The sequence below is a fragment of the Cupriavidus sp. GW822-FHT02D05 genome (genome assembly GCF_058802485.1).
This window is the reverse complement of the sequence record NZ_JBXAOE010000006.1, coordinates 1-230,686: the sequence shown is the minus strand read 5'-3', so window position 1 is coordinate 230,686 and position 230,686 is coordinate 1. Positions and strand designations below refer to the sequence as shown.

Below are 230,686 nucleotides of genomic sequence, written 5' to 3'. Positions count from 1 at the left end.
CCAAGGCGCTAGGCGAACTGGGCATCAAGTCGGTACACGCCTGGGGCATGACCGAGCTGTCTCCGGTTGGCACTGTGTTTTCGCCCTCGCAGGGCTTCGCGCAAAAGCCGGAGCAGGAGCGCGCGCAGCTCGAGGCCAAGCAAGGCAGGGTCGTGCCGGGTGTCGAGATGAAGGTCGTCGACGCCGATGGTGCCGAGTTGCCGTGGGACGGACGCTCGGCGGGCGACCTGATGGTGCGCGGCCATTGGGTCGTGGAGCGCTACTTCGGCATGGAGGAAACCTGCCTGGAGAATGATGGCTGGTTCGCCACCGGCGATGTCGCTACGATCGACGCCGACGGCTATATGCAGATCACGGATCGCAGCAAGGATGTGATCAAGTCCGGCGGCGAATGGATTTCCTCGATCGAACTGGAAGGCATCGCCGTTGCGCATCCGGAGATCGAACTGGCGGCCTGTATCGCCTGTGCCCATCCCAAGTGGGACGAACGCCCCCTGCTGGTCGCGGTAAGGCGCGCCGGCAGCACGCTCGATGCGCAACAACTACTGGCCTTCTATGAAGGCAAGGTAGCCAAGTGGTGGATCCCGGACGATGTGATGTTCGTGCCGGAACTGCCGCTGACCGCGACCGGCAAGCTGCATAAGCTGGTGCTCAGGCAGCGTTTCGGCACCCATTACAGCGGTGCCGCCTAGCCGGGCCGCTCAGGCCATGCCGCGGTACGCCTTGGGCGTGCTGCCGGTCCAATGCCGGAAGGCGCGGTGGAACGCGGTCGGGTTGTCAAAGCCGACGTCATAAGCGATTGCCGCGATGGCATCGGGCGAACGCGTGAGCCGCTGGATCGCGATATCGCGCCGGACGTCGTCCTTGATCGCTTGGAACGTCGTGCCTTCGTCCGCAAGCCGGCGGCAAAGCGTGCGCACGGAATAGTGCAGGTCCTGGGCAACCACTTCCAGCGTCGGCATGGCGGGAAGGCAATCGGCAAGGAATTGCCTGACCCGGTGGCAAACCATCTGGTCGGCAAAGGAGACGAAGATCCAGTCTTCCGGGGCGCGCGCTAGGAATCTCTGCAGGTCGGCCTTGCGTTGCCGCACGGGCATATCAAGGTAGGCCGCCTCGAAACGCATGCGTGTCTGTGCGCTACCGAACTGAACCGGCCCCGGAAAGAGAAAGAGGTAGTCCGTTGCGTGCGCGGGACGCGCAAAATCGAACTCCGCCGCGATCAGCGGGATCCGCTTCCCAACCAGCCATGAGGCAATGCCGTGCACGAGCTTCATGATAAGTTCGCGGCCGAGTTCGGTCACGCTGGGGCCCGCCGGATCCGCCTCCATGGCAACCCAGCCGCCTTCGCCGTCGCGGCCCGAATCCAGGCGGAAATCATCCAGGATCAGGTGGAAGAACTGGCCGAACCGGTGCAGCGCGACTTCCAGCCGCGGGGCGTCGAGCAGGCTCAGGCACAGGTATTTCAGCGTGCCGTTGCGCAAGGGGCGGCTGAAAATGCCCGGCATTTCGTCGTCCAGTTCGGTCGCGAGCAGGCGGTAGAGCGTGGAGAACTGCTCCTCGGTCACGCGGGAGCCAGGGCGGCGCAGCAAGCCGTGGGGGATGCCGGAACGCTCCGCCAGCCGCTCAATGGCGGCGGGATCGGCGCCCGACAGGAAGCCGTTGACTAGCGAAATGGGAACCGTGCCAGAAATATGACTCAAGGGTAGGTCGACGTCCGGACCGCAACGTCATTTCCGGTGTGACCAGGGGGCATTTATTTTGTCATAAGCTGGACTGGCTCGTCACTTTTTTGGCTTTCCGGCGATGAGGGCTCTGTCGCAGTAAGGGAGCGAGGCAAGCAGCGCCCCTGGGGTACAGGTGGCTTATGCTGCCAGTGAATAGAATTGCTCTGCAGCGGACGGATTGCTCCCTTCGCGGCACTACTGCATCTGGCCCTTGGCAATCATGTGTATGAGCTCGATGCCGCCCAGCAGGATGCGCGCAGCGAAAGTCCTTGAATCCCAGCAGCGGTCGACGCATGCGCTTAGCGGGTCAAATTCGCTTGATTATCACTGCAAGTGATTAATTGCATCCCTTGAGAGCGGATATGGATTGCGAACACCGTCGCGCGGGCTCAAATCCTGGCTCAATCTAGCGCAGCGCGAATGAGTTTCTGCACTAGCCAGCCGCAGCCCGGTCAACACGCTGCCCACTACGCCCGGTAGCACCACCCGCATCAGCATCTCCCAGCGCGTGGCGGCCAGGCTGTGGGCGAGCGTGATCCAGCGGGGGTCAAGGTTGCGCACCCCGGCGGCGGTATTGAGCAGAATGGGCCAGACTCCGGCGAAGGCCAGCAGGAACAGCACCGGGAGGTCGCCCACGCCCAGCACCATCACGACCACGGGCAGCTGCTCGTTGCGGTTCAAACAGGTCCGCGCAATTGCGAGAACCCGTTAAAAAGCCTGGGATGCTCTCTGCCACCGCCAGGACACCCGTTTATCTTCTATGGGTATAGGAAGATGGGGTCAGGTGTAGGCGATTGATTGCGCTTCATAAAACAGCTGCATTGACGATGCCGTCGGGACCGATGAAGCGGCTACCATCAAAAAATATCCCCAATCACCTGCCGCAACCATGCATGCCCCTGATCGGTCTGGTAGCGCTCATGCCAATACAGGGACACGCTAAGGGCCGGCAAGGAAATCGGAACCTCCCTGATCACTGTATTAGTACTGCGTACCAGCGCGTTGGCGACGCTGCTAGGCAACGTCGCAATCATGTCTGACCCGGCGACCACATGCGGGCAGGCCAGATAGCTCGACAACGTTACCGCCAGTTGCCGGCTCCGGCCTAACCCTTCCAGCGCTCGGTCGATCCGCTCGCTAAAATAGCGGGTATGCGCGGCCAGGTCGATGTGCTTGTAACGCAGGAAGGCGTTGAGGTTCCAAGGGCGCTCCAGGGAAGGATGGCCGGCGCGCATCAAGCATACGGTGGGCTCCTCGAACAGGAAACGCGCGCGCAAGTTCGGCGCTGGCTCGGGGTAGTAGCCCGCAATCATCTCGACATGGTTAGTCTCAAGCATGCTGAGCCCGTGCTGCAGGCGCGCGGGCAACACGCGTAACTGCATGTGAGGCGCCTCCTGCGCCACCTTGGCCACGACTTTGGGCAACATGGAGAACTGTACATAGTCGGTCGCATAAATTGAGATCACCCGCTTGCTGCTGGCCGGTGAGAATTCCTCACGCGGCGCGGTGGCGGCTTGCCATTGCTGCAGGATAGGCGCAAAGGTCCGATGCAACTCAAGCGCTCGTGCGGTGGCCTTCCACTGGGCACCTTCGCGCACTAGCAGCGGATCGTTGAACAGCCGCCGAAGGCGGCTCAGCGCCGCGCTCATGGCGGGCTGGGAAAGCTGCATCTGCTCGGCCGCGCGAGACACGTTGCGGCACGAAATCAGTGCATCAAAGTGGGCGACAAGGTTCAGGTCGGCACTTTTCATGGAATCGGTCCATTAGGAACACAGCTTAAGCGAGCGCCGTGCCAGCGTCAGAGGCTGTCAGTGGACATTGGCAGCCATGCCAGCGGCGGCGCGCAGTATTTGTCTGATGGATACCAGTATAAAGGCGACAGCATCGCGTGGCGGCCGGCCGGCTGCCTAAGATGGCGTCAACCGGCTTCGTCGTACCAGTCCCGATTCGACCCTGGCCATGCATCCGCGCACTGGGCTGGCTAGCCTGCCAGCCCGAAGCCAGTGAGTGCATGCAGGCAGTTGCGCTGCCAGTTTCCCCACTACGGAGAACTAAGTGATGCCTACCCTGAAGCACCTGTTGTCCTGCCTCCCCATCTTGTGTCCACTCCTGCTGGGCAGTACCAGTGCGCACGCGCAAGCCCCCTGGCCTGCCAAGGTGATCCGTCTGGTAGTGCCGTTTGCCGCTGGCGGCTCGACGGACCTGATCGCACGCAAGATCGCGGAGGATCTGGGGGAACGCGTCAAGGGCACCGTGGTGGTAGAGAACCGGCCCGGCGCGGGCGGCACGGTGGGCAGCGAGTTCGTAGCGCGCCAGCCAGCGGATGGCTACACCATCCTGATGGGTTCGGTGAGCACCCATGCGGTGGCGCCCAGCCTGTTCGCCAAGTTGCCGTACGACCCGCTTAAGGACTTCACGCCGCTCACCATGGTCGCCACTATCCCCAACGTGCTCGTAGTGAACAACGCGGTGCCGGCCGGCAATATGAAAGAGTTCGTGGGCCTGCTAAAGCGCGAACCGGGCAAGTACGCCTTTGCCTCCAATGGCCAGGGCACATCGAACCACCTAGCCTACGAGCTGTTCAAGTCCACCGCGGGGGTATCGCTCACTCATGTGCCCTACAAGGGTTCGGGCCCCGCCATGGCCGACCTCATCGGCGGACATGTGAACAGCATGATGGATGTGGTGATGACATCCTACAGCTATATCAAGGGCGGCAAGCTCAAACCCATCGCCGTGACGTCGCTCACGCGCTCGCCGATGCTGCCGGAGGTGCCCACGGTGGCGGAGTCCGGCTATCCGGGATTCGAGGCCATTGTCTGGTTCGGCCTGTTCGGGCCGCCAAATATGCCACCCGAGATCGCGGGCCGCCTGTCGCGCGAGCTGATGGCGGTCATGCACGACAAGAAGATGAGCGCCTACCTCACCGAGCAAGGCGCACAACCGTCAGGTATGTCGCCGGCGGAGTTCACCCAGTTCATCCGCGCCGATATGGCCAAATGGCACAAAGTGGCGGTAGCCGCAGGCATCAAGCCCGAATGAGATGCTGCCGGGCTGCCCTTGTCGCCCGGCGGGCAGCCAAAGCGCGCGTTCAACTCCTGATCTTCCAACATCCCGATTCTCCCCGTCCTCACCAGCGCAACCCAGGAACCCAACATGTACCGAATCGGTATCGACGTCGGCGGCACTTTTACCGACTTCACCATGATCGACGAGGCGGCCGGGGCCGTGCAGTTCCATAAGGTCCCCTCCACCCCGCACGACCCGTCCGAGGCCATCGAGCGCGGCATTGCCGAACTGCTGCGCGACCACGGCGTGGCACCCGCCGAGGTGGCGCACGTGGGCCATGGCACCACCGTGGCCACCAACCTCATCATCGAGCGCAAAGGCGCGGCGGTGGGCCTGATCACGACCCAGGGCTTTCGCGACATCCTGGAAATCGGCCGGCAGACCCGCCCTCACCTGTTCGACTACAGCGTGACCAAGCCGCCGGTGCTGGTGCCCCGCGCGCACCGCGTCGAAGTGCCCGAACGGCTGGATGCCCAGGGCCACGTCGTAACGCCACTGGACGAGGCGGCCGTGCGCCGCGCCGCGCAAGCCTTCCGCGCCGCCGGCCTGGAGGCAGTGACGATCTGCTTCCTGCATGCCTATCGCAACCCTGCGCACGAGCAGCGCGCCCGGGCCATTGTGGAAGAGGTCATGCCCGGCGCGTATGTCAGCCTGTCGAGCGAGGTGCTGCCGGAATTCCGCGAGTACGAGCGCCTTTCCACCACCGTGCTGAACGCAGCCGTGGGCCCGCGCATGGCGCGTTACCTGGATCGCTTCATGGCACGCGTGGCCGACCTGGGCATTGCCCAGCGGCCCTACACCATCCACTCCAACGGCGGCCTGATGTCGGCTGCCGCGGTGCGCCAGTATCCGGTGCGGACCTGCCTCTCTGGCCCCGCCGCCGGCGTGGTGGGCGCGGCCGCGGTAGGCCGCGCCATTGGCCGGCCCGACCTGGTCACCTTCGATGTCGGCGGCACCAGTACCGACGTCTCGCTGATCTCCGCGGGCCGGCCCCTGTTCACATCGAACCGCCAGGTGGCCGGCTATCCGGTCAAGACGCCGATGGTGGATATCCACGTGATCGGCGCGGGCGGCGGCAGCATTGCCTGGCGCGACGACGCCGGCTCGCTCAAGGTCGGACCACACAGCGCGGGGGCCGTGCCCGGGCCGGTGGGCTATGCGCGCGGCGGCACCGAGCCCACCATCACCGATGCGGAAATCACGCTGCAGCGCCTCAACCCGGTCGCGCTGCTCAAGGGCCGCATGCCGGTGGACCTGGCCAGTGCCCGCCGTGTGATTGCCGAGCAGGTAGCGGCGCCGCTGGGGATCTCGCTGGAAGACGCCGCCGAGGGCATCATCCGCATCGCCAACGCCAACATGAGCCGCGCCATCCGCGCCGTGTCCACCGAGCGCGGCTACGACCTGTCGCGGTTCGCGCTGTACGCCTATGGCGGTGCCGGTCCGCTGCACGCGGTGGAGGTGGCCGAGGAATGCGGCATTCCCGTGGTGATCGTGCCGCAAGAGCCTGGCACCATGTGTGCGCGCGGCATTCTGCTGACCGATATCTCGTTCGACTTCGTGCGCAGCGAGATCTCGCTGGCCGATGGCGCCGGCTGGGGAGGCGTGGTCAGTGCATTCACCCAGCTGCGCGGCGAGGCGCAGGCCTGGCTCGAGGCCGAGCATGTGGCGCCGGAAAGCCAGCGCCTGCACTACGCTATCGACGCCCGCTACGATGGCCAGAACTTCGAGGTCCAGGTGCCGATGGAGGCCATAGACGGCGACAAGCTGGCGTCCTTCCTGGCGGCCTTCGAGGTCGAGCATGCGCGCGAGTACGGCTACCAGGTGCCGGGGCGCGCGGTGCAGATCATCAACTGCCGGGTGCAGGCGGTCGGCAAGGTCATCAAGGCCCCGCTCGCGCCGGCCCGCGCCGGCGGCACGCTGACGCAGGCGCTGCAGGGAGAACGCGAGGTCTACCACGGCCGCGTGCATGGCTGGCGCCTGACGCCGGTCTACGACCGAGACCAGCTTTGGGCGGGCCTGCGCATCGATGGCCCGGCAGTGATCGAGGAAATGAGCTCGACCACCGTGCTCGGCCCCACCCACCATGCCGAGGTTGACACCTTTGGCAACCTCATCGTCACGGTAGCCGGCGGCCAGCGTGAGCCTGTCCCCACCATCAATGCAAGCCAGGAAACCCAGGAAGGCGAACATGTCCACTGAATCCACCCGCGCCGCAGCACCCAGCCAGGATGCACTCGCCGACCCTATCGAGATGGAAGTGTTCAGCAACCGGCTGCTGTCCATCACCGAGGACATGAACAACACGCTGGTGCGGGCCTCGTTCTCCACCAATATCAAGGAGCGCAAGGATTGCTCGGTGGCGCTGTTCGATGCCACCGGGCGGCTGGTGGCCCAGGGCACGCAGATTCCGCTACACCTGGGCTCGCTGAACGGCGCCATCGAGGCCGTGCTGGCGCAGTTTCCCGCCGATACCATCCGCGACGGCGATGTCTTTATCTGCAACGACCCCTACCTGGCCAACGGCAGCCACCTGCCCGACATCAACATCGTCACGCCGGTGTTCTGGGAAGGCACGCTGCGCTTCTTCACCGCTAATATCGCGCACCATTCCGATGTGGGCGGCGCGGTGCCGGGGTCCATCGCCGGCACGCTGCGCAGCATCTTCGAGGAAGGCGTGCGTATCCCGGCCTGCCGCATCGCGCGCAGTGGCGAGCTCAATGATGACCTGTTGCGCCTGGTCTGCAGCAATACCCGCGACCCCGAGGAGCGCATGCTGGACCTGCGCGTGCAGATGGCCACCAACGCGCGCGGCGCCGAGGCGGTGCGCGGGCTGCTGCGGCAGATGGGGCTCGAGGCCGTGCTGCGCTCGGTGGAAGACGTGATCCGCTATACCCGCCGCCGGCTGGCCAACCGCGTGGCCGAGCTGCGCGAGGGCAACTACACCTTCACCAGCTACCTGGACGACGACGGCATGGGTGGCGATCCGGTGCCCATCTGCGTTACCCTGACCGTGGCGGAAGGGAGGCTGCATTTCGACTTCACCGGCTCAGGCAAGCAGGCGCGCGGCGCCATGAACCTGCCGATCAACGCCTTGCGCGCCACCGTGTACTACGCCGTCAAGGCGTTGCTGGACCCGGAACTCGTACCCAATGCCGGCATGTTCGACCCGATCACCATCAGCGCGCCGCGCGGCACCATCACCAACCCCGAGCCGCCCGCCGCGGTGGGTGCGCGCTCCATCACCGCCCAGAAGGTAGCGGGCGCCATCTTCGGCGCCTTCCGCGGCCTGCTGCCGGCGGAAAAAATCATGGCCTCGGGCAACGACTCATGCCCGGCCATCGTGTTCTCCGGGCGCCTGCGCCAGCGTGCGGGCGACTTTGTCTACCTGGAGACGATTGGCGGCGGCAGCGGCGCACGCTATGACGGCGACGGCATGGACGCGGTGCACGTGCATATGACCAACACGTCCAACCTGCCGGTCGAAGCGCTGGAGAACGAGTATCCGCTGCGCATGGATGAGTACGCGATGATTGCCGACTCCGGCGGCGCCGGCCGCACGCGCGGGGGCTTGGGCATCGCCAAGCAGATCCGCGCGCTGGTGCCAGGCATTGTCTTTTCCGCGCGCTCGGACAGCCATACCGTAGGCGTGCCTGCTGGCGTGGACGGCGGACGCGATGGCCGGCGCGCAAGGCTGGTACGGAACTCGGGCACGGCGCAGGAAAGCGAGCTGTTCTCCAAGACCGCCAATATCGCGCTGGAAGCCGGCGAAAGCGTGCGCATGGAGACGCCGGGCGGCGGCGGCTACGGCGATCCCGCGCAGCGTAGCGCGCAGGCGCTGGCGCAGGACCTGCGCGATGGCAAGGTGACGCCCGCCGCGGCACGGCAGGCCTATCCCGGTTACGTCGACGCCCAACCCTGAGGCGCGAACGGGACACGCGGCGCAGTCGAACCTGCGCCGCGTGAACCGAGCTTCATGCCACCACCAGGTGCGGTTCCAACTGCGCGATCGCGAACGCGCGCGTGTGGGCGATAAACGATTTCAGCAACAGCGACGGCGGCCGCTGGGTCGAGAACAGCACGGAAAAATCCGTCGTCAACTGCGGCTCGAAGACGCGAAAGCAAATGCCCTTGCCGCGATACTCCAGCGCGGTGATCGGATCGATCAGCGCCACCCCCAGTCCCGCCTCCACGAACGCGCAAATGCTCCACGACACCTGCGTCTCGACCTGCAGCTGGCGCTCGATCCCATAGGATGCGAACAGCGCATCGATTTGCAGACGCGAATCCAGCGCGCGTGGATGCGAGACGAATTTCTCGCCCGCCAGGTCGTGCGGCCGGATCACCTCTTCGCTGCATAGCCGATGCCCAACCGGCAGCGCGCACACCATCCGGGTGGAGATCAGCCGCTCGCCATGCGTGCTGGGGTGATTCATCGACAGGATCGCCAGGCCGACATCGCAGCGCTGCCCCACCACCATGTCCACCACGGTACGAGATGAGTGCGTCAGCATGGAGATCTGCGTCTGACCGTGCTGCGTCAGGAACTCCGCGATGGCGCGCGGCAGGAACGACAAGGCCAGCGCAGGCGCCGCGGCAATCTGCAGCGAGCCGCGCTGCAACTCGCGGATGTCCTGGGCGGCCAGTGCGATGCGCTCCACCCCGACCAATGAACGCTGCACTTCCTCATAGAGCACCTGCGCCTCGGCGGTCGGGTACAACCTGCCACGCACACGTTCGAACAGGGCAAAGCCAACAGATTCTTCAAGGTCGGCAATGAGCCGGGTGGCGGCCGGCTGTGAGATATGCAGCATTTCTGCAGCGCGCGTCACCGTCTGGCAAAGCATGACGGCGCGGAAGGCTTCGAGTTGTCGGATCTTCATGCCGCAAGTCTATAACACCATGTTATGGATAGGCCAAAAAAAAGAATTTTTCAAGCGTCGGCAGCCCCTCTAATCTATGTCAGGCAGCAATGTTTTACATAGCATATTTCCGAATTTTCTGTTGCGGTGCAACCATAACTTTTATGCATTGATTTGGTGAGGCATCGCCCATTACTGGTGCGCACGGAGGAAGGAAAAGATGAAGCAGCACATTGTGGCGGCAGCCATCCTGGCGGCATTCTCGGCATCGGCAGCCGTGGCGCAGCAGCCCACTTTGTATGTGGGTTCTTACGGCGGCTCGACCGAGAAGCTGTTCAAGGAAAAGATCATCCCGGCCTTCGAGGCAAAGGAGAAGGTCAAGGTGGTGTACGTGTCAGGCAACTCCACCGACACGCTGGCCAAGCTGCAGGCGCAAAAGGGCAAGCAGGAGCTGGACGTGGTCCTGCTCGATGATGGTCCCATGTACCAGGCGGTGCAGTTCGGCTTCTGCGACACGCTGAAGGATGCGCCGGTATACAAGGAGCTGTATCCACTTGCCCGCCTCACCGACAAGGCCACCGCCGTCGGTGTGGTCGCCACCGGCCTGGCCTACAACACCGAGGCATTCAAGAAGGCTGGGCTGCCGAAGCCGGATTCATGGGAAGCGCTGGCTGACAAGAAGCTGAAGCAGAAGATCGCCATCCCGCCCATCAGCAATACCTACGGCCTGCAAACGCTGGTGATGTTCGCCAAGCTGCGCAAGGGCAGTGAGCAGAGCATCGATCCCGGGTTCACCGCACTGACCAAGGAAGTGGGGCCCAACGTGCTGGCCTGGGAACCGTCGCCGGGCAAGATGACCGAACTCTTCCAAAATGGCGATATCTCGCTGGCCGTGTGGGGCAGCGGCCGCGTGCAGAGCCTGAAGGATACCGGCTTCCCGGTGGAATTCGTCTACCCGAAGGAAGGCGCTCCCGCCTTGATGATCGCGGCCTGCCCGGTGGTGCAAAGCGATGTGCCCGCGCAGGCGCAGGCGCTGGTCCAGTACCTGTTGACGCCGGATGTGCAAGCCATGCTGGCGGATTCACAGGGCTGGGGCCCCGTCAATGCCAAGACCGCGCTCGATGCCAAGGTATCGGCCAAGGTGCCCTATGGCAAGGCGCAGATCGACAAGCTGCTGCCGACCAACTGGACGCTCGTCAACGACAAGCGCACCGAGTGGACCAACCGGTGGAACCGCACCGTGGAACGCTGAAACAGCGCCCTTTCCCGCAATTGCCATGATCGACGGAGCCTCTTGCGGGGGGCGCCGCGCCAACCACGAAAAGACCATGACGTTCCTCACCCTCAACAGTCTCGCAAAGGCCTATGGCGGCTTCCACGCCGTCGAAAATCTGAGCCTGGAAGTCAAGCGCGGCGAGTTCCTCTCCCTGCTTGGTCCATCCGGCTGCGGCAAAACGACCACCCTGCAGATGATCGCTGGCTTTGTGGAACCCACACGTGGCAGCATCCGGCTCGATGGTCGGGACATCACCGCCCTGCGCCCGGAAAAGCGTGGCATGGGCGTGGTGTTCCAGAGCTATGCGTTGTTCCCGCACATGACAGTGGCTGCCAATATCGCCTTTGGACTGGAGATGCGCGGCGTGGCCGGCGCCGATCGCAGCCGGCGCATTGACGAGACGCTTGAGCTGGTGCGCCTTGGTGGCCTTGGCAAGCGCTACCCGCGCGAGCTGTCCGGCGGCCAGCGCCAGCGCGTGGCAATCGCCCGCGCGCTAGCCATCCGGCCTGAGGTGCTGCTGCTGGACGAACCCATGTCCAACCTGGATGCCAAGCTGCGCGAGGACATGCACATCGAACTGCGCGCGATCCAGCGCCACCTTGGCATCACCACCATTCTGGTGACCCATGACCAGGTCGAGGCCATGACCATGAGCGACCGCATCGCTGTGATGCATGGCGGGCGTATCGTGCAGCTGGCCGCACCGTTCGAGGCCTACGAACGTCCGCAGTCCGCCTTTGCTTCCGGCTTCCTCGGAAAGACCAATGCCATCCGCGGCGTGGTGGAAAAGACCAATCCGCGCTGCTGCGAGGTGCGCCTGGGCGCCACGCTCGCGCATGTACCGCATGAAGGCCGCGAGGTTGGCAAGGACGTGCATGTCTATGTGCGGCCCGAGAAGATCCGCCTGGAACCGGCGGATGCCGGCGGCATCCCCGCCACGGTGCGGACGCGCCTGTTCCTCGGCAACCACTGGATGCTGGAAGTGCAAACCACGCTCGGGCTGCTCCGCGTCAGCCAGCCCAACCATGGCACCGCGCCGCCCGAAGAGGGTTCGGCGGTCAGCGTGCTGTGGTCGGACGATGACCTGCGCGTACTGACGGCGGAGCAACATCATGGCTGACACCACCGTCTCCACCCTGCCCTCCGGCGCACCGGCCTTGCCCGCCAAGGCCGCCGCCGCCAGCAATGATACGCATGCCGGCTCGGCGCCCTGGCTACTGTCGGCACCCGCGCTGCTGCTGTTCGCCGCCATGCTGCTGGTGCCGCTGGCGCTTACCGCGCTGCTGTCGTTCCATGTCTTCGACGGCACGCATGGCGTGCTGCCGGACCTGACCATGGCCAACTACCTTGAAGTGCTTGGCGACAGTTACTACCACGAGATCTTCCTACGCACCGCAGGCCTTGCGCTGGCGGTAACCGTGCTGACCGTTCTCCTGGGCGTGCCCGAGACCATCATCCTGGCGCGCATGCAGAGTCCCTGGCGCGCGTTGTTCCTGATCGTGATCCTGGGGCCGCTGCTGATTTCGGTGGTAGTGCGCACGCTTGGCTGGGCCATCCTGCTGGGCAACAACGGGCTGATCAACGAGGCCCTGCAATGGATGGGCATTGTCGACGAGCCGATCAAGCTTGTCTTTACCCTGACCGGCGTGGTGATCGCGCTCACCCACGTGTTGATCCCCTTCATGGTGATTTCCGTATGGGCCGCGCTGCAAAAACTCGACCCGCAGGTCGAGAACGCTGGTCTGGCCTTTGGCGCGTCGCCTTTCACCGTGTTCCGCCGCATCATCCTGCCGCAGATCCTGCCGGGCATCCTGTCCGGCGGCATCATCGTGTTCGCCCTGGCTGCATCGGCCTTTGCCACGCCGGCCATCCTTGGCGGGCGCCGCCTCAAGGTGGTCGCCACCGCGGCCTATGACGAATTCCTCAATACGCTGAACTGGCCGCTCGGCGCGACCATCGCCGTGCTGCTGCTGATCGCCAACGTAATCATCATCGTGGGCTGCAACCGGCTGGTGGAGCGACGTTTCCGCCAGGTGTTCGAAGGCTGAAGAGAGAAATCATGCGCAAGAACGGACTGTTCTCCCTGCTCTACCACAGCCTCTTCATCGCCTTCATCGTGGCGCCGCTGCTGGTGGTGGTGGCGGTCTCTTTCACCGGCAAGGGCTATATCTCCCTGCCCACTGACGGACTCTCGCTGCGGTGGTTCCGCGCCATCGGCGACGCCCACGAGATTGTCAACGCGTTCTGGCTGTCGCTATGGCTGGGACTGGCCTCGGCCACCATTGCGGTGGCGCTGGCCGTGCCGGGCGCGCTGGCGCTTACCCGCTATCGCTTTCCGGGGCGCGGCGCGCTGATGGGTTTTTTCATGTCGCCGCTGATGATCCCGCACGTGGTGCTGGGCGTGGCCTTCCTGCGCTTCTTCACCACGGTGGGCGTGAGCGGCTCGTTCTTCTGGCTGGCGCTGACGCACGTGGTGGTGGTGATGCCTTATGCGCTGCGCCTGGTGCTGGCCGCCGCCACCGGGCTGGACCGAGACGCGGAACGTGCCGCGCTGTCGCTCGGCGCGAGCCGCTTCACAGCCTTCCGGCGCGTGGTGCTACCGCTGATCCTGCCTGGCGTAGTGGGTGGCTGGATGCTGGCCTTTATCCAGAGCTTCGACGAGCTCACCATGACCGTGTTCGTCGCCACCCCGGGCACGACCACATTGCCGGTGGCCATGTACAACCAGATTGCCCAGACCATCGATCCGCTGGTGGCCTCGGTGTCCACGGTGCTGATTGTCGGTACGCTGGTGCTGATGGTGCTGCTGGACCGCATCGTCGGGCTCGACCGTGTGCTGATCGGCAAGAATTGAACGCCCGCGCAAGGCGTGTTTCGCAACCCACTCTCATCATGACCACAAGCGATCTTATCGTCATCGGCGGCGGCCTGGTCGGCACCGCCATTGCCTACGGGGCCGCCCGCAACGGCGTGTGCGTGACCGTGCTGGACGAAGGCGACGATGCCTTCCGTGCCTCGCGCGGCAACTTCGGTCTGGTCTGGGTCCAGGGCAAGGGCTACGGCATGGCACCCTATGCCAGCTGGACCATGGGCTCGGCGCAGCGCTGGCCTGCGCTTGCCGCCGCGCTGCTGGCAGACACCGGTATCGATGTGCAACTCAAACAGCCGGGCGGCTTCCACCTTTGCTTCTCCGCCGAGGAGATGCAGGCGCGCGAGGCGCGGCTGCAGCGCATTCGCGATGACCTTGGCGGCGACTATCCGTTCGAGATGCTGGACCACGACATGGTGGCCGCGCGCCTGCCCGGCATCGGGCCGGACGTGGCCGGCGCCAGCTACACGCCGATGGACGGCCATGCGAATCCGCTCAAGCTGCTGCGTGCCTTGCACACGGCATGCCAGCAGCGTGGCGTACGGATACTGCCCCGCCACGGCGTGGGACAGATCGGGCGCGATGGCGCGGGCTTTGTCGTGGAAGCCGGCGGCACGCGCTTTGCGGCGCCCCGCATCGTGCTGGCATCTGGCCTGGGCAATCGCGCGCTGGCCGGGCAGATCGGGCTGCATGCGCCGGTGGCACCCAACCGCGGCCAGGTCCTGATCGGAGAGCGAGCCTCACACTTCCTCGATCATCCCACCACCTATGTGCGCCAGACCGACGAGGGCACGATCCAGCTAGGCGACTCGATGGAAGACGTCGGGTTCGATGATGGCACGACAGTGGACGTGCTCAGTGCGATCGCTAGTCGCGGCGTGCGCAGTTTCCCCGCGTTGGCCAGTCTCAAGCTGGTGCGCGCCTGGGGCGCGCTGCGCGTGATGACCCCGGACGGTTTCCCAATCTACCAGGAGAGCGCCGCCTGCCCCGGCGCCTTTGTCACCACTTGCCACAGCGGCGTCACGCTAGCCGCCGCCCATGTCTTTCGTGTAGCGCCGTGGGTCAGCGGCGGCGCCAGGCCCGAAGGCATTGACGTGTTCACTGGCGACCGCTTCCTCAATACCAACCAGGTTTTCCATCATGCCCACTGAAGCCCTGTTCCGCCCGCTTGCCGACGGCGCCGTCATGGTGACGATCGAATTCAACGGCCAGCCCCTGCGTGTGCCCTCCGGGCGCAGCGTGGCTGCTGCGCTGCTGGCCGGCGGCGTGACTCCCTTGCGCACCACGCCGGTCAGCGGCGCACTGCGCGCGCCCTACTGCATGATGGGCGTGTGCTTCGAATGCCTGATGGAGATCGAGGGCCAGCCAAGCCGTCAGGCTTGCCTGGTGCAGGTGTGCGAAGGCATGACCGTGCGCAGCCAGCATGGCGCGCGCGACCTTGCGCTCGAGTTCGCAGCGCCGGAGACCGCAACCGAGAAGGAGGCCGACCATGCCTGAGGAGCAATTCGATATTGCCATCATCGGCGCCGGGCCGGCCGGCATGGCCGCTGCCGTGGCCGCCTCCGCCCACGGCGCGCGCGTGGCGCTGCTGGACGAGCAGGATGCCCCCGGCGGCCAGATCTATCGTGCCATCACGGCAGCCACGCCGGAGCGGCTGCGCATCCTCGGGCCCGACTACGCGGCCGGCGCCGCCCTGGCCGAGGCTTTCGCCGCCAGCGGTGCACAGCACATCACCGGCGCGGCGGTGTGGCAGGTCACGCGCGAGCGTGTCGTGCATTATCTGCGCGATGGCGGCGTGGCGAGCCTGCGGGCCGGGCAGGTCATCCTGTGCACCGGTGCCATGGAACGGCCCTTCCCGATTCCAGGCTGGACCCTGCCCGGCGTGATGACTGCGGGCGCGGCGCAAATCCTGCTCAAGAGCGCCGACCTCGCGCCCGCCGAGCCGGTGGTGCTGGCCGGGTGCGGCCCGCTGCTCTACCTGCTGGGGTGGCAGTATGTGCGCGCCGGCGTGCCGATCCGCGCCATTGTCGACACCACCGATGGCGCCGACTACCGCCACGCGCTCTCCCACCTGGGCGGCGCACTGGCCGGCTGGCGCTACCTGAAAAAGGGCCTGGCGCTGATGCGCACGCTCAGCAAGAGTGGCGTGCCCTTCTACAAAGGCGCCACCGGCCTTGCCGTCGAGGGCGACGACGCGGTGCGCGCGCTGCGTTTTACGAGCGGCGGGCGCGAACAGTGCATCGAGACCCGCACCGTGCTGCTCCACCAGGGCGTGGTACCCAATACGCAGTTCACCTGGGCCCTGCGTGCCGCGCATCGGTGGGACGATATCCAGTTGTGCTGGCAGCCGCAAGCGGACCAATGGGGTGCGCTCGACATTCCCGGCATCTATATCGCCGGCGATGGACGCGGCATCGGCGGTGCGCTGGCAGCACGCCTGCAAGGCGAGCTGGCCGGGCTGGCGGCCGCGCATGCGGCAGGCCGCCTGGACGCCGCCGGGCGCGACCGCCACGCAGCGCCCGCCCGCGCCGCGCTGCGCTCGCACCTGCAGATCCGCCCCTTCCTCGATGCGCTGTATCGCCCCAAGGCCGCCAACCGCGTGCCGGCGGACGAAGTCGTCGTGTGTCGCTGCGAAGAGGTCACGGCCGGCGAGATCCGTGCGTTTGTCGAACTGGGCTGCGGTGGTCCCAACCAGACCAAGTCCTTCGGCCGTTGCGGCATGGGCCCGTGCCAGGGCCGGCTCTGCGGGCTGACCGTAACGGAGGTCATCGCGCAGGCACGCGGCGTGCCGCCGCAGGAGGTGGGCTACTACCGCATCCGCCCGCCCATCAAGCCGATCACCCTTGGCGAGCTTGCCCGTGAAGCCTGATGCCAAACTAGGGGCCGATGTCATCGTCATCGGCGGTGGCCTGCAGGGGACTTCCAGCGCGCTGCAACTGGCGCGATGCGGCCTGCGGGTGACGCTGCTCGAAGCGGAATACTGCGGCCGGCACGCTTCCGGGGTGAATGCCGGCGGGGTCCGCACGCTGGGCCGGCATGTGGCCGAGATCCCGCTCGCACTCGCCGCACGCAAACTGTGGCACCGCCTGGCCGAGCTGACCGGCGACGACGCCGATTTCGTACCGAGCGGCCAGCTCAAGGTGGCGGAGAGCGAGGCCGAGCTGGAAGTGCTGCGTGGCCGGGTGGCGCAGTTGCAGGCACTGGGATTCACGCACGAGGCGCTGGTGGACGCCCGCACCGTGCACGAACTGGTGCCATCCATCGCGCCTCACGTCACCGGCGCAATTTGGGCGCACGAAGATGGCCATGCGCTGCCCTACCGTGCCGTGACAGGCTTCCGGCGCGCGGCCGAGCGCGCCGGCGTGGCGATCCACGAAGGCACGCCGGCGCTGCAGGTGGAGCGCACGGGAAACCACTGGCTAGTCCGCACCACGCGCGGCACCTTCAGCGCCTGCCATCTCGTCAACACGGCAGGGGCATGGGCCGGCGAATTTGCAGCACAGGTCGGCGAGCCGGTGCCGGTGCAGGCCGGCGGCCTGATGCTGATGATCACCTACCGTGTTGCGCCCTTCGTCAAACCGGTATTGGGCGCCACCGGCCGGGCCCTGTCGTTCAAGCAGTTCGCCAACGGCACTGTGCTGATCGGCGGCGGGCTGCGCTGCGAGGCGAATGCGAAAGCCCGCCACGGCGAAGTCGACATGCTCAAGCTCGCGACCAGTGCACAGACCGTTACCGCGCTGTTCCCCCACCTCGGCCCGCTTGCGATCAACCGCGCCTGGGCGGGCGTGGAAGCCTTCATGCCGGACGAGATCCCCGTCATCAGCCGCAGCCGCACAGCGCCCGACCTGGTGCATGCATTCGGCTTTTCCGCGCATGGATTTGAGCTGGGGCCCATCATCGGCCAGATCGTTGCCGAACTGGTCACCGAGGGGCATGCCTCACTCCCTGTCGAAGCCTTCGCCATCGATCGCTTTGGCAAACCCCAGAGCACGCAGGCTGCAGCCCGGCGCGATTAGGCTAATACCGTCTTCATTACCTTCCACCACACCACCCTCAACCAACCACCAACAGGAATCGCACATGAGCCAGATCCAGCGCTATCAATCCACCAAACGCCTGTCCCGCCTGGTCGTCCACAACGACATCGTCTACGTAGCCGGCGTCACCGCCGGGGACACTACCGCCGACATCGCCGGCCAGACCCGCGACGTGCTCGCGAAGATCGACGGCTATCTGGCCAGCGTCGGCGCCGACAAAGAGAAGCTGCTGTCGGTGCAGATCTGGCTGAAGGACATCGCCCGCGACTTCGACGGCATGAATGCCGCCTGGGAGCAATGGATCCCCGAGCACGCTGTACCCACCCGCGCGACGTGCGAGGCCAAGCTGGCACGCCCCGAACTGCTGGTCGAAATCATCGTGACGGCGGCGCTCTAAGCCAGGGGCGAGTGCATGGGCCATCAGGCGCACATGCTAGAGGCGCTAACCGGGACGCTCTACCGGTCCGATTAGCGCCGCTAGCGTATTAATGATTGTGGCTCGCGAGTAGAAACTGTAGGTAGGCCTTGGCTCCGGAAGCTTCCCGAGCCTGTAATCCATGCCAAGCTCAGCATCCGGCTTTGTCTCCTCGCGCCACCGGCGCACGGGCTGGGCGGGGACCTTCCGTTCGATACCGAATGGGGGCTCGACTGGGCGCACGGCGGACGAATGTTGCGGCACGTCGATCGCTCTTTCACGCCTCTGGCTCATGGGCGCCGTGAAAGAAAATAAATCCATATCCCGACGTCGCGCGCATCGCGGCTGAATACTGCCGGCACGGCGGTCGAACAGCACGACACATGCGACGTAAGAGTGGAAGCTTCTCGGACGCCACCATCCTCCTGCACCGCGACCCGCTTGCCCTGAGCATTTTTGACCCGATCGTCAGCGCGGACGGGATTCTACGACTAGCAAGTACGCTGGTCGCACCCGGTCCCAATTGGACAAGGTCAAGCGATTGCTGGGCGCTGCAAGCGGTAGGCCCTCTTATCATCGAGCGGCCCTGCCCAGCCTCCCCAGCCATTTGTCGGGGGGACTATTTTTCCCCTCGGACAATCCCTCCATTAGCGGGATACCGAAACTGCTGCAATGCAACATACTTGCCAACGGCGACTTGACTGACCCCGTGTTGCCATTCCTCGAGGGTGTGGGCGCCAACCCTGCCGCCTACACCCCTTTTTCTACCGGCTTCCCGTTAAATCCCCCGAGGGAAACCAGCGTTACTGCGTCGATGCCTTGATGTTGGTGCGCGTGCCGCGCTTGATCAACTCTCCGGCTACGAGCCCTCCTGGGGACGCCTTGTCTGACCCGGCAGTCACTAGCGTGGCGAGGACGGACCGCAAAAAATCCATCTCTTTATATTTCTCAGTACGCGCAAAAACGACTACCCGCTTCACTAATGCCGCGATATGAAAGAAACGCAACTAGTGAGCGGGCAAACCTAGACATGCGGGGATATTGCCGCGTCGCTGACTCCAAGAGACAGCTTTGGCAGCAACTCCTCAGGCCAAGGAATTTCAACTCGGCAAACGGATTCCGGTGCTCGTGCTCACGCCTCTGGAATCAGAAACTTGTCGCGATTCTTCCCCAGCCACGCCGGTGCACGACCACGCCCGGTCCAAGTGGCGCCGGTCTTCGGGTCCATGTACTTCGGCGGCAGCGAGGTTTTCTCTTTTGCCGGAGCCTTAGCCTGATCGCTAGCTGCCGGGCGCCCACGGCGTCGTTTCGGAGCCAAGTCCTCAACGGTAAGTTCGTACTCCGCCATCAAACCCTGGATCTTCGCGATAACTCCAGCGACCTCGCTTTGACGAACCTCAGCGAGTTGGGTTTCGAGCTTTTCTTTTTCTGCCAGCAATTGTTTGTAGGTAGCCATGTCGATCTCCATCAATTAAGAACAGTTCGATATCCTACAGCACATCACCGAACTTTCACCAACTCCTTTCTTTTAGTCCGCCGGGTACCATTAAGCCCGAATTCTAGCGAGTGAATTCAGAACAAGCAGCCAATGTACAGAATGATGTACGGACAAACAAGCCTTTCGGAAATTGCTGAACAAGGAAGGCCGGGGCGCCCAGAACGCAAACAAGGTCCTCGTTGTAATCGTGATACTGGGGGAATCTGGCCAATGCCAGGGCGAACATCCAACTAGCTGAATGAACGGTGTTCCAGAAGAGCGAAGAAATCGCAGCTCCCCTCTCTCCTTGTGCCACCGAGTCCGCCCCCGCACTCCGCAGTGCCTGCACCTGTCAATCGCCGAGGTAGCCATCGAGCTCAGGGCCCCGCCGGCGGCTACAATACTATGATGGCGCAGGGCGTGGCCCATATGCGCCGAGAAAGTGAGTGGAGGAGTGTATGGCGACAGCTCGAGCTGGCACCAAAGGAGAGGCACTAAGACTCCTCGGGACAGAAGGCGTGACGGTGGTGGAACTGGACTATGAGGCTGGCTGGCAAGATGCGATTGAGCTTGGTCGGCTCGGCCAGAAGGCAGGGATACGCGTGGAATATCGCGGGCAAGAGAACGTCGCAGTCAAATCTCCAACGGCATTGGTTGCCGGCCTAATGCGGCCAAAATCGACCTTCCGGCAGCGAAACCTCTATTGCCAGTTTGAGTTGAGCGAACTGCCGACAGCTGCGCTGGAGAGTTTGGAGGCGAAGGCGTCCAAACTGGGGGACTATATCCTCGCCGGGCGATTGATGCGGGAAGTGGAGGCGGTATGGGAAGATTAAATACCTTTCCCCCCGCCACCGCACTTGACACATTGGTGCAGAAAACGCGGGCGAGTACAGGCTCCCCCAAAGAGGTGCAATGTGCCGTGTAACTACGGTCAGGCCATAGCTTTGACGCCGCTGATTTCGTTACCCTGCTACTTCGAGTGCAGACACTCGACAAGACAGTACTCAACTACCCGGCCACCGCACAGCACTCCACGGATTCCCACTGTCAACTTGAACAGCGCGTGAGTGGGACGATGCTGGCGCAAAAGTCGCTCGGTAAGCACATCATCCACATTGCCCTCGATATGCGCTTGTAGTCACCGTTCATCGGATCTTTTGCCTCGGCATCAGCGCGCTCGCTACTAGATCGGTCGGCGGCGCGCCTACTCGGATAGGTCGTCCAACTCATAACTGGTACTGCGCCCGCCTGCGTCCGATTTTCGTAATATCCCACGTGCGAACAGATCACTGATGTCGCGCAGCGCGGTGTCTGGAGAGCATTTGGCGATCGCCGCCCACTTGGAGCTCGTGAGCTTGCCTTCGAAGCCATCGAGCAGTCGGTTGAGCAGTTTCACTTGCCGCTCGTTCAATGCCGTGGGCGCCCAGCGCTGCCAGAATCGCGTCTTGACCAGCACAGCATCAAGAGTGTGCTGCGCCTGATCAAAGGCGCGATGCAGCGTATCAAGGAACCAGGCCAGCCACTCGGTGACATCCATCGACCGCTTCTGGGTCCGCTCCAGGATATCGTAGTAGGCCTTGCGCTCCCGCTGGATCTGCGCCGACAGGCTGTAGAAACGCTGTGGGCTGCCATCGGCACGCGCCAGCAGCAGGTCGCCGATCGCACGGGCTATACGGCCATTGCCGTCGTCAAACGGATGCAAGGTGACGAGCCACAAATGACCCAGGCCTGCCTTGAGCAGAGGTGGATCGTTCGATGCATCGTTGACCCAATCGAGAAACTGGCTTGTTTCAGCTTCCAGGCGATTGGCTGGCGGCGCTTCGAAATGCACACTTTGTCGGCCAATGGGGCCGGACACCACCTGTATCGGACCGCTGGTGTCGTCACGCCAGCCACCGACCTTGATCCGGGCAAGGCCAGAGTAGCCGGTGGGAAACAGCGCGGCATGCCAGCCGAACAATCGCGCCCGGGTGACCGGTGCATGGCAATTGGCGGTCGCGTCGAGTACCAATTCAACCACGCCTTCGACGTGACGATCGACCGGGGCCAGTGCGCCAATGTCCACACCTAGGCGACGGGCGATGGACGAACGCACGGATGCGACGCTGAGCTGTTCGCCCTCGATCTCGCTGGTCTTGACCGCGTCCTCGGTGAGCGCTGCGAGACTCGCCTGATCGCGCAGAGCCATGCCAACATCGGCCAAGCGCCCCATCAGTAGTCCTTGGGCACGACTAACCTCGGCCATACGCACTGCCAGGGCAGCCAGATCGTAGTGCCAGCTCGGCCAGTCACTGGCCTGCCAGACGTAAGTGCAATCGCCGCTTTTCATGCGGAGATTATGGGCTAGTTTCTCCGCAGACTCAAGTTATTCACCGCGCCTCGTGCGGTGATAGTCCCTGATATTCACGGCAGGAAGGCAAAGCCGGTCGGTCGCCTGCGTCAGCGCGAGGCAGAGCTTCCGGCAAGACTACGACGCGGAAATGTGACGCGGCCGCTCTGCTTGTCGATACCAGGCTAGACCCGTGACGTGCTATTCGTGGGCCCATTCAGCGCTGGCGCCGGCACGCCATCCTCCGATTTAGTGTTCAACAACGTCCTGTGCCCATAGCCTGCGCGAATTGCTCAGTGGGACACGCCAGCGTTCGCATCCCAGCATCGATGCCACCCATTGGCGAGGCGCCTCGACAGCGCCCTCCATGTTGGCGGAAGCCTTGTCGGCCAGTTCGGCATCCTCCAGTGGCCGGGCCGCGCTACCTGCCGGCACCTGGAGTTCGTGGGTCATGACCCGCCCATCGTGATGACGCACCATGACACGCGCGCCCGGCTGCCTGCCCGGCCCGCGCATGCGCCGGTCGAGATCTGAATCGACCGTCGCCCTGACCCTACGCATCACGGCGTGCAAGGCTGGATCTACACGCCGCGCGTCGGCATACCACGCCGCGCCGCACGGCAGCCGTAGGACTGTGGCGGCGATGGTATATGGCAGGCTGAACTGCGCATCCGTGGCATTGGTCGGCGCCATGTCCATGAAATCCTCGACCAGCCTCGCGAACGTCGAAACTTCGATTTCCGCGATATCTTGCGCATGCCAACCGGACTGCATGAGGATGACTTCGGTGCATTCGAGTGCGCAGGCCAGCCACCGGCAAGCGGGATAACGCTTGATGCTGCCATACGAGAGATACCACTCGTCTCCGGGTAGCGCCGCAAGTATGGCCGAGTTGAAGCGATCTGAACCCAGCATCCGCCAGTAGCCCTGCTCGCCGTCGAATACGTCGAGACTACCGACGAACCCCGCCTGCGCCAGGCAAGCCGCCTGTACGCCAGCTTGGGCCGCCGATGCCACGCCGTCCTTCAATGTGACCAGTGGTCGAGCCTGCCAGTTGTACTTGTGCAGGCTTGGCACGCAGGTCAGCGTTGCGGCGAGTCCAATGGCGTGATGCAACTGCGCTTCATCGAAACCCGCGATGCGTCCGTAAGCGATCGCGGCCCCGATGGCCTGATGCTGCGCGATGCCATAAGCCTGCGCGAAGCGTTCGGCACTGGGCTGCATGGCGTGGATCAGGCGGTTGTTGACCTCGAAGCCAGCAGCCAGCGCTGCCAGGAACGTCTCGCCGGTAACGTCATGCTGACAGCCGTCCAACGCGGCCATCGCTGCGGCAACCAGCGATGCACCGGGATGCCCCATGCCTTTGCCATCGATCTCGACCCCGTCGTCATGATCTAGGCCGTTAATGATCATCGCGTTGGCAAGCGCAGCGGCTGGCGCCGCATGCTGGCTATCCAGGCCGAATACATGGCAGGGGCCGCTGCCGCTTAACACGTGTACGGCGCGCCACGCCAGGCTCGCGGCTTCCGAATCGCTGGCGGCGACGCCGCATGCGACGGCATCAACCACGTGCTGCTTGACCTTCTGGCGGACCCAGGCGGGCAAACGTTCGTACGTCAGGTCACTGGCAAAGCGAACGACCTGGCGCGTAATACTCTGTGTGTTCATTGGGGAGAGTCGGGTTCAGCGGCGGAAATAGCGCGCTTGAATGCGGCGGTCCACGGCGCCCGCCAACAAGGAAAGCGGCAGGATCGCGACAATGAAGAACAGCGCCACGAAGGTCAGCACTTCGAGTGGCCGGAACGTCGCCGTACTGAGCCGCTGGCCCTCGTAGAGCAACTCTCCCACGGCGATGTAGCTGCCCAGCACCGAATTCTTGACCGCCATCACGCACTGCCCCACGAACGCCGGTAGGATCCGCAGGAACGCAATTGGCCCGGTGATCCGTATCAGCGCCTGCAGCGGCGTCATGCCGACAGCCAGTGCCGCTTCGATCTGCCCATGATCGACCGCCTGCAGGCCAGAGCGAAAGATCTCGGCAAAGAACACGCTGCCATAGAGGCCCAATGCCAGCACGCAGGTCCAGTAAGCCGACAGCTTGACATCGACCAGGATCGGTAGGCAGTAGTAAGTCCAGACCAGCAGCACCAGCGGTGGTACCGCCCGTACCACTTCGATCAGCGCCTGCGCCGGCCAGCGGAGCCAGCGGCTGTGCCCGGCACGCAGTGGCGCCAGCACCAGCCCCAGCAGCACGCCGAGCGTGACCGAGAGTGCCAGCACCTTCAGGGTCATCAGGATACCGTCGCCCAGGATATCGCTATATTCGAGGATAGCCCCGAAATCCCATTGATAGTTGGGCATATTCATATTCCTTGCGGCGCGCCTACCGACGCACCGATAAACAGGCGCACAGGTGCATCAGCGGGACGTGCGAGCAACGCCGCTGGCGCGCCGTCATCAGCCAGGTGGCCCTGATCGAGATACAGGATCCGGTCGCACACATCGAATGCAAAACGCATTTCATGCGTAACCACCAGCATGGTCGTGCCGCTGCTGGCCAAGTCGGTCATGACGGCCAGCACCTCGGCAACGAGTTCGGGGTCCAATGCCGAGGTCGGCTCGTCGAACAGGATCAGTTGCGGTTCCATGGCAACCGCACGCGCAATCGACACGCGTTGCTGCTGGCCGCCAGACAGGGTCACCGGGTACACATCGGCCTTGTCCTTCAGGCCGATGCGATCGAGGATCGCCAGGGCCCGTTCGGCGGCCTGCTCGCGCGACAGCTTTAGCACGCTAAGGGGCCCTTCCATGACGTTCTGGAGTACCGTACGATGTGGCCACAGGTTGAAGTGCTGAAACACCATGGCCATCCGCGCACGCTGCCGGGCGAGCACCGCTGTAGGCACGGACTTGCGCTGCGCCCCGCGGAAGCCGATCGCTTCGCCGTCCAGCAGCACTGCGCCAGCATCGGGCTTCTCCAGCATGTTCAGGCACCGCAGCAGCGTTGATTTTCCAGACCCGCTGCGTCCGATCAGGCCAATTACCTCACCCGCGCGCACATCGAATGAGATGCCCCGCAGAACCGCCCTACCACAAAACGACTTGGTCAGATCCGTGACACGCAGCAGCGGCTGCGTACTCGCCTCGCCCATCACTTGCCGGTCACGATGTACTTCGCCCAGATGCGATCCAGGGTGCCGTCTTTTTCAAGCTGGTCAAGCCGCTGGTCGAGCCAGTTTCGGAATGCATCCCGATCCTTCCGCAGACCGATATTGGTAGGCTGCGATATCAGTGGCGTTGGAAAGACCATGTGCCCGCGGCCGCGTTTAGCCACATATTGCGCCATCTGGATGTCATTGGTCAGCAGTGCGTTGGCCCTGCCACTTTCCACTTCCAGCTGCATCGCTTCGCTATTGGGGACGATCACCCATTGCGCGCGATTCAGCTTCGGACGCAACAGAGTGGCGGCGGCGGAGCCGTCGATGGCGGCCAGACGGATCGACGGGTCGTTGATTGCATCCCATGACTGGTAGCGTGCCGTTTCCTTTTCCAGCGTCAGGACACCCATCTTGTGCGCGCCGATCGGCCGCGTAAAATCCACAGCCTTCGCGCGCTCGGGTGTCTTGTTGAAGCCGCCCAGGAAGTCGAAGCGCCCGGATTGCAGGCCCGCTGCCGCGGTCCCCCATTGCGTGTCGACATACTCGATTCTCACCCCCGAAGACGCAAAAATTGCCTGCGACAATTCGGGCACGAGGCCAGTCCACTTGTTGGTCCGCAAGTCTTTCTCGTACCAGGGGGGTGCCGACACGGCACCTACACGCACCACGTTGCCGCCCAGGATCGATTGCAGCAAATCGGCTGCGAATGCGCCACTGGGGGCGAGCGTCAGGCTGGCTGCCGCAAGCAGTCCCAACAATCCCCTGGAAATGAACCGCTGCCTCATGACATACTCCAATACTCATAGAAGCCCACAGTTTATGAACTTTGGGTAAATCCACAAAATGCGGATTTCTGCCATCCTTATTTGTTTTTTGCTCCATGACGCCCAAGCAGCTTGAAGTCTTTGTGGAAGTGGTCCAACTGGGCTCAGTGACCGCCGCCGCGCAGGTACTGAGCATGTCCCAGCCTGCTGTCAGCAAGAGCCTGACCCTGCTTGAACAGCATATGGGTTTCGCACTATTCGAGCGTGTTGGCGGGAAGATGCAGCCAACCCCAGAGGCGAGACAGATCTTCGAGGAGGCGCGGCGCATGCAACAGGGCATGGCGAGGTTCGGCCGCTTCATTGAGCAGGTGCGCCAGTACCGTGTGGGCCAACTGCGGGTATGCGCCACACCCGCGCTGGCGATCAATGTCTTGCCCCAGGCGGCCCGCGCATTTCGGACCGCATTTCCAGACTACGGGCTGGCGGTCGACATGTTCCTCAACAACGAGATCGACGACGCCATTGCGCACCGGCAATACGACCTGGGCTTCGTACTGCAGCCGGCGGACGATGCAGTGCCCGCAGACCAGGTGGTCAGCCACGGACGTATGGTGTGTGTTATGTCCGAGCGCTACCCCCTGGCGCGGCAGAAGCAGGTGCGCTGGGAGGATCTGGATCCACGCGAATTGGTATACATCACCACCGATCCGCGCATCGTGGCCACCATCGGTAGCGTGGTGGAGGGCTTTCGCGACAGGCCCGCGTCCGCGCTGGAGACCAACCGTTACACCATCGCCGTCAATCTCGTCAGGCACGGCATGGGCGTCACGCTCGTCGACGAGTTTGCGCTGGCGGGCGCCGATTTGCAGGGCTTGGTGGTGCGACCCTTTGCTCCGGAGATACCCGTGATGGTCCGTGCCATCACGGGCAGCCGGCGCGTGGTGCAGGGCGCTGCGAGCGTGTTCATCGATACGATGCGCAGGTTGTTGCAGCCGATGCGATGAAGCGGTAGCAGTGCCATCGCCCCTTCGTAGCTGGCGCGCTGCTTGTAGGCGGCGTAACGGGCCTGCGCCTTCTTGGCGGTGTCGTCGACTATCACCGTGAGCATGGAGAACGACTGGGCGCTGTCGGGGGCGCGGCCGGCCGCTTCCAGCTCCGTACGCAGTGCCTGCACCGACTTGCGCAGGCCCCTGCGCGTGGGCACGCCAACGAAGGCGCATTCGGCATGTCTGGCCGCGAACCGCGTGCCGCGTGCCGAGCCTCCGGCCTGGAACAGCACTGGCGTACGCTGAGGCGAGGGCTCCCACTGGAACACGCCGTCGAGCTGAAACTAGCGTCCATCGTGTTTCATGGCATGGATGCGGGCAGGGTTGGCGTACACGCCGAGCTGCGCGTCGCGCTGGCCCAGGCTGCGCGAGGATTTCCTGGCGCGCCTTGACGGTTGATCTGGCACTGATTGAGATGGCGGCCACCACGGGCCGGCGGGCGTCCTCCCCCGCCCCGCACTGGTCTGCTATGCTGGAGCCCACCAGCGCTGCAGCCAGCGCGCGCAGCTATCAAGCAGGAAACCCAGCAGTCCGATCACCAGCACGGTGGCAAGCAACTCCGAGTACGCCAGCCGATCACGCGTATCGAGGATGAAGTAGCCCAGGCCGGCATTCACCCCCAGCATTTCAGCCGGCACCAGCACGATCCACACGACGCCGATCGACAGCCGCAGCCCGGTCAACACGCTGCCCACTACGCCCGGTAGCACCACCCACATCAGCATCTCCCAGCGCGTGGCGGCCAGGCTGCGGGCGAGCGTGATCCAGCGGGGGTCAAGGTTGCGCACCCCGGCGGCGGTATTGAGCAGAATGGGCCAGACTCCGGCGAAGGCCAGCAGGAACAGCACCGGGAGGTCGCCCACGCCCAGCACCATCACGACCACGGGCATCCAGGATAGCGGCGAGATCATGCGCAGGAACTGGAATGCCGGCGACACGGCGGCATCCACCAGCGCCGCTCCGCCCACCAGCAAGCCCAGCGGCACGCCGACGGCAAGTGCCATCGCCAGTCCCAGCAACACGCGCCGAAGGCTCACCAACGTATTCTGCGCAAAATCGGGCTGGCACAGCAGTTCCGCCACGCTGGCCAACGTGGCGCCCGGCGTGAAGCGCGTGGCCAGCCCTTGTGCCTGCCCCGCGCCGGTGGTCAGCCACCACAGTAGGAGCAGCACCGCCAGGCCGGCCAGTCCCGGCCACAGCCGCGCCGCCACCGAGCGCATCATGCCGCTGGCGGACCAGGCATCGTTGGCAGGCTCGTTCACGCTGCAATCTCCTCCTGCCGCAAGAAGCCCTCGCCAAAACCGAAGGCCTTGAGCCCACCCACCTCGGCCAGGCTGCGGCGCACGAAGCGATCGTCTACCAGCTCACGCGCGGCGCGCTGCGGCTCCAGCCCGGCCAGGAAGGCACTATTGCCCTCGATCAGAGTGCCCTTGAGCCGGCGCACGAGTTCTTCCGTGTAACTGGGGTAGGGATAGGGCTGGAAATCGATGCGCTTGTCGTTCCAGTCGGCGTGATGAATGGCGCCGCTGGCCAGATAGCGGGCACGCTCGCCCGCATCGGGAACCAGCACCCGGCGCAACGCATCCAGGGTGTGTGGCGTGTAACGGTTGGCGCCATCCTTGGACAGGAGCGCGGCTGCCTCGGCGCGGTTGTCCTGAGTCCAGCGCTGCGCCTTGACAATGGCATTGACAACCTTCTGCGCCCACACCGGGCGCCGTTCCAGATCCTGCTGATGCATGAACACCACGCAGCAGGCATGATTGCGCCACACGTCGCCGGTGAAGCGCAGTATCTTGCCGATCTTCATCGCCTCCGCTGCGGCGTTGAACGGCTCAGCTACGATATAGCCCTCGATCTGGCGTGAGGCCAACGCGGGTGGCATATCGGATGGCGCCATCACCACCAAGTTGACCTCATTGGACGCCAGCGCCCCGCTCTTGCGGCTCACCGGCACCAGGCCGTCCTTCTTCAGCATTGTCTGCAGCACGACGTTGTGAATCGAATACCAGAACGGGATCGCTACCGTCTTGCCACCCAGGTCGCGCAGCGATCCGACCTGCGGCGCCACTGTCAGCCCGGAGCCGCCCACGTGATTCCACGCCACCACCTTGGCGGGAACCTGGCTGCCGAAGCGCGCCCAGACGGTCATCGGCGACAGCAGATGCACCACATTGACCTGGCCGGAAATGAAGGCCTCCACCAGCTGTGCCCAGCTGCGCAGCAGCGTGGGCTTCTCCGCCTGGATGCCTTCCTTGTCGAAATAGCCATTGTTGTGCGCCACCAGCAGTGGCGTAGCATCGGTGATCGGCAGGTAGCCGATACGCACAGGTGCATCCGGCTCGCTGGCCGCGCGTGCGTTCAGTGCATTGAGCAGCGGCAGAGCGCCGCCAGCGGTGAATAGCGCGGAGAGCTTCAGCAGCTCGCGCCGGGACATCGGAACCTGGCACATCGTTGACCTCGTCTTGGTGTTTCGTGGTGTGTGTCGCGCCGCCTCAAATGGCGGCGGTATGGCGCAGCGGCGCTGGATGCGCTGCCAACGCGGTGGAAGTCCTGCCGCCGGGCCGCAGCAGGCTGCGCAGTGCCCGTACGATCTCCACGCGTAGGGCCCCCAGGGCTTCGACCTCCGCATCCCGCGGATGGGGCAAAGCGATGCGCCATTCGCGCAACACGCTGGCCGGCTCGCCGGGCACGGCCCCCAATAGGACGATGCGGTCGGATAACAGCAGCGCCTCGTCGATGTCGTGGGTGATCAGCAGCGTCGCCGGGCCGTACTCGCGTACCATGCGCAGCAGCAGCGCCTGCATGTCGGAGCGCGTGATCTCGTCCAACGCGCCGAAGGGTTCGTCGAGCAGCAGTGCCAGCGGCTGGCGCGCCAGACAGCGCGCCAGGGCCACCCGCTGCGCCATGCCGCCGGACAATTGCGCGGGGAAGAGGTGCTGCGCATGGCTCAGCCCGACGGCAGCCAATGTGCTGGCCACACGCTGATGACGCCCGGCGCACGCCAGGGCTGGCTGATGCCGAAAATCCAGGCCGAACCCCACGTTGCGCGCCACGGAAAGCCATGGCAGCAGGCAGGCATCCTGGAATGCCACGGCAATGCGCGGATGCGGTGCGTCCAGCACCTCCCCCTGCATGTGTACCCAGCCTCGCGTGGCCGGCTGCATCCCGGCCAACAGGCGCAGCACACTGGACTTGCCGGCGCCGCTTGGGCCGATCACCGACACCACCTCGCCGGCTGCCAGCTGCAGGTCCACATCGCGCAGCACAGTGCGTGACACCGCGCCGCTGCCGTAGACCAGCGTCAGGCCCTGCCCCTCCAGCAGCGCGCCGCTCATGCCGCCACCCGAGGGGCTAGCACCGCTTGCCTCGCCAGCTCTGTCTTCAGTTGCACCAGGCTGGGCGTGACGATGGGCAGGAACGCCGCCTCGCGCCAGCGCCGCGCAAAGCCATCGGTACGCGCGTTCAGGTAGGCTGCACCGCCGCGCGCTTGCAGCTCCAGTTGCATCGCCGACGCGGCTAGCTCCACCAGGCGAATGCGGATGCCAAATAGCGTGCGGGGAGCGGCGAGGAAGTCGCCGATTCCCAGTCCCTCATGCAGCGTGCGTGTCTCGCCGACGAGCGCGGCGGCAAGCGCATCGAGTTCTTCATCCAGTACGGAACGACCGCTTTCGACACCGCCGCGTGCCGCCGTAATGCCGCGCCGGGCGAGGCCGATCGCCAGGCCGCACTGCAGGCCCAGGAAGGCCGGCCGTACACGCGGCAAGAACTGGTGCGCGTCTTCGTGCAGCAACCAGCCGGCATCCAGTGCGACGCCATCAAAGCGCACGGACGCGGTATGACTGCTGCGCAGGCCGATCAGATCCAGGTCTTCACTGCGCGCCACGCCCTGCAGGCCCGAAGGAATGGCATAGACGGCGGCACATCCGCCGGATGCGCTGGCTGCGGCCACTGCCACCGCAAAGCCCGCGGGATGCAGATTGGTGGCCCAAGGCACCACGCCATCGATCAGCCAGACGTTGCCCGCCTCACCGCCGCGCGCGGTCACCTGTAGCGATTCGATGCCACCAAGGAACTTCATGGCATTGGATAGCCCGGTGGCACCGGCAAGGCGGCCATCCAGCAGCGTGCGCAGGCAGCGTTGCGCCAGTGCGCGGTTGGGTGTCTGCAGCACGTATTCGATGAAGGCGCGCTGGCCCCACAGCACGAATGCCGCCGTCTGCGAGTATTCGGCCACTGCCGCCACTGCCTCTACAGCATCCGATAGGGTGCCGCCATTGCCGCCCAGGATCTGCGGCACGCCGACGCCAAATAGGCCGGCCTGAGCCAGGCGTGGCAGTACCTCGCCCGGGTCGGCGGTGCCGTTGTCCAGCCCGTCGGCATGGGCGGCCAGCCATTGCGCCAGGTCCGGCGGCAGCACGCTTGAGAATGTGGAGAAGGTCATCGGCGTTCCTCTGCGATTCAGCGATGTCAGGCCGCGGCAGGCGTCCACCGGTACGCGTCCAACTCAGGGTTCAAGGGTGTCTGCGCCAGGCTGTTGCCGAAGTTGCACAGCGTGGCCAGGCTCACGCCCAGCACCACATCCAGTGTCTGCGCCACGGTGAAGCCTGCTGCCAGGAAGGCATCGAACGCGTCCTGCGGCACCGCGCCGCGCATGCTGATCACGGCGCGGGTGAAGTCGGCTAGTGCCTCCAGCCGGGCTTCGGGCAACGCGGCCTGGGCGCGCAATGCGCCCACCGTGCCTGCATCCAGCTTGGCCTTCTTCACCGCGATTGCCGTATGGCCGGCCACGCAGAAGCCGCAGCCATGCGTGGTGGCAGCGGTGAGTTGCACCACCTCTCGCTCGGCCAGTGTCAGTGAGCCGCGGCTATTGATCTCCGACACGGTCAAGTAGGCCTCCAGCGCCGCCGGCGCGTTGGAAAGTACGGCGATCAAGTTGGGCAGGTAGCCGTTGTTGGCAATGGCGCGCGCCACCAGAGGGCGGCTGGCTTCGGGGGCGGTCTCGGCGGATTGCAGCGGGATACGGCTCATGGCGTCACATTGGGATTAGGTGGAACATCAGCCGATTTTGCGACGAGCGGCTGCCAGGAGCCATGCGCGAGCGTCGCGATTCCCTGCCATTTCGTCTGCGTTCCACTGGCCAATGTGCCATGCCCGCCCAGAGGGTGGTGCTACGACAGCGACAGCCGCTGCCCCTGTCGCCGCATGGCTCCCGGCTGCACGCCGGTTACCTTCTTGAAAGCGCGCGCGAAGGCTGCCTCCGAGCGGTAACCAACACGCTCCGCCGCCTGAGCGATGCTGCAGCGGCTGCCCAGAAGCTGTTCAGCCACTTTCATCCGCAGCAACAGCAGGAAGGCAGCCGGCGACTGCCCGCTAGCCTCGACAAAGCGCTTGCAGAAGGTGGCGCGGGACATATGCACCAACGCCGCCATGGCCTCCACCGTCCACGCCCGTTCGGGATGCCGGATCAGCGCCAGCATCAGGCCCGAGAACTCGGCGCTGCGCAACAGCGGCCACAGCCCCTGCGCCACGTCGTCGCGCGCGGCCAGGTGGCGCACCACATAAAAAAACAGCAGATCGATCAGCCGCGCGATCAGCGGCGAAGGCTCGCTGCCGCTACGCCGTGCCTCGGCGAGGATCAAATCAAACAAGGCGCGGGTGGCAGCCAATCCATCGTCGGCACCGTCACGCTCGCCGCCCTCCCCTCGCAACACCAAGTAGTCGGGGAACGGTGCCAGCAGCACCTCGCTCAGGCCGGGGCGGAAATCGAAGAAGCCACAGGCAAGTCCAGTCGACGACAGCGATGGCGGCAAGAGCGCATCCAATGACAGCATCTCGCCGTCTGCCACGCAGGCCTGCGGCTCGGCATGTGGCCCCAGATGGTGTGGCACGTCGCGTAGGAAAAACACCGCATCGCCTGCCCCCAGCAGCGCGGGGGCCATATCGCCGGGCAGGTGCAACCAGCAGTCGCCATGCAGCACCAGATGAAACCCCGCACGCAAGCGCCCAGCAACCGAGGCGCGCCAGTTGCCACAATACTGCCCTAAGTGAAAGAGGGTGGTCTCGAGTTCGAGGCTGCTCAGAACCCAGTGGACCACGCGATCCGTGTGGTTCATGATGTGCTACAAAGTTTGCCGCGAAGACGAGCGCAGCATGCCCGCCGAACATAACGCAGGCGCCGTGCGACACGGAAGGTACTTATGCGTATTTGCTTATGCGGGCTAGCGATAAGGCCCGCTTCGAATTCGAAATCGGAGTTGGCTAGAGCGCCGAGGCCCGGTGTATCCCATGCTCGGACCCTGGTACACACCCGTCCGAGTAAGCGTCTACGCAAGTATTCGTAGGAACATCGTGGGAGGCCATGCTGGAATCAGTGCTGGAGCGCTTCCGATTCTAATCGCTCGCGGCGCTGGACGACGCGATCGTTGCTTAGGCGGCGCTGCTAACTGCCATAGGCGCATGCAGAGAACACTCTCCCGCAAGTGAACGCTTAGCCACCGCCCCGAACGCCCCCACCAGTGCATTCTCCGTATTGGTCAGCGAGGCCATCACCAGGGGATATCGCAACGAAGAACGGGATTCCGTCACGTCGATATAGACCACGCCCAGTGCCTGCACCCTTGTCATGGCCCTGGGCACAATGGCAATGCCCAGATTCCCGGCGACCAGCGTGATGATGGTCTGCATCTGCGACGCTTCCTGAACCACGCGCGGAAAAAATCCCGCGCGCTGGCAAGCCGCCAGAATCACCCCCGAGTAGCCCGGCCCTTCCGCGAAGGGGAACGCGACGAAGGCTTCGGCCTTCAGCTCTTCCAGTCGCAGGCGCTTGCGCCTGGCCAGCGCATGCGCCGCCGGAACGGCGACCACCAGTGTTTCCTCGCACAGGATATCCAGGCTCAGGTCCTTGGGCTCATACACCGGCGGCACCACGATGGCGACATCCGTATCGCCGCGCCGCAGCAGCTCCAGCTGTTTGCCGCTGCTCTCGCCTGTCAGTATCAGCTTGACCGCGGGGTACTCCTGCTGGAATCGCCTGAGGATGTCCGGCAGCACGTCAAGCGCCGCGCTCGGCACGAACGAAAGCCGCAAGGTCCCGAACATGCCGCTAGCCGCACGCCGCGCCGATTCGACCGCAATCTCGGCCTGGGCAATCGTCCTGCGCGCCTCCACCAGGAAGACTTCCCCGGCCGGGGTCAACCGCACCATATGCCGGTTCCTCTCAAGCAGTTCGGTGCCAATGGTTTCTTCCAGCTTCTTGATGGCCACTGTCAGGGGCGGCTGGGACATGTGCAACACCTCGGCCGCGCGCCGGAAGCTCAGCAGCTCGGCCACGGCGACAAACTGTTGAAACTGGCGCAAGTCGGTCACGGTGATTCACTTCATGTATCAAGGATAGCTTTGAATAGTATTTGGAATATCAGGGCTTTGCAAACTACAGTGAGCCCATAAAGCAAAAACGCAATAGCCCCACAGGACCACACAATGCGCCCCTCCCTGCTTGAAGAACTCACCCCCGTTCCAAACCCGTACCCCATCGTCTCCACCGTGGCCTACGAAGATGTCTGGGGCCTTTGCGAGCAGGCCCGTGCGCTGGCGTGGGACCCGACGCAGATCGACTACTCGGACCTGGAGCAGGCCGACATTCCTGCGGAAGTGCGCGAAGCTGGCGGCGAGTGGTGGAGCCTGCGCGCCTGGATGGAACACGGCGCCATTCCCTACGGCGCCGAGCGCTTGCGCGATGCGATCTTCGAGCACCAGCCGTTCGAGGTGAAGCAGCACGTCGTCAACTTCATCGCCGAGGAACTGCGGCACCACGAGGCCTCGTTCCGCGTAGCGCGTGCCATATCCGGTTATCAGGAGTCGCCGCGCTCGGACTACTTCCGCGCCATCATCCCCCGCTTCCACGATGAGCGCGATGAGAAGCAGATGAGCTTCTTCGCCGGCCTGGCGGTAAACACCTTGTTCGAGCAGCTATCCGGCGAATTGCTGCAGGCCCGCTACGAGAACGCGCGCTTCGCGTCCATTAGGACGGCCTGCAAGCTGATCCTGCGCGACGAGGCGCGGCATATCCAGTTCGGACGCATCATCATGCGGCGTTTCTTCTCGGAAATATCGACGGATGACAAGGCGCTGCTCGGGCAGAAATTCGCCAAGAAACTGCGCGGCAGCCTGCTCAATGGGGTCTACGCCGTCGTCAACCTGCCAGAGGACGAGCAACGGCGCGCGGGCCGGGCACGCGCCCTCGCTGCCGAATACGGCCTGGGCGCCACGCATCCCGAACAAGAGATGGCGATCATTAAGCGCTCGCTGGACGAGATCCGCGAAGACGTCGGCTGCCATGGCGTGGAGATCCCGGCGATTGCCGAAGTCGACGAAGGCAAAGTCCCGCTGCTGTCCTGAGCCTTCCGCGCCGATCGCGCCTCATTCTTCCTCTGCCTTGCTTATGCTGACTTCTCTTTACCGGCTGCTTGCACTCGCCGTAACAACCACCACACTGGCCTTGCCGGTGCCTGCCGGCGCGCAGGATTTTCCGGACCGCGCCATTCACCTCGTCGTGCCCTATCCACCTGGCGGCACCGCCGACATCCTGGCCAGGCTGCTCGCGCAGAGGCTCGCCGAACGGGTGGGCAAACCTGTGGTGGTGGACAACCGCGCGGGTGCCGGCACCGCCATTGGCAGCAAGTTCGTGGCCCAGGCAGCTCCCGACGGCTATACGCTGCTGATGGGCACGGTCAGCTCGCATGCGATGAACCCCGCGCTCAATCGTGGCGTGGGCTATGATCCGCTCAAGGACTTCACGCCGATCTCCCGCGTGGCATCCGTGCCGTTTGTCGTGCTGGAGAACCCGTCGGTGCCGGCAAAAACCATTGGAGAACTGATCGCACTGGCGAAAGCCCGCCCCGGCCAGATCACCTATGCATCGGCTGGCGCCGGCACCTCGAACCACCTCGCGGGCGAGCTGTTGGCCAAGGCCGCCAACATCCAGTTGCTCCACGTCCCGTACAAGGGTAGCGCGCCTGCCCTGGCCGACCTGCTTGGCGGCCAGGTCAACCTGATGTTCGACCTCCAGGTCACCGCCAAGGCCCAGATCCAGGCCGGCACCGTCCGCGCCCTGGCCGTCACAGGAGCGCACCGCAGCAGCTTGCTGCCGGGCTTGCCCACGGTCGCCGAGTCTGGCGTGCAGGGCTTCGATGTGACCGCCTGGTTTGGAATCTTCGGGCCGGCCGCCATGCCCGCCCCCGTTGTGGATGTCCTCAACCGGCATCTCGTCGCTGTCCTCAGGTCCCCTGAGGTGCGCCAGCAGTTCGCCGCGCAGGGTGCCGAGATCGAATGGAGCAGCCCCGAGGCGTTCAATATCTTCGTGCAAAGCGAGTACGCTAAATGGGGCGGCTTGATCCAGAGCAAGCACCTGGCGGCGCAGTAGACCATGCACGCCCCATCCGCCTCCGCCCCCGAGCGTTACCCATCCTTCAAGGCTGTCGTGCATGGCAGCGAGATGGTCATCGCATCCCAACCGCTGGCCGCGCAAGCGGGGCTCGACATCCTCGCGAGCGGTGGCAATGCGGTGGACGCAGCCATCGCTGCGGCAGCCGCCATCGCAGTGGTCGAGCCCACCAACAACTCGATCGGCGGCGACGCGTTCGCCCAGGTCTTCTCTGGCGGCAAGCTGTATGGCCTCAATGCCAGCGGCCGGGCACCGATGGGTATCGACGTCGCTCGTCTTGCCAGGCTGCCGGCGATGCCGCAGCGCGGATGGGATAGCGTCACCGTTCCCGGCGCCGTCTCGGCCTGGACCGCGCTGGTCACGCGCTTTGGCCGGCTCGATCTCGCTACCGTGCTGGCGCCCGCGATCCGCTACGCACGAGCCGGCTTCCACGTCTCTCCCAGTGTCGCGCAGAAGTGGCGGGAACAGGTGCCCAAGCTGCGCAGCCAGCCGGGCTTCGAGGCGGCGTTTCTCCCCGGCGGCGCAGCGCCCGTAGCCGGGGCGCTGTTCCTGCAGCCGACGCTTGCGCGGACGCTCGAACGCGTGGCGCGCACCAACGGCAAGGACTTCTACACCGGCGAGACCGCCAGGCGAATCGCCTCGTTCGCCCGCGAAACGGGCGGTGTCCTTAGCACCGAAGACTTACGCCTGCACGCACCCGAGTGGGTCGATGCCATACAGGCGTCATACGGCGCGCTGCAGGTAAGCGAGTTGCCGCCAAACGGTCAGGGCGCGGTAGCGCTATTTGCGCTGGGCGTGCTCGCGCATCATGATGTTGCCCGCTTGCCGGCCGACTCGGCGGCCTCGCTGCATCTCCAGATCGAGGCCATCAAACTGGCGTTTGCCGAAGTCGGGCCGTTGATCGGCGACACGGACTGCGCGATCGGGCAGGTACGCGACCGCTTGCAAGCCCCCTGCCTTCAGGCCGCCGCGGCACGCATCAATATGCGGCAAGCTTCCGATTTCGGCCACACGTTCGGACCACTGGCGGGTACGGTGTACCTTGCGGCAGGCGACCGCGATGGCATGATGGTCTCGCTGATCCAGTCGAACTACATGGGATTCGGTTCAGGGATCGTTGTGCCCGACGCCGGTGTTTCGCTGCAGAATCGCGGCGCATGCTTTTCCACCGACGCCCACTCCCCGTCTTTCCTCAGGCCCGGCAAGCGGCCTTTTCATACCATCCTGCCGGGATTCGCCTTCGCCGGCGGCGGCGAGCCGATCGCCTTCGGCGCGACCGGTGGCACATTCCAGCCGCAGGGCCACGTCCAGATGATGGTGCGCCTGTACGATTACGCGCAGAACCCGCAGGCCATTGTCGATGCACCCCGCTTCAAGGTCGGGCCGGGGCGCCAGGTGGTGCTCGAACCCGGCTTTCCTGCCGATACCGTCTCGGGCCTCGCAGCCCTGGGCCACGACGTGGTCACCAGAACCGAGAGCACCTGGGACTTCGGGGGCATGCAGATCCTGCTCAGGAAGCGTGGCTCGTATGTCGGCGCCAGCGATTCCCGCAGGGATAGCCATATCGCGGTCAGATAGGGGCGCCCGGCGATCCTGCCTGGTGGAAGGTGCCCTGCGAGTGGATCTGGCAGGTCAGCATGCGGGACACGTTGCACAGGCCGATGCAACGCGGACGCACCAACTGCAAGCCCATCATGGAATGCGTGCGCTATCTCAACCCGAGTGCACCGAAACCGAACTGATCTGTGACGATGGTGCCGTGCCGTCGGCGCGGGGTTCCGGGGTTCTTGCGTCGACGAAGCGATCCCGGCATCGTATGCGTGTGCTAGGCAACTGGAATCGCCGAAAAAGATCCGCGTAAGGCGGTACGACATCCACTGTCGTACCGCCACCGAAGCCAACTCCACTGCGGATGTAGGAACGGCACCGAATTGGCGGGAAGGCCGCCACAGTGGAGCAAGTCCGCTCGAAACAGGATGTGCTTCGGTATAACTCCGGTCCGAAACTCCCGCGCAATACATTCACGTTCGTGAAATAACACGCTCGCGTTCCCCACGCGCGGAAAATCGCGGTTTAGTTCTGCGGCACGGTAGGCGGATGGGACAACCTTCGCCACCGCGTGGTATGGGATTCCGCACTATCTACGCCGATTTGCACAGCGAGGACGCTGCACGGCGCGAAGCCACACAGGCGCGTCAGTGCAGGATGGCCAGATGCTAGGAGCCCGTCCGCGCCCCTCCCAAAACCCAATTTAAGGTTGGGATAGGAATCCTGGCGATTAATTGCATTTTGATGATCAAAGGATGCTCGACATGGATGGTCCCCCGCCGTGCCCACGTGTGCAGCCAAGCGAAGTCGCCGCGTTGATGCTCGCCCCAACGCGCTCTCTAGAAGGCGACAATGGGGCCGGCTCAGACGACACGAAATGAAAGGGCCAGACGTCAAGCGATGCGAGGGATACAAGCAGTTCGTGAAGATCAGGGTGGATCACGCGAGTCTTCCGCCGCGCAGATTGCAGCGCTTTCATGTAGTCTCACCCGGACAGGCGCACGCGCACGAACGGAAGTGATAAAGGTGCTCAGGCTGCTGCTGGCCTTCGGTGCCGATCCTGGGCAACGCGGCATCAACGACGATAGCGCGCTGCACATAGCCGTAAGCGTGCGCAAGTTACCTTCGGTAAGGATGCCACTGGCGGCCGGTGTGGATGCGGCTAGCCGAACGCGCATCGATGAATGCAATACCCCATGCGAGAGGGCCGAGGCAGTGGAGCTGTCCGGGGGATTTCGCCGTTGCAGGCTGCCCATGAGGTGAGCGAACGGCTGTAGCGCCGAACAACCATCGACCCGCACCGAGCAATGTCCCTCTCGTCCACCATTCAAGTCATCGAACGGGATGCCACCTCGGCGGTGCACCACGCGTTTCCGGCTCACCGCCGTCACGCGTTCTTGGTGAACAGGTGTTGAAGAATCAGCCATGCAGATTCCAGCTTCGCGGGCGCGTAAGGCGCATTTGGGACGCCGTTATGTTGTCGCTTTCCCAGATTCGCCAGCGCTAACGCCCGCAGCATCATTCCACCAACGGCTCACGCCTCTGGAATCAGAAACTTATCGCGATTTTTCCCCAGCCACGCCGGTGCACGACCGCGGCCGGTCCAGGTGGCACCCGTCTTTGGATCCATGTACTTCGGCGGCAGCGAGGTCTTCTCCTTCGCCGCAGCCTTAGGCTTGTCACTCGCCGCCGGGCGTCCACGGCGTCGTTTCGGCGCCAAGTCATCGACGGTGAGTTCGTACTCTGCCATCAAAGCCTGGATCTTCTCAATGACGCCGGCGACTTCGCTTTGACGAACCTCGGCGAGCTGGGCTTCCAGCTTTTCCTTTTCTGCTAGCAATTGTTTGTAGGTAGCCATTTCGATCTCCGTCTATAAATAACAGTTCGATTATCCTACAGCACTTCGCCGTATTTTTACTAACTCAGTGAATCTAGCCCGCCCGGATGATCTTAGCCGGAACAGAGATAACTTCTGTGAATGCAGCCCTCTCGGTCTATTCTTCCCCGTCAGGAAAAGTGCGATTGCAGCAGAGTGGGTGAGCCAATGCGAGTTACCATGTGCAGACTGAGGCATGCACCAACAAGTTCTTCGCCGACCCTTGGCTGCCCCGAGCCGAATTTGCCGAACTCGAAGCCTGCAAGGACTCTGGTTATGACTGTGGCAGCTGGGGAATTGTCCAATGCCAATGCCATGGCTGGCATCCCACTCTGAATGAAGTGTGTTCTGAAAAAACGGCGACATCGCAGCGCCCTCTCCCCACCCGGTCTGCCCAACAATCCCCAGCCCCTGCGGATGTCAATCGCCGGAACGTGGTCTCAGGCTCGAGGCTCCGCCGGCGACTACAATAGTGTGGGAACACAGGATGTTGCCCAAAAGCGCCAAGAATGTGAGTGGAGAAGTCAATGGCAACAGTACGAGCTGGCACCAAAGGGGAGGCACTAAACCTCCTGGGGACGGAAGGCGTGACCGTGGTGGAACTGGATTACGAGGCAGGCTGGCAGGACGCAATCGAACTTGGTCGGCTCGGCCAGAAGGCAGGAATACGAGTGGAATATCGCGGGCAAGAGAACATTGCCGTCAAATCGCCGACGGCGTTGGTCGCTGGCCTATCGCGGCCCAAAGCGACATTTCGGCAGCGGAACCTCTATTGCCAATTTGATCTGAGCGAATTGTCTGGGGCTGTGTTGGAGAGCTTGGAGGCAAAGGCGTCCAAGTTGGGGGACTATATCCTCGCCGGAGACTTGATAAGGGAAGTGGTGGATGCAGTATGGGTAGAGTAAACACGGCTTCCCCTTGGCTCCCGGCCACCGTACTCGACAGTATATGATGGTAGTCCCTGCCAGAGGTGCGCGATCGACTTTTGAGGGTCCCACCGTCTGCGCGCCTCGCCGTTGAGCACCAATCAACTGCTGCAGACGTACGGCAGTGGCTGTCCACTTCGCGGATGCGGATCTTGAAGTCGTTCCGAGCCGAGATTCTCGGCGAGCCGTGCGTAGAGGACCGGCAGGCTTGAAAACGAGAACTCTTTTGCCCCCCATAAGGCGTCTAGACTCGCAAGTAGAATCGGAGGGAGTAGCCCTGTGCAACAATTACGCATCTGCGAGGCAAGCTGCCAAGACGAGTTGCTGCCACGTCTAGATGGCGTGGGGCCAGCACTTATGGCGTTAGCGAACAAACCGAATTTGCGGCGATATGTGGGGAATCTTTTTGGGCTGCGATCGTCGCACGGCTAACGCAACGGAAGCGGGGGCAGCGGCAACCCAAGGTGTTCCCGCAAGGTGCTGCCTTGGTACTCAGTGCGGGTCCGCCCTTGTGCCTGCAATAGCGGAACCACCCCATTCGCGAAATCGTCTAGTCCCCCTGGGAAATAGGCCGGCATGATATTGAAGCCATCGGCAGCGCCCTCGTCCACCCACATAGTGATATGCTCCGCGACCTGCCCTGCGGTGCCCACAACGACCTGGTGACCACGAGCGCTCGCAACCACTTGATAGAGCTGCCGCAAAGTAAGGTTACGGTCGCGCGCGAGCTTCTTCAGAAGCCGGCTGCGACTCTGGATGGATTCGGTGGATGGCAGCTCAGGCAAAGGTTCATCTAGCGGGTAGCCCGAAATATCGTGGCCCAATTGCTCCGATAGCAAGGCAGTCGCGTTGGATTGATCGGTGCCATTCTGCAATACGGCCAGCTTCTCGTACGCCTCCCGCTCGGTGCGGCCGACAATGGGCATCAGCCCTGGCATCACCAGGCAGTGGGCCGGATCGCGTCCCTGCTTGGCCACCTGTTCCTTGATTTCCCCATAGAACTGCCGCGCCGCCACCAAGTCCTGTTGCGCCGTGAAGACCACCTCGGCATGACGAGCGGCAAGTGCCTGGCCAGGCCCAGAAGAGCCCGCCTGGATCAGCACCGGATGCCCCTGCGGACTCGGCGTCACGTTGAGTGGACCCGCCACCTCGAAGAACCTGCCGCGGTGATTCAAGGCACGCATCTTGCCAATGTCGACATACACGCCGGCCTCCTTGTCCCTCACATAGGGATCGGGTTCCCAAGACCGCCACAACCCCTTGACCACTTCAACGAACTCATCGGCAATCGCGTACCGCTCGGCATGGTCGGGATGCCGTTCTCTACTAAAGTTCACCGAGCCATCGGCGAAGGTCGTCACGATGTTCCATCCGGCCCGGCCCTTCGATATCTTGTCCACTGTGGCAAACATGCGTGCGAGGTTGAATGGCTCGCTATAGGTCGTGGATGCCGTTGCCGCCAGACCGATGTGGCGAGTCACCATCGCCAATGCGGCCAGTAGCGTCAGCGGTTCCGGCCGCGTGATCATCGACGGGTGCGAATCGGGCGTGGTCAGCAAGCGGTCGCCAAAAAAGACCATATCGAATTTGGCGCGTTCCGCTGCTTGTGCAGCCCGCACGATCAAATCGATATTCTCCGTGCCGGACTCGGCGTCGGGATGGCGCCAGCCTGCGGCATGGTGGCCGGCGGCCAGAAGGAACAGACCAAGCCTGATGGGCTTTGGCGAAGGTGTGGACATATCAGTTGTGGTGAAGTAGGTTGCGCCGGCACCGACGAGCCTAAAGTTGCGTTCCACTGCTCTGAATGATGCGACGTGACAGGTCATGGACAGAGCGTATCGTGGCCTTGGTCTGCTCCGGCGTGAGCGAACGGGTTTCTACCTCAACACGGGCGAGCGCCTGGATAGTCGCGGGCTCTAGCAGGATTTCGTTGAGCCATCCCCGCAGCGCCGCCAGTACGCTCGCAGGTGTATCCTTCGGTGCGGAGATGAAGAAGGAGCCGCCCAACGCATTCTCCCAGCCGTTGACTCCAGCCTGCGCGATCGACGGCACGCCCGGCAATTCGGGCGATGTCTCGCTACCGAAGAAGGCGAGCGCCCGCAGCTTTCCTCCCTTGATGGATGCCGTGCTGAGGGGATCGAACACCACGTCCACATGTCCAGCGATGACGTCTGCCACGGCAGGCGCGCTGCCCTTGTACGGCACATGGCGCATGTCGATGCCCGCCAGCGACTTAAGCAACTCGCCGGCAATATGTCCGGGTGTGCCATTTCCGGAGGTCGCGTAGGTCAGCTTGCCAGGGTTTGCCTTGGCAAAGGCGATAAGTTCTTTCAGGTTCCGCGCGGGCACGTTCGGATTGACCGCCACCGTGGCGCGAGAGTTGCCGATGTAGGCCACCGGAACGAAATCCACAAACGGGTCGAACGTGGTCTTGACCAGTTGCGGTGCGATCGCGAGATTGCCAATCGACGTATTGAGCAACGTATAGCCGTCAGCCGGCGCATGCGCGACGTAGCCTGCACCCAGCGTGCCGCCGGCTCCAGGCTTGTACTCGACCAGCACGCTCTGCCCAGTCTTCTCCGCCAGTCGCTTGCTGATGATGCGCGCCACATTGTCATTGGTGCCACCGGGCGCGTAAGGCACGATATAGGTAATCGGGCGGGAAGGATATGCCAGACCGGCCTGCGCGAAGGAGGATGCGGCGCTAGCAGCTAGGATGATGGCTGTCGCGAGACGAATAGCGAAGATGGGCATGACAAAGGCCAGCGAATATGCGAGGGGCGAGTGTCACACGTGTAAGCGGTTAGCCTAACGAACATTTCCGAAGCAGGTAAGTTGAAGTCGTTCGTTGACGAAATCCCGACAGTGAGATATTCAATGCGCTTAGCTGGCACCAAGCTACTATGACCATCGATCGTAATATACAAGGCCTCCCGCATTGGGGAGGCGTTGCCAACAATCCGAGACCGTAGTGCGGGACTTTCGTCATTGGCCCCGAGCTACTTCAGGGCTTCGATCTGCAGGTTCAGAAATCCAGCCCTGCGCCGGCCGCTCCCGCCACGCCCACGGTCGCCTCATCCTTAGGCAGTTCAACGATCGCGGCATCCGTGGTAAGGATCAGGCCTGCCACCGAAGCGGCATTCTGCAAAGCGGTGCGTGTGACCTTGGTCGGGTCAACCACACCACCTTCCACCAGGTCACCATATTCGCCCATCGCCGCGTTGTAGCCAAAATTGCCCGTCCCTTCGGCCACGCGCGCTACCACCACGCTGGCTTCTTCGCCGGCGTTGGCAACAATCTGGCGCAACGGCTCCTCCAGTGCCCGCAGCACGATCTTGATGCCTGCCTGCTGGTCCGGGTTGATGCCCGTCAGATCCTTGATGGCCTGGCGCGCACGAATCAGCGCCACGCCAGTCTACCGTGGCGCTGCCCGGACTGCTCAAGCACCTGTTCGATCTGATCGGCCAGGATGCATTGATCGACACACCGGTCATCCTTGCCGCCACCGGCGGTAGCGACCGCCATGCGCTGGTCATCGAGTACCAGTTGAGGCCGCTATTCAGTTTCATTCAGGCGCTGACGCTGCCCATCGGCGTCTATGCCGCGACCGCGGATTTCGACGGCTACCGGAGGCAGTAGAGCCTTGCCGGCGCGTGTGTGCCTAGCCATCGAGCGTGCCGTGCCGCCGTTCGCCACATATCATGCGCCGCCGCGCAAAGCCGCGAGAGGAAACCATGACCGCTGCCAAGCAACTCCATTTCGGTGCGTTCGTCCCCGCCACCGGCCACCACGTTGCCGCTTGGCGCCATCCCGACACCGCCGTCGACGGCGGCATCAGCATCGGTCACTACAAGCGCATTGCGCAGACCGCCGAGCGTGCCGGCATAGACACGCTGTTCCTCGCGGACAGCGCCGCCGTATGGAACCGCGGTGATCTCGAATCGCAAAGCCGCAGCGCGGGCAATATCAGCTTTGAGCCGTTGACGCTGCTCTCAATGCTGTCCACCGTCACCAGTCACATCGGCCTGATCGCTACCCAGAGCACCACCAGGGCAAGCATTTCCAGGTGCGAGGCCTGCTCAATGTCGCCCGCTCGCCGCAGGGCCGGCCGGTGGTAGTGCAGGCCAGCTCTTCCGAACCCGGCCGCGAGCTGGCAGCGCGCACGGCCGAAGTTGTGCTCACCGCCGGGCAGAATCGGGCCGAGGCCGCAGCCTTCTACGCCGACCTCAAGGGCCGGATGGCGAAGTTCGGGTGCGCGCCGGACGGGCTCAAGGTTACGCCGGGCATCTTCCCGGTGGTAGGCCAGAGCGAAGCCCACGCGCGCGCGAAATTCCAGCAACTGCAAAGCCTGATCCATCCGAGCACCGGTCTGGCGCCGTTGTCCGGCATGCTGGGGGCATCGATCTGTCCGGCTTTCCGCTGGATGGCCCGCTGCCGGCGCCGACGGAGTCCGACACCAACGGCGGCAAGAGCCAGCTGACGCCGATCACGGACCTGGCCCGCCGCGAAAGCCTGACCATCCGCCAGACTTATGAGCGCATCGCAGGCGCGCGCGGGCATTGGCAACTGGTTGGGACCGTGACGCAGATCGCGGACCAACGCGAAGACTGGCTGCGCCACGACGCCGCGGACGGCCTCAACGTGATGCCACCCACCCCGCCCGCCGGGCGAGACGACTTTGTGGAGCTGGTGGTGCCAGAATTGCGGCGCCGTGGCTTGTTCCGCACCGCTTACACGGGAACCACGCTGCGCGAGAACCTCGGGCTGCGACGCCCAGTGAACCGATACGCCAACGCTGCTTGATGTGCCAGGGGGGCCAGCCCCTTCTCTCGGCTGCTGCCCAGCACGCAGCAAAGCTGCTCCTGCCGTTGCTTCGCCAACAGCATATTGGCGAGGGAAGGCGCGAAATACAGCGGCTTTCAACGGGTCTGGCAGCTTGGTACAGCGCTTGCTACTCACTACCACCGCCAGCGCGCAGACGCCATCGGCGGCCTCCCTCCCAATCTGTTTCGCAAGGACACACCATGAGCTACAAGCACATCACCGTCAGCCAGGTTGCCGGCCATATCGGCGCCGAAATCGGGGGCGTCGACCTGTCGGGGCCGTTGCATGACGACACCGTTGCCGAGATCCGCCGCGCCTTACTGAAATGGAAAGTTGTTTTCTTCCGCGGCCAACATATCGACCACGCCGCCCAAGTCGCCTTTACCTCGCGCTTCGGTGAAGTCACCTACGCGCATCCGCACGAGGACGAACCGATCGAGAACTTCCCGCAGTTGTTGCCCATCGATCGCAGCCGCTACGAGCGCCGCAACGGCATCCGCCGCAGCAGTTACGAAAGCCGCTGGCATACCGACGTTACCGCGGTGGTCAATCCGCCGGCCGGCTCCATCCTGCGCGCCGTCAATGTGCCGGCGTTCGGCGGCGATACCACCTGGACCAACCTAGTGGCGGCCTATGAGGGCTTGTCCGCACCGCTGCGCGCGCTGGCCGATGGGCTGCGCGCCGAGCACCGCTTCAACGCACGCGCCACGCTCCCATCGGAGAGCCGCATCGCCAAACGCATCGCTGCCCAGCCACTGGTTTCGATCCATCCAGTGGTACGCGTCCACCCCGAGACTGGAGAGCGCGCACTGTTCGTCAACCCGGGCTTCACCTCGCATATCGTTGGCGTCTCGCCGCATGAAAGCGAACTTTTGCTCGAGTTGTTCTTCGACCAGCTCGCCAAGCCGGCCTACACCACGCGCTTTCGCTGGAACAACGGCGATATCGCTTTCTGGGACAACCGTGCCACCGCGCATCTGGCGCCCCAGGATCTCGACCACATCGAGGTCGAGCGCGTACTCTACCGCACCACGCTGACCGGCGACATACCGGTGGGACCGGACGGCTTCCGTTCGAAGAGCGTTGAGGGCGAAGCCTTTGGCACCCGCGCGCCGAGTGCGCTGGCGCAGCCGGTCGATACACCCACTCGGCCGGAACCGGCCCTGGCCTGAATACCCGAGCCGGCAGGCCGCGGCCAACGGCACCGGCCTGCCACAGCAGACTCTCCTTTTCACAGAGAACATCATGAGCCAAACCACTTTGCTCGAAGCCGTTCCACGCCGGCAGGTCAGCTTCGCGCTCGACTCGCCGGAGCTCGCCGCCACCTATGAGCGGGTGGGCGTGCGCCAGTTCAACCACGGCAAGCTGCTGATCGACGCGCTCGCCCTCCATCCCGGCGAACGCGTGCTCGACATCGGCAGCGGCACCGGCCGGCTTGGTGTCTACGCGGCGCAAAAAGTGGCGCCCGGCGGCCACGTAACCGGCATTGATCCGCTGCCGCTGCGGGTGGACATTGCCGCCTCCAAGGGGCAGGCCAACTTCGCCGTGAGCGTCGGGCGCGCCGAGGAGCTGTCCGCCTTTGCCGACAGTAGCTTCGATGTGGTATACCTGAACAGCGTGTTCCACTGGGTGGACGACAAGCCCCGCGCGCTGGCGGAGATCTTCCGGGTGCTCAGGCCAGGCGGCCGGCTCGGCCTGAACAGCGGCGACGCCGACAAGCCGCACCAGTCAGGCGCCCTGCTGCGCGCAGCCACGGAGGCCGCCGGCGTCGATCCGGCGCGCCGCCCGCACGGCCGCAACCTCGGCGCAGTCAGCAACGCGCAGCTCAGCGCGCTGGTGGAAGCGGCCGGCTTTGCCGGCTACGATGGCGCGACTCGGACCATCGTTGACCTGGTACCGGACGCGGCCAGCCTGGTCGATTGGAGCCGCAGCAGCTCCTTCGGCAACACACTGACCGCCTTCGACGACGTGGAGCTTGCGCATGTGCTTGCGGCCCTGGGCGAACTGCTGGAACGCTACCGCACTGCCGAAGGCATCCGCCTGGAACGTTATCTGATATTCGCCACGGCACACAAGCCGCTGGCGTCCTGAGCCAGGCGCGGCCTCCAAAGATGCGCGCCTGGCTCCTGCACAATCGCTTCCTCGTCGTCTTCGCACTGCTGGCCTCGCTGATGGGCACCAGCGTGGGCGTCGCCAAGATCGTCACCTCGCTCTATGCGCTGGAGCTGGGCGCCAGCCACGCGCAGCTGGGGCTGATCGCCAGCGGGCAAATGATCGGCACGCTCGTCATGAGCGTGCCGATCGGCTTCCTGGTGGACCGTTATGGCCCCGTTCGGCTGTTCGTCACGGGCAGCGCGCTTGCGGGACTTGGTTATGCCATCGTGCCGTGGGCGGCCACGCCCTGGTTCCTGCTGGGCTGCAGCGCGGCGATCAGCTTCTTCATGCCGCTGCGCTTTGTCTCGCTCAACAGCGTGTTCTTCGAGCAGATCCGCACGCTGGGTGAGAACAAGGCGGGCTGGTACCGCGGCACCCATATGAGCGGCATGTTCTTGGTCGGTCCGGCGCTGGGCGTGAGCCTGGTCGCCTGGATTGGCTATCGCGGCACATGGTGGGCCATCGCAGCCAGCTTCGCGTTGACCATCGCGCTCTCGCCCATGGTGTTCGCGCGCTACGCCCGCCCTGCGCAGTCCGGCCCGCGCGGCGGCCAGGCCGCCGTACTCAGGCAGTTGGGCGCCCTGCTGCGTGACCGCGACCTGCGGATCACCAACCTCGTCGATTTTTGCGCCCAGTCCACCCATATGTATTTCAGCACTTTTATCCTGGTGATCGCGCTGGAGAGCATGCGGCTGGATGCCGCCCACGCCTCGGCCTACCTCACGGGCTCCGGACTGGCGTATATCGCCACTTTGTTCCTGCTTGGCAACACCACCGCGCGGCTGGGGCTGCGACGCAGCTACCTGGCCGGCTTCGGGCTGGTGGCGCTGGCGCTCGTTCTGCTCGGTCGAGCACCCGGCGCGGCTTGGCTGTGGCCCGGTGTGTTACTGCAGGGACTGGGGCTTGGCTTACTGCAGATCGTCAGCCTGACCCGCATCGCACGCATCGGCGCGCGCCTGGGGGCGGGGCAAGGTGTCCGGCGCTAACCTGTTGGTGGGGCCACTCGGCTCGCTCTGCGGCAGTGCGGCTGGCGGGCTGCTTGGCGATGTGGTCGGCCTGCAGAATGTGTTCTTTATTTTCCTCCCGCTCTATGGCCTGCTTGCGTTCTGGTTCCTGCGCAAAGCGGATAGCACGCCCGCCGTCGCGCCTTCGTCAAGCAACATGCCGTCGAGCTGAACGCGCCCTCCCTCGCACTCTTCCCATTCAGGAGCTTCCATGTCCCAATCCCGCAGCACTGATTACGATATCCATCCGCTCTTCCTGCAGCGCTGGTCGCCGCGCGCATTTACCGGCGAGGCGATCGACGAGGCGACCTTACTGCGCTTCTTCGAGGCGGCCCGCTGGGCGCCGTCTGGCTACAACGCGCAGCCCTGGCGTTTTATCTATGGACGCCGCGACACGCCTGCCTGGCAACCGGTATTCGCGGCGCTGTCCGAATATAACCAGAGCTGGGGGGCGAGCGCCTCGGCCCTGGTGGCAATCCTGTCGCGCAAGGTGTGGACGCCGCCGGGCAAGAACGAGCCGCAGCCCATCGCCACCCATTCCTTCGACGCCGGCGCGGCTTGGGCCAGCCTTGCCTTTCAGGCCACGCTGTCGGGCTGGCATGCGCATGGCATCGGCGGCTTCGACAAGGCCCGGCTGCGCGGATCGCTGGCCGTCCCAGACGACTACGCCATCGAGGCGGTGATTGCCATCGGCAAGCAGGGCGACAAGTCGCAATTGCCGGAAGCCCTGCAGGCGCGCGAGTATCCCAACCAGCGCCATCCGCTGGAACAGCTGGTGGCCGAAGGCCGCTTCTCCTTCGCCGCGGATTGACGCATCGCGCACCGGCCTGCCCGCCGCACTACGTGGACGGGCAGGCAAGCCAGCTTAGGCGACCGAGGCCGCCGCGGCCTCGCGCCGCAACGCGAAGAGGTTGGCGGGCCGCGTCAGCCCAAGGTTCTCGCGCAGCGTGCGTCCCTCGTACTCGGTACGGAACAGGCCGCGGCGCTGCAGCTCAGGCACCACCAGGTCGACGAAGTCGTTCAGCGACTCCGGCAGAACCGGCGGCATGACATTGAAGCCATCGGCGCCTTCATTGCGGAACCAGGATTCAATCTCGTCCGCGATTCGCTCGGGCGACCCCACAACCACCCGGTGGCCGCGCGCGCCAGCCAGGCGCTCGTACAACTGCCTGAGGGAGAGCTTTTCGCGCTGCGCCAGTTCCGTGACAAGTGCCAGGCGGCTAGTATTGCCATTGGTGCTTTGGGCAAACGGCGGCGGCGGCCCGTCCAGGTCATACTGGCTCAGATCCACACCGGGGAAATAGCGCGACAGGATGCCGAGTCCAACCGACGGATGGATCAGCCCCTGCAAGGCGGCGTACTTCTCCTCCGCTTCCTCCTGCGTGCGGCCGATCACTGGCGAGATCCCAGGCATAATCTTCAGCTCGTCGGGATGGCGGCCGTACTTTGCCAGCCGCCCCTTGACGTCCCGGTAGAACTTCTGCGCTTCTTCCAGCGTCTGCCACGCGGTAAAGATCACCTCTGCCGTGCGGGCGGCCAGCTCGCGGCCGGCGTCCGACGCACCCGCCTGCACCACCACAGGATAGCCCTGCGGCGGACGCGAGATATTGAGCGGCCCCTTGACCGAGAAGTGCTTGCCCTTGTGGTTGAGCGTGTGCAGCTTGCCGTTGTCGAAGTAGACACCACCCTGCTTGTCACGCAGGAAGGCGTCGTCCTCGAAGCTGTCCCACAGACCCTTGACCACATCGAGGAATTCCTCGGCGCGCTCGTAGCGCAGCGGATGCGCCGGGTGCTCTTCCTTGCCAAAGTTGCCGGCGGCGCTCTCGTTGCCGGTGGTCACCACGTTCCAGGCGGCGCGGCCCTTGGAGATGTGGTCCAGCGAAGCGAACTTGCGCGCCAGCAGGTAGGGCTCTTCGTAGGTGGTGGAGGCGGTAGCGACAAAGCCGACATGCCGTGTCACCGCGGACAGCGAGGCGAACAGCGTGACCGGCTCGAAATGCGCGATGCGGCCATAGCGGCTGCTCGCCTCGTCGTCACCTCGCTCCACCACGCCAACGCTGTCGGCCAGGAAGACCAGGTCGAACTTGCCGCGCTCTGCCGTGCGTGCGACGTCCTGATAGTGGTCAATATTGGTCCCGGAATCTGCCTGGGAGCCGGGATGACGCCAGGCGGCGATATGGTGGCCGGTAGCCTGTATAAAGGCGCCGAGCTTGAGTTGACGTTCGCTCATGGAAATACTCGCTTGGGATGGTCTGATTGTTTGATCGGCACCACGCGTGTGGCGTGGCGACCATCCCAAAGCGCAAACTCCATGCCATCCTCCAGGACCTCGCGCTGCCGTCGCGACAGCGGAGTAGCTGCTGCGCGGCGAGCAGCGCTCAACGCAGCAACTGTCTCGCGTGTAGCAGCGCGACCACCTTGAGCACGTTATCCTGCAACGCATCTCGGCCGTCCAGCAGCAGGTCCGGCGATTGCCAGCGCAGCCGCGCGCAGCGGCAGGCATCCAGCCATGTGGCCTGCAGGTGTGGCCAGCGCCCCTGTATATTGGTACCCCACAGGCGGTCGCGCATGGCAATGCGTTCGCGCCGCAGCGCAACCGGGGCGTCGACGCGGATCAGCAGGTCGGAGCGAGGATGCGGCCGCATGGCATCGAACAACATCGCCGGGCGGATGGCGAAGCGCAGGCCGCCGCTATCGCTGCGGCGGATAAAGCTGGTGAGGTCCACATCCGGCGTCGACGCCGGGCTGCCGAGTCGGTGCGCCAGCAACCGGTCGATCAGGCCCCAATCGTAGTCCAGTGGCCTCGTCAGGAAGGTGCGCAGGGTCATGCCGGGCGGCCGGGGAAGGAAGAAGTAATCGGTCGGCACGCGCCCCACGCGCCCTTCCCCAAGCGTCTGCGCGATCGCCATGCCAAGCGCGGACTTGCCCGCCCCAGCGGGACCGACCACGGAAATGCGTAGCGGAGGGCAGGGAAGTTGCATAGGCTGACAGTGGAAGTCCAGGGACACTGCGCCGGCCTCACCCGCGCAGCAGCTTGTAGCTCTGGTCATCGTCGCGCCGCGTGCCCGGTGTCCAGCCGATAGAATGCCGGTAGCTGCCAAGCAGGGCGGCGCCGGCCAGTTCCCGTTCGTCCACCGCCTTGCGTTTGTCGGCGAACGGCGCCACGTAGAGCGCATCCGTCGGGCAATAGGCCTCGCACATGAAGCAGGTCTGGCAATCCCGCTGCCGGGCGATCGCAGGGTTCTCGCCCGGCACCGCGTCGAACACATTGGTCGGGCAGATCTTGACGCAGAGATCGCAGCCGACACAGCGATCCTGGCTGATGAGCTCGATCATGCCGCCAGCTCCAGCTGCTGTGCCTGCGGCGCGGCATGCCACGCTTCCCGTTGCGGCCGCACCCAGACTTCGTCCAGGCCGCCGCTCACCACGAAGTGCCGCTGCGCCGCGTCCGGACCGGCGAAGTCGGTGCGCTTATGCATGCCGCGTGTTTCGGTGCGAAACAATGCACTGCGGTACATCCAGCGCGCGTTCGCCAGCATCGCCACGGCTTCGCGTGTGCGCGCCGTCGTGCCCGGAGCGGGTGCCGCGGCGCCGCGCAAGGCATCCCAGCGGGCATCCAGCCGCGCCAGCGCGCTAAGCAGCCCGTCGTGGTCGCGGAAGTAATTACGCGCGTAGGGGAACATTTCGTCCTGCACCGCGCGAATCAGCGCCGCCGCTTCGATGGGTTCTCCACTCCCGCGCAAGTGCTCCGCGGCCGCCCCGCGCACCGGCCGCCCCGCCGCGTCCGCGCCCACCCCAAGCGCGAAGGCCGCGGCAGACTCGCCGGCCCAATAACCCGACGAAGTCGCCCACGCCGCATTGCGGCTGCCGCCCCCCGTAAAGCCACCGCAGATCAGTTCCCGCGTGGCCGCGTCGCCGGCCGCAAACAACCCGGCAACCGTTGTGGCGCAGCCGCGGTCGATGATGCGCAGGCCGCCGGTGCCGCGCACGGTGCCTTCCAGTCGCAGCGTCACGGGGAAAAGCTGGGTGAATGGATCCAGCCCGGTGCGATCGAACGAGAGGAAGAAGTTTGGCTGCGCGAAGCGTGCCAGCCGGCGGTCTTCGTGGGTTGCCTTGTCGAGAATAGCGTAGACCGCCCGGCCCTGCTGCAGCAGGCGCGCGATGGGGCTGCGGCTGCGCCCGCCCGCACCCGGTATCTCGGTGCCGTCCTGGTGCCGGAACGTGGCCCAACGATAGAACGCAGACTTGGTCACCGAGGAAAAGGCTGGCCCCAGTCCATAAGCATTCGAAAACTCCATGCCCGACAATTCCGCGCCCGCCTCGGCCGCCATCAGTTGGCCGTCACCTGTCAGCACGTTGCAGCCGAGCGCCTTGCTCAGGAAGGCACAACCACCGGTGGCGATGACAACGGCGCCGGCGCGTACCGTCCAGGCGCCTTCCGGCTGCCGCCGCGTGCCGCGTGCGCCAGCAACGCGGCCATCGTCATCGAGCAGCAGTTCGGTGACGGGGCTCTGGTCGAGGATCTTCACGCCGGCCTCCCGCACGACCCGCCGCATCAGCCGCATATACTCCGGCCCCTGCAGCGAGCGCCGCTGCTGCTTGCCGTCTTCGTCGACCGGGAAGGGATATCCCCATTCGGCCACCAAGTTCAGGTTGTGGTAGGTCTGGTCGAGTACCCGCGCGCTCCACCCATGATCGGCCAGGTGCCCGCCCAGCGCATCGCGCTCTCGGATAGCCGCCGCCCGCGCCTCGGGCTCCGGGGGGATGTACCAGACGCCAGTGCCGGAGGGCGCGGTGGCGCCAGATGTGCCCACATACCCCTTGTCCGCCAGCACCACGCGCGCGCCTTGCCTAGCCGCGCGCCATGCGGCCCAACATCCTGCCGGCCCGCCGCCGATCACCAGCACATCCGCCGGCTGCGCCGCCGGTCCTTCCCATCCGTTCGTGCCCATACCTTGCTCCCGTGGTTTAGCCTTGCTTGATGGGGAAAATGCACGATGCATGCCACGCGTCCGGCGCGACTTCCTCCGCGCTTGTGGCGTGATTGCATCACCAGTGTTGCTGCGCTCGCAGCAGTCAGGTGCCGCAACTGGTACGCCAGCAACACGCCGGGTGTCGGATCTCGCGGTTTTGCACGCCATTTACGGTGGCATGCGACTTGCGCCTCAGGCCCAATTTGACGAGACCTTTCCATGCGCCTCCTGCCCACCCCTCGCCGTTTGTCCGGCTCGGTTGCGTTCGCCCTGTTTGTATTCGCCATCTCCGCGCTGGCGCAGTCGCCCCAGGTCATACGCATCGGCATTGCCAATGCCCCGTCCGGCAACCCGCCACGGCTGTCCTCGGGCAGTGCCATGGCCATCGCCAACGTGCGCGGCCTGATCGAGGAGGAGTTCCACGCCGACGGCATCAAGATCGACTGGTTCTTCTTCAAGGGCACTGGCCCGGCAGTCAACGAGGCGCTCACCAACCATCAGCTCGACTTCGCCCTGCAGGGCGACCTACCCGCCATTATCGGCCGCGCCAATGGCCTCAAGACCCGCGTGCTGTTGATTCTGGGCAGCCGCACCAATGCCTACCTGCTGGTGCCGCCGCAATCCACGGTGCGCTCGGTGGCGGATATCCGCGGCAAGCGCATCGCCTTCAGCAAGGGCACCATGACTCAGCTACCGGTAAACCGCATCCTGGAAGCCAACGGCATGAATGAACGCGACATCCGCGCCGTCAACCTGGATACCGGTTCCGCGCAGGCGGCCCTGGTCAACAAGGACATCGACGGCCTGTTCGGCGGGGCTGCGCTGCTCAAGCTACGGGACCAGGGCGTGGCGCGCGTGGTGTACTCGACCAAGGTGGCACCCACCTTTACCGGACAGTCGGTGATGCTGGCCACCGAGACGTTTGCCGACAAATACCCGAAGCTCACCCAGCGCACCGTCAAGGCGCTCGCCCGCGCAGCGCTGTGGGCCTCCGACGACACGAACCGCGAGGAAGTGTTCAGGATCTGGGCACTGGGCGGCACGCCGGCGTCCGTCTGGCGCGAGGAGTTCGAAGGCACTCCACTGGCGGTAAGGCTGTCGCCGCGCTTCGATCCCTTCGTGGTGGCACGGCTCAAGGACGCGGTGGCCGATGCTTACCGCTTCCGGCTGATCCGCAAGAATTTCGAGGTTACGCAGTGGATTGCACCGGCCTATCTGGATGCGGCGCTCAAAGAACTGAAGCTGGAGCAGGCCTGGCCGCAGTTCGACGCCAACGGCAAGCCGCTGGCGCCTTGATCGCACTCGCGGCAGCCCGACTGCCACCGACGTCAGGCGGCGACCTTCAGTGTCGCCTCGAACAGGCCGAGCAGCTCCTGCCAGTGGCGGGCTTCGGACTCGGCATGGAGGCCGGGTTGTCCGCCACGGCAAAGCCGTGTCTGGCGGGGTAGCGGGTGGCGGTGTGCTCCGCGCTGGCCGCGGCCAGCGCTGCCTCCAGGCGCCCGATATCGGCCACGGGCATCGAGGCGTCATCCTGCGCATGGCCGAAGTGAAGGCGCGCGCGGATCGCGGCGGCCCGCAGATGCGGGTTTTCCGCTGCCGTGGTCGCGAGATTGCCGCCATGGAAGGCTGCAACGGTGGCAATGCGCGCGGGATAGTCCGCCGCCGCATGCAGCGCGATGGCCCCGCTCAGGCAATAGCCTGCGATGCCCACCGCTTCGCCCGCCACGCGCGGGTGGGCGCCCAGCCAGGCCAACAGTGCGGCGTCGACGACGGGCGCCCGGTCCGTGCGGTAGTAGAGATTCGACAGCACCACCACGTAGCCTTGCGCGGCCAGTTGTCGGCCTTTCTCGATGAAGGCCGGGCGCGCCGCGTATGTCGGTATGGAGAATGACGGCCGGCCAGGTGCCCTCGCCGTCAGGCAGGAATACCCAGGCGTCCAGTTCGCCGTCCTGGGTGGGGAAATTGATCTGCTTCTCGCTCATGTTCGCTTCTCATCAATGCCTGCAATGAACTGGGCCATACTGCACGCCGGATTGCTCTACAGGGTCGCGAGGGAAATTTCGGTCGCCTTCACCAAGGCGATGACTTCCGTCACCACGGCCAAGCCAAGGTCGCGCACCGAGCCGGTGGCAATGACCTAGGTTACGATGCCGCCCGGCGTCTCGACATCGACCGCCGAAACGACAGGTCCTCCGATGATGTGCGAGATGCGACCGCGGAACTGGTTGCGAACGTTGATGGCTGCGATGGTCATGCTTTGCGTTTTCCCTTGATCGATAACAGGCAACTGGTGGCTGGCTTGGGCCGGTGCTTACGCCTCCCCGCCCTGCCTTGACTGGCAAGCTCCATGCCAGCCGTCCTGGCCCACGCGGGGCCGGATGGTGTCCCTCGTGCCGCTGCTGGCGCAGCAGCGCCGCGAAAAAGCTGCGCCAATGCGAGCGGTTTCCGCCCCGCCTCAGGCCACAGCAGGCAGCATATCCCCTCGCCCAGCCCGCAATCCATCCCGCACATCCTCATCGACCGCCCGCGGCTCCGGCAGCACCACCGGACCGGGCCGCTCCGCGGGCGGGTTGCGATCCGCGCGCACCCGTTCACCATCCACTTCCTCCGGCAAGAACCCGCCCGCCTGCTTGCTCCACAGCGCAAAATATGCACCGCGCCGCCGCAGCAACTCCGCATGGGTGCCGTCCTCGATAATGCGCCCTGCATCGAACACCAGGATGCGATCCAGGTGTGCAATGGTGGAAAGCCGGTGCGCCACCACGATCACGGTCTTGCCGACCATAACGTCGTCGAGCGTGTCCTGTATCGCCTTCTCGGTGATGGAATCCAAACTGGAGGTGGCTTCATCCAGGATCAACACCGGCGCGTTCTTCAGGATCACCCGGGCAATCGCAATACGCTGGCGCTGCCCGCCCGACAGCTTGACGCCGCGCTCGCCCACCATCGCGTCATAGCCCTCACTCATCTGTATGATGAAATCGTGCGCATGGGCCGCACGCGCCGCCGCCTCCACTTCGGCATCAGTCGCTTCAATGCGCCCGAAGCGGATGTTCTCGCGCAGCGAGCGGTGAAATAGGCTGGGATCCTGCGGGATCAGGCTGAGCTGCGCATGTAGGGAATCCTGCGTCAGATCGCGGATATCGATGCCGTCAATCAGGATCTGGCCACGCTGCGGATCGAACAGCCGCAACACCAAGCTGGTGAAGGTCGACTTGCCCGAGCCGGAAAAACCGACCAGGCCCACCCGCTGCCCCGACGGAATCGACAGGTTCATTTGCCGGAACACCTGCTTGCCGTCGGCGTAGGCAAAGTCCACGTCGCGAAAGGCGATGCTGCCACTTAGCAACGGCACGGCGCGCGCGCCTGGCGCATCGACCAGTTCATGCGACTGCACGACTGTGGCCACGCCGTTGGCCACGTTGCCGATGTACTCGAAGAACTCCAGAAAGCGCCGGCTGAGGTTGCGGGCTTCATTGATGATCAGTAGGGACAGACTCACCGCCATCACAAACTCGCCGACGCCGATCCCTCCCTGCCCCCACAGCGTCAGCGCGTAGTACAGCACGCCGATCTTGAGCGCGGCCGCGGCGGAGAACTGGAACCAGCGTACCCGCTCCGAGTAGCCGTTGGATTTACGGATCGCCGTCATCTCGCGGGTCAGGTACTGCTCCAGGTGTTCCCGCTCGAAGTCCAGGCGAGCAAACAGCTTGACGCTGGTCAGGTTGCTCACCGAGTCGACCACCTTGCCGGTAGTTTCGCTGCGCGCGGACGACGCCTTGAACGCGTACGGTTGGCAGCGCGTCGCCAACCAGTAGGAGCAGCCGACGAACACAACAGCCCACGCCGCCACGAACAGTCCCAGCTGTTCATGGGCCCGGTATAGCAGCGCGATCGATACGGTGAAAACGATGGTGATAGGCCAGAAATCCGTGATGATGGCCCACAGCGTCTGCGTAACGCCCTGCGAGGCTTCGCTGACGCGATGCGCGAGCGAACCTGCGAAGTTGTTGCTGATGTAGCGGTGCGAGTGGTGCTGCAGGTAGTGATAGATCTCGCGCGTGACATTCTGGCGCTGGCGTGGACCCAGCCGGATCTGGATGGCCCCGGCCAGGCGCCCGAACACCACCTCGCCCAGCGAGAACGCCACGAACAGCAGCAGCGGCTGCTGCAGCACCGCCACCAGGGCTATGGAATGGCCGGCCGCGGTGGTCACCTCCTTGATGATGCGCGCCAGCGCATAGGGGATCAGAATGCCGCTGCCAGCGGCGATCCCCTCGAACAACAGCATCATCGCGTACCAGTAGCGGTAGCGCGCCACAAAGTGACAGATAAAGCGAAAGGGCGTGGCCGGCAGGTCGGGGGTGCCCGGCGCACGCTGGAACGTTGGCGAGGAAGACATGATCGTGGTGTGATGATGTGGGGACGATGTAGGGAAAAGGGGCCGAGGTAGCTTGCGCCTCGGCCTCGGCCCCGTGCCTCATGGCTGGGCGAAAGTGAGCGAGCGAATCGCGGCAAGGCCCTCCTCCACCGGCGCGCGCAGTGCAGGGGCCCCACGCGCGCGCAGGTAACGCTCGGTGACGAAGGCCTGCACCGGCGCAGCGCCGGCGGGCAGGCAGAGATACCCCTGATGGGAAACCTCGAAGCGCGGCGCGACAGAATCCGGCGCGAAGCGGTCGACCTGGGTTGCGCGGTACTGGACGCAACGCGCCCCGCCCAGGCTGGCGGCTTGTGCCTCCAGCCCGGCAAGATCGTGGCCATGGTCGGCCAGGCGCGCCACCAGCAAGGCCCGGGCCCATTCGAGCAACACCACTTCCTGCGCAATCGGCGGAAGCGGCTTGCCCGTATCCACCACCACGGCCCCGGCAAGCACCGCGTAGGGCTCGCCGTCCGCGCCGACACGCGCGGCGGCGGCGTTATCGACGAAGACGATGGCGTCGCGCCGTTGCCGGACTACCTTCCAGCCTGCGCCGGCCGGCGCCGCCACGCTGAAACCCGCGGCCTGTAAGCGCGCAGGTGCCGCCCCAGCGGCGGCGCCTGCCGTGGCGAACACCGTCGCGGCCCCGGCTAGCAAGCCCACAAGCCGGCGGCGCGCTGGCATGACAGCCCCGGCCAGGGGGCGCGCCCTCATGGCTCCAGCCCGGCAAACAACCCTTCCAGGCGCTGCGCGATCTCGCTGTCGAGCCGCGGCAGCAGCGCCAGCGCACCGAGGTTGTCGTGCAGTTGCTCCACCCGTGAAGCCCCGGTGATAACAGTGGAGACGTGCGGGTTGCGCAAGGCCCAGGCCAGCGCCAGTTGCCCCGGCGTGGAGTCCAGCGCACGGGCGATTCCCGCCAGTTCCTCGACGGCCTGCCGCACGCCCACATCGCCAATGCGTTCGCGCAGGCGTTCGTTGCTGTTCAGCGCGGCGCGGCTGTCCGGCGCAATGCCTTCCGTGTACTTGCCCGTCAGCACGCCGCCTGCCAGCGGGCTCCAGGTGGTCAGGCCCAGGCCGATGTCCGCATAAAGCCGCGCGTAGTCCTGTTCGACGCGCCGGCGCGCCAGCAGGTTGTACTGCGGCTGCTCGGTGACCGGCTTGTGCAGGTGCGCGCGCTCGGCGAAGTCCCAGGCTGCGCGGATCGAATCGGCGTCCCACTCGGACGTCCCCCAGTAGAGTGCCTTGCCACGCGCGATGATGTCGTGGAAGGCCCAGACGGTTTCCTCGATCGGGGTGTCCGGGTCCGGCCGGTGTGCGTAGACCACGTCGACGTAGTCCAGGCCAAGCCGGGCCAGCGAGCCGTCGATCGCGCCCAGCAGGTATTTTCGGTTGAGAGTGCGCCTCTGGTTGGGGCCGTCGTTGAGGCCGCCATAAAACTTGGTGGCAATGACGAAGTTCTCGCGGGCCCAGCGCAGCTCACGCAATGCGTCTCCCATCACGCTTTCCGCCTTACCTTGGGCATAGCTCTCGGCGTTGTCCAGGAAGTTGATGCCATGATCCCGCGCGGCGGCAAGGATCTCCACCGCTTCGCGCACCCCCACCTGGCCACCGTAGGTCACCCATGCGCCCAGCGACAACGCGCTCACCTTCAGCCCGGCACGCCCCAGTCTGCGATATTCCATTTTCCTTGTTTCCTTTCGCTTCGTGATCAGTCCTGGCGCGGCCCCCTTGGCCGCGCGTAGCTTCATGCGTGCCCCACCAGCGGCACCACCTCTTGCCCCACCAGCAGCGCTTCTTCCAGGTTCGGATAACCGGAAAAAATAAAGCTGCCAATGCCAAGCGAGATGTACTCTTCGATCCGTTGCGCCACCTGCCGGTAGGAACCGATCAGTGCCGTGCCGGTACCGCCTCGCACCAGCCCCACGCCGGACCAGATGTTCGGGTAGATCTCCAGGTCGCGCGCCCGGCTCACCGCGCGCCCGGGATGCAGGCTGCGCATGCGCGCTTGCCCGACCGACTCAGATTCCGTCAACTGGCGCTGCGCGACGTCGATCAGTTCCGGCGGCACCTCGCCGAGCAGGCGTTCGGCCTCGCTCCACGCCAGTTGCTCTGTCTCACGTGCAATCACGTGGATGCGCAAGCCATAACGCAAGGTGCGGCCATGGCGCGCCGCAAGCGCATTGGTGCGCGTCAGCCGCTCGCCCAGCATGGGCGGCGTCTCGCCCCACATCAGGTACACATCGGCGTGTTCGGCGCCGGTGCGCTCGGCTGCGTCCGACGCGCCGCCGAAATAGATCGGGGGCAACCCGGCCAGCGTCCCGGCCAGTGCCTCGCCATCCACCACGTAGTACTTGCCTCCGTGGACCTGCCCGACACCGCCAAAGGCGTCGCGCAAGACCTGCAGGTACTCTCCCGCGCGCTCGTAACGCGCGTCATGGCCAAGAAAATCGCCCAGCGAACGCTGCTCGGTGCTGCTACCGCCGGCCACCGCCTGCAACAGCAGTCGCTGGTTGCTAAGCACCTGCAGCGTGGCTGCCTTCTGAGCAAGATGCATGGGCAGCTCTAGCCCCGGCCGGAACGACACCAGGAACTTCAGCCGCGCGGTTTCGTGCGCCAGCGCAGCCGTCACCAACCAGCCGTCTTCTGCGGTCAGGCCGGTCGGCAGCATGACCGCATTGAAGCCGGCGTACTCGGCGGTACGCGCCACGCTGGCCAGGTAGTCGATATCGGGCGAGCGCGTGCCGCGCGAGCCGTGCCGTACGCTGCGCACCCCAGTATTGACGAGGTGCCTGCCATCACCGCTGGTGGGCAGGAACCAGTTGAATTCGATGCTCATGGAAATCGCATTCCTTGTGAACAGTTCAGACGGCAAGCGGGGCCTGTGGCGTAGCGAGCGGCCTTTTGCGCAGCAATGGCAAGACTTCCTCCCCAAGGCGAAGCAGCTCCTGGAGTTCCGGCTCGGCGGAAAGCACGAAGCTATCGAGCCCCAGCGCGTGCAGCGCCTCCAGCCGCTGCGCGACCTGCTTGTAGGACCCCACCAAGGCAGTGCCTGGCACGCGCCGGGAGCGCGCGGCATCGTCCGTGGCCTGCCGTTCGGTCTCCCGCGCGATCACATGCACGCCATAGGCGAAACGCAGGCTGCGCCCGAACCCGGCTGCCAACTCGCGCAACCGGCGGATGCGTTCGCCAGCCTGCGCGTGGGATTCGTTCCAGCGCAAGTGCACGTCACCCAGCTCGGCCGCGACCTGCTCGGCTTGGGCCGAGCAGCCACCCAGGTAGATGGATGGCGGGTTACGCAGCGGCTTGAGCAGGCCGGCGTTCTCGACACGGAAATATGACCCGTGGAAGTGCAATTGCCCGGCAAAGACCGCCCGGCCCTTCCACGTATGCCGCAGCACCTGCAGGAACTCATGCGTGCGCTGGTGACGCTCCTCGTGCTCGAGCAGGTCGCCGTAGGCGCGGCGCTCGGCCTGGCTGCCGCCGGTGACCACATTGAGCAAGAGCCGGTTGCCGGAGATCGATTGCAAGGTCTGCGTGCTTTGCGCCGCCACGGCCGGCTGCACCGAGCCCGGCCGGCAGGCCACCAGGAAGCGCAGCCGCGCAGTATGGCGCGCCAGCAGGGCAGCGGCCAGCAAAGGCTCCAGGCTGCCCGGCCCCGTCGGCAGCTGGATGCCGTGAAAGCCGGCATACTCCGCCGCCCTGGCGACGTTGATCAGGTATGCCGCATCTCTGTAGTACAAGGCTGCGCTGCCGTGCGACGGCACATGCCAAGTGAATTCCAGGCTCAAGATGTCTCCTCCCCTCGTTGGCCGCGGCTATAGCAGCTCGAAGCCCTGGCCGGCCAGTGCCTCGCGCAGGCGATCGCGGCCTTTCAGGCTGTCCGGGCCGCGCAGGCGGGCCACCGAATGGACACTCCAAGCGTCCGATGGCAGTTTCTGCGAGCCATAGAAGGCTTTCATGATCTTGTCGTAGGCGGCAACCTCCTCGCGCACGGACGCCGGCGCGTATTGCTCGCGGTACAGCACGGTGCGTTGCGACAGCCGCGGCTTGACCGCGGCGGGCCGGGCCAGGTCGGGAAAGCCAATGCAAAGTCCGAATACGGGGAACACGCTGCTGCCTGTGTTCAGCTCCCGCGCCACCGCTTCGGGCTGGTTGCGAAAGGCGCCGATGTACACCGTGCCCAGACCGAGCGACTCGGCCGCGGTCACCACGTTCTGCGCGGCCAACGCGGCATCGATCACCGCCATCAGGAAGGTATCCAGGTAGCGCAAGCCCTCGGCCCGCTCATCCCGGTGATCGGCGATACCGCGCAGGCGCGACAGGTCAGCCAGCCACGCCAGCACCAACGGTGCCTCGCGGACCTGGGCCTGGTTTCCGGCCAGCGCGGACAGGCGGCGGCGCCGGCCCTCGTCCTCGATCGCAATCACGCTCCACGTCTGCAGGTTCGACGAACTGGGCGCGGACTGGGCCGCGCCGATCAATAGCTCCAGCGTGCCGGCAGGCAACGTCTCCGGCAGGAAGGCGCGCACCGAGCGATGCGCCAATATGGTCTCTAGCACCGGGTTGAGCGCCTCTATCGCAGGCATGTTGCTCACCCCGTCCACCTTTTGCTCGCCATAGCGGGTGGCAAGCAGCTTCAACAGTTTCGACATTGCGAGGTTCTTCCTTTTCGTCGTTCGGCTTACCAGGCGAATTTCCAGTCGGACAACGCCGGCTCCGGCAATGCGGCCGTCAGCAGCTTTTCCGCCGGCGAGTCGGCAAACTCGCTCATCACGTCTTCCTTGATCGCCGAGAAGGCATAGCTTCCCCGGTCCCGCGGGCGCAGCAGCGGAACGTCGACAATGCGCTTGATGCGCCCGGGGCGCGGCTGCATCACCACCACCCTGTCGCCCAGGTAGACAGCCTCCTCGACGTCGTGCGTCACCAGGATCGCCGTAATTCCCTCCAGCTCCCAGATGCGCTGCAGCTCCTGTTGCAGGTAGGCCCGGGTCAACGCATCGAGCGCGCCAAATGGCTCGTCCAGCAGCAGCACTTCAGGCCGGTTGACCAGCGCGCGCGCGATCGCCACGCGCTGCGACATGCCGCCCGAGAGCTGATAGGGATAGGCGGTCTCGAAGCCCTTGAGCCCGACCAGCTCGATATGTTCCTGCACCGAGTTGCGCTTGCCGGATTCCGGAATCCTGGCGTTGAGCAAGCCCAGGCTGATGTTTTGCTCGACAGTCAGCCACGGGAACAGCCGGTGCTCCTGGAACACGATGCCGCGGTCCAGGCTGGTGCCGACGATGCGGTTGCCGTCCAGCAGGATCTCTCCCTGGTAGTCCTCCTCAAGTCCGATAATCAGCCGCAGCAGCGTGGATTTCCCGCAGCCGCTGGAACCGACGATGCTGACGAACTCACCCGGCTGGATGGTGAGGTCGATGTGTTCAAGCACGGGTAATGGCTCGCCCTTGACCTGGTATTGCTTGGAGAGGTCCTTGATCTCCAGTGTTGCGACTTGTGGCATATGCGTCCTTATTGCCTTTTTAGACTTTCAGTCTGGTTTAATACTGCGCAATCGATTTGCCGCGCCAGCGCAGCAGGCGCGCCTCCAGGCGCGCGGCGATTCCGTTCAGCGCAAAGCCCACCGCGCCCACCACGACCACGCCAAGCAGCACCTGGTCCATCCAGAAATGCTCGCGCCCATCGGTCAGCAGGTTGCCGATACCGGCACCGGCGCTGAGCAGGTATTCAGCGCCCAGCGTAGCCAGCCAGGAATAGATCAGCGCCAGGTAGATGCCGGTGAAGATCGACGGCAAGGCCGCCGGCAGCACCACGCGGCGCCACAATTGCCAGCGGCTGAAGGTCAGCACGCGCGCCACTTCCAGAAACTCGCGCGGCACGCTGCGGATGCCCTCGAAGGTATTGAGGAACATCGGGAAGAACGCCGCCAGCGACAGGAATACCACCTTGGCCGGATCGCCCAGCCCGAACCACACCGAGATCAGCGGAATCCACGCCAGCAGCGAAACTTGCTTGACGGTGTGCAGGGTCGGGCCGACCAGGTTCTCAAACAAGCGGGAAAGCGCAAGGGCGGTGCCAAACGCCAATCCGGCGGCGGTACCGATGGCAAAGCCAAGCAGCATCCGGTTCACGCTGGCTGCCAGCGAGGCCTGCAGATAGCCGTTGCCCACCAGGCGCACCGCGGTATCCCAGACCTCGCCGAGCGGCACGAACAGCCTGGAATCAGTCCAGTGAAAGGCATAGGCCGCCCACCACAAGGCGAAGACCAAAGCCGGCACGGCGATGCCGCGCCGGAATTGCCGCCATTGCACGCGGCGGCGTTGCCGGCGCGCCTGCCGGTGCCAGGCGCGGGTGCCGCTCGGGGTGTCTTGATACGAAGTCTTCATGGCATTCCCCTCAGAAGCTCTCGCGGCGCCAGCGCAACAGGTGGCGTTCGACCAGCGCCAGCAGCCGGTCCAGCATGAACCCCACCGCGCCGACCACCACCACCGCGGCCAGCACCACGTCCAACTGGTACAACTGGCGCCCGTAGACCATCAGGAAACCCAGCCCTTCGGACGAGGCCAACAACTCGACTGCCACCAGCGCCAGCCAGGCATGCGTGAGTCCGTAGCGCACCCCGTTCCAGATCGGCGGAAAGGCCGCAGGAAAAACCACCTTGCGCAATAGCTGCCAGCGGCTGAAGCGGAACACGCGTGCCACTTCGACAAACTGGGCCGACACGCCCTGGATGCCCTTGAAGGTATTCATCGTCACCGGCACAAAGGCAGCTTTGGCGATCAGGATGATCTTGAGCGCCTCATCGATGCCGACCAGCATCATCAGCAAGGGCAGCCAGCCCAACGATGGCACCTGCGCGAACAGGCGGAAGGTGGGATAGAGGTACTCCTTGATCACAGTAGACAACCCCATGCCCACCCCCAGCAGCAAGCCCAGCGCGCTGCCCACCAGGAAGCCGTAGACCACGCGTTCCAGGCTGATGGCCAGGTGCATCTGCAACTCGCCGCTGGCCGTCAGGTCGCGGAACGTCTCGGCCGCTGCCGGTGGCGCCGGCAGGATCTGCGAAGGCACCCACTCGTTGGCCGCCGCGACCCACCATAGCGCCAGCACCGCTAGCGGGAAGGGCCAGGCCAGCAGCAGGCGCCAGAACCTGGCGCCGTTGAACCAACGCGCAGCACGACTTGGCCAGGTGCGCGAGCCCCGCGGCGCGCTTTGCGCCGGGCGCCGCTTGGCTGCCTCGGCAAGCGGCCGCGACGGCATGTGCTCAAGGATGGGTACGGATGACATGGGGCGATTTCCTCTTTGCTTTGGAATGAGATCGGGGCGATCAGCGCGCTGCCGCCAGCGCCCTGCCTTGGGCGTCGTTGGCGGTCCAGTAGTGCTCGAGCTTCAACTCCGCCAGAGCCCGGTCGAGGAAGCGCCGGTCGATCCAGGGTTCGACCGCGAAACGGGTGCGGGTCAGGCGGTAGCGCGGCGCTTGCTCGACGGCATCCTGGTAACGCGTTACCAGGAAGGGATCGAACAGCGGACTCAAGCACTCGCGCACCGGACGCCCGCCAAGGTCCTCCAGCAGGTGCGCCTTCGGCACGCCCATACGGGCCCACAGCGCCAGCGTCTCGTCGCGGTGGGCATCCTCCGAGCCCCAATGCGCGGCCCGCACCACTGCCGTCACCACGCGTTGGGTAGCGTCGGGATAGCGGCCGGCGAAACTCTCGGTCACCAACAGATGACTTTGCCGGGTGAAGACCGGCGAGTCGCCGCGGCTGCTGTAGACGATCCGTGCCTGGCCAGCATCGCGCAGTTGCAGCAGGTCATAGCCGCCGAACACGGCATCAATGTCGCGCGTCACCAGCGCCGCCTTGGCCGATGCGTTGTCCAGGTTGACCGCGCGAATATCCCGCTCGCTCAAGCCGTAGGCTTCGAGCAGCCGGTTGATCGGCAATTGCGAATTGGTGCCTTTGAATAGGGCCACGCGCTTGCCGCGCAGATCCGCGAGCGAGCGCACCGGCGAATCCGGCGGCACGGCCAGGTAGATGTTGACCAGCGTGCCGCTGGCCAACAGCAAGCGCGTTTTCAGCCCGCCCGCGCGCCCGATGATGGACGGCAGGTCGCCCTGGAAGGCGAAGTCGATCTGGCCGTTGGTCAAGGCTTCGTTGACGGCCGGGCCCGCACCCTTGAAGAAATGGAAGTCCACGCGCGCTCCCGTGCCAGCAAAGGCTTCCTGGACCCAACCCTTGGTGTATGCCAGCCCCACAGCGCCCGAGGTAAACACCGGCGGGTTGCCCGGCGCTGGCGCAGCCACGCCAATGCGCACTGCCGCGGGAACCGCCTCGGCCCGGACAGTGCCAAGCGGCACAGTGCTGAACGCCAACGCCAACAGCCCGCGCGCGCACGCGCTAATCAACCGGATCACGGCATTCATCCCTGGCCCCCCCGCCAGCGCAGCACGCGCCGCTCAAGCCGCCGCGCGGCCAGGTTGAAGCCAGTCCCGACCAGGCCGATCGCCAGCATGCCGAAGACCACAAGTTCGACATTGAATGCTGCCCTGCCGCGTATCACGATATTGCCCAGCCCCTCGCCAAAATTCGCCAGCAGGAATTCGGCACCAATGGTGGCCACCCAGGCGTAGATCAGACCCAGGTGGATGCCTGCCAGGATTTGCGGCGCGGCGGCGGGCAACACCAGGCGCAGCAGCAGTTGCAGGCGCGTAAAGCGATAGACCCGAGCTACCTCTGCCTGAGCCCGCGTGACCGCGCGTACGCCTTCGAAGGTACCCAGCACCACCGGGTAGAAGGCGGACAGTGCAATGAAGGTCAACTTGGAGAGCTCACCGGTGCCCAGCCACGCGGTCAGCAGCGGCAGCCAGGCAAACAGCGATATCTGCTTGAGCGTATGGAAGCTCGGCCCGATCAGCCGCTCGGCCCAGCGCGACACCCCCAGCAAAACGCCTAGCCCCACCCCCGCTAGCGTGCCCAAGCCGAAACCGCCAAGGTCACGCAGCAAACTTGCGGCCACACCACGATAGAAAGCGCCCTGCGTCAACGAGTGCCACGCAACCCGCGCAACGTAGTCCGGCGGCACGATCAGGCGCGTGTCCACCCAGCCGAAGGTGGTGGTCGCCCACCAGGCACCCAGTATCAGCGCCGGCAGCACCATCCCGCGCCAGTCGCGTGTTGCCAGCCCGCGCCACAATGAATCGAATGAAGTCATCGTCCTCTCCTCAGAATGCTCCGCGCCGCCATCCCTGCAGCCGCGCTTCCACCCCGCGCAGCGACAAGTCCAGCGTCACCCCGACCATACCGATCGTCAGCATGCCGACCACCACCACATCCAGTTGCAGCAATTGCCGGCCCCACACCATCAGGTACCCGATGCCCTCGCTGGATGCCAGCAACTCGACGAACACCAGCGACAGCCAGGCCTGCATCACGCCCTGACGGATGCCGTTGAACAGACTGGGCGCGGCCGCCGGCAGCACCACCAACCGCAGCACCTGGGCACGGCTGAAGCGACACACCTGCCCCACTTCCAGCCACGCGCGCGGGATATTGGCGATGCCCTGGTAGGTGTTGACAGTCACCGGCACCACCACTGCCAGCGAGATCGCCGAGATCTTCAGACCCTCGTCGATGCCCACGAAGATGATCAGCAATGGAATCCAGCCGATCACCGGAAACTGCGACACGACCTCGAAGGTGGGATAAAGATAGGCCCGCACTGACCGCGAAAGGCCCATGCCCCCCCCCAGTAGCAGCCCTGCGAATCCGCCGATCAAGCAACTCCAGCCCACCCGCGACAGGCTCACCAGCAGGTGTTTCTGCAACTCGCCGCCCTGCCAGAGTTCCACGGCGGACCGCCACACCAGTGCAGGCGCAGGAAGAATCTGCTCAGGCAACCAGTGCCGTGTCACGCCGAGTTGCCACAAGCCGAGCAGCAGTAGCGGCAGGACCAGCCCAGCCACGCCATAGGCGACCCTAGCCAGCAGCGGCACTGCCAGACGGTGGAATCCGGGCCAGGAAAATGCGGGGGCACGGTGCGCGCCGCGCAGATCGCGCAAGCCGCCCATTGCGGCGGGATGCGCTTCACGCAATAGCTCACTCATCGGCATGCTCCCGGTTGCGCCGCGCGATCATCTTGCCGCGGTGCTGGTGCTGGCCTTGCCGCCAGCAGGCCAGGCCGCCCAATAGGTCTGCAGGCCAAGCTCCTTGAGTGCGACCTCCTGGTACTTAGGCTCGATCCAGCCTTCGATGGACACCTCGCGCCGCGTCAGCTTGAATTCCTTGGCTTCGCCAATGGCCTTCCTGATGGCGGCCACGTAGTACTCGTCGAGCAGCGGCGAAAGCCTGTCCTTGAGCAACTGGCCATCCCAACTACGCTTGAAATCGATGTACGGGGTCGATCCTGCCTTGGCCCATATCTGGAACTGCCCGTCGCGGTTCTTCTCGTCGCCAGCCCAGGCCGCCGTGCGGTACAGCCGGGTGACGACGCGCTGCACGATTTGCGGATACTTCTTCTCGAACTCCTCAGACACCCAGAAGGTGCTCGGCGAAGTCAGCGTGGGATCATCCACATAGGTCTCTAGAATGCGTGCCACGCCCCGCGCTTCCAGGTCAAACGGTGCGGCGCTGATGGTGCCGTCGATATCTTTGGTCGCCAGCGCGGCCTTGGTGGTGTCATTGTCCATATTGACCACCTTGAAATCCTTCTCGCTAAAGCCGGCGCGAGCCAGCACGCGGTTCAGCGTGAGCTGACCGGCGGTGCCCTTGAAGACCGCCAGGCGCTTGCCCTTGAGGTCCGCCAGCGACTTGGCGGACGAATCGGATGGCACCACCAGGTACTGGTTGCCTCCACGGCCATAGCTGGCAATGATGTGGTGCTTCAGGCCGGTGGCGCGACCCACGATCAGGGGCAGGTCACCATGGCCAGAGAAATCGACCAAGCCATTGGCGAAGGCTTCGTTGACTCCCGGACCGGCGGAAGGAAAGAACACCCATTTCACCTGGATGCCATCCTTCTTGAATTCCTCCTCGAACGCGCCGGTCTGGTGCAGCGTGGCCAGCAAGCCCGTGGTCAGCGGCCTGCCGCCGGTTCCCGCACCAGGCACGGCAATGCGGATAACGGACGGCTTCTCTTGCGCCTGCACGGCAGGCAGCACCGTGAAAAAGGCAATGAAGAGGCCCAGCAGGGCAAAGAGTCGTTTCATGATCGAGTCCTTCGAATAGCGGTAAGGAGGTTGATACGGTAAATGCAGTTGGCGCGGAAAACAGGGGCAAGCACAATCAGAACCCATACTGGAACTGCGCCAGCACAGCGGTGGAATTCTTCATGGATGGGTCCTGGTAAAAAGTCCTCAGCAGGTTGAGCTGCAGCTTGGTGGTTTCGGCGAAGAACACGTTCAGGCCCAGCGTGGCCACCTTGATCTGGTCGTTCCCCACCGCCGTATTGGGGTCGTAAAGGTCGTAGCGCAAGAAGGCCTGGTATGTCTTGGGCCACCAATCGTCGTACTTGGCCTGGCCGCGGTAGCTACGCAGAAACTGTTCGCCCCACTGGTAGTACAGCGTCACGTACTGGCCGCGCGACTTGATAGTGGATTTGCCGGTACCAGTGGATCCCGCCAGCAACTCGGTTTCGCCATCGGCGTATTCGTAGGTGATGCCGTACGGGTTGTGGTTGTAGTAGAGATCGAGACCGCGACGGGTGAAGTTGTTGCTCGCTACTGTGGTGGTCGTGGTGCCAACGGTGCGCGTCAGGTTGCCAGAGCCCTTGAGGTAGGAAACGCCGAGTTTCAGTTCACGGAATACGCTGTTGTAGTCGACCGGCAGCGTAAAAGCGAGACGTCCGATAAAGTCCTTCGCGCTGTTGTCATCCGCCTTGTTGGGGCCATTGCCGTTGAACACGCCAAAGGCGTATTCGACCAGCGGCGCTCGGTAGTTGAAGCCGTAGTCCACATAGGAGTTGTAGTCGCCACGGAAGACCACGCCGATCTGCCGTGTACCCACGCCGAGCGCATTGACGAACTGCGCGTTGTTGATCACGGGCCGCAGTTCCTCGCTGGTCTGCGCTTCCAGGCCGAACGGGATCTGCTGCTGGCCGAAGCGCACCGTCAGCTTGTCCTCCTCCAACCCGGTTGTGGTCGGCAGAAAGCTGTAGTCGAGGTAGGCATCGGTCAGGTTGAACTGGCTACCGCTGCTCTGCGCGGTGGTGGTCAGGCCCGAGCTGACATTCTGCGCGTAGGCCAGCGCCAGCCGATAAGTCAGGTTGCGCCCTTCCGCGTAGTCCCTGTACAGGCTGCCGCTGAGATTCAATTGCGCAGAGGCGATATCGAAGCTGCTACTGCGTGCCTTGGCGCCCGGTGTGGAAGAGCCGGTAGCGCCCGGGTTGAAGTAGCTGCCGCGCACGGCCACCGTGCCGCCGATGGTAGTGCCGCGTGTGGTCAGCGCGGTCCTGGTTTCGCGGCTGCGGGTCTGCTCGTATTTGTAGTTTTCAAGATCACCGCGAATGCCATCGATATCGGCCTTGGTGGCGTAGTCGCCTTCAGGGGCCGTCGACGCAGCCGTTGGTGTCTGCGGGGCTACCGTGACGTGTTCGGCAGTCAACGCGGGATTGCCTGCCACCACGGGCTTTGGCCTGGATGCCGCCAGTTCTTGCCTGAGGCTCTGTACCGCGGCTTTCAGTTCTTCGACTTCCTTTTGCAACTGCTCCGTACTGGGTGCCGCCGCAGCGCAATGCCCGGCTATCGCCAATAGGCCCGCCCCCAGCAGGTAATTGGCTCGTCTTGTTTTGGAATGATGCACGACATGTTCCATGAATTATTCGCAAAGCGTGTGCACCGCAATGCGTGGTTGACGTGAATGGCGCCCTAAGTGAGGTCTGTCGCAGACTTTCCGATTTCTAATTGCGAAATCCATGCCATGCCGAAAACCCACTTTTCAAGGAGATAACGCAGCGATTTCCTGTTGACCTGTTAGCAAGACAACAAGGGCCTTGCTCTCGGTGTTGCCCACGCAGCAATAGAGAAGAACATTGAATTTGCAAAGAACAAAGGCCCGCATAAGCGGGCCCGTTCTTCGTTGTAGTGCATCATGCGACTGACGATGGTCAGCAATTTTCTCCTAGTCCACCGAAACCATGAAAGACTCTCCAAGCAGGCCGAAGCGCTTGAGTTGCGCGCGCAGGACATTGCGTGAGATATCCAGACTACGTGCTGCGCGCACCTGATTTCCCCCGCAATGATCATAGGCAACTGTTACTAGCGCCCGTTCGACGACCTCATGCAAGCGCGGATGCTTCTGCTCCAGCAATTGCCGCAGAATCTCCTGCATCGACTCCATCAGCACCTCCGGCCCGACATCGCGCATTCGTGGCGCCAGCGCTTCCCGCGCGATCTGCTCCGGCAAGCGCAGGTCTGCACTTTCGATGCACCCGGTGCGGCTGATGATCAGCGCGTAGTGCACGACGTTCTCCAGTTCACGAATATTCCCAGGCCAGTCGTAGCGCAACAGCGATTGCTCTGCCGGCACGGATATGGACACCTCCGGCAGGCTCAGCTTGCGTCCGTATGTCTCCGCGAAATAGCGAGCCAGCGGCATGATGTCGCCGCGCCGCTCGCGCAACGGCGGCAACTTCACCGGTGCCACATTGAGCCGGTAGAACAGATCCATGCGGAAATTCCCCGCCTGCACCGCCTTCATTAAATCGACATTGGTCGCGGCAATCAGCCGCACATTGACGGGAACCGGCGCGCGCGCTCCGATGCGCACCACCTGCCGCTCCTGCAGCACGCGGAGCAGCTTCACCTGCAGCGCGAGCGGCATATCGCCGATTTCGTCGAGGAACAGCGTGCCGCCATTGGCGGCCTCGAACCAGCCCTGGCGCGCATGCGTGGCGCCTGTGAAGGCGCCGCTTTCATGCCCGAACAGTTCGGCGTCGACCAACGCCTCGCTGAAGGCACCGCAATTCACGGCGACGAACGGCCCGGCGCGCCCGCTGCACTCATGGATATGGCGAGCCACAAGTTCCTTGCCGGTGCCGGTCTCGCCAACGATCAGCGTGGTGACATCACTGGCACCAACGCGCTCTACGTGCGCCAGCAGTTGCTCGGATACCGGATCGTTGAACACCAGCGCCTTGGCTCGGATCGACAGGGCCATTTCCTCCGGCTTGGCGAACTTCAGCAATTTGTTCTGGGCGACGCCTCGCGCCGTTCCATGCCGATCGGGATGATATTCGCTCATTCTTTTCCTGCCCTACCTCTGATTCTGTCCGGACGGTTAACAGTGATGACGTGCACGCGGCATCCTCCATGTGAGCCGCGTAGGCCAAAGGGATGTTGGCTGCGCGACACGACGGTCATCGACAACGTTGCGGCATGGGCATCGGAGTGCTCCCTGGAAACGGTCCATCGCCATTGTGGTCGTTTTGTCGCAAAGTTTCACAACCCATTTGACATATGAATATTCGCGCAGTGTCAGGAAGCCGCAAGCGCTATACCGAGGAACGTTCCGTAGGCCCATCGGCGAGCCCCGCCGTCTCGAGCCGCGTTGCTACCGCATCTGCAGCAGTCGCCGCGCCTGTACTGCGCGCAGTAGTCTCTCGGCGGGCCGCGCTGGGCACTGGAGTTGACTGCTGGAACGCGCCTTGCTCACACGTACGGTAGCCACCACGCCCAGCAAGGGAACGGACTTCCCCACCAACCACCGAAATCTGCCAAGATGACCATCTATCGGAGAGCACCGAGTGCTCCCACGTAAGCGAGCCATGATCATGTGCCCGTGTAGCAGGGCAGCTCGGAACCCGCACCACTGGGCGCGAGCTCCGCGCCTTCGTCACGGACTGGACGCCAAACGGCCGCTGGATACGGCACCGATCCTGCAGATCCGGCAACTGTTGCAGGCGCATCGCACGCCGATATTCCCAGGCCAGACGTTGGACAAGTCGGCACTGCCGGATTTCGCCAGATGCTCGACCTGACACGCATCGACACCGACCCCTACGTGGACGCGAAATGGCTCCTCCCCCACCGTCAATTTCCGGCCAGTGGGCCCTTTGCACCGAAGCGGCTGGGCATGCCGGACGCGGTAGCAAGCACGGATGGCTGGGGATTTGCGTGGGCGAGCCAACAACGATCCGGAGACTGACACGAACCGATCTGGAACCAGGCAGTCCTTTGCTCCTCCCTTCCTCGCGGTGGGGGTGCAGATTTGCACGGCATCGAAGCAGACGCTGGCCACGCCCCGATCGGGCGGCACCACGCACATATTGCCAAGCCGCCGTTCCGCGATGCGCACCGATGGCGGTGAGGCGACCTGATCTGGTGGGACAATCAGGCCGTGCTCTATGCGCACGCCGGCGCGCGAGAGGTTCGACCTGGCTGGTACCAGGCCCTTCCAGTGCTGCGACGCGGGGGCGGTTTCCAATACATAGGCACCGCCCGGCAAGACTCAACCTCGCGATACAGCGCCGGCTCCGAGTTGCTGCGCCACCACCGTACCGTCGAAGAAGCTGGTATTCGCTTGCGTGTAGAACTTGTAGGGATTGCCGAAGACGTAGGCCTTGAAGTCCTCCGCGCTGAGGATGCCTTGCTCGACTAGCCCCCAGCTATTTGACAAGGCATGCTGCAAGTCAGGTACGTCCCAGTGGCCAACGTCGGAGGAATAGATCGCATTGATCTTGACCCCTAGCGGGTTCGCTTTGTCGTTGAATGCCGCTGCGATGGTGCGGTCGTCGGACTCCGAGCCGAAGAAGAAATTGTCCACCCAGCGGTCACGGATGTCCTCCGGCTTGTTGATGCCCGCAGCGGCAAAGTCTTCCAGTTCCGTGCCGGTGGGCTGGCGCGCGCCGCTGGTGTATGCCGCGCCTAGCGTATCGCGGATCAGGTCCTCGCCCTCGATAGAACGGCCTTTACTCAGGTCCGCGCCGTACTGGCGGAACAAGTCCGTGAGCAAGGCACGGTCCGTGGCGGCGGGATCGTATTGCTTCAGCCCTTCCAGGCCGCGTTTCTCGAAACGGTCGATCAGGTGAATGAACACATTGGCGCCCCAAGCCGCACCGCCTTCTAGCAAGGCCACACGCAGGTTCGGGAAACGCCACGTCACACCACCAAAGAACAGCGCCTTGGCGAACGCCTCCGAGGCATCGGCGAAGTGCCCGATGTGGTTGTTCATGTAATTGCTGATCGAGCTGCGGCCGGTCCAGCCCTGGCTGCCATAGTGGGTGGTGACGGGCACGCCCAATTCGGTCACCTTTGCCCAGAAGGGGTCGTAGTCATACTCACTGTCGATACCGTAGAAGTCGATGTACGAGGCATACTTCGCCACCTCCGGATGCTCCGCCGCCGGATACTTGTCGGCGATGGCCTTGATGGGTCGGCGCACGCCGCCGCTGATATTGATCACCTTGAGGCCCAGCGTCTTGACGGCGAACTCCAACTCTTCAATCCCTTCCTGCGGTGTATTCAGCGCGATGCCGGCCACCGGAGTCAGGCGGTCGCTGTATTTGCGGTAGAGGTCAGCGTGGTAGTGATTGACCGCACGCTGCAGCGCCTGACGCACGTCGGCGTCCTTCTCTGCCAGTGGCGCCAACACGTTATTGGGAAACAACACGGAGTAGTCCGAGCCCTGCTCGGCCTGCCGTTCGTAAAGCAGTTCAGGCAAGTGATAGGTGGCCACGTCCAGCGTGTTGCGCGTGACGCGTGCCCACCACGGCGAGCGGATGGTACGGTAGTACTGGCGCTCCTCGGGCGTCTGCTCGTACCAGTTCTTGCCGTTGCCGACGCCTTCTTGCGTGCGGCGCCGGGACGCCGATGCCTTGCGCAAAGCGTCGACCAGCTTCACGCCGCCGTAATTCGCCACATAGTCCTCCAGCGCCGGGGTGTAGTCGTTGGTATGGACGTCGGTGTCGATGACGGGATAGTCGAGTGCAGCCTTCACTGCCACCGACGGCGATGCGTTGTACCGGCTGAGACGGTCGTTCATGTGGGATCTCCGATTTAAATTGGATAGCACGGCAAGCCCTGTCGAAAAGGGACGATGGTGCCGGCCCCCGGGCCTGTTTGCATAGTTCATGCCATCCGCGATTTCATCCATCAGGTAGCACATGCCCATCCGCGGGGCCTCCGCGCTGCTGCGGTGACAACACTTGCGCACACGATCCCTGCCCGGATCGAAGCATCTTTCAGCGCGCAAAGGCCATATCTCCGGCTGGCCGGCAGGCATGCGTTTTGCAGCGGCCTTCCTTACCACTGTCCTCCATCAAACAACATGATCGCGCTTAGGCTGCCTGTGCTGCTCCACCGTCTTATCGTGCTTGCACTGATGCTGGTTCTGGCTCCCGCATTTGCAGAGAAGCTGCCAGCCGAGGTGCGCTTCGGGGTTTCCAACGCGGGCGTGGGCACGCCGCCGCGCGTCGGCACGGGCTGGCTGGCGGTAGCGCAAGCCAAGGGCTTTATCGAGGAGGAATTGAAGAAGGACAACATCAAGGTGCAATGGATCTTCTTCAAGGGACAAGGCCCGCAGGTCAACGAGGCCTTGACCAACGAGCAGCTCGATTTCACCACGCTGGGCGACCTGCCATCCGTGATCGGGCGTTCGGTCGGCATCAAGGCCAAACTGGTCATGGTGGCCAGCACGCGCGGCTACAGCTATGTTGCAGTGCGCCCGAACTCCGTCATCAAGACAATTGCCGAACTGCGCGGCAAGCGCGTGGGCTTTCACAAAGGCACGGCCACGCAGCTCGCCGTGGATCGGATTCTGGAGCAACATGGCATGAGCGAGCGCGATATCAAAGCGATCAACCTGGAGCCCGCCAGTTCGCTGGCGGCGTTCCAGACCGGTGACCTCGATGCGATCATCGGCACGCTGAACCTCAAGGTGCTTGAGTCCCGGGAACAGGCCAGGATCATCTACAGCACACGCAACAATCCAGTTGCGAGTGGGAACGGCCATGTGCTGGTGACAGACAAATTCTCGAGCACCTACCCAGAGCTAACCCAGCGCGTGGTTGCCGCGCTGGTCCGCGCCGCCAGCTACGCCTCGCAGGAAGCGCATCGTGGCGAAGTGCTGAAACTCTGGGCCTCTTCGGGGAGCATTCCCGCGGCGATCTACGACGAGGAACTGCGAGGGACTCCCCTTACCCATCGGCATTCACCGCGCTTTGACGACTATGTGCGTGCGTCCAACCAGCGCTCGATGGAAGACGCCTATCGCTTCAGGCTGATCCGAAGCCGCTTTGACGTGAATGCCTGGACTGACGACCGCTACGTGAACCGGGCCATCAAGGATCTCGGCCTGGATGCTGTTTGGCCGCTCTTCGATGCCGCAGCGCGACCTGTCGCGGCAAAATAGGAGCGCCAGCGTGGCAGCACCCGAACGCAATGAGCGGACATTGTTTCTACTGCAACAACTAGGCCAGTTCGACGGCGCGATACTCCGTAGCCTCAGGATTTGCCATCACTTAGCACAATGCAACGCGATAGTCCTACCGGTCAACCGCGACGGGGGAGAAAAACTAGTTGGGACTTGTGGTTCTCAGGTACCCGGGTAGACCGCTCACACTATTCTCGTCATCTACGCGCTGCGTTCCGATGCCGTGTGGAAAAGCGCTCGCGCCCCAAGCCCCAGACGCCTATTTCAGCAATCTCTCCGCGATCTCGAATAGCATGTCCACCTCAGTCAATGCGGATGCCGGCCCGCTGCGCAATGGCCCGCATTTGCGGGAGTTCCCGCTCAATAAGGGCCGACGCCGATGCAGCATTGCCATAGGCGGGTTCAAAACCATTCGCGATCAGCTGTCTCTGGATGGCGGGGTCGTTGACCGTGTCGGACAACGCCTTCTCCAGCCGTGCCTTGACTGTCGGCGGCAAGCCTCTCGGTGCTACAAGCACAGACCAGGCATCGACATCGACGCCGGGATAACCCTGCTCTTCCACGGTGGGCACATTCGGCAGCAGCGCCGAGCGGCGCTTTGTGGTGACGGCAATCGCCTTCACGGTACCCGCCTTGATCTGCGGCGCCGCTGCAGTGACCGTGTCGATAGCAAGCGGAATCTGTCCGCCGATCAGATCATTCATGGCTGGAGCGCTACCCTTGTATGGCACATGGACGATCTTTTCGCCTACTGCGTACCACAACAGTTCGCCCGCGAAATGCGCCGTACTTCCCTCTCCGAACGAACCATAGTTGAGCTTGCCAGGCGTAGCCTTACTCGCCTGGACGACGTCTTTCAGGGTCTTCGCAGGGAACGAAGGATTGGCAATCACTATCAGCGGCAGGCGCGTTGCAAACCCGATAGGCTCGAAGCTCTTCACCGGATCGTACTGAAGCTTTGACTGGATGGCCGGGTTGATGGTAAGGGTGGTTGTGCCAGCAGTAATCAATAGTGTGTAGCCGTCGGGCGCGGACTTGGCGACATAGTTTGCGCCGACGACCGTGCCCGCACCAGCTCGGTTCTCAATCACGACCGGCTGCCCGAGCAACTCGCCAAGCTTCTTGCCGAGCAAGCGACCCAGGATGTCCGTAGCACCACCCGCCGGATAAGGCACAACCATATGGATGGGGCGAGATGGGTATGTCTGAGCCAAAGCGCCGGCACTCAGGACGGAAAACATGATGGCAAAAGATACATTCGCCCGGAATCTATGCGTCATATCAGGATTGGTATCGACAGTTCCCCGCGTTGGCGGGAAATCAGCCATATTTTCGGTTGGGGGCGAGTCTAACGGTCTTTTCGCATCGGCAAACGAAAAAGAACGAATATCGATCCTCATACTCGACCTCGAACGCGTCCGTTATGCCGCGCATACGGAAGATGCGTAACTAGGAACACACCCACAACTACCGCAAACTGGCACTGCGTTGGTGGTGCCTGACTAGACTCGGGCATAGCTACAATCCATCCGTCGCTCCGCCGACTCCATTTACGGCATAGGAACTATGTGCAGCCAATATGTCGCGACGACGATACCCATCTCGTGCACAACACGCCTTCATGAGCGCTTACGGATCGGGAATGTGCATGAATACGGTAGCTCAAGCAGTTGAATACTCACTGGCTCCCGCCGCTAACTTCCGGCATCTGAGCTGGCGGTACCTTCCGCCGGGCTCATCCGCCTCGATAGCGCCGGAGCAGCCCTATTGGGAATGCGATAATGCAAACGGCGTCACGTCGTTTTCCTGACAGGCCGCGTAAGTACTCTGCACGCGGCCGCGTGGCATTCTCCCCGCACACTGGCCGCGCCCCATCAAGCCGTCGGCGCAGCGGCGTCGGGCGGTGCCAACGAAGCGCAAGAAGTCGTGAAGGCGGCCGGACTGGCTGCGTTACGCAGCTCCGTTGCTGAGTCGGACCTCGCGTCATTAATGTAGCTTCTTGCGGGAGAGAGCACTAGACCTCATGTTGCTATGATCTTGCTAGATCAATCTGTTCAAGTACGTTGACGGTTGTAACGTTGTGTTCTCAGGTAGCAACTCTTCATTTCGCGCACCGCGCTGTGCGACGCCGCGTAGCCGGCCAGCGTAGTGATTTTCGGAGCGAGTCCTTGACAATCTTGAGCTGATCGAACCGCTGCCACAAACCATCATGAAGCTGCAAAAGCGCTTCCCACAAACCTCTCCAAGGAATGCTGCGCCCAAGGTAGCGTTCAAGATCTGCATCTTCAACGACCTTGTCCAGCACGCACAGGAACTTGGCCTGCCAAAGGCGGTTGTGCGTGACGCAATCCGGAACTTGTGCCGCGGCACCCGCTATCGGACTTGCCTGGTGGATGGCGCCCCGCGTGTGGACCTGACGGGTCAGGAGGCGGGACATGTTTTAAAGGCCGATGCAGAACAGGCACAGCAACTGCAAGCCCATCATGCGGCGCAAGCGCTTTCTCAATCCTAGACTGCGTCTAAGCCCGACTGATTTGTGGTGGAGTGCGGTCGGCGCGGAGTTCCTGCGCCGACGGCACTCACGGAACCACGCGCGGCGATCGCCACTTGGCCTGCCTTCGTGTCGTAAGCGCCATCACCACCGAGGACTTCGATGTTCTCGTCGGTGGAATCTGATCCTGCAAGCCGCAGCAACGCTGCTGGCATCATCCACATCCCCGTGCGTCATAACGGCTGCGCGCACATTCCCAGTTTTGACGGCCAATCCCAGATGCACTTTGCGCCAACTGCGCCGCTTCGACTGGCGGTGCTTGCACACCTTCCATTCGCCTTCACCGAACAGCGCCCCCTGCTCTCGACCGCCAGGCGCAGTAGCTCATCGTTGCGATCCACCGTCGGCTGACCGCACCAGTCTTGTGCGCGACAGCTCATTCTCGAGTAATTGGGCACCGACAATGCCGGGGATGCCAGGAGGCACAAGCTCCGGGCGTGAAGCGCACGCAGTGGCAACCAATAGACCTGCTTGACCGCCAGCAGCATCTACATCGTGCCCCCGGGTAGGCACATGCCCTGCCGCGCTTAGGTTGGCCTGCATCAGCCGCCGCCGCTCCTCGAAACCATGGCCATGCACGCGAGGTGCCGCTATCATTGGCCCATCCAATCTGCCGACCAATGCCATGCTCCGAACCTTCGCCTTAATCGCCTACCTGCTGGTGCTGCTGATCCACGCCTATATCATGGTTCTGGAAATGGCGCTGTGGAAGACGCGCGGGCCGAAGGTATTTCACATGACACCCGCGAAAGCCGCCGAAACTGCTGCGATGGCGTCCAACCAGGGCCTGTACAACGGCTTCCTGGTGGCGGCTCTGGTACTGGGGCTGGTGGCGCGCGATGCCACTGTGGCAACGGCGTTCTCCATGTTCGGGCTAATCTGCGTGGCAGTGGCGGGCATTTGGGGCGGCATCACCATCAGCCGCCGTATCGTCTTGGTACAGACGATACCTGCAGTCTTGGCGCTGGCGCTCCGCGGATTTACCTGACGCCAGCTTATGGGGAAGTACCCCCCTATTTCAAGGTAAAAGTCAGCGTTCCATATCCAAGCTGGTCGAAACCCCCGCTGTTAGGACCATAGTCACCGCCACCACCTTCCACCCGCACCTTCTCTGCGAAGGCTTTCACATTGGGGGCGTTCATGCCTTTGAGTACCACATAGTGGTTGTACAGCAGTTCCCAGATCGGGCGCGTATCGCCACGAGACTTGTTTGAGATCGTCGCCTGCGTGACATCGCTGTTAGCAAACGGCGTGTAGGGCACGTCGTGGCCAAGGTTGTAACGGGCTACGTATTCAGCGCCAAGCAGGACGCGACTGCCGTCATAACCGAACAGATCGTCTCCCTGGCTCCATGCCATCTGGCAGAACGTACCAAGCAGCGCTATGTCGAGCATGGTGTGTCCCTGGTCACGTCCGCTCTCCTGCACCTGCCCGATTTCGTCATTGTGGACTTTCCACACGACGTGCCCAACGGAACCGTTACCAGCGCCATGCCTAAAATACTCGATCGCCTCATCGTATATGTCGCGGCGATCCGCGAGCACGCCAATGGCCAGCATCGAGTTCATGTTCGCGAGGTCCCAGTTCGCCCAGTAGTGGTCGATCTTCGCGCCGTTGTGGCGAACCAGGAAGTCGTGGTTCATTGGATAGAAGACGGCCAGCATCATGGCCTGGAAGCGGCGGAAGTCGGCTGGGTTCCAGTTCGAATAGCCCCGCAGAAGCTCTGCCGCGTTCGCTAGCTGGTAGCCATAGATCCCCGAGGCCAGGAACTTGTCCGACGTGCCGTCAATGGCGGTTAAAGTCGATGACCAGGAGTTCAGAATCCCGACTGCCTTGTCGGCATATGTGTCGTCGCCTGAAATCCTCCAGCGCAATGCCAAGGCATAGACAGCTGCGGCATCATTGAAGAGCGCCGCATAGTTCTCCGCATGTTGCCCGTCCGCACCCCGATATACGATCGGCTCCGGGTTCGGTCTCCAACCCAGCGACGCATGTCGATTGGTGACGAGCTTCTGCCAGCCGGCGGCCCAGGGCTGATTCCCGCTAGCGACCTTGACGCGCATCCGGTCGAAATCCTGCTGTGTGTGAAGCAGCCCTGGATGTACAAATGGACGGGCGTCGTTTGCCAGCGCTTTCGGGCTGGAACCGACAAGGACGCAGGTCACAAGGACCGCGCAGCCAATTGTCGCGAAGCGTGGGAATCGGCGGAGAGTGGACTTTGAAGACTGCACGATGACTCCAAAAGGCGTTGGCCCACAAGAGGAAGAACCCCTATAACGCTGGTGGCAGCGTAGAGGTTTACTGGCACGCGCGATCAGGTTGTCCTCTCCCCTTGGCTATGGAAGATATGGAAGAGGGCAACAAGCCGTTGGTCAGCTGTGATGCTAAAACCTTTCAGGTCCCCATGCGGATGGTTTGGCCGACGAGCCGGTACCGGAGATGGGGTGTAAGTGCAATCCGCACACCAGGGGCACGCACGGCCTCCGGCAGGTCGGCGGGAACGTCCAGCGCGAAGTGGTCGATGCGGAAGCACGGCGTCTCGGCCGGCAGCGTCGGGGATTCCGCCACGCTGCAAACCTATCGGCACGAGGTTGGAGCGACTGCTATTACATGTTATGGGCCGTCATGCAGCACAAGCAGGTTGCGCGTCAGCACCGCTCGGTTTTTGAGGCTGTAATCCAGCCCTTTGGCCGTGACGCTGCCCTCGGCAGCGCTCGATTTGCAGCCAAATGCAGTTACTCCTACAGCGGCTGTGCGTCGCCACGCGTTCTGGCCAGTCGCTGCTCGCTGCTCTGCATGGCCAGCTCCCGTGGAAGCATCCTGGATGCCCTCACGGGTGGCTTGTTCATCCATCTGGGCATCCATCCGGAATTGCTCGCCCACTCTCGGCGCATCCGCTGCCTATCGCAGCGGCCATGCGTACCTAGGATGAAATAGACATCACGCGGCGGACGCGCCATTGAGAAACACGCGCTCCACCAAGGCCACCATACCAGCTCTGGCGACGCGGCCGCGGCGTTCGGCATCCACCAGCCCGATAAGGATGGAGACCCAGATTTCGGTCAGTGCGGGCGCTGTGATGTCAATGCGAAACACGCCCTCATGCTGCCCGCGGAGGAAGAACGCGTCCAGCGCGTTCTCCCAATCGGCCTCCGCACTCGGTTCGGCCGAGGCATCTTTCCAGTAATACATCAGGAATGCCATCAGCTCCCGATGTTCCAGGTTGTTGGTGATCAGACGCTTGAGCGCCTCCAGCGGGGGCGACGCATTCAGGTCCGCCGTCTGGATAGCCTCGGTGATAAGCGTGGCGCTGTGCCTCATCAGCCGCTCAACCAACTGCTCGCGGCTGCGACAGAAACGGTAGAGCGTCGCCTTGCTGACGCCAATCGCTTTGGCCAGCTCTTGCAGGGTGGCGCGCGGTCGCTCGACCATCGCAAGTGCCAGGGAGGCCAGGAGCCTGTTGTCTTCCATTTGCGCGCTTGGAGCCGTCATTCATTCCTCAAAGATTTGATAGTAGATCAAATGAGTCTCTTTTGACTCATTCTGAGCCGTCGTCCGCATAGTCTCATCTCAGTGACGAATCTTGTTCATGGTTTTTGTCAAACGTCAACATTATTTGATCAAATGAATCTATTTTGATTCATTGGGAATTTTAAAGTACTATTTGACGCATAATTTTTCATTTCCAGTCTGAGGGATTCCAGTGATCATCGAACGACAAAGAGGGGGGTGGCGACCCATGATTGCGCTCGCCGCGGCGGTGTTGGCAAGCGGTTGTGGGGAGGCGGTGGACCATGCTAGGAACGTTGCAACGCCTTCCGTCGAAGTTGTGACAGTGCAGCCGCAACCCTTCGAACTGGCCAGCGACCTGCCTGGGCGTATCGAGCCGGTCCGTGTAGCCGAGGTGCGTGCTCGCGTGGCGGGGATCTTGTTGAAGCGCCATTTCGTAGAGGGCGCCGATGTAAAGGCTGGTGATGTGCTGTTTCGTATTGATCCGGCGCCGTTCAAGACAACGCTGTCGCGGGCGCAAGGCGAACTGGCCAAAACAGAGGCCGCGTTGTTCGAAGCCCAGGCCGTGGTCAAGCGCTACGAGCCGCTGGTGAAGATCGACGCCGTGAGCCAACAGGACTTCGATGCCGCGCAGGCCAAGTTCAAAAGCACGCAGGCCGCTCGGCAGTCGGCCCAGGCTGATGTCGAGACGGCTCAGTTGAATCTGGACTACGCCACGGTCAAAGCACCCATTTCCGGGCGCATCGGCCGGGCTCTAGTGACTGAAGGCGCACTGGTTGGGCACAACGAGGCCACTGCGTTGGCGACAATCCAGCAACTCGATCCGATCTACGCCGATTTCAAGCAGCCGGTTGCCGACGTGGTGCGCATGCGCGCCACCTTGGCCGACGGTCGTGCGGCCCACGGTGGTAAGGGCGCACCCATCTCGATCACCCTCGAAGGCACGGATCAGAAACGCGACGGGCAACTGCTGTTCTCCGACATCACCGTGGACCGTGGCACTGGCCAAGTCTCATTGCGCGGTCAGTTCGCCAACCCAGACGGCCTGCTATTGCCCGGTGCGTACGTACGCGTGCATACCAGTCAGGGTAGCGATCCGGAGGCAATCCTAGTGCCTCAGCGCGCCCTGCAGCGTAGCGCAGACGGTAAGGCGCAGGTGCTGGTCGTGGACCAGGACCAGGTCGTACAAGCGCGTCCAGTTCGGACCGGCGCGATGCGTGGCTCGGACTGGCACGTTCTCGAAGGCCTGAAGCCGGGCGAACGGGTAATCGTCGGTGGTGTCACTGCGGTCCGTCCAGGCGCAAAGGTCAGCGTCGCCGCAGCGACGGCTCCTGCAGGCAAGTTAGCCGCCTCCCCCTCTCCCAGCGATGCGCGCAACTGAACCCAAACGCCGCCAACGCGCGCATTCGCGAGGATCGAGCATGCCCAAGTTTTTCATTGATCGACCCAACTTCGCGTGGGTCGTCGCAATCTTCATCTCTCTCGCCGGCCTGCTTGCGATCCCGTCGCTGCCGGTCGCCCAGTTCCCGACAGTCGCGCCCCCCCAGATCACGATCAGCGCGACCTATCCCGGTGCCTCGGCAAGCACCGTGGTCGACTCGGTGATCAGTGTCATCGAGGAGGAGCTCAACGGCGCCAAGGACCTGCTGTATTACGATTCGTCCAGCAGTTCCTCCGGCATCGGCGAGATCGTCGTTACCTTCCAGCCCGGCACCGACCCGAGACTTGCCCAGGTGGACGTGCAGAACCGTCTAAAGAAGGCAGAGGCCCGGCTGCCCACCGCGGTCACCCAACAGGGCATTCAGGTGGAGCAGGCCAGCGCCGGCTTCCTGATGATCTACTCCCTGACTTACAAAGGGGACGCTGCCGGCAAAGACGTGGTCGGCTTGGCGGACTACGCCGCGCGCAACATCAACAATGAGATCCGCCGCGTGCCCGGCGTTGGCAAGCTGCAGTTCTTCGCGGCCGAGGCGGCCATGCGGGTGTGGATCGATCCGCAGAAGCTGCTGGGTTACGGGCTGTCGGTGGCGGACGTCAATGCCGCAATTGCCGCTCAGAACACGCAGGTGCCCGCTGGGGCCTTCGGCAGCCGCCCAGGCGGCGCCGAACAGGAGCTGACCGCCACCATCGCCGTCAAGGGCACGCTGGACAACACCGACGAGTTCGGTCGGATCGTGCTGCGTGCAAACGCCGACGGCTCCAAGGTGACGTTGGCGGACGTCGCACGCATGGAGGTTGGCCGCCAGAACTACAACTTCGACTCGCGCATGAACGGTAGGAATGGCGTAGCGGCAGCCGTGCAGCTGAGCCCTGGCGCTAATGCCCTGCAGACCGCAAAGGCCGTCAAGGCCCGCCTGCAGGAACTGTCGAAGACGTTCCCGGCCAACATCGAGTACTCGGTGCCTTACGACACTTCTCGCTTCGTCGACGTGGCCATCGAAAAGGTGATCCACACCCTGGTCGAGGCAGTGGTGCTGGTGTTCCTGGTGATGTTCCTGTTCCTGCAGAACTTCCGCTATACCCTGGTGCCCACTGTCGTGGTGCCGGTGTGTCTGCTGGGCACGCTGGCGGTGATGTACGCGCTGGGCTTCTCGGTCAATATGATGACCATGTTCGGCATGGTGCTCGCCATTGGCATCCTGGTCGACGATGCCATCGTGGTGGTGGAGAACGTCGAGCGGCTCATGGCTGACGAAGGACTGTCGCCGCGCGACGCCACGGTCAAGGCAATGCAGCAGGTGTCCGGCGCCATCGTGGGCATCACCCTGGTACTGTCTGCGGTTTTCTTGCCACTGGCCTTCATGAGCGGGTCAGTGGGTGTGATCTACCAGCAGTTCTCGCTGTCGCTGGCGGTCTCGATCCTGCTCTCCGGCTTCCTCGCCCTGACCCTGACCCCCGCACTGTGTGCCACCCTGCTCAAGCCGATTCCCCGGGGCCACCACGACGAGAAGAAAGGCTTCTTCGGCTGGTTTAACCGCAAGTTCGCCCTGCTTACCAGCCACTTCGAGCGCATGAACTCGCGCCTGCTGCGGCGCACCGGGCGCTACATGATGATCTACGCGAGCATCGTGGTGGTGCTGGGATTCTTCTATACGCGACTGCCTGAGTCATTCGTGCCAGTCGAGGACCAGGGCTACTACGTTGTTGACGTGCAGTTGCCCCCCGGTGCTGCCCATGCACGCACTGAGGCAGTGGCCAAGAAGCTGGAGGACTACATAATGGCACGTAACGGCACGGCCTCGAGCACCCTGCTCATGGGCTTCAGCTTCTCCGGCACCGGCCAGAATGCCGGATTGGGCTTCCCTACACTCAAGGACTGGTCCTTACGTGGTGGAAAAGGGAAGTCGGCCTCGGACGAGGTGGCGGCCTTCAACACGCATTTCGCTGGACTATCGGATGGCAAGGTGATGGCTGTGGACCCGCCGCCCATCGAAGGCCTGGGTAACTCCGGTGGTTTCTCCCTGCGCCTGCAAGACCGGGGCGGACTCGGCCGGAAGGCACTGATGGCCGCCCGCGATACGCTGCTGTACAAGGCCAACACATCGCCGGTCTTCCTCTACGCGATGATGGAAGGTTTGGAAGACGCGCCGCAACTGCGCTTGAACATTGACCGGGAGAAGGCCAAGGCACTGGGCGTCGGTTTCGACACCATCAATCATGCGATTTCCAGCGCCTACGGCTCGGCTACCGTCAACGAATTTGCCAATGCCGGTCGCCTGCAGCGCGTAGTGGTGCAGGCCGATGTCAGTGACCGCATGACACCCGAGAGCCTCCTCAAGCTCAACGTGCCCAACTCCAGCGACGAACAGGTGCCGCTGAGCGCCTTTGCCACCATTGCCTGGGAGACCGGCCCGGTCCAGATCTCGCGCTACAACGGATATCCCGCCTTCAAGATATCTGGCAACGTCGCCCCAGGCCACAGCACAGGTGAAGCGATGGCCGAAATCGAGCGCATTGTCTCCGAGCTTCCCGAGGGTATCGGCTACGAGTGGTCCGGCCTGTCCTACCAAGAGAAGTTCGCCGGCGCCCAGGCACCATTCCTGTTCGGATTGGCCATTGTGGTGGTGTTCCTGCTATTGGTGGCTCTGTACGAGAGCTGGGCCATCCCTGTCTCGGTGATGCTAATCGTTCCGATCGGCGCATTGGGCTCGGTGCTAGCCGTGACGGTGCTGGGCATGTCTAACGATGTCTACTTCAAGGTCGGACTGATCACCATCATCGGTCTGGCCGCAAAGAACGCCATCCTGATCGTGGAGTTCGCCAAGGACCTGCGCGAGCAAGGCCATACGCTGGTCGAAGCGGCGATCGAGGCTGCGCGGCTGCGCTTTCGTCCCATTGTGATGACCTCGCTGGCATTCATCCTCGGTGTGGTACCGTTGGCAATCGCCACCGGCGCCGGCGCGGCCAGCCAACGGGCGATCGGCACCGGCGTGATTGGCGGCATGCTGACCGCTACCCTGCTAGGCGTGATCTTCGTCCCGATCTTTTTCGTCTCCGTGCTGTCGCTGTTCGCGCGCAAGAAGATGCAGAAGCAACAACCCAATGAGCCTGCGCTTCCAGCGAGCCACGAGGGCGCGGAATGAAACCCATCAAAACCATCTCCAAACATCTGCCGCTGTGCGCGCTGGCCGCGAGCCTGGTGCTTGCGGGCTGCTCGCTTGCACCGACCTACCAACGTCCTGCAGCGCCCATTCCTGAGGAATGGAGTTTCGCGGAAAAGAACTCTACGCAGGCCCCCTCCGCGGCCACCATGGATTGGCAAACCTTCGTTACCGATGAACGGTTGCGCAAACTGATCGAGCTAGCGCTGGACAACAATCGCGACCTCCGACAATCCCTGCTCAACATTGAGGCGGCACGCGCCCAGTACGGCGTGCAACGCGCTGACCAACTACCGGGACTCAGTGCGCAGGGCGGCGGCGCGCGGCAACGTGTGCCCGCCGACCTGGGTGCCTCAGGACGCACGGTGATCCAGGAAAGCTACCAGGCGGGAGTCGGGCTGACAGCGTTCGAGCTCGACTTGTTCGGCCGCGTGCGCAACCTGTCGGAAGCGGCGCTGCAGGAATACCTGTCCACCGAAGAAGCCGCCCGCGGTGTTCAAATCACCCTGGTAGCCGAAGTGATCCAGACCTACCTAATGCGCGACAGCACGCAGCATCGATATGTCCTGACCGTACAGACGCTGGAGTCCAGGGAGGCCTCGCTAGGGTTGATCAGGCGTCGACGTCAAGCCGGAACAGCGACGGCGCTGGACTACCAAGAGGCGCTAGGGCTGACAGAACAAGCGAAGGTCGAACTGGAGCGCATCGATCGCGAATTCCGGCAAACCAGCAACGCACTTGGCCTGCTGGTGGGTGTGAGAGACCTGAGTGCCTACCTGTCGAAGTACCCGGCCACCAGCTCTCTCCTGGTACAGGATATTGCCGCCGGAACTCCCTCCGATCTTCTGATATACCGTCCCGACATCCGGGCCGCGGAATATCAACTAAGCTCACGCAACGCCAGCATCGGTGCCGCGCGCGCAGCGTTCTTCCCGCGCATCACGTTGACGGGACAGTTCGGCAACTCTAGCGCGGACCTGGTGGACCTGTTTAGTGCGGGGCAGCGCGCTTGGTCCTTCGCTCCGCAGATCATCTTGCCAATCTTCGACGGTGGCCGCAACCGCTTCAATCTAGATCTGGCCACGGTCAGGAAGGACATGGCCATTGCCGCGTATGAGAAGAGCATCCAAACTGCCTTCAAGGAAGTCTCCGACGCACTGGCAGCCACCGGCACGCTGCGCCGCGAAGAAGCGTCGCAGCGCGCGCTGGTGCAAAGCAGCCAGGAAGCGCTGCGATTGGCCCAGGCACGCTACAGTGCCGGAGTCGACGACTACCTGCGCTACCTGGACGCCCAACGCAGCGACTTCCTCAACCAGACCGCACTGATCGAAGTGGGCGCGCAGCGACAGATCGCATTGGCGACCTTGTTCAGAACATTGGGAGGCGGCTGGCGTGCCGAGGCGGCGGCCCAGGACAAAACGACGCATATCAAGGAGCGGTGAGAATGCGACGGCCAGTCTCAACCGCGTCTTCTGGCGTCTTGGCTGCACGGGACTAGGTGCGGCCTCCGGTTATTCAGCCGGGGATGAGGGCCGCACATGATCAGATGACACAGCGCCACCCGCTGTTCGCGACGTCAGCCGGGTCCGTTGTTTGATCTCGACGGCAGTCAAACGATACCAATACCCAAGGAGATTCCATTCTGCCCAGCCTCAAGAGCGGCCCCATTGTCCTTCGCTGTATAGGCCTGAGACAAGCGTCACCCGTGGCTAGTGTCGTGCTCCGTTGATTCGCTCGCAAAATCTACCGAGCTTGACGAGAATTGCATCGGCGGAAGGCGTGTCATGGAATGCGGCCGCAATCTTGGTTTGTCATAGTGGCCCGCCGACGCGGGCTGAAAACCATACACATTGCACAAGTGCATCCCCAATGGCCTGTCCGCGCTGGCATATGCACTTCACCCCAACCTTCACAACCTTCAATTCAATGCGGACGCAGCTATGGCCGCCCTACTCAGCGCCAACAGATCTTCCCTCGTGTGATGACACAAGACTTCCACCTCGCCTCCGATCTGCCGGCGTGGCGGCGTCTGCGCATCGCACACACCCTGGATACGCACCGGACAGCGATCGAAGAACGGACAACCCGCGGCGGGCGCACCCGCGCCGGCCTCCGTAGCTTTGACGGCCAATGCATCGAGCCAGCCAAGCCGCAATTGGGGCACGGAAGCGCTGAGCAGCTCGGCATACGGATGATGCGGCGGATGAGCCAGCGCATCGCGCGGCGCCACCTCCACAACCCGGCCGGCGTACATCACGACCACCTCGTCGCAGATCGAGCGCACGGTGTTCAGGTCATGGCTGATGAACAGGTACGACACGCCCAGCTCGCGCCGGAGTTCCGCCATCAGCTCCAGGATAGCGGCGCCCACCACGGTATCCAGCGCCGACGTGACTTCGTCGCACAGGATGAGGTCCGGCTCAGCCGCCAGGGCACGCGCCAGGTTCACGCGCTGCTTCTGCCCGCCCGAGAGGCCTTGCGGCGAGCGTTGCGCCACACTGGACGGTAGCTGGACCAGCCCTAGCAGCTTCGCGACGCGCTGGCGCAGCGCGTCGCCACGCAACCCGTGGTAGAGCTGCAACGGCCGCGACAAGATGTCTTCGACCGTCTGGGCCGGGTTGAGCGCGGTATCCGCATTCTGGAACACGATCTGGATGCGGCGCAGCTGCTCGCGACTGCGATGTGCGAGTTCCGGTGGCAATGGCTTGCCGTCGAACGTGATCTCGCCACGCGCCGGCGGCATCAGGCCGGCGATCACGCGGGCCAGCGTGGTCTTGCCCGATCCGGACTCGCCGATCACGCCGATGGTCTGGCCGCGCCCCACGCTCAGGTTGATGTCGTAGAGCACGCGCTTGGCCGGCAAGCCGTCGGCACCGGGCCGGCCGTACCCGGCCTCCAGCGCGGCGATCCGCAGCAGTGGCTGTGCCGCCGGCTCCGCGGCGGACGTGGCCGGATGCGGCAGCGGCCTGGCGGCCGCCAGCAGGCTGCGCGTGTATTCGTGCGTGGGCGCCTCGATGATCTGCTGCGTGGAGCCGGTTTCCTGATGGTCGCCGCGGCGCAGCACCATGATGCGGTCCGCGATCTGCGCGACTACGGCGAGATCGTGCGTGACATAGACCGCCGTGGTGCCGCGGTCCCGCACCACGCTGCGAAACGCGCGCAGCACTTCAATCTGCGTGGTGACGTCCAGCGCGGTGGTCGGCTCGTCCATGATGACCAGCGCCGGATCGGTGATCAATGCCATGGCGGCCATCAGGCGCTGCAATTGCCCGCCGGACACCTGGTGGGGATAGCGCTCGCCAATATGGTCCGGATCGGGCAGCGCAAGATCGCGGAACAGTGCGATAGCTTTCTTCTGGGCCTCGCTGCGCGGCATGACCTTGTGGATCAGCGCAGCCTCGACCACCTGGTCGAGAATCGTCCTGGACGGGTTGAACGATGCCGCCGCGCTCTGCGCGATGTAGGCCACCGTACGGCCGCGCAATGCCGAAAACTGACGTGGGGACAGTGCGAGTACGTCGGTCTGCCCGATGCGGATATGGCCGCCGGCGATGCGGCAGCCCTGCCGGGCATAGCCCATCAACGCCAGCGCCGTGGTGGTCTTGCCGGAGCCGGACTCCCCGATCAGCGCCAGGACTTCGCCCTTGCCGATCGAGAAACCAACCTTGTTGACGATGGTCTGCTCGGACCCGTCCGCCGCCTTCGCGACGATATGCAGGTCCCTGACTTCAACCAGATCGCTGGAAGCGCTGGACAGGCCAGACGGATTGGACTGGTTCGCGCTCATCTCAGTGTCCTTGCTCGTCACGCCGTGCGTGCCCGGGAAGATTGTCGATCAGGAGGTTCACGCCGATGGTCAGCGTGGCAATGGCAATGGCCGGGGCGATCACGGCCACGGCGCCCTGGTCCAGGCCGCCGATGTTCTCCCGCACCAGCGAGCCCCAGTCCGCAAACGGCGGCTGCACACCCAGCCCCAGGAAGCTCATGCCGGCCAGCAGCAGCACCACGTAGACAAAGCGCAAGCCGAAGTCGGCCAGCACCGGGCCCATGATGTTGGGCAGGATCTCGCGGCGCATGATGTAGGCAAGCCCCTCGCCTCGGGTGCGCGCCACCAGCACATAGTCCATCGTGTTGATATTGACCGCGAGCGAGCGCGAGATGCGGAACGCGCCGGGTGTATAGGCGAGGGCCGCGGTGAGGATCAGCGTCGGGATCGACGAGCCGAACGCTGCCACCACCACCAGCGCGAACATCTTGCTGGGAATCGCCACCAGCACATCCAGGCTGCGGCTCAGCGCCCCGTCAATCCAGCGGTTACTCACGGCTGCCAGCAAGCCCAGCGTCACGCCCAGGCCGCTGGCAACCAGCGTGGCGATCAGCGCCACACCAACCGTGTAGCGCACGCCCATCAGCACCCGGCTGAGCATGTCGCGACCGAGATAATCGGTGCCGAACCAGTGCGCCAGACTCGTCGGCGCGAACACGTCGACGCCGTTGAGCATCTCGCCGGGGTCATATGGCGCGAGCACGGGGCCGAACACGATCATGGCCAGCCAGAACGCCACGATCGCCGCACCGATCCAGGCTGTGGCCGACAGGCGCGGAAAACGGCGCGGACGAAGGACGGCCTCGGCATCCTTCGCTGCGGGAGTGAGAGCGTGGTTCATTGGTGGCGCAGTTTAGGGTTGGAGACAATGCTGAACACGTCGGCGACGGTGACCAGCATCAGGTACGCGGCGCAGAAGATCATGGCGCAGGATTGCACCAACGGAATGTCGCGCTGGGAAACGCCGTCGACCATCAGCTTGGCAATGCCGGGGTAGTTGAAAATCGTCTCGATGATGATCACACCGCCGAGCAGGTAGGACAGGCTCAGCGCAACCGCGTTGGCGATAGGGCCCACCGCGTTGGGCAGGGCGTGCAGCAATACCGTGCGCGCCGGGGAAGCGCCCTTGAGGCGCACCATCTCGATATACGGCATGCGTAGCTGGTCGATCACCGCCGCGCGGGTCATGCGCACCATCTGGGCAATGATGACCAGGCACAGGCATAGCACCGGCATCGCAAACGCGCGCAGCATCTGCCCGAATGAATAGACGTCGCTCATGCTGGAAAGCGCCGGCAGCCAGTGCAGCTTCACGGCGAACACCAGCACCGCGAGCGTGGCCACCAGGAACTCCGGCACCGAGACCACGGCGACCGAGCCGACGCTGATCGCGCGATCGAACCATGTACCGCGCCATACCGCCGCCGCGATGCCGAGCAGCAGCGCCACGGGCACCGAGATGAGCGCGGTGGCCGCCGCCAGCATCAGCGAGTTCGGCAGGCGGCGGCCGATCAGCGTGGCCACCGGCATCTTGCTCACCAGCGAATCCCCCGGCTGCCCGGCCACCACGCCGCCAAGCCACCTGAAGTAGCGTACCGGCGCGGGGCTGTCCAGTCCCATCTGCTGACGCAGCGCGGCGACGGCCTCGGGCGTGGCGGCCTGGCCAAGCTGCTCTTGCGCGGCGTCGCCCGGCAGCAAGGCGGTAATCGCAAACACGAGCACAGACACGGCTGCCAGCGACACCACGGCCGCGCCCAGGCGCGTCGCGAGAAGTCTGAGAATGAGTAGATTCATGAGCGTCTGCCGGTGATCAGGCGTCTAGCCAGACATGTTCAGCAAAGGAGTAGCCCATCAGGCCGCCGAGCCCCATCGGGGCCAGGCCCTTAAGCTTGGAGGTATGGCCATCGAGGCTGTTGAGGAACATCGGGATGCCGATGCCGCCCTGCTCGCTGACCATCACCTGCATGTCGGCGTACAGCTTGCGGCGCTTGGCCTCGTCGATCTCGGCGCGCGCCGCCAGCAGCATCTGGTCGAACTTCTCGTTCTTCCAGCCGGCTTCGTTCCAGGTGGCATCGGATTTGAAGAACAGCGTGAACAGGGTATCGGCGCTGGGGCGCGGGTTCACCGTGCCGAAGCCGAGCGGGCTCTTCATCCAGTAGTTGGACCAGTAACCGTCCGGCGGCATGCGCTTGACGTCCAGGTTCAAACCCGCCTTCTGCGCAGTCTGCTGCAGTACCAGCGCGATATCCACGGAGTAGAGCGCGGCCGTGGACGCGACCAGGGGCAGGTTGGCACCGGCGAGCCCCGACTTCTTCAGATGGAACTTGGCTTTGTCCAGGTCGTAAGGCCGTTGCGGCAAGCCGGGGAAATAGAAGCGGTTGGTCGGGTCGATCGGCTGGTCGTTGCCGATCACGCCATGGCCGAGCAGCACCGCGCGCCGCATCTGCTCGCGGTCGAACATGTACTTCATGGCCAGCACGAAATCGGGATTGTTGCCCGGGGCCGCGTCGCGCCGCATGACGAGATCGGTGTACTGCCCGGACGGCGTCTCGAAGATGCCAAAGCCCGGTGTCTGCGCGATGCGTTGCACCGAGCGCGGATTGACCGAGCCGATCAGTTGCAGGTCGCCGGAGAGCAGCGCGTTGACCCGTGCCGCATCGTCGCCGATGCCCACGTATTCGATTTCGTCCAGGTAGGGCTTGCCGGGCTTCCAGTACGCCTCGTTGCGCACGCCAATCGAGCGCACGCCGGGATTGAACTCCTTGCATTTGTAAGGGCCAGTGCCGATGCCCTTGCTGAAGTCCTTGGTGCCGTCCTTGACGATATGGAAGTGGAAGGTGCCCACCACCACGGGGAAGTCGGCATTGGGCGAAGTCAGCTTGACCCGGATTTCGTTCGGGCCGGTGGCCTTCACTTCCTCGATCTGGTCGGCCAGCGCCTTGGCCTTGGAGCCGGTGGCCGGGTCCTTATGGCGCATCAGCGAATACACGACGTCGGCCGGCGTGAGCGGCTTGCCGTCGTGGAACATCACGCCCTTGCGCAGCTTGAAGGTCCAGACGGTCGCGTCGCTGCTATGGAATTCCTCGGCAAGCGCGGGCTGCGGCGCCAGCCGCGAGTCCAGCGATGTGAGGCCGTTGTAGAACATGGTGCCACGCACGTAGTCCGTCTGGTTCGACTGCTTGGCGGGGTCCAGCGTGTCGGAGACCGAGGCGGTATTACCCGCCACGCGGATCTTGCCGCCGCGCTTGGGGGTCTGCGCGAAGACGGAAGTGGCCGTCGAAGCCAGCCCGCCGGCCAGCGTGGCCTGCATGCCGCAGGCCGTGAGGATCCGCAGCACGTCACGGCGCGACGCACCCTGCTGCAGCGCACGTAAAATCAGCGAGTTGTTTTCGCCACCAAGCAGGTCCCGCAGTTTCTTGGCATCTGTAGTCATGATAGGCGCTCCAGGGGGGATGGAAGACATAGCCGCCTCGCGGCCTTGGTTTCAAGTCATCAACAACGTGTCTGGCTGTTACCGGCAGGCGGTCATCGCAGGCGGTCTTTCAGCTTGTAGTAGATCCCGACCACGGGCAGGAACCAGGGCTGCCCGAAATAGGCGGGAATGGCGGGCCACGGCAACCCCTGCCAAGGATTGGCGCCCATGGTGCCGTTCATCAATTCGGCCATGCACTGGCCCATGTGCACGGACATCTGCGTGCCGTGCCCGCTGTAGCCCATGGCGTAGTAGACGCCGCGGCGCTCGCCTGCCCGCGGCAGGCGGTCGCGCGTCATGTCGACCAGGCCGCCCCAGCAGTAGTCGATGCCAACCTCCTTGATGACCGGGAAGATCTGCGTCAGCGCGGCGCGCAGGATATCCCCGCTCGCCTGGTCCGACTTGATCCCCGACATGGCAAAGCGCGCGCGTCCGCCAAAAATGATCCGGTTGTCGGCGGTAAGGCGGAAGTAGTTGTGCAGGTTGGCGGTGGTGACATAGGTGCGCCGTCCCGGCAGCAGCGTGGCGGCGATCTCTTGCGCCAGCGGCTCGGTGACGACGATAAAGCTGCCGATCGGCACGATGCGCCGGCGCCAGTAGCTGAACGTGCTGAAGGGGCCGTGGCGCGTGGTGCCGGTGGCTACCAGCACCTGACTGGCGCTCACGCTACCCCGCGCGCTGTGCACGCGAAAGCCGCTGCCGCCGCGCTCCCAGCCGCTGACCGCAGCCTGCTGGAAGATCCGCGCGCCATGGCGCTCGGCGGCCTCGGCCAGGCCGGCGGCAAAGCGCCCCATGTGCATCTGCCCGCTCTTGCGCTGGAGCAGCCCGCCATGGAAGCTGTCGCTGCGCGCCTCGTCGCGCACCTGGCTGGCGTCGAACAGTTCGACGTCGGGATCCACGTTGGCGCGCAATTGCTCATAGGTGCGGGCAAGCGCTTCATAGTGCTCCGGCTTGCTGGCCAGCTTCAGCTTGCCATTGCGCTTGAAGTCGCAAGCGATGCCTTCCTGGCCAATGATGCGTTCCACCGTGTCGACGGCCGCATCGTAGCTGCGATACATCGCGCGGGCACGATCGGCGCCCAGCTTCGCGGCCAGGCCGGCGTAGTCCACCGCCAGGCCATTGTTCACATGCCCGCCGTTGCGGCCGGAGGCTTCGCTGGCCACGTTGCCCGCTTCCAGCACGACCACCGAGGCGCCCTTGCGTGCCAGGGCCAGCGCGGCGGACAGGCCGGTGAAGCCGCCGCCAATGACCACCACATCGGCCCTGGCGGGCAATTCCTGTGCTTGCGGCTGGAAGCGCGGCGCGGAATCGAGCCAGTAGGACTCAAGCTTCATGAACGTGCTCTCCGTGGATTCTGACGGGCCATCTGCCAGGACACCCGCATCGATAACAGGGGCTCTGTGCAACTGCACCATGCGAACGCGGCAGGCTGGCTGCCTCGTCATGCGTTCGTCATGAATGCATTGGAGCATGCTCGACACACAAGGTTGTAGCGTCTTCCTTCCCCACGAAGAATGAAACTATGGTTTGAGTGGCCTGTTTCGGCATGGCGTGCTCAGGCGTGCGCCAGGCTGGTTCATTGCACGCTTAACGGTACTTTTCGCTAGGGATTTCCCGGATCGGGTGCAGCGCATCCCGTTTTGCGTGCCCGCCGCCAGCGCGCTTGCCGCATCGCCGCAATCCAGCAAGTTCGTTCTAGCGCGGATGCGCCATCCACGCTCACAATGCGGGTTCGAATCGAATCACGGGATCACGGGAGGCGTACTTCATGACCGAGGAGATCGACGGTTTTGCGTTCCGGCCCTTTGGCCCGGCGGACCTTGAAGCCGCGGTGGAACTCTCGCGCAGTTCGCGCTGGCCGCACCGCATGGACGACTGGCGGCGCTTGCTGATGCTTGGCGACGGCATCGCCGTGGAGCATCAGGGCAAGCTGGTGGGTACGGCCCTGGCGTGGCGATTCGGCCCGGCCTGGGCAACGCTGGGCATGGTGCTCGTTGCCCCCGCCTTCCAGCGCAAAGGCATTGGGCGGCGCATGGTGAGTCTGCTGCTCGAGGATCTTGGTGAGCGCTCCGTGCTGCTGCACACCGCCGCCGGCGCGCGCAAGCTCTATGCGTCGCTTGGCTTCCAGGCGGTCGGCGAGATCCACCAGCATCAAGGTATCGCGCAGTCGGCGCCGATCATCGGCCTGGCGCCAGGCGCGCGGCTGCGTCCACTCGGCCGCTCGGATGCCACGGCGCTTCAGGCGCTCGATCAACTGGCCACCGGCATGCCGCGCGACGCGCTGCTGGAACGGCTGATCGAGCGCGGCGACGGCGTCGTGCTGGACCGCGACGGCACCGCACTGGGCTTCTCGTTCCGGCGCGACTTCGGCAAGGGACAACTGATCGGCCCCGTGGTGGCGCCCGACCAGCCCGGCGCGCAGGCACTGATTGCGCACTGGGTGAACCATGGCGTGCGCCGCTTCGTTCGCATCGATGTACCGGCCGAAAGTGGGCTGAGCGTATGGCTTGAGGCGCTTGGCCTGCAAAAAGTCGACACGATCACGGCCATGGTGCGCGGCGCACCGCTGGCGCGGGCCGAGTCGCCGCTGTTGTGGGCGCTGACAGCGCAATCCCTGGGTTAGCCGGAGCAAGCCTTGACACTGTTATATAAAGCCGACCCCGAGCGCGGCGCCGAATGGGCCTGCCTGATTGCCGAGCGCGCACCCGAACAGGCATTCCGGCTCTGGCCGGACGTGGGCGATCCGGCGGACGTGCGCTTTCTTGCCGCCTGGGAACCACCGCCCGACATCGCCCGCACCTTCCCCAACCTGGAACTGGTCTTTTCGGTCGGCGCCGGCATCGACCAGTTCGATTTTTCCGCGCTGCCGCCATCACTGCCTGTCGTGCGGATGGTGGAGCCCGGGCTGGCGGCAGGCATGGTGGAGTACGTCACAATGGCGGTGCTCGCCCTGCACCGCCAGCTCACCGATTATCGCGAGCAGCAGCAGCGCGAGCAATGGCGCGTGCGGCGCATCGTGCCAGCGGCGCGGCGGCGCGTGGGCGTCATGGGGCTGGGCGAACTGGGCAAGGCATGCCTGCACGCGCTTGGCGCTTTTGGCTTCGAGCGGCTGGGCTGGAGCCGCTCACGGCACGCACTGGATGGCGTGCGATGCCATGCCGGCGACGGCGAGCTCACGGCCTTCCTGTCCGAGACGGATATCCTGGTCTGCCTGCTGCCACTGACCCGCGCCACCCAGGGCATCCTGAACAGCGAGCTGTTCTCCCGCCTGCCGCGCGGCGCCTCCATCGTCAACGTAGGGCGCGGCGGGCACCTGATCGAATCCGACCTGATCGCGGCCCTGGATGCCGGGCACTTGTCCGCAGCCGTGCTCGACGTGTGCGCCGAGGAACCGCTGCCGCACGGGCACGCGCTGTGGCGCCATCCCCGCATCTGGCTGACGCCGCACGTTGCCAGCATGACGCAGCCGGAGACCGCCGTCGACGTCGTGCTGGACAATATCCGCCGCCACCGTGCGGGCGAACCGCTCGTCGGGCTGGTCGACCGCGGGCGCGGCTATTGAGGCTGCCGTGCAGCATTTCCTGCTGAATGCGCGCGCATAACCCCACGGCCTTCCGCGCCGGGCCCGCTTTCCAGCAGCACCCGCCTGCCCTCCGGGAATAAGCTGACAGCAACCATCCATTGCCCACAGCCCATCGTCCATCGTCCACTGCCCGGAACCCGAACATGCAATCCGACCAGCTCATCGCCCTTGACCGTGCCCACCTGATCCACCCGGTATCGCCGTGGCGCACCCACGAAGAACGCGGCCCCACCATCCTCAGCTCTGGCCGTGGCGCCTACGTGACCGACGCCAACGGCAACGAGCTGCTGGACGCGTTCGCGGGGCTGTGGTGCGTCAATATCGGCTACGGCCAGCAGAGCGTGGTGGAGGCCGCGGCCCGGCAGATGAGCCGCCTGCCCTACGCCACCGGCTACTTCCATTTCAGCAGCGAGCCCGCCATCGAACTCGCCGCCAAGCTAGTGCAACTGGCCCCCGCGTCGCTGCGCCACGTCTACTTCTCCCTTGGCGGCTCCGACGCCGTGGACTCGGCCGTGCGCTTCATCACGTGCTACTACAACGCCACGGGCCGCCCGTCCAAGAAGCAATTCATTTCGCTGGAGCGCGGCTACCACGGCTCGTCGTCGTTCGGCGCGGGGCTGACGGCGCTGCCGGCCTTTCACCGCGGCTTCGACCTGCCGCGCCAGGAACAGCACTACATCCCGTCGCCTTACCCGTATCGCAGCCCGGTGGGCGACGATGGCGCTGCGGTCATTGCTGCCTCGGTCGCCGCCCTGCGCGCCAAGGTCGCGGCGCTCGGCGCCGAGAACGTGGCGGCCTTCTTCTGCGAGCCCGTGCAGGGTTCCGGCGGCGTGATCGTGCCGCCGAAAGGCTGGCTCAAGGCCATGCGCGAGGCATGCCGCGAGCTCGATATCCTGTTCGTGGCCGATGAGGTCATCACCGGCTTCGGGCGCACCGGCCCCATGTTCGCGTGCGAGCACGAAGGCGTTGAGCCGGACCTGATGACGGTGGCCAAGGGGCTGACCGCCGGCTACGCACCCATGGGCGCGGTACTGATGTCCGACGCCATCTACGCTGGCATTGCCGACGGCACGCCGCGTGGCGTGCCGGTGGGTCACGGCATGACCTACTCCGCGCATCCGGTCAGCGCCGCTGTGGCGCTTGAGGTACTCCGCCTTTACCAGGAGGGCGGGCTGCTGGCCAACGGCCAGGCGGTGGAGCGGCATTTCGCCGAGGGCCTGCAGGCCTTGATGGCGCATCCGCTGGTCGGCGACGCCCGGCACCTGGGCTTGCTCGGCGCACTGGAACTTGTCAGCGACAAGTCCAGCAAGCGCGGCTTCGATCCAGCTCTCGGGCTGTCGGACCGGCTGTTTGCCGCGGGCTATCGCAACGGACTGATCTACCGGGCGTTCGGCGACAACATCCTCGGCTTTGCCCCGGCGCTGTGCTTCACGGCAGAGGACTTCGAGCTGATGTTCTCCAGACTGAAGAAGGCACTAGACGAAGTCCTGGAAGCCCCCGACGTGCGCAAGGCGCTGGCCTGAGCGAGCGCAGAAAAAATGGCCGGAGGCCGCCGCAATCCAGCAGAATAGAGCCGTGCAACCTGGCGCATAGACATCCATGAACGACTCTAAAAAGCTCGATCGGCTGGACCTCCGGATCCTCTCGCACCTGCAGAAGAACGGCCGCATCACCAATGTGGACCTGGCCGAAGCCGTGGGGCTGTCTCCCAGCCCCTGCCTGATCCGGGTCAAGCGCCTGGAGCAGGCGGGCTATGTCGTTGGCTACGGTGCGCAGGTCCAGCTGGAGAAGCTCGGCGACACGCTTACCGTGTTCACGGAAATCACGCTGTCGAACCATCGCCGGGATGACTTCGTGCGGTTCGAGACCAGCATCCGCAGCATCGACGAGATCATGGAGTGCCACCTGGTCAGCGGCGGCTACGACTACCTGCTCAAGTTCATCACGCGCGGGGTCAATCACTACCAGTCCATCATCGACGAACTGCTGGACCGTAGCATCGGCATCGAGAAGTACTTCAGCTACATCGTTATTAAGTCGCCGTTCATCAAGCACCACTATCCCATCGAGAAGCTGATCACCCCGGCCGCCTGACGGCCGCCGGGGCGTTGGCCTTACCGCCCTTACATCAGCACGTATACCTTCCGGACCGTCTCCCGGATCTCCCACGCACCACGCGTGTTGGCCGGGAAGAACAAGGTATCGCCGGCGCTGAACCGCACCACTTCACCCGCCTCGGGCTTGAACACGCCGCTGCCGGCAAGAATGTGCATAACCTCGGCCTTCTCCACCTGCCGCGCAAAGCTGCCCACGCTGCACTCCCAGATCCCGGTATCCCTGTCCTCGCTCCCCGAGATGCGCACTGCCCGCGTGCGGACCTGGCAGGCCGGCTCGCTCAGCGGCACGGGAACCACCCCCGGCTCGCCCAGGCCCTCGTACTGCGCGCTCTGTCTGATCACTTGTATAGCCATGGTGTTTCGCACTCCTGTCAATCGCATAGTCGAAGCGCCAGCTTAGCGACGGCAGCCGCGCGTGGATTGCACAATCTTGCCGCTTTTGCGCCTGCGCCAACGCCCCGCGCGGCCCCAGGCGAGTGCAGCGCGTCGGCGCTCGCACCCCGGCGCAGGAACTGCTGAAAGCGCGCGGATAACGCAATTCGCTGCTGAGCCAGGGGGGGTGTACGGTGCCATCGATTGGCGCTCTGCTCCTATCCTTGAGCCATGCCCGACACGCTTGCCACCCTCCTGCCACCGCCCGCCATGCATGCCCATGCGGCCTCGCGCCGCTCGGCCTTGTGCATCGAGCGTGCGCTGCACCATATTCATTGCCACCTTGCGGAGCGGCTGTCGCTGCAGGATCTCGCCACCGTTGCCGGGCTCAGCCTGTTCCGCTTTGCCACGGCGTTTCGCAGCCGCGTCGGGCTGCCGCCTCACCAGTACATCTGCAAGCTCCGGATACGACATGCCCAGCAACTCCTGCGCGCCGGCCTTCCCGCAGCGAGCGTCGCCAGCGAAGCCGGCTTTTGCGACCAAAGCCATTTGCAGCGCCACTTCAAGCGCGTCTGCGGCATGACCCCCGGGCAGTATGTACAAGCGCTCCGGACTTCCACCACGCTAGTCGCCTGATTCCACCCACCCTAAAGGAGTATCCCGTGTCCCTCAATGCATTCAAGGTCCTGAGCTTCGACGTCGTCGGCACGCTGATTGATTTCGAGCGCGGCATGCTGAACTACCTCCATCAGGCCGTGCCCGATGCAGGCATCTCCGACGAGGCGTTTCTCGATGCCTACCGGCGCGCGCGCGGCAACAACAACGCCCTGCGCTTCCCCGACGACCTGGTCCGGGTCTGGAGCGAAATCGCCCGCGAGGCCGGTCTGCCCGATACGCCGGAACTGGCCAACGGATATCGCGACTCGGTGGCCAACTGGCCGGCCTTCCCGGACTCGGTGGCGGCACTGAAACGCCTCAAGGCCCGCTTCAAGCTGGTGGCCATGACCAATGCGCAACGCTGGGCCCTGCGCCATTTCGAGCGCACGCTGGACATGCCGTTCGACGACAGTGTCACCGTGGACGACGCACAAACCGAGAAGCCCGATCCGGTGTTCTTCGCCTTCACCCGCGGACGGCTCAGCGCGCGCGGCTATACCCAGGCCGAGACGCTGCACGTGGCGCAAAGCCAGTATCACGACATCGGCGTGGCGCGCCAGCTTGGCTACACCACCTGCTGGATCGAGCGCCGCAAGGGCATGCCTGGCTTTGGCGGCACGCTGGCAGTGCCCCAGCTGACCAAGCCCGACTATCACTTCGCCACGCTGGCAGAGTTGGCCGACGCCGTGGACGCCGCCGCGCAGCAGTCCGCCGCCTGAGCGCGAACGATATGCCCTCCGCCCAACCCGACCAAGAATTGCCATGAGCCACCCCTACACCATTGCCGTGATCGCCGGAGACGGCATCGGCAATGAAGTCATGCCCGAGGGCCTGCGGGTACTGAAGGCAGCGGCAGAGCGCTTCGGCTTGCCGCTGCGCTTCGTGACCTTCGACTGGGCCAACTGTGCCTACTTCGAGAAGACCGGAAAGATGATGCCGGACGACTGGAAGGCCCAGCTGCAGTCCTGCGACGCAATCTACTTTGGCGCAGTCGGCTGGCCTGCCACCGTGCCGGACCATGTCTCGCTGTGGGGCTCGCTGCTGAAGTTCCGCCGCGAGTTCGACCAGTACATCAACCTGCGCCCGGTACGTCTGTTCGAAGGCGTGCCCTGCCCCCTGGCCAATCGCCGCCGTGGCGACATCGATTACTACGTGGTGCGCGAGAACACGGAAGGGGAATACACCGCGATCGGCGGGGTCATGTACGAAGGCACCGATCGCGAGGTGGTATTGCAGCAGTCAGTGTTCTCCCGGCTGGGCGCCGACCGCGTGCTGAAGTTCGCCTTTGAGCTAGCACAGAGCCGCGAGCGCAAGCATCTGACGGTGGCCACGAAATCCAACGGGATCGCCGTCAGCATGCCATGGTGGGACTCGCGCGCGGAAGCCATGGCACGCGACTACCCCGAGATAACGGTCGACAAGCAGCACATCGACATCCTCTCGGCGCGCTTCGTACTGCAGCCCAACCGCTTCGATGTGGTGGTCGCCTCCAACCTGTTCGGCGATATCCTGTCGGACCTAGGCCCCGCAACCACCGGCACCATCGGGCTTGCGCCCTCGGCCAACCTCAACCCGGAGCGCGCCTTCCCCTCGCTGTTCGAGCCCGTGCACGGCTCCGCGCCCGACATCCATGGTAAGAACATCGCCAACCCCGTGGCGATGATATGGTCCGGCGCGTTGATGCTGGACTTCCTGGGCAACGGCAAACCAACGTTCCGCGCCGCGCACGATGCCATCCTGCGGGCGATCGAAATCGTGCTGGCCGAAGGCCCGCACACACCCGACCTGGGCGGCAGCGCCAGCACCACCGATCTCGGCAAGGCGATTGCCGAACGGGTGGCCGCCGCCGCATTGCCTGCCTGATGCGCCCCCGCCTGGGCCGCGCAGGAAGCGCGGCGCCAGGCAACCGCCAAGCATTTCCGGACCCTAAGCCATGACCGCCCTGAAACAGACCTGCGCCGCGCTGCTGCGCGACAAGAACTTTATCCAGCACACCTGGTGCGACGCACGCGACGGCCGCCGTATGGACGTGAGCGACCCGGCAAACGGCGAGACCATCGGCAGCGTGCCGGACAGCGGCGCCGCCGACGCGCTGGCGGCAGTGGATGTCGCGCAGGGCGCCTTCCCCGCCTGGGCCGCACGCCCGGCAGCGGAGCGCGCACGCCTGCTCAAGCGCTGGCACGCCTTGATCCTGTCGAACCAGGAGGCACTGGGCAGCCTGATCTCCCTGGAACAGGGAAAACCGCTCAAGGAAGGCATTGGCGAGGTGCTGTACGGCGCCGCCTATGTGGACTGGTTCGCGGCCGAAGCGACCCGTGGATACGGCGACATCATCCCCGAAGCTGTGCCCGGCAGGAAGATGATGGTACTGAAAGAACCAGTCGGCGTGGTGGCCGCCATCACGCCGTGGAACTTCCCGCTGGCCATGATCGCGCGCAAGATCGCGCCGGCGCTCGCCGCCGGCTGCACGGTGATCGCCAAGCCGGCGGAAGACACGCCGCTCACCGCGCTGGCGCTGGTCTGGCTGGCCGAACAGGCCGGATTCCCGGAAGGCGTGCTGAATATCGTCACGGCATCGCGCGAGCGCGCGCCCGAGGTGGTCGATGTCTGGCTGGCCGACTCCCGCGTGCGCAAGATCACGTTCACCGGCTCAACGCCGGTTGGCAAGCACCTGGCGCGCGAATCCGCCGGCACCCTCAAGCGGCTGTCGCTGGAACTCGGCGGCAATGCACCGTTCATCGTGTTCGACGATGCCGACCTCGACGCCGCGGTGGAAGGCTTGATGGCATCCAAGTTCCGCAATGGCGGCCAGACCTGCGTCTGCCCCAACCGGATCTATGTGCAGGACGGAGTCCATGACGACTTTGTCGCCCGGCTCTCGAAAAAGGTGGCCGCCCTGGCGATCGGCCCGGCCACGCATCCGGACTCGCAGATCGGTCCCATGATCAACGCCCGCGCGGTGGAAAAGATCGAGCGCCACGTGAAGGACGCCGTCCGCCTCGGCGCGCGCGTGATGGCGGGCGGCGAGCGCGTGCGCAATGCGGTGGCCGACGGTCCCAACTACTACCTGCCGACCGTGCTCACGCAAGCTACCCCTGAAATGGCGCTGTCGTGCGAGGAAACCTTTGGCCCGGTAGCGCCGGTGTTCCGCTTCCATACCGAGCAGGACGTCATCGCGCAAGCCAACGACACGCCGTTCGGCCTGGCCGCTTACTTCTACTCCAACGACGTGCGCCGCATCTGGCGCGTGGCGCAGGCGCTGGAGACTGGCATCGTCGGCATCAACGAGGGCGCCATTGCAGCGGAAGCCGCGCCCTTTGGCGGCGTCAAGGAATCGGGCTATGGGCGGGAAGGATCAAAGTACGGGTTGGATGACTACACGCAGACGAAGTATCTTTGCCAGGGCAATCTGGGTTAGCACTTTCCTGATAAACGCCGGCTCCGGTACCGCTTGATAGACGCACCCCAACATTCGCCCGATGTGCGCCCAGCCGAGTGCACCGGCGCCACCGCTCGCCGCGCCAAGAAGGCGCGAGTACCCGTTTTTTCGACAGGATCGGGGCGATCATTGGCGTCAGGAAGCGCACGCGCCGGATCGCGCCGTTGCCGCGCCGCCAGCGCCCGCCGCCGCCCGAGCCGTGGCGGATCACGTGGCTGTCGAGCCTGACCGGATAGCGCCACGCGAGAATCTCCGGATCCGTCAGCCGCGAATTGGTCATATGCGTCTAGACCGTATCGGTACCATGGTAGCCATCGCCTGCGCCACTCCCGCTGGAGATGGTCTCGTAGTACGCAAACGTGAAGTTGTTCATGGTTCCCAGGCTCAACGCCACAACACCCAGCGTACTGGGCGCTATCCGGCTTGATCCAGCGAAGCATCTGGCAAGCGTGCCTTGCCCGCGTGCCGCAGCAATGCGTCCGAGATCCCCATGACGATGGCCGCCATGGTCGCACCCGGCCCGAAGATCGCGCTCACGCCCTGGGCGCGCAGCCGCCGGGCGTGGCTGGCGGGAATCACGCCGCCCGCGAAGACCAGCGCGCCTAGCCGGCCATCGCACAGTCCATCGCGCAGTCCATCGATCAGGCAAGGCAGCAACGCCAGGTGCGCGCCCGCCAGGGAAGATGCGCCCACCGCGTCGACCTGCCCGTGCAGGGCCATCGCCACGGCGTCTTGGGGCGACTGGAACAGCGGCCCCAACGTGACCGCAAACCCGGCATCGGAGAGCGCCGCGGCCACGGCCTTGGCGCCGCGGTCATGCCCATCCTGCCCCAGCTTGGCAATGAGGATGCGCGGCGCCCTGCCCAGGCGCGCGGCCAGCACGCGGACCTGCTCGCAGGCCGCGTCCCAGGCCGGGCTGTCGTGCAATGCCTCGCCATAGGCTTGGCGGGCGTAGCGAGGCGCCATCGCATGGCGCGGCCACACCCGTTCCAGCGCCTGCGTGCACTCGCCGAGGGTCGCGCGGCAGCGGATGGCGTTCATGGTCAGGGACAGCAGGTTTTGCTCGCCGCTGCGTGCGGCGGCCGTTAGCGCACGCAACGCCTGTGCCACGGCCGCGCCATCGCGGCTTGCCTTCAGGCGGGACAGCCGCTCGCCCTGCTGCGCCCGGACCTGCCGGCCATCGATCTCCAGGCAGGCCGGTTCCTCGTCCACGGGGGCCTGGTAACGGTTGACGCCGACTATCACGCGCCGCCCTTCGTCGATATCGGCCTGTGTGGCCACGGCGGCGCGATGAATCCGCTCATGGACCCAGCCCGAGCCGATCGCCGCCAGCACGCCACCGGCAGCGGCAATCTCCGCCATCAGCGCACGCACCTTGTCCGCCATTTGCGCCGTGAGCGCTTCCATCATGTAGGAGCCCGCCCATGGGTCGGCCACGTCGCACAGGCCCATCTCGTGCTGCAGGATCAACTGGGTGTCCCGCGCGAGGCGGGCCGATGCGGCGCTGGGCAATGCCAGCGCTTCGTCATAGGCATTGGTGTGCAGCGACTGCGTGCCGCCAAACACCGCAGCCATGGCTTCGACCGTGGTCCGCACGATGTTGTTGTCCGGCTGCGTGGCCGCCAGCGACCACCCCGAGGTCTGGCAGTGCGTGCGCAGCATGGTGGCCCGATCCGTGGTGGCACCCAGCTCGCGGACGATCTCGCACCACAACAAGCGCGCGGCGCGCAGCTTGGCGATCTCGGTGAAGAAATCCTTGCCCACGCCAAAGAAAAAGCTCAGGCGAGCGCAAAAATCATCCACATCCAGCCCGCGCCCGGCCATCTGCCTGACGTATTCCTGCCCGTTGGCCAGCGTCAGCGCCAGTTCCAGCACCGGGTCCGCCCCGGCTTCCTGGAAGTGGTAGCCGGAGATCGACATGCCGTTGAACCGTGGCACATGCCGCGACAGGTAGGCCACCACATCCGCGCAGATCCGCATCGACGGCCCGGGCGCGAAGATCCACGTGTTGCGGACCATGTACTCCTTGAGGATGTCGTTCTGGATCGTGCCGCTGAGCTGATCGAGCGGCACGCCGGCCTCCTCGGCGCTCACCAGGAACGCGGCCAGCACCGGCAATACGGCACCGCTCATGGTCATGGAGATGGAGACGCGGTCCAGCGCGATGCCATCGAACAGGCGCTTCATGTCCTCGACGGAATCAATCGCCACGCCGGCCATGCCAACATCCGCCTGCGCCAGCGGATGATCGGAGTCATAGCCACGATGGGTCGGCAGATCGAACGCGACCGACAAACCCTGCGCGCCCTGCGCCAGCGCCTGCCGGAAAGCCAGGTTGGAGGCGGTGGCGTCGGCAAAGCCCGCGTACTGCCGGATGGTCCACGGCTTGCCCGCGTACATGGAGCGATGCGGCCCGCGCACGAATGGCGCCTCGCCAGGCAGGCTGCCGAGATGCTGCAGCCCGTCCAGGTCGGCGGCCGTGTAGACGGGCTTGCGCGCCAGTCCGCCACCCTTATCTGCGCTCATCGCACTCTCCAACGCTTGCGTGTCACCACATCGGCGATCTTCTCGCCGTCGCTGCCGCGCCGCACCTCGCACCAATGGGCCAGCCCGTCCTGGCCGAACTCCACCGCGGAGAACGACAGCTCCAGCGCTTCGCCAAGGTTGACGTTGCCGTGGAAGAACAGGTCGCGCCCGGCAATCACCGGCGGCTCGTCAAAACGCTGCCATTGCCATTCGGCACGATCGACGATGGCCTGGAAATTGGCGAAGTAGAGCAGGTCCGCGCCGTTGAAGTCGGCATAGGGGCAAGGCAGGTACTCGGCCATGTGGCTGCCGAGGTGCCGTGCCCGCTCCAGGCCAAGATGGGAGGACCAGTCGCCCGCCCGGAAGCGCTTGGCCAGCGCGCCCATCTCCGCCGCCGCCGCGGGTGGCGGCCCGTCCGCCGGCAGGTTGAAAGCAGCCCTGACCACCGAACGATTGTCGCGCTCGCGCTCACGGCGGATAAAGGTGGACACCATCGATACCTCGGCCCGCCAGGCGCCTGGCCCGTCACCATCGCCTTCGCCATCGCGCCTCAGTGCATGCGTGCTGAAGTGGCGCGCGCCGGCCACCCGCATCAACTGCGTGTTCACCGAGAAGCCATCGTTTTCGCCAAGCGCTTCCAGCGATGCCTCCCGCAGCCGGATCGCGGTAAACGCGGCATAGGCCTTGTTGCCCTGCGCGTCCCGGAACGCCGGCAATGCCTGCCCGGACAACGCCGCCAGTCCTTGCCAGTGCAGGTCGCCGCAAGCCTTGAGCAGCCAGTTCTCCGACAGGCCGGTATAGGACAGGTTCGGCATGCCGGCCACATAGCTTGTGCTCGCGCGGAACATGTCAGGCTGCCAGGGCTCGCGCGCCGAGCTTCTCGCTGACGATGGCCGCCAGATATTCGGCATCGCGCGCAATGCCGGAGAAACGCCCGGAGCCCCAGGTGTGCAGCCACGGCAGCCCAAGGAAGTACAGGCCGTCCTGCGCCGTCACGCCGCGCACGTGGCCGGGATAGCCGCGCCCGTTGAAGACCGGCGCCTCCAGCCAGCTGAAATCCGGGCGAAAGCCGATGCACCAGACAATGGCGCCGATGCCCGCCTGCGCCAGGTCCAGCGCCCAACGCTCCTCGCCCGGCGACCATACCGGCGCATACGTGCTGGCGGGCGGCGCGGCGATGCCGTGCTTGTCGATGAACTTGTCGATGCTGGCGTTGATGCGGTTGTAGGTATCGTCCGCATCGTCAAGGTTGGCCTTCAGGTTCGGCGTGAAGCGCAGCTTGCCGTCATGGAAATCCTCCAGCGCGCCGAACAGCTCCATGCCTTCGGTGGCGAACTTGCGCAGGTCGATGTCGCGCCCGCCGTCGCGGCCGGTCACATAGTGATTGGTGTTGTCGCGCACGCCCTCGCGCAGCGGATGCTCCTGCACCGGCATGTCGTAGTACTGCATGTCGGCCAGCCAGTCCACCACGTCGCGGCCACGGTAGAAGCGCGCGCAGCGCGGCGCCTGTCCCACGGCCAGGAACACCTTGCGGCCTGCCAGGTGCAGGTCCTCGGCGATCTGCGCGCCGGACTGGCCGGAGCCCACCACCAGCACGCCGCCCTCCGGCAAGGCTTGCGGGCTGCGGTACTCGGAGGACTGGATCTGCCGGATGCCGGCCGGCAGGCGCTCGGCCATGCGCGGCACGATCGGCGTGTGATAGCCGCCGGAAGCCACCACCACCTGCCCGGCGGTGAAGTCGCCCTGCGAGGTACAGACCAGATAGCCGCCCTGCTCCAGCGGCTTCACGCGCAACACCTCGGTGTGCTCCAGCACCGGCGCGTTCACCATGCCGATAAAGCCATCGAGGTAGGCGGTGATCTCGTCCTTCTTCATGAAACCGTGCGGGTCGTTGCCCTGGTAGGGATAGCCGGGCAAGGCGCACTGCCAGTTTGGCGTGACCAGGCAGAAGGCATCCCAGCGCTGGCTGCGCCAGGTGTGGGTGACGGTGTGCTTCTCGATGACGAGATGATCGATGCCGGCCTGCTTGAGGTAGTAGCTCATGGACAGGCCAGCCTGGCCGCCACCGACGATGATGACGCTGTAGTGTTTGAGCGAGCCAGTGGCCTGGGTTTCGTTAAGAGGGGTAGACATGTTGGGTCCTTCCTTGAATGCTGATAAATACGCTAAAGCCTGCGGAAACCGGGCTACCGCCCAAAGCCGATCACGCGCACCGTGGCGCCAGGCTGGGCGCAAAAACGCGCGGCGGTGGTCTCGATCTGTTCAAGCTGGTCCATGGCAGAGGAGCAGGCATAGCCATACTTGGCCCTGACGCGCTCCGAGGCGCTGCCCAGCGCCTGCCTGGCGATCGCCAGGAACTCGGCCAGCGCGTAGTCCTGTCCCGGGACAAAGAACTCGGTGACCACCGAAGACGGCGAGTAACAGGTGACCTCGCTCTGGTCGGGCCAACGTATGCGGAAATGCGTGACTGGCATAAAGGCTCCTCAGGCATCGATGTGGGTGGTGTCCCGCGTGGCACGCTCAGCCTGCGGGACGATAAATGCATCACGCGCGAAGTCCCACAGCAGCGCGGTTTCGCCGGCACCGCTGACCGAGACCTGCCGTGAATCGTCGATGACGCCGATATCCGCGCAGGCAATGTCCTGCGCCCTGAATCGCTCGCTCACACGCGCCACATCCTGCTCGCGCACGGCCAGCAGGAAGCCGTAACTCGGGAATGCCGTGAGCCAGCGCGCCACCGGCACCCCCACGGGCGCCGGGATGCGGCCCAGGTCGATCCGCGCGCCCACGGCGGAACATTCCAGCAGCATCAGCGCCGTGCCCAGCGTGCCGGCCATGCTGATGTCCTTGGCCGCGGCGCACAGGCCGTCCTCGGCCAGCGCGGGCAGTAGTTCGAGATCGGCGCGCAGCCGCGCGGGCGGCGCCTCGGTGGAGGCGTTCCAGTACGGGTACGGCTCAGCAAAGGCGCCGCGCAAATCGACCGCCATCAGCAACCGGTCGCCCGGGCGCGCCGCGAAACTCGATAGCAGGCGCCGCGCCCGCCCGACAATGGCCACCGCAAGCTGGGCCTGATCGCTGCGGGCATTGCTGTGCCCGCCGACGATCGGCACGCCATACGCCGCCGAGGCTGCCGCCATGCCCTTGAGCACTTCGGCGGCGTTCGCCACGCCGTCGCTCCAGATAGCGTCCACCACCGCCAGCGGACGGCCGCCCATGGCATAGATATCGCTGACGTTGACCATCACCGCGCTGTAGCCCGCGAACCACGGCTTGGCATCGATGAAATCCCGGACCATGCCCTCGATCGCGAACAGCAGGTAGCCGTCATGATCGGCAATCGCGGCGCAATCGTCGCCCACCGCCACCGCCTGGCCGAGATCGCGCATGCCGCCCGGCAGCGCATTGCCCAGCGACGACAGCACGCCGGCAATATCGGTCTTGTGGCCAAAGCCACGGCTGGCGCGCAGGCTTTGCACAATCCGCGCGACGTTCATGTCCCGCTCCTGCCCAGCGTCGACAGGCCAATGCGCGGCGTCAGGCACGCCGGGTAGTAGTCCAGGTCCGCCTGCATCAGGTGGTGCGGGCGGCCAAGCAGCGTTTCCTCGGCCAGCACATCCCAATGCAAGCGGCGGAACAGCGGCACATTCTGGCTCTGCACATGCGCGAGGAATCGGGTGCAGCCCAGCCCGTTCGCGCTGCTCACCGCCAGCTTGATCAGCGTCGCGCCGATCTTGCCGTGGCTGCGGTACGCGGCGTGCACGGCCAGCCGGGAGCCGAACCAAACACCAGGCTCGGTTTCGTGGATGCGCACGGTGCCGACCACCCTCTCTGGCGCATCCGCCTCGCACTTCACCGCCACCAGCAGTTGGGCGGTGTCGTCGATCGCGTCGCGGTCGTCGCCAACAAAGATGCCCTGCTCATGGCAGAACACCGCCCGGCGCAGCGCCATGGCCTCGTCCACCTCCCACTGCGCCCCGGCCCAGCGGATGCGGAACGTCGTGGCCGCGGGCACTTCCACACAGAGATCGTCGTTCATGCCGCCACCTCTTCGTACGACGACAGCGAGGAGCAGGCGCCGCACTTGCCGCAGCCCGCCTTGATATCCGCCGAGCGCATGCCCGCCGCGCTGATCATCGCGCCGAGCGGCTTGAGGATGGCCTTCATGAATTCAGGCGGCGGCGCGGGATGGTCTTCCAGCGGCGTGCCGGTGATAGGCACGAAGGGCACCACGAAGGGATAGACGCCAAGCGCGACCAGTTCCTTCGAGATCGACAGGATGGTCTCAACGCTATCGCCGAGCCCGGCGAGGATATAGGTGCTCACCTGCCCCCGGCCAAACACGGCAACCGCGGCCTTGAACGCCTCCATATAGCGGCTGATCGGCACGGCCGCCTTGCCCGGCATGATCCGCGCGCGCAGAGCGGGCGTGACCACTTCCAGGTGCATGCCCAGCGTATCGATGCCGGAAGCCTTCATGCGCTCGAACCAGCGGTCGTCGTCCGGCGGCTCGCACTGCGCCTGGATGGGCAGGTCCACCGCCGCCTTGATGGCAAAGGCGCTTTCGCAAAGAATTGCGGCGCCGCGGTCCGGCGTGGGCGGCGTGCCGGTGGTCAGCACCATATGCTTGACGCCATCTAGCAGCACGGCGGCGCGCGCCACTTCGGCCAGTTGCTCCGGCGTCTTGCGCGCAATGGTGCGCCCCGCCGCGAGCGATTGCCCGATCGCGCAGAACTTGCAGGTCTTGCGCCGGCTCTCGTAGCGGATGCAGGTTTGCAGCACCGTGGTGGCCAGCACGTCCGCGCTGTGCAGCGTGGCGATGTGCGAGTACGGCACGCCCTCCATCGTCTGCAGCGCATAGAAGCGCGGCGCTTTCGGAAAGCTGATGTTCGCAATCGGGATGGTGCCGCGCAGCAGCGCGCTGGTGCCCTTGCCATCCGGCGACGACGCCACGTACGGCGAATGCCAGGCGGTATTGGTATGCACCGGCACCATGATGGTCACGCCATCCACGGTCACCGCCTTGTGGTCGGACGGGCCCGCGCCGCCGCGCCGGCTGGCGGCGCCCGCTGCCGGGTCCAGCAGGCGCAGCCCGACCGATTGCAGCTCGGTCCGAAGCTCAGTTACCGACAACCGGCTCAAGGCCGGCGTCATCGCGCTGGAGTTCATGGTGGGTGCTCCCGTGGTAGTTGGACAAGGCGGTGGCCATGGGCGATGCGGTCGCCGCCGGCCGGTCGTTGATGGCAAGGCTGAGCAATTCCGGCCGGGCGTAGTGCCCCACCGAATCCATCATTCGCTTGCGCTTGGTGATGAGCGACATATCCAGGTCCGCGATCACCATGCCCTCGCCCTCGCGCAGCGGCGGCGCCAGGTGCTGGCCCTCCGGCGACACGATGGCGGTGTTGCAGCCGCCGCGCAGCGCCTTTTGCAAGGCGGGGTCGGTAGTCACCGAGGCGATCTGCTCGTCGGTCAGCCAGCCCGTGGCGTTGACCACGAAGCAGCCGGATTCCAGCGCGTGATGGCGGATGGTGACTTCGATCTGATCGGCGAAGATGGGGCCCACCAGCGAGCCGGGAAACTGGCTGCAGTGGATTTCCTCATGCTGGGTCATCAGCGCATAGCGGGCCAGCGGGTTGTAGTGCTCCCAGCACGCCAGCGCGCCCACGCGGCCGATGGCGGTATCGGCCACTTTCAGGCCGGCCGCGTCGCCCTGGCCCCAGATCATCCGCTCATGGAACGTCGGCGTGATCTTGCGGCGCTTGAGTACCAGGCGGCCGTCGGTATCGAAAATGAGTTGCGTGTTGTAGAGACTGCCGTGGTCGCGCTCGTTGACGCCGAGCACCACCACCATGGCGTGCCGGCGCGCGCGCTCGGACACGGCATGGGTGACGGGGCCGGGCACCACCACCGCCTGCTCGTACAGCCGCATATGGTCGCTGCCGGATTGCACGGGCGGCCGTACGAAGGAGAAGTACGGGTAGTACGGCAGGAAGGTTTCCGGAAAGACGATCAGTTGCACGCCTTCCCGTGCGGCGCGGTCGATGGCCTCGCACACTTTGCCAAGCGTGCCTTCGCCGTGCTCGAGGTCCGGTGAGATCTGGACCGCGGCCGCGCGCACAATGCGTTTCTGTGACATGGTGATGCCCGCCCTTTTTCTAAGCGTTGAACCGAAGCGTTAAACCGTCCAGGTATCCAGGATCAGCGCGTTCTCCTTGCGGTGGATCAGCTTCAGGTCCAGCACATCGAGCGGGCTGATCGGGCGGATGCCTTCGATCAGCGAGGCTTCGCCATGGCCATACAGCGCTTGCAGCGCAAAGCGGCAGGCGTAGACCTTGCCGCCCTCTTCCATGAACTTGGTGATCTGCTTGTTGAAGTTGAGATGGCCGGCGAAGGCTTCGTCGCCCAGCGTGGGAAAACCGCGCTGCAGGCCCAGCGTCACGCCCGGGCCGTACAGCAGGATGGAGGTCTCGAAGCCCTTGCGTTGCAGGCGCGTGGCCTGCAGCAGGTTGACGAAGCCGATCGAGCCTTCGAAGGCCACGGTGTGGAAGGTGACCAGCGCCTTCTCGCCCGGTTCTGCCTTGACGTCCTCGAATACCTTCTCTTCGTAGTCGACCAGGAAATCGCCTTTCTTGTGGGCCGGTTTGTTCACTGCGGGCATGTTGCACTCCATAGGGTTGGTGGATCTGTCGATCGATCGGCGCCGGGCCGACACCAAACCTTGAGCATGGGACATGCCATCTGCCATGCCCATCCATGCGATCAATGACCGATCAAGCCGCGAATCGCTCGTTGATCGCATCGCTGATTTTCCGGATGGCGAAATGTGCGGGAAACGCTTGTGCATTTACCGATACAGGTGCCTAAAGGCCATGCACTGTGACGGAACACGCCGGCAGGGCGAACGCGCCCGCAAGCGGTGCAATCCCGTAATTTCGCACCATCATTGCGCAATTAATTATGCGATCAACTGGATCACAAAATAACGATCATTGTGGTAGCCTGAAATGTCTGATGAACCCGCGTCGAAACGCTAGGAGCCCACCGTGTCCGGACTTGCCAGCCACTGGCTCAAACGCCTTGGCGAGAGCGCCAAACCCGCCTACCTGATGATCCCCGACCTGATCGAGGAAGACCTGGCAAGCGGCCGCCTGCAAGCGCGCGACCGCCTGCCGGCGCTGCGCGACCTGGCCGAAGCGCTGCAGCTCAACTACACCACCGTGGCCCGCGCCTACGCGGAAGCGCGCAAGCGCGGGCTGATCGACGCCAAGGCCGGCAGCGGCACCTTTATGCGCGGGCGCGCGCCGGCCCTGCCGCTGCGCGCGGGCACGGGTGCCGAAATGACCATGAACAACCCGCCCGAGCCGGCGGCGCTGACCGTGAGGCTGCGCGAGTCGGCGGCGCGCCTGATGAGCACAACGGATCCCTACGACCTGCTGCGCTACCAGGATTTCGGCGGCACGCCGGCGGATCGCGCCGTAGCGGTGGACTGGCTCAAACGCTATGTGCCCGCCTGCCGCGCGGATACCGTGCTGATCTGCCCGGGGATTCACAGCGCCCTGGTGGCGCTGGTGTCGCTGCTGGCCCGGCCCGGGCAGACGATCTGCCTGGATACGCTGGCCTACCCCGGCATCAAGGCCATCGCCACGCAGCTCGGCGTGCAGCTGCAGGCCCTGCCCAGCGATGAGGAAGGCCCCCTCGGCCCGGCCTTCGAAACACTCTGCAAGACGCAAAAGCCAAGCGCGCTGTACTGCAATCCCACACTGCAGAACCCCAGCACCAAGACCATGCCCCAGGGACGGCGCGAAATCCTGGCGGATATCGCCCTGCGCTACAGCGTGCCGATCATCGAGGACGATGCCTACGGCATGCTGCCGCAGCGCACGCCGGATGCCATGGCCACGCTCGCGCCGGAACTCACCTACTACGTCACCGGCCTGTCGAAATGCTTCGGTGCCGGATTGCGCATTGCCTTTATCCACGGCCCCACCGCGCGCCAGACCCAGCGACTGGCGGGCACGCTGCGCGCCACCACCGTCATGGCAAGCCCGTTCAATACGCTGCTGGCCACGTCGTGGATCAAGGACGGCACGGCCGAAGACATGCTCAAGGCCATCCGCGCCGAGTGCGTGGCCCGCCAGCTACTGGCCCGCGACGTGCTGGCGGGGCGGCCATATGATGCCGACCCGGAAGGCTTCCATCTCTGGCTGCCGATACCGGCGGACAGCGGCTGGCGTCCTTCCGAGCTGGCGCTGCACCTGCGCTCGCGAAGCATTGGCGCGGTGTCGAGCGCAGCGTTCGCCACCGACGGCAATCCCCCGGATGCGATCCGGATCTGCCTGGGCGGGCCGGATGGGTGCGATGAAATAGAGGAGTCGCTGCAAATCGTGGCGGATACGCTGGACGATCCGCATCATCTACATTCGGCGATGCTGTAGCCGGCTCATCGTTTGCCTCAGGTGCCTAGGAAAAGAAGTCAACACCCCTCTGGATGAACTTCCCCCCAAAAGTTGGACCCCAACTTTTGGGGGGCATAATTAAACACTCCGAGCAGTTCAAGCTGTCAGTCGTCGACTTGCTCCAGCCGCTGCCGGCCAATGATGAGACTCGCACCCGAGAAGAATGACTCGAAAAGCCGACCTATCTGCTCGCGGAGGTGGCGTACAAAAAAGATCGACGCCTTGGTTCAAGCGAAGAGGCTGGCCGTGCGGCAGAAAAAGCACGGCTAGTGTTTGAGCTAAGGCTGCAGTATCCGCTAGCGACTTTGCTGAAGGTCGCGCATTACCGCCGCAATTTGCAACCAAGGCCGGATCGTCAATCACAAGATCGTGCAATGCTTGATGGGCGTCCTGGGACTGAAAGCGCGGGTACGCGCGAAGAAATACTGCCCTTATCGGGGAGAGGTTCGCCGGGTTGCGCCAGTATTCTGCAGCGCCGCATGGAAGCCCAGCGTCAAAACGAGAGTGGGTGACAGATGTGACCCAGTTTGATGTAGGCGGCCAGAATGTCTCCCGCCGATGCTGGATCTGTACCACGGCGAGATCATCGCCTATGAGACGGCAAGGCGGCAGGCATTCGAGATGCTTAGAACCATGCTCAAGTAAGCATTCGCAAAGCTCAGACCTCAGGACAGGCGGTGCTGTACTCAAATCAAGGCTATCAGTAGCAGATGCCGATGTATCGTCACTTACTGCAACAACGCGCCCTGATGCAAAGCATGTTGCGCAAGGGGAATTACTTGAACAACTCGGCCATGGCGAGCTTCTTCGGCAGCCCTGAATTCCGAGTTCTGCCACTTGAACACGTTCGGTGACCTCGACCAACTGTAGGCCGGGCCGGACCGATACATCCGATTGCAATCACGACCGCATCAAGCTCAAACTAGAAGGGCTGAGCCCTGTGCAGTACAGGACCCATCCCAATCCGGTCTAGCCAACCAACGGTTCAACTTTTTGGGGTCAGTACAGGACACCGGCTTTTCCAATAAGTCCGCGATATAACCTCAGGGCAAGTCCACCTCCAAGAACACCGCAGGCACGTCCCCCTTGTTCTGCAGAGCATGCATCCTAGCGCCCTGAGTGGCGTATGACTGCCCGGCACCGATCTGCTTGCCCTCCGTTTCGCCGTCAAGGTATTCCGTCAGCGTGCCTTTGAGCACATAGGACACCGAGGGCCGGTCGGCGTGGCTGTGCATCGGCAGAATGCCGCCAGGTGCGATTGTCACCTCGCGCATCCGCAGGGTACGGCCCTTGCTGACGCTGAAGTCAGTGGGCAGCTTGACCGCTGCGAGTTCCTTACCATTGACTCCGACACGCTCGGTGGGCAAGGATTGGGACTGCGCGGCCGCGGGGCCGGCTGCCATCCATCCACCCAGCATGCACAGGCTAAGTGAAGCAAGGGTACGTCTCATGATATCGATGTTCTCCAAGGGTTGAAGGGAGCCGGCGCGGACCTCTTGCCCATCGCCAGACATCCGTCGCCGCAGCGCGGCATCACTTCACGCTGCGCGTGATCCAGCCGTTGAGGCGTTCGGCGATGTCAAGGCTGTTCTTCTCCTGCATCATCAGGTGGCCGTTGCCCCGAACCCCCTGCTGTTCGAGGCGCCAGAAGGTAGTCGGTACCCCCGCCTGGGTGAGGAAGGCCGCGGTGCAGTGGTCATAAGGGGCGTGGTATGAGGCCTCGCCAGTGACCACCAGCACCGGTGTGTGCCGCAAATTGGCCAGTTGGCGAGCCGGCTCACGCTGCCGCCAACATTTAACCAAGCCATTGCCATCGGCTTCCGCCTGTTGCTCGATCTCGATCTCGGCGGGGTCGTTGACTGCCGGCGCGTAGCGGACCGGGATATTGGTCAGTCCCCAGGCCAGTTCGCGGGTGGCCTGAGTAGCGTTCTGGAACGGTGGACCGGAAGGTTCGACCGCAACGATGCCTTTCACCAACTGAGGTCGCGCATCGGCGATCGACCAGCCAAACAAGCCTGCCTGTGAATGCACCAGCAACACGGCCGGACCGATCTTGTCAAGCAGCGCGGAGGCCGCCTTCTGCACCAATTGCTCGCTCTGTTTGTTGTCCGCCAGCGACGGCACGATGCCAGCGTAGAAGGCATCAAATAGCGGGTCGCCGCGCTTGCCAGGGGTAGCGCTTTCGCTTGGCCACTGGGTGTGCCTCTCAGCCTGCGGCCACGCCTTGTATTGTTCCGAAGCCGTAAACAGCTTTTGCACCAATGACAAATCGCTAGTGCGCAGCTTGCCGCCAGTCTCAGGCAGCCAGGGTGAACGGCCTCGGCTAGGCTGGTCAACCATGTAGACCACATAGCCCTGGTCTACAAAGTAGTCAGCCCATCCCTTGCGTCCATCGGGCGTGCCCATCCAATTGGTGGCGGTTTGGCCCAGGCCATGGAACAGTACCAGAGGGTACTTGTGCTTGACCTTGGACGGCGCCCAGGCCTGCACATACATCTGTCCGGCCATCAACTCCTTTCCGGCCTCGCCCACGTAATCTCCGCCAACATAGAACGAAGCATGGCGGGTAACCTTGGTGGGCGTGAATTGCTCTGGGCCAAAGGGTGCAGCATCCGCGAGCGACGCGGTGCCCGCGAGGGCAAGAAGCGCGGCAACCAGGCGTGTTGAGTACTTAGTGTGCATAGGAAACTCCTTGAATGAAAGGCGTGCAAGCACGTCTCAAACCTCAATAGTTCAAACCTTGGCCTCGGCGGTAGGCGACCGGACTTGCAACGGGCAACGTGTCCCGATTGGTCCACGGCAGGTCATAGGGCAACTTGGCGCCGGGTGTCTGCTCGCCAGTCAGCACATCGAACAAGGCATCGAAGCCTATGCCAAAATTGCCGACAATCGCGGCGGCGGAGCCTGCGATGCCGCTCAGGTCTGCCGGTCGCTCCAGGTACAGCGAGACCACGGTCGGCACCTTGGCGCTGATGCGCTTGAATTCCTCGAAGGCCGGATCTCCGGACTTGAAGCCGGTGTCGCCTTCCCGGTAACGCGCACCGAAGAAGTAGTTCGGGTGTAGGACTTCGAAAGGCGTGGATAGGGCCATAATGGCCACGTCGGCATCCTCAGGACGCTGTACCACCGTAAAGCCACGCTGGCGGGCCACGTCGGCATCAACCTGATACAGATAGACCTTGCGAGCCTTGGCGGCGCGCAGCGGTAGCGTTTGCTGGCCATTCTTGATCAGCACCACTGAGCGACGCTGCGCGCTCAGTGCCATGGCTTTAAAGGCCGGGTTACCCACGATGCGGGTGGCATCAGCCACATCCACATACGGATTCTCGAAAAGGCCTTGCTGGAATTTCTGCGCCAAAATGCGCTGCACCGACGCATCGACTACAGCCATGCTCAGCCGGCCCGATTTCACCAGTCCAACAATGATCTCGGGCTCCTTGGAACCACCGAACTGGTCCACCCCCGCTTGTGCCGCCTTGGCGAAGCGCTCTGGCTTGCTGAGATGCTCCACTCCCCAGGGCATGGCCATGTCGATGGGGGCGGGCTTCTGCCCCGGCTTGGCTCCATACTGGCACACCGCAGTGCAGTCATCCATGATCTGCCAGTCGGACACGATCACACCATCGAACTTGAAGCGGCCACGCAGTACCTCGGTCAGCATCTGTTTGTTGAAGCCCACGCCCACACGCTCGATCGGCTCCGTACTGCCCTGGATCCTGAGATTCTCCAGCGGCTGGCCGTAGGATGGCATCACGCCGCCCACCCGGGCGGCAAAGGCACCGGTAAAAGGCAGGATGTGATTCTCGATGTCAGCCGACGTCACGGCCAGGTGCCGGCCGTAGTAGTTGTGCGCATCGAAACCGTCTGGCATCGTCGCGCCATATCCTACCCAGTGCTTGACCACCGAGACCACGCTATCCCGGCCTATGCCCTGGCTGCCGTCTTGCATGCCACTGACATAGGCTTGCACCAGGCGCGTGGCCAGTTGCGGATCACTGCCAAACGTTCCGTTGGTTCGATGCCAGCGCGGGTTTAGCGTCAGATCCGCCTGTGGCCCCAAAGAGATGCGAATGCCTACGGCCAGATACTCCTGCCGCACGCTATCGGCAAATTGGCTCACCAGGTTGGCATCACCAATAGCCGCAAACCCTACAGGGTCTGGCCACTGCGTGAATGCACCGGACTTGACGCTCACGCCCTGCGCATAGCGGAACTGGCTCCGAGGGTCGGTACTCAGGGAGACCGGAATGCCCAGCCTGCCCTTCTCGGCAATCGCTTGCAGGCCGTTGTACTGCGTGGCCATGTCCGCTACGTCGGTACTCAACCGGTTGAGAAAGGACGTAATGTGCTTGTCGAGCAGCAAGCTGGTGATTCCCGGGACCTCCCAGGCCGTTCCGGCACCCGGGATCGTGGACGACGCCGTCGACGGCGGATTGGCATGCATCATTGTGCCGGCCTTCTCCTCGAGGGTCATCTCGCCAACCAGATCTCGCGCGCGTTCAGCCGATGGTCGGCGCCAGTCCTCGTAAGCGTCGAGCATGCCGTTCTTGTTCAAATCCTTGAATTTCAGGCCGTCTACCTGCAGGAATTGGATGGACTGGCTCTTGAGCACAGGCTGACTTGGCACAGCCGAGGACAAGGTGCTGCAGCCGTAAAGGGTTGCGGTGGCCAGAACAGACAGGCCAACCCAGATGGCCCCATGCTTCAGGGAGAATGTAATCATGACTTGACGGAGTCCAATGTAAAAACGGGTTTCCAGAAGGAGGCAAAGCAGTGAGAGGTCTTGGTCGTTCTGGACAATGCAGGCGGGAGTGCGCCACCGTGCGGCTTGCCTCCGATGTAGCACGCGTTGTGCGGCTTCGCTGAGCAAGTCAGAAACGGTGACTCATGCCAAACTCAGCCCCACGCAACAAGCGCCCCGCAGGTGGCGTGCCCAGCCCGAAAGCCGCATTGCCAGCGTTGCTAAGGCTCACAAGCGTGGCATACAAGGTGGTGCGTTTTGAGAATTCGTAGGTGTACCCTACGGCGATCTGGGTGGCGTGGTTCTGGTTGATCGATGCCCCGTTCAATGTGCCCGATTCATTGACACGTGTGTAGTTGGCCCGCACATTCCCAGCCTGTCCAACTGGCACCACTACGCCCACCTGGGCCACAAGGCGTGATGCGTCAATGTAATTGCTGCGTACGATCGAGCCTAAGAACTTGGCCACCTTCAGGTCATAGGATCCAGCAACCGCAGCGCGCGTGAGGTTGCCGCCCAACCCATCGAATACGCTGTAGGCAACTGTGACGTTGACCGGGCCCGTAGCATAACCAACCCGACCACCCGTGTACTTTTGGGCCGGCTTTCTTTCGCCGAGCGCCACTGCCAAGTTGGCGTAGAAGCCGCCGAGGCTGTTGGGCGTGAAGTAGCTCACCATATTGTCTGCACGCGCCCACAGGCCGGTAGCTTCGATGCCACTGCCAAAGGCGGTGGAGTAGAACTTGCCCTGGTCGGCCAAGCCGCTGACGCCGAAGGTATCGAACTCAGCAAAGGACGTGTAGCCTGGCGTCAGGTCATGACCCAACCGGACCTCACCCAAAGGGCCCATCAAGCTTACGGTGGAGCGACGGTTCCAGAATCGCGCGCTGTTTCCGCTACCGTCGTCGACGTTCACCGTGCCTTCTAGCCACGCCCCCGCGGCCATACCGCCACCTAGATCTTCCTGCGCGCGGATACCCCATCGGCTGGCAGCCAGCCCACCACTGCCCATGCTATAGGTAGGATCGACGCCATTGCTGACGCGGCGCACCGCTACGTCGGCAACGCCGAACAAGTTCACACTCGATTGCGCCGAGGCAACGCCTGTGAACACGGCAAGCGCCGGCAGAAGGAATGCTGATTTCTTCACTACATGCTCCAGAGGGGAAGTCTAGTTGTATTGATCTTTGCAAGCAGGTCACTGCATATACGCTGCGTCTTCGACTCCCTGGAAGCACGACGTGCCGAAGGGAGTCTTAGGGACCGCGCGGAAATTTCGTCCCGCCGCATGGTGAGGGCGCAAACGCAGCACACAAGAAACCTATCTGCATCGATCGTGCCATCGGGCAGTGCGACTCATGCAATCAATTCACAATCAATGGGATGACACAAGCTTGATTGGTACTTCGACCGAGCAGAACTATCTGCAAGAAGCTCGGCTGTTCGGTCGATCCATTCACTGCCTTGGGGCTGCGGAACGCACTCAATGCATCGAGACACTTGCCAATGCTGCACCGGGGTGGGGCGCGATCTGGGGGATCGCCTTCAAGGCAAACACATGAAAACTGATTTCTTCGGTTTCTTCCTCCCTTCAAATAGCCCCCTCATTTCCACCCAATGGAAATGAGGGGGCTATACCTAATTTTCCCACGCGAACACCATAAATTCCGTCACATGGAAATTAGTAACCTCGCAATATTTATCAATTGATAAATAAATATTTGCAACTTCACCTATATATATCTACACATAAAACCTAGTGATTCACGGGACGTATTTACCCAAGGGTACTGTTGGATACCCATGTGGCAATTTCAACTTTGCAGTTAATTTTCGCCGTGATTTTCAAATTCCGCGTTCGCTGCGCATCTTCCATCTTGCGCTCATCGAACGGAGAAATATACGGACTCATTCAAAGTGAAAATTAAAGAGATACACTCTCTCCTGCGATATCTTTTATCGACATCACCATTCTCAGCCAGCCTGGCGATTACAAAAACAACAATTTTATATGTGCATTAATAGCCAGGTTAATTTATCAACGCTCACAAAATACAATCTCTTTTGTTTTTAAAAATTCCAATATAAAAATCACTCGAAATTTTTTAATGAAAAATGACTACAACGAAACATAAAGGAAAATTGATTTCCTCTTTGTGTCCCCTATACAATCCTTTCCTCACTTTCCGGGTCGAACAGCACGGCCTTTCCGAGGTCAATCACCAGCGACATCCGATTCCCTGGCACCGCTGCTTCGCGGGGGTGGGTGCGACAGCAGACTTTTGAGTTGTTTAGCGTCACGAATACAAGGGTATCCGGCCCAGTTGGCTCAATCATATCGACCACACAGTCGAGCACCGGCAGATCGGTGCGATGAGCAGTCTGCGTGTCGGTAATCTGTTCCGGGCGAATTCCGAGTAGCACTTGCCTGCCGAGGTGGGGCCGCAACGCGGCATCGTCTGCATATAGCGGCATCACCTTTGTGACCGAATCTCCATGCTTCAACGCGATGCCGATACCGCCGCCTGCCTCCACCAATGTAGTAGGAATAAAATTCATTGGCGGGGACCCGATGAAGCTAGCGACGAAGCGGTTGACGGGGTTGTCATAGATTTCCTGCGGAGTACCGAATTGCTGCACGAAACCGTCCTTCATGACCGCGATGCGGTCGCCGAGCGTCATCGCCTCGATCTGGTCGTGCGTGACATATACGATGGTCGACTTGAGCCGTTGGTGCATCATCTTAATCTCGAGACGCATCTCAACCCGGAGTTTGGCGTCGAGGTTCGACAGCGGTTCATCGAATAGAAACACCGCCGGGTTGCGCGCGAGCGCCCGGCCCATCGCCACGCGCTGACGCTGGCCCCCAGATAGCTGCGAAGGCTTGCGATCGAGCAGATGGCGCATCTGAAGCATGTCGGCGACACGGTCGACGGTTTTGTCGATTTCGGCTTTCGGCATCTTGCGGATCTGCAGGCCGAAGGAGATGTTGCTGCGCACACTCATCGATGGATACAGCGCATATGATTGAAAAACCATTGCGATGTCACGGTCCTTCGGTTGTAGGTCATTGACGCGTCGCTCACCGATATGTATGTCGCCGCTAGAAATATCGTCGAGACCGGCGATCATGTTCAGCAGTGTCGACTTTCCACAACCGGAAGGGCCAACCAGGATCAGAAACTGGCCGTCTTCAATATCGATGTTGATACCTTTCAGTACGTCAGCGCCGTTGCTGTAGATCTTGCGGATGTTGCGAATTGAAAGTGCAGCCATGTTTATCCTTTGACAGCGCCTGCGGTAAGGCCGCGCACGAAATATCGACCCGCCACAAAGTACACAAACAGTGTCGGAAGCGCGGCTATGATCGCCGCAGCCATGTCGACGTTGTATTCCTTGACCCCTGTCGAGATATTGACCAGATTATTCAGAGCTACCGTAATCGGCTGCGCTTCGCCTCCCGCGAACACAACGCCGAACAGGAAGTCGTTCCACACCTGCGTGAACTGCCAGATGATGCAGACCATGAAGATTGGCATCGAGAGTGGCAGCACGATGCGGCTGTAAATCAGCCAGAAGCCGGCACCGTCAATGCGCGCGGCCTTCACTAGTTCATCCGGCAAGGTCACATAGTAGTTGCGGAAAAATAGCGTGGTGAAGGCCAGTCCATAGATGATATGAACAAGGATCAGCCCACTGACCGTGCCCGACAGTTCCGCCAAGCCCAGCAGCCGTGCCATTGGCAGAATCACAACCTGGAATGGGATGAAGCAGCCCACCAGCAATAGCGTGAACAAGAGATCGGATCCGCGGAAGCGCCACATCGACAGCACGTAGCCATTCAGAGAACCAACAACTGTAGAGATCAACACTGCGGGCACGGTCATCCTCACCGAATTCCAGAAGTAACCGCGCATGCCGTCGCATTCGATACCCGTACATGCGCTCGCCCATGCTGCAGACCATGCAGAGCTAGTCCACTCGTTGGGCAGCGACAGTAAATTGCCGGTACGGATGTCATCAAGCGACTTAAATGACGTGATTAGCATCACGTACAACGGCATGAGGTAGTATGCCGCCATCCCCACGAGCGCCAGATAGAGGAGGATGCGGCCAGGAGAAAGGTGCTTAGACACGACGGGCACTCCGGGTTTCGAGATACATCAACGGTACAAGCACGGCGACAATGGTCATCAGCATCATCATCGCCGACGCGGCGCCGAGACCAAGTTGACTGCGTGTGAACGCAAACTGATATACGAAGATAGCTGGTACGTCGGTGGATGTACCCGGACCACCATTGGTTAGTGCCATCACAAGATCAAAACTCTTAATCGCGATGTGCGAGAGAATCAACATCACGCTGAAAAAGACCGGCCGTAGGCTGGGGATAACGATACGCAGATAGATGGTCGGCATCCGCGCACCATCGATCTGCGCCGCCTTAATGATCGAGTCGTCAACACTGCGAAGTCCCGCGAGGAAAAGTGCCATCACGAATCCGGATGACTGCCAGACGCCAGCGATCACCACGGTGTAGATAGCCTTGTCCGGATCAACGAGCCAGTCGAATATGAAGTTCGGGAATCCCCAGTCGTTAACAAGTTTCTGCAGTCCGAGATCGGGGTTCAGTATCCACTTCCATACGGTACCAGTGACGATGAAGGAAAGCGCCATCGGGTACAGGTAGATCGTGCGCAGGGCACCTTCGGCGCGGATTCGCTGATCGAGCATCACGGCCATCAGTAGCCCGAGGGCGATCGAGACACTGATAAACAGTCCACCAATCATCCCGAGATTCCTTACTGCACTCCACCACCGCTCGTTGTCAAACAGGGAGACATACTGCGTCAGTCCAACGAACTCGTAGTTCGGCAGCATGCGCGAGTCGGTCAGCGAGATCCACGCTGTCCACGCGATGAAACCATAGACAAAGATCAGGAAGACGATTAGGGTTGGCGACAACACCAGCCTGGGCAGCCAGGTATCTGCAAAGCGGCGAATGCCAGAATGGCCTTTGGAAGTTGGTATCGACACATTCTCCATCGGTTCGGGATGCGAGAGCGGTAGGCCGGAATTGCGGGTTTTCATCATCTGCTTCACGTACCCATTACTTCGTCCGTGCCGCTTTGGCAATCCGTTCGGCTGCCTTCTGCGGGGTCATGTTCGAATTCATGAATTGCGAGATCACGTCCATCACCGCACCTTCGGCAGCTGAAGACATTGCCATCTTGTGCGCAAAGCTGGGCAACAGCGCATTAGCCTTCAAGGAAGTCTGCAAGTCAGCGGCCGATTTTCTGGCACAATCGTCGAATTTTGTCATTGGCACATCGACGCGAGCCGGGATCGAGCCCTTGCTAAGACTGAAGGCCTCCTGGAAAGCCGGGTTCATCACCGCTTCAGCCAAGTGGGCTTGTGAGATCTGCGCGGCCTTGTCCTTTTGGACAAACATCGCCAGACTGTCAATGTTGTATGTGAATGACCCGCCCGTACCGGGCGCGGCCACGCATAGATAGTCCTTGCCGGGCTGCTTGTTGGCAGCAGTGAATTCACCCTTTGCCCAGTCGCCGGTAAATTGCATGCCGGCCTTGCCGTTGATGACCATCGCAGTGGCGAGATTCCAATCTCGGCCAGCGGCGCCCTTATCGATATAGCCCTTTACCCGCTGCATAGCCTCAAACACTCTGACCATGGTCGGGCCAGCCAGGGCAACCGGATCCAATTGCGCAAAGGCCTTTCGGTAGAAATCCGCGCCACCGACACCTAGAGCAATCGATTCGAAGAGCGTGGCGTCCTGCCACGGCTGTCCACCGTGCGCAAGTGGCTGGATGCCGGCTGCTTTCAGTTTATCGGCGGCGGCGAAGAAATCATCCATCGTCACCGGCACGGTGGCGCCGGCCCTCTTCAACGCTTCCGGGTTGATCCACAACCAGTTAACACGATGGATATTCACCGGCACGGCTACATAGTTGCCCTTGTACTTCATGATGTCGGCCACAACTGGCGGCAACACTTTGTCCCAGTTGCCGGCCTCGGCTACGGCATTGATATTTGCAAGGGTGCCCTCTTTGCCCCATTCCTGGATCTGCGGCCCTTTGATTTGCGCGGCGGTCGGCGCCTTGCCAGAGACCACGCGGGTCTTGAGGGCCGTCATGGCGTTATCTCCGCCGCCGCCCGCGATGGCATAGTCCTTCCAGGTATCTCCCTTCTGCAACATTGTCTTTTTCAACTCGGAGACCGAGCGAGCCTCACCGCCGGAGGTCCACCAGTGCAGCACTTCCACTTCGCCTGCGAAGGAAGGAAACGCAGCGCTCAAGGCGAGGCCCGCTACGGTTATGCCGCTGGCACGCAAAAACATCGGGGTCATACGGAATTCCTGTTGAATTGTGTTACTTGCGCCTCGCGGGGGCATGCGTGTACTAGGGTGCAGAACATCTGTCCAACAGCATTGCCATGCTCGACACGGCAACTGTGCTGGGTCGTAGTGCAGCCCAACGAAACAAAGGCTGTGGGTGCACCCACATCAGTGCCAGCCTCGCCATCGTGACTTCATACAACGGCATGCTAGCGAATCGTGTCTGGCGTCAGACGCTCATCGCGAGCGCACTCTCCTCTAAGCCGCCGTCATCGCCATGAAGCCAAGTGCGGGCTTGGTATGTGGCGGGGGCAACGACATGCTGCCTCCAAGCAACACTTTTGTGTCTGCCCTTGGTTGGATAGTAGTTTTATTACATACAAATGGAAATCAGGGTAAATCCCAAGAACTCGCGGCACGGCGTAATCCGTGTTCACGTTGGTATCAATGACAGCCTACTGCCACTCACAGGTGAAATTCCCACCGCGTGGATGCTATTCATCCGCTCAGCGACCGCTTCCCAATAGATAGTAGCAATACTACAATAGTGGGGAGTAAGGATCTCTGCGTTGACCAGCAATGCACCCCCTTCTAGTGCCGCAAGAGGCACATGTGAGCACTGATCGAGGCGCGACCGGGCCGATGGGGACCCTCTGGTCAGTCGTTGGCATCCGCGGATGATCCGGTGCAGCCTGGCGCAGCGCACGTCAAGCTTGCAACTGGACGCAGGCGCAAACACCCCACCATTCGGCGGGACGGTTGTATAGATCTACCCGGCCTCGACTATGACCGCCACAAAGAACGTCCGCAGCGTTCAACGACCGTCTGAACGCCTCCGCGAGAATGGACGTTGCAATGCCTGCCTGGCGCGTTCTGGCGTACGGCCGGGACTCGATTCCGCTACCACGATAGAACTCTTGCACCAAATGACGCCAACCAGTAACGTTCGAAATTTGCAACCTGGAGCACGGCGCATGGCCGCAGTCGCCACGAACACCATGTTCAACAAGTTTTCCGGAGGCGATCGCCTCCTGGCGGACATCGGCAGTACCAACGTCCGCTTTGCGCGACAAACGCAGCCAGCCCATTTCGAGCAAATCCGTCACTATCCGTCGAACCTCTATCGCTCATTGGAGGAGGCAGTGCTTGCCTACTACGCGGATTGCGATGCCGAGCGCGCGGCGGGCGAGCCACCCGCGTGCAAGGTGATCCGACATGCCGCAGTGGCGATAGCCAATCCCATCGACGGGGACCGCGTGCGCATGACCAACCGTGATTGGTCATTCTCCATCGAGACTACCCGTCGCAAACTTGGGCTCGAGACGTTGCTGGTTGTAAATGACTTCACAGCACTTGCCATGGGGCTGCCGCACCTTTCGGAGGCGCACCGCGTCCAGATTGGAGGGGGAAGCCCACGCCAGAACGGTGTGATTGGCCTGATCGGCGCGGGCACAGGCCTCGGCGTATCTGGGCTAATTCCAGCAGAGGATCGGTGGATAGCACTCGGCAGCGAAGGCGGTCACGCCTCCTTTTCGCCGTCCGATGAATTCGAGATTGCACTACTGCAGCATGCCTGGAAAACCTATCCGCATGTCTCTGTCGAGCGACTCGCCGCAGGGCCTGGGCTGCGCCTGGTATACGAAGTGGTATGCGAGCAAGCAGGCAAGGCCGCCGAAGCCTGGGATACCGCCGAGATCGTTGCACATGCGATCCGTGGCGACCACCCAGGCTGCGCTGAAGCCGTCGACCGTTACTGCGCCATGCTCGGCACCTTTGCCGGCAACGTCGCCGTCACGTTCGGTGCACTCGGTGGCATCTATATCGGGGGCGGGGTGGTCCCCCGCCTCGGCAATCTGTTCGCGCGATCGAGCTTCCGCCAACGTTTTGAGCACAAGGGCCGGTTCAACGCCTACCTGCAGCAGGTGCCAACCTTCGTCATCACCGCCGAGACACCTGCACTTTACGGCGCTGCTGCGATCCTAGCGGAGCAGTTGCGCGAGCACGCCAACAACGGCCTACTCGATCGCATCCGCCAAGCGCGCCACACTCTATCGCCCGCAGAACGGCAGGTAGCGGATCTGGTCCTGGATCACCCGCGCGCGGCACTTAACGATCCTGTTGCCGATCTCGCACGCAAGGCCAATGTCAGCCAACCGACGGTCATTCGCTTCTGCCGCTCCCTCGGCTATCAAGGTCTTTCTGACTTCAAGCTTAAGCTCTCGGCAGGGCTGACCGGTACGATTCCCATCCGCCATAGCGAGGTGCATGCAGGTGACACCACGAACGACTTCGGCGCGAAGGTCTTAAACAATGCCGTATCCGCATTCATCCAATTGCGCGAACGGCTCGACTTCCCTGGAATTGAGCGGGCCATCGAACTAATCGACCGCGCACGAAGTGTGGCGGTCTACGGTTTTGGCACCTCCGCAAGTGTGGCGCAGGACGCCTATGTCAAGTTATTGAGCCTAGGAATACCATCGAACGCCTACAACGATCCCCACCTGCAATCGCTATCGATCAACTTGCTGCGCGCAGAAGATGTGGTGGTCATCATTTCGCGCTCGGGCTGTACCCCCCCCGTACTAGAGATGGCCGAAGCTGTGCTGCAGACCGGGGCCAGCGTTGTCGCGATCACCGTGCACGGCTCGCCTCTGGCATCGCTGGCCACCGTGACGCTAGATACCGACCCACTCGAGGCAGAGCACTGTGATATGTCCATGATCACACGCATGCGTCACCTAGCCATTGTCGACATCATCGCCGTTGGTGTGGCGGTGCGCCGGGGCAGGGTTCTGTCGAAGTAAGGGAGGACTACACCAATCCCCTCGATCCCACCGGCGAGACCTGTAGAAATTCGCGAATGGACCGGGGCGCGCCCGACGCTGCCCCTATTGCCCTACGCTTCCTGCCTGCGCCAAGTTGAATCTCGACCGCCCCGCCCAACTTCTGGGCAGCCATCCCCAGCGGCAACAATGCAGCCGTTCAGGGCATGTAGGTAGATCGCACATCGTCCGAGCGTTGTGCAAGCCTCGCGTACAACGAATAGGCGGCGGTGTGTCTTTGGACCCAATCTGAATTAGTAATATTACTACACTCAACCTCCTCCCCCCGCTCACCGCGCTCGGTGGCTTACCTGTACAGCAGAAAATTCACGTAGCATCAAACAACCCGATGGCGTCAGCTAGTGATTCCCCCCTAAGTATTGTAGTATTACTACAATCCAGAAACATGAGAGGCGATTTGCGCCCACAAGAGGGAAATGATTGTGTCCACGCCAGACTTCGATATGGTGCTCTTCGGCGGCACGGGAGACCTTGCCAAGCGCAAGCTGCTACCGGCGCTATTCGATGCGCATCGCGACGGGCATCTAAGCGCACGAGGACGCATCGTGGCGACCGGGAGCCAAGCGTTAACTCGCGCCGATTACCTCGGTGCACTGGAGCGGCAGGTGCGGCCGAAACTGGATGGCGCCACCGAATCAAATTGGCTCGAGTTCATCGCCCGCATCGATTACATTCAGATTGACGTACGGGAGACATGTGGCTTCGATGCGCTCGCTGCCCGCTTGGCAGAGAGCGCCGCGCCCGTCGCGGTGTGCTATCTGGCGACCGCCCCGCATCTGTTCACCACAATTTGCGAGCAATTGGCCCGCGTCGGGCTCAACACGCCAAACGTGCGTGTGGTTCTGGAAAAGCCCCTCGGCCACGACCTCACCTCCTCCGAAACGATCAACACCTCGGTCGGCCGCTTCTTCGACGAGACGCAGATTTACCGAATCGACCACTACTTGGGCAAGGAGTCCGTACAGAATCTGATGGCGATCCGATTCGGCAACGCGCTGCTCGAGCCACTTTGGCGCCGTGAGTGGATCCGCGACGTGCAAATCACCATTGCCGAGGAACTTGGTGTCGAACAGCGTGGCGATTTCTATGATCGTACAGGTGCGCTGCGCGACATGGTGCAGAACCACTTGTTGCAGCTGCTGTGCATGGTGGCCATGGAGCCGCCAGCGAGCCTAGAGGAAGATGCGATCCGCGATGAGAAGCTGAAGATCCTCAAAGCCCTGAAGCCAATGCACGCGGCAGACGTGGCCGCAAACACAGTGCGTGGCCAATACCGCGCCGGCGCCGTCGCTGGTCAGCCTGTAGCCGGATATCTTGAAGAGGACGGCATAGCGCTCGACAGCCGCACCGAGACCTTCGTGGCCATCAAAGCCGAGATTGCCAACTGGCGCTGGGCTGGCGTGCCCTTCTTCCTGCGTACCGGCAAGCGTATGGCATCGCGGGTGGCAGAAATCGTCATCCGTTTTCATGATGTGCCACACGCGCTATTCCCTCGCCCGCTTGCGCAATCGCCGCAAAACCGGCTGGTGATTCGCCTACAGCCAGAAGAGAGCATTCGCCTTGAACTGCTCGTCAAGCAGCCGGGCGACACTGTCGAACTGAGGCAAACATCGCTGGATCTCGACTTCTCTGAATCATTCAAGGGCCGCCGGGCCGGCGCATATGAACGGTTGCTGTTGGACGTGATCCGCGGAAAGCTCGGCCTGTTCATGCGGCGCGACGAGCAGGCTCAGGCATGGCGCTGGGTCGCTCCCATCCTGGATACCTGGGCGACCTTGCCCCAGCCGCCAAAGCCCTATACCGCAGGAACATGGGGCCCGGCAGCATCAAGCGCGCTGCTATCGCGCAACGGAGCCGCGTGGCACGAGGAAGTCTGAGTATGCAAGTATTCAATTTTGATGATCCGCAAGCCCAAGCGCTTGCGCTGGCGTCACGAGTATCTGAGCTGCTACGCAACCTGATCGCTCGTCAGGGCCAAGCATGCCTGGCTGTATCCGGCGGTAGATCACCCCTGCCCCTGTTCACCGCGCTCCGCCACCAAAAGCTCGACTGGAGCAAGGTCACAATTACACTAGTCGATGAGCGCGCAGTGCCAGCAGCACATCCAGACTGCAACGCGCGGCTGGTAGCTGGCCACCTCCTGCAAGACCAAGCGGCACAGGCCCACCTACTGCCGCTGGTGCCTCAGATCAGCCCCATGGCCAGTGACTCCGACCTGCACGCTGCCCTTGCGCAAGCCAACCGGCAGCGTGTGCAAGCCGACATCGTCCTCCTCGGCATGGGCGATGACGGCCACACGGCATCGTTGTTTCCGGACCCGCCGGAATTGCCGCAAGCGACATCGCTCGACCAACCCCCGTCCTATGTCGTCACCTCGCCACGAGTAGCGCCTCACCGCCGCATTACTCTGAATCTGACGGCGTTGCTGAGGTCGCAGTTCCTGCTGCTGGCAATCACCGGCAACGCCAAGCAGCAAGCCTTCGCGCGGGCCGCACAAACACGCACAGCGGCTCTACCCGTCAGTTTTCTGATCCATCAGAATGAGGTTCCCTTCGATGTCTATCGCTGCAATTGAACCGGCTGAGCATTTTCCCCGGCTGATCGCAGACGTGGGCGGCACCAACGCGCGTTTCGCGCTCGAAGTCGCCCCGATGCGGCTCGCCCACATCGACGTGAAGGCCTGCCGCGACTATCAGTCTCTCGAAGCCGCGGCCCGCGCCTACCTCGCTACGCTAGGTGAGGCAGGACAATCGGTACGGCATGCTGCGATTGGCATCGCCAATCCGGTGGTTGGCGACTTTCTGCAAATGACCAACCACTCCTGGGCATTCTCGATCAGCGCCACTCAGCACACGCTCGGACTGGACAGTTTTCATGTGATCAATGACTTCACCGCCCTCGCGCATGCACTGCCATATCTGCCTCCGTCGGCGCTGGAGCAGATCGGCGGCGGCGAGGCAGACCCTCATGCACCACGCGTGCTGGTCGGTGCGGGCACGGGCCTCGGCGTTTCCGGCCAGATTCCTTTCGGGCACAATGCCGTGGCGCTAGCGGGAGAAGGAGGACATATCAGCTTCTCCCCGGTCGACGACGAGGAAATCCGGCTGTGGCAGTTCGCGCGCCGGCGCTTTGGCCACGTGTCGGCTGAACGTTTCTTATCTGGGCCCGGACTAGAATTGATCGACGAAGCGCTTGCGACATTCGAGGGCGATGCTCAAGCCGCACCGCGTCACGCCGCCATGGTGACCTCGCTTGCGCGAGCCGGAGATCGGCGCAGCCGCAAGGCAGTCGACCTGTTCTGTGCCATGCTTGGTACGGTCGCGGCCGATGTCACACTCGTGCTCGGCGCGCGCGGCGGTGTCTATGTTGGCGGCGGCATCGTCCCAAAACTCGGAAAAGCGTTCGCATCTTCGCCGTTCCGTCAGCGCTTTGAAGACAAGGGCCGCTTCAGGCCCTATCTGGAACGCGTTCCGGTCTTTGTGATACATGCCCAATACCCTGCATTAATCGGGCTATCAGCATATCTGGCTAACGCATTGGCCGCACAGTACGAAAATTGCAATGCTGCCGGCAAATCCTTCCGATAAGGGCCCAACGTTCTCGATAATGACTACCGCCAAAGATTAACACCCTAACCACACTCCAACCAATAAAATCGAAGCCGATGCGACACGACATATCTTATCGAGCAACAGCCTCACTTAACGGAATCGGAACACCATACCCGCATTGATTTAACCATACACAGGCGGTCGATCAACATAAACCATACTACTATCTTTATAGTCCTACTTTTTTACATTTCAAAAAATCAATATACCTCAATAACGAACCAATAATTCCTCTTCGAATCTAAGCAATACTCTATCCCTTAACTCTAAGAGAAATGGACCAAGAGATTCGGCTACAATTTCTGACGTTTCTTTCGTAGATACACTAACGTTAAGCACGTGTATTGGGTATCCCTTTGCGATTAACGGAGTTGACAGCGCAACCACCTCTGGTTGCCAACTGGCAATGCACCATCCTTGATTTCTCACCCTCTTAATGGCTTCATTTATTTCTTTACAAAGCATTGGCCAATTTGCACGCAGCCGCTTACTGAATCCCCCCAACAATACGTCTCGATCAATTTCAGGGGTGGCGGCTAGATAAGCACGGCCAAGTGACGTTAGCTCCATTGGTACTCTCTGCCCCACTACCACATTACGTAGCGATGCCTTTCGACCATAGCGCAAAGACTCGAGGTAGACCATCTCATCGCGATCTGCTACCGCGATTCCAACGTTCACATGCTGCCGCTCAGCCAGATCGCGCATTAACGGCGTGGCCACCTGCAGTACAGCGGAGCCAGACCGCATCGAGTTCGCAAGGCTTAGGACGGGCGCTCCCAGACGATAGGCACGGAGCACCGGATCATATTGCAAAAATCCTGTCTCTACCAACGTCTGTGTGAGACGGCTTACGGTGGAGCGAGCAAGTCCTGTACGCTCAGCCAACTCTCCATTCCCCAACACCTCCGATCCAGGTCTAAATGCGCGAAGTATTTCCATTCCGCGCTCCAGTGATCTGTTGGCGAGCGTATTTGCAGCCCTACCACGCGCTCTCATCGTCGCTTCATGTGCATCCAATCTCACCCCCACCGGGACCAGCAATCAACCATCATATCGCTAATTATCGTCGAATTAAACAATCGACAAAAAACAAAATTAAAATAAGATACTTTTTTGCATAAATACTTATTTAACATTATTAAATTATCAAATATATATCTCCGAAAATTTATCGCAACACTCAACCCACCCAACTAGTATCAACGGCGTTTTCTGCAGCCCAAATTCTCTCGAGAAGCGTTATCGAACGCTCACTACCGATTATCGGCGATGCCAACTCCAACAGCTTATCTCCGAGATCCGCATCGGTAAGTGGTTCCTCAGGATCTCCTTTCCGATTCGCCTGAAAGAAATATCCTCGCTCCCCGGATCTTGTCTCTATCTCAATACGCGCAGCACGCTGCCGAGGGAACATCGCGTCAATCTCGGGATCCACCGCTATGGTCATTCGTTCCATGAGGCCACGGGTGACAGGATCCTCCAGCCGGTCCTTGCTATATGCCGCCAATCGTACACTGCCATGGGCCAACGCTGAAGCAACCACATACTTCAGACTAAACTTTGCCTCGTTTTCAGTGGTTGGCCTTTCATAGCACGCTATATCAAGCGCGGGTCGATACGTGGCTACACGTATTCGCGCAATATCGTCGGCCGCAACGCCAAGGGCACGTTGAAGAGCAAGTCCGCCGTCAATCGCGGCGAAAGTGTGTCCGCAGCCGATATGGTTCTTGAAAGTCATGCGGCAAATATGGAAGTCCTGGCCGATGGTCGATGCAATGGAAGACCAATCGGGGCCATCACTCATCGCACGGCCCATTCCCATCTCACCGTCTAATATATCCGGCGAACCTGTCATGCCATGCAGAGCAGCCTTCGCAGCCAAGACACCGGCCTCTGCCGCACGACCGGCATGGAGCGGCTTCGACATCGAGTCCATCCGAAATGCCTGCTGGAGGCCAGCCGCAAATGTGGCGGCAGTGGCGAGAGCATGAGCAAAACCTCTACCATCCAGTCCGTACAAAACGCTGGCAGCTGCTGCAGCGCCGAAGGTCCCGACGGTCCCCGTACTGTGCCAGTACTTGTAATGGGCACGACCCATCACCATGCCGATCCGCGTCGACACTTCATAACCAACCACAATAGCTCGGAGAAGATCCGCTCCATTTGCTCCCACATCCTGTGCAGAGGCTAGGGCTGCTGCAATCGTGGGAGCCCCCGGGTGGTACATTGCCTCACGAAAGCTATCGTCGACTTCTGCCGCGTGCGCTGCCGCACCATTAATCAGCGCTGCCGCACGTGCAGTCGCGCGCCGGCCCAGAGCGAGACGAGCGCGCCCCCTGTCAAGATCCTCGATGAGCACCTCCTCGAGTTTCTGCACGGAATCCGCCAAAGCTCCTGGGAACAGCGATGCATACCAGTCAATCAGGGCTCGCTTGGCGTGATGAGCAACGCTATCTTTCAGCGGCTCATTGCGCATTGCATCAAAAAACGAGCTAAAGGCTTCGGTTGCACGCATATCAGTGCTCTCCAAACAAATGGCGTGCGTCACCCCGTACAAAACCTGGGCCGCTGACGCGTTCGAGCCAGTCAAGGTCGGTCTTCAACATCTCTTCACCCCTCTCCCGAGCCCAGAATATCGGCCCCCCTTCCCAACGCGGAAAGCCGTAGCCATTGACAAGGACAACATCCACATCCGTTGCGTGACGTGCAACCCGCTCAGCGAGTAGTAATGCTGCTTCGTTCACCATGGACAGGAGTGCACGGCGTTGAATCTCCCCGTCGCTCAGTTTACGTACTTTCACCTGCTTCTCGACACGAGCCAGATCAATCAGCCCACGCACTTCTGTGTCCGGCGTGGGGTTCTTATCACCCTCCCGATATAGGTAGTATCCCCTTCCGCTCTTGTACCCAAAGCGCCCCAACTCACACAGGCGATCCGGAATGTCGACGTAGCGAGCCGACGGATCGCGAGTTGGCGCCAACTTCTTCCTCATGTTCCACGCGATATCCAGGCCAGAGAGATCCGCCACTGCAAATGGCCCCATTGCGAAGCCGAAGGAAGTCAATGCGCTATCGACCTGTTCCGGATACGCCCCCTCTTCAATCATAAACTCACACTGACGACGATAGGCGGCGTATATTCTATTCCCGATGAAGCCGAATGCATTTCCAGCAACGACTGGGAGCTTTCCGAGCTTCCGTGCAATTTGCACTCCAGTTTCAATTGCGTCGGCCGCACTATGGCGCCCATTTACAACCTCGGTAAGACGCATCAAATGGGCAGGGCTGAAGAAATGCAGACCGATCACATCCTGCGGCCGCTCAGTAACCTCGGCAATATCATCTATATCCAGATAAGATGTGTTGGTCGCTAAGATGGCGCCATTACGCGCAAACTGATCGATCTTACGGAAAACAGCTCGCTTCACGTCAAGATCTTCGAATACGGCCTCTATAACGATATCCACAGTACCCAGGCGATTCCAGTCCTGGGTGGCAAGGAGCCGATCCTGTAAGAGATTGGCATCTGATTTTGCTAGCTTCCCTGTCTTTACGCGTTCTGCAAAGTGGTCATCAATACGAGCGCGACCTCGTTCTAGAGCGACCACGTCCTGCTCCAAAAGCGTCACACTGAATCCGGCTTTCAACGCACAGATCGCAATGCCTGAACCCATGGTACCGGCGCCGATCACCGCGACACTATCGATGGTTCTCACTTGCAATTTATCGGCGCGAATAGGCTTGACAGCTTGGCGCTCTGAAAAAAACTGATGCCGCAAAGCAAAAGCGTCGTATGACAGCCGCAGGTGTTGAAACTTCTCACGCTCGCGAGCGAGAGCTTCATCTAAAGGCAAGCTCTCCGCAAACTTCACAAGCTCAATGGCTGCACAAACTGCCGGTCGACTCCGCCCGACACGCAGCGCCGCTGCGACTGCACGCTCGACCTCGTTCACTTCGCCGCGCGGTACCTCAACATCCCGTAGGCGCCTCTTCCCAGTCATCTTGCCTGCAAGGCGAATAGCCTCAACTTTCAGGTCCAAACTGGTCACTTCATCGATCAGGCCGAGCGCGATGGCATCCTCCGCTACCACACGCTCACCGCTGCAGATCATCTGAATTGCCTTCGCGATTCCAACAGCCCGCGGCAAACGTTGTGTCCCTCCAGCACCCGGCACGATACCGAGGGTTACCTCCGGAAGACCAACCTTGGTACCTGGACTTGCGATACGCGCGTCACATCCCAGCGCAAGCTCGAATCCTCCACCTAGAGCTGCTCCATGCAATGCCGCAACGAATGGCTTCGTACACCGCTCAATAGCAGAGATTACGCCAGGAAGTTGTGGGAATTCGAGTGGCATCCCAAACTCGCGCAGATCTGATCCTGCAACAAAAGTACTCCCACTACCAATGAGGACCGCCGCTTCGATGCTAGCATCACTCTCAACAACTTCGATTGCGGCTAGCAGGCCCTTCCTCACGTCCAAGGATCCGGCGTTGATTGGTGGGTTATCGATAATAATGACGGCAATTTTTCCATGATACTGAACACTCACCTTTCCGCTCATTCTCTATACCCCTCTATCCATATTCCCAAAACCATTGGCCAAATAGTGTCTTATTGTAAAATTGAAAACAATGTGTTACTAATAATTTAGGCTCATGCTATTCTGTGCCATCTGGTTCCCTTGCGCCGCTGATTTTTCTCGTAGCAGGAAACAATGGATATTATTTAAAATCCCCGGAAATGTATCACCTGAGTGACGCAAGCAACCGTTAACATTAATATTATCCGGTGTTGCCGAAGATAGCGCGACGCCACCTGAGGAATGCCAATTTTATGGATTCGCGATTTCCATAATGATCCACCCTTATCAACGGATGGCAGGTAAAATCATTATTAGATCCTGGCTGACCTGAGAAAAAACCAATCTATTTTTTACATAACAAAGGTGGGACCTGCCATCATCGAGCAGCTCCCACCATTATTCAATTTATAACAATCACCCATCCACTTTCTCGAATCCTTACCTTATAAATCAAATGGGATTCATCCAAAAGACAACGCTGTCACTCAAGCTCCCAACACCACAACACCATCCGCTGCACGCACTCCGTGGGACTCCGGTAGCACGAAGATTGGATTGATCTCCGCTTCCACCAGGCGTTCCCCCATGGATGCAGTCATGACTGAAAATGCCACGATCGCATCGGCCAGCGCGTCCACATCTGTCTTAGCCCGCCCGCGGAATCCATCCAATAGAGGCCATGTCTTAAGCTCGCGGATCATAGCCAATGCCTCGGCACGAGACAAGCCACCCGAGGCTGGAAGCATGCGCATAGTGGTATCTTTGAACAACTCCGCAGTGACACCCCCCATTCCTAACAGAATTGCCGTGCCAAGTGTGTCGCGGTGCATACCTAGGATCAGTTCTACGCCTCCACTCACCATCTCCTGAACTAGAAATCTATCGGGTAACGTCCCGGTCTTCGCAAGCACGTCATCAGCCATCATTGCCAGTCGCGCCTTCACGTTCTCTGGCATCAAATTGACAGCAACTCCACCAATATCGCTCTTGTGCGTAATCTCCGACGAGAGAATCTTCAGTACCACGCGGTCACCAAGTTCGCGGGCGGCAACTTCTGCCTCGTCGCCACCGGACACGATGGTCTCCCGCACGGCGGGGATACCGAACCGCACGAACAATTGCTTTGCGGCCGCCTCATCGAGCGCCCCCTCATGGAAGTCAGCGGTCATCACCGGAACTGCGGAAGTGGATTCGTTCGACAACTCCTGGTATCGGCCAGCGCGCAGCATAGCTCCAAGCGCGATGGTGCAACTCTCTGGCGCACTGAATGCCGGAACGCCGCGCTGATTCAGCAAGCAAGCGACTTGAGGTGCGTGTGGGCTGACATAGGCGAGAATTGGCTTGTCGCTCAGAGGCAGGCAGTCCTGGATGGCGCCGGCCATGAGGTCTGGCATTGCGAGGCTGGAGGAACCGACGATGATCGCCACCGCATCGTAGGTCGGGCTATCGAGAAGGGTCTTGATTGCTTCGCGCAGCAGATCTGGCTGCAAGCCTGCCAGGGTGACATCGATGGGATTACGGTCCAGGGCCGCGTGGTCGCCTTTTTGCAGCGCTCGCAAACGCTGCGCGGTCTGTTCGTCCGGAGGCGGTGTCTCGAAACCAGAGACACCGAGACTGTCGGACACCAACGTGCCCGCCCCACCCGTGGATGTCAGGATCGCAACCCGGTTCCCCCGCAGCACCCTGCCAGTAGCCAGTGCAGCAGGCATATCGAGCAAATCCGCGAAGGATTCCGCTCGGATTACTCCGACCTGCTTGAACAGCGCGTCGTACATGCGGTCCGCCCCCGCAAGCGCGCCGGTGTGGGAAACAGCTGCTCGCGCCCCCGCCTCCGAACGTCCAATCTTGAAAGCGACTACTGGCTTCCCAGCGCGAGCGGCCTTCAGCGCCGCTGCCCGGAATTTTTCAGGGTTGCGCACACTCTCGACATACAGGGCGATCACCGAGGTTGCATCGTCATCGGCTAGGTAGTCGACAAAGTCCGCCAAATCGAGGTCCACTTCATTGCTGGTGGATATCAACTTGGAAAGGCCAATCCCACGAGCTGCCGCGCGAGATAACAGCGCACCAAGGATACCGCCGCTTTGCGATACCACGCCGATATTCCCGGCAGGGAAATGATCCATCTCCAGCGCGCCGCTCGCCGACAAGGGGATGCTATCCGTGAGGTTCACCAGGCCGATAGTATTTGGCCCGAGCAGGCGCATACTGCCAGCAGCGTCAAGAAGTTCGGCCTGCCGGCGCGCTCCCTCGGCACCAGTTTCCGTATAGCCGCTCGCCAGGACAATTGCGGCGGCAGTCCCGCGCGCGGCCAGTTCGCGTACAGCCAAATGAGCGCGCTCGGCCCCAAGCAAGATGATCCCGACATCCGGAGTTTCCGGCAACGATTGAATATCCGGATAGCAGCGAATACCGTCGATTGAATCGACCTTCGGATTGACCGGATAAATCGCGCCGCTAAAACCGTGTTTCTTGAGATAGGAGACTGGCCGGCCGGCGGTCTTGGCGGGATCGGCAGACGCGCCGATGACTGCCACACTGCGCGGCTTGATCAATCGCGCGATGGCGGAAGGTGAGAGATCTGCGTTCATCGCATCAACCCTTTACAGCAGATTTTCTGAGGAATGCCAGGACTGCCTCACGGTGTTCGCTGCTTGTGTAGCAAATGCCCTGTGCGAGACTGCCCTGTCCGAATACCTGATTGGCCGGCAACTCGAAGGTCTGATTCAGGATCGATTTGCCTAAGGCAAGTGCCGTAGCCGATCCCTTGCTCAGTTCTGCGGCCCAGGCACTAGCATCTGCCAGCAGCGACTCCGGCTGACTTACGCGATCTGCGATACCCAATTGAAGCGCCTCCCCGGCATCGACCCTCCGTCCGCTGAAGATCAATTCCTTTGCCTTAGAGAGGCCGGTACGACGCGGCAGGAAATACATGCCACCGCCATCTGGAATCAGCCCGCGATTGATGTAAGACCAGGCAAAGCTGGCACTCTCGGATGCCACCACGAAATCACAGCTCATTGCCATGTCTGCTCCAAGCCCGGCCGCCGCTCCGTTCACTGCGGCGATGGTGGGCTTGGGCATGTTATGTAGCAGGGCAACAGTGTGGTGAACGCGCTGTTGGCGCGACCATCCGTTGAATGCCACTTCACCAGTCGGAGCATCCATCCGCCGCTGCATGCCTGCCACATCGCCACCCGCGCAGAAGCCTTTTCCGTTTCCGGTCAAGACCAACGCGCGAATCGACCTGTCCTGCGTCACTTGCTCAAGGGCGGCAATCAATTCCGTCCGCATGTCGTCACTAATTGCGTTACGCTTGTCCGGGCGATTGAGCGTCAGCGTAGCGATCCCGGCTTCGACGCCGAGGGTAATCAAGGAAGTATTGGTCATGCTCAGTCTCGTAACCTATGGAAATGCAACTCTTGTTCGCCCGAGTTCATCAGTCAGCGCTAATTTTCGCGTCCTTCACGACTTTGGCCCAACGGACCTCTTCGCTACGGACGTAACGTCCAAATTCATCGGGGGTGCCGCCGCTAATCATGAGGCCTTCAGACTCGGCTCGTTTGCGAAATGCTTCGGTCTGCACCGCCTTCTTTGCCGCCGCATTCAGGCGGTTGATCACCGGTGCCGGTGTGCCTGCTGGCACAAACAAACCGTACCAGCTCTCCGCCACATACCCGGGCACGCCGCTTTCCGCAATAGTAGGAATCTTCGCCAACCCCGGGCTTGGCGAACGCTCCGCTGTCGTCACTGCGATCGCTCGCAGCTTGCCACTCTCGATGTGCGCGCCGACGGCTGCTGCCGTCGCAAACATCACATCGACCTGCCCGCCGAGCAAGTCGGTAATAGCAGGACCTGCTCCGCGGTATGGAATATGGTTCAGGTCGACTTTCGCGAGTGACTTAAACAATTCCCCGGCAAGATGTGCGGATGTCCCAGGTCCTTGCGAGGCATACGACAACTTTCCGGGCCTCGCTTTAGCTGCCGTGATGATGTCGTTTACAGTCTTATAAGGACTATCCGGTCGCACTACCAGCACGTTGGGCGACCGGCCCACCAGCATGACGGGCGCGAATGCCTTATCGGTCGAATATGGCAATTTCGGATGGATGCTTGGATTGACAGCGTGCGCCAGCGTTGCCATCACCATCGTATAGCCATCCGGCGCACTCTTCGCAACAGCATCTGTGCCAATGATGGTCCCGCCACCTGGCTTGTTGTCAATCACTACCGGCTGACCAAGCTCCTGCGACATCGTGATTCCCATTGTTCTCGCAATAAGGTCTGTACCACCTCCAGGGGCAAATGGAACAACAATTCGAATCGGCTTTTCGGGAAAGGCAGCCGCGCTGGTCGATGGAAGCAACGCGCCAGCGGTGGCGAAAGCAAAAGACAGCGTTGTGATCTTTCGAATAAGGATGGAAGAATGGATTACCAATTCTGTCTCCGATATGATTATTGGCACGAGAGCGGATAGTGCTTGGTTGCACATGCCCCGTGGGCCTATTGATGGAGGTGAGAGTAGATGTTTTTTGTCGAATTCGCACCCCTACATTTCCATCAGATGGAATTGGGGGCTCGATGATTCGCCGGCATGACCAGTGCGCCGTGCTGGAAAACGGGTCACTGTGCCGTCCTGAAACGAACTAACGGACGGCGAGCCACCGCTTCGATGCCCCCAAATGTGGATGCACCGACTACGTCATATCCGACACGATCTAGATGTGTTGCGTGTGCTTCCTCGGACTCCGGATGCCGCCGCCACGGCGCCTCGAGATACTATGCCGGAATGGCCGCCAATGCCAAAATTTGCTTCACCGGAGTAGTGGCCATTTTTTCGAAAGCTTCAATCAGCAGTCCGATTCGATCGGGAGGTAGGATTGGTCCAACCAGCGATGCGAATTTTGATCGAATCGCATTGGGACGCTCCGCATTTGTGGCGGAACCGGACGGGTTTAGTAACTCAACGCGTTCGAAACGCCCTGGGCTGGTCTCTACCTCCACCCACCCGCAGAAGTTAGCTGGGTACTGCCCATCGAGAAGCGGATCGTGCACCAATTCTATGTCGTTTGCGAGTTTGGTAATCACCGCATCATGCAACTTTCCAGATGCGAACTGGCCGGGCAAAACGGCTCCCTCCAACAAGGCCACCGCGATTGCGTAGCGCGCGCTCATCTGGGCGTTGAGTGCGCTGCTCGGTATATACTCGTAGCCACACTGCACCCTCACCACTTTTGCCATGCCTGCCCGGACGTGCCGACCCGACTCCCAAAGGGGCCGCAGGGCTAGTGCAGCGTCCACATGCGCATGCACGCTCCCACAACACGCATACGGCTTGAAGTTGGTAGCCGGCATATGCCAAGTACTGCCAAGGCCCGCAACTAGCCGATCGGGTAGCGGATTATCGGCGAAGGCACGAAGCCAGCCACCGTCTTCCGCTTCGTATATCGACGTCGGTCCACTCAGCCCAAGCGCCGCCATCTCTACCGCCATGACTCCAGCGTGGGCGGCACGTCCGGGGTGCAGTCGCTTTGAATCGGTACCATCACATGCAAACGCAAACAAGCCTCCCGATTGTGTTCCTGCTAGACCAAGCGCCCAGCTCGTACGCGTGGCGTCCAGCCCTAACAGAACGGCCGCGGAGGCGGCGGCTCCTAAAGGGCCACACACCGCAGTCAAATGCCAACCTCTCATGCGGGCTTGGCCTGGCTGTAACGAAAGAGAACTTCTAATGATCGTTTCATAGCCAACGGCGATCGCTGTTTCAACACGCTCCGGTGCGGCTTTGAGTGTCTCCGCCAACGCAAAAACCGTCGGAACGATGACAGCACCCAGATGGACCTTTGCGTTGTGAAAGTCATCCAGTTCAAATGCGTGCGACGACGCACCGTTGACGAGTGCAGCATCGCTCGCACGGAAGGTGGCACCGGGTCTCCCCCACAGTTGCGCACCGCTTTCAATGGAGGACTGATAACCATTCTTCGCCCAATCACGGATCGCCTTTGACCAAGGTTCATCGTGCCCTGTGAGGCCAGCACCGAACGTGTCGAGCGCGAGCAGCCGTACGGTCTCGGTCACGCTATTGGGAATATCTTGATGACGTACGCTAGAGATCCACTCGGCTAATTGTCTGGTAATCATCAAAACCCCTTAATGAAAGGCAAAAATAGAAATCGTCTCCACCTCAATCGATGCGAATATTGGCGTCCTTTACCACCTTACGAATTTTCTCCATGTCTTCTTGGATGACTTTCTTGAACTGCTCCGGAGTCGAATTGACCGTTTTGAATGCCAGATCTTGGAAGCGTGCCTTCATCACTGGTGCTTGCACGGCTTTCGCGATTTCAACTCCAAGCTTACGAGTCACTCCTGCAGGCATATTGGCCGGCCCCCAGATGCCGTACCATGAGAGCAATTCGAAGCCTGGCATTCCGCTCTCCGCCACTGTTGGCACAGCAGGCAGTTGCGGCAGGCGGCTCTTGCTGGTCACCGCAATGGCCCTTAGTTTCCCACCTCTGACGAAGGGGTACGCTCCCGGCATGGGAGACACCGCAGCAGAGACATGACCCCCGATAACATCGGCCAATTGCGGCACTGCTCCCTTGTAGGAGACGATCTCCATATCAAGCTTTAATGCGTGCCGAATCATCTCCTCGGCCAGATGGCTGGTGGTGCCCAGGCCAGAGGTTGCCCATGTGTACTTCTTCGGATTCGCTTGCGCAAGCTTGGAGAACTCCGCCAATGTCTTTACCGGTATCTCGTTATTAGAGACTACCAGCAATGGCACGTAACCCACTTGTCCAATAGGCGTGAAGTCGCGCTCTGCGTCGTACGGGGACTTGCTAACAACTAATGGAAGGTACACTTGGCTTGATGCATTGAAAAGCAAGGTGTATCCATCAGCCGCGGAGCGCGCCACCATCTCCGAGCCGATCATGCCGGATGCTCCTGGTCGATTCTCAATCACGATCGTCTGTCCCAGTTGCCTCTGCAACTGATCGGCAATCAGCCGGCCAACGGTATCGATTGATCCACCCGGCGTATAGGGGATCACCATCTTGATGGGCCGAACCGGATACTCCCCTTGCGCCTTTGCAACGGTTCCGAGCATGAGCGGCAACGCTGCGCCCATAGTCACGGCGAGCACTAGCCGCCGCCGTCTTGGTGTGGTGGCAATTGTCTTCAAAGCGTCTCCTTTCTCGTTATGCCCTGGCGCCCCACTGACATTCAGGTCTATGACCGCCTGCTACTTAGGAGCCGCCCGCGTAGCCCACTCTAGGTTCCTGCCGCGAGAGCGTCCAATATTGAATGGCTCACTGAGTAATAGCGATTCGGTATCACAACCGGCGGCGGCCTCTCGCAGCGCTATCCCTCGATCGAGCTGCGGTTCGATACGAACACCTGATCTCGAAATTGACTTCCATTTTGTGTTTCACTAGCGCGGAGGAAGGGATTGTGGCCTTTACAAAGTCACCGTTCGTGAAGTACTTTGATACCGGCGACGCGCAATTATGTGCATCACTTATTTTGAGATCGTATATGGAGCTAAGGCAGCTTCGCTATTTTGTGATGGTCGCGGAGGAATTGAACTTCAGACGCGCGGCTGTTCGGCTGCACATGTCTCAGCCGCCGCTTTCCCACCAGATCAAAGCGCTGGAGGAGGAACTGGGCGTTGAACTGCTTCAGAGGACCCGGCGGGAGGTCAGACTTACAGATGCAGGGAAGACATTCCTCATCGAAAGTCGGAATGTGCTTGACCAATTGCGTGTCGCGGTTAGCACGACAGTGCGTACAGCGGCTGGCGAAGTTGGCACCATACGCATCGGCATGGTGACCTCTGGTATCTTTCACGTCCTCCCAACTATCCTCACACGAATGGCCACACGCTTCCCGGGCATCGAGGTAGCTATTACGGATATGGGTTCACAAGACCAAGCACAGGCCGTGATGCAAGATAAGCTGGATATCGGCATTGTCCATTCGGTTCCAAGCCGAAAAGGACTCAATAAGAGTCCCATTTTTTCCGAGCAGTTTTCGATCGTTCTTCCGGCAAATCATGCACTTGCGGCCAAGCCGAGCCTCCGGCTCGGCGACCTTGATGGCCTGCCGATGGTTGCCTTCTCTCGCGAGCATGCTCCGGCGTTGTTCGACGGTCTCGTGGCGTCTTGCGTGGATGCTGGATTCAGCCCTTCGATCGCGCACTTCGCCCGCAATCCTCTTACGATATTTCAGATGGTAAAAATGGGGTTGGGCGTCGCTCTGGTGCCACGCTCCTATGCCAACACTGACTTCAACGGTCTCTGCTTCCGCGAATTGGAGCATACCGCTGGCCGAATCCAGATCTATGCAATCTGGCGGCAGAAGAGTCCATCAGACTTGGTGCAAAAGGTCGTTGGAGAGGTAATGAGTGCCGTGATAGCCAATCAAGTGTAGCTGGTGCGAGCAGCGCTTGCGGTGGCCCGCCATGGCGGGCCACGATGGCGTTCAATGCCGTGGCGATCCAGACTCATTGCCTTGCAAGTACGAAAGAATCGCCGAAACCACAGCCTCAGGCTGCTCAGGTATCAATGCGTGAGCAGCATTGCTGATTGTGAGGGTGGTGACACGCTCGCCAAGGAAGTCCTGTAGGACATTAGCGTAGCGCTGCGGCGCAATGACATCGTGTTCCGCCTGGACGTTCAGAATCGGGGCAACACCGCCAGCGAAGAACTCATCGACTGGTGTGCGCTTTTGCGCCAACGTCTGCATTGTAAGGAGACGTGTATTCCAGCCACCCAGCCACAAGCTAGCATCATTGCCGGGAGCAAAAAAGACCTGCCGCAAGCTCTCTAGGCGCTCTTCGTTTGAAAGAGTCGTATCACCGCATTTTTCGATGGTGGCGCGAATCTCAGGCGGGATAGGCAGCGCGTCCACGCCTGCTGGCACCTTGCCCGCAGATCCAGCCAGTAATACGAGTGCTTTCACGAGATCGGGACGGTCACTAGCAAGCGTACGCGCAATCCAGTTCCCGTGTGCATGACCTACCACCACCACGGGCCCCGACTGATCGTACTCTATGACCGCAGCGATATCCTCGGCCCAGTCATGCAGCGTCTTGTTCTCCAGCGGTCCAGTACTCCCGCCGTTTCCACGCGGCTCGGGGCAGAGTACGCGGAACCCAGCTCTCTCGAGGGGCTTTGCTAACTCGAGCATATCGACGGCGCCCCGCCCAAGTGACGGCAGAAGCACAATTGACGGTCCGGTTCCGAGAGCATAAACCTCAATGGATATCTCATTATTCCGTTCTACAAGGAATCGGGACGCGTCCTGTTCCTCTCCCGCCAGAAGCTGTGCGTACGCGTTGGTTTGGCTGCTGACGAGTGCATCGTTACCCATATTGTCCTCTTCATGCTGGCATTTGTAGAGCGAGCTACCGTGATTCAAGTCCTCTACACTCTAGCGACCCCTTGCCCTCTAATCCAATACCCTTTCCAACTGACAGTGATAGTGCCGACAGATATCCAATGACGCCCACATTCACTTGCGAATCGATTGGCGTGCCAGCCACTTTTCGTTCATATCCGGCTATCCGGCCTCCGAAACGCCGAGCAAGTTCAAGGCCCGCGAAAGAACCGGGGACCGATTCTCCGGGTGCCAGATTACTGAGTACTCCGCCTGTGCCGTCACACCAACAAGGGGTTTAAGTACCACCCCTGGCAGAGCCGCCCGCCCCAAAGTGCGTGGCACAAGCGATACTCCCCGGCCCAATGCCACCAAACTGACCACCGACAACAAATGTTTGGCATAGTGACGAATATTGGGACTGAACCCCGCCTGCAAGCAGGTCGAGACGATCAAGTCGAAGTACCCCGGCGCGCTCTCTCGCGGAATAACAACAAAGGCCTCTTCCGCAAGGTCAGCGGGGTCAATTCGCTGCCGCTGGGCAAGTCGGTGCGATGCTGGCAGCGCTGCTGCCAGGGGTGTGCGAGCCAATAGGTGTGCACTCATCTCCCCGACGCCCATGGGTACTTGGGCTAAACCAAGATCGATACGATCACGCCGCAGGGCCTCCACCTGCTCGGATGACCCCATCTCCTCCCACACCGTCTCCACGCCGGCCAGCTCGCGTTCAAGCCGCTCGATATGTTTCTCGATACCAATGTAAATCACCGCCGCAACGAAGCCGATACGCAGAGTACCCGTCTCCCCATGCTCCGCGCGCCGGACTACCTCCATCGCCAGATCCGCCTGATTCAACATACGGCGTGCCTCTTGAACCAATACACGTCCAGCGGACGTCAGCCGTACATGTCGCTTGTTCCGGTCGAACAGCATCACCCCTAGCTGTGCCTCAAGTTGTTGGATGTGCTTGCTCAAGGGCGGCTGTGATATACGCAGCCGTTCTGCCGCCCGGCCGAAATGCAACTCCTCAGCCAGAACGAGGAACATTCTCAGGTCTCGCATTTCCATGGAGCTATCTCAATTCGGGAATAGAGCGACTGATTCTAAACTGGAATTAGTCTGCCAAGAAAAATGTATTGGACGGACCATCCGGATGCTACGCACAATGCAGCCAACTTCGCAGTACATCGCACTAGAACGATACGGAGACAAGACATCTAAGTACGCGGGTACCGTACTCCATGTCAACCGCAAGCAGACCTGCACTCTCCGTTCGCGCAGCCGCGATGGCCAATCGCATTGCCTGACGAGAGCCCCTATGACACGAATCCCTCCCCTCGCACCTGCCGACATGACCCCTGAGCAGCGTGCCGTGCACGATACTATCGTCGCTGGCCCGCGCGGACAGGTTCGCGGGCCACTCGCCGTTTGGCTGCATCGTCCCAAATTGGCGGCCAGCGCCCAGGCACTGGGCCAGTTCTGCCGCTACGACTCGTCTCTACCACAACGGCTATCTGAGTTGGCCATCTTGATGATGGGTCAATTCTGGGCTGCGGAGTTTGAATGGTGGGCTCATAAGCCGCTGGCCTTGAAAGCCGGGGTAAGCGCGGAGATCGTGGAGGCCATCCGTACGGGCTCGACACCGCTGTTTGAGCGCGACGACGAGGCCGTCGTTTACGCAGTGATGCGAAGTCTCAATGAAGCACACCGAATCCCCACACCGCTATACAACCAGGCACTGGAGGTGTTGGGTCAGGACAGCATAATTGATCTGGTGGGCCTAGCCGGGTACTACACCTTGATCTCCATGACCATCAACGCCTTCGAAGTTATGCCACCCGATGGCACCCCCTCGGAGCTTGGCCTGCCGCCAGGTTGAGCGGTATTGCTGCTTGCAAAGCCCATACGAATTATTGACAGCACACCAATCACGGACAACCGGTAGGAAGGACCAAGAGATTATGTCGAGAAGATTGCAAGGGAAAGTCGTTATCGTGACCGGTGCGGGCTGCGTTGGGCCTGGCTGGGGGAATGGGCGCGCCGTCGCGGTGCGCTTCGCCGAGGAGGGTGCCAAGATCTTCGCCGTGGATAAGAGCGCTGCCGCCATGGAAGAAACGCTGGCGCGAGTGCATGCGGTTCAGGGCGACGTTGAACCCCATACGTGCGACATGACGAACTCCGCCGAGGTAGAGGCAATGGTCAAGGCCTGTATAGCTCGCTTCGGCCGCGTCGATATCCTTGTCAACAACGTTGGAGGTTCGGCGCGCGGCGGGCCGGTGGACTTGAGTGAAGAAAGCTGGGATGCGCAGCTGAGCTTTAACCTCAAAAGCGTATTCCTGGCCTGCAAGCACGTTCTGCCGCTGATGGTAAGCCAGGGCGGCGGTGCCATCGTGAATACGGCCTCCACCTCGGGGATCCGATGGACGGGTGCAGCACAGGTTGGTTACGCCTCAGCCAAAGCCGCGATCATCCAGTTCTCGCGCGTCGTGGCTGTGGAGTACGCAAAGCAAAATGTCCGCGTCAATACCGTCATCCCCGGCCAAATGCACACGCCGATGGTCGAGGCACGTCTTGCCGGACAACGTGCCGGCGGTGATGTCGAAGCATTGCTCGCGCAGCGCGTGGCACGCATCCCGCTAGGCTTTATGGGCGATGGCCGGGACACCGCAAATGCAGCACTGTTCCTTGCATCGGACGAGGCACGCTTTGTCACCGGAGCGGAACTCGTGGTCGATGGCGGGATGAGCGTGCGTTGCGACTGACGCTCGCTACAACGCCTCACGCAGCATCGAACAAGACAATTTAGCCGCAGGCCTTGGCCCGGCAACAACAAGTCAATCAGAAAACCGTTGGAGACAACCCAATCATGATTTCAAATAAGGCGTGCGCCGATACGCGCCGGCGTATAGTCCTGCACACCCTACTGGCCACGGCTGCTGCTGGCACCGCCGTGCTGGGTGGCACTGCTCACGCAAGTACATATCCCGACAAACCCGTGCGCATGGTGGTTGCATTCTCCCCGGGCGGGCCCACCGACATCATTGCGCGCGTGATCGCCCGTAAGCTGGGTGATCGTCTGGGTCAACAGGTTGTGGTGGAAAACCGACCGGGTGCTGGTGGCAACATCGCTTCTGAGCAGGTCGCGAAGGCGCCCGCGGATGGCTACACACTGCTCTACAACAGTTCGTCTATTGCCATCTCGCCCGCCCTGTTCCAGAAGCCGATGCTGAATCCAGGTGGGATCTTCACTCCCGTGGCTTATGTGGTTACCGTCCCGCTGGTGCTCATCGTCAACTCAGCACTACCCGTAAAAACGCCGCAGGATTTTCTCAAGCTGCTTAAGGCAAAACCTGGCAAGCTGAACTTTGGTTCCTCTGGCAACGGCACCATTGATCACTTGACCAGCGTTCTGTTTGCTGCCCAGACCGGGACGCAGTTCAATCACGTCCCCTACAAGGGCAATGCCGCTGCCCTGCCGGACCTGCTTTCCGGCCGTCTCGATTTCATGATGTCGGGCAGCCTGAATGCTGTAATGCCCTTCATCAAAGACGGCAAGCTGCGCGCTATCGCGGCGACCACCAGCCGTCGCGTATCTCTTCTCCCTGATACGCCGACACTGGCCGAGACCATTGTGCCCCACTTCGACTCGGGCACCTGGCAAGGTATCGTGGGCCCGCGCGGTCTACCCACCGATATCGTCACCCGCCTTAATCGCGAGATCTCCGCCGTCCTGAAAGACCCAGAGACCATTTCGGCACTGCACGCACAGGGCGCAGAACCCACTGGTGGGACTCCAGCACAGTACGGCGAGCTAATCAGGACCGAGTTCACAAAATGGACGCGCGTGGTCAAGGAGACCGGCGCGACCTCGGATTGATAAACCTCTCCACTAGACACACCATGACTGAGATGCGTGCAGATGCAAGGCAAGCCGGCATTTGGGACTGCCATACCCACATTTATGGCCCTTATGCGGTACACCCTCTGCCATCGGACGCCATTTACAGCCCACAGGCGGCGCCTTTCGCAGAGCTCCACGCCTTGCACAGCCGGCTCGGTATCTCGCACGGCGTACTTGTTCAGGGAGCATGCTATGGCGATGATCACAACGCGTTGCTTGCGGCTCTCGACGCTAGCGCCAACGCCTACCGAGGCGTAGCCCTGATTGACCCTGAGATCGACGAAGCGCGTCTGGTTGACATGCATTCACGAGGCGTTCGCGGTATCCGCCTGGGACTGATGTCGCACCTGGCCGGGCGCAGCGACCCGGCCCGCATGCTAGCCATGCTCGACCGCATCCGTCCCTATGGCTGGCATGCATTGGTGCATGGGGAGTTGCCGGACGTGCTGGAGGCGCTCGAACACCTCGCCGCGCATGGCGTGCCGCTCGTGATCGATCATATGGCGCGGGCAAAGGCTGCCGACGGAATTGACTATTCCGCATTCTCGACCCTGGAGACCCTCCTTGCCTTGCCGCATATCTGGATAAAGCTATCTGGAGCCGACCGAATTACCGGTGGGTCGGCGCCGTTCGGCGCAGCGGTGCCCATCGCTTGCAGGCTGTTGGACATCGCCCCTGATCGCGCGATCTGGGGCAGCGACTGGCCTCATCCCAACATTGCGTACCCGTGCCCAAGCGAGCAAGACCTTCTAGCCTGGATCCGCGCTGTCTGCGGCGATGAGTCGACGACTAACGCAGTATTGGCTGGCAATGCGGCACGGTTATACGCTTGAGAGGAGCGAAAGAACGATGACAAACAACATTAATTCGCAGATGCCGCTGTGCCGGTACCCCGACCCTGCAGTCCAGGTGCTCAACCCCTCCTTTGAAAAATATCGGCTGGCACTTGCTGCCGTAGAGCGCATCGCGACCGGCAGCCGCTGGGCCGAAGGCCCGGTATGGATTGGCGATGGTCGCTACCTATTGTGGAGTGACATTCCCAACAACCGGATCCTTAAGTGGGAAGAGTCTACGGGGGTAGTCAGCGAATTCCGCTCGCCATCAAATCATGCCAACGGCAATACGCGCGACCGCCAGGGCCGACTGGTTACATGCGAGCACGCCGGCCGGCGTCTGACACGCACAGAGTATGACGGCAGCATCACTGTGCTAATAGACAAGTTTGAAGGAAAGCACCTCAATTCTCCCAACGATGTGGTCGTGAAGTCGGATGGCTCGATCTGGTTCACCGACCCACCCTTCGGGATTTCTGGCTACTACCAAGGTGAACGAGCCGATTCCGAACTGCCGGAGCGCCTGTACCGACTGGACCCGGACACTGGCACTGCCACCATCGTCGCAGACGACATCAGCGGACCGAACGGGCTAGCCTTCTCTCCCGACGAGCTTACGCTATACGTAATCGAGTCACGGGCACGGCCACGTCGCATTCGTGCTTTTGACGTGGATTCTGTCGGCAGCCGCCTAGGTGCTAGCCGCGTCCTGGTGGATGCGGGTCCCGGCACGCCCGATGGCTTCCGCGTCGACGTCGACGGCAACCTGTGGTGCGGTTGGGGTATGGGCACACCGGAGCTCGATGGCGTACGAGTGTTCTCACCTCAGGGAGAAGCCATCGGCCACATCGCGCTGCCGGAGCGCTGCGCCAATCTCTGTTTCGGTGGCCATCATCGCAATCGACTCTTCATGGCGTCCTGCACGTCAATCTACTCGCTGTATGTCAATACTCAAGGTGCGGTAGGAGGCTAGGCTTCCTCACGCAGATATTAGATAACTGGAGACAACTCATGGCATTTTGCACCTTGCGCCGCGGCGGTCTCGCCGCGGCGCTGCTTGCTTGCGCGCTCGCACCACTTTTCACGGTATCGGGCGCCGCTAATGCGAATCCCATTACGCGCCTGGTAGTGGCGTTTCCTGCCGGCGGTCCGGCCGACTCTCTGGCGCGCGCCATCTCACGGCAGCTCGAAATAGAACTTAAGCAGACTGTCGTCATTGACAACCGGCCGGGTGCAAACGGTGCTATCGCCGCAAGCTTCGTGGCTAAGTCTCCTGCCGATGGCTCTGTTCTGTTCCTCACCAGCGCTGGAGCCATCGTAATTAATCCGGCGCTCTATTCGGCCCTGCCCTATAACCCACAGAAAGACCTTGCACCTATCTCGATGGTCGTAAACACGCCAGAGGTGCTGGTTGTCAAGCCCGATGCCGCCACCTCGACTGCCGCTGCTTTTGTCAAACAAGCTAGGCACTCCGCCAAGCCACCAAGCCTAGCCTCGACCGGCGTCGGCAGCATGCCACATATGACGATCGAGTTGTTCAAGGCGGCAACACACATAGATTTTTTGCACGTAGCCTACAAAGGCGCTGCGCCGGCGATCACGGACACCCTCGGTGGACAAGTTGATGCCTTCTTTGGCGATGCTTCCGGCCTAATGCCATTCATCACAAGCAAGCGTCTTAAGCCCATCGGAGTCGCATCAGCCAAACGCATGCCATTTCTACCCGACATCCCAACGCTGGCGGAGCAGGGCATCGCCAATGTCGAGGCAAGCAACTGGTACGGCATGATGGCTCCGGCCACAACGCCGCCAGCTGTCGTCAACCGAATCAACGAGGCGCTGCGGCGCAGCCTGGCGTCGTCGGATGTTCGCAGGAATCTGGAGCAACTCGGCTTGGTTCCGGCGCCAAGCAGCGCCTCCGAGTTTGCGAGCATTATTCGCTCGGACGCTGCGAAATGGGCCCGCCTCATAAAGGATCGGAACATTCACGGCGAGTAAGTTGACGTCGTCCGGCCATCGATGCCCTTGGCCAACACCGTTTTCACTGTCGGCAGCGCCGCACGGGGACACGCCACGCTTAACAGCATTCAGGAGATTGCATTGACATTCCCAAAATTCATGCGAGGTGTGTTGTTGCTACTCGCGGGCCTTTTGATGAACTCAGCACATGCCTGGGTCGACACCTATCCCACGCGCCCAGTAAAGATCATTGTTACCTTTGTTCCCGGGGGCGGGGCCGATATCGTGGGCCGCTATCTCGCCAATGGATTGAGCAAGGCATTCGGACAGTCCTTCGTCGTGGAGAATCGAGCCGGCGCCGGTGGCTTGATCGGAATCAACGCCGGCCTAGCCGCCCCCCCCGACGGTTACACCTTGACGCTTATCTCGTCTAGCTACACGGTGAATCCCAGTTTGTACAAGCTAAAGTTCGATCCTGTCAAAGATATCACGCCCATTGCGCAGGTATCAAAAGGGCCGCTAATCCTTGTGTCAAATCCTGCATTGCCGGCAAAGAGTACTGCGGAGTTGGTATCGTTAGCAAAGTCAAGATCGGGTGGACTTAATTTTGCTTCGTCTGGACAGGGGAGCATTATCCACCTCGCCGCCGAGCGGTTTGGCAGTATGGCGGGTCTGAAGCTGAACCATGTGCCCTACAAGGGCGGCGGCGCTGCGCTAAACGATGTCTTGGCAAACCAGGTCGACATCTACTTCGCGGCGACCGCGAGTGCACTTCCACTGATCAAGACTGGGAAGCTACGAGCCTATGGAATCACGATGCCGACGCGTATTCCCACCTTGCCCGATGTGCCGACGCTCGCGGAGGCTGGATTCAAGGGCTACGACGTCACTCTCTGGTACGGCTTGATTGGACCCAAAGGCATGCCTGAGACCCTCGTGAAACGTCTAAACGCAGAGGTTAACAGGATTCTCTCCAATCCAGAGACGCCGGAAAAATTCCAGGCTGACGGTGCCCAGCCCGCCGGCGGAAGCCCCGGGGAATTTCGGGGACAGATCAAACGGGAGATCGATGGCTGGCGAAAAATCGTCACCGATCTCGGCATCAAACCGGAATGAGAGAGCCGTAAGACGAACTGCTGTAGGAGTTGGTATGAGAATGCGCAAATGGCGAATGGCGGGCTGTAACTGCCCGCATAGACGTTCAAGGTTTTCCCCGACCTGAAGGGTGCAGACTGGCGCGAGGTGCGGCTGTCACAAACCAATATTTGAGATTCGACGTAGGGGAGCTTGGAAGAGCGTATCGTCGTTCGGTAGTTGAACACCCTCATCTCATTTATGATGGGGAACCAACGATGGGACGAATGCGAGAAACTTGCGCCGGATGGCAAGACCGGTATCGGGTGACGATACTTATGCTGTGCTGTATGCAGTGAAAGGCGCACGTACGGTTCCTAGGAGATGCGCATATGGGCTCTCCCAGTATCCGTAGACAGCACTTTCCCCGTCCGACGGATTCCGCCCCCAATTTTTTGCCACTCCCTTGACTGCCACCATACGGCCGCACCCCGCATTGACACAATTTACAGTGCGGCTCTTGAGCGACAGCCCGATGAGCTCTATTCGACACTGTCGGCCCCATTCCAAAATCGATCAGTCGTGTAAATCCCGATTCCCCTGGCATCAAAATTGCCTCACAGTGCTTTCGTCTAAACGAAAATCCTGCCGGGCCGTGGAAATTGCGACTGTAGCTGACCCTCTATTGCTGAGCCTCTACGGCTCCTGCACCGAATCAAAGCGGTGGCAGGAGGTGCTAGACCTGCTATGCACCGAAACCGGCGCACGTTCCGCCGTCGTGCAGGCAATCAGTTTGCAAGGCTCCCAGGCCAGGGTCTACTGGACCGCGCACGATACATCGCTTGACATGTTTGCTTACGAGGCCCTCATTTCGGACTCCGCAAATCCGCGATTGGAAGGGGAACGCCTGCGCAGGGTAGCCAGCGGTTTGACGGATGACGAAGACTTGTTTTGTAGCGCGGAGCAACCCATTGCGCTCCGGCTACAGAAACAGCTCGTCGAGATCGGCCTGGGGCGATTTCTGGGAGGTTTGATGCCAGTTGGGCTCGACCGGTACGTGGCTATTGCTCTACATCGTGATATCCATGACTCGAGCGACTTCTCCCCACGGCAACGGCATCGTATCGCTTCGCTGATGCCACACTTTCAGCAGGCGGTCTCCCTCACTCAGACCGTGGCAGCGAGTCGGTCTGCGGAGGCTCTCTTCCGCTGCCATCTGGATCGATGGCAATGTGGCCTCGTTGTCTGCGGCACTTCCGGTGAGGTGCAATGGTTAAACCAGAAAGCGCGAGCCCAGTTGAGCGCGGGACACGGACTCTTTGTGCGCGACGGTGTACTCAGAGCTGCAGGCGTACAGCCCCAGCATCGCTTGGCGAAAGCATTGCTTGACCAAGCCGGTTGCAGCACGCCAGGATTTCTTGCGATCCAGTCCGGCACTCAGAGCTGGCAACTCGCGTTGCAAGCACTGGACTCATTTGTGGCGGATGGTCACGAGAAGGCGTTGCTAGTTACCCTCACTGACAATCATCCGGCCGGGCAGATCCCAGCGGAAGCATTGATGGCGTTGTTCGAACTAACCGGTGCCGAGGCGAAGCTGGCGAGCGCACTGGTCGCCGGCATATCCCTGGAGCAGTACGCGGTGCAACGCGGAGTAACGGTGGGAACCGCTCGCTATCAGCTAAAGCAAGTGCTCGCCAAAACGGGCGCAGGCCGTCAATCGGAACTCGTACGTCGAGTGCTTTGCAGTGCGGCCGCTCAGATCGCGGACTACAGCGACGAAGGTTTGCATATGAGCACTGCCGCGGAAATCCGTTACGGCACAGTGTGAGCATTGCATCGAGGCAGTCCTTCAGGAGGCTACTCAAGAAAGACCGTGCCAAGGGCATTCGTCAGCAAGGCTGACAAAGCTGAGAGATTGCGTAGGAAGCGGCTATGCCGCTTCCGGCGATCATTGAGAAAGGTTCTCGGCTGCTCGATAGACCTGCTTTCCCTCGAAGTAGGTCGCAAGCACCTTGGTTTTGTGGATGCGCGCGGCGTCAATCTTGAACAAGTTTTGATCCAGGACCGCGAAATCCGCCGACTTCCCTATCTCGATACTGCCCGTCTCTCTTCCTAGCCCCATGCCCCTGGCACTGTTGATTGTGTAGACACGGATCGCTTCGTCCAGCGGGATCCGCTCCTTGGCATTCAAGACACCTGGCACATCGCCATTCGGATTGCTTCGAGTGACGAGTCCCTCGATACCCATCCAAGGGTCCGGTGTTTGCTGCCCTGCGGGCCAGTCCGATCCCCCCGCGACCAGTGCCCCGGCTTTCATTAGACTCCTGATCGGATAGCTGTGCATCGTGCGATCGTGACCCACGACATGCTCGAACAACGGCGTGTAGGCATGGGGAAACCATAGCATCGGAGAGACATCGGCAACGACATTGAGCTTGGCGAACCGGGGAATATCCGACGGAGAAACGAAAGTGACGTGAGCGATCTGGTGCTGAGGACCGGACATGCCATTTTCCTTGCGTACTGCCGCGATAGCGTCAAGCGCCAAGCGAACGGCACCGTCCCCAACCGAGTGGAGCTTGGCGGGAATTCCCTGCTTGTCCGCTTCTTTCAGCTTCCTGACAAGCTCATCGAGCGAATACAACGCGGCGCCCCGGAACTCGCGTCCATGTTCCGCGCTGGGCTCGTACGGTTCCAGCATCGCAGAAGTGTATGCCATCGGAACACCATCAAGGAAGAGTTTGATGTAGTTCGGGCGAAGGTGAGCACTCCGAACGCGATCCCCGTCCGCCTTGCTCGGGAGGTCGTCCGAATCGGGCTCGGCATGGTCGTTAGCCAGTGATGCGATTACGCGAATCGGCAGACCCGCACCTTGCGTATCGGCCGCGTGCCACGCTGAGAGTATCTCTCGGGTTACCAACGCATCCTGGACGCTAGTGATACCAAAGCCATTCAGCTTAGCTGCTGCAGTCATGGCCGCCTTCTTCAGGCGCTCCGCACCGCGCGGGGGCGCTAGCTTGTTGGCTCCAAACCAAGCTGGTGGCTCCTTTAGCAAACCGGTCGGCTTTCCGTCGGCCATCACATAGACTCCCCCTGCTGGGGCCGTAGATCCAGGCCCGATGCCAGCAAGCTGAAGCACCTTGCTGTTGACCCAGCGGTTGTGGAACGTATCGTCGCGCAAGATGACTGGAAAGCCTTTGCTTGCGCGGTCGAGTGCGACCAACGCATCCGCCTTCTCCAGTGCCGATAGCAGGGAGCTCGACCAGGGCCCTCCCACGATCCAATCATTTGGCTCCGCGTGATCGGCACACACTGACACAGCGGCCAGCACGTCTGCAACATTCCCTTGTGGCGGAATCGCACAACTGTAAAGCTCTTCATAGGCGCCCTCAATGGGATGCGCATGAATATCATTGATTCCTGGAATGACCATGCGCCCCCCCAAATCAATGACATCAGTATTGGGGCCGACCATCTTCTTTGCCTGCGCATCCGTGCCGATCGCAACGAACTTTCCGTCGCGAATGGCGACCGCCTTGGTCCACGGCTGCCTGGCATCCATTGTATAAAAATCACCGTTTTTTAGGACAATATCCGCAGGCTGAGCTCCCGCGACAAAGCTAATTCCTACCAGGGTTACCCCAAGCAGGAAACTCTCGAAGATACGACCGGGGATGGGCATGCTTGAAATCTCCTCATTAGGCGATTGCCGATGTCGCACATGTTAGGACGATGCCCAAATGCCGGCATCTCCCGTTTGGGATATGCAAGCTACGAGGGACGTCGCGAGAACTGATCAACGATGCCCCTTATCCCATATGGCAGATGCCCATGCAGGATCGCATGGATAAAGTGAGTCCACTAGCACGCAAACGGCCAGTAGAAGGCCGAGCTGGCCACGGTCCTACTTATTCAACGGGAGTTCAACATCATGCAATCCACTCGCTCACATCTTCCTCTCAGGCTATGTCTACTTGCCATGGGTGCGATATCGCTGAACGCCTTTGCACTTGAGGGCGGGGTGCCAATCACACCGTTCGGTGTCTACGACTTCGGCGCAGGGATGCTACCCCCTCCGTCCGACATCGCCACAGTGGGAGTCCGAGTAGCCTCTTTTTCCGCAAAGCGTCTGAATGACAAATCGGGCAATCAGTCACCTGTAAGCGCGGACCTTACCGCCAACACCTACGGTGTCGCCTTCATCAAGATGACCAATTCAACGCTACTGGGCGGCAAATATGGCTGGTCTGTAGTTGCACCCTATTTCGATATGAATGTGGATCTTGGCATACCGGCTCCGGCCGGCAAGATCAGCCGGAGCGGCAGCAATTCGGCGTTGGGTGACATACAGTTTTCCCCCGTGATTCTGGGGTGGGCGCCTGCTGAAAACCTCTTCATTAACGCATCACTAGTGCTTCAGCTACCGACCGGAAGCTATGACAAGAACAGGGCAGTAAACGCGGGGCTAAACCACTGGGCGATATCGCCCACCTTAGCGTTCACCTACATTGCTCCCTTCGGGGGCGAGATTTCGTCCAATATCCAGATTAATGTTCATAGTCGAAATAATGCCACCGACTATCGATCTGGCATGGAATACCAGCAAGATTTTGCGATTGGCCAACATATCGGACCTTGGACAATCGGGTTAGGCGGGTACTTCAGTCAACAACTCACAGATGACACTCAGGCCGGAAGAACGGTAGAGGGGAGCAAAACAAGTGTAGTTGCCGCGGGACCCGCTATCCAGTTCTTCAAGCCGGCGTCCGGCTTGCCAATGGTGACGCTGCACGCATACAAAGAGCTCGCTTCGAAGAATCGTGTGCAGGGGAGACAGATCGCTTTGAGAGCAGCCTGGACATTCTGACCGGTTCAAGACAGGAATAAGCTATCGATGAACCGACACCAGTATACAAGTGCTCATGGCATGCTTAGTCGAACAGATTGCGGAGTAAAGGCGCATCGAAAACGCACCAGCTGTTGACGAGGTCGCCAGATATTTCTTCATGATCTGCTATGGTAAGCACGCGCGCTACCACGATCCCCTCGGATGCAGCCCGTACGCGAAGTCGTGCTAACAGGCGGTCGTCACATGGGTTGCCGAACTTCATCTCTGCGGTTTAGGCGCGATTGAACTCTAGCTATCTGTGACGACGGTGCGTTAAATATGATTGATCTCGGTGGCGTTGTGCGCGAGATCAAATGGGGGACTACTAAGGGGAGAATGGCTCTTGGGCGTGCGGCGCAGCATAGCGGGCCATCGACTAAGAGGCCGTTTCAAAAAGATCCTGGTGTCATTGCGCGGCCTTGCCGTACCACTTGTACTGTCTGCGGCCGCGCACCTAGCCAGAACCGCTTCGCTTCATTTTGAAGCAGCCTCTAAGGAATTACCGGCGTGCAAGGAGATTGCCCTGGACCCATTTCGCCTCGCGGGACCAATCGCGATCCCCGCCGCATCGAGTTTGGATGGCCCTTCTACTTCTTTACGCTAATGACCCGTGATTGGGTTACCGACTTCAGCCCGTCAATGCCGAACTCGACGCCCCAACCCGACCTCTTCACGCCGCCGAACGGGACTAAGGGGTGCACTGCACCGTGCTGGTTGATCCACACCGTGCCAGCCTGGATGCGACTTGCTATCGCCTTGGCTCCGTCGAGATCAGTAGACCAGACTGAGGCGCCAAGTCCAAAGTCCAAACGATTAGCGCTGGCAATAGCGTCTTCGATCTCCCGATAGCGGATAATGGGCAGTACGGGGCCGAACTGCTCCTCGTCCACCAAGCTGGTGCCGTCGGCGATGTCCGTCACAAGAGTCAGCGGATAAAAATAGCCCGGCCCCGCTGGCGGCGTGCCGCCACAAACGATTGTTGCTCCGCCATCGCGCGCCTGCTTCACCAGTGCTGCCACCTTCTCGTACTGCATGCGATTTTGGATCGGACCCATCGCGATGCCCGGTTCCATGCCATTGCCCATGGGCATAGTCGAAGCCAGCTCCTTTAGTTCGTCCACCATCGCGTCATGCAGGCTCTCATGTACGTACAGGCGCTTTACGCAAGCACAGGTTTGCCCCATGTTAAGGAAGGCCCCCCAGAACAGATCCTTCGCGATAGCTTTAGGGTTGGCATCCGGCAACACAATGGCCGCGTCGTTTCCGCCTAGCTCCATGGTCGTGGGAGTGAGGTTCCGGGCAGCTGCCGCAGCAATACGGACGCCAGTCGCGGTGGAGCCGGTAAACATGATTTTGTTCACATCCGGGCTATCCACCAGCGTGGCACCCACCACGCCGGTACCGCTAACGGTGTTGATAACTCCCGGTGGCAGCACTTCGGCGATCAGCCTCACCATCTCCAAGCTGGCAATGCTGGTGTACTCCGATGGCTTGAGTACAACGGTATTGCCGGCACGGATCGCTGGAATCAGTTGCCAGACAGCGATCATCAGCGGCCAATTCCACGGTGCTATGGCGGCAACGACGCCGAGAGGTTTGCGATGGACCTCGTCACGCCGACTCGCGTCTTCGAAAGCTACCTCGTTCGGCAAGTCCAGATCAGCGGTCACTCGCGTCCAGAGCTCGCATGCCCATAACTCGAATCGTGCGCCTGGCACCTGGTCCGGACCTACACCTCCCAACGGCTTTCCTTGTTCGCGCGTGACCCATTGGGCTAAATACTCGGCATTCTGCTTTAAGACGTCGGCGATGCGATGCATCAGCGCCTTGCGGTCCCCTTCAGAGCGGGCAGCCCATGCAGGTTGCGCCGCCTTGGCCGCTGCCACTGCACGCGCCACCTCATCGGTGCTGGATTGAGGTACCGTGCCCAGCACCTCACCAGAGGCCGGATTGTAGGATTCGAGGCCCTCCGCAGAGCAAACTGCCTGAGCATTGACAATGTTCTTGAAACTTTGCATGTTCTGTGTCCTTTTAGATCTCTCTGGGTCGCGAGTACCTGTGCCCAAGCCAGGACCAGCCAACGCTGATGGAGCTTCCACTCGACCGCATGACTACTGTGGGACCAAGTGTTTTTGTGTGGATTACCTGCTGTGCTTATTGAGACCCAATGTGGGCGTCTCATCGAAGAAGTTCCATGGTTTTAGCAGAACATGTACCCACTCGGTCGGCATAATTGGCCACTCCTCCGCGCGGGCAACATGCGTGGTACCGGTGGTCAACCACACCACATCGTCCGTATTGACGATGGACTGATCGTCCTTTGCAAACGCCCCAAGTCCGGTATCTTTGCTCGATCGATTAGGGTATTTGCCCTCAGGGAATTTCTCCTCAGGGTCGTAGCGTGTTACCCAGAGTTGGCGGTCCATGAAGCTCAGTCGGTGATTTATCCATTCATCCTTGCTGAAGTTGGCACCCTTGGCGATGGGGTGGGTACCACCGGCATAGGGGATCAGTTGATAGGACACCGGATTGCCGACCTTGTTAGTCCTGTTCGGGTTACTGAGTAAGCGGATAGTCGAGGCATCGAACCTCTGTGCCGCTTGCAGCTCTGTGGCCGGGCTTCGTTGCACCGTCTGCATAGTGCTGGTCCGCAGACCGCCCCGTGTGTTCGGCGCCACCACGGGGTCGATCTCCGTGAGCGAATTGCATTCACCATCGACATCCAGGTCGAGTCGGAAGTTGTAGATGTGCTGGTGAGTAGTACCAACGATATTGTGATCAAGCAAGGTTCCGTAACGAGTGTCCTCGACCGCCGTCGCGTCCTGCATGGTGCGCGACTTCACGCCCTTGACCGCCTCAATGCCAGTGGCTCCCGCGTTGATGCCAATCGTGCCATTTTCAGCAAAGACCCAGTCGAAGATGTAGTCGTAGTTTCCGACAGTGCTCACCCAGCGTACCACCAGTTCGCGTCGCTCAGTGCTGAGATTAGGTTTTCCCATTTCCTGATGCTTGAACTCTGGCCCGGCGTAGCGCTCGAACACGGCGATCGCATTCGGGATCTTGCTGGGCGCACCGGTATAGTCAGCAATAGTGGCGTCGAGTAGCACTGCATTCTCCGGCGCATCCTGGCCGCGCTGAATCGGCGAGGTCAAGGTTCCCATACCGTACTCGCCCGAATCCAGATAGGCTTTGAAATACCATCCGATATCCGGATCGCCGTAAGGCACGATCATGCCACCCAGTGAACCTTCGTACATGATCTTTCGTTTCGTTCCCTTATCGTTATACGTAACGGTGGACAGAATTGGTCCGACTCGTGAATCAAGCCGAAGATGAAAGTCCCAGTTTCGCCAATGCAGCGTGTTGCCGGATATCGAGTAGTTTTTTCCCTCGGGCTCACTGATCTCCAGAGGCTTGGGAGCAGCAGTGGTGGCACGGTCTCGACCATCATAGGGCGTTGCCTTCAGTGGCACTGGGATAACACTCTGGTCTTCAACTTTAATGACCTTCTTTTGGCCCAAGTCGACCACAGCGACGAGATTCTCGATCGGGTGAGCCCAGTAGTTTCCGTCACCCACGTCCAGATAGCTGACGACCTTGAGCAAACGGTCTTCTTGCCTCAGAGCGTCCTTTCCTTCGAAGTAGCCGACCGTCAGCGGTGTGCCGACTACCTTCTTCACGTCGCTAATCCCGCGCTTGGCCAGCGCCTGCGCGTACTCAATGCTGGACTCGATTGCGGCCTGCACCGTGGCGAAGTCATCTACCAACACCATGCCGTGGGCACCTTCGATCGGTTGCCACCTCACGACCGTGCGAGCCGAGAGATCGACCGTGCCCTCGATTACCTCTTTTCCATCGAGGATAACGAAGGCGGCCTGGCGGGGAGCCCGCACAGGTTGGCCCGTAAGGGCAAAGTTCCACACGTCCTGTTTTGGTGGTTCCTTCAACGTAATTTCGGTAAAGCGGTAGCGAGACTGGTAACGACCGGCCGTCTTCAGGATGTCCAACGTGGCCTTAATCTCGCCTGCAGTTAGCGGATTTAGCGGATGCGGCGTGCGCTCGAGTACAAACGTCTTGTCCAGATTGGACTGAAAGACCTGGTTGATAAAGGTCTCCGAGACGAAGGGTTGACCCCCTCGCATCACAACGGGCACATCAAGCTGCAACGGTTGACCATTTACCAGTGCAGACTTCGAACCCGGCTTGACTTTCACAAGGGTGCTGTTGCGCAGGATCGTATACACGCTCGCGAAGTCATCCCAGCGCACTGTGGCGCCAAAGTCCTCCAGAGTCTTCTTCATCGGGAGCATTGTTGCAGCAGAACCGTGCGCGTGAGCAGGCGCTGAAAAAAGGAAAGCTGCGGAGAAACCTGTGGCGCAGAGTGTCACGGCGAATGCCAAGCTCAGCGCGTGTCGCTTACGCGAGTGGAAGGTCGGAAAGTGAGGATCGATATGCATGGGTAGCCTACTGCTTAGTCTAGAGAGCATGAGAGCGGAAGTAAGCATTATTGAAGGAATCCCCTGGCCGCAGTATCCGCTTCTGGCAAAACGGTGAGGTGTGTGACGTGGATATTAATTGCGTCGATTGAGTCGGCGGTAAGAGCCATCGAGCGCTGGACCCGACAGACGCGGGAGGCAACCAGAGCAACTTTGATTTTGCACCTTGGAATCTGCCTCAAACTATCGTCACGCGAATAAGGACTATGGCATGTAAATGACTTTCGTTATCTCGCGAGCGCTGCCGCAGCAATACGCTTTGCTGAAATCGGATACTTGCTTCGCCATGTTGTAGCTAGACTTATGTGCATGGGCTTCACGCAAGAAGCGTTTCACTTGACCAAACTACCGGACTAACTATGAAGAAGGCTACATACATCGCTACAACATTTGCATGCCTGCTAGTAACCGGCACTGCTTTCGCCGGCCCCGACTGGGACGTGATCCAGCGAGCAAGGAACGAGGCAAAAGCCGTAAAGCAGATAAACAAACAGGAGGTACCCTCCTCCACGGCGGCCGCCGCACAACCCCATCCTGCGCCGCCGCCGGCACGTTGAACGATCCAGGTCCGACGCAATGCACGGACCTGGATGTCAAATAGGCTAGTTGATGTCCGCCCCCAAGTAACCTGACCTGCTAAGTGAGTTCGCTTACCCGCTCCTCGCGTCCCGGTCTTCGTTTGGGGGCCGCGATCCGCTATTACTGCTAGACAAATCTGAGACTGGATTGCGTAGCAATGTAATCCAAAGATGAGGAATACCCGCGCAAGTCATCTTCCAATGGCGGTCGGTGTTCTTCGATGGCGTCAGGCTGCACAACTGCATGACGTTATCTATCGTGGTACGCATAGCAACGTCTCAGAGGGCAACTCACCGAACATGGCTTGATAAAAATGGGCAAATCGCCCCATATGCCAAAACCCCCATCTCTGCGCTACCTCATAGATGCTTGCCCTTTTCCTTTGTCGCAACTCCCTGCGCACACAGTTGAGCCGGACAGTTCGCAAATAGTGAGCGGGGCTCATCGCGAGCACTTCTTCAAAGCAGTACTGCAGATTCCTGCGGCTGATCGAAGTCGCTCGGCATAGATCGGCCATGGTGAGCGAATCACCAATGTTCTCCATCACATAGTTCCTCGCCAGGTCAACAATTGCACGTCGACTATTGTAGGACCGTGGAACAGACGGAAGCGCCTCACATGGCTGCAGTAGCCCCGCGATGCTGTCCATCAGCGTGTTCTGAAGATTTCGCTGAAGAACTTCGCTTCGCAAAAGCGCGGGATTCTGCCGCAGCACGGACAGCATTGACCGGATAAGTTCCCTGGTATTCGCTCTCGAAGTCTTATCTGCGGGAATCGTATACTTCCCTGCCAAATGGTTCCCCGCGTCGATACCACAAACGCTTTCGATATGGTCTGCTAGCGTTCCTACGTCGAACGAAACACTCACCAAACTCATGAGGTTGGGACTTCTGCAATCTAGCGTATCGCCATAGCTGAATGTCAGAAGCACATCCTCCTCGAGCAAGTGCCCGTGGAATGACCCGCCCCCGACCAGGTCATAGCAGAAAGTGAAATTTCTTGCGCCAGGCAGACCCTCCCCGGTCATTCGTACTGACTGATTTGAACTCTCGCCGTAAATTTGGGTGTCAAGAAAGCAAACCTCGGTTAGCTCGCCACGGAACTTTCCCGCACTGAGTTGCTCGTACTGCTGATCCCAACCAGAAAGGGCTTCAGCTAGTTCTTGTACGTCACAAGCGCTGGTAGCGTTGAATGTCGCCAACGGCGCGATGTTTTCGACGTCGCCCCGATCTTTAATGAAGTCTATGTTCATAGCCCCCCCCTCACAACGTACGACCGATATCTACTCCGAATTTCCCGTAGCGCCTCCGGTATTGGGGCGGAAGCGATAGGGGATCCTGAAGTCGGCATCTACAATCCAATTGTCGGCATCTGTGCCACCTGCGCGATTGGCCAAGCGCGCTGCCTGCACCTCCAGTGGCCGATGACCATATACAGAAATTTGCATGCCGAGAGTCTTTCATCGCCACGATTGAGTGACGCAGAAATACGCAGTCCGAACGCCACACATCAAAGTGACAAATAATGCACTTCTAAAATGATCGAGCATCGCGACTGGTGATCTGCCTGAAGATGCAAGGGTAAGGAAATGAAGAGGGGTGATCATCTCCCATATGGGATAAGAGAACGAATGGGCAGCGCACCTGCATCGATCCGTCGTCGTATTCGACTTCCGATTTCGGCCGGATTGCTGCAGCTCCTCGGAGCCAGCGAGAGCAGTGTCTCGCCTCCTGCCTGGCACTACCCAGATGCGGCGCTCCCTGCACCTGCGTGATCATCTGTGGCAGCGCCTCTGCTGATTCCTCCAGCCTTCCGCGGCGCGCAGCAGCGCAGCCGAGCGTCCTTCGTGGCCCGGCGCACGTCAGCCCTTCGCAAGCCGGGAGAAAAAACTACGCCGCGACCGGCCTGCATCAACGATTCTGCCGCCCGGCTTCAGGCCAACACCAACTCAGGCACCAACTCCCGAAATCGGGAGCAGTGGAAAATCAAGGGTTCGATCGAATGGGCGACTGCAAAGTCCATCACTTCCAGCAAAGCAATCACATGATCGCCGGCCTCGTGCTCGGCAAAAGCTGCGCATTCAAGCCAGGCCGATGCGCCATGAATGCGCAGCGCCTTGGCGCTGGTGTAGTCGCGCGTCACGCCCTGCCAGCGGGCCTGCTTGTCCTTGGAGGCCAGTTGGCGGCACAGCGCGGCTTGATCCTGGCCGAGCAGCGAAACCCCGATGCGGCTTGCCCTGCGCAAGATGGACCACGTCGTCGAACTCTTCTGAATTGCGACGGAAACCAGCGGCGGATCGACGGAAATGCCTGTCATGAACGACGAAGCCACCAGGACCTGATCATCTCCGTCCACCGTCGCAGCAAGTGCAGCAACCCCCGTGGGGTAATGGGAAAATGCTTTCCGCAGTGCATTGGGATCCCTTATTGCAGCAGAAATCATGGCGTCATAGCTCCGTTGATTTGCAAGTTAATGTATGGAATTCGGGTCGGAGGATCAAACGACAAAGATGAATCTCCCAGGCTTCGTCATTCCCCTGTACCCGGGTGCAGCGCTTGAGGTCATCGATAATGGTCCGGGCTGCGCGGCGGCCGCTTTCGATGGCACCATCGATGTGGCCAACCCAGCCGAGCACGTAATCGGAACCGGTAACGCACAAGGCCTAGGCCTAGGCCAAGCCCCCTACGTCTCGCAAAGACTGTGCCAATATTCTTCATGGGAATTAAATATTCCCATAATGAAGTTCTTCAGCGCTTCGAAAGTAGATGCGCCGCGATGGGGCGCTAGCCTGCCGAACGCTCGCGCATGGTGCATGCCTCCGCATCGCCACGGGTGGCCTGGCCAGCCAATATCGACCGGGAAATCATCGTCCGTGCAGATTGCCGGGGCAATCCTGTCTCTGTCCCAATGGAGCGCGCTCGTACTGCCAGGGGCCGACGCTTGCAGTGGATGGGTTCGCCAAGCCCGACGCACTCAGGCCGGCTGCATGAGTGTCGCCAGACGCGCCAGGACCTCGGGCGTCAACTCATACATGGTGCCTTCAATTGCCAACACCTCTGCGCTGGCGGAGTAAACGCCCTGGCCCTTTTCGAGTACATGGCACAAACGCCCATCTGCCGATTGGATGCGGTAGGCCAGGGTGTAAGGCTGATGCTTGCGCAAGGCGTCCTGCACGCTGTCCCATACATAGTCAGCGTCTTCCGGCACGATCAGGCTGCTGTACTTCACGTGCCGGCCATTGCGCATGTCCTCGGCCGGATAGCCGGTCAGCATCAGACAACCCTGGCTGATCACTTCCATCGTCCAATCACGATCGTTGCGCCCGCGATAGACCAAGCCAGGCAGGCCATCGATCAGGCCGCGTAAGCTGCGGGCGTCCGCTTGCGCGCTGATGAACTGGCGCTGGGATGGTGTGACATCGTGCGCCGCGACCCAAACTTGGCCGGATGAAAATTTGACGTTCAACTCCAGCCAGCATAGCTCCTTACCGAAAGGCACGAAACGGAGCCGCCGCCCAGACTGGATCTGAGCGGTGGGCGACGGGACAGCCAGCGCTCCGATCAGATGCTGCCATGCTGCCGCATCCTCGGGGTGCACATAGCGCTCAAGTTCGGTACCTGGCACCATCGTGCCGAGCAGTTGCGCCCAGTAGGCATTGTGTTCAAGCACCTCGCCTTGCAAAGTCAGCCTGGCGAGGCCAACGGCAAACTCGTCGGCCGACCATGCCCCGAGCTCAGCGAAATCGGAGCGTTCAGCCGGCGTGCCGGCTCTCTGCGTCTGCAGCATATGGTTTTCCAGTGGGGACCGGCAGGGCGCTCAGATAAACCCAGGCGGCTAGTTCGAGTCTGGAACGCAGCTTGAGCTTGCGCAACAGGCTTTTGACGTAGATCTTGACGGTTCCATCGCTAATGCCAAATTCGCGCGCGATGAGTTTGTTGCTCATGCCCCGTGCGATCAGCGCCAGGGTCTGCGCCTCCCTGACCGTGAGTTCGACCTCGGACGCAGCCATTGGGGCCCTGGCCTGCAGGGCTGGGTCGGACAGCAACGACACCATCTGCTCGTTGAGCACCACCGACCCCGTACTGCACTGACGCACATAAGCCAGCAACTCGTCGGGTTCCATTTCCTTGAGCGCGTAGCCGTCAACGCCCAAATGCAGGGCCTCCAGTAGCTCCGCGCGGTCCAGTGCCGCTGTCAGTGCAATGACCCGGCAGCCAAGCTCCATTTGCTTGATCTCGTCCAGAACCTGCAGGCCCGACAGGCCCGGCATGTGCAGATCCAGGAGAATTACGCTCGGCAGCAGCCTGCGCGCCAATTCGATGCCCTGCCGGCCCGATGACGCCTCGCCCACGACTTCGAAATCTCCGCTGCTCGAGAACATGCCCGCCAGCCCGCGCCGGAACAAGGGATGATCGTCGATGAGCAGCAAGGTCGAGAATGCCATCTCTAACACCTCACAGGAATCCGCAACGTCATGCGAACGCCACTCGGCGTGACACTGCCGATGGCGAGCGTGGCGCCTATGGCTAAGGCGCGCTCCTTCATAATGTCCAGTCCGTAGTGACCGTTGAGGGAAGGCGTCTGGTGCATGTTCATGCCGATGCCGTTGTCCTCGACGACCACCTGACAGGCAGCCACGAACTGGTGCAGCTCGATGCGCACTTGCGTGGCATGAGAATGCCGAACGACATTGGCCAGTGCCTCCCGCACGACCTGCAGCACCTGAAGTTCATGGTCCGGCGGCAGCACCCCGGGGGCCAGCCGGTTGTCCAGCTCGAAGACAATGCCGCTGTGCCTGGAAAACTCTTGCACCGCATCGACCAGGGTATCGCGCAAGGAGAGACCCTGCATGCCGATGCGAGCGCCGGTAATCAACTCCCTGACCTGCTTCTGCAGGCGCCCAATGACTGTCCGCATTTCCGCGACCAGCGGCACGGCCTCGCCGGTCTCGCAGATTAGCGACTCAAGCCGGCGCGCCTCGAAAGCGAGGAAGCCGAGTTGCGAGGCGACAGAGTCGTGCAGTTCGTGCGCTAGCAGTTCGTAGCGGGCCAGACTGCTTTGCGCAATGGGTGCGATATCGCCGTCTTGGTGCAACGCCGACGGCGGCTTGCCCTCTCCCGTCTTCAGATACGAGCGCGCGCGCGTTCCCGGCCGGGGGCCGCGCGCCGCGCTCAACCTGCCAAACGCGACATGGGCTGCGCGGCGCGCCTTTGCCAACGATCCCGCCTGGCTCTTGCCTGCTCGTAACAAAATCGGTCCTGACTTTGGTCTTTGGGTCATGGTGCATCCAAGCAAATTCTATGCCTCGCCACCACTATGGCAACTATCTCCATGGAGATATCACCTTGGCGGGGTTGAGACTGCGCCGTCAATGCACGACGATGCGGCCATCTGTTGCGCATATACACAGCTCAATGCAAGCCAGCCTTCCCCACGATAGCCCGCCCCTTTACAGCAGGCCTGACTACCAGGCGCACGCCATGCATGGCACCGCACGACACCACATCGTGGTATGGGCAAGTGCGCCGTCCCGTGAAGACGAGCTGTTCGCAGCCGAGTTAAGTGCCAAGGTAGCCGAACGGCATACGCTGCTAACGGCCGCTAGCCCCGGAGCCGACGACCAGGCCACACTGGCGAAGGCCCTGGAAGCCGCGCTACGCGTCGCCCGCGCCGGCACGCATCTCTATCTGTCAGGCGCCGAGCACCAAGTCTGGTGTCTGTACAACGCTGCGCAACAGTTTGGGATGCAACCGCAGCAGATCAGCGTCTCGTGCTGCGCGAGTGAAACACGCCCCGTGTACTGCGTGCATTGCGCCACGCTGCAGCAGGCCGCCCAGAGCGAACTCAACTGTTGCCGGTGTGGCGTGAGGCTGATGGTGCGCGACCACTTCTCGAGGCGGCTGGGCGCGTACATGGGCGTAGTCGCGGATGCGGACAACCCCTATGCGAGAGGCCAAGCATGACGAGGACGATTCAAGTCAAGGTAGCTGCGAGCAGGCAGCTCACGCCGCTGATTCGCGAGTTCATGCTGGCGCCTACGGTCGGCAAGCTCCCGAGATTCTCTGCTGGCAGCAACATCCAGGTACGGCTACCTACGTTGGACCGCGTCCTGCGCAATGCATACTCATTGGTCAGCGACCCACATGACCATTCGCATTACCGTATCGCCGTGCGCTTGCAGGAAGCGTCTCGCGGCGGATCACGCTATCTGCATGAGCAAGTCCGTGAAGGCGACAGCCTGGAGATCACAACGCCGTCCAATCTGTTTGCACTGCACTCACTTGCCCAGCGCCACATTCTGATCGCAGGCGGCATCGGCATCACGCCATTCATGAGCTATATCGAGGACCTGGAGCGGCGCAATGCGAATTTTGAACTGCACTACGCCTATCGGACCGGCCTGACCGACGCCTATGTCGACGAGCTGAGCCAGCGCCTGGGCGAGCGCTTCCACGCCTATGACGCAAAACAGGGCAAGCCGCTGTTGCTCAGCGAGGTGCTCGGCCACCGTGCCCTCGGCTCGCATGTGTATTGCTGCGGGCCGGAGCGTCTCATCGCGGGCGTCCGCGAATGCGCCAGGGCATTGGGCTGGCATCCGAGTTTGGTCCATTTCGAAGCCTTCGCGGCCCCCCAACCCGGGCAATCGTTCACGGTCGATCTGGTGCGCAGCCAACGCAGCATCCAGGTGGACGCAAACCAGAGCCTGCTCGAAGCACTGGAGCAAGCCGACATCGAAGTCCCCAACCTCTGTCGTGGTGGCGTCTGCGGCCAATGCGCTACTCGCCATCTCGGCGGCGACATCGAACACCGGGACCACTACCTTTCCAGCGACGAACAAGCGCAGATGTTGATGCCCTGCGTTTCGCGCTGCGGCGGTCGCTCTCCCTTGCTACTCGATTTATAGGAAGGATCCCAGTCCATGGCCCTCAAGCTCGCCTCCACGACGCAAAGCTTCCGTGAAGCCTTCACTTATCGCAATAGCCCGGAAGCCATCGCTCGCTTTCCATTTCCGTTCACCGAAGACAAGTACATGTATTCGGTGAACATCGAACCGGCGGCCTCGCGCGACCCCGGTTCGATTTTTGAGCATCAGTTCGACATTGACGAACACTACCGCTCCGAGATGGCCGAGCGCTCTATGGTCCTGGAAAAAGACCCGCGCCGCAGCATCGTCATGCCGCATATGCAAGTCGCCGCTTGGGATGCGCTGGAACTGTACATGGAGCATATGAGCCAGGACTATCCCGAGTGGTTCGCGCTCGAGCGCCAGGGCGATCAATGGCACTGGACCAACAAAGCGCTGGGACTGGATCAATCGTTTGTCTTTGGGCAGGCAGACACGTTGCCCTACGAACCGCTGGAGTACATCATGCGTCAGGCGCAGGGCGACATCGCTCTGCTCGACCAACGCGATGGCGACCTCTTCATGGATGCCGGCGTCATCACCGCCCCGGCTGACTGGTCTCTCGCCTTCGATGCCGGCATGAGCTTCAAGCAATGGCATTCGCCCGTGCCGCTGGCGCACCAGCTTGGCGTCTTCGATCGCGCGCTCAAGTTCCTGCTCAACATCCAGGTCGGCCACCCCGTGCGCCGCCTCAACTGGACGCTCACCATCAACCCGCGCCTGGACACCTCCTCGGAAACCTACCACGAGTGGGGCGCCGATCGCGGCACGGTCACCGCGCAAAATGCCGGTCGCAAAGTGCACCTGCGCGTGGAGATGCAGCTCATGGCACGCCTCCCGCGCAGCCACGCCCTGCTTTTCGGCATCCGCACCTACCTCGCCAGCCTAGACGAGATCGTCACGCAACCCGGCTGGGGGCAGCGCCTGTATCGCGTGATACGCGACCTCCCCGAACCCATTGCCGACTACAAGGGCATCAGCCGGTACCGCCCACAACTACTCGAATGGCTGCGCCCCTTCGATCCCGAAGCATCCTGAACGCACGCACGAACACCGCGCCACGGCGCTGTCGAATCACACATCAACCAGACTGGAGAACATCACATGGCCAATTCCTGGCGTATTTCCGCACTCGCCGACCGCCACCGCGCACTGGGCTCTAAGCTCGAGGACTGGAATGGCATGGGCACGGCGTGGACCTACGACACCGGGCTGGCGGATCACCACGAGGCCATCCGCACGCGCGCGGGCCTCATGGACGTCTCCGGCCTGAAGAAAGTGCACTACGTCGGCCCGCATGCGGAGAGCCTGCTCGACTACGCTTGCACCCGCGACATTTCCAAGGTCTACCCCGGCAAGTCCGTGTACGCGGCCTTTCTCAACGAAGAAGGTAAGTTCATCGACGACGGCGTCATCTACAGGACCGGCCCCAACGCCTTCATGGTAGTCCACGGTGCGGGCACGGGCTACGAATGCCTTACCCGCGGCGCGCAGGGCAAGCAAGTCGCGGTGTTGTTCGATGACGACCTGCACAACCTGTCATTGCAGGGCCCGCTGGCCGTTGACTTCCTGGCCGAGCATGTCCCGGGCATCCGCGACCTGAACTACTTCCACCACATCCAGAGCCGCCTGTTCGGCCGGCCGGTGACGATCTCGCGCACCGGCTACACCGGCGAACGCGGCTATGAGATCTTCTGCAAGGCAGCCGATGCCCCCCTGATCTGGGACACCATCCTCGAACAAGGCAAGCCTGCAGGCATCATTGCATGCGCATTTACGGCGCTGGACTGGCTGCGTGTCGAAAGCTACCTGCTGTTCTACCCCTACGACAACTCTGAAATGTATCCCTTCGCCGACGAGAAGCCTGGCGACAGTCTGTGGGAGCTGGGTCTGGACTTCACGGTATCCCCGGGCAAGCGGGGATTTCGCGGAGCAGAAGAGCACTATCGTCTCCAGGGCCGCGAGCGCTTCAAGATCTTCGGCGTGCAGGTCGACAGCCAGCAAGCCGCAGCCAGCGGCGACACCCTTTGGCGCGACGGGCAGCAGGTCGGCGTCATCACCTGCGCCATGTACTCGCGGCTGACGCAGCGCTCGCTCGCTATCGCCCGGCTCGAGGTCGACAGCGCAGTGGCGGGAACTGCGCTGCATGTGCGCGGCAGTCTGACATCCACCGCCACCGCGCAACCCATGCCCTTCGACGACCCGTCCAAGGGCAAGCGTACCGCCAAGGGCTGATCCCGCAACCATCCCCCTGAATGCTGCCCCGATAAGCCTCCCCATGGACACTTCCTCTCCAACCCACTACGTCATCAAAATCACTTGCCCCGCGACCACGGGCATCGTGGCTTCCATCACTTCCTATCTAGCGGAACAGGGTTGCTACATTAGCGAACTGGCCCAGTTTGACGACGAAGACACCGGCCGCTTCTTCATGCGCGGAGTCTTCCGCCTCTCTGCAACAGCTCGCTCGGACATCGCGGCGATCCGCAGCGGCTTTGGCCCCGTCGCCGAACACTTCGGCATGGAATGGGAGCTGTTTTCCAGCGCCGAGCCGATGAAGGTGCTGCTAATGGTCAGCAAATTCGACCACTGCCTGGCCGATTTGCTCTATCGCCGGAGCAAGGGCGAGATCGGCTTGAACATCACCGCCGTGGTCTCCAACCATCTTGACCTGCGTCCCATGGTCGAACGCGAGGGTCTGCGCTTCGTCTATCTTCCGGTCACCAAGGAGACCAAAGCCGCACAGGAAGCCGAGCTGATGAAGATTGTGCGCGAAACACAAACCGAGCTCGTAGTGCTGGCGCGCTACATGCAGGTCTTGTCCAACGATCTCTGTAGCCAGCTTGCAGGACGCGCCATTAACATCCATCACTCGTTTCTACCCGGCTTCAAGGGTGCCAAACCCTATCACCAGGCTCATGAACGGGGCGTCAAGCTCATCGGCGCGACGGCCCATTACGTGACGGGCGATCTCGATGAAGGCCCGATCATCGAGCAGGAAGTGCAGCGCGTCGACCACACATACCGGCCCGACGATCTGGTCGCCGTGGGCCGCGCCACCGAAACCGTGGCATTGGCCCGCGCAGTGAAGTACCACCTCGAGCACCGCGTGTTCGCCAACCACGACAAGACGGTAGTGTTCCGATGAGTGCAATGCGCATCGACGGCAAACTAGCCGCAGCCGAGCTTTTGGCCGTCACGGCCAGCGAAGTCGACAGACTCAAGGCGAACGGCATCGTCCCATCCCTGACGGTGATCCTCGTAGGCGAGGATCCAGCCAGCGACGTCTACGTCCGCAACAAGGTCCAAAGGGCACGGGAAGTCGGTATCCTCTCGACCGAGCACCGCCTGCCGGCCGACACCAGCCAGGACCGCCTGCTCGCGCTGATCGAGTCGATCAATCTGGACGCCTCTGTGCACGGTATCCTAGTGCAGTTGCCGCTTCCACGCCATATCAGCGAGCAGGCTGTAATCCAGTCACTGGATCCGCTCAAGGACGTGGATGGGTTTCACAGCCACAATGTCGGCTCGCTGGCCCAAGGTTTGCCCTCGTTCGTCCCCTGCACGCCCGCAGGCTGCCTGCAACTGCTCCAAGGAACCGTTGCCGACCTCGCTGGCAAGCATGCCGTAATCATCGGTCGATCCAATATCGTGGGCAAGCCCATGGCGGCGCTGCTGCTAAAGGCCGACTGCACAGTGACCATCCTGCATTCACGCTCGCTCAACGGTGCGGCGCTATGTCGGCTTGCCGACATCGTGGTGGTCGCTACAGGCCGGCCAGGCCTGATCACGTCCGACTGGATCAAGCCTGGCGCTGTGGTCATTGACGTAGGCATCAACCGCGTCCAGGAACAGGGCAGGACCCGGCTAGTCGGCGATGTCGCCTACGACGATGTCGCTGCAGTGGCCTCTGCGCTCACGCCGGTGCCCGGCGGCGTAGGACCCATGACCATCGCCAACCTCATGGCCAACACGGTCCAGGCAGCCAGACAGCAATCCTTGCTGGCGCGTTGATCGTGAAACCTGGTCTCCTGGCACAGGTTCCCAGGCCTTGGTTGAATGCCTGACCATGAAGCAAGCCATCCAGGATCGAATGCCAGTCAGCAAACGCTGACTGGCATTCTTTATTGGAGCCTGATGCTTGGAGACCCCGATTTTTACGACGGGGGGATTGCGGCGATCGGGTCTGTACGCAGGCTGCACGACCGGATGAGCTTGGGCGAGCAGGCAGGCTGGCCAAGTGAATGGGTAGTTCGCCTGTAGGTTTGATTGCGCCAAGGCATAGCGCCGCCAAGGTTGCCTATCCGGAAGAATGGAAGCTGACGCGCAGGGTCGTAGCACTCATGTGCTTGGACTCGATTGCGCAGTAAACGCCGACGGCTCCGGGCGATTGTGAATCAGCTGCTCTGCCTTGGCCAGGCGCAAACACGGCCAGCACCGGCATCCATTACACCTTAACCCACAATCGCGCGGACACCCGGGCCGGGCTTCCGCGCGATCGTCGCGACAAACAGGTTCAATGCATTCAGCCTGCTGCCGCTGGCCTAGCCCATTGCGGACCTCACGATTGCGTTCGTGCGCGCCCCCGCGTGCCCAGCACTTCAATCACACTGATAACTAAAGCCGCGCCAGCAAGCAACGCGCAGAGCAGGACCGAACTCGTCCCGGTGCGAAGCATCGTCTCCGGCCCGAAGTCCTGCGGCCCGCCTGGCCCCGGCTGGGAGATCAGCAGGATCACGATCGCGGATCCGAGTGCCGCGCCGATGCGCTGTACAGTCACCAGCATGCCCACCGCGCTGCCGGCGTTGCGGCCCGCGACCGTCAAGAGCGTCGACGCCATGTTCAGACTGAAGAAGACACCACTGCCAAAGCCGGCGACAGACAATGGCACGATAAGCACGGCCGGGCTGACATGGGGATCGGCCCGCAGGATGAGGTAGCTGACCAGGTAGCCGCCCGACAGCATCAAGAGGGATGCGGGGATGACCCAGCGCTTGAGCATGTTGGCCAATCGATCGCCGACCAGAGGCCCGATGGAGCTACCGAGCGAGAAAGGCAGAATCACCAGCGCCGCCGCAAGGGCACCCTCGCCCCGGCCGCTTTGCCATATGACCGCGAAGGCAATATAGATGGAGCCGGTGAAACTCGCGAACGTCAGAAATGCCGAAGCCAGGCCGAAGGAGAACGTCGTCTCCCTGAACAGGCTCAGTGGCAACAGCGGGAACGCGTTGGCCCGCTCAAGGCGGCGCTCCCAGAGAATGAAGGCGATCAGCAGCAGCACGGCAGCGATCGCGCTGATCGACGCCCACCAGGCCACTTGGCCGTTGCTGATTTGAATCAAGGGTACGAAGAATCCGACCACCGCCAGCGACATCAGGATGGACCCGAGCAAGTCGAAACGTCCCAGCCCTTCTGCCGCGCTGCTCTTGCCAGGCAAGGTGGGAATACCCAGCAGGATGGCGAGGACACCCAGCGACAAGCCGTATGCCAAGGCCCAGCGCCAGCCATTCTCCATGCCGACCGTCTCGATGATCCAACCGCCGATGATGGGACCGAAAAGTGCAGCGAATGCCACGACGAAAGCGTAGAAGCCGAATGCCCGCGCGCGCTCGGCACCGTGGAACATCACCTGGATGAGTGCGGCAATCGACGGAATCATCAATCCACCGGCAACGCCGTGGAGCAGGCGGAACACTACCAGATGGCGTTCGTCCGAGGCTAGGGAGACGGCAATTCCGGTGAGCACGTAGAGCAAGGTGCCCAGGAGGAACACCCACTTGTGGCCGTAGCGGTCGCCCAGCCTGCCTCCTGGCACCAGGGAGAGCGCGTAGGCGAGCGCGTAGCCGGCGAGGACCCAGGACGACGCAGCCTCGGACAGACCTAGCCCTTTGCGGATCGACGGCAGCGCAATGTTGGCGCACGTGAGGTCGAAAAAGGACATGGCAAGCGTCAGGAAAAGGACCGCAAGCGCGACCCATCGAGCCGCGGATGATTGTCCGACCGCGGTATTGCCAAGAGTTGTACTGGACATGGGGGCACCCTAAAGAGGAGTTGCGAACCGTCTCTGGACTGGCCTCGCAACAAGGATTTACACGGGCATTTGGGGAAAAACGGCTAGAACGAATAGGTGACTGATGCGACGAAACGCGGTTTGTTTCTCCACCCGACATTCGGGCCACCCACAGTGGAGGCGCCGGTATACACCAGCCCCAATGTCATGTCATCCCGCCATTTATAGTCGACCCCGACCAAAAAATAGTATTTGTCCTTTAACCCTTGATCTTTTAGCCCAACCGGCAATAGCAAGCGGCCGATCTCGCCCTTCACCACAATTTTCTCGGTCAGATTCTTCCAGCCCTCCAGAGCCAAAGCCTGCCGGCCCCGTCCATCAGGAAGCCCGACGTAATACTTACTGATTACTCCGGTCCATTTAATGGAGAAATTTTGAAGATAATATATGGCGTACAACGATGTGGTGTTCAAGTACGCCGCGCCCGGATAGAAGTTATAGCCGACACTGATGTCGTAAACTCCGGGACCGAGCTTTGAGCGATACCCGAGGTATGTCGTCGAATCTATCCGGTTGTTGTCCACCATCTTGATGGTAGAGGACCAATTCCCGAGGTAAATTCCGTTGTCGAACCCGTAAAACAAACTTGCCTGCAGGGTCGGGAAAATCGCCTTGTCCTCATAGAAGTCCTGGTCCGCACCCGCCCATTTGTAATGGCTCAGAACCGCGATGCTGCCATGAAGGTCCCCTGCAATGGCGTGACTCGCACCTAGTACCGCAGCCGGCAGGAGCACAACCGAAAGCCAATTACCTGTCTTTTTTTCATACTTTCCAGCGGTTTTTTTCCTATTGATAACATTTCTTTTCATAAAACTCCCCTTTTATTGTCGCTATAAATTGATTACTGAATGAGTATTTCGGAATACGGCAATAGCATGCTCTCGTCGCGTGCTCGCGAACTGGCCTATGGAGATGACTAATGACAGTGGCTGTGCTAGCTGCTACGACCGGCTTCCGCCTGCCGCCACCGGGTTGGGAGCGCGATTTCGCGGGCGGGGTGCGGTTCGCCTGTTAGGCGCGCGCGGCGGGGCTGCATGGTGTGCGCATTCGCCGCGGCTTTTAAGGGGAAGCGGTCATCGGACAGCATCGTGCCCCCGCTCACCAGTGCGGATGCAGCGGACATCCGCCACGCTGTGCACAACGATTTTCTCGTCGCCGAGCTTGCCAGTGAGCACGGACCACCGGATCGCGTCGATTGCGCGATCGGCCAAGACACCGTCGACGGCCAGTTCCAGTTTGAGCTTGGGCAGAAGGTCCTTCACATACTCCGCGCCGCGGCACAGTTCTGTATGACCGTTCTGCAGGCCACAGCCAATGACCTCGGTCACCGTGAGCCCCTGTATGCCGACGCCCGCCAGCGCGTTCCTGACGTCGTCAAGCTTGAAGGGCTTGATAATCGCGGCAATAAATTTGATCGCCATGAGGCTGCCTCGCGAGTTCAAGTGGAAGGGGTCAGGCGGGTAGCTTGTAGCCAGTTTCGCCATGTTCGGATGTGTCGAGCCCCTCGACTTCTTTGTCTTCGTCCACACGCAGCCCGCGGCAGCACAGCGAGGCCACCTTGAGTGCGATGTAGCTCGTGGCCAGGCAGAACAGGATGCTGAAACCAATAGCGCCAACCTGGACCAGCATCTGCCCGCCGAAGTCCCGCGCTTCGGGCAAGCCGACGCCGCCCAAAGCGGGCAAGGCAAACATGGTCGTAAGCAGGCCGCCGACAATGCCACCAACGCCATGCACCGCAAACACGTCGAAGGAGTCGTCCAGCCCTAGCGCGGGCTTGAGCTTCTCGACCGCCCAGATGCAGCAAGGCGAGGCGATGGCACCGACCATCAACGCCCCCATGGGCCCGACAAATCCGCATGCTGGTGTGATACCTACTAGGCCGGCGACTGCACCCGTGACAACGCCCAACAAGCTGGGCTTGCCACGGTGCAACCATTCGATGAACAGCCACGACATGGCGCCCGCTGCTCCCGCGAGCATGGTGTTCACGATGACGAGCATGGCAAAGCCATTGGCCAATAGGGCGCAGCCGCCGCAGAATCCAAGCCAGCCCACCCACAGCAAGGAGCCGCCAGTCATGGTCATGGTCATGTTGTGCGGTGCCATGGCGGTGGCATGCAGGCCCTTGCGCGGTCCAACCATCCAGGCCGCCACCAGGGCCGCGATGCCGACATTGATGTGCACCACGTTGCCGCCAGCGAAGTCCTGGCTCCCCCAGACGAAGACCCACCCGCCGCCCCAGGCCATATGCGCCATGGGCACGTAGTTGATGGTGAACCAGACGGTCATGAACACCAGCACTGCCGAGAACTTCATGCGTTCGGCGAAGCCACCCACGATGATGGCTGGCGTGATTGCCGCGAACATCATCATGAACAAGAAGTACAGCAGTTCGGGGATGGTGCCGTGAACCGACTCCGGCGTCACTCCGCTCAAGAAGAGTTTGGAAGCCCCGCCGATATAGGCCTGCCAGTCCCCGCCATCCGCAAACGCGAAGCTGTAGCCATAGATGGCCCACAGCACACAGATGAGCGACGCTACGGCAAACACTTGCGTCAAAACCGACAGCACGTTCTTTGCGCGCGCCAAGCCGGCGTAAAACAAGGCCAGGCCGGGCAGCGTCATCAGCAAAACGACCAATGCACATGTGAAAACAAAGGCGGTGTCGCCAGCACTGATGGTTGGTACGGCCTTCGCTGTCTGAGCCCAGCAGGAGCTGGCCATCAACGCAAAAAGGGCACCTCCCGTGCGAATTCCGTGTCTTGCAGAGCTTGTCATGGCATTCCAGTCAATGGTGAAAAACGTGGCCCGCTGGCCAACTTCTCACCATTGCGCAAGTACCATGCCAGTATTCATGCTGGGAATTAAATATTCCTATTAAGAAGTACTTAAAAGATTACGAAGTTGCCGCGCCGCAATGGGGCGCAATGCGCTCGCGCACTTGCCAATGGTGCGTGGGAACGTGGTCCGGTGAATCTGGAAAGGAATGGTCCGGTCAGCGCCGGGAGCTGAGCCGGGGCGATGAGGCACCGAAAGCGTGGGCATATCGTTCCATCGGATTGGCGCACGCGCCGCTGGTGCACGCCAGCCATTGAGACTGGCAATTGCGCACGACAGGACCAGGCCCCCCGCGCCTATGGTCCGTCCGGCACTCTTGGGCAGTGCGGGGACGGACCGCCCGACAGCCGGCCATCAGCTCACACCGTTATTTGTGACCCTCATGGTGCGGCAGCATGGCATAGACCTGGGGCGGGGAGCCTTCACGCGCCAGCGGAACGCCAGTGTCGTGCGCGAGGGAATCAAGGGCGAGGGCCGGCAACGCCGTCATGCGTGCGACGGCGCGCCCTCATGTTGCACCAATAGAGAGTGACAGCACTGCAGATCAAGACGCGCGGCCGATACTCTGGATCTGCTCCAGTGCCCCAGCTAGCATGGCCTTTAGCAGCGGCTGGACCTGTTCGGCCAGTTCCGATCGATAGTTAAAGGGGGCTTCTTCGTCCATATAGAGGCATTGCGCCATTTCCAGCTGGATGGCATGGACGCACTTGTGCGGCTCGCCGTAATGTCGCGTAATGTAGCCTCCCGTGAAACGGCCATTGGCAACATAGGTATAGCCCCGCCCTCCGGGCATGGTGGCCAGCGGAGCCAGCGCGGCCCGCAGCACCGCGTCGGCACAGGAGGCGCCCGAGTTGGTCCCCAGATTGAGGTCCGGCAGCGTGCCCTCAAACAGCAGCGGCAGCACGCTGGCGATGGAATGCGCTTCCCACAGCAAGACGCAGCCATGCAGCCGGACGAGCCGGTCCAGCTCGGCGCGCAGCGCCTGATGATAGGGCCGCCAGTAGGTCTCACGGCGGCGAGCGATCTCCGCGTCGTCAGGCATCTGACCGGGCCGATAGAGCGGCACGCCCTTGAAGGTTTCAATCGGGCACAGGCCGGTCGTCGTCTGCCCCGGGTACAGGCTTTCTCCGGTTGGCGGTCGATTGAGATCAATAGCGTAGCGAGAGAGCGTCGCATTGAGCACCGAATAACCCTGGTCTTGGGCGAATCCGTAGAGCCGGTCAAGATGCCAGTCTGTGTCGCTGACAATGCTGGCTTCCTCCGACAAGGACGGCAGGATCTCCTCGGGCAAGCGCCGGCCCAGGTGAGGAATCGAGATCAGCAGCGGCAACGTGCCCTGGTGGAGTTCAAAAACAGGCGTGCTCATGATGATGTCTTCAAGGGGTTGGAAATGGCGCGCTCACGACTAGCGCGCCGGAAGAAAGCGCGGGCATAGCCGCGCGCAAGGCTGGCAACAGATCCAGTTCGAGCGTCGTGCGGGTCAAACGCACAATCTCGTCGGCGGTCTGCGACCATTGCGCATCGCGGTACAGTAGATGAAACTCGCGCTGGCCCAGCCTGGATGGCGGCAGCGCCACCACCTGGACTTGGTCCAGCCAAGCACGCGACTGCCAAAGGCACAACGGCGTGCTGATGGCCCAGCCCAGACCGGCGGCCACCACGCTTAGCAAGGGATCGGTCGCGTCAAAAGCAAAACGCTGTGGCATCTCGACGCCCAGGTGGCGCAGGAATCGTTCGACTTGCTGCCCAATGACGGAGCGCGAGGTATAGCGGATCAGCGGTAGCAGTTGCGCCTGGCGTTTGATGTCCAGAGCCTCTCGCAGCGCAGAGCTGTCCGCGCCTCGTGGCAGCACGGCGACCCAGGCTTCGGAGAAGAGCATGCGCTGTGCCACGCGGGGATCGGACGGCACCTCGGTGCATACCGCCAGATCGAGGTCGCGCGCCAGTAGCTGTGTATTCAAGCTAGGCGTAAGTCCCGACCAGAGCTGAAGCTGGCGGGCCGAACCCGACAGCGCGCGAATCAGTGAGGGGCCGACAGTGGCCGCAAACGAATCCACGCAGCCCAGCCGGAGCTGGGCATGATCCTGGCGCACACTCTGCCTGAGACGGTTAGAGATGTTGCGCGCATCAGCAAGGAGGCTGTCGGCCATCTCCAGCAGGATGTTGCCAGCACGTGTCGTCCTGGCTGGCCGCACCTCGCGATCGAGCAGTTGCACGCCGTAGGCTCCCTCCAGCACCTTGATCATCTGGCTGACGGCACTCTGGCTCACGCCCATCCGCTGTGCGGCGAGTGCCATTGAGCCCACCTCGCAAACAGTCATGAAGGTTTCCAGCGCGTGGAGGTCGGGCATCACTCTTTCGCGGCGCATCTGCAACGAACTGCTCTGCATATTTATGACCTCCAAGCTAGGGGCTGGCTGACATATTCGCCTGAGCCGCAGCACATCGGCCACAACAACACAAAAGCTAATAATCTGTATTAGATTATCTTCACTTGCACGGCACCCAAGCCGTCCTGCATATGCTTGCGTCAAATCTCAAGCTACTCGGAGCAGACATGGAGAGTTTTGACGCAATCGTGGTTGGCGCCGGTGTCATCGGCACTTCGGTGGCCTACCACTTGGCCCGGCTGGGCTGTAGCCGGGTCCTGGTGCTCGACCGCACGCAGATCGGCGCGGGCACGACCTCTCAATCTAGCGGCATTCTTCGTACGCACTACTCGGTCATCGAGAACGTCAGGCTCGCGCAAGCCTCGTGGAACGTCTTCAACGACTTCGCCAACTACCTCGGCGACGAAGACGCTTCCTCGGGCCTGGTCAAGTGCGGCTATCTCATTGCGGCGCCCGAAGGCCCCAAGCTTGAGCCATTGCAGTCGGCCTTGCAAGCCCAGCGTGATCAAGGCATCGAGGTACGCTACTTGACACGCCAGGAAGCCGAAAGCCGGCTGCCCATCGCCCGTTTCGACGATGCCGCGCTTATCGGCTACGAGCCCGAGGCGGGCTTCGCCGATGCGTACTTGGTAGCGACCAGCTTCGCCCGCGCTGCGCGTCGCATGGGTGTGAAGATGATGGAAGGTGTCGAGGTGGAGAAGCTGCTGGTCGACAATGGCAAGACGGTGGGCGTCGCGACCTCGGTGGGCACCTTCCTGTCGGACACGGTCATCAGCACGCAGAACATCTGGGCCCGCGACATCGAGCAATGGACCGGCATCGCCAGCCCGGTGGTACCCGAGCGCCACAGTGTTCTCGCGCTCGAAGGGCCCGAGGCCTACACCTTCCGGATGCCGGTCTACAAGGACCTTGGCTCGCCAGGCATGCTCTACTGCCGCAGCTACGGCGGCAGCCAGATGCTCGTCAGCGAGGGCATTGTCGGCGAGACCCTGCTCGCACCCGACAACGAACAGGGCGACATCAGCCTGGACTACATGGTGGAAGTGGGTTCCCAAGTGGCCGAGCGCTTCCCGAGCTTTGAGACTGCTGGCGTGGCGTCTTCCTGGACCGGCGTCTACGACGTCACGCCCGACTGGAACCCGGTTCTCGGTCGCCTGCCCGACCTGGCTGGGCTCGTGGTCGGCTACGGCTTCTCCGGCCACGGCTTCAAGCTCTCACCTGCCGTCGGCCTGATGCTGGCGCAATGCGCTCTCGGCCTGCAGACCGATGTCGATATCGCGCCTTATGCGCTCGAGCGTTTCCGCACTGGCGGCCTGCTGACTGGCAAATACGGCCTGGGTGCCGTTTCTTGAGTTTTGTTGTCCTAACTCACTTCCGTCCCATCCAACTCTTTGAGTACCGATCAGAATCCAGCCATGCATGTCCTCGTACCCGTCAAGCGTGTGATCGACCACAACGTCAAAGTGCGCGTCAAAAGCGATGGCTCCGGCGTCGACACGACCGGCGTCAAGATGTCGATCAATCCTTTCGATGAAGTCGCCATGGAACAGGCCGTGCGCCTCAAGGAGCAGGGCTTGGCCACGAAAGTCACCGCCATCGCATGCGGCGCAGCGGTCGCACAGGACGTGCTGCGTGCCGCGCTGGCCATTGGCGCGGATGCGGCCGTGCTGGTGGACACCGGCGGCGTGCCGCTGGAGCCACTACACACCGCGCGGCTGCTGCGCGCTTTCGTCGCGGGCGAACGCGTGGACCTGGTCCTGTGCGGCAAGCAGGACATCGACGACGATTTGGGCGCCACCGGTCCGATGCTGGCCGCGCTGCTCGACTGGCCGCAAGCAGTCTCGGTCAGCCAATTGCATGTCGAAGGCCGGCAACTCAAGGTCTCGTGCGACGCGGATAGCGGCACCGAGCGATTGGCCGTGAACTTGCCTGCTGTGCTCAGCGTCGATCTGCGCTTGTGCGACCCACGCAACATCACCCTGCCCGCGATGATGCGTGCCAAGAAGGCGATCATCGCACAGGTCCCCGCCGCGCTGGATGACAGCGCGCCGGCCACGGTGCGGCAATTGCACGTGGGCGAACCACCGGCTCGCCAGGCTGGCATCAAACTCGACGGACTGCCCGCGCTGATCGAGCAGCTGCGTGCCCTGCCCGTCCTGCAATCATGACTTCCGGAGTCACCGCCATGAACGCTCTCATTCTTGCCTCCCACGACGGGCAGCAACTTGACGCCTCCACTGCCTGCGTCGTGACCGCCGCTCAGTCATTGGCCGCCGGCGGCCAAGTGCACCTGCTGGTGGTCGGCCACGAAGTCGCGGCCGTCGCCGCCCAAGCCGCGACACTAGCTGGCGTTTGTGTCGTCCTCACGGCTGACGCCCCGGCATTCGCAGCGCTCAATGCCGAGACGCTGGGCCGGCAAGTGGCCGCGCTCGCTGCCCCTTATGCCTGGGTCCTGGCCACACACAGCCTTCAGGCGCGCGCGGCGCTGCCGCGCGCGGCGGCGCTTGCCGGTGCCGCGTATCTGTCTGACGTCACCCGGACCTCAGCCGATTGGCTTGAGCGTCCGGCCTATGCCGGCGCAGTCGTGACCCGGGTCCAGCCTATCGCCACATCGACCTTCCTCACCGTGCGGGCCAGCGCATTCCCGGCTGCTCCAACATCAGCTACGGTGGCACCGGTCCAGGACGTCCCGGCCGTCGAAGCGGACGTCCGCACCAGCATCCTGGGCCGCGAAGGCAGCGCCAGCACCCGCCCGGACCTAAGCCGCGCACGCATCGTCGTCGCTGGCGGGCGTGGGGTCGGCTCGGCCGAGAACATGGCTAAGGTCGAACACCTGGCAGACCACCTGGGTGCCGCGGTGGGCGCCTCGCGTGCGGCGGTTGACGCCGGGTTCGCGGCCAACTCGGTGCAAATCGGCCAGACAGGCAAGGTTGTAGCACCCGATCTGTACGTCGCACTCGGCATCTCCGGCGCCATCCAGCACTTGGCCGGCATCAAAGACGCCAAGTGCATCGTGGCCATCAACAAGGACCCGGATGCTCCGATCTTCCAGATCGCGGACTATGGCATCGTGGGCGATCTGTTCGAAGCCCTGCCCTCGCTGGAATCCGGTTTGCCAGCAGCTGCCGCCTGACCCTGGACGATCATCGGGAACTTGCCATCATGACCGTATCCAGACTGCCGCCCGGCTTGCGCCCCTTCACCCTAGCGGACGTCGCGCCGCAGGCATGGCGCAACGGCGGTGGCTACACACGTGAGCTTCTGATGCACCCCTCCGCCGACGATGCCAATTGGGACTGGCGCGTGAGCTTGGCCGACATCTGCAGTGAAGGCGCTTTCTCGATCTTCGACGGCGTGGACCGCACGGCAGCCTTGGTGTTTGGCCCGGGACTGACCCTGTGCGGCCCTGCTCCGCAAGCCCCCCTCGTCTTCGACCAGATAGGCTCCGTGCGCAGTTTCGCGGGCGAGACTGCACTGAGCGCACAGCTGCCCGGCGGGCCGGCCCGGCTCTTCAACGTGATGGCTCGGCGCGGAAGCGCCCGAGCCGAACTCGCCAGGCTTGACCAAGACTGCGAGCTTGACCTGAATGGGGTGGCCGCCACCGTGCTGCTCGTTGTCCGCGGCCGCTTTTCTGCCGAACTCGGCTACGAAACCCAAGGCAGTGCAACCTGCCAGATGGGCAGCGAAGCTGGCCTGTGCATCACCGCCGACTGCCAGCGCTTACGCGTACTGGCGCTTCAGCCCGATTCCTGCCTGATCCACGCCATACTGCGGCGCGTCTGACAGCTACCCTCCTCCTTGCCGTCTTGGCATGCGGTGCGCCGATCCTGCGGCCTTGGCTGCATTACAAGCATTTCAAACGATGAACCCACAAGAAATCCTCGAACAGTACGGCCCCCGCGAGTCCATGGAATATGACGTGGTTATCGTGGGCGCAGGCCCTGCCGGCCTGGCCACGGCCATCCGCCTGAAGCAGCTAGCTGCCGAAAATAACAGGGACATTTCGGTGCTGGTGCTTGAAAAAGGCTCCGAGCCCGGCGCCCACATCGTGAGCGGCGCGGTGATGGACCCCAAGGCTCTGTCGGAACTCATGCCTGACTGGAAAGAGCAAGGCGCCCCCCTCAACCAGCCGGTTACCGCTGACGAAGTGCTGCTGCTGTCCAAGACCGGCTCCACCAAGATGCCTGCCGCGCTCCTCCCCAACAACTTCCACAACGATGGCAACTATGTGGTCAGCCTGGCCAACGTCGTGCGCTGGCTCGCGCGGCAGGCCGAGAACCTCGGTGTGGAAATCTTCCCAGGCTTTGCGGCCGCCGAAGTGCTCTACAACGAAGATGGCTCTGTAAAGGGTGTCGCCACCGGCAACTTGGGCATTAGCAAGGACGGCGAGCCGACCGACGAGTTTCAGCTTGGCATGGAATTGCATGCCAAGTACACCGTCTTTGCGGAGGGCGCTCGCGGCCACCTAGGCCGCCAGTTGCTGGCCAGATTCAAGCTGCAGGACGGCAAGGCGCCCCAGAGCTTTGGCATCGGCATCAAGGAACTATGGGAGATCCCGACCGACATGGCCCGGCCCGGTCTGGTGGTGCACACCGCTGGCTGGCCCATGGACAAGGAGACCTTTGGCGGCGGCTTCCTCTATCACCTTGAAGGTGACAAGGTCGCGTTAGGTTTTGTGATTGGCCTCGACTACAAAAACCCGTGGCTCAGCCCCTTTGAGGAAATGCAACGCTGGAAAAAGCACCCTGCCATCCTCAAGCATATCGAAGGCGGCAAACGCCTGAGCTATGGCGCACGCGCGATCAACAATGGCGGCATGCCCAGCCTGCCCAAGACCGTGTTTCCAGGTGGCGCGCTTATCGGCTGCGATGCAGGCTATCTCAACGCCAGCCGCATCAAGGGCAGCCATGCCGCCATAAAGAGTGGCATGCTGTCCGCCGACGCCATCTACAACGCTGTGGCCGCGGGCCGTCAGCACGATGAACTTACCGCCTATCCCAAGGCCTTTGAGAAAAGTTGGCTGCACGATGAACTCAGAGCCGCGAGCAACTTCAAGCCCTGGTTCAAGAAGGGCCGCACGATCGGCATGCTGATGGCGGGCATCGAGCACTGGCTGCTGCCCAAGCTGGGCGTCAAGACGCCGCCGTGGACACGGAAGAACCCCGCGGCCGACCACACCTTCCTCAAGCGCGAGGCCGAGAGCGCCAAGATCAGCTATCCCAAACCGGACGGCAAGATTACCTTCGACCGCCTGAGTTCGGTGTTTGTCTCCAATACCAATCACGCCGAGAACCAGCCGCCCCATCTCATGCTCAAGAACACAAGTGTGCCGACAGAGATCAACCTGGCGCATTACGCCGGCCCCGAGTCGCGTTACTGCCCGGCTGGAGTGTACGAGTTCGTGCCTGATGAATCCGCAGGCGGCGAGCGCTTGCAGATCAACGCCCAGAACTGCGTGCACTGTAAGACCTGCGACATCAAGGATCCCACCCAGAACATTGTCTGGGTCACGCCAGAGGGCGGGGGTGGGCCCAATTATTCGAGCATGTGAACGCTCGTTTCCCGACCCCGACCACCCAGCAAAAGCAGCGCCACGGCGCTGCTTTTGCTTATTCGGTGTTGCGCGGGTACACGATGATCGACAAAAACTTGATAGGACACTGCACGAGGTTCTCGGGGCCATGCGGAACCTCGCCATCAAAGCTTAATGAATCTCCAGGCTCCAGCAAATACGTTTGTTGACCGCAGCGGTACTCAATGACCCCTTCGAGCATGTAGAGAAACTCCGTGCCTGGATGCTGGAACGTTGGATATCGCTGACTGTCATCCTCGATGGTGATCAGGAACGGCTCAAACAGTTTGACAGGCCCCTGGCCATAGGCCAGCAGATGGTACGTGTGCCCGCTCTTAGTGCCTCTTCGCACCACTTCCATGCCTGCACCATTCTTGACATGTTGCGCTGTGGACGCAGTCGCGTCGTACTTGCTAAAGAGCACGGACATCGCCACCCCCAGAGTTCGGGCGATCCGGGCCAGCGTATCCATGCCCGCCATGGTGCTACCTGTTTCTATCTTTGAGAGCATCCCACGGCTGATTCCCGCCAGTTCCGAGACTTGGGCAATGGTCAGCCCCTCTCTCAATCGCAGTTCCCGGATGGCAGCGCCGACCGACTCCTCAAGCGCAGGTGCGCGGGTTTCATTGAAGTTTTCCATAAGTTCTAGTTTAGCTGGTGCGGCGTTAACTAGACATCCACGCATGATTCACACCAGGCATATTTGTTGCATGCTATGAATCAAGACGATTGCCTCGGCCCATTGATCACAGTCGTCTTTGTCCTTCGCAACGCTTCTCCTTTAGACCTTAGGAACCTGTCCCGTGAAATCCGACCCGACTGCACACCTGGTTCACCCACCGGGCGAACTCGTCTCTCCTCCACGCTTTGAAACCGTCGAGCAAGCACAGGATTATTTGCGCGCGCAGGGAGTGAGCTACGTGCTCGCCCAGTTCGTCGACATCCACGGCGTCGCCAAAGCCAAATCCGTTCCGGTCGCCCATCTTCCCACGGTGCTCAGCGCGGGTGCGGGCTTTGCCGGCTTTGCCATCTGGGGTGTCGGCATCGAGCCCCACGGCCCGGACTTCATGGCCGTAGGCGACCTTGCCACGCTGTCGGTCGTGCCGTGGCAACCTGGCCTGGCGCGCATTGTCTGCGAAGGCCACGTACTCGGCCAGCCCTGGGCCTACGACAGCCGCGTGACGCTCAAGAAGCAGGTCGCGCGGCTGGCCGAGAGGGGCTACACCCTGTTTACCGGGCTGGAGCCTGAGTTCTCGCTGCTGCGCCGCGACGAGCACGGCAGCATCGCACCTTGCGAGCCCACCGACACACTCGCCAAGCCCTGCTACGACTACAAGGGGCTGTCGCGCACGCGCGCATTCCTGGAGCGCCTGTCCAACGTCATGCGTGCGAGCGGCATCGACGTCTATCAGATTGATCACGAAGACGCCAATGGCCAGTTCGAGCTCAACTTCACCTACGACAACTGCCTGACCTCCGCCGACCACTTCGTGTTCTTCAAGATGGCGGCCTCCGAGATCGCCAACGAGCTCGGACTGGTCTGTTCCTTCATGCCAAAGCCCTTTGCGAACCGCCCCGGCAATGGCATGCACATGCATTTGTCAATCGGCGACGGCCAGCGCAACCTGTTCGAAGACAAGAGCGACGCCCGCGGCATGGAGCTGTCGCAACTGGCCTACCACTTCCTGGGCGGCCTGCTGGCCCATGCCCCCGCCCTGACCGCCCTGTGCGCGCCGACTGTCAATTCCTACAAGCGGCTGGTAGTCGGCCGCTCGCTGACCGGAGCCACTTGGGCGCCCGCCTACGTCAGCTACGGCGACAACAATCGCTCTTGCATGATCCGCATCCCCAAAGGTCGCCTGGAGCTGCGCCTGCCCGATGGCGCAGCCAATCCCTACCTGGCCACCGCGGCGGTCATCGCCGCCGGACTCGATGGCATCGACCGCCAGCTAGACCCCGGCGCGCCGCAAAACGCCAATCTGTACGAGTGGAACGAGTCCCAACTGGCAGAGGCCGGCATCGGCCTGCTGCCGCAGAACCTTGGGGCGGCACTAGACAAGCTCGAAGCCGACAGCGTCATCTGCGACGCACTCGGCCCAGTAGCGATCGAGTTTCTCAACCTCAAGCGAATGGAGTGGCTGGAGTACCAGCGCCATGTCTCCGAGTGGGAAATCAAGCAATACCTCGAATTCTTCTGAAAGGAAATCACGCCATGTGCGGAATCGTTGGACTTCTCGTCAAAAACCCTGCGCTGCGCGAGCAGTTGGGCGAACTCATGGTCCCGATGATGATCGGAATGACCGAACGCGGCCCGGACTCGGCCGGCCTGGCTGTCTTCGCGCCGCCATTGGCTGGCGGGCGCCGCAAGGTCAGCGTCTTTTCGGGCTACGTCGAAGGCGGCGACCACTATGACTGGCAGGCGCTGGTGGAGGCCCTCAACCAGGACCTGGGCGATGATGCATCGGCCGAAGCCAAGGGAAACCACGCCATCGTGACCTTCGGCATCGACCCCGAAGCTGTCAAGACCTGGATCAAGAGCTACCAGCCCCTGCTCAAAGTGTTCTCCACCGGCAGGAGCATCGATCTCTACAAGGACATCGGCACGCCCGCGGAAGTGGCACGGCGCTACGGCTTCGCCGGCTTCAAGGGCAGCCACCTGGTCGGCCACACCCGCATGGCTACCGAGTCGGCCGTGACGCCGGACCGTGCCCACCCCTTCACCGCTGGCGAGGACTTCTGCCTGGTGCACAACGGCTCGCTGTCCAATCCCAACGGCATCCGCCGCATGCTGGCGCCGCATGGTATCGAGTTCGACACCGACAATGACACCGAGGCAGCCACGCGCTTTCTCGAATGGCGCCTGCGCGAAGGGGACGAGCTGAAGGACGCGTTGCAGAAAGGCTTCGCGGTCCTCGACGGCTTCTACACCTTCCTGATGGGCACGCCGACCGAGCTTGCACTTATCCGCGACCCCTTTGCCTGCAAGCCTGCCGTGGTGGCCGAGACCGACGACTATGTCGCCATCGCATCTGAATTCCGTTCGCTGGCCCATCTGCCCGGAGTCAAGAACGCCTTTGTCTTTGAACCCGCACCCGAGGAAATGTACGTATGGAAAGCGTAAAGTTCGACTTGGCCGAAACGCCACTGCGCGAGGTCAACCAATACCTGCACCGAGAAGCCCCGGCTCATTCCGGTCTTCAGGTGCGCATCGACAACCCCGGCGGCGCCCACGCCATCGCCGCAGGGCTTCATGCCCCCATCGACGTCACCATCGCGGGCCATGCCGGCTACTACGCGGCAGGCATGAACCAGTTGGCGACAGTGACCATCAGCGGAAGCGCCGGCACCGGCGTCGCTGAGAACATGATGAGCGGCAAGGTCCATGTCAAGGGCTTCGCGTCCAACGCCGCCGGCGCCACCGCGCAGGGCGGGCTGCTGGTCATCGACGGCGACGCCGGCCTGCGCTGTGCCATCTCCCTCAAGGGCGCAGACGTGGTCGTCGGCGGCTCAGTCGGCAGCTTTTCCGCGTTCATGGCGCAAGCCGGCAACCTGGTCGTCCTGGGTGACGCGGGCGAGGCCCTTGGCGACTCGCTGTATGAGGCCCGCATCTTCGTACGCGGCTCGGTCAAGAGTCTGGGCGCGGATTGCGAGGAAAAGACCATGGGCGAGACCGAGCGCGAGATCCTTGCCGGGCTGCTGCGGCAAGCCGGCCATATCGACATCGATCCCTCTTCCTTCAAGCTCTATGGCTCGGCCCGCACGCTCTACAACTTCCACGTCGACAACGCAGGAGCCTACTGACATGACCGCCTCCAACACGACCAAAGAAGCCCCTCCCCATATCCCGCAAACCCTGCCGCGCTTCTCGGCTACCTTCGACCCGCCCACCCTCGCCGAGATCCGGCGCGCCGCGGTCACTGGCATCTACGACATCCGCGGCGGTGGCACCAAGCGCAAGCTCCCGCACTTCGACGACCTGCTGTTCCTCGGTGCTTCGGTAAGCCGCTATCCGCTCGAAGGCTACCGCGAAAAGTGCGGCACCGACGTGGTGCTTGGAACCCGCTATGCCAAGAAGCCCATCCATCTGAAGACGCCGGTGACCATCGCCGGCATGAGTTTCGGCGCGCTCTCGGCCAACGCCAAGGAGGCCCTGGGCCGCGGCGCCACCATCGCAGGTACCAGCACGACCACCGGCGACGGCGGCATGACGCCCGAGGAGCGCGGCCAGTCGCAAACCCTGGTCTATCAGTACCTGCCGTCGCGCTACGGCATGAATCCTGACGACTTGCGCAAAGCCGACGCGATCGAGGTAGTGATCGGACAAGGCGCCAAGCCGGGCGGCGGCGGCATGCTGCTGGGCCAGAAGATCAGCCCGCGGGTGGCCAAGATGCGCTGCCTGCCTGAAGGCATAGATCAGCGCTCGGCCTGCCGCCACCCGGATTGGACCGGCCCCGACGACCTCGAGATCAAGATCCTCGAGCTACGCGAGATCACCGACTGGGAGAAGCCCATCTATGTCAAGGTGGGCGCCACGCGTCCATATTACGACGTGGCCCTGGCCGTGAAGGCCGGCGCCGACGTAGTCGTGCTCGACGGCATGCAAGGCGGCACCGCTGCCACGCAGGAGGTCTTCATCGAGCATGTCGGCATTCCCATCCTGGCCGCCATCCGCCCCGCCGTTCAGGCGCTGCAGGACCTGGGTATGCACCGCAAGGTCCAGCTCATCGTCTCCGGCGGCATCCGCAACGGCGCCGACGTCGCCAAGGCACTGGCCCTGGGTGCTGATGCGGTGGCCATCGGCACGGCCGCGCTCGTAGCGCTAGGCGACAACGATCCGCGCCATGAGGAGGAGTATCGGCAGCTTGGCACCACCGCCGGCGCCTACGACGACTGGCACGAAGGCAAGGATCCGGCCGGCATCACCACGCAGGACAAAGTCCTGGCGGCACGCCTGGACCCGGTGCAGGCCGGACGCCGGCTTGCCAATTATCTGGCCGTCATGACCATGGAGGCGCAGATCATCGCGCGCGCCTGCGGCAAGTCCCACTTGCACAACCTGGAACCGGAGGATCTGGCAGCGCTGACGCTGGAAGCGGCAGCGATGACCCAGATCCCGCTGGTCGGCACGAGTTGGTATCCGGGAGCCAAGGGCCAGCCAGGCTTCTGACCTGGCCAATTCCCTGCGATACGCAAGCCTGGCCTAAGAGAAGCGGGATGTGGATGTGCGCATCCCGCTTCGTCGAGCCGGACTCGCAGGGCAGATACCACGGTCGACCGGATCATGATCCTTGCATCGAGTGCCACTTGCCCTAGGGATGTCCTGTAAGCCCGAGGCCTTGCGCATCCCCCAGTGCGCAAGGCCCCGTTACTCTTCACATGCGCGATGCCGACCCACCTGCAGCCGAGCCTCACCTATGAAACCTATTGACAGCCAGCCCTATCCAGACTGGAACTTGCTCTCGACATGGGTCGCCGTCTTCGAGGCTGAGGCCGTCTCGGAAGCAGCGCGCAGGCTGGGTGTCTCGCAGGGAACCATCTCCCAACGCGTCAAGCAACTGGAAGCCACGCTCAACACGACGCTTCTCGATCGCACCACACGGCCGGCACGCGCAACCCTCGCCGGAGAGCGCCTGTATCAGGACGCGGCCGGCTTACTGCACCAGCTCGCGCAGATGAGCGAAAACGTGCGCGGCGAAGGACGAGCCAAGCGCAGCATCGTCAGGATAGGGTGTATCGATTCCTTCGCCGCCTCGGTCGGTCCGACACTCTTTAAGGGACTATCTGGCGCATCACGCCAGATCAGGCTGTGGTCGGGCATCACTCCCACGCTGGAGGCCCAGTTCGAAGCCCGTCAGCTCGACATCGCCATCACCACCAGCGGCCGGGTGCAGCAAGAGGGCATGCGCCGCTCGCTGCTGTTCTCCGAACCCTACTACGTGCTGCTGCCATTCGCCTTCGACCCGGGCCAACCCTGCTCTCTGAGCGATTTGAGCCGGCGCCTGCCCTTGATCCGATACAGTGCCCGCTCACACATCGGCCAGCAAATCGAGGGCTATCTGCAGGACATGGGAGACATCATCGAACAGACCTGCGAATTCGATGCCTCCGACCCTCTGCTCAGCCTGGTCGCGGCCGGTGTTGGATTTGCGATCTCGACACCGATGTGTGTCTGGCAATCGCGCCACTCGGCGCAGGGACTGCGGGTGCTGCCACTGAGCCGCTTCCGGCCGCGCCAGGCTGCTTACCCGGCGCTGACCCGAAGCTTCTACATGATGCACCGCGAGGACGAACTGGGACGACTGCCTTTGGAAGCCGAACGCATCATACGACAGGCAATGCACAAGCAATTGGCACCCCAGATGGCCGAACTCCTGGGCTTGCACACCCACGAGATCTGGAATGACGACATAGCTTCAAGATTGGGACGATCGCCGACCTGATCTAGTACACGGTTGCCGCAATGAATCAATGATCGAGCGCGTCGGCAACCGCGCGCTGGAAACTCACCGGCGCCCATTCTTGCCATATCGATCGAGATCGGAAGTTGCCACGCTGAAAGCGTATCAGGCACGCGAAGCCTGTGGCCGTTGCGTCGGACCGACGTGTTGTGTTGGTACCCCGGCAAAACATTCACGTTCGTGAAAGAATACATTTTCCCCGGCCGCATGCAGCCGTGCCGCGAAATCCCAGCGACCCGCTCTTTAATACGACATAGTGACGCCTGGGCTCGACTCAGGCCGCAGTTCAGGCACACCTCGAACACACCGAACGCTACCTTGTTCCTCCTCGCGCTGGCGAGCCTTAACGGATACCGCACCAAATTTTCGCCAATATTTGAGCGAAATTATCGAAATAATGTGCTAACGTCCGATTTCGAGTAAATTTATCGATCCGATTTTACGCATTCATCGTGGACCCCGCGTCCAGCCGGTGCGAGCGATGAAGCACTCTCATATCGTGACGAACCCGTTGCTTCTCCCCGCTCATAGATGGGGAGAAGGGTCTGAACGTCCAAACCTTGACGAGGGTCTTGATGAGCATTTTTGATCGCATCGATCCAGAAATCGCACCCACGGTGGCGGCGATGCCAGATTTCGATATTGCGGATATGACGCGCGCGCGCCTCGAATATCACGCAATGGTTGACGCTATGCCGGTTCCGTCAGACCCGCGTGTATCGGTGCGCGATATGACCGTGCCCGGTCGGGGCGATCACCCGCCAGTGCGGATTCGCGTCTTTGCCCCGACCGAAGCGTGCGCTGCGCCGTTACCTGCTATCTGCTGGATCCATGGCGGGGGCTACGTACTCAATAGCAAATTGCTGGACGATGCGATCTGCCAGCACCTTGTCATCGCTCACCAATGTCTGGTCGCATCGGTCGCTTGGCGTCTCGCACCAGAACATCCATTTCCGGCGGCCACAGAGGATTGCTACGGGGTGTTGGCCTGGATGGCGTCGGATGCCGGCGGACTGGGTATCGATACCCGCCGCTTAGTTGTCGCGGGGCAAAGCTCAGGCGGCGGCTCGGCCGCGGGAGTTGCGCTGCTCGTGCGCGACAGGAAAGAATTCTCGATCGCGCACCAAATGCTAATCTATCCAATGCTCGACGATCGCAACGACACGCCTTCCGCGCACCTCGTCACAGATGCGAAGGTGTGGAACCGGCGCAAGAATGCTATCGCTTGGCGGGCTTACCTTGGTGAACGTGCAGCCGATGCACCGGTGTCGCCCTATGCAGCGCCAGCACGCATGGTGGACTTGACGGGATCTGTGCCCGCTTCAATCCTGACCGGCGAGCTGGATTTGTTCCGGGACGAAAACATCGACTATGCGACGCGGTTGATGGCTGCCGGTGTCCCGACCGAGTTGCACGTCTACCCCGCGGCGCCGCACGGGTTCGACCAGATTTGCCCAAATGCCACGGTCAGCCAGCGTTTCATCGCTGACCGCGACGCGATCCTGCGTCGGGTTTTCGCGGCAACGGCCGGCTGACGTTATGCTTGCCTGGTGGAAATTCTGATAACAGCCGAGCGCGGCGGCACCGGCCGTCTCGAGCGTTGAGTCTATGCACGGACAACAAGAACCTCAGCCGCGCAAGCGCTCGTCTAGGCCTCTGCCCATTCCTGCATCGAGGAGATCCCATGACGACAAAGAAGGTGCGCCGAGAGGTAATACTCAGCGATCTCGACCGGGCGATACTGGATGTGCTGACGCGCGATCCACATGCGAGCGTCCGGTCCGTTGCTGACGCAACCGGTGCAGCGGTTTCGCAGGTCGCGCCACGGATACGAGCGCTCGACCAGCGCGAGGCGTCTTGGATTTTCGCGGTATTGGATCTCAAGGCCTCAGGTCAGTTGCTGTCCTTCATCCTGCTCGACGTGCGCGGCCGCTCCATTGACGCGGTCGTCGCGGAAATCACACCGATGCAAGAGGTGTTGCTGATCAGCACGCTGATGGGCGGCTCGCGTGACCTGCTGATCCTGGTGCGATTCACAACCGTGGATGCACTGCACGAAATAGCCTCGAATCGCATCGGCACCATCCGGGGTGTCTTCCATTCAATTGTGTCGATTGTCCTCGATACACCGCGCTTCTCTCCACGCTACGTGATGTACTCAACTGATCTGCTGATGGAGCGCAGCGTGGAAGCGGCAATGGACAACCTGGAGCGCGAGTTGCCCGACGGGACGTTCGACGAAGTGGACAAGCAAATTGTCGCGGAACTCCAGCACAATGCGCGTCAGTCGATCAATGCCATCGCACGCAAGTACGGGATTAATCCCAGCACGATCCGTTACAGGATCCGCAATTTGGAAAGCCGTGGACTGATGCGGTTTATTACGGTACTCAATCCTGTCTCGGTCGGACTGCACTCGTTCGCACTGGTCGAGATCGAACCCGAGGCAAATCGTCTGGGCGAGGTCGTCGGAAGGCTGCGCGACCGTCCGTGGCTGCCGCAGATCTTTGTGACCACCGGCCCGGCGCCGATCAAGGGCATCATTCAGGCCCGCAGCATGGAGGCGATCACGCGCATCAAGAGCGAAGAACTCACGGCGATCGAAGGCATCGTGAGCGTGAACGTATTTACTCTTGTCAACACGTATAAGATGGACACTCGCTGGGCTCAGCAATACACCTGATGTGCTCCGGCCATCTCTTCCCGGCGATCGGTCCGGAGTTTGGCAGCCCTGGCATCTTCGCTCGTAGAATTCCGGAAGATCGCGCCAGTGCGCACCCGACCACAGCACCTGCAGATGTCAACCCGCGAATTGGAAATTCTTCAGCCCCGCCTGCTCCGGATCGCGCATTGGACGCTCAACGAGCCTTCACTCGCTCCACCTCCCTAGATGGAACGTAATGAACCAGTGAACAGCACTGTAGGGAGTCATGAATGCAGATCAGTCCCAATGCTCAGTCAGAGATAAGGTCTAGTTCCCAGGGAGGCAACTACACACATGCTTATCTGTTACTCTGATGCTATCGATTAACTAGTACTGTATGTCGAGCAAACGAGATTGCACTATGTTTGCGCTGCTCTCTATGTTGCTGGATTGTGAGAGCCGACGGCGCGGAATTCCCGAAGCCGGCAAGGCAACGCACGTCGCGAAAGAGAATCGACGACGGTTCCTACGATATGAACAGCGGCGCATCTGGCTGCAAGCACCTCAGTTTCGATCGCCGCCCCGGCATCGCGACGACGGCCGACCGGATGCTGGGCAATTCGCTCCGACAGGGACAGTCCGAGGGAAGCGCTCAGCCCGGTGGGCGTATCACTAATTGATATCTGGAGACTGGATCGTGCAGCGTAAATTGGACGGAAAAGTCGCACTCGTCACCGGCGCGGCACAAGGAATTGGCGCCGCCTGCGCGTCGCGCCTGGCGGCCGAAGGCGCGGTTGTGGTGGTCGCCGATCTCAGCGAGGACGCAGGCCGGTCGACCGCCGCCAAGATCAACGCGACCGGCGGGCGGGCGGTTTTCATGGCACTCGACGTGACGCAGGAGTCGGCTTGGATAGCCCTGATCGCTCAGGTGCGAGCCGATCATGGTGCGCTGCACATCCTGCTCAACAACGCCGGAATTGGCCGCCCAGCCCCACTCACGGAAATGAGCTACGAAGCCTTCCGCATGCAATTCGCGGTGAATCTTGATGGCATGTTCCTTGGCATGAAGCACGCAATCCCGCTCATTGAAGCCAGTGGTGGCGGCACAATCATCAACATTTCGTCAACGGCCTCAAAGAAGGTGTATGCCAACATGTCGGCCTACTGCGCCAGCAAGGCGGGCGTGGCGCAACTGACGAAAGTCGCGGCGCTTGAATGCGCGCAGAATCGGACCGGAATCCGCGTAAATTCGATCCACCCCGGAATTGTCGAGACACCGGCGTGGGGCCACTTGGGTGCGCTTGAAGGCGGGGATGCGACGACGGCGCTAGATCTCGACGCGATGACCGCAGCGACCGTCCCGTTAGGCTACAAGGCGATGCCTGACGACATCGCGAATGCGGTGCTGTTCCTCGCAAGCGACGACAACCGCTACATCACCGGTACGGAGCTTATCGTTGATGGAGGCCAGGTCTTGCTGTGATCTTGGTCCGCAACGGCGAATCGGCATCGAATGGATACTGCCATTCGGCGAACACGTCAGCGACGACATCCTGCCGCGCTATCGCGCGTTGAGAAAATCTGGGCGTTCACAGAACAAAGCGAAGAAACAGCATAAAGCTCAGAATCGTCCGGGTCGGAATTTCTAATTCAAGAACAGGGAAATGGTATGAAGATTGGAATAATTGGGGCCGGACTAATCGGCACCAACCTTGCGAAGAAGTGGACAGCCGCGGGGCATTCAGTTCTTATTTCCAGTGAGCGAGGCCAGAAAGCGCTTGCTGATCTCGCTCGAGAGACAGGTGCAACGGCGGTGTCCGTTGCGGACGCAGTCAAAGACGTTGACGTCATCGTCACCACAATCCCACTTCACGCGATTCCCACGCTACCAAAGGATCTGTTCGACGGCGCATCCAGCAATGTAGTGCTGGTTGACACTTCGAACTATTTTCCAGCCCGTGACAGGATCATTCCTGCCATCGAGAATGGCATGGTGGAAAGTGTTTGGGTGTCCGCGCAAATAGGGCGCCCGATCGTCAAAGCATTCAACAACATGCTGGCCTACAGCCAGGCGCACGAGGGAAGGCCAGCAGGTACGCCGGACCGACTTGCTTTGTCGGTTTACGGCGGTGATGCGAACGCAAAGAAGATGGTCATAGGCTTGGTCGATGATATCGGCTTTGACGGATTTGATGCAGGGATGTTGTCTGAATCGTGGCGGCAGCAACCGGGCACGCCAGCGTACTGCACCGATCTGACTGCTGCGGAACTGAAAGACGCGCTCAGCAGAGCCGTCAAAGAGAGATCATCCAAGCTTCGTGATCTCTCGCTCAAGAAGCTGGAGGACTTCGGCGAAGGTTTCCTCGCGGCGCTAAGTAAGGGGGAGTACACGCTTGGTTACACCAGTAAGGATGTCGTACGGATTTACCGTGGTCTCGAAGCGGAGCAACTCGCGGATTGATATGGGCGATCGCAAGCGGGATGTGGTTTCCTCACTCTGTTGATGAGCACGACCCGCAAGCTGCGGCTGGGGCCGCTCCCGGAAACGGAGTCTAAGAAGCTGACCTTTTGCAAGCCCGGCCAGCCTAAAGGCTGACCTCGCCCACCATGCGGCACTGCATTTCCACTCATGTCCGCTTGATATTGCGGCAAGGGATATCCCGAAATCCATCCGCGAGGTTCGTGCTCTAGTTAATCGCGTATTCGCATGCTTGCAGTGACAGACCTCCCCTGTGTCCAGAAACTCGACAGAAGTACCGTTGGGTTCATTACATAGGTCGCCTTCGAAGCAAAACTGCCGCAGAAAGTAGCGCGTACGTAGGCGTGCAGCTTGGGTGGCAGCGTCACTACGTTGGGTATACTCATGCCAATCCAGATCGCTTTGGCGCCGAGCACACCCCGGCTGGTTGCATCGCCTGTATGGGCGTTCGCACTCATCCTCGATGGCACCAAGTACCCGCCGGAATGGAATCGCAAGCTTGGCGTCGAACGCAACTGCTTGCGCTCGAAGGGTCTGCTCGTGTGCACGTAGAGCGGCCTGCGCACCCACGTCTCTCGTCATCCGGGACGTATGTGCTCAATCTACCTCATCCAGATCCAATCCCCCGGTGAAAAGCTGGCTCCCTCACAACAGCGCAGCGCATCAACCATTTAACTCTCGCCGAGCTCAGCAAGAGCTATTTTGCATCTCCGGTGCGATAGACGTGCTCAGTCGAGTCACGTAGTGCCACGGACAGATCAAAAAGCCGGCATAGGCAAGACCGAAAGCGTTCATGGACACGTGAGACGCCCGCAGCCTGCAATCCCAAAGGTAAGATTTCGATGCGACCTTCGACGTGACCGACAAGGATCCCGCGAACAGGCGGAGAGAGACAATGAACAATACTTACGATGTCGTTATCGCAGGTTCCGGCATGGCTGCGATGACGGCCGCTGCGCGAGCTCACGATCTCGGTCTGAGTGTCATCCTGCTGGAAAAGGCTCACAAATATGGAGGCAGTTCGGCAACCTCCGGTGGGGTACTCTGGATTCCCAATCATGGCCTCAGCACCGGCGACAGCCGGGAAGAGGCATTGCAATATATTCGGGGCACTACACAGGGGCATGTTCGCTCGGAGCGGCTGGAGGCATTCATTGATGGGGGCGCTAGCGCCGTGAAATACCTCACCTCGCTCGGACTCCCGCTCGCCATCACGCCCTGGCCGGACTACTTCTCCGAACTTCCTGGCGCCCGATTCGACCGATCGCTTATATGTCCTATGTATGACGGGGCCGAATTAGGCCAAGAGTTCCATCTCATGCGCGAGCAGTTCACTCGCTTCAAATTGTTCAATCGCTATACGATGGACTTCCAGGAGGCGTTTGGCATTAGCAGCAAGACACCCGGTTGGATTGGCCAGTTGGGACGTGTCATTGGACGGTATTGGACCGACATCACGACCCGCCGAGTTACTCGCCGTGATCGGCTGCTCAGCCTCGGGGGCTCCATCATTGGTCGGCTCCGCAAGAAGCTGATGGATAGAGGTATCGAGATTAGGCTGGGTGTTGCAGCAAAGTCCTTTGTCCAGCATAACGGGCGCGTCGTAGGCGTAGAAGTTGAGCAATTCGGCCAACGCTCAACTATCCACGCGCGCCGAGCCGTGATCGTCTGTGCTGGCGGCTTCGAATGGAACCAAGCTCTCCGTGAAAGATTTTTCACTGTTCCAGGTGACACACGGTGGAGCAACACGCCGGAAGAAGGCAATCGTGGAGACCTCTTGCGTGCTGGCATGGTCATTGGGGCAGACGTTGAGTTCATGGAAACGGGATGGTGGTGCCCCTCCATGTCAAAGCCCATTCCGGGCGCATCCAACTTCGACGAAATCCACATGGTTGTCTTCGACCATGGCCGTCCTCACAGCGTCTGCGTCAATCGGAACGGCGATCGATTCGTCAATGAGGCATGCAGCTACGACCGATTTGGCAATGCAATGGTACAGGACCAGTTGAAGACGGGGGCCAACGCGCCCTGCTGGTTGATCTTCGATGCGCAGTTTCGCCGCAAATTTCCAGCAGGGGGCTACATGCCTTCGCAGATCGAGCCAGATTCGCGGATTCCTGTTGACCACTGGGATCACTATCTATTCCGTGCTCAGACCGTCGCTGAGCTCGCCGCCAAGATTAACGTTAATGCGCAAAAACTTCAGGCGACAGTCATGCGGATGAATCATTACGCCACGACGGGTATCGACATCGAGTTCGGGCGAGGCAGATCCGACTATGATCGAACGTTCGGAGACCCCAAGGTGGAGCCCAATCCTTGCCTCGGCTCCATCGGGGAGGCACCGTTCTACGCCCTCCCCGTCAATCTTGGCGATATCGGAACTAAAGGCGGATTAAAGGCCGATGAGCACGGGCGTGTGTTGAACACCGCCGGCAGCCCGATCCCTGGGCTGTATGCGGCTGGCAACGCATCCGCCTCGCCTTTCGGAAACTGCTATCCGGGTGCAGGTGGCACACTGGGGCCGGCCGTGGTCTTTGGCTTTCTGGCAGCCAATCACATCGCTGCCTCGTCAGCGTCGCTCGGCGCTGCGGCACTCGCCACCACTAGCTCGTCCGGATGCGTGCCTTTCCTGTCTAGCTGAAACTGAAACACGTCTTAGCGACGGGGTTTGCCGATCCCCACACATTCGAGGAGAAGACAAGTGAGCGACGTCGCTGCAACCACCAGCATCATCAAGCGGAATGTGGGTTGAGCCTTGCCACTCTTGGACACCGAGGCCTGGCTGGTCCTGAGTTCAAGTGCTCCAAGACGTGTATGCGGGCGTTCTCGATCGTTCCCATCCCGCCGCCGCTCGGGGCCTTGGCATCGAGAGGCCCTCAAGCTTGACTACCAGTTGGAGGAAACAAATGGCCTACGCGATCGCAGCACCTTGCGTCGCCGACTATTCCTGTGTCGAGATATGCCCCGTTGCCTGTATCAGTCCGGCCCCCTCGGACGAGGACTTCGGAGATGCCGAACAAATGTATATCAATCCCGACGTCTGCGTCAATTGTGGCGCCTGTGTTGGTGCATGCCCGGTACTGGCAATCTACGAAGAGGGCTGCCTTCCCCCGAAGTGGCAGCACTACGCGCAAGTCAATCGCGCATATTTCGCGAAAGGAGCGTAACCATGCCACCAACCGTGCGTATCGCGATCGTCGGCACCGGGCCTGCCGGTATCTACGCCCTCGGGCACCTGCTAGAAGAGCGGGGGCTGGAGGTGGAAGTCGATCTGTTCGAGCGCCTGCCAATGCCATGGGGACTGGTGCGCGCCGGCGTGGCACCCGACCACCCCGAGAAAAAACTTGTCGTCGATCGACTGTTCGATTTCTATCTAAAGCACCCCCGCGTACGTTTCATCGGTAATGTTGACATCGGTCGCGACATTCATCCCGCCGAACTGAGCGATTGGTATGACGCTGTGATCTACGCAAGCGGTGCTGATGGAGATACTCGCATGGGCATCCCCGGTGAAGAATTGCCGGGCTGTTGGTCAGCGCGGGAGTTTGTTGCCTTCTACAACGGTCATCCCGACTATCGCGATCTCCGTTTCGATCTTTCGAGCGAACGCGCCATTGTCGTCGGCAATGGGAACGTTGCCCTCGACGCTGCACGTATCCTCACGATGCCTGTGGCCGAACTGGAAAGGACAGACATCGCCGACCACGCCCTTGCGATTCTGCGTCGCAGCTCGATCCGCGAAGTCGTGGTACTCGGTCGCCGCAGCCATTTGCAAGGAGCCTTCCACAACCCCGAGCTCGAGGAACTTGAACACCTCGACCACGTGGATGTGCTACTCCAAGGGAATGAGCTGCCCGGCGATCATGAAGCCGTACTCGGTGGATCCGACTGGGAGACGCGCCGCAAAGTGCAAACCCTTCAGCGGCTAGCCGTACGCGAGCCAACCCCTGGCAACAAACGCATCGTGTTTCGTTTCCTCACTTCCCCCGTCGAGCTGCACGGCAACGGCAAGGTCGAGAGGATGCGAGTAGTGCGCAATCACCTTGAGCGCGACGAGCATGGCGGGCTTCAAGCGCGCCCGAGCAACGAAGAATCGACACTCAATGCCGGCTTGGTCCTGCGTGCTATCGGCTACCACGGCACCCCTGTCCTGGGCTTGCCTTTTGACGAACGGCTTGGGGTAATCCGCAATCGTCTTGGCCGTGTCTCCGACCATGACGGCGTCCTTCCCGGCGTATACGTAACGGGTTGGGCCAAACGTGGGTGTCGAGGCATCATCGGTAGCAACAAGAAGTGCGCCCGCGAAACAATCGACCTCCTGTTGGAGGACCTACGAGCAGGGCGACTAAAAAAACGCAGCCTGGACAAAGACAAAGCTATGGCCACGATCAGGAGGCGAAAGTCCGATCTCGTGTCGCGTGCAGGCTGGCAAACCATTGACCACCTCGAGCGTGAGGCAGGCAGAGCGCAGCATCGCCCACGAGTTAAGCTGACGGATAGCGCCACCATGCTGGCTCTGGCCGCAGAGGCGTGATCGCCCCCGGGCATCGGAGAACGAAAAATGTCTCACTCCAAGCCTACCTTCTGCCGCATTTGCGAACCGTATTGCCCCATCGTCGCCGAGCTCAACGACACTGGAAAAGTTATCAAGTTGCACCCCAACCCGGAGCATCCGAGCGGCGGTATCGCCTGCCACAAGGGTCTCTCCTACCTGGAAGTGCACAACGATCCCGACCGAGTGAAGTGGCCACTTAAGCGCCTCAACCCTCGCACGCAGCCGCGCGGCGACTTTGTGGAATCTGATTGGGACACCGCCATGGCGGAAATGGGCGCGAAGCTCAAAACCATTCGGGAAAGGTACGGGCCAAACGCCATCGCGTTCTACTTCGGCAACCCCTGATCGATGAGTGCACCCCCGTACTTCTCGGCAGTGGATTTCATGGATCGCATTGGCACCCAAATGCGTTTCAGCGGCAACACGCAGGATACTGCCAACAAGTTCGTCGGTGCTGCTGAGATATTCGGGTCGGCCAGCTCTATCATGGTGCCCGACTTGTACCACACCGACTATCTGCTCTGCCTGGGTACAAATCCCAAAGTCTCTCGTTGGACAACAGCCTCCATGCCCAACGGTGGTCTCGACGTGGTGAAGCGTATCAAGCAGCGAGGCGGGAAGGTACGTTTCGTCAACCCTCGGCAAATCGAGTCGTCCACCGAGGAAACGGGACCGACGCTGCTGATCAAGCCGGGAACAGATGTGTACTTCCTGGCGGCGCTATTGAACGAGATTCACGTCCAAGGTGGCTTCGACGAGGCCATGCTGACGAAACACGGCAAACATGTCGGCGAGATGAAACAGTTCATCCAGTGCTATCCGGCAGAGAAGGTTGCCCAAGTGACCGGCGTCGGCGCCAGCGAAATCCGGACTATCGCCGGCGAGATCATTGCCGCGAAGTCCGCCACGGTGCACATGGCAACCGGTCTAAACCAGAGCCGTCAGGGCATGCTGTGCTTCTGGCTAGTGGAGATGATCAATTTCGCTGGCGGAAATCTCGGCCGCCTGGGAGAAATGCACAAACCCGCTGGGTTGCTAAACGAGTTCCCGCCCAACGGGGCCACGCAGACCCTGGAGACGTCTGTCGGCACATTCCAAATTGCTGACCCGATGGGATTCGGCGTCCTCCCCGCCGTCATACTGCCGTCCCTGATCGAGAAAGGAGACGTCCGCGCCTTGGTGGTACTGGGCGGCAATCCTTTGATCACCGTGGGCGGTGAAGACGTTCTGCGCAAAGCGTGCGAGGGCCTCGACTTGATCGTGGCGGTGGACATCTACCGGTCGGCAACTGGTGAAATTTCGGACTACGTCCTGCCGGCCACCGACTGGTTGGAACGGATGGACATCAACATCCACGGCAACGCGATGCAGCCGATTCCGTATGTGCAATACGCAGATGCCATCGAGCCGCCAGCGTTCGGGCGTCGAAACGGCTGGCGGATCGTCCAGCGCCTAGCGCAAGCGATGGGTTTGCCCTCACCACTCGATCACAACCCGGAATTGACCGACGCTGTCGAACTCATCGACGGCATGCTGGCTACCAAGTGCCTTTCTATCAAAAAAATGCGCGCGCAACCTCATCAAACGGTCACATTCCCACAGGAACCGCGGGATGCGCTGTTCGACAAGTGCCTGCAGCACCCGGACAAGAGAATCGACTGCTGCCCAACCTCGTTCGCGAATGCGGGATTATTCCAGCGCTGCGACGCCATCTTCGCCGAGCTGCAACAGGAACCCGCCGACACGCTCAAACTGATCTCGTTGCGCACACGCTACATGCAAAACAGCTGGCTGACCAATATCGGAAAATTTCGGTGTGGCAGAGAGTGCGTCAACCCACTGCATATGAGCGAAACGGACGCTATTGCCCGCGGATTGCATGACGGTGACTCCATTTGCGTATTCAACGAATTCTGCACCATCGAGACACAGGTGAGAATAGACAGCGCTCTGCGCCCCAGCGTCGTCGCCATGAGCCACGGCTATGGCAACAAGGGCGCATACGGCCTCCGTCTCTCATCAGAGAAATCGGGGGTCGACTGCAACGCGTTGATGCCGGTTGGCACTGAGTATGAACCTCTGCGTTACAATTCGTGGCTGACCGAGGTGCCTGTTATCGTCGAACGCATCTCAAAGCCGGTTCGTTGAAGTCAGCTCCCCTCAAACGAGTTCAGCAGCCGTGCTGATGTTTGTTGTTCCCGTGTCGAGATCATCCTTATCGACAGTCCCTCGCTAAGAAGCTGGGACTTCGTCTATGCCGAACGGAGGTGTCAGTACTGGATCTGCTGGCATCTATGCCCTCTGGCACCTGCTTGAAGAGCAAGCGCTGGAAGTGGAAGCCGATCTGTTCAAGCGTCGGCCGATCCCATAGGAGAATAATGCAAGCTTGCCGGCGCCCTCATCGCCATTCAATCCGCCCAGCCGGCACGATCTCGCGGCTACCGTCCACTCAGCGCCGCTGTAGGCAGAACATCCAACGCATGCCCATGATGTCTTCCCTTTGGATACGATGCATTATCGCCTTTGTCCGTCATTTGGACTCCCCATCTCGCACATGACCTCGCTGGTCTCCCATTGCAGAGGCGCCTGGGTGCGCTGGTCATACACGGGGCTCGCTGTTCGGCTCGCGTGGCAGATTGTGGAAACGCAAATGCGTGATCCCCCGGGTCGTTGCCTCGGCACCACCGGAACAACCGCAGATGACTGTCGCCCACAACACCCCGAGTCCGGAGTGCCGGCCGGAGCAAACTCGCCCGCATCGGCAGACAAGGGTATCGGTAGATCCGCGGTTATCTTGTTACTTGCAACGGCGATCGACACAATCCTCTCTAAGGTACATGCAAGAGAGGAGCCATGCGCAGGAAATTGTCGTGGACTCCAAAAACGAATGGTGCCCTGAAGCGACACCTATCACGACTAGGTGGTATCACCGACACGATACCCGCGCCAGGTGGCTCGAGATTGACATTGCGAATGCGATCTGCCTCCCAATCTTGAAAATGCCATGTCTGAGATCGACGCTAAAGCCCCCCGCCAACTCGCCCCTGATGGGGCGCGATATCAAGGATACCCTCCCGTGACAAATGGACCTCTGCAAGGCCTAAAAGTAATCGAGTTTGCCGGCATCGGCCCCGGGCCATTCTGCGGCATGCTGCTCTCCGACATGGGAGCCGACATTCTCCGCATCGATCGCAAGGGCGTCGATGCCAGCCGTGACCGTTTCGAGGTCGACCGGCGCGGACGTCGCTCGGTCTCGCTCGACCTAAAGCGTCCCGAATCCGTGGCTGCCTGCCTGGCTCTGTGCGACAAGGCCGACATGCTATTCGAAGGCTACCGTCCAGGCGTGATGGAGCGGCTTGGCCTTGGCCCCGATGTGGTGCTGAAGCGCAACCCGCGCCTAGTCTATGGGCGCATGACCGGCTGGGGCCAGCACGGCCCATACGCGCAACGCGCCGGACATGACATCAACTATATCGCGATCACCGGAGCACTGGACGCGATCGGTACCAAGGACAAGCCAGTTCCACCGCTCAATTTGGTAGGCGACTACGGCGGTGGCGCGATGATGCTTGCCGTCGGCCTACTTGCAGCGGTACTTCATGCGCGCGCCACCGGGCAGGGCCAGGTGGTCGACGCGTCGATCAGCGACGGCACCAGCTTACTGACGACGATCTTCTACAAGCTTCGTGCGCTCGGCCAGTGGAAGGACCAGCGCGCTGCGAACCTCCTCGACGGCGGCGCGCCGTTCTACGATACCTACCAGTGCGCCGACGGTAGGTTCGTCTCCGTCGGAGCGATCGAGCCGCAGTTCTACGCCATGCTACTCGATAAAATGGGCCTAGCCGGCAAGCTGCCGCACGAGCAGATGGACCACGAGGCCTGGCCGGTAGTTAAAAGCACGTTCGCCGAGGTCTTCGCAAGCAAGACTCGCGACCAATGGGTCGAGATCATGGGTGATGCCGACACCTGCTTCGCGCCCGTTCTAACAGCGGACGAGGCGACGCAGGACCCGCACAACGTCGCCCGATCGACGTTTGTCGAGATCGATGGCGTCCGTCAGCCGGCTCCGGCGCCACGCTTCTCATCCACCCCGAGTGCGATCCAGGCTTCAGGCACGGGGGTGGCGGCTCGCAAGGTCTTGCAGGATTGGGGCTTGGCCCCTCTGCATGTCGATGAACTGACCGGGCCCGGGGCGGCCTGACAACAAGGCGGCGCCTCCCAGGGGGCGCCCTGCCCATTCACTGCCCAGTGAACGCTGCAGGCCGCTTTTGGCGAAAGGCAGCGACGCCCTCGGCAAAGTCCTTCGTCTGTCCGGCGAGGCGCTGATGGTGCCGCTCCACGGCCAGTGCCTCGGTGAGCGAATGGTCCAGCCCGAAGCGAATACCTTGGCGGATCAGCGCATAGGCCCGTGTCGGGCCTTTGGCAAGCCTGCGTACAAGTTCGAGTGACTCGGCCACCAGCGCGTCATCATCCACCACCTTGTAGACCATGCCCCAGGCTTCGGCGCGCTCGGCCTGGATCCGTTCGCCCAGCATCATCATCGCCTGTGCGCGGGCGCGACCGATCAGCCTAGGCAACAGCCAGCTGCTGCCGACATCCGGCACCAGGCCAATGTTCACGAAGGCTTGAAGGAAGTATGAAGATCGGGCCGCCAGCACGATATCACCGGCCAGTGCTAGTGCGCAACCAGCACCCACCGCAGGACCGTTGACTGCCGTCACGAAAGGCAACGGCAACGCGAGGAGGCGCTCGAGGATTGGGTTGTAATAGCGTTCTAACTTGGCCCCGATATCGCCGCTTGAGCCGTCGGCCGCGAGGTCGGCACCTGACGAGAACGCTCGCCCCGCACCGGTCAATAGCAGCACGCGTGCGGTGCCGCTGTCGCGCACGATATCCAGTGCGTTGATGACTTCATCCAGCATATCGGTACACAAGGCATTTAGCGATTGCGGCCGGTTAAGGACAAGCGTCACAACTCCCTCGTCTTCGTTCAGCTTGATGTGTTCGTATGCGTTCATGGTCTGCCTCTCGGTTGAATTGACGTGCAGGACGATTGTATTGACCGGCATCGCATTGACACTACCGCCACTCCGCAAAGGGATTTGCTTGTGCGAGCTTTTTTCATCCCAAGCCTGACCGGCCCGGCCGCGGCCCTCACGATACTCATGCTAACGACCGACAACTCTCAGCGCAGACAAAGACAAGCGAACGTTGCCTCCATTCGATAAATTAGAACCACGACCTTCATAGATGGAATCTCCGACAATGACGATGCGATTCAACGGCTTCGACGGCATCACGCTCGCCGCAAACGTGACAGGCGATCCCAGCAGTCCTCCAGTTCTGCTGCTGCCGGCCTTTGGCCAGACTCGCGCTGCCTGGTCGCGCGCTGCCAAAGCGCTGGCCGCGGCTGGCCGCTACGTCGTCACGCTCGACCTCCGAGGCCATGGCGACAGCGACTGGTCATCGCGACAACATTACGAACTAGGCGACCTAGTGCAGGACGTTACAGCTGTCATCGGGCAGTTGCCCTCTCGGCCAGCCGTAGTCGGTGCCGGGCTGGGCGGTCTGGCCGCCCTTGCCGCGATCGGCGAGCACACCGAGCCGATCGCCAGTGCGCTCGTGCTCGTCGACGCGGCTCCGCGCATGGCACGACAAGGGCTTGAACGCATGGCTAAGCTGATGACCATAGACTCTGCAGGTTTCACCAGCGTCGAGCAAGCCGCCGATGCAGTCGCGCCGTACCTGCTTCCGGGTGCGCGTCCAAGCACGGATGAAATGCAGCGCCACCTGCGGCGCGCCGACGACGGACGCTTCCGCTGGCATATCGATCCGGCCTACCGCGCCTTCACCGAAGATGCATCGGTGCGCCTGCCCGCCCTGCAACGGCTCACAGCGGCGGCGGCAGCGGTGAAAATTCCGACCATTCTCGTGCGCGGGGAAGGAAGTGCGACGGTGGATCAGGATAGCGTCATTGCCTTTCGCGAATTGGTCCCGCACGCGGAATGCGCCGACCTTGCCGGCGTCGGCAGCGCGATCGTAGGCGATTGCAACGATGCCTTCGACGCAACCATCCTCGAGTTCCTCGAGCGTGTCGTCCCGAGACCGAGTTCTCGCCCGCAGAGTGGAATCGAGCCCCGCTTGCTCCGAGATGCGCTCGGCTGCTTCGCCACCGGCGTCACGGTCATCACTACCACGACAGCCCAAGGCGAGCCCGTTGGCTTCACTGCCAACTCGTTCACCTCGGTCTCACTCGACCCGCCGCTGGTGCTGTTCTGCGTGAAGCGGGCTTCCCCCAGTGTGGCAGCGTTGCGCGCGCATGGCGCCTTTGCGGTTAACCTCCTGCACATCGGCCAGCAGGCGATATCGACCGCATTCGCGTCCAAGATCGTAGACCGCTTCGCGGGCCTCAACTGCGAGGGCTGGAGCCTACGGGTACCCATTATTCAGAATGCGATGGCCAATTTCGAGTGCTCGATCGAGGAGATGCACGAAGGGGGGGATCACCTAATCGTCGTCGGGCGCGTGTCACGCGTGCACTTCGATCCCGCGCGCGATCCCCTGCTATTCCTGCAGGGTAAGTACCGGCGCGTGCATGTGGCTCGGGAGGAACTGACATGACCAAAGCTAGCGCCATGCCAGCGCCAGTACGGACGAGCGTAGCCACGCTTGACTTTGTCCGATTGCAGACACTACCAGACCTGCTCGCGTACCATGCCGAGATCCGTCCGCACGATATTGCGCTCGACTTTGAGGGGCGCAGGACGTCCTACGCCGAGTTCCATCGCCGAACGAACCTTATAGCTGCGTCGTTGAGGCAGTTGCATCCAGAGTCTGGCCGCCGCATAGGTTACCTCGGCAAGAACTGCGACCGGTACTTCGAGCTGCTCTTCGCCGCCACGAAGGCCGGTCTCGTACTCGTGCCTCTGAATTGGCGTCTCGCGTCCGACGAATGGGCCTTTATCCTCAGCGATGCTCAGGTGACCCATCTCTTCGCAGATGATCACTTCGAAGCGCAGAGCCGGCGACTTGGCGAACGACTCGCGCTGGCCTCTGTACAGTCGCTTGCCAACGATGCGACCTGGGCCAAGCTGCTTGAGCCGAGCGACGCCACGATACTGCCCACACGCGTGGAAGCTCACGACGTGGCGCTCCAGATCTACACGTCCGGCACCACCGGCACTCCCAAAGGTGCGATGCTGACGCATGCCAATGTACTCGCGCTGCGCGAGCCTGGCTTGCAGGCGGGGCTTGCCTGGTTCCCGCGTGCCGGTGACGCCAGTCTCGTCGTGATGCCAGTGGCACACATCGCTGGCACCGCATACGGCCTCTTCGGGCTCCACAGCGGCGGTAGGCTCGTAATTGGAAGTGAATTCGACGCCGCCAAGGTTTGGGCCCTCCTCGCAAGCTCCGGCGCAACCCACATGCTCCTCGCGCCGACCGCGCTGCGCATGCTGCTCGAGCATCCGGCCGCGGCCACCACACCCGTACCAAAGCTCCGCTACCTCACCTACGGCGGTTCGCCGATCGCGCCGGCACTGCTCAAAGATGCGGTTGAGGCTCTGCGCTGCGGCTTTACACAGATGTACGGTATGACCGAGACGGCCGGGGGCATTGTGGCGCTGACGCCAGACGATCACAGGGAAGGAAAGCCACAGCGCCTCTCGTCCGCGGGACGCGCGATGCTCGGCGTCGAACTCGCGATCGTCGACCGTACCGGCACCCGAATGCCCACCGGTCAAGTCGGAGAGATCGTCGTGCGCTCACGCGCGGTGATGGCCGGCTACTGGCTGCGACCCGAAGCCACCACGGCAACAGTCGACGCCGATGGCTGGATGCGCACTGGCGACATTGGCGTGCTCGACGAGGACGGCTATCTCACCGTGGTCGACCGCGCCAAGGATACGATTGTATCCGGCGGCGAGAATGTCTACCCGCTAGAAGTCGAGAACGTGCTGTCTTGCCACCCAGACGTGGCCGACGTCGCGGTAATCGGGATTCCCTCCGAGCGGTGGGGAGAGGAGGTCAAGGCGGTCATCGTGCCCCGGCTCGGCGCCACGATCGACAGCGACCGTTTGATCGACTGGGCCCGCGAGCGTATCGCTGCGTACAAGGCTCCAAAGTCCATTGACATTGCCGATGCGCTCCCGCGCAACCCCAACGGAAAAATCCTTCGGCGCGTGCTGCGCGAACCTTACTGGCGAAGAGAGGTAAGGAACGTCGGCTGAGACAATGCACGAACCCATTCACCGGCATCGGCCACGTTCTGACAGATGCGAAAATCAGAGCCAGGTGTTAGTGATGATCGGTGAATGACACAGCCAAGCCTCGGGCAACTCGTTGAGATGGCGGTGGAGTTCCCCACCGTCTCGCAAATGGAGGCGTTCAAACGTCCGGGGAGCCTCAAGTGCAGCCTGGTAGTTCAAATGGAAAGGTTGTGGGTCGTGCATCGCCGCGAATCCGGTTATCTCCTCGTGCGACTGCGTGCGCACGCCAAGGCAAAAGCGGTCGCCGACCCTCAGCTCTCGGAAGCGGTGTTGGGTGAAATCCAATGCGGGCAAGACATAGCCTCTGATATGGCTGCCCCGGCTACGACGGGCTTGAACTGCGGGAGCTGCAAATCGCCGCGTAGCTCGTACGTAACCTGCACCGGCATGCCGACGGTCACCGCATCGGGGTCGCAGTCGACAATGTTACTCATCATTGTCGGCCCCTCAGCCAGTTCGACCAGCGCGAGCACGTAGGGCACGCGCGCGGCCACGGATTCGTATGGCGGCACGTGCACCACGGTCATGGCCACAACCTTGCCGCGCCCGCTGGCCGCGTGCCAGCCAAGGTCGGTGGACCAGCAGGTCGGACACCATTCGCTGACGAAGCGAAAGCGGGCACCGCAAGCCTTGCAAATGCGGATGCGGAGCTCACCGATCGCGGTCCCGTCCCAGAAGGGCTGGTTCACCGGGTTGACTTCGGGCATCGGTCCACCGCTCATAGCGACCGTCCCAGGATCAACGTGGCATGTTCGTACATCATTCCTCCGTAAGCATGGACGAGCGCCGTTTCCGCGCGTTCGAGCTGATTCTCTCCGGCCTGGCCCATTACCTGTCGCACCGCTTCAACGATCAACGACATGCCCGAGGCTTCGCCAGTGTGACCGAAGGACAGCAGGCCGCCGTTGGTGTTGACGGGCAGGCTGCCGCCGAAGTCGATTGCCCCGCTCCGCACGAAGGCGCCAGCTTCTCCTGGTCGGCAGAAGCCCAGGTTCTCGAGCAGGATCAGCGTTGTCACCGAGAAGGCGTCGTAGAGCATTGCCAGGTCGATGTCTTTACGCGACAGGCCACTGCGCCTAAAGGCGTCGTCGCCAGTGCGGCCGGCGACGGTATCGATCAGGCGGTTGCCTGCCGAACTCAGTGAGCCGTGGCTGTGTGCCTCACCGTAGCCGAGCAGGTAGGCGGGTTGCGAGTTGAGTTGACGCGCCTTTTCGGCCGTGGTGACAAGCACCGCCCCGCCGCCATCACAGGGCACGGAACAGTCAAGGTAGTGGAACGGTGCAGCGATCATCCGGGAGCCCAGCACGTCCTCGACCGTGATCGCTCCTTTGTTGTGCATCAGCGCGCGCGGGTTGCGCAGAGCCCATTGGCGCGCTGAGACCGCCACGCGCGCGAGATCGGCCTGTGTCGTGCCGCGCTCGGCCATGAAGCGGGATGCGATCAGCGCATACAGTGCGGGAATGAACGGTCCGTAGCCGATCTCGAAGTCGGGCTCGCTGATCATGCGGGCCATCACTTCGGCACCGCCCGAGCTCGGCTTCGTGAACTTGCCGGTGCCGATGCAGAGGATGCAGTCCGCAAGGCCGTCGCGAATCGCCGAGGCAGCGCGACCCACCATGATCGCGAAGCTCGCGCCGCCTGCGTTCAGCGTCTCGGCAAAGCCCGGCAGCAGCCCAAGCTCGGCACCGAGCTTCTCGTGGGTATAGATGTCGATGGTGCCAACGCCCTGCCCTGAGGGTACCGCCAGGAGGCCGTTGACGTCGCTCGGGCGAAGGCCCCATTCGCGCAGCGCGCCAATTGCCACCTGCCGATAGAGGTTGTGCGGGCTGATTTCGGGAAAGCGCGCGGGCGGCACTTCGTAGCTGGCTGCAATAGCAACGCCAGTTGGCATATTCAAGGGCTTCTCCTGTTTTCTCTGGCGCTAGGCGCTGAGATCGATCACCACCTTGCCGACATGCGCGCCGCTCTCCACACGGCGATAGGCCTGCTTGAACTCAGCAAATGGGAACACGGTGTCGATCACAGGGTGGACTCGAAAGGCGCTCATCGCCGCTAGCAGCGCTTCGAAGCTCAACCTGGGGCCAATCACGATGCCTCGGATGTTGATCGAGCGCTTCAGGATGCTTAGTGGCGCGAGTCCGCCTCCAAACCCGGTGACGAAGCCCACGAGGCCGATCTGGCCGCCGATCCGCGTGCACGCTACAGAACGTTCGATCGTCGTCTCACCGCCGATCTCGACGACCTTGTCGACCCCTTTCCCATCCGTCAGGTCTAGGATGGCCTTCTCCCAATCCGGCACCTCCCGGTAGTTGACGACGGCCTCAGCGCCCAGATCCCGCAGCTTCTGAGCCTTTGTCTCGGACGATGTGATAGCGAGCGCGCGAGCCCCGAACATGCGTGCAATCTGGAGCGCGAACAAGGCGACGCCACCGGTTCCCTGCACGAGGACGATCTGACCCGGTACAAGAGGCTCAGCGTATGTGAGAGCAGACCATGCTGATACTGCGGCACAAGGGAGCGAAGCGGCCTCCTGATACGACAGATATTCAGGAATCTTCAACACCGCATTTTCGTCGACCAGGACGAAGTCGGCCAGCATCCCGTCGATGGTCATGCCGATGCTGTGCGTCTGGAACTCATCGACGAACGGACCGCCAATCCAGTGACATTGGCAGTTCGCTGTAACCCGGTCGCCCACCTTCACGCGGGTGACGCCCGCGCCGACCGCGACGACCTCGCCCGCGCCGTCGGACAGCGGTACCGGCTCCTTCTTCAGAGGCCCCGGATAAAGACCTTTGGCAATGATGGTGTCGCGGAAATTAAGCGACGCTGCATGAACCCGGATCAGAACCTCGCGATGACCGGGCTCCGGGGTGGGCTCTTCTACCAGGGTCAAGCCATCATAGCTTCCAGGGTCCGTAATGCGGACAGCTCTCATGATCACTCCTTTCAAATTGCCGCGCTCGACGGGACAAGACTGACGAGCGCTGGTTGTTGTCTCGGGAATTGGGCCATGCAGATCAACCGAACGATCTCCTAGCGCACGGCGGTCTGAGCGCTACGATGTCGCGATCAGTGCCGGCAGGGCAGTGAGCGGGTTGGTCTCGAACCCATATTCGGCGACGCCGAAGATCGGTGCTCCAGGTCCTTGTTGATTGCCATGATGGGCTTGTAGCCGTTCCGTGGCTGCGCTAGGGCTATCAGGGTTAACCGCCAAGATTGGGGCGACGATGGACTGTAATTTCGGCATTTCCTTTATCTCGTTGGACGCGCTAGCGCAGTCGCCATGTAAATGGTCGGCCCAAACGACCGATGCTGCTTGTCCTGCGCGGCAATAAGCGCCGTCTGGCCTGGTGAAATCCACCGTGGCCGTGGCAATCGGTCGAGATACTGGCCCAGTAAACCGCTTCGCGAGGACATCGACAAGTCCGCTTCCACCGCGCCCCTTTCGCCTGCATACCCATCCAGATCCGTGATCTCGCGAGGGCTCCCCAATGGCGGTCGTCGCCGACACTGGCGGAACGCGACGAGATGGCAGCCTGGTACCCATCTGCGGGCGCACCGTCCACACTTGGGGAACAGGCTTGTAAGCTATCACACCGGCGTCAGGGCGCTACGCACGAAATCTGGGACGCTCTGCGTCCCTTCGAACAAGGCGCGCCCGATGCGCTGTTGCCAGTAGGATTCGCTGCCCGCCGCCACGCGCCAAGCGTGCAGCCGGCGGGTATGCAGTTGTAGATCGTACTCTGCCGTGATGCCGATGGCGCCGTGGACCCCGTGTGCGATGGTGGCGACAGGCACGACGGCTTCGCTGGTACACGCCTTGGCCACGGCCACGAGCAGTGGGGCGGGCAAAACACCGCACGAAGCGCACGCGATGCGCGCAGCCATCCGGGACTTCTCCACGTGCTCGGCCATCACACTCAATTGGTGCTGAACAGACTGGAACTTACCGATCGAGCGGCCGAACTGCTCCCGCTCGTTGGCGTACTGTAGGGTTCGAGCAAACACCTCGCGCATCGAGCCCGAAATCTGCGCGGCAATCACCACGGACTGGATGACTCGAAGGTCATGATGGGTATGCAGGGTCCGCTCCGGCCGCGCGCCCTCATGCCATTGCAGGTATGCGTCGGTGGGCAGACCATTGTGCGCTTCGCGGCACGCCGCATGAGCGTCGAAGAGCCGCAGCGACCGACCGTCGTCGACAAGCACCCAGTCAGCAACACGGCCGTGGTGCACCTCAATGGCCCGCACCGGCTCGGTCCGCGTCGCGAGGGCGATGGCACCCTCCGGCGCTGGCTCACCATCGAGGGCTAGCAGTGCCCGAGCCATAATTGTCTCGCCGAACGGCACTGGCAAGGTATGCCGGCCGCAAGCCTCGAACAACGCGAACACGTCTGAAAGGCCCAGCCCTGCGCCGCCCTGCGACTCGGGCACCAACGCGTCGCAGAAGCCGGACGCTTCGAGGGCCTCCCACAGTGTCTCGCTCGATCCACCCGCTTCGATCGCTCGCACCGCTTTCGGTGTAGAGCAGCCTGAAAGCAGCGCCTCTATTGCATCCGTCAACATGTCGTCGTGCATGGTCGCTCCTCAACGAAGGCCAAGGCCGCGTGCGATCATTCCGCGCAGCACTTCGCGCGTACCGCCACGCAGCGAGAATGCCGGCGCTACTTGCGTAACATAGGCAAGGGTCCGCTCCAACTCCGCACCGGACGGCACATATGGATCGGCATGAACGATATCCGCAACGAGCGACGGTAGCTCCTGCTCGAACGTCGTGCCGAGGTCCTTCACCAATGCGGCTTCCACCACTGGGCTGAAACCCTCCGCCAGACGCGCAGTCACCGCCACCGACATGCTGCGCAACACCGCTAAGCGCGACGCTATGGCGCCCGCCTGCGCCAGCTCTGCGCGGGTCGGATTCGGATGTGCTCGCAGCCACTCGAGCCACGGCTCGAGCAGCACGATGCTCGAATAGATGCGTTCGGGACCGCTGCGCTCGTAGGCAAGCTCGGCGGTCACCTGTTCCCAGCCGCTGCCTTCGCTGCCTATCAGCGCGTCGTCGCCGAGTTCAACGTTGTCGAAGAAGACCTCCGAAAAATGCGCATCGCCCGTCAGATCCTCAATAGGGCGAATGGTCACGCCCGGAAGCGACAGGTCGACGACGACCTGTGACAAGCCTCGGTGACGGTCATCCGGGCTGCCCGATGTGCGCACCAGGGCAATCATGTATTGCGACCGCATTGCGTGCGTCGTCCAGATCTTTTGTCCGCTTAGCCGCCAACCGTCGGCGGTCTTCACCGCGCGCGTACGCACGCTCGCCAGGTCAGATCCCGAACCCGGCTCGCTCATGCCGATACAGAAGAAAGCGTCGGCGCGGCAGATGCGTGGAATATAGAAGGCCTTCTGAGCCTCGGTGCCGTATTTGACGATCAGCGGCCCGCTCTGGCGCTCGGCAATCCAGTGCGCCGCCACCGGGGCGCCAGCCGCGAGCAGTTCCTCAGAGATGACGAACCGTGCGAACGGGCTGCGCCCGCCGCCGCCAAGTCCGGCAGGCAAGGTGACACCCACCCAACCGCGGGCGGCAAGCGCGCGGCTGAAGCCAGCATCAAAGCCTGCCCATGAGCGAGCGCGCCGGTGAGGCGGGACGTCACGCAGATATTCGCGCAGAAACCCGCGCACATCCTTGCGCAACGCTTCGTCGGCGGCCGGGACGGACGCCAGTTGGAGAGTGTCAATCATGAGCTTGAGATAGGGGGTTCACATCGCGACATCAGTAGTAGCCGGGCGGACGCATGCAGCGCGCCCTTCTGGGGGATGTGCGGGAGAGGCGGAATCTGAATGAGTGCGTGGATCCTGCTCCAGAGGCTCATGAGGCTGAGCACGATCCGAAGCAAACTCTGCCATGACTGCGGCGCCGCGTCGCGTGCCCTTCACGTCCTTCAGGAGAAAATGCGACAGCGCCGGAATCAGGATGAGCGCACCGATCATGTTCCACAGGAACATGAAGGTAAGCATGATCCCCATGTCCGCCTGAAACTTGATCGGCGATGCCGCCCAGGTAACGACCCCGGCAGCTAGTGTGATACCCACGAGCGCCACAATCTTGCCGGTGAAGCCCAGCGCCGAGCGGTAAGCTTGATCGAGCGGGACACCCTGGCGCTGAAACGCGAGCTGAACACTGAGCAAATAGAGCGCGTAGTCCACGCCGATGCCCACGCCGAGCGCAACCACCGGCAACGTCGCCACCTTGATGCCGATGCCGAGCATCGCCATCAAGGCCTCTGCCATGATGGAGGTCAGGATGAGTGGAAGAATCGCTACCACCACCGCTCGCCAGTTGCGGAAGGTGATGGCGCACAGAAGCACGACGGCTGCGTACACTTCCAGAAGCATCTCGCGGTTAGCCTTCTCCACCACTGAGTTGGTTGCGGCCTCGATGCCGGCGTTGCCCGCGGCAAGAAGGAATGTCCGGTCGGAGTTCGACGACGAATGCCGGTCGACGAAGTCCTGCGCCACCTTCGCCACGCGCGTCAGCGTCTCGGCCTTGTGGTCAGCGAGGTAGGCAAGCACCGGCATGACCGAGCAGTCCGTGTTCAGCATCTCGGAGTTCCAGTTCTGCGCGAGGCCGATGCGGTCCTTGAGCACCAGCGGGTCCCACGCGACCGTCGACCACTTTGGGTTGCCCTCGTAGGCGCCCACGGTGAACGCGCGAAGCTGATCGACCAGCGAGGTAGTCTGCTGGACTCCCGGCACGCGACCCAGTTCTGCCCCAAGGCGGTCCATCTCGGTAAGCGTCTCGAACGAGCGGCAGCCGTCGGTAGGCGTTTTCACCATCACAGCGAACACATCGCTGGATATACCGTAGTGTTCGGTGATATAGGCGTTGTCTCGGTTGTAGCGCGAGTCGGCGCGAAGCTCCGGCGCACCAGGATCCAGGTCGCCGATCTTCACGTCATGCGCCTTTACGAAGGCGAGACCCGCCAGCACGAGCGAGGTCGCGATCGCCGCGAGCGCATAGCCGCGCCCAGTGAATCGCGCAATCCAGCGCCAGATGCCGGCGACTTCGCCACCGGAGGCCGCCAGACTGCGGCGCGCAGCCTCTGGTGAAACTCCAACGTACGACAGCAGTACGGGCAGCAACATCAGGTTGGTGACAATCAGGATTGCCACGCCAATGCTCGCCGACAGTGCTAGCTCGCGAATAACAGGGATGTCAATTACCGCCAGCACCGCGAAACCTACTGCGTCCGCGAGCAGTGCCGTGAGGCCGGCGAGAAAAAGGCGCCTGAACGTGAAGCGTGCCGCAACCCAGCGGTGGGTGCCGCGGCCGATGTCTTGCATCACTCCATTCATCTTCTGCGCGCCATGACTCACGCCGATCGCAAACACGAGGAACGGTACCAGGATGGAAAAAGGGTCGATCTCCATGCCCAGGCTTGCGACGATGCCCAGTTGCCACACCACGGCCACGATCGAGCAGGTTATCACCAGCGCGGTGCTGCGCAAACACCTGGTATAGAGAAGGATGATGAGCGCCGCAGTCGCTGCCGCGATGCCGAAAAAGGCCATCACCTTCTCCAGGCCATGAATCAGGTCGCCCACGAGCTTCGCGAAGCCGATGACGTATACCCGGTAGCGCGGGTCCTTTTCCGTGCTGGCGCGCACCTCTTCGATAAATCGCGTCAACGCCTCGTTGTCCACGGAACGCCCGTCGGCGTCGCGATCGAGCAGCGGCACAACGATCATGCTCGAGCGCTGGTCGATGCTCACCAAGTTCCCCACCTGGTTCGCGCGCTGGATGTTGAGGCGCAATTTGGCGATGGACCGCTCAGAGCCATCGTAGTCGTTCGGCATCAGCGGGCCGCCGTCGAAGCCCGTCTCGGTCACCTCCGACCAGCGCACCGCAGGTGAGTGCAGTGACTTGATCCACGCACGGTCAACGTACGGCGACAGGAAGATCCTGTCGTTCACCTTGGCTAGCGCCTCGAGGTAGTCGCGATCGTAGATATCGCCCTTGGTGTTCTCGACCACCACCCGCACCGTATTGCCAAGGCCGCGCAACTCCGCGCGGTTGTCGAGGAAGTTGCGTACAAAGCTGTGGCTTTGCGGCAGCATCTTCTCGTAGCTGGCGTTTACGTTCAGCAGGCGAAGCTGCCATCCGAGAGCCGCCGTCACGACAAGGCAGATGAGCATCACCCAGCTGCGGTGGTTGAAGACCAGCCGCTCAATGACGTTCCCCGACGAGCGGTCGAACCGCGCGGGATCGCTGTAGTTGTCGGTCGCCCCGGATGGGGTCGTGACTGTAACGTGAGCCATTGATTCTGTTCCTTGGAGCTAGGGACGCGAGGACGCGGGAGCCGCGGCCTGCTCAATCCGGATGCCCGTCGAGCCGACGGTGAGCAGACCTCCGTCTGGCGCGCTGACGATGCCGGCGACGGGAACGCGTAGGCCGTTGCCGTGCGGCTTGAACGTGGCACCGCCGTTGGTGCTCACCAGAGCCTCGCCCGCCTGACTGACGAGGACGATGTCGCCGTTGGGCCTGACGTCGCCCGACACGATGCCGCCCGCAATCCCGGTGGGGATTTGCTTCCAGTGGGCACCGCGGTCAGTGGTGCGGAACACACTGCCGCGCATGCCGAAGACCAACACCGACTGCGGCGTCACCAGCGCGCCAAACAGCGAGCCGTTGTAAGGCGTCGCCACGTTGACGAAGCGGTCCTTCGGCCCATCCCACCGCCATACGTTGCCGCCCTCGCCGACGAGGTACACTTCGTCGCCGAGGCCACCGACCGCATAAAGGTGCAATTCCTGCGGGTTATCGATGCGCTCGATGAGCGGCGCCCAGTGCTCGCCGCCGTCGGCCGTGCGGAAGATCCGGTTGAAGGTGCCGACAACGAACCCGGTCTTCGCGTCCTTGAACCAGACGCCGAGAAACGGCTGCGTCGTCCCCTCCTTCGCCCAGCGCTCGGCCTGCTGCAACACGACGTCGCGCTGCTCCGGCGGGAGCTGGTCGGCCGTACTCCGGTAGTGTTCCAGCGCCAGTGCACCAGCCTGCTGGCCGTCGAGCTGGCGCGCCCAGGTGGCGCCACCGTCGGTGGTATGCAGGACGACGCCGCCGTGCCCGACGACCCAGCCGTCGCGCTCGCTGCCGAACGCGACGTCGACAAGGTCGTTCGAGACGTCGACCTTGGCCTGCCGCCAGGCACCAGCGCCATCTCGCACGGCGATCACGCCGTAGCGGCCGACCGCCACCACGCGCTGCCCGACGCGCTTGGCCGCAAACATCGGCGACCGCGCGGGCTCGGAGAGTACTGGTGCCGGGACGCTCAACGGCCCTTGGAACGCATGGGCCGCGAGCGACAGCACGCAAGCGGCCAGAGGCGGGAGTGTACGCAATGCTCGCTTCATAGCCGCCTCGTCGCTCAGCGAACGCCGCCAGCGGTCAGCGCGCCGGGGGTGTACTCACGCGCGGGCAGCTTGGCCGCGATGGGCGCGGACCCCTTGCGAGTGTAGCTGATCAGGTTGAACGCGCCGTACGCACCGGTCTGGTTGTCGTAGGTGACGAACGGGCTAGGGAACGTACCAAGATCCGGGTTGCTGTAGACGAAAAACGGCAACTGCATCGTCGTTCGGTACAGCTTTCCCGACGCGTCATAGCCCTCGTAGACGCCCGCGTTGTACGTGTCCTCCTCGATGTACATCACCCGCTTAGAGAAGATGTGGCGGCGCCCCGACTTCAGTGTTCCCTCCACCTGCCAGACGCGATGCAACTCCCAGCGCACGCAGGCCGGGTTCATGTGGTTCGGCGTCAACAACTTCTCTTCGCTGCACTCTTTCTGCAGTGGCTTGTAGCTGTTATACGGAATGTACATCTCCTTCTTGCCCACGAGCTTCCATTCGAAGCGGTCCGCGCGGCCGAAGAAGCCACGTACTTCGTCCATCGCCGACGTGCCGCCGGACGACGGGTTCGGCGTGTCGTACTCCAGGTCGGGCGAGAGCTTCACACGACGCTGACCCGGCAGGTACTGATAGGTCGAGGTAGCAGCCTTCTGATCGATCGGGACATTCTGCAAGAAGCGTTCACCCGCACTGCGTGCCGGCTCCTCGGTGTCGTACCGGGAGCGCAAGATGATCCGGTCTTCCTGCTTGTCTGCGGAGCTGGTCTGCTGCCAGAACGGCTGCTCGCTGGCGGCGTTGAACCACGACATCAGCGTCATCCTCCCGGACTTGTCGACAACATAGAAGCCCACGATGTACTTGATCGCCGTGCCCATGAAGCTGAGGGACTTGTTGAAGAGTACTTCCTCGCCCGTCTTCGGAATCGGAAACGGCAGGCCCGCCTTGCACTCGCCCTCAAGATCCTCGTTGACCAGCTTGCACTTCGTCGCGTTCGACACCATGTTGTCGAGCGCGTACTTCGGGTAGTAGGCTGTGCGGTGCGTCGGGTACACGTCGAGGTGAAAGCTCGGGTACTTGGTCAGCATGGCCTTCACGCCATCGGCCAGCTTGTCGGCGTACTGCGCCATGTTCTTCGCGTCGATCGTGAGCAAGGGCTTCTCGTCGGCGAACGGGTCAGGCAGGTAGCCCGGGCTCTTCGGATCGAAGCTGGCCGGAGGCTTGATCGGCATGCCGGTGTACTCGGGGATGGTGCCGTCCTTGTTGCCGGCCTTGATCGCACCGAACGGAGTCAGCGTCGTGCCGAGCTGCTTTGCTTCGTCCGCGGTGACGGCGGCAGCAGCGACTTGAGTGGCCAGCACGGCCAGCACGCAGGCGGTGATTTGAATGCTCGTCTTCATGTCGGTTCCTTGAGTCAGTTCAAACTTGATTGGGAGGGATGCGCCCTCAGAATGTGGTCTTGAGAGTCAGTGAAAGCCAGCCGCGGTCGTTGTAGATTGCGCCAGCGGAGTTGTTCGTGACAACTTGGTTGCCTACCGTACTCATTTGCCCCATGTAGCCGGCGTAGCTCAAGGTGATGAAATACTGGTTCCTCACTTCGGCCGTCATGCCCACACTCCACGCGCCGTTCCCTTTGCGGCTGCTGCCCAGTGTCGCGCCGTTACCCTTGAGACCGATGCCGAAGTTCAGGGGCATCTTCAGGTCCACGCCCGGCCATACCTGGTACCACACCGGCTCAAGCGCGAGGTTGATCGCCCAGGCGTCACGCGTGATACAGCCGTTGCTAACCCCGCCCGAGCAGGCCGGCGAGTCTACGGCAGCGAACTTATCGGCGTTGCTTGTCACCCTGCCCAGGCGCGTGTAGTTGAGTTCGGCGGTAAGCGGCGCAGCGTCCCAGAGCGGATTGCCGCCGAAGTACTGCACCATGTTCACCAACGCATGCCACGTGTCACCTCGCGCGCCCTGGCTCGTGACGTTCGCGCTGTTGAGCGCCGCGTCCTTGCGGTAGGAAACTTCAGCGCCAAAGCTGACGCCCCCCACGCTCTTGGCTAGGCTCACACCGATCATCTTGGTGTCCCGCGCATAGGCCAGGTGAGACTCGCTGAAATCCGGACTGACGGCCAACCACGGCAGTTTCTCGTCGAACTGGCGATAGTACAAACCGGCGGTAGCCGCGAGCCACTCCGGCGACCAACGCGCCATCGCTCCCCAGTTTCCACTATTCTTTGGCCGGTCGACGGAGGAGCCGTTGAACGGCACACCGGGCGCAAGGAAGGTGCCTCCGTCGGTGTTGAAGAAGTTCGCGGAACCAAAGTACGAGCCTCCGGGCGGCAGGCGCCACGGTTGCCATTCGAGGTAGTACTGTGCGCCAAGCGAGAGGTCATTCGTGACCTGCGCCAGACCTGAAACCTGGGTCAGCGGAAGGAACAGCTCCTTCGCCTGGCTTCCCGGGTTCGCCACGCCCTTGATCCCGTCAAGCCCACCCTGCGAGTACGCGATGCTGTTGGCGACCGAGAACAGTGACTCGCCCCAATAGACGTTTTGGCGGCCGATCTTCAGACGTAAGGGGACCTCCCCAAGGTCAACCTTAGTGAAAACGAAGGCGTCAAGCAGTTCGCCAGAAGGGCCGCGGGTGAAGCGCCTAACGTAGGGGGTGTAGACGTCGCCGGGGTATGTGCCCGGCGCTCCCTTTACCGAGAGGTCGTGGTAGGCCTGGTCGTACCACGCGTCCGCGCTCACGCGAAAGCCGTGGTCGGCCTTATACGTGACGTCGAATTCGGACAGAAGATCGATCCGGTTGGCGACCAAGTCGCCGCGCTTGAACTTCAGGTCCGAGCTGTTGTACGGCGGCGTGTTGATAATAGCCGGATCCTGCTGCTGTGTGCGTACACCCAGGTTGTAGCGCAGCGTGTTGTCCCAGCGGACCTTGAAATCTGGATCATCAACGTCGATATTGAACGCCTGGGCGGCGCTCGCGAATGCGAGCAACAGCCCGAAAGCCGCATGTCTAGGCGTGCCCGCTAGGCGCGCTACGCACGCTGACTGCTTTCTCATTGTGGTGTCTCCGGTGTTGTTGTAGCCAGTCGCTTCGTGTCGGCGACTCGATGACGCATCACAAAGGCGATCGATGCGCAGGCCTCCGATGAGCCCGAAGCAACTTGCGCCTTCGTACGATGCATTCTAAGAAGTGCGGCCGTCGAGGGCTTGCCTGCGCGTGCAATACAAGCGGTGCCTCCATGCAACGACGTGACCGTGTGTGTGTGCGACGAAGCGAGACCGGCGAACGCGACCGGCGCAATCATTCCGCCTAGCGAGGCGCCGAGGACGATTGGGCCGGGCGTCAGTCACTCCAGCACTGAGCAAAGATCCGAGACGCGCGCGGCGATCCCATGGTCGCCCGTCGTTGATCAGTCGCTGTCACCGCAGCCGCACGTGTCGAGCGAGACCACGTGGTAGCTGACCACGACAAACGCCTCGAATGCTCGGTGCCAACTTGTGGCGGGTCTGTCCGCCGCCGTGCAGGAACACGATGGCTTGGAGGCGGGAGATCGCCGCCGATACTGGGCGCGACGCTAAGGCCGCCGGCGACTGGAAATCGATGTACAGGTGTATACCGCTCGCGTTGATCCGTGCAGCCTGGGCCTCTCGGCGTCGCGGCTCGCGCCCCAGCGTACAGGGCGATTTGCCCGCGAGCGCGGCGCGCCCAGCGAAGGCCTCACCGCCTTCGCGACGTCGATCGTCTCGCACACGGCATCCTTGCCTGTCACAACTGCGAAACTCCCACGGCGAGCAGTCGAAGTGCTCCCGGAACATGCAGGCGAAATGCGCCGCGCTCTTAAACCCAGCCATCATCTCGATCCCGGTGATGGTGTATCCGCGCCGGTCCAGCGAGAAATCCAATCATGCGACTTCGCGAGCCGGATTTTTCACAGTAAGTCGGAGAAAGCGGTGCCATGCTCCTTGAGCAAATTTCAGAGGTTGCGCTGCGAGATCTGGCGCACCTGCGCAAGCGTGGGCAGAGGGAGATCTAGATTGCTCAGGTGCAGCATGCTGATGTACGCGATGATGTCCTCGAGCCGCTTCTCGCGGATACTCTGGCGCGGACCGACCTGCACGCCCCGCTCCTCGGTCGCCTCCGCAGCCGTCTTCAGCAACGCCGACACGAGCTTGTCACCGACCATACATTGACCTACTCGCCCTCCTCACGCAGCAGCACCAACAGATGCGGTATCGCCTAGCACAGGTCCGCTGGCGCTATGAGCCGCCTGCTCAGCGCGCAATTCGGGATTTGCCGGTGCCCACGTCCAGTTGGAACAGAATGAAGAAGCACTCTGCCAACTGCTGGCCAGCTGGCTTGCTCATGTAGTGATATGGTACTTTCGAGCGAGTGAACGAGTAGTTCCCGGTCCGAGCTTATGGGAACTATCGCTCTGAGTGATGGAGAGGTTTCTCGCCTTCACATACCCGGGACCACGAGGTTCTCCTTGTTCGCCCAGAAGTGCTTCCGCATGCGGCGGATATACACCGCGCACGCGGCGCCACAGTCCTTATGGGGTCCAGCGCTGACGACACCATCACTGTCGGCGTCCTGTGGGCACAACAACGACATCCAGTTGCGCATGGCCAAGGGGCCGGAATGGATCGAAGGGCCGTACATCATGCCAAGCGGCCGGCTCGTGATGACGACCGGCGACTGCGAGCGCTGCGGTCAGTGCTGGGCCCTGTCCGCCCCCCGATCGATGGCGTGCCGCAGAGGATCAAGGCAGTGCGCCAGGAGATCCTGTTCGGCGCTGAGATCATCAAGATCCTGCCCAGCAAAGGCCACGACCTCTACTGGAGCGTCCGTTATCGCAACATGTCCAATGCCGAAATGCGCGCCGCGGTGGCGTCGGCGCACAGGGCTGACGTGCGGGTGTGAGTCCACGTGACCACCCGCAAAGCGGTGCCCAAGTTCCCGGCGGCCGACGTGGACATCATCAATCACGCCGATTTCAAAGACGAGGAATGCCTCGACAAGGGCACGCCCAAAAGTCCACGCTTGCTGGAACGTCCACGATGATGAGCCAGTTCTGTTTGATATGCCCCAACCCCGTAGGCAAACCCTCTATCAACGGAGATGGCTCGGTCATGACATCTTTCCCTTGGTTCATTGCCCGGGCACCCAACGGGACGAACCCGGAACGCTCGCCCGCATGTATCCCGAACCTTCCTGCTTCAGATCGTCGAGCTGCCGACCCGCATCATAAGAAGGGGCCTTTATCACCATGTATGTGTATACGGCGCCGATGAAAAACTGGACCGTTCCAATTGCTATAATCATAGGTGACGAGAAATACGGAGATAGTAACGGGTAATATATTATCTGCGACAGAGATTGACCGATCCACAATACGACAGCCAAAAGAATAGACTGCCCCTTGCGAGATTTTCTCTTAATCATCATTGGAATCATCCAGATAGTCCCCACGAACAGAGAGATATATGTCGTTAACAGATACAACTGATCATTAATTACAGATCGCATAAATATAAAGAATACGTACATCGCCACCTGAATGAAAAAGTAAGACAAAACCACCCTCCCTGTTGTCTCACCCAAGCCGATCTCTTTTCCACTGTATTTTATTATCTGCCAAGAAAGCACAAATTCCAATACTATATATGGTGCGATTACATAACCGCCAGCGGCGAAGAACCAATGGTTAGAAACGCCGTGCCCCATAAAATACGATCCAGCAAAAAATGTATCATGCGCAAAGAAAAATGTCGTCGCCGCTAGCGGCATCGCATGCGTTCTATCGCGAAAACCGAGCCTTATGCTTTCTATGCACTGGATGTATCCGACCAGCATCGCCATTGCCGCAGCCAAGGACACCGCCAATGGCCTTGCATCGATATTTCGTATGACTTCATCGATTGAGTACATTCAAAGCTCCTTTATCCATTGCTAGAACAGTCGTGAACACCTTAATTCACTTCCACGAACTTCCAGAACTTCATTCATCGCAGGCAGTGCCTGATGGTTCATAACTCTTATAATTCCTTTGGCCCACCGACATTACTTTTCATCGGCTCATACCATAAACATTTTTGGCCGTTTCGTGGAACAGGAATTCCTTTTCCACGTCACTAAAGCTAGATACGATCTTCTTGAATCCGTTCCACAGCACTACATAGGAAATGTTCCGCATGTCTACCGGAAAGTTGCTTTCGAACATGCAGCGCGAGGGACCAAACATGTCGATAGCGGCCAGTATGTAGTCGCGTTGACTGGCAGCTACCTCATCGGACGTAGGAGGGCAAACACGATCGGCGCGGACGAGCCCGGTAAAATCCATATTCAGACCACCCAGCTTGACATACACGTTGTCGTAAGCCGACAGAGCGAGCATATCCCTGCGCCATTCCTGGAACGCCTCGCGAGGGCGGGCGGCATTCCGCCCTACGCCTATCGGGCCGCCCAGATGATCGATCACCACCGTGGTGCCCTCGAACTGCCTCACGAGATCATGCAATTCGTGGAGCTGCGACTGGAACACAGTCGCGTCGAATGTCAGGCCGGCCGGCGCTATCCGGGCGAAGCCTTCGCGAAATTTTGACTCTAGGAGAATACCCGGGAGCGTTCCGCTGTGCTCAGGCACGTCGTGATCAAATGAGGTGCGATGCCGCACGCCGACAAGCCTCATCGGAGAGGCCTCGCGATGTGCGTGCAGCACCTCTTCGACAGCCGCGCCTAGAAGGAGGTCTACCCGCGCGACGATCCCGGCGCAAGCGCCGCCGCCCGCGCCCTCGCGGCTCGCCGCTCGCTCGGCAACGGCGTTGATATATTCCGTCTCGCCAACAAGACGAAGGTGCCGAGGCCCAGACGTTCTGTAGTACGATTCGGCTTCTACGTAGATACTAGCGACGATATTATGGCCTGCCACCTGATCGGCCAACACCGCCTGCTCGCCATAGGATTCGAACTGTGGAACGGGCGGAGCGTCCCAAAGATGATGATGCGCGTCTATGATGCCAAGCTCGGGTTCGAGCGGCTCCTCCTTGACGAGGCTTCTCCAAAGGGTAGAGTCCATCTCTCCAGTTCCGTGACTTAATCGATTATTGTTCCTGTCGCCAATGTCGTCTTGATTCTGGCGCCACTCGCTCTCTTCGGCACTTCGGAGGCAACGCCTCCAATCCAAAGCAGAATTGATCTCCATCCCACTAAATATCGAACGCTGAAAGCGGATCTGCTCTATCGTGCCAGTAGTGCGCGGCTCGCCGCGATCAGCGTTACTCTCACATTGCGTGGAAATGTGTGGGACGGTCGAGGATCAGAATTAGCGCACCAATCCTGCTCTACAAACGCATGCCGTCCTGATTCTGAACGCGTATGCCCTGGTTGCAGCGCAGCGTGTTGTCCCAGCGGATCTTGAAGTCGAGATCGTCAACGTCGAAGTTGAACGCCGGGGCAGCGCTCACGCATGCGAGCAACAACCTGGAAGCCGCATCTCTGGGCGTGTCGGCTCGGCGCGCTATGTACGCTGACTGCTCTGTCATTGAGGTGTCTCCGGTGTTGTTGTAGGCAGTCGCTTCGTATCGGCGATTCGATGACGCATTACAAAGGCGATCGATGCGCAGGCTTCTGACGCGCTTGATGCAGCTTGCGTCTTCGTACGATGCATTTTAAGAAGTGCGCCGGTCGAGGGCTTGCCTGCGCGTGCAATACAAGCGGTGTCTCCATGCAACGATGTGACCGCAGGCGCGCAACGAAGAGCGGCCGACGACATCGCTCCGCCTGCGCAAATGAGCAGCGCCGGCTACCGTCTCGCTGAACGCGAACGCCTCCACGCGTGACTATGTCGGGATGAAACTCACCGTGTGAGCGGAAGCGACCGCTGGCCTGAGGTGCAGGAGGCGCCATAGCCGCGAGGCGTTGGTTGCCGCCAACACCAGCGAGCGAGACGCCGCCGATCGGGGGCGGGTTGGGAGGCCCACGATGAGCGTGGCTCGCGTCCAGGCATGGGGAGTGCCGGCGAGCGCAGCGCGCTCAGCGCAGCCTACGCCGCCTTCGCAATAGCCGCCGTCTCCTGCAGCGCGTCCTCGCCCGCGCGCTGGCGGTACTCGCGCGGCGAGCAGCCGAAATGCTCCCGGAACATGCGGCTGAAATGCGCGGCGCTCTTGAAGCCGGTCATGATCGAGATCTCGGTGATGGTATACCG

Annotated in this window: 195 protein-coding genes and 11 pseudogenes (1 of these 206 cut by a window edge); 91 read left to right on the top strand and 115 right to left on the bottom strand. The window is 61.9% G+C overall.

Translation table 11 applies throughout. From position 1 onward, the window contains the following. A protein-coding gene (locus AC1RQK_RS10500; protein WP_492808974.1) for a 3-(methylthio)propionyl-CoA ligase crosses the window boundary here: on the top strand, positions 1-692 show its 3' portion. Its footprint begins 937 nt before the window's first position; 692 of the gene's 1,629 nt are visible here — the last part of the coding sequence; its start codon lies beyond the left edge, outside the window; the stop codon is at positions 690-692. Positions 693-701: 9 nt separating this feature from the next. Here the strand turns inward: AC1RQK_RS10500 and AC1RQK_RS10495 are convergent, their stop codons facing one another. The 4 genes and pseudogenes from AC1RQK_RS10495 to AC1RQK_RS10480 all read right to left on the bottom strand — a co-directional run bounded on the left by AC1RQK_RS10495 (position 702) and on the right by AC1RQK_RS10480 (position 3,475). Next, positions 702-1,673, bottom strand: coding sequence for an AraC family transcriptional regulator (locus AC1RQK_RS10495; RefSeq protein WP_492809095.1), 972 nt, complete (start codon positions 1,671-1,673; stop codon positions 702-704). A 246-nt stretch (positions 1,674-1,919) separates the two neighbouring features. After that, positions 1,920-2,025: pseudogene (locus AC1RQK_RS10490) on the bottom strand (IS6 family transposase); the annotation flags it as partial. Positions 2,026-2,048: 23 nt separating this feature from the next. Beyond that, on the bottom strand, positions 2,049-2,405 hold the full coding sequence (locus tag AC1RQK_RS10485; RefSeq protein WP_492808972.1) for an ABC transporter permease: 357 nt from the start codon (positions 2,403-2,405) through the stop codon (positions 2,049-2,051). Positions 2,406-2,581: 176 nt separating this feature from the next. After that, on the bottom strand, positions 2,582-3,475 hold the full coding sequence (locus tag AC1RQK_RS10480) for a LysR family transcriptional regulator (protein WP_492808970.1): 894 nt from the start codon (positions 3,473-3,475) through the stop codon (positions 2,582-2,584). A gap of 307 nt (positions 3,476-3,782) precedes the next feature. Between AC1RQK_RS10480 and AC1RQK_RS10475 the strand changes: the two genes are divergently transcribed. The 3 genes from AC1RQK_RS10475 to AC1RQK_RS10465 all read left to right on the top strand — a co-directional run bounded on the left by AC1RQK_RS10475 (position 3,783) and on the right by AC1RQK_RS10465 (position 8,712). Continuing rightward, a complete protein-coding gene (locus AC1RQK_RS10475; protein WP_492808968.1) occupies positions 3,783-4,766 on the top strand; it encodes a Bug family tripartite tricarboxylate transporter substrate binding protein in 984 nt (327 codons plus the stop codon). 114 nt (positions 4,767-4,880) lie between these two features. Next, positions 4,881-6,992: a hydantoinase/oxoprolinase family protein gene (locus AC1RQK_RS10470; protein ID WP_492808966.1), complete on the top strand. Its 2,112-nt coding sequence runs from the start codon at positions 4,881-4,883 to the stop codon at positions 6,990-6,992. Further along, positions 6,982-8,712: a hydantoinase B/oxoprolinase family protein gene (locus AC1RQK_RS10465; RefSeq protein WP_492808964.1), complete on the top strand. Its 1,731-nt coding sequence runs from the start codon at positions 6,982-6,984 to the stop codon at positions 8,710-8,712. Before AC1RQK_RS10470 ends, AC1RQK_RS10465 begins: the two co-directional genes overlap by 11 nt. Before the next feature lie 52 nt (positions 8,713-8,764). Here AC1RQK_RS10465 and AC1RQK_RS10460 read toward each other — a convergent pair whose 3' ends face one another. Further along, entirely contained in the window at positions 8,765-9,673 is a 909-nt protein-coding gene (locus AC1RQK_RS10460; protein ID WP_045237345.1) for a LysR substrate-binding domain-containing protein, read from the bottom strand. A gap of 199 nt (positions 9,674-9,872) precedes the next feature. On the opposite strand from AC1RQK_RS10460, the gene AC1RQK_RS10455 reads away from it, so the two are divergent. The 9 genes from AC1RQK_RS10455 (at position 9,873) to AC1RQK_RS10415 (ending at position 18,231) form a co-directional block, all read left to right on the top strand. Then, on the top strand, positions 9,873-10,904 hold the full coding sequence (locus AC1RQK_RS10455) for an ABC transporter substrate-binding protein (RefSeq protein WP_492808962.1): 1,032 nt from the start codon (positions 9,873-9,875) through the stop codon (positions 10,902-10,904). Positions 10,905-10,980: 76 nt separating this feature from the next. Then, positions 10,981-12,048: an ABC transporter ATP-binding protein gene (locus AC1RQK_RS10450; protein WP_492808960.1), complete on the top strand. Its 1,068-nt coding sequence runs from the start codon at positions 10,981-10,983 to the stop codon at positions 12,046-12,048. A gap of 130 nt (positions 12,049-12,178) precedes the next feature. Then, on the top strand, positions 12,179-12,976 hold the full coding sequence (locus AC1RQK_RS10445) for an ABC transporter permease (protein WP_492809094.1): 798 nt from the start codon (positions 12,179-12,181) through the stop codon (positions 12,974-12,976). Between the two features lie 11 nt (positions 12,977-12,987). Beyond that, entirely contained in the window at positions 12,988-13,782 is a 795-nt protein-coding gene (locus AC1RQK_RS10440; protein ID WP_492808958.1) for an ABC transporter permease, read from the top strand. Positions 13,783-13,820: 38 nt separating this feature from the next. Beyond that, entirely contained in the window at positions 13,821-14,948 is a 1,128-nt protein-coding gene (locus AC1RQK_RS10435; protein WP_492808956.1) for an NAD(P)/FAD-dependent oxidoreductase, read from the top strand. After that, a complete protein-coding gene (locus AC1RQK_RS10430; protein ID WP_492808954.1) occupies positions 14,938-15,294 on the top strand; it encodes a (2Fe-2S)-binding protein in 357 nt (118 codons plus the stop codon). Before AC1RQK_RS10435 ends, AC1RQK_RS10430 begins: the two co-directional genes overlap by 11 nt. Beyond that, a complete protein-coding gene (locus AC1RQK_RS10425; RefSeq protein WP_492808952.1) occupies positions 15,287-16,666 on the top strand; it encodes an FAD/NAD(P)-dependent oxidoreductase in 1,380 nt (459 codons plus the stop codon). Before AC1RQK_RS10430 ends, AC1RQK_RS10425 begins: the two co-directional genes overlap by 8 nt. Beyond that, positions 16,656-17,813, top strand: a complete 1,158-nt coding sequence (locus AC1RQK_RS10420; protein ID WP_492808950.1) for an NAD(P)/FAD-dependent oxidoreductase — start codon at positions 16,656-16,658, stop codon at positions 17,811-17,813. Before AC1RQK_RS10425 ends, AC1RQK_RS10420 begins: the two co-directional genes overlap by 11 nt. Before the next feature lie 64 nt (positions 17,814-17,877). Continuing rightward, entirely contained in the window at positions 17,878-18,231 is a 354-nt protein-coding gene (locus AC1RQK_RS10415; protein ID WP_492808948.1) for a RidA family protein, read from the top strand. 1,150 nt (positions 18,232-19,381) lie between these two features. Here AC1RQK_RS10415 and AC1RQK_RS10410 read toward each other — a convergent pair. Beyond that, positions 19,382-19,705, bottom strand: a complete 324-nt coding sequence (locus AC1RQK_RS10410) for an H-NS histone family protein (protein ID WP_416046761.1) — start codon at positions 19,703-19,705, stop codon at positions 19,382-19,384. 479 nt (positions 19,706-20,184) lie between these two features. Here AC1RQK_RS10410 and AC1RQK_RS10405 point away from each other — a divergent pair, with 479 nt between their 5' ends. Then, the gene (locus AC1RQK_RS10405; protein WP_492808946.1) at positions 20,185-20,559 is read left to right on the top strand and encodes a PHA-granule associated protein 4; all 375 of its coding nucleotides are present in this window, start codon (positions 20,185-20,187) and stop codon (positions 20,557-20,559) included. 371 nt (positions 20,560-20,930) lie between these two features. Here the strand turns inward: AC1RQK_RS10405 and AC1RQK_RS10400 are convergent, their stop codons facing one another. From AC1RQK_RS10400 to AC1RQK_RS10380, 5 genes are all read right to left on the bottom strand, one after another. Then, the gene (locus tag AC1RQK_RS10400) at positions 20,931-22,055 is read right to left on the bottom strand and encodes a Fic family protein (protein ID WP_492808944.1); all 1,125 of its coding nucleotides are present in this window, start codon (positions 22,053-22,055) and stop codon (positions 20,931-20,933) included. Positions 22,056-22,304: 249 nt separating this feature from the next. After that, on the bottom strand, positions 22,305-23,723 hold the full coding sequence (locus tag AC1RQK_RS10395; RefSeq protein WP_492808942.1) for an MmgE/PrpD family protein: 1,419 nt from the start codon (positions 23,721-23,723) through the stop codon (positions 22,305-22,307). Positions 23,724-23,738: 15 nt separating this feature from the next. After that, the gene (locus AC1RQK_RS10390) at positions 23,739-24,416 is read right to left on the bottom strand and encodes an amino acid ABC transporter permease (protein WP_492808940.1); all 678 of its coding nucleotides are present in this window, start codon (positions 24,414-24,416) and stop codon (positions 23,739-23,741) included. Between the two features lie 2 nt (positions 24,417-24,418). Next, positions 24,419-25,207: an amino acid ABC transporter ATP-binding protein gene (locus tag AC1RQK_RS10385; RefSeq protein ID WP_492808938.1), complete on the bottom strand. Its 789-nt coding sequence runs from the start codon at positions 25,205-25,207 to the stop codon at positions 24,419-24,421. After that, positions 25,207-25,998: a substrate-binding periplasmic protein gene (locus AC1RQK_RS10380; protein WP_492808936.1), complete on the bottom strand. Its 792-nt coding sequence runs from the start codon at positions 25,996-25,998 to the stop codon at positions 25,207-25,209. The genes AC1RQK_RS10385 and AC1RQK_RS10380 overlap by 1 nt, the downstream gene beginning before the upstream one ends. Positions 25,999-26,093: 95 nt before the next feature. Between AC1RQK_RS10380 and AC1RQK_RS10375 the strand changes: the two genes are divergently transcribed. Further along, complete coding sequence (locus AC1RQK_RS10375) at positions 26,094-26,981, top strand: LysR family transcriptional regulator (protein ID WP_492808934.1); 888 nt, start codon at positions 26,094-26,096, stop codon at positions 26,979-26,981. Between the two features lie 44 nt (positions 26,982-27,025). Here AC1RQK_RS10375 and AC1RQK_RS10370 read toward each other — a convergent pair. The 8 genes and pseudogenes from AC1RQK_RS10370 to AC1RQK_RS10335 form a co-directional block, all read right to left on the bottom strand. Then, positions 27,026-27,292 (bottom strand): annotated as a pseudogene (locus AC1RQK_RS10370) (LLM class flavin-dependent oxidoreductase); the annotation flags it as partial. Between the two features lie 198 nt (positions 27,293-27,490). Beyond that, a complete protein-coding gene (locus tag AC1RQK_RS10365) occupies positions 27,491-28,243 on the bottom strand; it encodes an ABC transporter permease (RefSeq protein WP_492809092.1) in 753 nt (250 codons plus the stop codon). 38 nt (positions 28,244-28,281) lie between these two features. Beyond that, complete coding sequence (locus tag AC1RQK_RS10360; protein ID WP_492808932.1) at positions 28,282-29,472, bottom strand: ABC transporter substrate-binding protein; 1,191 nt, start codon at positions 29,470-29,472, stop codon at positions 28,282-28,284. A gap of 43 nt (positions 29,473-29,515) precedes the next feature. Further along, a complete protein-coding gene (locus tag AC1RQK_RS10355; RefSeq protein ID WP_492808930.1) occupies positions 29,516-30,358 on the bottom strand; it encodes an ABC transporter ATP-binding protein in 843 nt (280 codons plus the stop codon). Beyond that, complete coding sequence (locus AC1RQK_RS10350; protein ID WP_492808928.1) at positions 30,355-31,464, bottom strand: acyl-CoA dehydrogenase family protein; 1,110 nt, start codon at positions 31,462-31,464, stop codon at positions 30,355-30,357. Before AC1RQK_RS10350 ends, AC1RQK_RS10355 begins: the two co-directional genes overlap by 4 nt. A gap of 26 nt (positions 31,465-31,490) precedes the next feature. Then, complete coding sequence (locus AC1RQK_RS10345) at positions 31,491-32,051, bottom strand: carboxymuconolactone decarboxylase family protein (protein ID WP_492808926.1); 561 nt, start codon at positions 32,049-32,051, stop codon at positions 31,491-31,493. Positions 32,052-32,191: 140 nt separating this feature from the next. Continuing rightward, positions 32,192-33,136 (bottom strand): cupin domain-containing protein, encoded by a 945-nt coding sequence (locus AC1RQK_RS10340; RefSeq protein ID WP_492808925.1) that lies wholly within the window; start codon positions 33,134-33,136, stop codon positions 32,192-32,194. A gap of 313 nt (positions 33,137-33,449) precedes the next feature. Then, positions 33,450-34,388, bottom strand: coding sequence for a LysR family transcriptional regulator (locus tag AC1RQK_RS10335; protein ID WP_492808924.1), 939 nt, complete (start codon positions 34,386-34,388; stop codon positions 33,450-33,452). A gap of 114 nt (positions 34,389-34,502) precedes the next feature. Here AC1RQK_RS10335 and AC1RQK_RS10330 point away from each other — a divergent pair, with 114 nt between their 5' ends. The 3 genes from AC1RQK_RS10330 to AC1RQK_RS10320 are packed head-to-tail and all read left to right on the top strand — an operon-like array spanning position 34,503 to position 38,043. After that, positions 34,503-35,420 (top strand): ferritin-like domain-containing protein, encoded by a 918-nt coding sequence (locus AC1RQK_RS10330; RefSeq protein ID WP_492808922.1) that lies wholly within the window; start codon positions 34,503-34,505, stop codon positions 35,418-35,420. Between the two features lie 43 nt (positions 35,421-35,463). Beyond that, positions 35,464-36,444, top strand: coding sequence for a Bug family tripartite tricarboxylate transporter substrate binding protein (locus AC1RQK_RS10325; RefSeq protein ID WP_492808920.1), 981 nt, complete (start codon positions 35,464-35,466; stop codon positions 36,442-36,444). 3 nt (positions 36,445-36,447) lie between these two features. After that, positions 36,448-38,043, top strand: a complete 1,596-nt coding sequence (locus tag AC1RQK_RS10320) for a gamma-glutamyltransferase family protein (RefSeq protein WP_492808919.1) — start codon at positions 36,448-36,450, stop codon at positions 38,041-38,043. A gap of 1,504 nt (positions 38,044-39,547) precedes the next feature. Here the strand turns inward: AC1RQK_RS10320 and AC1RQK_RS10315 are convergent. Then, complete coding sequence (locus AC1RQK_RS10315; RefSeq protein ID WP_431798406.1) at positions 39,548-39,871, bottom strand: H-NS histone family protein; 324 nt, start codon at positions 39,869-39,871, stop codon at positions 39,548-39,550. A 545-nt stretch (positions 39,872-40,416) separates the two neighbouring features. On the opposite strand from AC1RQK_RS10315, the gene AC1RQK_RS10310 reads away from it, so the two are divergent. Continuing rightward, positions 40,417-40,794 carry a PHA-granule associated protein 4 gene (locus AC1RQK_RS10310; protein ID WP_492808918.1) on the top strand — a complete coding sequence of 126 codons (378 nt, stop codon included), beginning with the start codon at positions 40,417-40,419 and terminating at the stop codon, positions 40,792-40,794. A 449-nt stretch (positions 40,795-41,243) separates the two neighbouring features. On the opposite strand, the gene AC1RQK_RS10305 is transcribed toward AC1RQK_RS10310, so the two are convergent. The 3 genes and pseudogenes from AC1RQK_RS10305 to AC1RQK_RS10295 form a co-directional block, all read right to left on the bottom strand. Further along, on the bottom strand, positions 41,244-42,554 hold the full coding sequence (locus AC1RQK_RS10305; protein ID WP_492809089.1) for an LLM class flavin-dependent oxidoreductase: 1,311 nt from the start codon (positions 42,552-42,554) through the stop codon (positions 41,244-41,246). 40 nt (positions 42,555-42,594) lie between these two features. Further along, entirely contained in the window at positions 42,595-43,569 is a 975-nt protein-coding gene (locus AC1RQK_RS10300) for a Bug family tripartite tricarboxylate transporter substrate binding protein (RefSeq protein ID WP_492808916.1), read from the bottom strand. Between the two features lie 271 nt (positions 43,570-43,840). Next, positions 43,841-44,227, bottom strand: a pseudogene (locus tag AC1RQK_RS10295) (TCP-1/cpn60 chaperonin family protein); the annotation flags it as partial. On the opposite strand from AC1RQK_RS10295, the pseudogene AC1RQK_RS10290 reads away from it, so the two are divergent. The 7 genes and pseudogenes from AC1RQK_RS10290 to AC1RQK_RS10260 form a co-directional block, all read left to right on the top strand. Next, positions 44,214-44,500: pseudogene (locus AC1RQK_RS10290) on the top strand (NAD(P)H-dependent oxidoreductase); the annotation flags it as partial. The pseudogenes AC1RQK_RS10295 and AC1RQK_RS10290 overlap by 14 nt on opposite strands. Before the next feature lie 49 nt (positions 44,501-44,549). Further along, positions 44,550-45,618: pseudogene (locus AC1RQK_RS10285) on the top strand (LLM class flavin-dependent oxidoreductase). A gap of 221 nt (positions 45,619-45,839) precedes the next feature. Then, a complete protein-coding gene (locus tag AC1RQK_RS10280) occupies positions 45,840-46,811 on the top strand; it encodes a TauD/TfdA dioxygenase family protein (protein ID WP_492808914.1) in 972 nt (323 codons plus the stop codon). A gap of 73 nt (positions 46,812-46,884) precedes the next feature. Further along, positions 46,885-47,730, top strand: a complete 846-nt coding sequence (locus AC1RQK_RS10275) for a class I SAM-dependent methyltransferase (protein ID WP_492808912.1) — start codon at positions 46,885-46,887, stop codon at positions 47,728-47,730. Positions 47,731-47,750: 20 nt separating this feature from the next. Continuing rightward, positions 47,751-48,779: an MFS transporter gene (locus tag AC1RQK_RS10270; RefSeq protein WP_492808910.1), complete on the top strand. Its 1,029-nt coding sequence runs from the start codon at positions 47,751-47,753 to the stop codon at positions 48,777-48,779. After that, positions 48,766-48,969 (top strand): hypothetical protein, encoded by a 204-nt coding sequence (locus AC1RQK_RS10265; RefSeq protein ID WP_492808908.1) that lies wholly within the window; start codon positions 48,766-48,768, stop codon positions 48,967-48,969. The genes AC1RQK_RS10270 and AC1RQK_RS10265 overlap by 14 nt, the downstream gene beginning before the upstream one ends. Before the next feature lie 39 nt (positions 48,970-49,008). Further along, a complete protein-coding gene (locus tag AC1RQK_RS10260; protein WP_492808907.1) occupies positions 49,009-49,608 on the top strand; it encodes a nitroreductase family protein in 600 nt (199 codons plus the stop codon). A 54-nt stretch (positions 49,609-49,662) separates the two neighbouring features. Here AC1RQK_RS10260 and AC1RQK_RS10255 read toward each other — a convergent pair whose 3' ends face one another. The 4 genes from AC1RQK_RS10255 to AC1RQK_RS10240 form a co-directional block, all read right to left on the bottom strand. After that, the gene (locus AC1RQK_RS10255) at positions 49,663-51,027 is read right to left on the bottom strand and encodes an LLM class flavin-dependent oxidoreductase (RefSeq protein WP_492808905.1); all 1,365 of its coding nucleotides are present in this window, start codon (positions 51,025-51,027) and stop codon (positions 49,663-49,665) included. Positions 51,028-51,175: 148 nt separating this feature from the next. Continuing rightward, positions 51,176-51,706, bottom strand: coding sequence for a hypothetical protein (locus AC1RQK_RS10250; protein ID WP_492808903.1), 531 nt, complete (start codon positions 51,704-51,706; stop codon positions 51,176-51,178). A 109-nt stretch (positions 51,707-51,815) separates the two neighbouring features. Then, entirely contained in the window at positions 51,816-52,133 is a 318-nt protein-coding gene (locus tag AC1RQK_RS10245) for a 4Fe-4S dicluster domain-containing protein (protein ID WP_492808902.1), read from the bottom strand. Continuing rightward, positions 52,130-53,749 (bottom strand): FAD-dependent oxidoreductase, encoded by a 1,620-nt coding sequence (locus AC1RQK_RS10240; RefSeq protein WP_492808900.1) that lies wholly within the window; start codon positions 53,747-53,749, stop codon positions 52,130-52,132. Before AC1RQK_RS10240 ends, AC1RQK_RS10245 begins: the two co-directional genes overlap by 4 nt. A 240-nt stretch (positions 53,750-53,989) precedes the next feature. Here AC1RQK_RS10240 and AC1RQK_RS10235 point away from each other — a divergent pair, with 240 nt between their 5' ends. After that, entirely contained in the window at positions 53,990-55,066 is a 1,077-nt protein-coding gene (locus AC1RQK_RS10235) for an ABC transporter substrate-binding protein (RefSeq protein WP_492808899.1), read from the top strand. A 46-nt stretch (positions 55,067-55,112) separates the two neighbouring features. On the opposite strand, the gene AC1RQK_RS10230 is transcribed toward AC1RQK_RS10235, so the two are convergent. Further along, positions 55,113-55,580, bottom strand: a complete 468-nt coding sequence (locus AC1RQK_RS10230; protein ID WP_492808897.1) for a dienelactone hydrolase family protein — start codon at positions 55,578-55,580, stop codon at positions 55,113-55,115. A gap of 40 nt (positions 55,581-55,620) precedes the next feature. Between AC1RQK_RS10230 and AC1RQK_RS10225 the strand changes: the two genes are divergently transcribed. Then, the gene (locus tag AC1RQK_RS10225; protein ID WP_492809103.1) at positions 55,621-55,911 is read left to right on the top strand and encodes a hypothetical protein; all 291 of its coding nucleotides are present in this window, start codon (positions 55,621-55,623) and stop codon (positions 55,909-55,911) included. On the opposite strand, the pseudogene AC1RQK_RS10220 reads toward AC1RQK_RS10225, so the two are convergent. The 17 genes and pseudogenes from AC1RQK_RS10220 to AC1RQK_RS10140 form a co-directional block, all read right to left on the bottom strand. Beyond that, positions 55,809-56,024: pseudogene (locus AC1RQK_RS10220) on the bottom strand (TOBE domain-containing protein). The gene AC1RQK_RS10225 and the pseudogene AC1RQK_RS10220 overlap by 103 nt on opposite strands. A 201-nt stretch (positions 56,025-56,225) precedes the next feature. Next, positions 56,226-58,172, bottom strand: coding sequence for an ABC transporter ATP-binding protein (locus AC1RQK_RS10215; RefSeq protein ID WP_492808896.1), 1,947 nt, complete (start codon positions 58,170-58,172; stop codon positions 56,226-56,228). A gap of 78 nt (positions 58,173-58,250) precedes the next feature. Continuing rightward, complete coding sequence (locus tag AC1RQK_RS10210) at positions 58,251-58,901, bottom strand: hypothetical protein (protein ID WP_492808894.1); 651 nt, start codon at positions 58,899-58,901, stop codon at positions 58,251-58,253. Further along, positions 58,898-59,869: an aldo/keto reductase gene (locus AC1RQK_RS10205; RefSeq protein ID WP_492808892.1), complete on the bottom strand. Its 972-nt coding sequence runs from the start codon at positions 59,867-59,869 to the stop codon at positions 58,898-58,900. The genes AC1RQK_RS10210 and AC1RQK_RS10205 overlap by 4 nt, the downstream gene beginning before the upstream one ends. A 62-nt stretch (positions 59,870-59,931) precedes the next feature. Then, positions 59,932-61,023 (bottom strand): LLM class flavin-dependent oxidoreductase, encoded by a 1,092-nt coding sequence (locus AC1RQK_RS10200; protein WP_492808891.1) that lies wholly within the window; start codon positions 61,021-61,023, stop codon positions 59,932-59,934. Positions 61,024-61,048: 25 nt separating this feature from the next. After that, positions 61,049-61,975, bottom strand: a complete 927-nt coding sequence (locus tag AC1RQK_RS10195; protein ID WP_492808889.1) for an LLM class flavin-dependent oxidoreductase — start codon at positions 61,973-61,975, stop codon at positions 61,049-61,051. A 27-nt stretch (positions 61,976-62,002) separates the two neighbouring features. Continuing rightward, the gene (locus AC1RQK_RS10190) at positions 62,003-62,839 is read right to left on the bottom strand and encodes an NADPH-dependent oxidoreductase (protein WP_492808887.1); all 837 of its coding nucleotides are present in this window, start codon (positions 62,837-62,839) and stop codon (positions 62,003-62,005) included. 29 nt (positions 62,840-62,868) lie between these two features. Further along, positions 62,869-63,690: an ABC transporter ATP-binding protein gene (locus tag AC1RQK_RS10185; RefSeq protein ID WP_492808885.1), complete on the bottom strand. Its 822-nt coding sequence runs from the start codon at positions 63,688-63,690 to the stop codon at positions 62,869-62,871. Positions 63,691-63,727: 37 nt separating this feature from the next. Continuing rightward, complete coding sequence (locus tag AC1RQK_RS10180) at positions 63,728-64,573, bottom strand: ABC transporter permease (RefSeq protein ID WP_492808884.1); 846 nt, start codon at positions 64,571-64,573, stop codon at positions 63,728-63,730. A gap of 10 nt (positions 64,574-64,583) precedes the next feature. Further along, positions 64,584-65,447 carry an ABC transporter permease gene (locus AC1RQK_RS10175; RefSeq protein ID WP_492809087.1) on the bottom strand — a complete coding sequence of 288 codons (864 nt, stop codon included), beginning with the start codon at positions 65,445-65,447 and terminating at the stop codon, positions 64,584-64,586. Between the two features lie 67 nt (positions 65,448-65,514). After that, entirely contained in the window at positions 65,515-66,609 is a 1,095-nt protein-coding gene (locus AC1RQK_RS10170) for an ABC transporter substrate-binding protein (protein WP_492808883.1), read from the bottom strand. Then, positions 66,606-67,397, bottom strand: a complete 792-nt coding sequence (locus AC1RQK_RS10165) for an ABC transporter permease (RefSeq protein ID WP_492808881.1) — start codon at positions 67,395-67,397, stop codon at positions 66,606-66,608. The genes AC1RQK_RS10170 and AC1RQK_RS10165 overlap by 4 nt, the downstream gene beginning before the upstream one ends. Positions 67,398-67,407: 10 nt before the next feature. Next, positions 67,408-68,289 carry an ABC transporter permease gene (locus AC1RQK_RS10160; RefSeq protein WP_492808879.1) on the bottom strand — a complete coding sequence of 294 codons (882 nt, stop codon included), beginning with the start codon at positions 68,287-68,289 and terminating at the stop codon, positions 67,408-67,410. A gap of 27 nt (positions 68,290-68,316) precedes the next feature. Continuing rightward, positions 68,317-69,390 (bottom strand): ABC transporter substrate-binding protein, encoded by a 1,074-nt coding sequence (locus tag AC1RQK_RS10155; RefSeq protein ID WP_492808877.1) that lies wholly within the window; start codon positions 69,388-69,390, stop codon positions 68,317-68,319. A 76-nt stretch (positions 69,391-69,466) separates the two neighbouring features. Next, complete coding sequence (locus tag AC1RQK_RS10150; protein ID WP_492808875.1) at positions 69,467-70,981, bottom strand: porin; 1,515 nt, start codon at positions 70,979-70,981, stop codon at positions 69,467-69,469. Between the two features lie 318 nt (positions 70,982-71,299). After that, positions 71,300-72,307, bottom strand: a complete 1,008-nt coding sequence (locus AC1RQK_RS10145) for a sigma-54 interaction domain-containing protein (RefSeq protein ID WP_492808874.1) — start codon at positions 72,305-72,307, stop codon at positions 71,300-71,302. Between the two features lie 1,320 nt (positions 72,308-73,627). Next, positions 73,628-75,160: an amidohydrolase family protein gene (locus tag AC1RQK_RS10140; protein ID WP_492808872.1), complete on the bottom strand. Its 1,533-nt coding sequence runs from the start codon at positions 75,158-75,160 to the stop codon at positions 73,628-73,630. A 54-nt stretch (positions 75,161-75,214) separates the two neighbouring features. Between AC1RQK_RS10140 and AC1RQK_RS10135 the strand changes: the two genes are divergently transcribed. Then, complete coding sequence (locus AC1RQK_RS10135; RefSeq protein WP_492808870.1) at positions 75,215-76,528, top strand: ABC transporter substrate-binding protein; 1,314 nt, start codon at positions 75,215-75,217, stop codon at positions 76,526-76,528. 323 nt (positions 76,529-76,851) lie between these two features. On the opposite strand, the gene AC1RQK_RS10130 is transcribed toward AC1RQK_RS10135, so the two are convergent. Both AC1RQK_RS10130 and AC1RQK_RS10125 read right to left on the bottom strand, forming a co-directional pair. Continuing rightward, positions 76,852-77,829, bottom strand: coding sequence for a Bug family tripartite tricarboxylate transporter substrate binding protein (locus tag AC1RQK_RS10130; RefSeq protein ID WP_492809085.1), 978 nt, complete (start codon positions 77,827-77,829; stop codon positions 76,852-76,854). A gap of 763 nt (positions 77,830-78,592) precedes the next feature. Then, positions 78,593-78,756: pseudogene (locus AC1RQK_RS10125) on the bottom strand (IS6 family transposase); the annotation flags it as partial. 2 nt (positions 78,757-78,758) lie between these two features. Here AC1RQK_RS10125 and AC1RQK_RS10120 point away from each other — a divergent pair. Next, positions 78,759-79,061 (top strand): ProQ/FinO family protein, encoded by a 303-nt coding sequence (locus AC1RQK_RS10120; protein ID WP_492808869.1) that lies wholly within the window; start codon positions 78,759-78,761, stop codon positions 79,059-79,061. A gap of 664 nt (positions 79,062-79,725) precedes the next feature. Continuing rightward, on the top strand, positions 79,726-80,088 hold the full coding sequence (locus AC1RQK_RS10115; RefSeq protein ID WP_492808867.1) for a DUF1304 domain-containing protein: 363 nt from the start codon (positions 79,726-79,728) through the stop codon (positions 80,086-80,088). A 25-nt stretch (positions 80,089-80,113) separates the two neighbouring features. Here AC1RQK_RS10115 and AC1RQK_RS10110 read toward each other — a convergent pair whose 3' ends face one another. From AC1RQK_RS10110 to AC1RQK_RS10100, 3 genes are all read right to left on the bottom strand, one after another. Continuing rightward, entirely contained in the window at positions 80,114-81,331 is a 1,218-nt protein-coding gene (locus AC1RQK_RS10110) for an alginate lyase family protein (RefSeq protein ID WP_492808865.1), read from the bottom strand. 382 nt (positions 81,332-81,713) lie between these two features. Further along, complete coding sequence (locus tag AC1RQK_RS10105) at positions 81,714-81,953, bottom strand: hypothetical protein (protein WP_492808863.1); 240 nt, start codon at positions 81,951-81,953, stop codon at positions 81,714-81,716. 87 nt (positions 81,954-82,040) lie between these two features. After that, on the bottom strand, positions 82,041-82,571 hold the full coding sequence (locus tag AC1RQK_RS10100) for a TetR/AcrR family transcriptional regulator (RefSeq protein ID WP_492808862.1): 531 nt from the start codon (positions 82,569-82,571) through the stop codon (positions 82,041-82,043). 268 nt (positions 82,572-82,839) lie between these two features. Between AC1RQK_RS10100 and AC1RQK_RS10095 the strand changes: the two genes are divergently transcribed. From AC1RQK_RS10095 to AC1RQK_RS10085, 3 genes are read left to right on the top strand one after another with little or no spacing between them, the layout of a single operon-like run. Then, the gene (locus tag AC1RQK_RS10095) at positions 82,840-83,991 is read left to right on the top strand and encodes an efflux RND transporter periplasmic adaptor subunit (RefSeq protein ID WP_492808861.1); all 1,152 of its coding nucleotides are present in this window, start codon (positions 82,840-82,842) and stop codon (positions 83,989-83,991) included. A 40-nt stretch (positions 83,992-84,031) separates the two neighbouring features. Further along, positions 84,032-87,193: a multidrug efflux RND transporter permease subunit gene (locus AC1RQK_RS10090; RefSeq protein ID WP_492808859.1), complete on the top strand. Its 3,162-nt coding sequence runs from the start codon at positions 84,032-84,034 to the stop codon at positions 87,191-87,193. Beyond that, positions 87,190-88,653, top strand: coding sequence for an efflux transporter outer membrane subunit (locus AC1RQK_RS10085; protein ID WP_492808857.1), 1,464 nt, complete (start codon positions 87,190-87,192; stop codon positions 88,651-88,653). The genes AC1RQK_RS10090 and AC1RQK_RS10085 overlap by 4 nt, the downstream gene beginning before the upstream one ends. Positions 88,654-89,129: 476 nt before the next feature. Here the strand turns inward: AC1RQK_RS10085 and AC1RQK_RS10080 are convergent, their stop codons facing one another. From AC1RQK_RS10080 to AC1RQK_RS10060, 5 genes are all read right to left on the bottom strand, one after another. Then, positions 89,130-90,998, bottom strand: coding sequence for an ABC transporter ATP-binding protein (locus AC1RQK_RS10080; RefSeq protein WP_492808856.1), 1,869 nt, complete (start codon positions 90,996-90,998; stop codon positions 89,130-89,132). Between the two features lies 1 nt (position 90,999). Next, positions 91,000-91,878, bottom strand: coding sequence for an ABC transporter permease (locus tag AC1RQK_RS10075; protein ID WP_492808854.1), 879 nt, complete (start codon positions 91,876-91,878; stop codon positions 91,000-91,002). Next, a complete protein-coding gene (locus AC1RQK_RS10070; RefSeq protein ID WP_174425320.1) occupies positions 91,875-92,831 on the bottom strand; it encodes an ABC transporter permease in 957 nt (318 codons plus the stop codon). Before AC1RQK_RS10070 ends, AC1RQK_RS10075 begins: the two co-directional genes overlap by 4 nt. Before the next feature lie 16 nt (positions 92,832-92,847). Then, positions 92,848-94,470, bottom strand: coding sequence for an ABC transporter substrate-binding protein (locus AC1RQK_RS10065; protein WP_492808852.1), 1,623 nt, complete (start codon positions 94,468-94,470; stop codon positions 92,848-92,850). A gap of 92 nt (positions 94,471-94,562) precedes the next feature. Continuing rightward, positions 94,563-95,843, bottom strand: a complete 1,281-nt coding sequence (locus AC1RQK_RS10060; RefSeq protein ID WP_492808850.1) for an NAD(P)/FAD-dependent oxidoreductase — start codon at positions 95,841-95,843, stop codon at positions 94,563-94,565. Between the two features lie 434 nt (positions 95,844-96,277). Between AC1RQK_RS10060 and AC1RQK_RS10055 the strand changes: the two genes are divergently transcribed. From AC1RQK_RS10055 to AC1RQK_RS10040, 4 genes are all read left to right on the top strand, one after another. Beyond that, on the top strand, positions 96,278-97,132 hold the full coding sequence (locus AC1RQK_RS10055) for a GNAT family N-acetyltransferase (protein WP_492808848.1): 855 nt from the start codon (positions 96,278-96,280) through the stop codon (positions 97,130-97,132). Positions 97,133-97,144: 12 nt separating this feature from the next. Beyond that, entirely contained in the window at positions 97,145-98,071 is a 927-nt protein-coding gene (locus tag AC1RQK_RS10050) for a 2-hydroxyacid dehydrogenase (RefSeq protein WP_492808846.1), read from the top strand. A 164-nt stretch (positions 98,072-98,235) separates the two neighbouring features. Further along, positions 98,236-99,615 (top strand): aspartate aminotransferase family protein, encoded by a 1,380-nt coding sequence (locus tag AC1RQK_RS10045; RefSeq protein ID WP_492808844.1) that lies wholly within the window; start codon positions 98,236-98,238, stop codon positions 99,613-99,615. A gap of 76 nt (positions 99,616-99,691) precedes the next feature. Next, a complete protein-coding gene (locus tag AC1RQK_RS10040) occupies positions 99,692-100,186 on the top strand; it encodes an Lrp/AsnC family transcriptional regulator (RefSeq protein ID WP_492808842.1) in 495 nt (164 codons plus the stop codon). Between the two features lie 29 nt (positions 100,187-100,215). Here the strand turns inward: AC1RQK_RS10040 and AC1RQK_RS10035 are convergent, their stop codons facing one another. After that, positions 100,216-100,563 carry a cupin domain-containing protein gene (locus tag AC1RQK_RS10035; protein WP_492808841.1) on the bottom strand — a complete coding sequence of 116 codons (348 nt, stop codon included), beginning with the start codon at positions 100,561-100,563 and terminating at the stop codon, positions 100,216-100,218. A 249-nt stretch (positions 100,564-100,812) separates the two neighbouring features. On the opposite strand from AC1RQK_RS10035, the gene AC1RQK_RS10030 reads away from it, so the two are divergent. The 4 genes from AC1RQK_RS10030 to AC1RQK_RS10015 all read left to right on the top strand — a co-directional run bounded on the left by AC1RQK_RS10030 (position 100,813) and on the right by AC1RQK_RS10015 (position 104,656). Continuing rightward, entirely contained in the window at positions 100,813-101,217 is a 405-nt protein-coding gene (locus tag AC1RQK_RS10030) for a helix-turn-helix domain-containing protein (protein ID WP_492808839.1), read from the top strand. Between the two features lie 26 nt (positions 101,218-101,243). Beyond that, positions 101,244-101,957, top strand: coding sequence for an HAD-IA family hydrolase (locus tag AC1RQK_RS10025; protein WP_492808837.1), 714 nt, complete (start codon positions 101,244-101,246; stop codon positions 101,955-101,957). Between the two features lie 43 nt (positions 101,958-102,000). Next, entirely contained in the window at positions 102,001-103,101 is a 1,101-nt protein-coding gene (locus AC1RQK_RS10020) for a tartrate dehydrogenase (protein ID WP_492808835.1), read from the top strand. Between the two features lie 70 nt (positions 103,102-103,171). Beyond that, the gene (locus AC1RQK_RS10015) at positions 103,172-104,656 is read left to right on the top strand and encodes an NAD-dependent succinate-semialdehyde dehydrogenase (protein ID WP_492808833.1); all 1,485 of its coding nucleotides are present in this window, start codon (positions 103,172-103,174) and stop codon (positions 104,654-104,656) included. Positions 104,657-104,695: 39 nt separating this feature from the next. On the opposite strand, the pseudogene AC1RQK_RS10010 reads toward AC1RQK_RS10015, so the two are convergent. The 10 genes and pseudogenes from AC1RQK_RS10010 to AC1RQK_RS09965 all read right to left on the bottom strand — a co-directional run. Further along, positions 104,696-105,080: pseudogene (locus tag AC1RQK_RS10010) on the bottom strand (hydantoinase B/oxoprolinase family protein); the annotation flags it as partial. 11 nt (positions 105,081-105,091) lie between these two features. Continuing rightward, complete coding sequence (gene scpA, locus AC1RQK_RS10005; RefSeq protein WP_492808832.1) at positions 105,092-107,203, bottom strand: methylmalonyl-CoA mutase; 2,112 nt, start codon at positions 107,201-107,203, stop codon at positions 105,092-105,094. Then, a complete protein-coding gene (locus AC1RQK_RS10000) occupies positions 107,200-108,051 on the bottom strand; it encodes a Pnap_2097 family protein (RefSeq protein ID WP_492372896.1) in 852 nt (283 codons plus the stop codon). Before AC1RQK_RS10000 ends, scpA begins: the two co-directional genes overlap by 4 nt. Before the next feature lies 1 nt (position 108,052). Continuing rightward, positions 108,053-109,336: an MSMEG_0569 family flavin-dependent oxidoreductase gene (locus AC1RQK_RS09995; RefSeq protein ID WP_492372897.1), complete on the bottom strand. Its 1,284-nt coding sequence runs from the start codon at positions 109,334-109,336 to the stop codon at positions 108,053-108,055. A gap of 53 nt (positions 109,337-109,389) precedes the next feature. After that, positions 109,390-109,677: an MSMEG_0570 family nitrogen starvation response protein gene (locus AC1RQK_RS09990; protein WP_492372898.1), complete on the bottom strand. Its 288-nt coding sequence runs from the start codon at positions 109,675-109,677 to the stop codon at positions 109,390-109,392. Between the two features lie 9 nt (positions 109,678-109,686). Next, on the bottom strand, positions 109,687-110,697 hold the full coding sequence (locus AC1RQK_RS09985; RefSeq protein ID WP_492372899.1) for a sll0787 family AIR synthase-like protein: 1,011 nt from the start codon (positions 110,695-110,697) through the stop codon (positions 109,687-109,689). Further along, positions 110,694-111,239: an MSMEG_0567/Sll0786 family nitrogen starvation N-acetyltransferase gene (locus AC1RQK_RS09980; protein ID WP_492372900.1), complete on the bottom strand. Its 546-nt coding sequence runs from the start codon at positions 111,237-111,239 to the stop codon at positions 110,694-110,696. The genes AC1RQK_RS09985 and AC1RQK_RS09980 overlap by 4 nt, the downstream gene beginning before the upstream one ends. Continuing rightward, positions 111,236-112,369 (bottom strand): MSMEG_0568 family radical SAM protein, encoded by a 1,134-nt coding sequence (locus AC1RQK_RS09975; protein ID WP_492372901.1) that lies wholly within the window; start codon positions 112,367-112,369, stop codon positions 111,236-111,238. Before AC1RQK_RS09975 ends, AC1RQK_RS09980 begins: the two co-directional genes overlap by 4 nt. Next, entirely contained in the window at positions 112,320-113,336 is a 1,017-nt protein-coding gene (locus AC1RQK_RS09970; RefSeq protein WP_492372902.1) for a Nit6803 family nitrilase, read from the bottom strand. The genes AC1RQK_RS09975 and AC1RQK_RS09970 overlap by 50 nt, the downstream gene beginning before the upstream one ends. 39 nt (positions 113,337-113,375) lie before the next feature. After that, positions 113,376-113,858, bottom strand: coding sequence for an MSMEG_0572/Sll0783 family nitrogen starvation response protein (locus AC1RQK_RS09965; protein WP_035811662.1), 483 nt, complete (start codon positions 113,856-113,858; stop codon positions 113,376-113,378). A 385-nt stretch (positions 113,859-114,243) separates the two neighbouring features. On the opposite strand from AC1RQK_RS09965, the gene AC1RQK_RS09960 reads away from it, so the two are divergent. Then, entirely contained in the window at positions 114,244-115,635 is a 1,392-nt protein-coding gene (locus AC1RQK_RS09960; RefSeq protein WP_492808831.1) for an aminotransferase-like domain-containing protein, read from the top strand. A 146-nt stretch (positions 115,636-115,781) separates the two neighbouring features. Further along, a pseudogene (locus tag AC1RQK_RS09955) lies at positions 115,782-116,629 on the top strand (IS3 family transposase); the annotation flags it as partial. 70 nt (positions 116,630-116,699) lie between these two features. Here the strand turns inward: AC1RQK_RS09955 and AC1RQK_RS09950 are convergent. The 4 genes from AC1RQK_RS09950 to AC1RQK_RS09935 all read right to left on the bottom strand — a co-directional run bounded on the left by AC1RQK_RS09950 (position 116,700) and on the right by AC1RQK_RS09935 (position 121,547). After that, positions 116,700-117,107 carry a cupin domain-containing protein gene (locus AC1RQK_RS09950; RefSeq protein ID WP_492808829.1) on the bottom strand — a complete coding sequence of 136 codons (408 nt, stop codon included), beginning with the start codon at positions 117,105-117,107 and terminating at the stop codon, positions 116,700-116,702. A gap of 82 nt (positions 117,108-117,189) precedes the next feature. Beyond that, a complete protein-coding gene (locus AC1RQK_RS09945; protein ID WP_492808828.1) occupies positions 117,190-118,338 on the bottom strand; it encodes an alpha/beta hydrolase in 1,149 nt (382 codons plus the stop codon). Between the two features lie 43 nt (positions 118,339-118,381). Then, positions 118,382-120,379 carry a glycoside hydrolase family 3 protein gene (locus tag AC1RQK_RS09940; protein WP_492808826.1) on the bottom strand — a complete coding sequence of 666 codons (1,998 nt, stop codon included), beginning with the start codon at positions 120,377-120,379 and terminating at the stop codon, positions 118,382-118,384. A gap of 148 nt (positions 120,380-120,527) precedes the next feature. After that, positions 120,528-121,547, bottom strand: coding sequence for a porin (locus tag AC1RQK_RS09935; RefSeq protein ID WP_416046781.1), 1,020 nt, complete (start codon positions 121,545-121,547; stop codon positions 120,528-120,530). A 208-nt stretch (positions 121,548-121,755) separates the two neighbouring features. Between AC1RQK_RS09935 and AC1RQK_RS09930 the strand changes: the two genes are divergently transcribed. Beyond that, positions 121,756-121,959, top strand: coding sequence for a hypothetical protein (locus AC1RQK_RS09930; RefSeq protein ID WP_492808824.1), 204 nt, complete (start codon positions 121,756-121,758; stop codon positions 121,957-121,959). Positions 121,960-122,560: 601 nt separating this feature from the next. Here AC1RQK_RS09930 and AC1RQK_RS09925 read toward each other — a convergent pair. From AC1RQK_RS09925 to AC1RQK_RS09910, 4 genes are all read right to left on the bottom strand, one after another. Next, the gene (locus AC1RQK_RS09925; RefSeq protein ID WP_416046782.1) at positions 122,561-123,673 is read right to left on the bottom strand and encodes an ABC transporter ATP-binding protein; all 1,113 of its coding nucleotides are present in this window, start codon (positions 123,671-123,673) and stop codon (positions 122,561-122,563) included. A 2-nt stretch (positions 123,674-123,675) separates the two neighbouring features. Then, a complete protein-coding gene (locus tag AC1RQK_RS09920; protein WP_492809083.1) occupies positions 123,676-124,479 on the bottom strand; it encodes a carbohydrate ABC transporter permease in 804 nt (267 codons plus the stop codon). Positions 124,480-124,525: 46 nt separating this feature from the next. After that, positions 124,526-125,443 (bottom strand): carbohydrate ABC transporter permease, encoded by a 918-nt coding sequence (locus AC1RQK_RS09915; protein ID WP_492809081.1) that lies wholly within the window; start codon positions 125,441-125,443, stop codon positions 124,526-124,528. 64 nt (positions 125,444-125,507) lie between these two features. Continuing rightward, the gene (locus AC1RQK_RS09910; RefSeq protein ID WP_492808822.1) at positions 125,508-126,764 is read right to left on the bottom strand and encodes an ABC transporter substrate-binding protein; all 1,257 of its coding nucleotides are present in this window, start codon (positions 126,762-126,764) and stop codon (positions 125,508-125,510) included. Positions 126,765-127,726: 962 nt separating this feature from the next. Between AC1RQK_RS09910 and AC1RQK_RS09905 the strand changes: the two genes are divergently transcribed. From AC1RQK_RS09905 to AC1RQK_RS09890, 4 genes are all read left to right on the top strand, one after another. Then, a complete protein-coding gene (locus AC1RQK_RS09905; RefSeq protein ID WP_492808820.1) occupies positions 127,727-129,556 on the top strand; it encodes a glucokinase in 1,830 nt (609 codons plus the stop codon). 461 nt (positions 129,557-130,017) lie between these two features. Beyond that, entirely contained in the window at positions 130,018-131,472 is a 1,455-nt protein-coding gene (zwf, locus tag AC1RQK_RS09900) for a glucose-6-phosphate dehydrogenase (protein WP_492809079.1), read from the top strand. A gap of 2 nt (positions 131,473-131,474) precedes the next feature. Further along, positions 131,475-132,170, top strand: a complete 696-nt coding sequence (gene pgl / locus AC1RQK_RS09895) for a 6-phosphogluconolactonase (protein ID WP_492808818.1) — start codon at positions 131,475-131,477, stop codon at positions 132,168-132,170. Then, the gene (locus AC1RQK_RS09890; protein WP_492808817.1) at positions 132,151-133,182 is read left to right on the top strand and encodes a glucokinase; all 1,032 of its coding nucleotides are present in this window, start codon (positions 132,151-132,153) and stop codon (positions 133,180-133,182) included. The genes pgl and AC1RQK_RS09890 overlap by 20 nt, the downstream gene beginning before the upstream one ends. Before the next feature lie 234 nt (positions 133,183-133,416). Here AC1RQK_RS09890 and AC1RQK_RS09885 read toward each other — a convergent pair whose 3' ends face one another. The 8 genes from AC1RQK_RS09885 to AC1RQK_RS09850 form a co-directional block, all read right to left on the bottom strand. Next, on the bottom strand, positions 133,417-134,226 hold the full coding sequence (locus AC1RQK_RS09885) for an IclR family transcriptional regulator (protein WP_492808815.1): 810 nt from the start codon (positions 134,224-134,226) through the stop codon (positions 133,417-133,419). 163 nt (positions 134,227-134,389) lie between these two features. Beyond that, positions 134,390-135,724: an MmgE/PrpD family protein gene (locus tag AC1RQK_RS09880; RefSeq protein ID WP_492808813.1), complete on the bottom strand. Its 1,335-nt coding sequence runs from the start codon at positions 135,722-135,724 to the stop codon at positions 134,390-134,392. A gap of 1 nt (position 135,725) precedes the next feature. Further along, a complete protein-coding gene (locus AC1RQK_RS09875; protein WP_492808812.1) occupies positions 135,726-137,774 on the bottom strand; it encodes a 3-hydroxyacyl-CoA dehydrogenase NAD-binding domain-containing protein in 2,049 nt (682 codons plus the stop codon). A 506-nt stretch (positions 137,775-138,280) separates the two neighbouring features. Next, positions 138,281-140,386, bottom strand: a complete 2,106-nt coding sequence (locus AC1RQK_RS09870) for an acetate--CoA ligase family protein (protein WP_492808811.1) — start codon at positions 140,384-140,386, stop codon at positions 138,281-138,283. A 4-nt stretch (positions 140,387-140,390) separates the two neighbouring features. Next, positions 140,391-141,185: an enoyl-CoA hydratase/isomerase family protein gene (locus tag AC1RQK_RS09865; RefSeq protein ID WP_492808810.1), complete on the bottom strand. Its 795-nt coding sequence runs from the start codon at positions 141,183-141,185 to the stop codon at positions 140,391-140,393. Positions 141,186-141,234: 49 nt separating this feature from the next. Then, positions 141,235-142,200: a Bug family tripartite tricarboxylate transporter substrate binding protein gene (locus AC1RQK_RS09860; protein ID WP_492809077.1), complete on the bottom strand. Its 966-nt coding sequence runs from the start codon at positions 142,198-142,200 to the stop codon at positions 141,235-141,237. 374 nt (positions 142,201-142,574) lie between these two features. Next, positions 142,575-143,936, bottom strand: a complete 1,362-nt coding sequence (locus AC1RQK_RS09855; RefSeq protein WP_492808808.1) for an MmgE/PrpD family protein — start codon at positions 143,934-143,936, stop codon at positions 142,575-142,577. Between the two features lie 43 nt (positions 143,937-143,979). Continuing rightward, positions 143,980-144,981, bottom strand: a complete 1,002-nt coding sequence (locus tag AC1RQK_RS09850; RefSeq protein ID WP_492808807.1) for a Bug family tripartite tricarboxylate transporter substrate binding protein — start codon at positions 144,979-144,981, stop codon at positions 143,980-143,982. Between the two features lie 293 nt (positions 144,982-145,274). Here AC1RQK_RS09850 and AC1RQK_RS09845 point away from each other — a divergent pair, with 293 nt between their 5' ends. Beyond that, a complete protein-coding gene (locus AC1RQK_RS09845) occupies positions 145,275-146,228 on the top strand; it encodes a LysR family transcriptional regulator (protein ID WP_492808805.1) in 954 nt (317 codons plus the stop codon). A 51-nt stretch (positions 146,229-146,279) separates the two neighbouring features. Here the strand turns inward: AC1RQK_RS09845 and AC1RQK_RS09840 are convergent, their stop codons facing one another. Further along, positions 146,280-147,170 carry an alpha/beta fold hydrolase gene (locus tag AC1RQK_RS09840; RefSeq protein WP_492808803.1) on the bottom strand — a complete coding sequence of 297 codons (891 nt, stop codon included), beginning with the start codon at positions 147,168-147,170 and terminating at the stop codon, positions 146,280-146,282. A gap of 189 nt (positions 147,171-147,359) precedes the next feature. Further along, on the bottom strand, positions 147,360-148,244 hold the full coding sequence (locus AC1RQK_RS09835) for a LysR substrate-binding domain-containing protein (protein WP_492808801.1): 885 nt from the start codon (positions 148,242-148,244) through the stop codon (positions 147,360-147,362). A 250-nt stretch (positions 148,245-148,494) separates the two neighbouring features. On the opposite strand from AC1RQK_RS09835, the gene AC1RQK_RS09830 reads away from it, so the two are divergent. The 8 genes from AC1RQK_RS09830 to AC1RQK_RS09795 all read left to right on the top strand — a co-directional run bounded on the left by AC1RQK_RS09830 (position 148,495) and on the right by AC1RQK_RS09795 (position 156,771). Next, a complete protein-coding gene (locus AC1RQK_RS09830) occupies positions 148,495-149,055 on the top strand; it encodes a carboxymuconolactone decarboxylase family protein (RefSeq protein ID WP_492808800.1) in 561 nt (186 codons plus the stop codon). A gap of 82 nt (positions 149,056-149,137) precedes the next feature. After that, positions 149,138-149,938, top strand: a complete 801-nt coding sequence (locus tag AC1RQK_RS09825) for an SDR family NAD(P)-dependent oxidoreductase (RefSeq protein ID WP_492808798.1) — start codon at positions 149,138-149,140, stop codon at positions 149,936-149,938. 104 nt (positions 149,939-150,042) lie between these two features. After that, positions 150,043-151,053 (top strand): Bug family tripartite tricarboxylate transporter substrate binding protein, encoded by a 1,011-nt coding sequence (locus tag AC1RQK_RS09820; RefSeq protein WP_492808797.1) that lies wholly within the window; start codon positions 150,043-150,045, stop codon positions 151,051-151,053. A 23-nt stretch (positions 151,054-151,076) separates the two neighbouring features. Continuing rightward, positions 151,077-151,910, top strand: coding sequence for an amidohydrolase family protein (locus tag AC1RQK_RS09815; protein ID WP_492808795.1), 834 nt, complete (start codon positions 151,077-151,079; stop codon positions 151,908-151,910). Positions 151,911-151,926: 16 nt separating this feature from the next. Further along, positions 151,927-152,883, top strand: coding sequence for an SMP-30/gluconolactonase/LRE family protein (locus tag AC1RQK_RS09810; protein ID WP_492808793.1), 957 nt, complete (start codon positions 151,927-151,929; stop codon positions 152,881-152,883). A 38-nt stretch (positions 152,884-152,921) separates the two neighbouring features. Continuing rightward, positions 152,922-153,908 carry a Bug family tripartite tricarboxylate transporter substrate binding protein gene (locus tag AC1RQK_RS09805; protein ID WP_492808791.1) on the top strand — a complete coding sequence of 329 codons (987 nt, stop codon included), beginning with the start codon at positions 152,922-152,924 and terminating at the stop codon, positions 153,906-153,908. A gap of 27 nt (positions 153,909-153,935) precedes the next feature. Further along, a complete protein-coding gene (locus AC1RQK_RS09800; protein ID WP_492808790.1) occupies positions 153,936-154,985 on the top strand; it encodes a tripartite tricarboxylate transporter substrate binding protein in 1,050 nt (349 codons plus the stop codon). 643 nt (positions 154,986-155,628) lie between these two features. After that, positions 155,629-156,771, top strand: coding sequence for a helix-turn-helix transcriptional regulator (locus AC1RQK_RS09795; RefSeq protein ID WP_492808788.1), 1,143 nt, complete (start codon positions 155,629-155,631; stop codon positions 156,769-156,771). Between the two features lie 120 nt (positions 156,772-156,891). Here AC1RQK_RS09795 and AC1RQK_RS09790 read toward each other — a convergent pair whose 3' ends face one another. Beyond that, a complete protein-coding gene (locus AC1RQK_RS09790) occupies positions 156,892-158,625 on the bottom strand; it encodes an amidohydrolase (RefSeq protein ID WP_492808787.1) in 1,734 nt (577 codons plus the stop codon). Between the two features lie 249 nt (positions 158,626-158,874). On the opposite strand from AC1RQK_RS09790, the gene AC1RQK_RS09785 reads away from it, so the two are divergent. Beyond that, entirely contained in the window at positions 158,875-159,810 is a 936-nt protein-coding gene (locus tag AC1RQK_RS09785) for a SphA family protein (protein ID WP_492808785.1), read from the top strand. Between the two features lie 608 nt (positions 159,811-160,418). Here the strand turns inward: AC1RQK_RS09785 and AC1RQK_RS09780 are convergent. The 7 genes from AC1RQK_RS09780 to AC1RQK_RS09750 form a co-directional block, all read right to left on the bottom strand. Then, a complete protein-coding gene (locus AC1RQK_RS09780) occupies positions 160,419-161,849 on the bottom strand; it encodes an aldehyde dehydrogenase family protein (RefSeq protein ID WP_492808783.1) in 1,431 nt (476 codons plus the stop codon). Between the two features lie 123 nt (positions 161,850-161,972). Then, positions 161,973-164,288: a primary-amine oxidase gene (gene tynA / locus AC1RQK_RS09775; RefSeq protein ID WP_492808781.1), complete on the bottom strand. Its 2,316-nt coding sequence runs from the start codon at positions 164,286-164,288 to the stop codon at positions 161,973-161,975. Positions 164,289-165,159: 871 nt separating this feature from the next. Continuing rightward, the gene (locus AC1RQK_RS09770) at positions 165,160-166,158 is read right to left on the bottom strand and encodes a helix-turn-helix domain-containing protein (RefSeq protein WP_492808779.1); all 999 of its coding nucleotides are present in this window, start codon (positions 166,156-166,158) and stop codon (positions 165,160-165,162) included. A 680-nt stretch (positions 166,159-166,838) separates the two neighbouring features. After that, positions 166,839-167,348: a flavin reductase family protein gene (locus tag AC1RQK_RS09765; RefSeq protein WP_492808777.1), complete on the bottom strand. Its 510-nt coding sequence runs from the start codon at positions 167,346-167,348 to the stop codon at positions 166,839-166,841. Between the two features lie 531 nt (positions 167,349-167,879). Continuing rightward, a complete protein-coding gene (locus AC1RQK_RS09760) occupies positions 167,880-168,692 on the bottom strand; it encodes a PAS domain-containing protein (RefSeq protein ID WP_492808775.1) in 813 nt (270 codons plus the stop codon). Beyond that, complete coding sequence (locus AC1RQK_RS09755; RefSeq protein ID WP_492808773.1) at positions 168,658-169,350, bottom strand: response regulator; 693 nt, start codon at positions 169,348-169,350, stop codon at positions 168,658-168,660. Before AC1RQK_RS09755 ends, AC1RQK_RS09760 begins: the two co-directional genes overlap by 35 nt. 2 nt (positions 169,351-169,352) lie before the next feature. Further along, entirely contained in the window at positions 169,353-170,186 is an 834-nt protein-coding gene (locus AC1RQK_RS09750) for a sensor histidine kinase (protein ID WP_492808771.1), read from the bottom strand. Positions 170,187-170,386: 200 nt separating this feature from the next. On the opposite strand from AC1RQK_RS09750, the gene AC1RQK_RS09745 reads away from it, so the two are divergent. The 7 genes from AC1RQK_RS09745 (at position 170,387) to AC1RQK_RS09715 (ending at position 176,073) form a co-directional block, all read left to right on the top strand. Continuing rightward, the gene (locus AC1RQK_RS09745) at positions 170,387-170,869 is read left to right on the top strand and encodes a dimethylamine monooxygenase subunit DmmA family protein (protein ID WP_492808769.1); all 483 of its coding nucleotides are present in this window, start codon (positions 170,387-170,389) and stop codon (positions 170,867-170,869) included. Then, positions 170,866-171,810, top strand: a complete 945-nt coding sequence (locus AC1RQK_RS09740; protein ID WP_492808767.1) for a PDR/VanB family oxidoreductase — start codon at positions 170,866-170,868, stop codon at positions 171,808-171,810. The genes AC1RQK_RS09745 and AC1RQK_RS09740 overlap by 4 nt, the downstream gene beginning before the upstream one ends. Positions 171,811-171,825: 15 nt before the next feature. After that, on the top strand, positions 171,826-172,848 hold the full coding sequence (locus AC1RQK_RS09735; RefSeq protein ID WP_492808765.1) for a heme-dependent oxidative N-demethylase family protein: 1,023 nt from the start codon (positions 171,826-171,828) through the stop codon (positions 172,846-172,848). 66 nt (positions 172,849-172,914) lie between these two features. Further along, entirely contained in the window at positions 172,915-174,045 is a 1,131-nt protein-coding gene (locus AC1RQK_RS09730; RefSeq protein ID WP_492808764.1) for an aminomethyl transferase family protein, read from the top strand. A gap of 43 nt (positions 174,046-174,088) precedes the next feature. Then, entirely contained in the window at positions 174,089-174,958 is an 870-nt protein-coding gene (purU, locus tag AC1RQK_RS09725) for a formyltetrahydrofolate deformylase (RefSeq protein WP_492808762.1), read from the top strand. Positions 174,959-174,963: 5 nt separating this feature from the next. Next, positions 174,964-175,824: a bifunctional 5,10-methylenetetrahydrofolate dehydrogenase/5,10-methenyltetrahydrofolate cyclohydrolase gene (locus AC1RQK_RS09720; RefSeq protein ID WP_492808760.1), complete on the top strand. Its 861-nt coding sequence runs from the start codon at positions 174,964-174,966 to the stop codon at positions 175,822-175,824. Positions 175,825-175,869: 45 nt separating this feature from the next. After that, positions 175,870-176,073 (top strand): hypothetical protein, encoded by a 204-nt coding sequence (locus tag AC1RQK_RS09715; protein ID WP_492808759.1) that lies wholly within the window; start codon positions 175,870-175,872, stop codon positions 176,071-176,073. A 298-nt stretch (positions 176,074-176,371) separates the two neighbouring features. On the opposite strand, the gene AC1RQK_RS09710 is transcribed toward AC1RQK_RS09715, so the two are convergent. The 6 genes from AC1RQK_RS09710 to AC1RQK_RS09685 all read right to left on the bottom strand — a co-directional run bounded on the left by AC1RQK_RS09710 (position 176,372) and on the right by AC1RQK_RS09685 (position 183,108). Further along, positions 176,372-177,841: an MFS transporter gene (locus tag AC1RQK_RS09710; protein WP_492808757.1), complete on the bottom strand. Its 1,470-nt coding sequence runs from the start codon at positions 177,839-177,841 to the stop codon at positions 176,372-176,374. Between the two features lie 83 nt (positions 177,842-177,924). Then, a complete protein-coding gene (locus AC1RQK_RS09705; RefSeq protein WP_492808755.1) occupies positions 177,925-178,689 on the bottom strand; it encodes a TorF family putative porin in 765 nt (254 codons plus the stop codon). A 264-nt stretch (positions 178,690-178,953) separates the two neighbouring features. Beyond that, entirely contained in the window at positions 178,954-179,295 is a 342-nt protein-coding gene (locus AC1RQK_RS09700; protein WP_492809076.1) for a P-II family nitrogen regulator, read from the bottom strand. Between the two features lie 37 nt (positions 179,296-179,332). Next, positions 179,333-180,604, bottom strand: a complete 1,272-nt coding sequence (locus tag AC1RQK_RS09695) for an ammonium transporter (protein WP_492808753.1) — start codon at positions 180,602-180,604, stop codon at positions 179,333-179,335. A 658-nt stretch (positions 180,605-181,262) separates the two neighbouring features. After that, positions 181,263-182,084, bottom strand: coding sequence for an N-formylglutamate deformylase (hutG, locus tag AC1RQK_RS09690; protein WP_492808752.1), 822 nt, complete (start codon positions 182,082-182,084; stop codon positions 181,263-181,265). A gap of 10 nt (positions 182,085-182,094) precedes the next feature. Further along, a complete protein-coding gene (locus AC1RQK_RS09685; protein WP_492808750.1) occupies positions 182,095-183,108 on the bottom strand; it encodes a LysR family transcriptional regulator in 1,014 nt (337 codons plus the stop codon). A gap of 167 nt (positions 183,109-183,275) precedes the next feature. Here AC1RQK_RS09685 and AC1RQK_RS09680 point away from each other — a divergent pair, with 167 nt between their 5' ends. From AC1RQK_RS09680 to AC1RQK_RS09660, 5 genes are all read left to right on the top strand, one after another. Further along, a complete protein-coding gene (locus tag AC1RQK_RS09680) occupies positions 183,276-184,460 on the top strand; it encodes an NAD(P)/FAD-dependent oxidoreductase (RefSeq protein WP_492808748.1) in 1,185 nt (394 codons plus the stop codon). Between the two features lie 63 nt (positions 184,461-184,523). After that, positions 184,524-185,276 (top strand): electron transfer flavoprotein subunit beta/FixA family protein, encoded by a 753-nt coding sequence (locus AC1RQK_RS09675; RefSeq protein WP_492808746.1) that lies wholly within the window; start codon positions 184,524-184,526, stop codon positions 185,274-185,276. 17 nt (positions 185,277-185,293) lie between these two features. Continuing rightward, positions 185,294-186,241: an electron transfer flavoprotein subunit alpha/FixB family protein gene (locus AC1RQK_RS09670; protein ID WP_492808744.1), complete on the top strand. Its 948-nt coding sequence runs from the start codon at positions 185,294-185,296 to the stop codon at positions 186,239-186,241. Between the two features lie 29 nt (positions 186,242-186,270). After that, positions 186,271-186,891, top strand: coding sequence for a HutD/Ves family protein (locus AC1RQK_RS09665; protein WP_492808743.1), 621 nt, complete (start codon positions 186,271-186,273; stop codon positions 186,889-186,891). 79 nt (positions 186,892-186,970) lie between these two features. Further along, the gene (locus AC1RQK_RS09660; RefSeq protein WP_492809074.1) at positions 186,971-188,659 is read left to right on the top strand and encodes an electron transfer flavoprotein-ubiquinone oxidoreductase; all 1,689 of its coding nucleotides are present in this window, start codon (positions 186,971-186,973) and stop codon (positions 188,657-188,659) included. Between the two features lie 58 nt (positions 188,660-188,717). On the opposite strand, the gene AC1RQK_RS09655 is transcribed toward AC1RQK_RS09660, so the two are convergent. Next, entirely contained in the window at positions 188,718-189,320 is a 603-nt protein-coding gene (locus tag AC1RQK_RS09655) for a helix-turn-helix domain-containing protein (protein ID WP_492808741.1), read from the bottom strand. 163 nt (positions 189,321-189,483) lie between these two features. Between AC1RQK_RS09655 and glnT the strand changes: the two genes are divergently transcribed. The 16 genes and pseudogenes from glnT (at position 189,484) to AC1RQK_RS09575 (ending at position 209,020) form a co-directional block, all read left to right on the top strand. Continuing rightward, entirely contained in the window at positions 189,484-190,878 is a 1,395-nt protein-coding gene (gene glnT, locus AC1RQK_RS09650; RefSeq protein ID WP_492808740.1) for a type III glutamate--ammonia ligase, read from the top strand. Between the two features lie 14 nt (positions 190,879-190,892). Next, positions 190,893-191,801: a class II glutamine amidotransferase domain-containing protein gene (locus tag AC1RQK_RS09645; protein WP_492808739.1), complete on the top strand. Its 909-nt coding sequence runs from the start codon at positions 190,893-190,895 to the stop codon at positions 191,799-191,801. Beyond that, positions 191,789-192,481, top strand: coding sequence for a protein glxC (locus tag AC1RQK_RS09640; protein ID WP_492808737.1), 693 nt, complete (start codon positions 191,789-191,791; stop codon positions 192,479-192,481). The genes AC1RQK_RS09645 and AC1RQK_RS09640 overlap by 13 nt, the downstream gene beginning before the upstream one ends. 1 nt (position 192,482) lies before the next feature. Next, entirely contained in the window at positions 192,483-193,847 is a 1,365-nt protein-coding gene (locus tag AC1RQK_RS09635; protein WP_492808735.1) for an FMN-binding glutamate synthase family protein, read from the top strand. Positions 193,848-194,094: 247 nt separating this feature from the next. Further along, on the top strand, positions 194,095-195,120 hold the full coding sequence (locus AC1RQK_RS09630) for a LysR family transcriptional regulator (RefSeq protein ID WP_492808733.1): 1,026 nt from the start codon (positions 194,095-194,097) through the stop codon (positions 195,118-195,120). Positions 195,121-195,713: 593 nt separating this feature from the next. Continuing rightward, a complete protein-coding gene (locus tag AC1RQK_RS09625; protein WP_492808731.1) occupies positions 195,714-196,673 on the top strand; it encodes an alpha/beta hydrolase in 960 nt (319 codons plus the stop codon). A 149-nt stretch (positions 196,674-196,822) separates the two neighbouring features. Continuing rightward, positions 196,823-197,821, top strand: coding sequence for an Lrp/AsnC family transcriptional regulator (locus AC1RQK_RS09620; protein ID WP_492808729.1), 999 nt, complete (start codon positions 196,823-196,825; stop codon positions 197,819-197,821). A 658-nt stretch (positions 197,822-198,479) separates the two neighbouring features. After that, positions 198,480-199,265, top strand: a complete 786-nt coding sequence (locus AC1RQK_RS09615; RefSeq protein WP_492808727.1) for an SDR family NAD(P)-dependent oxidoreductase — start codon at positions 198,480-198,482, stop codon at positions 199,263-199,265. A gap of 165 nt (positions 199,266-199,430) precedes the next feature. Next, entirely contained in the window at positions 199,431-200,243 is an 813-nt protein-coding gene (locus AC1RQK_RS09610; RefSeq protein ID WP_492809072.1) for an NADPH-dependent F420 reductase, read from the top strand. 42 nt (positions 200,244-200,285) lie between these two features. Beyond that, a pseudogene (locus AC1RQK_RS09605) lies at positions 200,286-200,403 on the top strand (DUF2274 domain-containing protein); the annotation flags it as partial. Positions 200,404-201,156: 753 nt separating this feature from the next. Then, positions 201,157-202,905: an FAD-binding protein gene (locus AC1RQK_RS09600; RefSeq protein WP_492808725.1), complete on the top strand. Its 1,749-nt coding sequence runs from the start codon at positions 201,157-201,159 to the stop codon at positions 202,903-202,905. A gap of 265 nt (positions 202,906-203,170) precedes the next feature. Further along, the gene (locus tag AC1RQK_RS09595) at positions 203,171-203,431 is read left to right on the top strand and encodes a 4Fe-4S dicluster domain-containing protein (protein ID WP_492808724.1); all 261 of its coding nucleotides are present in this window, start codon (positions 203,171-203,173) and stop codon (positions 203,429-203,431) included. A gap of 2 nt (positions 203,432-203,433) precedes the next feature. Then, a complete protein-coding gene (locus tag AC1RQK_RS09590) occupies positions 203,434-204,798 on the top strand; it encodes an FAD-dependent oxidoreductase (RefSeq protein ID WP_492808722.1) in 1,365 nt (454 codons plus the stop codon). A 27-nt stretch (positions 204,799-204,825) separates the two neighbouring features. Beyond that, a pseudogene (locus AC1RQK_RS09585) lies at positions 204,826-206,268 on the top strand (molybdopterin-containing oxidoreductase family protein); the annotation flags it as partial. 15 nt (positions 206,269-206,283) lie between these two features. Next, on the top strand, positions 206,284-206,967 hold the full coding sequence (locus tag AC1RQK_RS09580) for a molybdopterin dinucleotide binding domain-containing protein (RefSeq protein WP_492809070.1): 684 nt from the start codon (positions 206,284-206,286) through the stop codon (positions 206,965-206,967). A gap of 928 nt (positions 206,968-207,895) precedes the next feature. Further along, complete coding sequence (locus tag AC1RQK_RS09575; RefSeq protein WP_492808720.1) at positions 207,896-209,020, top strand: CaiB/BaiF CoA transferase family protein; 1,125 nt, start codon at positions 207,896-207,898, stop codon at positions 209,018-209,020. A 37-nt stretch (positions 209,021-209,057) separates the two neighbouring features. On the opposite strand, the gene AC1RQK_RS09570 is transcribed toward AC1RQK_RS09575, so the two are convergent. Continuing rightward, positions 209,058-209,837 carry an enoyl-CoA hydratase-related protein gene (locus AC1RQK_RS09570; protein ID WP_492808718.1) on the bottom strand — a complete coding sequence of 260 codons (780 nt, stop codon included), beginning with the start codon at positions 209,835-209,837 and terminating at the stop codon, positions 209,058-209,060. Positions 209,838-210,084: 247 nt separating this feature from the next. Between AC1RQK_RS09570 and AC1RQK_RS09565 the strand changes: the two genes are divergently transcribed. Further along, positions 210,085-211,440, top strand: a complete 1,356-nt coding sequence (locus AC1RQK_RS09565; protein ID WP_492808716.1) for an alpha/beta fold hydrolase — start codon at positions 210,085-210,087, stop codon at positions 211,438-211,440. Beyond that, positions 211,437-213,047, top strand: coding sequence for a long-chain-fatty-acid--CoA ligase (locus AC1RQK_RS09560; RefSeq protein WP_492808715.1), 1,611 nt, complete (start codon positions 211,437-211,439; stop codon positions 213,045-213,047). The genes AC1RQK_RS09565 and AC1RQK_RS09560 overlap by 4 nt, the downstream gene beginning before the upstream one ends. 290 nt (positions 213,048-213,337) lie before the next feature. On the opposite strand, the gene AC1RQK_RS09555 is transcribed toward AC1RQK_RS09560, so the two are convergent. The 11 genes from AC1RQK_RS09555 to AC1RQK_RS09505 form a co-directional block, all read right to left on the bottom strand. After that, positions 213,338-213,793 (bottom strand): Zn-ribbon domain-containing OB-fold protein, encoded by a 456-nt coding sequence (locus AC1RQK_RS09555; RefSeq protein WP_492808713.1) that lies wholly within the window; start codon positions 213,791-213,793, stop codon positions 213,338-213,340. A gap of 11 nt (positions 213,794-213,804) precedes the next feature. Beyond that, positions 213,805-214,977, bottom strand: coding sequence for a thiolase family protein (locus tag AC1RQK_RS09550; RefSeq protein ID WP_492809068.1), 1,173 nt, complete (start codon positions 214,975-214,977; stop codon positions 213,805-213,807). A gap of 30 nt (positions 214,978-215,007) precedes the next feature. Then, on the bottom strand, positions 215,008-216,024 hold the full coding sequence (locus AC1RQK_RS09545; protein WP_492808711.1) for a zinc-dependent alcohol dehydrogenase family protein: 1,017 nt from the start codon (positions 216,022-216,024) through the stop codon (positions 215,008-215,010). A gap of 656 nt (positions 216,025-216,680) precedes the next feature. Beyond that, on the bottom strand, positions 216,681-217,667 hold the full coding sequence (locus tag AC1RQK_RS09540) for an acyl-CoA dehydrogenase family protein (RefSeq protein WP_492808709.1): 987 nt from the start codon (positions 217,665-217,667) through the stop codon (positions 216,681-216,683). Positions 217,668-217,676: 9 nt separating this feature from the next. Then, positions 217,677-218,828, bottom strand: coding sequence for an acyl-CoA dehydrogenase family protein (locus AC1RQK_RS09535; RefSeq protein ID WP_492808707.1), 1,152 nt, complete (start codon positions 218,826-218,828; stop codon positions 217,677-217,679). 18 nt (positions 218,829-218,846) lie between these two features. Then, positions 218,847-221,405 (bottom strand): efflux RND transporter permease subunit, encoded by a 2,559-nt coding sequence (locus AC1RQK_RS09530; RefSeq protein WP_492808706.1) that lies wholly within the window; start codon positions 221,403-221,405, stop codon positions 218,847-218,849. 18 nt (positions 221,406-221,423) lie between these two features. Further along, positions 221,424-222,497, bottom strand: coding sequence for a WD40/YVTN/BNR-like repeat-containing protein (locus AC1RQK_RS09525; RefSeq protein WP_492808704.1), 1,074 nt, complete (start codon positions 222,495-222,497; stop codon positions 221,424-221,426). A gap of 14 nt (positions 222,498-222,511) precedes the next feature. Next, complete coding sequence (locus tag AC1RQK_RS09520; protein WP_492808702.1) at positions 222,512-223,885, bottom strand: DUF1329 domain-containing protein; 1,374 nt, start codon at positions 223,883-223,885, stop codon at positions 222,512-222,514. A gap of 46 nt (positions 223,886-223,931) precedes the next feature. After that, on the bottom strand, positions 223,932-225,539 hold the full coding sequence (locus AC1RQK_RS09515) for a DUF1302 domain-containing protein (protein ID WP_492808701.1): 1,608 nt from the start codon (positions 225,537-225,539) through the stop codon (positions 223,932-223,934). Between the two features lie 363 nt (positions 225,540-225,902). Beyond that, on the bottom strand, positions 225,903-226,385 hold the full coding sequence (locus tag AC1RQK_RS09510) for a hypothetical protein (RefSeq protein ID WP_492808699.1): 483 nt from the start codon (positions 226,383-226,385) through the stop codon (positions 225,903-225,905). Between the two features lie 71 nt (positions 226,386-226,456). Continuing rightward, complete coding sequence (locus tag AC1RQK_RS09505; RefSeq protein WP_492808697.1) at positions 226,457-226,666, bottom strand: hypothetical protein; 210 nt, start codon at positions 226,664-226,666, stop codon at positions 226,457-226,459. 584 nt (positions 226,667-227,250) lie between these two features. Here AC1RQK_RS09505 and AC1RQK_RS09500 point away from each other — a divergent pair. Beyond that, complete coding sequence (locus AC1RQK_RS09500; RefSeq protein ID WP_492808696.1) at positions 227,251-227,403, top strand: hypothetical protein; 153 nt, start codon at positions 227,251-227,253, stop codon at positions 227,401-227,403. Between the two features lie 6 nt (positions 227,404-227,409). Next, complete coding sequence (locus tag AC1RQK_RS09495; RefSeq protein WP_492808694.1) at positions 227,410-227,544, top strand: hypothetical protein; 135 nt, start codon at positions 227,410-227,412, stop codon at positions 227,542-227,544. An 87-nt stretch (positions 227,545-227,631) separates the two neighbouring features. Here AC1RQK_RS09495 and AC1RQK_RS09490 read toward each other — a convergent pair whose 3' ends face one another. The 4 genes from AC1RQK_RS09490 to AC1RQK_RS09475 form a co-directional block, all read right to left on the bottom strand. Continuing rightward, positions 227,632-228,411 (bottom strand): hypothetical protein, encoded by a 780-nt coding sequence (locus AC1RQK_RS09490; RefSeq protein ID WP_492808693.1) that lies wholly within the window; start codon positions 228,409-228,411, stop codon positions 227,632-227,634. 139 nt (positions 228,412-228,550) lie between these two features. Further along, positions 228,551-229,558, bottom strand: a complete 1,008-nt coding sequence (locus AC1RQK_RS09485; RefSeq protein WP_492808691.1) for an amidohydrolase family protein — start codon at positions 229,556-229,558, stop codon at positions 228,551-228,553. A 265-nt stretch (positions 229,559-229,823) separates the two neighbouring features. Continuing rightward, positions 229,824-230,024: a hypothetical protein gene (locus AC1RQK_RS09480; RefSeq protein ID WP_492808690.1), complete on the bottom strand. Its 201-nt coding sequence runs from the start codon at positions 230,022-230,024 to the stop codon at positions 229,824-229,826. Positions 230,025-230,524: 500 nt separating this feature from the next. Continuing rightward, on the bottom strand, positions 230,525-230,677 hold the full coding sequence (locus tag AC1RQK_RS09475) for a helix-turn-helix domain-containing protein (RefSeq protein ID WP_492809067.1): 153 nt from the start codon (positions 230,675-230,677) through the stop codon (positions 230,525-230,527). Positions 230,678-230,686 lie beyond the last annotated feature (9 nt).

Coding starts and splice junctions, on each gene's coding strand:
- AC1RQK_RS10000 (WP_492372896.1), bottom strand. CDS start 108,051: ATGTTCCGCGCGAGCACAAGCTATGTGGCCGGCATGCCGAACCTGTCC.
- AC1RQK_RS10185 (WP_492808885.1), bottom strand. CDS start 63,690: ATGCCACAAGTCGCAACACTGGAGATCAAGGACCTCTCCAAGCAATAC.
- AC1RQK_RS09550 (WP_492809068.1), bottom strand. CDS start 214,977: ATGCCAACTGGCGTTGCTATTGCAGCCAGCTACGAAGTGCCGCCCGCG.
- AC1RQK_RS09675 (WP_492808746.1), top strand. CDS start 184,524: ATGCATGTCCTCGTACCCGTCAAGCGTGTGATCGACCACAACGTCAAA.
- AC1RQK_RS10090 (WP_492808859.1), top strand. CDS start 84,032: ATGCCCAAGTTTTTCATTGATCGACCCAACTTCGCGTGGGTCGTCGCA.
- AC1RQK_RS09765 (WP_492808777.1), bottom strand. CDS start 167,348: ATGATTTCTGCTGCAATAAGGGATCCCAATGCACTGCGGAAAGCATTT.
- AC1RQK_RS10180 (WP_492808884.1), bottom strand. CDS start 64,573: ATGAAGACTTCGTATCAAGACACCCCGAGCGGCACCCGCGCCTGGCAC.
- AC1RQK_RS09835 (WP_492808801.1), bottom strand. CDS start 148,244: ATGGAAATGCGAGACCTGAGAATGTTCCTCGTTCTGGCTGAGGAGTTG.
- AC1RQK_RS10375 (WP_492808934.1), top strand. CDS start 26,094: ATGACGCCCAAGCAGCTTGAAGTCTTTGTGGAAGTGGTCCAACTGGGC.
- AC1RQK_RS10260 (WP_492808907.1), top strand. CDS start 49,009: ATGTCCCAATCCCGCAGCACTGATTACGATATCCATCCGCTCTTCCTG.
- AC1RQK_RS10165 (WP_492808881.1), bottom strand. CDS start 67,397: ATGACTTCATTCGATTCATTGTGGCGCGGGCTGGCAACACGCGACTGG.
- AC1RQK_RS09480 (WP_492808690.1), bottom strand. CDS start 230,024: ATGACAGAGCAGTCAGCGTACATAGCGCGCCGAGCCGACACGCCCAGA.
- AC1RQK_RS10155 (WP_492808877.1), bottom strand. CDS start 69,390: ATGAAACGACTCTTTGCCCTGCTGGGCCTCTTCATTGCCTTTTTCACG.
- AC1RQK_RS10085 (WP_492808857.1), top strand. CDS start 87,190: ATGAAACCCATCAAAACCATCTCCAAACATCTGCCGCTGTGCGCGCTG.
- AC1RQK_RS09520 (WP_492808702.1), bottom strand. CDS start 223,885: ATGAAGACGAGCATTCAAATCACCGCCTGCGTGCTGGCCGTGCTGGCC.
- AC1RQK_RS09770 (WP_492808779.1), bottom strand. CDS start 166,158: ATGAACATAGACTTCATTAAAGATCGGGGCGACGTCGAAAACATCGCG.
- AC1RQK_RS09565 (WP_492808716.1), top strand. CDS start 210,085: ATGACGATGCGATTCAACGGCTTCGACGGCATCACGCTCGCCGCAAAC.
- AC1RQK_RS10070 (WP_174425320.1), bottom strand. CDS start 92,831: ATGAATCTACTCATTCTCAGACTTCTCGCGACGCGCCTGGGCGCGGCC.
- AC1RQK_RS09530 (WP_492808706.1), bottom strand. CDS start 221,405: ATGGCTCACGTTACAGTCACGACCCCATCCGGGGCGACCGACAACTAC.
- AC1RQK_RS09660 (WP_492809074.1), top strand. CDS start 186,971: ATGAACCCACAAGAAATCCTCGAACAGTACGGCCCCCGCGAGTCCATG.
- AC1RQK_RS09635 (WP_492808735.1), top strand. CDS start 192,483: ATGACCGCCTCCAACACGACCAAAGAAGCCCCTCCCCATATCCCGCAA.
- AC1RQK_RS09580 (WP_492809070.1), top strand. CDS start 206,284: ATGGGTTTGCCCTCACCACTCGATCACAACCCGGAATTGACCGACGCT.
- AC1RQK_RS10100 (WP_492808862.1), bottom strand. CDS start 82,571: ATGGAAGACAACAGGCTCCTGGCCTCCCTGGCACTTGCGATGGTCGAG.
- AC1RQK_RS09515 (WP_492808701.1), bottom strand. CDS start 225,539: ATGAGAAAGCAGTCAGCGTGCGTAGCGCGCCTAGCGGGCACGCCTAGA.
- AC1RQK_RS09840 (WP_492808803.1), bottom strand. CDS start 147,170: ATGGGTAACGATGCACTCGTCAGCAGCCAAACCAACGCGTACGCACAG.
- AC1RQK_RS10400 (WP_492808944.1), bottom strand. CDS start 22,055: ATGAAAAGCGGCGATTGCACTTACGTCTGGCAGGCCAGTGACTGGCCG.
- AC1RQK_RS10360 (WP_492808932.1), bottom strand. CDS start 29,472: ATGTGCCAGGTTCCGATGTCCCGGCGCGAGCTGCTGAAGCTCTCCGCG.
- AC1RQK_RS10035 (WP_492808841.1), bottom strand. CDS start 100,563: ATGGCTATACAAGTGATCAGACAGAGCGCGCAGTACGAGGGCCTGGGC.
- AC1RQK_RS10445 (WP_492809094.1), top strand. CDS start 12,179: ATGCTGCTGGTGCCGCTGGCGCTTACCGCGCTGCTGTCGTTCCATGTC.
- AC1RQK_RS10280 (WP_492808914.1), top strand. CDS start 45,840: ATGAGCTACAAGCACATCACCGTCAGCCAGGTTGCCGGCCATATCGGC.
- AC1RQK_RS09590 (WP_492808722.1), top strand. CDS start 203,434: ATGCCACCAACCGTGCGTATCGCGATCGTCGGCACCGGGCCTGCCGGT.
- AC1RQK_RS10215 (WP_492808896.1), bottom strand. CDS start 58,172: ATGTCTTCCTCGCCAACGTTCCAGCGTGCGCCGGGCACCCCCGACCTG.
- AC1RQK_RS09490 (WP_492808693.1), bottom strand. CDS start 228,411: ATGTACTCAATCGATGAAGTCATACGAAATATCGATGCAAGGCCATTG.
- AC1RQK_RS09710 (WP_492808757.1), bottom strand. CDS start 177,841: ATGTCCAGTACAACTCTTGGCAATACCGCGGTCGGACAATCATCCGCG.
- AC1RQK_RS09600 (WP_492808725.1), top strand. CDS start 201,157: ATGAACAATACTTACGATGTCGTTATCGCAGGTTCCGGCATGGCTGCG.
- AC1RQK_RS10200 (WP_492808891.1), bottom strand. CDS start 61,023: ATGAGCATCGAATTCAACTGGTTCCTGCCCACCAGCGGTGATGGCAGG.
- AC1RQK_RS09695 (WP_492808753.1), bottom strand. CDS start 180,604: ATGGCCAGCTCCTGCTGGGCTCAGACAGCGAAGGCCGTACCAACCATC.
- AC1RQK_RS09685 (WP_492808750.1), bottom strand. CDS start 183,108: ATGCAGAGCAGTTCGTTGCAGATGCGCCGCGAAAGAGTGATGCCCGAC.
- hutG (WP_492808752.1), bottom strand. CDS start 182,084: ATGAGCACGCCTGTTTTTGAACTCCACCAGGGCACGTTGCCGCTGCTG.
- AC1RQK_RS09820 (WP_492808797.1), top strand. CDS start 150,043: ATGATTTCAAATAAGGCGTGCGCCGATACGCGCCGGCGTATAGTCCTG.
- AC1RQK_RS09985 (WP_492372899.1), bottom strand. CDS start 110,697: ATGAACGTCGCGCGGATTGTGCAAAGCCTGCGCGCCAGCCGTGGCTTT.
- AC1RQK_RS10405 (WP_492808946.1), top strand. CDS start 20,185: ATGGCGACAGCTCGAGCTGGCACCAAAGGAGAGGCACTAAGACTCCTC.
- AC1RQK_RS10275 (WP_492808912.1), top strand. CDS start 46,885: ATGAGCCAAACCACTTTGCTCGAAGCCGTTCCACGCCGGCAGGTCAGC.
- AC1RQK_RS09815 (WP_492808795.1), top strand. CDS start 151,077: ATGACTGAGATGCGTGCAGATGCAAGGCAAGCCGGCATTTGGGACTGC.
- AC1RQK_RS10380 (WP_492808936.1), bottom strand. CDS start 25,998: ATGAGGCAGCGGTTCATTTCCAGGGGATTGTTGGGACTGCTTGCGGCA.
- AC1RQK_RS10480 (WP_492808970.1), bottom strand. CDS start 3,475: ATGAAAAGTGCCGACCTGAACCTTGTCGCCCACTTTGATGCACTGATT.
- AC1RQK_RS09730 (WP_492808764.1), top strand. CDS start 172,915: ATGGCCAATTCCTGGCGTATTTCCGCACTCGCCGACCGCCACCGCGCA.
- AC1RQK_RS10105 (WP_492808863.1), bottom strand. CDS start 81,953: ATGGATGAACAAGCCACCCGTGAGGGCATCCAGGATGCTTCCACGGGA.
- AC1RQK_RS09790 (WP_492808787.1), bottom strand. CDS start 158,625: ATGCCCATCCCCGGTCGTATCTTCGAGAGTTTCCTGCTTGGGGTAACC.
- AC1RQK_RS09720 (WP_492808760.1), top strand. CDS start 174,964: ATGCGCATCGACGGCAAACTAGCCGCAGCCGAGCTTTTGGCCGTCACG.
- AC1RQK_RS09745 (WP_492808769.1), top strand. CDS start 170,387: ATGCATGGCACCGCACGACACCACATCGTGGTATGGGCAAGTGCGCCG.
- AC1RQK_RS09995 (WP_492372897.1), bottom strand. CDS start 109,336: ATGTCTACCCCTCTTAACGAAACCCAGGCCACTGGCTCGCTCAAACAC.
- AC1RQK_RS10410 (WP_416046761.1), bottom strand. CDS start 19,705: ATGGCTACCTACAAACAATTGCTGGCAGAAAAAGAAAAGCTCGAAACC.
- AC1RQK_RS09965 (WP_035811662.1), bottom strand. CDS start 113,858: ATGCCCGCAGTGAACAAACCGGCCCACAAGAAAGGCGATTTCCTGGTC.
- AC1RQK_RS10435 (WP_492808956.1), top strand. CDS start 13,821: ATGACCACAAGCGATCTTATCGTCATCGGCGGCGGCCTGGTCGGCACC.
- AC1RQK_RS09505 (WP_492808697.1), bottom strand. CDS start 226,666: ATGGTCGGTGACAAGCTCGTGTCGGCGTTGCTGAAGACGGCTGCGGAG.
- AC1RQK_RS10350 (WP_492808928.1), bottom strand. CDS start 31,464: ATGACCTTCTCCACATTCTCAAGCGTGCTGCCGCCGGACCTGGCGCAA.
- AC1RQK_RS10415 (WP_492808948.1), top strand. CDS start 17,878: ATGAGCCAGATCCAGCGCTATCAATCCACCAAACGCCTGTCCCGCCTG.
- AC1RQK_RS10365 (WP_492809092.1), bottom strand. CDS start 28,243: ATGCGCTCGGTGGCGGCGCGGCTGTGGCCGGGACTGGCCGGCCTGGCG.
- AC1RQK_RS09970 (WP_492372902.1), bottom strand. CDS start 113,336: ATGTCACAGAAACGCATTGTGCGCGCGGCCGCGGTCCAGATCTCACCG.
- AC1RQK_RS10450 (WP_492808960.1), top strand. CDS start 10,981: ATGACGTTCCTCACCCTCAACAGTCTCGCAAAGGCCTATGGCGGCTTC.
- AC1RQK_RS10270 (WP_492808910.1), top strand. CDS start 47,751: ATGCGCGCCTGGCTCCTGCACAATCGCTTCCTCGTCGTCTTCGCACTG.
- AC1RQK_RS10120 (WP_492808869.1), top strand. CDS start 78,759: ATGAAGCTGCAAAAGCGCTTCCCACAAACCTCTCCAAGGAATGCTGCG.
- scpA (WP_492808832.1), bottom strand. CDS start 107,203: ATGAGCGCAGATAAGGGTGGCGGACTGGCGCGCAAGCCCGTCTACACG.
- AC1RQK_RS09990 (WP_492372898.1), bottom strand. CDS start 109,677: ATGCCAGTCACGCATTTCCGCATACGTTGGCCCGACCAGAGCGAGGTC.
- AC1RQK_RS10465 (WP_492808964.1), top strand. CDS start 6,982: ATGTCCACTGAATCCACCCGCGCCGCAGCACCCAGCCAGGATGCACTC.
- AC1RQK_RS09560 (WP_492808715.1), top strand. CDS start 211,437: ATGACCAAAGCTAGCGCCATGCCAGCGCCAGTACGGACGAGCGTAGCC.
- AC1RQK_RS10390 (WP_492808940.1), bottom strand. CDS start 24,416: ATGCCCAACTATCAATGGGATTTCGGGGCTATCCTCGAATATAGCGAT.
- AC1RQK_RS10080 (WP_492808856.1), bottom strand. CDS start 90,998: ATGAGCGCGAACCAGTCCAATCCGTCTGGCCTGTCCAGCGCTTCCAGC.
- AC1RQK_RS09715 (WP_492808759.1), top strand. CDS start 175,870: ATGCCTGACCATGAAGCAAGCCATCCAGGATCGAATGCCAGTCAGCAA.
- AC1RQK_RS10115 (WP_492808867.1), top strand. CDS start 79,726: ATGCTCCGAACCTTCGCCTTAATCGCCTACCTGCTGGTGCTGCTGATC.
- AC1RQK_RS09875 (WP_492808812.1), bottom strand. CDS start 137,774: ATGAGCGGAAAGGTGAGTGTTCAGTATCATGGAAAAATTGCCGTCATT.
- AC1RQK_RS10430 (WP_492808954.1), top strand. CDS start 14,938: ATGCCCACTGAAGCCCTGTTCCGCCCGCTTGCCGACGGCGCCGTCATG.
- AC1RQK_RS09555 (WP_492808713.1), bottom strand. CDS start 213,793: ATGCCCGAAGTCAACCCGGTGAACCAGCCCTTCTGGGACGGGACCGCG.
- AC1RQK_RS09865 (WP_492808810.1), bottom strand. CDS start 141,185: ATGACCAATACTTCCTTGATTACCCTCGGCGTCGAAGCCGGGATCGCT.
- AC1RQK_RS10320 (WP_492808919.1), top strand. CDS start 36,448: ATGCACGCCCCATCCGCCTCCGCCCCCGAGCGTTACCCATCCTTCAAG.
- tynA (WP_492808781.1), bottom strand. CDS start 164,288: ATGCATATCGATCCTCACTTTCCGACCTTCCACTCGCGTAAGCGACAC.
- AC1RQK_RS09825 (WP_492808798.1), top strand. CDS start 149,138: ATGTCGAGAAGATTGCAAGGGAAAGTCGTTATCGTGACCGGTGCGGGC.
- AC1RQK_RS10160 (WP_492808879.1), bottom strand. CDS start 68,289: ATGAGTGAGCTATTGCGTGAAGCGCATCCCGCCGCAATGGGCGGCTTG.
- AC1RQK_RS10310 (WP_492808918.1), top strand. CDS start 40,417: ATGGCAACAGTACGAGCTGGCACCAAAGGGGAGGCACTAAACCTCCTG.
- AC1RQK_RS10455 (WP_492808962.1), top strand. CDS start 9,873: ATGAAGCAGCACATTGTGGCGGCAGCCATCCTGGCGGCATTCTCGGCA.
- AC1RQK_RS09940 (WP_492808826.1), bottom strand. CDS start 120,379: ATGATTACATTCTCCCTGAAGCATGGGGCCATCTGGGTTGGCCTGTCT.
- AC1RQK_RS10240 (WP_492808900.1), bottom strand. CDS start 53,749: ATGGGCACGAACGGATGGGAAGGACCGGCGGCGCAGCCGGCGGATGTG.
- AC1RQK_RS10440 (WP_492808958.1), top strand. CDS start 12,988: ATGCGCAAGAACGGACTGTTCTCCCTGCTCTACCACAGCCTCTTCATC.
- AC1RQK_RS09905 (WP_492808820.1), top strand. CDS start 127,727: ATGGCCGCAGTCGCCACGAACACCATGTTCAACAAGTTTTCCGGAGGC.
- AC1RQK_RS10345 (WP_492808926.1), bottom strand. CDS start 32,051: ATGAGCCGTATCCCGCTGCAATCCGCCGAGACCGCCCCCGAAGCCAGC.
- AC1RQK_RS10040 (WP_492808842.1), top strand. CDS start 99,692: ATGAACGACTCTAAAAAGCTCGATCGGCTGGACCTCCGGATCCTCTCG.
- AC1RQK_RS10030 (WP_492808839.1), top strand. CDS start 100,813: ATGCCCGACACGCTTGCCACCCTCCTGCCACCGCCCGCCATGCATGCC.
- AC1RQK_RS10355 (WP_492808930.1), bottom strand. CDS start 30,358: ATGAGCGGCGCGCTGCTGGAGGGGCAGGGCCTGACGCTGGTCTACGGC.
- AC1RQK_RS09755 (WP_492808773.1), bottom strand. CDS start 169,350: ATGGCATTCTCGACCTTGCTGCTCATCGACGATCATCCCTTGTTCCGG.
- AC1RQK_RS10225 (WP_492809103.1), top strand. CDS start 55,621: ATGAAGGCCGGGCGCGCCGCGTATGTCGGTATGGAGAATGACGGCCGG.
- AC1RQK_RS10170 (WP_492808883.1), bottom strand. CDS start 66,609: ATGAATGCCGTGATCCGGTTGATTAGCGCGTGCGCGCGCGGGCTGTTG.
- AC1RQK_RS09910 (WP_492808822.1), bottom strand. CDS start 126,764: ATGACCCCGATGTTTTTGCGTGCCAGCGGCATAACCGTAGCGGGCCTC.
- AC1RQK_RS10095 (WP_492808861.1), top strand. CDS start 82,840: ATGATTGCGCTCGCCGCGGCGGTGTTGGCAAGCGGTTGTGGGGAGGCG.
- AC1RQK_RS09595 (WP_492808724.1), top strand. CDS start 203,171: ATGGCCTACGCGATCGCAGCACCTTGCGTCGCCGACTATTCCTGTGTC.
- AC1RQK_RS09750 (WP_492808771.1), bottom strand. CDS start 170,186: ATGACCCAAAGACCAAAGTCAGGACCGATTTTGTTACGAGCAGGCAAG.
- AC1RQK_RS10255 (WP_492808905.1), bottom strand. CDS start 51,027: ATGAGCGAACGTCAACTCAAGCTCGGCGCCTTTATACAGGCTACCGGC.
- AC1RQK_RS10250 (WP_492808903.1), bottom strand. CDS start 51,706: ATGGCGATCGCGCAGACGCTTGGGGAAGGGCGCGTGGGGCGCGTGCCG.
- AC1RQK_RS09570 (WP_492808718.1), bottom strand. CDS start 209,837: ATGAACGCATACGAACACATCAAGCTGAACGAAGACGAGGGAGTTGTG.
- AC1RQK_RS09855 (WP_492808808.1), bottom strand. CDS start 143,936: ATGATTACCAGACAATTAGCCGAGTGGATCTCTAGCGTACGTCATCAA.
- AC1RQK_RS09540 (WP_492808709.1), bottom strand. CDS start 217,667: ATGCACGACGACATGTTGACGGATGCAATAGAGGCGCTGCTTTCAGGC.
- AC1RQK_RS09680 (WP_492808748.1), top strand. CDS start 183,276: ATGGAGAGTTTTGACGCAATCGTGGTTGGCGCCGGTGTCATCGGCACT.
- AC1RQK_RS10210 (WP_492808894.1), bottom strand. CDS start 58,901: ATGAGGGCGCGCCCCCTGGCCGGGGCTGTCATGCCAGCGCGCCGCCGG.
- AC1RQK_RS10140 (WP_492808872.1), bottom strand. CDS start 75,160: ATGAACGACCGTCTCAGCCGGTACAACGCATCGCCGTCGGTGGCAGTG.
- AC1RQK_RS10395 (WP_492808942.1), bottom strand. CDS start 23,723: ATGAACACACAGAGTATTACGCGCCAGGTCGTTCGCTTTGCCAGTGAC.
- AC1RQK_RS09950 (WP_492808829.1), bottom strand. CDS start 117,107: ATGAGACGTACCCTTGCTTCACTTAGCCTGTGCATGCTGGGTGGATGG.
- AC1RQK_RS10065 (WP_492808852.1), bottom strand. CDS start 94,470: ATGACTACAGATGCCAAGAAACTGCGGGACCTGCTTGGTGGCGAAAAC.
- AC1RQK_RS09665 (WP_492808743.1), top strand. CDS start 186,271: ATGACCGTATCCAGACTGCCGCCCGGCTTGCGCCCCTTCACCCTAGCG.
- AC1RQK_RS10045 (WP_492808844.1), top strand. CDS start 98,236: ATGCAATCCGACCAGCTCATCGCCCTTGACCGTGCCCACCTGATCCAC.
- AC1RQK_RS10385 (WP_492808938.1), bottom strand. CDS start 25,207: ATGGGCGAGGCGAGTACGCAGCCGCTGCTGCGTGTCACGGATCTGACC.
- AC1RQK_RS10470 (WP_492808966.1), top strand. CDS start 4,881: ATGTACCGAATCGGTATCGACGTCGGCGGCACTTTTACCGACTTCACC.
- AC1RQK_RS10425 (WP_492808952.1), top strand. CDS start 15,287: ATGCCTGAGGAGCAATTCGATATTGCCATCATCGGCGCCGGGCCGGCC.
- AC1RQK_RS09760 (WP_492808775.1), bottom strand. CDS start 168,692: ATGCTGCAGACGCAGAGAGCCGGCACGCCGGCTGAACGCTCCGATTTC.
- AC1RQK_RS09735 (WP_492808765.1), top strand. CDS start 171,826: ATGGCCCTCAAGCTCGCCTCCACGACGCAAAGCTTCCGTGAAGCCTTC.
- AC1RQK_RS10305 (WP_492809089.1), bottom strand. CDS start 42,554: ATGTCCACACCTTCGCCAAAGCCCATCAGGCTTGGTCTGTTCCTTCTG.
- AC1RQK_RS10055 (WP_492808848.1), top strand. CDS start 96,278: ATGACCGAGGAGATCGACGGTTTTGCGTTCCGGCCCTTTGGCCCGGCG.
- AC1RQK_RS10325 (WP_492808920.1), top strand. CDS start 35,464: ATGCTGACTTCTCTTTACCGGCTGCTTGCACTCGCCGTAACAACCACC.
- AC1RQK_RS09915 (WP_492809081.1), bottom strand. CDS start 125,443: ATGGAGAATGTGTCGATACCAACTTCCAAAGGCCATTCTGGCATTCGC.
- AC1RQK_RS09740 (WP_492808767.1), top strand. CDS start 170,866: ATGACGAGGACGATTCAAGTCAAGGTAGCTGCGAGCAGGCAGCTCACG.
- AC1RQK_RS09645 (WP_492808739.1), top strand. CDS start 190,893: ATGTGCGGAATCGTTGGACTTCTCGTCAAAAACCCTGCGCTGCGCGAG.
- AC1RQK_RS09545 (WP_492808711.1), bottom strand. CDS start 216,024: ATGAGAGCTGTCCGCATTACGGACCCTGGAAGCTATGATGGCTTGACC.
- purU (WP_492808762.1), top strand. CDS start 174,089: ATGGACACTTCCTCTCCAACCCACTACGTCATCAAAATCACTTGCCCC.
- AC1RQK_RS09525 (WP_492808704.1), bottom strand. CDS start 222,497: ATGAAGCGAGCATTGCGTACACTCCCGCCTCTGGCCGCTTGCGTGCTG.
- AC1RQK_RS09785 (WP_492808785.1), top strand. CDS start 158,875: ATGCAATCCACTCGCTCACATCTTCCTCTCAGGCTATGTCTACTTGCC.
- AC1RQK_RS09930 (WP_492808824.1), top strand. CDS start 121,756: ATGCAATCAATTCACAATCAATGGGATGACACAAGCTTGATTGGTACT.
- AC1RQK_RS10130 (WP_492809085.1), bottom strand. CDS start 77,829: ATGACGCATAGATTCCGGGCGAATGTATCTTTTGCCATCATGTTTTCC.
- AC1RQK_RS09920 (WP_492809083.1), bottom strand. CDS start 124,479: ATGGCGGCATACTACCTCATGCCGTTGTACGTGATGCTAATCACGTCA.
- AC1RQK_RS09625 (WP_492808731.1), top strand. CDS start 195,714: ATGAGCATTTTTGATCGCATCGATCCAGAAATCGCACCCACGGTGGCG.
- AC1RQK_RS10015 (WP_492808833.1), top strand. CDS start 103,172: ATGACCGCCCTGAAACAGACCTGCGCCGCGCTGCTGCGCGACAAGAAC.
- AC1RQK_RS09620 (WP_492808729.1), top strand. CDS start 196,823: ATGACGACAAAGAAGGTGCGCCGAGAGGTAATACTCAGCGATCTCGAC.
- AC1RQK_RS09670 (WP_492808744.1), top strand. CDS start 185,294: ATGAACGCTCTCATTCTTGCCTCCCACGACGGGCAGCAACTTGACGCC.
- AC1RQK_RS09780 (WP_492808783.1), bottom strand. CDS start 161,849: ATGCAAAGTTTCAAGAACATTGTCAATGCTCAGGCAGTTTGCTCTGCG.
- AC1RQK_RS09945 (WP_492808828.1), bottom strand. CDS start 118,338: ATGCACACTAAGTACTCAACACGCCTGGTTGCCGCGCTTCTTGCCCTC.
- AC1RQK_RS09705 (WP_492808755.1), bottom strand. CDS start 178,689: ATGAAAAGAAATGTTATCAATAGGAAAAAAACCGCTGGAAAGTATGAA.
- AC1RQK_RS09485 (WP_492808691.1), bottom strand. CDS start 229,558: ATGGACTCTACCCTTTGGAGAAGCCTCGTCAAGGAGGAGCCGCTCGAA.
- AC1RQK_RS09630 (WP_492808733.1), top strand. CDS start 194,095: ATGAAACCTATTGACAGCCAGCCCTATCCAGACTGGAACTTGCTCTCG.
- AC1RQK_RS09880 (WP_492808813.1), bottom strand. CDS start 135,724: ATGCGTGCAACCGAAGCCTTTAGCTCGTTTTTTGATGCAATGCGCAAT.
- AC1RQK_RS09890 (WP_492808817.1), top strand. CDS start 132,151: ATGTCTATCGCTGCAATTGAACCGGCTGAGCATTTTCCCCGGCTGATC.
- AC1RQK_RS10300 (WP_492808916.1), bottom strand. CDS start 43,569: ATGCCCATCTTCGCTATTCGTCTCGCGACAGCCATCATCCTAGCTGCT.
- AC1RQK_RS10135 (WP_492808870.1), top strand. CDS start 75,215: ATGGTGCCGGCCCCCGGGCCTGTTTGCATAGTTCATGCCATCCGCGAT.
- AC1RQK_RS10175 (WP_492809087.1), bottom strand. CDS start 65,447: ATGCCGTCGCGGCCGCTTGCCGAGGCAGCCAAGCGGCGCCCGGCGCAA.
- AC1RQK_RS09810 (WP_492808793.1), top strand. CDS start 151,927: ATGACAAACAACATTAATTCGCAGATGCCGCTGTGCCGGTACCCCGAC.
- AC1RQK_RS09640 (WP_492808737.1), top strand. CDS start 191,789: ATGGAAAGCGTAAAGTTCGACTTGGCCGAAACGCCACTGCGCGAGGTC.
- AC1RQK_RS10245 (WP_492808902.1), bottom strand. CDS start 52,133: ATGATCGAGCTCATCAGCCAGGATCGCTGTGTCGGCTGCGATCTCTGC.
- AC1RQK_RS09925 (WP_416046782.1), bottom strand. CDS start 123,673: ATGGCTGCACTTTCAATTCGCAACATCCGCAAGATCTACAGCAACGGC.
- AC1RQK_RS09975 (WP_492372901.1), bottom strand. CDS start 112,369: ATGAACTCCAGCGCGATGACGCCGGCCTTGAGCCGGTTGTCGGTAACT.
- AC1RQK_RS10340 (WP_492808925.1), bottom strand. CDS start 33,136: ATGAACCACACGGATCGCGTGGTCCACTGGGTTCTGAGCAGCCTCGAA.
- AC1RQK_RS10330 (WP_492808922.1), top strand. CDS start 34,503: ATGCGCCCCTCCCTGCTTGAAGAACTCACCCCCGTTCCAAACCCGTAC.
- AC1RQK_RS09870 (WP_492808811.1), bottom strand. CDS start 140,386: ATGAACGCAGATCTCTCACCTTCCGCCATCGCGCGATTGATCAAGCCG.
- AC1RQK_RS10075 (WP_492808854.1), bottom strand. CDS start 91,878: ATGAACCACGCTCTCACTCCCGCAGCGAAGGATGCCGAGGCCGTCCTT.
- AC1RQK_RS10060 (WP_492808850.1), bottom strand. CDS start 95,843: ATGAAGCTTGAGTCCTACTGGCTCGATTCCGCGCCGCGCTTCCAGCCG.
- AC1RQK_RS10020 (WP_492808835.1), top strand. CDS start 102,001: ATGAGCCACCCCTACACCATTGCCGTGATCGCCGGAGACGGCATCGGC.
- AC1RQK_RS09655 (WP_492808741.1), bottom strand. CDS start 189,320: ATGGAAAACTTCAATGAAACCCGCGCACCTGCGCTTGAGGAGTCGGTC.
- AC1RQK_RS10205 (WP_492808892.1), bottom strand. CDS start 59,869: ATGGAATATCGCAGACTGGGGCGTGCCGGGCTGAAGGTGAGCGCGTTG.
- AC1RQK_RS09980 (WP_492372900.1), bottom strand. CDS start 111,239: ATGAACGACGATCTCTGTGTGGAAGTGCCCGCGGCCACGACGTTCCGC.
- AC1RQK_RS09830 (WP_492808800.1), top strand. CDS start 148,495: ATGACACGAATCCCTCCCCTCGCACCTGCCGACATGACCCCTGAGCAG.
- AC1RQK_RS10315 (WP_431798406.1), bottom strand. CDS start 39,871: ATGGCTACCTACAAACAATTGCTAGCAGAAAAGGAAAAGCTGGAAGCC.
- AC1RQK_RS10475 (WP_492808968.1), top strand. CDS start 3,783: ATGCCTACCCTGAAGCACCTGTTGTCCTGCCTCCCCATCTTGTGTCCA.
- AC1RQK_RS09535 (WP_492808707.1), bottom strand. CDS start 218,828: ATGATTGACACTCTCCAACTGGCGTCCGTCCCGGCCGCCGACGAAGCG.
- AC1RQK_RS10190 (WP_492808887.1), bottom strand. CDS start 62,839: ATGTCGAAACTGTTGAAGCTGCTTGCCACCCGCTATGGCGAGCAAAAG.
- AC1RQK_RS09805 (WP_492808791.1), top strand. CDS start 152,922: ATGGCATTTTGCACCTTGCGCCGCGGCGGTCTCGCCGCGGCGCTGCTT.
- pgl (WP_492808818.1), top strand. CDS start 131,475: ATGCAAGTATTCAATTTTGATGATCCGCAAGCCCAAGCGCTTGCGCTG.
- AC1RQK_RS10460 (WP_045237345.1), bottom strand. CDS start 9,673: ATGAAGATCCGACAACTCGAAGCCTTCCGCGCCGTCATGCTTTGCCAG.
- AC1RQK_RS10235 (WP_492808899.1), top strand. CDS start 53,990: ATGCGCCTCCTGCCCACCCCTCGCCGTTTGTCCGGCTCGGTTGCGTTC.